The organism is Carboxylicivirga linearis, assembly GCF_018271995.1.
GTDB classification, from domain to species: Bacteria; Bacteroidota; Bacteroidia; order Bacteroidales; family Marinilabiliaceae; genus Carboxylicivirga; species Carboxylicivirga linearis.
Genome location: NZ_JAGUCO010000003.1, coordinates 1 through 230,686 on the forward strand (window position 1 = coordinate 1; position 230,686 = coordinate 230,686).

Annotated in this window: 166 protein-coding genes and 1 tRNA gene (1 of these 167 cut by a window edge); 74 read left to right on the forward strand and 93 right to left on the reverse strand. The window is 37.3% G+C overall.

The genetic code is table 11. The features are described from left to right. Positions 1 to 7: 7 nt before the first annotated feature. Positions 8 to 80, reverse strand: a tRNA-Met gene (locus tag KEM10_RS05635). A gap of 428 nt (positions 81 to 508) precedes the next feature. Between KEM10_RS05635 and thiL the strand changes: the two genes are divergently transcribed. From thiL to gcvH, 4 genes are all read left to right on the forward strand, one after another. Next, entirely contained in the window at positions 509 to 1,552 is a 1,044-nt protein-coding gene (gene thiL / locus KEM10_RS05640; protein ID WP_212214574.1) for a thiamine-phosphate kinase, read from the forward strand. A 98-nt stretch (positions 1,553 to 1,650) separates the two neighbouring features. Then, complete coding sequence (gene ruvA, locus KEM10_RS05645; RefSeq protein WP_212214577.1) at positions 1,651 to 2,232, forward strand: Holliday junction branch migration protein RuvA; 582 nt, start codon at positions 1,651 to 1,653, stop codon at positions 2,230 to 2,232. Between the two features lie 23 nt (positions 2,233 to 2,255). Continuing rightward, positions 2,256 to 9,560: a T9SS outer membrane translocon Sov/SprA gene (gene sov / locus KEM10_RS05650; RefSeq protein ID WP_212214579.1), complete on the forward strand. Its 7,305-nt coding sequence runs from the start codon at positions 2,256 to 2,258 to the stop codon at positions 9,558 to 9,560. A 149-nt stretch (positions 9,561 to 9,709) separates the two neighbouring features. Then, a complete protein-coding gene (gcvH, locus tag KEM10_RS05655) occupies positions 9,710 to 10,120 on the forward strand; it encodes a glycine cleavage system protein GcvH (protein ID WP_317196636.1) in 411 nt (136 codons plus the stop codon). A gap of 61 nt (positions 10,121 to 10,181) precedes the next feature. Here the strand turns inward: gcvH and lpxA are convergent, their stop codons facing one another. From lpxA to KEM10_RS05675, 4 genes are all read right to left on the reverse strand, one after another. Further along, positions 10,182 to 10,970, reverse strand: a complete 789-nt coding sequence (gene lpxA, locus KEM10_RS05660; RefSeq protein ID WP_212214580.1) for an acyl-ACP--UDP-N-acetylglucosamine O-acyltransferase — start codon at positions 10,968 to 10,970, stop codon at positions 10,182 to 10,184. Between the two features lie 54 nt (positions 10,971 to 11,024). Beyond that, complete coding sequence (locus KEM10_RS05665) at positions 11,025 to 12,431, reverse strand: bifunctional UDP-3-O-[3-hydroxymyristoyl] N-acetylglucosamine deacetylase/3-hydroxyacyl-ACP dehydratase (RefSeq protein ID WP_212214581.1); 1,407 nt, start codon at positions 12,429 to 12,431, stop codon at positions 11,025 to 11,027. Positions 12,432 to 12,476: 45 nt separating this feature from the next. Continuing rightward, positions 12,477 to 13,490 carry a UDP-3-O-(3-hydroxymyristoyl)glucosamine N-acyltransferase gene (lpxD, locus tag KEM10_RS05670; protein WP_212214582.1) on the reverse strand — a complete coding sequence of 338 codons (1,014 nt, stop codon included), beginning with the start codon at positions 13,488 to 13,490 and terminating at the stop codon, positions 12,477 to 12,479. Between the two features lie 150 nt (positions 13,491 to 13,640). Continuing rightward, complete coding sequence (locus tag KEM10_RS05675) at positions 13,641 to 14,879, reverse strand: HD domain-containing protein (RefSeq protein ID WP_212214583.1); 1,239 nt, start codon at positions 14,877 to 14,879, stop codon at positions 13,641 to 13,643. Positions 14,880 to 15,138: 259 nt separating this feature from the next. On the opposite strand from KEM10_RS05675, the gene rimP reads away from it, so the two are divergent. The 3 genes from rimP (at position 15,139) to infB (ending at position 19,905) form a co-directional block, all read left to right on the forward strand. Beyond that, positions 15,139 to 15,603 carry a ribosome assembly cofactor RimP gene (gene rimP / locus KEM10_RS05680; protein WP_212214584.1) on the forward strand — a complete coding sequence of 155 codons (465 nt, stop codon included), beginning with the start codon at positions 15,139 to 15,141 and terminating at the stop codon, positions 15,601 to 15,603. Positions 15,604 to 15,615: 12 nt separating this feature from the next. Continuing rightward, on the forward strand, positions 15,616 to 16,851 hold the full coding sequence (gene nusA, locus KEM10_RS05685) for a transcription termination factor NusA (RefSeq protein WP_212214585.1): 1,236 nt from the start codon (positions 15,616 to 15,618) through the stop codon (positions 16,849 to 16,851). Positions 16,852 to 16,917: 66 nt separating this feature from the next. Further along, the gene (gene infB, locus KEM10_RS05690) at positions 16,918 to 19,905 is read left to right on the forward strand and encodes a translation initiation factor IF-2 (protein WP_212214588.1); all 2,988 of its coding nucleotides are present in this window, start codon (positions 16,918 to 16,920) and stop codon (positions 19,903 to 19,905) included. A gap of 123 nt (positions 19,906 to 20,028) precedes the next feature. Here infB and pdxA read toward each other — a convergent pair whose 3' ends face one another. From pdxA to KEM10_RS05735, 9 genes are all read right to left on the reverse strand, one after another. Continuing rightward, the gene (pdxA, locus tag KEM10_RS05695; protein ID WP_212214591.1) at positions 20,029 to 21,093 is read right to left on the reverse strand and encodes a 4-hydroxythreonine-4-phosphate dehydrogenase PdxA; all 1,065 of its coding nucleotides are present in this window, start codon (positions 21,091 to 21,093) and stop codon (positions 20,029 to 20,031) included. A 112-nt stretch (positions 21,094 to 21,205) separates the two neighbouring features. Further along, entirely contained in the window at positions 21,206 to 22,639 is a 1,434-nt protein-coding gene (locus KEM10_RS05700; RefSeq protein WP_212214595.1) for a leucyl aminopeptidase family protein, read from the reverse strand. 20 nt (positions 22,640 to 22,659) lie between these two features. Then, on the reverse strand, positions 22,660 to 23,064 hold the full coding sequence (locus KEM10_RS05705) for a hypothetical protein (protein WP_212214597.1): 405 nt from the start codon (positions 23,062 to 23,064) through the stop codon (positions 22,660 to 22,662). After that, a complete protein-coding gene (locus tag KEM10_RS05710) occupies positions 23,064 to 24,059 on the reverse strand; it encodes a DUF4837 family protein (RefSeq protein ID WP_212214599.1) in 996 nt (331 codons plus the stop codon). The genes KEM10_RS05705 and KEM10_RS05710 overlap by 1 nt, the downstream gene beginning before the upstream one ends. 21 nt (positions 24,060 to 24,080) lie before the next feature. Beyond that, on the reverse strand, positions 24,081 to 25,277 hold the full coding sequence (locus KEM10_RS05715) for a lytic transglycosylase domain-containing protein (protein WP_212214601.1): 1,197 nt from the start codon (positions 25,275 to 25,277) through the stop codon (positions 24,081 to 24,083). Positions 25,278 to 25,371: 94 nt separating this feature from the next. Then, complete coding sequence (tatA, locus tag KEM10_RS05720; RefSeq protein ID WP_212214604.1) at positions 25,372 to 25,590, reverse strand: twin-arginine translocase TatA/TatE family subunit; 219 nt, start codon at positions 25,588 to 25,590, stop codon at positions 25,372 to 25,374. Positions 25,591 to 25,631: 41 nt separating this feature from the next. Then, positions 25,632 to 26,951, reverse strand: coding sequence for an RIP metalloprotease RseP (gene rseP, locus KEM10_RS05725; RefSeq protein WP_212214607.1), 1,320 nt, complete (start codon positions 26,949 to 26,951; stop codon positions 25,632 to 25,634). 122 nt (positions 26,952 to 27,073) lie between these two features. Next, entirely contained in the window at positions 27,074 to 28,234 is a 1,161-nt protein-coding gene (locus KEM10_RS05730) for a 1-deoxy-D-xylulose-5-phosphate reductoisomerase (protein ID WP_212214610.1), read from the reverse strand. A gap of 29 nt (positions 28,235 to 28,263) precedes the next feature. Further along, positions 28,264 to 29,142, reverse strand: a complete 879-nt coding sequence (locus KEM10_RS05735) for a M23 family metallopeptidase (RefSeq protein WP_212214614.1) — start codon at positions 29,140 to 29,142, stop codon at positions 28,264 to 28,266. Between the two features lie 350 nt (positions 29,143 to 29,492). Here KEM10_RS05735 and KEM10_RS05740 point away from each other — a divergent pair, with 350 nt between their 5' ends. The 3 genes from KEM10_RS05740 to KEM10_RS05750 all read left to right on the forward strand — a co-directional run bounded on the left by KEM10_RS05740 (position 29,493) and on the right by KEM10_RS05750 (position 33,031). Then, positions 29,493 to 29,705 carry a hypothetical protein gene (locus tag KEM10_RS05740; RefSeq protein WP_212214617.1) on the forward strand — a complete coding sequence of 71 codons (213 nt, stop codon included), beginning with the start codon at positions 29,493 to 29,495 and terminating at the stop codon, positions 29,703 to 29,705. A 103-nt stretch (positions 29,706 to 29,808) separates the two neighbouring features. Continuing rightward, positions 29,809 to 31,494, forward strand: coding sequence for a gamma-glutamyltransferase (ggt, locus tag KEM10_RS05745; protein WP_212214621.1), 1,686 nt, complete (start codon positions 29,809 to 29,811; stop codon positions 31,492 to 31,494). A gap of 124 nt (positions 31,495 to 31,618) precedes the next feature. Then, entirely contained in the window at positions 31,619 to 33,031 is a 1,413-nt protein-coding gene (locus KEM10_RS05750; RefSeq protein ID WP_212214624.1) for a sensor histidine kinase, read from the forward strand. On the opposite strand, the gene KEM10_RS05755 is transcribed toward KEM10_RS05750, so the two are convergent. The 4 genes from KEM10_RS05755 to porW form a co-directional block, all read right to left on the reverse strand. Continuing rightward, the gene (locus KEM10_RS05755) at positions 32,997 to 34,208 is read right to left on the reverse strand and encodes an alanine dehydrogenase (RefSeq protein ID WP_212214628.1); all 1,212 of its coding nucleotides are present in this window, start codon (positions 34,206 to 34,208) and stop codon (positions 32,997 to 32,999) included. The genes KEM10_RS05750 and KEM10_RS05755 overlap by 35 nt on opposite strands. An 81-nt stretch (positions 34,209 to 34,289) precedes the next feature. Further along, a complete protein-coding gene (gene tsaE, locus KEM10_RS05760; RefSeq protein ID WP_212214629.1) occupies positions 34,290 to 34,712 on the reverse strand; it encodes a tRNA (adenosine(37)-N6)-threonylcarbamoyltransferase complex ATPase subunit type 1 TsaE in 423 nt (140 codons plus the stop codon). A 51-nt stretch (positions 34,713 to 34,763) separates the two neighbouring features. After that, positions 34,764 to 36,320 carry a T9SS response regulator signal transducer PorX gene (gene porX, locus KEM10_RS05765; RefSeq protein WP_212214630.1) on the reverse strand — a complete coding sequence of 519 codons (1,557 nt, stop codon included), beginning with the start codon at positions 36,318 to 36,320 and terminating at the stop codon, positions 34,764 to 34,766. A gap of 18 nt (positions 36,321 to 36,338) precedes the next feature. Further along, a complete protein-coding gene (porW, locus tag KEM10_RS05770; RefSeq protein ID WP_212214631.1) occupies positions 36,339 to 39,719 on the reverse strand; it encodes a type IX secretion system periplasmic lipoprotein PorW/SprE in 3,381 nt (1,126 codons plus the stop codon). A gap of 171 nt (positions 39,720 to 39,890) precedes the next feature. Here porW and KEM10_RS05775 point away from each other — a divergent pair, with 171 nt between their 5' ends. Together KEM10_RS05775 and KEM10_RS05780 are read left to right on the forward strand one after the other, a co-directional pair. Continuing rightward, complete coding sequence (locus KEM10_RS05775; protein ID WP_212214632.1) at positions 39,891 to 41,234, forward strand: sigma-54-dependent transcriptional regulator; 1,344 nt, start codon at positions 39,891 to 39,893, stop codon at positions 41,232 to 41,234. Positions 41,235 to 41,301: 67 nt separating this feature from the next. Further along, the gene (locus KEM10_RS05780) at positions 41,302 to 41,664 is read left to right on the forward strand and encodes a hypothetical protein (RefSeq protein ID WP_212214633.1); all 363 of its coding nucleotides are present in this window, start codon (positions 41,302 to 41,304) and stop codon (positions 41,662 to 41,664) included. An 89-nt stretch (positions 41,665 to 41,753) separates the two neighbouring features. Here the strand turns inward: KEM10_RS05780 and lepA are convergent, their stop codons facing one another. From lepA to KEM10_RS05815, 7 genes are all read right to left on the reverse strand, one after another. Beyond that, on the reverse strand, positions 41,754 to 43,541 hold the full coding sequence (lepA, locus tag KEM10_RS05785; RefSeq protein WP_212214635.1) for a translation elongation factor 4: 1,788 nt from the start codon (positions 43,539 to 43,541) through the stop codon (positions 41,754 to 41,756). 160 nt (positions 43,542 to 43,701) lie between these two features. Then, the gene (groL, locus tag KEM10_RS05790) at positions 43,702 to 45,342 is read right to left on the reverse strand and encodes a chaperonin GroEL (protein ID WP_212214637.1); all 1,641 of its coding nucleotides are present in this window, start codon (positions 45,340 to 45,342) and stop codon (positions 43,702 to 43,704) included. Positions 45,343 to 45,371: 29 nt separating this feature from the next. Further along, positions 45,372 to 45,650: a co-chaperone GroES gene (locus tag KEM10_RS05795; RefSeq protein WP_212214639.1), complete on the reverse strand. Its 279-nt coding sequence runs from the start codon at positions 45,648 to 45,650 to the stop codon at positions 45,372 to 45,374. A 249-nt stretch (positions 45,651 to 45,899) separates the two neighbouring features. Further along, the gene (gene secG / locus KEM10_RS05800; protein WP_212214641.1) at positions 45,900 to 46,256 is read right to left on the reverse strand and encodes a preprotein translocase subunit SecG; all 357 of its coding nucleotides are present in this window, start codon (positions 46,254 to 46,256) and stop codon (positions 45,900 to 45,902) included. 10 nt (positions 46,257 to 46,266) lie between these two features. Next, positions 46,267 to 47,211, reverse strand: coding sequence for a tetratricopeptide repeat protein (locus KEM10_RS05805; RefSeq protein ID WP_212214643.1), 945 nt, complete (start codon positions 47,209 to 47,211; stop codon positions 46,267 to 46,269). A 9-nt stretch (positions 47,212 to 47,220) separates the two neighbouring features. Beyond that, positions 47,221 to 47,733 carry an LptE family protein gene (locus KEM10_RS05810; RefSeq protein WP_212214644.1) on the reverse strand — a complete coding sequence of 171 codons (513 nt, stop codon included), beginning with the start codon at positions 47,731 to 47,733 and terminating at the stop codon, positions 47,221 to 47,223. A 17-nt stretch (positions 47,734 to 47,750) separates the two neighbouring features. Then, the gene (locus KEM10_RS05815; protein ID WP_212214646.1) at positions 47,751 to 48,998 is read right to left on the reverse strand and encodes a sigma-54 interaction domain-containing protein; all 1,248 of its coding nucleotides are present in this window, start codon (positions 48,996 to 48,998) and stop codon (positions 47,751 to 47,753) included. A gap of 168 nt (positions 48,999 to 49,166) precedes the next feature. Here KEM10_RS05815 and kdsB point away from each other — a divergent pair, with 168 nt between their 5' ends. From kdsB to ybaK, 3 genes are all read left to right on the forward strand, one after another. Further along, complete coding sequence (kdsB, locus tag KEM10_RS05820) at positions 49,167 to 49,928, forward strand: 3-deoxy-manno-octulosonate cytidylyltransferase (protein ID WP_212214647.1); 762 nt, start codon at positions 49,167 to 49,169, stop codon at positions 49,926 to 49,928. A gap of 3 nt (positions 49,929 to 49,931) precedes the next feature. Beyond that, positions 49,932 to 51,935, forward strand: coding sequence for an alpha amylase C-terminal domain-containing protein (locus KEM10_RS05825; protein ID WP_212214649.1), 2,004 nt, complete (start codon positions 49,932 to 49,934; stop codon positions 51,933 to 51,935). A gap of 72 nt (positions 51,936 to 52,007) precedes the next feature. Beyond that, positions 52,008 to 52,475 (forward strand): Cys-tRNA(Pro) deacylase, encoded by a 468-nt coding sequence (ybaK, locus tag KEM10_RS05830; protein WP_212214650.1) that lies wholly within the window; start codon positions 52,008 to 52,010, stop codon positions 52,473 to 52,475. Here the strand turns inward: ybaK and KEM10_RS05835 are convergent. From KEM10_RS05835 to KEM10_RS05890, 12 genes are all read right to left on the reverse strand, one after another. Continuing rightward, positions 52,472 to 52,864 (reverse strand): ribosomal maturation YjgA family protein, encoded by a 393-nt coding sequence (locus KEM10_RS05835; RefSeq protein ID WP_212214652.1) that lies wholly within the window; start codon positions 52,862 to 52,864, stop codon positions 52,472 to 52,474. The two genes, ybaK and KEM10_RS05835, sit on opposite strands and share 4 nt — an antisense overlap. A gap of 47 nt (positions 52,865 to 52,911) precedes the next feature. Then, positions 52,912 to 57,147, reverse strand: coding sequence for an alpha-glucan family phosphorylase (gene glgP, locus KEM10_RS05840; protein ID WP_212214654.1), 4,236 nt, complete (start codon positions 57,145 to 57,147; stop codon positions 52,912 to 52,914). 46 nt (positions 57,148 to 57,193) lie between these two features. Then, on the reverse strand, positions 57,194 to 57,499 hold the full coding sequence (locus tag KEM10_RS05845) for an isoamylase early set domain-containing protein (RefSeq protein WP_212214657.1): 306 nt from the start codon (positions 57,497 to 57,499) through the stop codon (positions 57,194 to 57,196). 68 nt (positions 57,500 to 57,567) lie between these two features. After that, on the reverse strand, positions 57,568 to 58,863 hold the full coding sequence (locus tag KEM10_RS05850) for a glycoside hydrolase family 57 protein (protein WP_212214659.1): 1,296 nt from the start codon (positions 58,861 to 58,863) through the stop codon (positions 57,568 to 57,570). A 15-nt stretch (positions 58,864 to 58,878) separates the two neighbouring features. Further along, complete coding sequence (locus KEM10_RS05855; protein WP_212214663.1) at positions 58,879 to 60,165, reverse strand: glycosyltransferase family 4 protein; 1,287 nt, start codon at positions 60,163 to 60,165, stop codon at positions 58,879 to 58,881. Positions 60,166 to 60,175: 10 nt separating this feature from the next. Beyond that, on the reverse strand, positions 60,176 to 62,107 hold the full coding sequence (locus tag KEM10_RS05860; RefSeq protein WP_212214665.1) for an amylo-alpha-1,6-glucosidase: 1,932 nt from the start codon (positions 62,105 to 62,107) through the stop codon (positions 60,176 to 60,178). Positions 62,108 to 62,300: 193 nt separating this feature from the next. Beyond that, on the reverse strand, positions 62,301 to 63,287 hold the full coding sequence (locus KEM10_RS05865) for a GSCFA domain-containing protein (protein WP_212214668.1): 987 nt from the start codon (positions 63,285 to 63,287) through the stop codon (positions 62,301 to 62,303). Positions 63,288 to 63,383: 96 nt separating this feature from the next. Then, on the reverse strand, positions 63,384 to 64,067 hold the full coding sequence (gene rprY / locus KEM10_RS05870) for a response regulator transcription factor RprY (protein ID WP_212214671.1): 684 nt from the start codon (positions 64,065 to 64,067) through the stop codon (positions 63,384 to 63,386). Beyond that, complete coding sequence (locus tag KEM10_RS05875; protein ID WP_212214674.1) at positions 64,040 to 65,629, reverse strand: sensor histidine kinase; 1,590 nt, start codon at positions 65,627 to 65,629, stop codon at positions 64,040 to 64,042. The genes rprY and KEM10_RS05875 overlap by 28 nt, the downstream gene beginning before the upstream one ends. Before the next feature lie 229 nt (positions 65,630 to 65,858). Next, positions 65,859 to 66,599, reverse strand: coding sequence for a ribonuclease III (gene rnc / locus KEM10_RS05880; protein ID WP_212214677.1), 741 nt, complete (start codon positions 66,597 to 66,599; stop codon positions 65,859 to 65,861). Positions 66,600 to 66,609: 10 nt separating this feature from the next. Beyond that, entirely contained in the window at positions 66,610 to 67,857 is a 1,248-nt protein-coding gene (gene fabF, locus KEM10_RS05885; RefSeq protein ID WP_212214680.1) for a beta-ketoacyl-ACP synthase II, read from the reverse strand. Positions 67,858 to 67,885: 28 nt separating this feature from the next. Continuing rightward, a complete protein-coding gene (locus tag KEM10_RS05890; RefSeq protein ID WP_212214682.1) occupies positions 67,886 to 68,122 on the reverse strand; it encodes an acyl carrier protein in 237 nt (78 codons plus the stop codon). Between the two features lie 172 nt (positions 68,123 to 68,294). On the opposite strand from KEM10_RS05890, the gene purN reads away from it, so the two are divergent. Then, positions 68,295 to 68,864 carry a phosphoribosylglycinamide formyltransferase gene (gene purN / locus KEM10_RS05895; protein WP_212214684.1) on the forward strand — a complete coding sequence of 190 codons (570 nt, stop codon included), beginning with the start codon at positions 68,295 to 68,297 and terminating at the stop codon, positions 68,862 to 68,864. Between the two features lie 76 nt (positions 68,865 to 68,940). Here purN and KEM10_RS05900 read toward each other — a convergent pair whose 3' ends face one another. From KEM10_RS05900 to KEM10_RS05945, 10 genes are all read right to left on the reverse strand, one after another. After that, complete coding sequence (locus KEM10_RS05900; protein ID WP_212214686.1) at positions 68,941 to 70,209, reverse strand: M23 family metallopeptidase; 1,269 nt, start codon at positions 70,207 to 70,209, stop codon at positions 68,941 to 68,943. A gap of 93 nt (positions 70,210 to 70,302) precedes the next feature. Further along, positions 70,303 to 71,169, reverse strand: coding sequence for a YitT family protein (locus KEM10_RS05905; protein ID WP_212214688.1), 867 nt, complete (start codon positions 71,167 to 71,169; stop codon positions 70,303 to 70,305). A gap of 188 nt (positions 71,170 to 71,357) precedes the next feature. Continuing rightward, complete coding sequence (leuS, locus tag KEM10_RS05910) at positions 71,358 to 74,141, reverse strand: leucine--tRNA ligase (RefSeq protein WP_212214690.1); 2,784 nt, start codon at positions 74,139 to 74,141, stop codon at positions 71,358 to 71,360. A 440-nt stretch (positions 74,142 to 74,581) separates the two neighbouring features. Continuing rightward, entirely contained in the window at positions 74,582 to 75,367 is a 786-nt protein-coding gene (locus KEM10_RS05915) for a helix-turn-helix domain-containing protein (protein ID WP_212214692.1), read from the reverse strand. Positions 75,368 to 75,495: 128 nt separating this feature from the next. Then, the gene (locus tag KEM10_RS05920) at positions 75,496 to 75,984 is read right to left on the reverse strand and encodes a hypothetical protein (RefSeq protein ID WP_212214695.1); all 489 of its coding nucleotides are present in this window, start codon (positions 75,982 to 75,984) and stop codon (positions 75,496 to 75,498) included. Between the two features lie 144 nt (positions 75,985 to 76,128). Next, positions 76,129 to 77,964 carry a glycoside hydrolase family 2 protein gene (locus tag KEM10_RS05925; RefSeq protein ID WP_212214696.1) on the reverse strand — a complete coding sequence of 612 codons (1,836 nt, stop codon included), beginning with the start codon at positions 77,962 to 77,964 and terminating at the stop codon, positions 76,129 to 76,131. Between the two features lie 248 nt (positions 77,965 to 78,212). After that, the gene (locus KEM10_RS05930; RefSeq protein ID WP_212214697.1) at positions 78,213 to 78,923 is read right to left on the reverse strand and encodes a DUF429 domain-containing protein; all 711 of its coding nucleotides are present in this window, start codon (positions 78,921 to 78,923) and stop codon (positions 78,213 to 78,215) included. After that, positions 78,923 to 81,352: a glycoside hydrolase family 2 TIM barrel-domain containing protein gene (locus KEM10_RS05935; RefSeq protein ID WP_212214698.1), complete on the reverse strand. Its 2,430-nt coding sequence runs from the start codon at positions 81,350 to 81,352 to the stop codon at positions 78,923 to 78,925. The genes KEM10_RS05930 and KEM10_RS05935 overlap by 1 nt, the downstream gene beginning before the upstream one ends. A gap of 187 nt (positions 81,353 to 81,539) precedes the next feature. Beyond that, complete coding sequence (locus tag KEM10_RS05940) at positions 81,540 to 81,749, reverse strand: YgaP family membrane protein (RefSeq protein WP_212214699.1); 210 nt, start codon at positions 81,747 to 81,749, stop codon at positions 81,540 to 81,542. Between the two features lie 81 nt (positions 81,750 to 81,830). Further along, on the reverse strand, positions 81,831 to 83,447 hold the full coding sequence (locus KEM10_RS05945) for a glycoside hydrolase family 43 protein (RefSeq protein WP_212214700.1): 1,617 nt from the start codon (positions 83,445 to 83,447) through the stop codon (positions 81,831 to 81,833). A gap of 342 nt (positions 83,448 to 83,789) precedes the next feature. Here KEM10_RS05945 and KEM10_RS05950 point away from each other — a divergent pair, with 342 nt between their 5' ends. From KEM10_RS05950 to KEM10_RS05960, 3 genes are all read left to right on the forward strand, one after another. After that, a complete protein-coding gene (locus tag KEM10_RS05950; RefSeq protein ID WP_212214703.1) occupies positions 83,790 to 87,710 on the forward strand; it encodes a hybrid sensor histidine kinase/response regulator transcription factor in 3,921 nt (1,306 codons plus the stop codon). Positions 87,711 to 87,857: 147 nt separating this feature from the next. Next, positions 87,858 to 91,574 (forward strand): pectinesterase family protein, encoded by a 3,717-nt coding sequence (locus KEM10_RS05955; protein ID WP_212214706.1) that lies wholly within the window; start codon positions 87,858 to 87,860, stop codon positions 91,572 to 91,574. Positions 91,575 to 91,886: 312 nt separating this feature from the next. Further along, complete coding sequence (locus tag KEM10_RS05960) at positions 91,887 to 93,119, forward strand: acetate/propionate family kinase (protein ID WP_212214709.1); 1,233 nt, start codon at positions 91,887 to 91,889, stop codon at positions 93,117 to 93,119. A 57-nt stretch (positions 93,120 to 93,176) separates the two neighbouring features. Here the strand turns inward: KEM10_RS05960 and queG are convergent, their stop codons facing one another. From queG to KEM10_RS06005, 9 genes are all read right to left on the reverse strand, one after another. Next, positions 93,177 to 94,109 carry a tRNA epoxyqueuosine(34) reductase QueG gene (gene queG / locus KEM10_RS05965; RefSeq protein WP_212214712.1) on the reverse strand — a complete coding sequence of 311 codons (933 nt, stop codon included), beginning with the start codon at positions 94,107 to 94,109 and terminating at the stop codon, positions 93,177 to 93,179. A gap of 13 nt (positions 94,110 to 94,122) precedes the next feature. Then, positions 94,123 to 94,572 (reverse strand): hypothetical protein, encoded by a 450-nt coding sequence (locus KEM10_RS05970; protein WP_212214715.1) that lies wholly within the window; start codon positions 94,570 to 94,572, stop codon positions 94,123 to 94,125. A gap of 17 nt (positions 94,573 to 94,589) precedes the next feature. Next, on the reverse strand, positions 94,590 to 94,907 hold the full coding sequence (locus KEM10_RS05975) for an SUF system Fe-S cluster assembly protein (protein ID WP_212214717.1): 318 nt from the start codon (positions 94,905 to 94,907) through the stop codon (positions 94,590 to 94,592). 40 nt (positions 94,908 to 94,947) lie between these two features. Next, a complete protein-coding gene (locus tag KEM10_RS05980; RefSeq protein WP_212214719.1) occupies positions 94,948 to 95,370 on the reverse strand; it encodes a SufE family protein in 423 nt (140 codons plus the stop codon). Between the two features lie 79 nt (positions 95,371 to 95,449). After that, positions 95,450 to 96,670 carry an aminotransferase class V-fold PLP-dependent enzyme gene (locus KEM10_RS05985; protein ID WP_212214721.1) on the reverse strand — a complete coding sequence of 407 codons (1,221 nt, stop codon included), beginning with the start codon at positions 96,668 to 96,670 and terminating at the stop codon, positions 95,450 to 95,452. An 81-nt stretch (positions 96,671 to 96,751) separates the two neighbouring features. After that, complete coding sequence (sufD, locus tag KEM10_RS05990) at positions 96,752 to 98,140, reverse strand: Fe-S cluster assembly protein SufD (protein ID WP_212214722.1); 1,389 nt, start codon at positions 98,138 to 98,140, stop codon at positions 96,752 to 96,754. Positions 98,141 to 98,221: 81 nt separating this feature from the next. After that, entirely contained in the window at positions 98,222 to 98,974 is a 753-nt protein-coding gene (gene sufC, locus KEM10_RS05995) for a Fe-S cluster assembly ATPase SufC (RefSeq protein ID WP_212214724.1), read from the reverse strand. A gap of 45 nt (positions 98,975 to 99,019) precedes the next feature. Next, positions 99,020 to 100,468: a Fe-S cluster assembly protein SufB gene (gene sufB, locus KEM10_RS06000; protein ID WP_212214726.1), complete on the reverse strand. Its 1,449-nt coding sequence runs from the start codon at positions 100,466 to 100,468 to the stop codon at positions 99,020 to 99,022. 216 nt (positions 100,469 to 100,684) lie between these two features. Next, positions 100,685 to 101,125, reverse strand: coding sequence for a group III truncated hemoglobin (locus KEM10_RS06005; protein ID WP_212214728.1), 441 nt, complete (start codon positions 101,123 to 101,125; stop codon positions 100,685 to 100,687). 403 nt (positions 101,126 to 101,528) lie between these two features. On the opposite strand from KEM10_RS06005, the gene KEM10_RS06010 reads away from it, so the two are divergent. From KEM10_RS06010 to KEM10_RS06045, 8 genes are all read left to right on the forward strand, one after another. Continuing rightward, on the forward strand, positions 101,529 to 104,456 hold the full coding sequence (locus KEM10_RS06010; protein ID WP_212214730.1) for an FAD-binding and (Fe-S)-binding domain-containing protein: 2,928 nt from the start codon (positions 101,529 to 101,531) through the stop codon (positions 104,454 to 104,456). Positions 104,457 to 104,757: 301 nt separating this feature from the next. Beyond that, complete coding sequence (gdhA, locus tag KEM10_RS06015) at positions 104,758 to 106,098, forward strand: NADP-specific glutamate dehydrogenase (RefSeq protein ID WP_212214731.1); 1,341 nt, start codon at positions 104,758 to 104,760, stop codon at positions 106,096 to 106,098. Positions 106,099 to 106,263: 165 nt separating this feature from the next. After that, on the forward strand, positions 106,264 to 107,028 hold the full coding sequence (locus tag KEM10_RS06020; protein WP_244825585.1) for a TatD family hydrolase: 765 nt from the start codon (positions 106,264 to 106,266) through the stop codon (positions 107,026 to 107,028). 12 nt (positions 107,029 to 107,040) lie between these two features. Further along, positions 107,041 to 108,069: an asparaginase gene (locus KEM10_RS06025; RefSeq protein ID WP_212214733.1), complete on the forward strand. Its 1,029-nt coding sequence runs from the start codon at positions 107,041 to 107,043 to the stop codon at positions 108,067 to 108,069. A 210-nt stretch (positions 108,070 to 108,279) separates the two neighbouring features. Continuing rightward, entirely contained in the window at positions 108,280 to 109,047 is a 768-nt protein-coding gene (locus KEM10_RS06030; RefSeq protein ID WP_244825587.1) for a MotA/TolQ/ExbB proton channel family protein, read from the forward strand. Between the two features lie 9 nt (positions 109,048 to 109,056). Next, on the forward strand, positions 109,057 to 109,503 hold the full coding sequence (locus KEM10_RS06035) for a hypothetical protein (protein ID WP_212214738.1): 447 nt from the start codon (positions 109,057 to 109,059) through the stop codon (positions 109,501 to 109,503). Between the two features lie 48 nt (positions 109,504 to 109,551). Next, positions 109,552 to 110,127, forward strand: a complete 576-nt coding sequence (locus tag KEM10_RS06040) for an ExbD/TolR family protein (RefSeq protein ID WP_212214741.1) — start codon at positions 109,552 to 109,554, stop codon at positions 110,125 to 110,127. Between the two features lies 1 nt (position 110,128). Continuing rightward, complete coding sequence (locus tag KEM10_RS06045; RefSeq protein ID WP_212214778.1) at positions 110,129 to 110,602, forward strand: ExbD/TolR family protein; 474 nt, start codon at positions 110,129 to 110,131, stop codon at positions 110,600 to 110,602. 48 nt (positions 110,603 to 110,650) lie between these two features. Here KEM10_RS06045 and KEM10_RS06050 read toward each other — a convergent pair whose 3' ends face one another. After that, positions 110,651 to 111,172, reverse strand: a complete 522-nt coding sequence (locus tag KEM10_RS06050) for a hypothetical protein (RefSeq protein ID WP_212214792.1) — start codon at positions 111,170 to 111,172, stop codon at positions 110,651 to 110,653. Positions 111,173 to 111,254: 82 nt separating this feature from the next. After that, the gene (gene gdhA, locus KEM10_RS06055; protein ID WP_212214795.1) at positions 111,255 to 112,607 is read right to left on the reverse strand and encodes an NADP-specific glutamate dehydrogenase; all 1,353 of its coding nucleotides are present in this window, start codon (positions 112,605 to 112,607) and stop codon (positions 111,255 to 111,257) included. A 323-nt stretch (positions 112,608 to 112,930) separates the two neighbouring features. On the opposite strand from gdhA (KEM10_RS06055), the gene KEM10_RS06060 reads away from it, so the two are divergent. After that, complete coding sequence (locus KEM10_RS06060; protein WP_212214798.1) at positions 112,931 to 117,184, forward strand: PEP/pyruvate-binding domain-containing protein; 4,254 nt, start codon at positions 112,931 to 112,933, stop codon at positions 117,182 to 117,184. A gap of 55 nt (positions 117,185 to 117,239) precedes the next feature. Continuing rightward, positions 117,240 to 120,218 carry a PEP/pyruvate-binding domain-containing protein gene (locus KEM10_RS06065; protein WP_212214801.1) on the forward strand — a complete coding sequence of 993 codons (2,979 nt, stop codon included), beginning with the start codon at positions 117,240 to 117,242 and terminating at the stop codon, positions 120,216 to 120,218. On the opposite strand, the gene KEM10_RS06070 is transcribed toward KEM10_RS06065, so the two are convergent. The 5 genes from KEM10_RS06070 to KEM10_RS06090 all read right to left on the reverse strand — a co-directional run bounded on the left by KEM10_RS06070 (position 120,196) and on the right by KEM10_RS06090 (position 125,505). Beyond that, entirely contained in the window at positions 120,196 to 120,726 is a 531-nt protein-coding gene (locus KEM10_RS06070) for a methylated-DNA--[protein]-cysteine S-methyltransferase (RefSeq protein WP_394369426.1), read from the reverse strand. The two genes, KEM10_RS06065 and KEM10_RS06070, sit on opposite strands and share 23 nt — an antisense overlap. A 3-nt stretch (positions 120,727 to 120,729) precedes the next feature. Next, positions 120,730 to 121,113: a TFIIB-type zinc ribbon-containing protein gene (locus KEM10_RS06075; RefSeq protein ID WP_212214808.1), complete on the reverse strand. Its 384-nt coding sequence runs from the start codon at positions 121,111 to 121,113 to the stop codon at positions 120,730 to 120,732. A gap of 101 nt (positions 121,114 to 121,214) precedes the next feature. After that, on the reverse strand, positions 121,215 to 121,601 hold the full coding sequence (locus KEM10_RS06080) for a BlaI/MecI/CopY family transcriptional regulator (RefSeq protein WP_244825589.1): 387 nt from the start codon (positions 121,599 to 121,601) through the stop codon (positions 121,215 to 121,217). 59 nt (positions 121,602 to 121,660) lie between these two features. Further along, positions 121,661 to 122,956 (reverse strand): M56 family metallopeptidase, encoded by a 1,296-nt coding sequence (locus tag KEM10_RS06085; protein ID WP_212214812.1) that lies wholly within the window; start codon positions 122,954 to 122,956, stop codon positions 121,661 to 121,663. Between the two features lie 383 nt (positions 122,957 to 123,339). Then, positions 123,340 to 125,505, reverse strand: a complete 2,166-nt coding sequence (locus KEM10_RS06090; RefSeq protein WP_212214819.1) for a S9 family peptidase — start codon at positions 125,503 to 125,505, stop codon at positions 123,340 to 123,342. Positions 125,506 to 125,737: 232 nt separating this feature from the next. On the opposite strand from KEM10_RS06090, the gene rimK reads away from it, so the two are divergent. From rimK to ygiD, 6 genes are all read left to right on the forward strand, one after another. Beyond that, positions 125,738 to 127,126, forward strand: coding sequence for a 30S ribosomal protein S6--L-glutamate ligase (gene rimK / locus KEM10_RS06095; protein WP_212214822.1), 1,389 nt, complete (start codon positions 125,738 to 125,740; stop codon positions 127,124 to 127,126). Between the two features lie 38 nt (positions 127,127 to 127,164). After that, positions 127,165 to 129,120 (forward strand): GNAT family N-acetyltransferase, encoded by a 1,956-nt coding sequence (locus KEM10_RS06100; RefSeq protein WP_212214823.1) that lies wholly within the window; start codon positions 127,165 to 127,167, stop codon positions 129,118 to 129,120. Positions 129,121 to 129,372: 252 nt separating this feature from the next. Then, entirely contained in the window at positions 129,373 to 130,614 is a 1,242-nt protein-coding gene (locus KEM10_RS06105) for a radical SAM protein (protein ID WP_212214827.1), read from the forward strand. A 48-nt stretch (positions 130,615 to 130,662) separates the two neighbouring features. After that, on the forward strand, positions 130,663 to 131,493 hold the full coding sequence (locus KEM10_RS06110; protein ID WP_212214830.1) for a helix-turn-helix domain-containing protein: 831 nt from the start codon (positions 130,663 to 130,665) through the stop codon (positions 131,491 to 131,493). A 214-nt stretch (positions 131,494 to 131,707) separates the two neighbouring features. Next, positions 131,708 to 132,247: a YceI family protein gene (locus tag KEM10_RS06115; RefSeq protein WP_212214833.1), complete on the forward strand. Its 540-nt coding sequence runs from the start codon at positions 131,708 to 131,710 to the stop codon at positions 132,245 to 132,247. Positions 132,248 to 132,258: 11 nt separating this feature from the next. Beyond that, positions 132,259 to 133,149: a 4,5-DOPA-extradiol-dioxygenase gene (ygiD, locus tag KEM10_RS06120; protein WP_212214842.1), complete on the forward strand. Its 891-nt coding sequence runs from the start codon at positions 132,259 to 132,261 to the stop codon at positions 133,147 to 133,149. Between the two features lie 82 nt (positions 133,150 to 133,231). Here the strand turns inward: ygiD and KEM10_RS06125 are convergent, their stop codons facing one another. Beyond that, complete coding sequence (locus tag KEM10_RS06125) at positions 133,232 to 134,503, reverse strand: flavin reductase (RefSeq protein WP_212214843.1); 1,272 nt, start codon at positions 134,501 to 134,503, stop codon at positions 133,232 to 133,234. Further along, positions 134,493 to 135,662: an FMN-binding protein gene (locus KEM10_RS06130; RefSeq protein WP_212214844.1), complete on the reverse strand. Its 1,170-nt coding sequence runs from the start codon at positions 135,660 to 135,662 to the stop codon at positions 134,493 to 134,495. The genes KEM10_RS06125 and KEM10_RS06130 overlap by 11 nt, the downstream gene beginning before the upstream one ends. A gap of 231 nt (positions 135,663 to 135,893) precedes the next feature. Between KEM10_RS06130 and KEM10_RS06135 the strand changes: the two genes are divergently transcribed. The 4 genes from KEM10_RS06135 (at position 135,894) to KEM10_RS06150 (ending at position 141,346) form a co-directional block, all read left to right on the forward strand. Further along, positions 135,894 to 136,583, forward strand: a complete 690-nt coding sequence (locus KEM10_RS06135) for a GOLPH3/VPS74 family protein (protein WP_212214845.1) — start codon at positions 135,894 to 135,896, stop codon at positions 136,581 to 136,583. 233 nt (positions 136,584 to 136,816) lie between these two features. Next, positions 136,817 to 138,097 (forward strand): hypothetical protein, encoded by a 1,281-nt coding sequence (locus tag KEM10_RS06140; protein ID WP_212214848.1) that lies wholly within the window; start codon positions 136,817 to 136,819, stop codon positions 138,095 to 138,097. Positions 138,098 to 138,253: 156 nt separating this feature from the next. Beyond that, entirely contained in the window at positions 138,254 to 140,479 is a 2,226-nt protein-coding gene (locus tag KEM10_RS06145; protein ID WP_262897915.1) for a TonB-dependent receptor, read from the forward strand. Positions 140,480 to 140,482: 3 nt separating this feature from the next. After that, positions 140,483 to 141,346 carry a DUF4249 domain-containing protein gene (locus tag KEM10_RS06150; RefSeq protein WP_212214858.1) on the forward strand — a complete coding sequence of 288 codons (864 nt, stop codon included), beginning with the start codon at positions 140,483 to 140,485 and terminating at the stop codon, positions 141,344 to 141,346. Positions 141,347 to 141,349: 3 nt separating this feature from the next. Here the strand turns inward: KEM10_RS06150 and KEM10_RS06155 are convergent, their stop codons facing one another. Then, positions 141,350 to 141,898, reverse strand: a complete 549-nt coding sequence (locus KEM10_RS06155) for a helix-turn-helix domain-containing protein (RefSeq protein ID WP_212214860.1) — start codon at positions 141,896 to 141,898, stop codon at positions 141,350 to 141,352. Positions 141,899 to 142,386: 488 nt separating this feature from the next. Here KEM10_RS06155 and KEM10_RS06160 point away from each other — a divergent pair, with 488 nt between their 5' ends. The 4 genes from KEM10_RS06160 to KEM10_RS06175 all read left to right on the forward strand — a co-directional run bounded on the left by KEM10_RS06160 (position 142,387) and on the right by KEM10_RS06175 (position 145,651). Next, complete coding sequence (locus tag KEM10_RS06160; protein ID WP_212214862.1) at positions 142,387 to 143,442, forward strand: cupin domain-containing protein; 1,056 nt, start codon at positions 142,387 to 142,389, stop codon at positions 143,440 to 143,442. Positions 143,443 to 143,885: 443 nt separating this feature from the next. Next, on the forward strand, positions 143,886 to 144,440 hold the full coding sequence (locus KEM10_RS06165) for a chromate transporter (RefSeq protein WP_212214864.1): 555 nt from the start codon (positions 143,886 to 143,888) through the stop codon (positions 144,438 to 144,440). 23 nt (positions 144,441 to 144,463) lie between these two features. Continuing rightward, positions 144,464 to 145,009: a chromate transporter gene (locus tag KEM10_RS06170; protein ID WP_212214865.1), complete on the forward strand. Its 546-nt coding sequence runs from the start codon at positions 144,464 to 144,466 to the stop codon at positions 145,007 to 145,009. 99 nt (positions 145,010 to 145,108) lie between these two features. Beyond that, entirely contained in the window at positions 145,109 to 145,651 is a 543-nt protein-coding gene (locus KEM10_RS06175; RefSeq protein ID WP_212214867.1) for a hypothetical protein, read from the forward strand. Between the two features lie 48 nt (positions 145,652 to 145,699). On the opposite strand, the gene KEM10_RS06180 is transcribed toward KEM10_RS06175, so the two are convergent. The 4 genes from KEM10_RS06180 to KEM10_RS06195 all read right to left on the reverse strand — a co-directional run bounded on the left by KEM10_RS06180 (position 145,700) and on the right by KEM10_RS06195 (position 150,473). Beyond that, positions 145,700 to 147,625 (reverse strand): ATP-binding protein, encoded by a 1,926-nt coding sequence (locus tag KEM10_RS06180; RefSeq protein ID WP_212214869.1) that lies wholly within the window; start codon positions 147,623 to 147,625, stop codon positions 145,700 to 145,702. A gap of 139 nt (positions 147,626 to 147,764) precedes the next feature. Then, positions 147,765 to 148,790, reverse strand: a complete 1,026-nt coding sequence (locus KEM10_RS06185) for an inorganic phosphate transporter (protein ID WP_212214870.1) — start codon at positions 148,788 to 148,790, stop codon at positions 147,765 to 147,767. A 100-nt stretch (positions 148,791 to 148,890) separates the two neighbouring features. Then, positions 148,891 to 149,538 (reverse strand): response regulator transcription factor, encoded by a 648-nt coding sequence (locus tag KEM10_RS06190; RefSeq protein ID WP_212214871.1) that lies wholly within the window; start codon positions 149,536 to 149,538, stop codon positions 148,891 to 148,893. Further along, entirely contained in the window at positions 149,535 to 150,473 is a 939-nt protein-coding gene (locus tag KEM10_RS06195) for a sensor histidine kinase (protein ID WP_212214875.1), read from the reverse strand. The genes KEM10_RS06190 and KEM10_RS06195 overlap by 4 nt, the downstream gene beginning before the upstream one ends. Before the next feature lie 117 nt (positions 150,474 to 150,590). Between KEM10_RS06195 and KEM10_RS06200 the strand changes: the two genes are divergently transcribed. Both KEM10_RS06200 and KEM10_RS06205 read left to right on the forward strand, forming a co-directional pair. Beyond that, on the forward strand, positions 150,591 to 151,247 hold the full coding sequence (locus tag KEM10_RS06200) for a hypothetical protein (protein ID WP_212214877.1): 657 nt from the start codon (positions 150,591 to 150,593) through the stop codon (positions 151,245 to 151,247). Between the two features lie 45 nt (positions 151,248 to 151,292). Next, positions 151,293 to 152,198 carry a sialate O-acetylesterase gene (locus KEM10_RS06205; RefSeq protein WP_212214880.1) on the forward strand — a complete coding sequence of 302 codons (906 nt, stop codon included), beginning with the start codon at positions 151,293 to 151,295 and terminating at the stop codon, positions 152,196 to 152,198. Positions 152,199 to 152,282: 84 nt separating this feature from the next. Here the strand turns inward: KEM10_RS06205 and KEM10_RS06210 are convergent, their stop codons facing one another. From KEM10_RS06210 to KEM10_RS06235, 6 genes are all read right to left on the reverse strand, one after another. Continuing rightward, entirely contained in the window at positions 152,283 to 154,928 is a 2,646-nt protein-coding gene (locus tag KEM10_RS06210; RefSeq protein WP_212214883.1) for a hypothetical protein, read from the reverse strand. A 16-nt stretch (positions 154,929 to 154,944) separates the two neighbouring features. After that, entirely contained in the window at positions 154,945 to 155,976 is a 1,032-nt protein-coding gene (locus KEM10_RS06215; protein WP_212214886.1) for an NAD-dependent epimerase/dehydratase family protein, read from the reverse strand. Positions 155,977 to 156,094: 118 nt separating this feature from the next. Next, positions 156,095 to 156,691, reverse strand: coding sequence for a porin family protein (locus KEM10_RS06220; RefSeq protein ID WP_212214889.1), 597 nt, complete (start codon positions 156,689 to 156,691; stop codon positions 156,095 to 156,097). Positions 156,692 to 156,784: 93 nt separating this feature from the next. Continuing rightward, positions 156,785 to 157,252: a hypothetical protein gene (locus tag KEM10_RS06225; RefSeq protein ID WP_212214892.1), complete on the reverse strand. Its 468-nt coding sequence runs from the start codon at positions 157,250 to 157,252 to the stop codon at positions 156,785 to 156,787. 81 nt (positions 157,253 to 157,333) lie between these two features. Continuing rightward, a complete protein-coding gene (locus tag KEM10_RS06230; protein WP_212214895.1) occupies positions 157,334 to 158,650 on the reverse strand; it encodes a carboxypeptidase-like regulatory domain-containing protein in 1,317 nt (438 codons plus the stop codon). Then, positions 158,647 to 159,228, reverse strand: coding sequence for an RNA polymerase sigma factor (locus KEM10_RS06235; protein ID WP_212214898.1), 582 nt, complete (start codon positions 159,226 to 159,228; stop codon positions 158,647 to 158,649). The genes KEM10_RS06230 and KEM10_RS06235 overlap by 4 nt, the downstream gene beginning before the upstream one ends. A 107-nt stretch (positions 159,229 to 159,335) precedes the next feature. On the opposite strand from KEM10_RS06235, the gene KEM10_RS06240 reads away from it, so the two are divergent. After that, positions 159,336 to 161,216, forward strand: coding sequence for a vWA domain-containing protein (locus tag KEM10_RS06240; protein ID WP_212214901.1), 1,881 nt, complete (start codon positions 159,336 to 159,338; stop codon positions 161,214 to 161,216). A gap of 114 nt (positions 161,217 to 161,330) precedes the next feature. Here the strand turns inward: KEM10_RS06240 and KEM10_RS06245 are convergent, their stop codons facing one another. Both KEM10_RS06245 and aroB read right to left on the reverse strand, forming a co-directional pair. Then, on the reverse strand, positions 161,331 to 162,554 hold the full coding sequence (locus KEM10_RS06245; RefSeq protein WP_212214905.1) for a 3-phosphoshikimate 1-carboxyvinyltransferase: 1,224 nt from the start codon (positions 162,552 to 162,554) through the stop codon (positions 161,331 to 161,333). A gap of 2 nt (positions 162,555 to 162,556) precedes the next feature. Continuing rightward, positions 162,557 to 163,633 carry a 3-dehydroquinate synthase gene (gene aroB, locus KEM10_RS06250; protein WP_212214907.1) on the reverse strand — a complete coding sequence of 359 codons (1,077 nt, stop codon included), beginning with the start codon at positions 163,631 to 163,633 and terminating at the stop codon, positions 162,557 to 162,559. Positions 163,634 to 163,787: 154 nt separating this feature from the next. Between aroB and KEM10_RS06255 the strand changes: the two genes are divergently transcribed. From KEM10_RS06255 to KEM10_RS06285, 7 genes are all read left to right on the forward strand, one after another. After that, positions 163,788 to 164,255 (forward strand): hypothetical protein, encoded by a 468-nt coding sequence (locus KEM10_RS06255; RefSeq protein WP_212214920.1) that lies wholly within the window; start codon positions 163,788 to 163,790, stop codon positions 164,253 to 164,255. A 2-nt stretch (positions 164,256 to 164,257) separates the two neighbouring features. After that, positions 164,258 to 164,851 carry an outer membrane beta-barrel protein gene (locus KEM10_RS06260; RefSeq protein WP_212214922.1) on the forward strand — a complete coding sequence of 198 codons (594 nt, stop codon included), beginning with the start codon at positions 164,258 to 164,260 and terminating at the stop codon, positions 164,849 to 164,851. Between the two features lie 495 nt (positions 164,852 to 165,346). Continuing rightward, on the forward strand, positions 165,347 to 166,465 hold the full coding sequence (gene dprA, locus KEM10_RS06265; protein ID WP_244825593.1) for a DNA-processing protein DprA: 1,119 nt from the start codon (positions 165,347 to 165,349) through the stop codon (positions 166,463 to 166,465). Positions 166,466 to 166,588: 123 nt separating this feature from the next. After that, entirely contained in the window at positions 166,589 to 187,492 is a 20,904-nt protein-coding gene (locus tag KEM10_RS06270; protein WP_212214925.1) for a PKD domain-containing protein, read from the forward strand. Between the two features lie 34 nt (positions 187,493 to 187,526). After that, the gene (locus KEM10_RS06275) at positions 187,527 to 188,579 is read left to right on the forward strand and encodes a PorP/SprF family type IX secretion system membrane protein (RefSeq protein WP_212214927.1); all 1,053 of its coding nucleotides are present in this window, start codon (positions 187,527 to 187,529) and stop codon (positions 188,577 to 188,579) included. 164 nt (positions 188,580 to 188,743) lie between these two features. After that, entirely contained in the window at positions 188,744 to 189,349 is a 606-nt protein-coding gene (locus tag KEM10_RS06280) for an OmpH family outer membrane protein (protein ID WP_212214929.1), read from the forward strand. A gap of 63 nt (positions 189,350 to 189,412) precedes the next feature. Continuing rightward, the gene (locus KEM10_RS06285; protein ID WP_212214931.1) at positions 189,413 to 190,663 is read left to right on the forward strand and encodes a glycosyltransferase family 2 protein; all 1,251 of its coding nucleotides are present in this window, start codon (positions 189,413 to 189,415) and stop codon (positions 190,661 to 190,663) included. A 134-nt stretch (positions 190,664 to 190,797) separates the two neighbouring features. Here the strand turns inward: KEM10_RS06285 and KEM10_RS06290 are convergent, their stop codons facing one another. The 4 genes from KEM10_RS06290 to KEM10_RS06305 form a co-directional block, all read right to left on the reverse strand. Next, complete coding sequence (locus KEM10_RS06290; RefSeq protein ID WP_212214933.1) at positions 190,798 to 191,121, reverse strand: hypothetical protein; 324 nt, start codon at positions 191,119 to 191,121, stop codon at positions 190,798 to 190,800. Between the two features lie 2 nt (positions 191,122 to 191,123). Further along, complete coding sequence (locus KEM10_RS06295) at positions 191,124 to 191,429, reverse strand: FtsB family cell division protein (protein WP_212214936.1); 306 nt, start codon at positions 191,427 to 191,429, stop codon at positions 191,124 to 191,126. A gap of 90 nt (positions 191,430 to 191,519) precedes the next feature. Further along, positions 191,520 to 193,148 carry an L-glutamate gamma-semialdehyde dehydrogenase gene (gene pruA / locus KEM10_RS06300; protein ID WP_212214939.1) on the reverse strand — a complete coding sequence of 543 codons (1,629 nt, stop codon included), beginning with the start codon at positions 193,146 to 193,148 and terminating at the stop codon, positions 191,520 to 191,522. A 330-nt stretch (positions 193,149 to 193,478) separates the two neighbouring features. Beyond that, entirely contained in the window at positions 193,479 to 194,750 is a 1,272-nt protein-coding gene (locus KEM10_RS06305) for a type IX secretion system plug protein (protein WP_212214942.1), read from the reverse strand. Positions 194,751 to 194,919: 169 nt separating this feature from the next. Here KEM10_RS06305 and KEM10_RS06310 point away from each other — a divergent pair, with 169 nt between their 5' ends. The 7 genes from KEM10_RS06310 (at position 194,920) to KEM10_RS06340 (ending at position 201,931) form a co-directional block, all read left to right on the forward strand. Further along, entirely contained in the window at positions 194,920 to 196,269 is a 1,350-nt protein-coding gene (locus KEM10_RS06310; RefSeq protein WP_212214944.1) for a Na(+)-translocating NADH-quinone reductase subunit A, read from the forward strand. Positions 196,270 to 196,360: 91 nt separating this feature from the next. Continuing rightward, positions 196,361 to 197,521, forward strand: a complete 1,161-nt coding sequence (locus KEM10_RS06315; RefSeq protein WP_212214946.1) for an NADH:ubiquinone reductase (Na(+)-transporting) subunit B — start codon at positions 196,361 to 196,363, stop codon at positions 197,519 to 197,521. 12 nt (positions 197,522 to 197,533) lie between these two features. Next, on the forward strand, positions 197,534 to 198,226 hold the full coding sequence (nqrC, locus tag KEM10_RS06320; RefSeq protein WP_212214948.1) for an NADH:ubiquinone reductase (Na(+)-transporting) subunit C: 693 nt from the start codon (positions 197,534 to 197,536) through the stop codon (positions 198,224 to 198,226). 12 nt (positions 198,227 to 198,238) lie between these two features. Then, positions 198,239 to 198,898: an NADH:ubiquinone reductase (Na(+)-transporting) subunit D gene (locus KEM10_RS06325; protein WP_212214949.1), complete on the forward strand. Its 660-nt coding sequence runs from the start codon at positions 198,239 to 198,241 to the stop codon at positions 198,896 to 198,898. A gap of 18 nt (positions 198,899 to 198,916) precedes the next feature. Further along, positions 198,917 to 199,531 (forward strand): NADH:ubiquinone reductase (Na(+)-transporting) subunit E, encoded by a 615-nt coding sequence (nqrE, locus tag KEM10_RS06330; RefSeq protein WP_212214951.1) that lies wholly within the window; start codon positions 198,917 to 198,919, stop codon positions 199,529 to 199,531. A 19-nt stretch (positions 199,532 to 199,550) separates the two neighbouring features. Next, positions 199,551 to 200,810, forward strand: a complete 1,260-nt coding sequence (gene nqrF, locus KEM10_RS06335; protein WP_212214953.1) for an NADH:ubiquinone reductase (Na(+)-transporting) subunit F — start codon at positions 199,551 to 199,553, stop codon at positions 200,808 to 200,810. Positions 200,811 to 200,935: 125 nt separating this feature from the next. Next, positions 200,936 to 201,931: an FAD:protein FMN transferase gene (locus tag KEM10_RS06340; RefSeq protein WP_212214956.1), complete on the forward strand. Its 996-nt coding sequence runs from the start codon at positions 200,936 to 200,938 to the stop codon at positions 201,929 to 201,931. Positions 201,932 to 202,311: 380 nt separating this feature from the next. Here the strand turns inward: KEM10_RS06340 and KEM10_RS06345 are convergent, their stop codons facing one another. Next, on the reverse strand, positions 202,312 to 202,554 hold the full coding sequence (locus KEM10_RS06345) for a hypothetical protein (RefSeq protein WP_212214958.1): 243 nt from the start codon (positions 202,552 to 202,554) through the stop codon (positions 202,312 to 202,314). Between the two features lie 164 nt (positions 202,555 to 202,718). Between KEM10_RS06345 and KEM10_RS06350 the strand changes: the two genes are divergently transcribed. After that, positions 202,719 to 205,142, forward strand: coding sequence for a thiamine pyrophosphate-dependent enzyme (locus KEM10_RS06350; RefSeq protein ID WP_212214961.1), 2,424 nt, complete (start codon positions 202,719 to 202,721; stop codon positions 205,140 to 205,142). Between the two features lie 54 nt (positions 205,143 to 205,196). Here KEM10_RS06350 and KEM10_RS06355 read toward each other — a convergent pair whose 3' ends face one another. Beyond that, positions 205,197 to 207,116 (reverse strand): Na+/H+ antiporter NhaC family protein, encoded by a 1,920-nt coding sequence (locus KEM10_RS06355; RefSeq protein WP_212214964.1) that lies wholly within the window; start codon positions 207,114 to 207,116, stop codon positions 205,197 to 205,199. 270 nt (positions 207,117 to 207,386) lie between these two features. Between KEM10_RS06355 and KEM10_RS06360 the strand changes: the two genes are divergently transcribed. Further along, a complete protein-coding gene (locus KEM10_RS06360) occupies positions 207,387 to 207,926 on the forward strand; it encodes a YqgE/AlgH family protein (RefSeq protein WP_244825595.1) in 540 nt (179 codons plus the stop codon). Here the strand turns inward: KEM10_RS06360 and KEM10_RS06365 are convergent. Genes KEM10_RS06365 through KEM10_RS06385 form a run of 5 tightly spaced genes read right to left on the reverse strand, consistent with a single transcriptional unit; the run spans position 207,895 to position 211,687 of the window. Continuing rightward, positions 207,895 to 208,773 carry an aminotransferase class IV gene (locus tag KEM10_RS06365; protein WP_212214971.1) on the reverse strand — a complete coding sequence of 293 codons (879 nt, stop codon included), beginning with the start codon at positions 208,771 to 208,773 and terminating at the stop codon, positions 207,895 to 207,897. The two genes, KEM10_RS06360 and KEM10_RS06365, sit on opposite strands and share 32 nt — an antisense overlap. Beyond that, positions 208,770 to 209,264: a D-glycero-alpha-D-manno-heptose-1,7-bisphosphate 7-phosphatase gene (locus tag KEM10_RS06370; RefSeq protein ID WP_212214974.1), complete on the reverse strand. Its 495-nt coding sequence runs from the start codon at positions 209,262 to 209,264 to the stop codon at positions 208,770 to 208,772. The genes KEM10_RS06365 and KEM10_RS06370 overlap by 4 nt, the downstream gene beginning before the upstream one ends. 11 nt (positions 209,265 to 209,275) lie before the next feature. After that, positions 209,276 to 209,884 carry a rhomboid family intramembrane serine protease gene (locus tag KEM10_RS06375; RefSeq protein WP_212214977.1) on the reverse strand — a complete coding sequence of 203 codons (609 nt, stop codon included), beginning with the start codon at positions 209,882 to 209,884 and terminating at the stop codon, positions 209,276 to 209,278. An 11-nt stretch (positions 209,885 to 209,895) separates the two neighbouring features. Then, positions 209,896 to 210,897, reverse strand: coding sequence for a DNA polymerase III subunit delta (gene holA / locus KEM10_RS06380; RefSeq protein WP_212214981.1), 1,002 nt, complete (start codon positions 210,895 to 210,897; stop codon positions 209,896 to 209,898). A 13-nt stretch (positions 210,898 to 210,910) separates the two neighbouring features. Then, positions 210,911 to 211,687: an AMP nucleosidase gene (locus KEM10_RS06385; RefSeq protein WP_212214983.1), complete on the reverse strand. Its 777-nt coding sequence runs from the start codon at positions 211,685 to 211,687 to the stop codon at positions 210,911 to 210,913. Positions 211,688 to 211,829: 142 nt separating this feature from the next. Here KEM10_RS06385 and KEM10_RS06390 point away from each other — a divergent pair, with 142 nt between their 5' ends. After that, entirely contained in the window at positions 211,830 to 212,288 is a 459-nt protein-coding gene (locus tag KEM10_RS06390) for a type I restriction enzyme HsdR N-terminal domain-containing protein (protein WP_212214985.1), read from the forward strand. A gap of 17 nt (positions 212,289 to 212,305) precedes the next feature. Here KEM10_RS06390 and KEM10_RS06395 read toward each other — a convergent pair whose 3' ends face one another. After that, on the reverse strand, positions 212,306 to 213,448 hold the full coding sequence (locus KEM10_RS06395; RefSeq protein WP_212214988.1) for a CapA family protein: 1,143 nt from the start codon (positions 213,446 to 213,448) through the stop codon (positions 212,306 to 212,308). A gap of 209 nt (positions 213,449 to 213,657) precedes the next feature. Continuing rightward, positions 213,658 to 215,280: a methyl-accepting chemotaxis protein gene (locus KEM10_RS06400; protein ID WP_212214990.1), complete on the reverse strand. Its 1,623-nt coding sequence runs from the start codon at positions 215,278 to 215,280 to the stop codon at positions 213,658 to 213,660. A 372-nt stretch (positions 215,281 to 215,652) separates the two neighbouring features. On the opposite strand from KEM10_RS06400, the gene KEM10_RS06405 reads away from it, so the two are divergent. Next, positions 215,653 to 215,973: a hypothetical protein gene (locus KEM10_RS06405; RefSeq protein ID WP_212214998.1), complete on the forward strand. Its 321-nt coding sequence runs from the start codon at positions 215,653 to 215,655 to the stop codon at positions 215,971 to 215,973. Between the two features lie 71 nt (positions 215,974 to 216,044). Here KEM10_RS06405 and KEM10_RS06410 read toward each other — a convergent pair whose 3' ends face one another. After that, on the reverse strand, positions 216,045 to 216,818 hold the full coding sequence (locus KEM10_RS06410) for a hypothetical protein (protein WP_212215000.1): 774 nt from the start codon (positions 216,816 to 216,818) through the stop codon (positions 216,045 to 216,047). 318 nt (positions 216,819 to 217,136) lie between these two features. Here KEM10_RS06410 and KEM10_RS06415 point away from each other — a divergent pair, with 318 nt between their 5' ends. The 5 genes from KEM10_RS06415 to KEM10_RS06435 all read left to right on the forward strand — a co-directional run bounded on the left by KEM10_RS06415 (position 217,137) and on the right by KEM10_RS06435 (position 224,264). After that, positions 217,137 to 218,066 carry a magnesium transporter CorA family protein gene (locus KEM10_RS06415; protein WP_212215002.1) on the forward strand — a complete coding sequence of 310 codons (930 nt, stop codon included), beginning with the start codon at positions 217,137 to 217,139 and terminating at the stop codon, positions 218,064 to 218,066. A 136-nt stretch (positions 218,067 to 218,202) separates the two neighbouring features. Continuing rightward, the gene (locus tag KEM10_RS06420) at positions 218,203 to 220,461 is read left to right on the forward strand and encodes a BACON domain-containing protein (protein ID WP_212215004.1); all 2,259 of its coding nucleotides are present in this window, start codon (positions 218,203 to 218,205) and stop codon (positions 220,459 to 220,461) included. 121 nt (positions 220,462 to 220,582) lie between these two features. After that, positions 220,583 to 221,641: a CNNM domain-containing protein gene (locus KEM10_RS06425; RefSeq protein ID WP_212215006.1), complete on the forward strand. Its 1,059-nt coding sequence runs from the start codon at positions 220,583 to 220,585 to the stop codon at positions 221,639 to 221,641. Positions 221,642 to 221,803: 162 nt separating this feature from the next. Further along, positions 221,804 to 222,283: a hypothetical protein gene (locus tag KEM10_RS06430; RefSeq protein WP_212215008.1), complete on the forward strand. Its 480-nt coding sequence runs from the start codon at positions 221,804 to 221,806 to the stop codon at positions 222,281 to 222,283. 166 nt (positions 222,284 to 222,449) lie between these two features. Continuing rightward, on the forward strand, positions 222,450 to 224,264 hold the full coding sequence (locus KEM10_RS06435; RefSeq protein ID WP_212215010.1) for an AMP-dependent synthetase/ligase: 1,815 nt from the start codon (positions 222,450 to 222,452) through the stop codon (positions 224,262 to 224,264). A gap of 47 nt (positions 224,265 to 224,311) precedes the next feature. Here the strand turns inward: KEM10_RS06435 and KEM10_RS06440 are convergent, their stop codons facing one another. Then, the gene (locus KEM10_RS06440) at positions 224,312 to 225,760 is read right to left on the reverse strand and encodes a sodium:solute symporter (RefSeq protein WP_212215012.1); all 1,449 of its coding nucleotides are present in this window, start codon (positions 225,758 to 225,760) and stop codon (positions 224,312 to 224,314) included. Between the two features lie 853 nt (positions 225,761 to 226,613). Here KEM10_RS06440 and recR point away from each other — a divergent pair. The 5 genes from recR to KEM10_RS06465 form a co-directional block, all read left to right on the forward strand. After that, on the forward strand, positions 226,614 to 227,234 hold the full coding sequence (gene recR, locus KEM10_RS06445) for a recombination mediator RecR (RefSeq protein WP_212215014.1): 621 nt from the start codon (positions 226,614 to 226,616) through the stop codon (positions 227,232 to 227,234). 2 nt (positions 227,235 to 227,236) lie between these two features. Continuing rightward, a complete protein-coding gene (locus KEM10_RS06450; RefSeq protein ID WP_212215016.1) occupies positions 227,237 to 227,689 on the forward strand; it encodes a hypothetical protein in 453 nt (150 codons plus the stop codon). 11 nt (positions 227,690 to 227,700) lie between these two features. After that, positions 227,701 to 228,144: a BT0820 family HAD-type phosphatase gene (locus KEM10_RS06455; protein WP_212215018.1), complete on the forward strand. Its 444-nt coding sequence runs from the start codon at positions 227,701 to 227,703 to the stop codon at positions 228,142 to 228,144. 32 nt (positions 228,145 to 228,176) lie between these two features. After that, positions 228,177 to 229,346, forward strand: a complete 1,170-nt coding sequence (locus KEM10_RS06460) for a glycosyltransferase (protein WP_212215020.1) — start codon at positions 228,177 to 228,179, stop codon at positions 229,344 to 229,346. Positions 229,347 to 229,460: 114 nt separating this feature from the next. Next, on the forward strand, positions 229,461 to 230,686 hold the 5' portion of the coding sequence (locus KEM10_RS06465) for a PD40 domain-containing protein (protein ID WP_212215022.1). The gene runs 400 nt beyond the window's last position; the window shows 1,226 of its 1,626 coding nt (coding positions 1-1,226); it begins with the start codon at positions 229,461 to 229,463; its stop codon lies off the right edge, out of view.

Below are 230,686 nucleotides of genomic sequence, written 5' to 3' on the forward strand. Positions count from 1 at the left end.
CTTGTAGTAGCGGGGGCCCGACTCGAACGGACGACCTTTGGGTTATGAGCCCAACGAGCTACCAACTGCTCCACCCCGCAATATATCTTAAACAAATGTTGTCTTTCGTTATTGCGGCTGCAAAAATAGCTTGCTATTCGATAAATTCCAAATAAAAATCAATAGTTTCTTTCATGAAACAATAAAAAGTATCTTAAGTATTAAGTTATCAATAAAATAGGGTTGTCATTATTTTTTTTGATTGTGAAATAAAAACAAGAAAACCGGTTCGCTCGTTTGCAAACCGGTTTCTAATAACCTAAACCCAAATCTATGAAAAAAAATCTACGAGATTCTTTTTGCAATAATGCTGCCAAAAAAATCATTTGTCAAGATAAAAAATGTAAATAATCATGAATAATTATAAATCTTTTTTGGCTGGTTTTCTGAAGTATAGAAAAACAAACGCCTTTGTAAGATGATAGGGTCAGTGATTATTCTTACTTTTGTGGCCAAATTTATAATTGCGATGAGTAATAAACAAAATACCCAGATTGGTCAATTAGGAGAATTTGGTTTAATTCAGCACTTGACTAATAATATAAAAATCAAGCAAGAGTCAACAAAGAAGGGAGTTGGAGATGATGCTGCTGTGTTGGATTTGCAAGGAAAGCAAACGGTTGTTACTACCGATCTTTTGTTGGAAGGGATTCATTTTGATTTGACTTATACCCCTTTAAAACATTTGGGATATAAAGCAGTTGTTGTGAATGTGAGTGATGTATATGCAATGAATGCTATTCCAACGCAAATTACAGTTTCGTTAGGTGTAAGTTCAAAAATGTCGGTTGAGGGGTTGGATGAATTTTATGAAGGAGTTTATGCTGCATGCGATTATTACAATGTAGATTTAGTTGGAGGTGATACTTCATCATCGTTAACAGGTTTAACAATTTCTGTTACAGCAATAGGGCTAGGTGATGCTGATAAAATTGTTTATCGCAGCGGAGCAAAGAAAAATGATTTGATTTGCGTTTCAGGAGATTTGGGCGGAGCCTATATGGGCTTGCAGTTGTTGGAACGCGAAAAAAAGGTTTATGCCAATAACCCGGAAGTTCAACCTGACCTATCCGGATATGATTATATTTTGCAACGTCAACTAAAACCTGAAGCCCGAAAAGATGTAAGCCAATTTTTAAGTGAATTGGATGTGGTTCCAACATCTATGATTGATATCTCAGATGGTTTATCGAGTGAGATCAAACATATTTGTGAGCAATCAAAAACAGGTTGTCGCCTTTATGAAAATAAGATTCCGGTAGATCCTACCACTTCAATGCTGGCAGAAGAAATGGGCATAAATCCATTAGTAGCTGCCTTAAATGGCGGTGAAGATTATGAATTGCTTTTCACCATTAGTCAGGATGATTATGAGAAGTTTGCTGGTAAAGAAGGAGCCAATATTTACATTGTCGGTCATATCACCGACGAAAGTAAAGGCTGTTATCTGGTTACAAATGCCGATCAGGAAGTGGAGCTTCAGGCACAAGGTTGGAATCCATTAAAGAAATAAATTAAGATTAGCTGTGGAATTAAGTTCTGCAGCTTTTTTTATGATGTTCTTTTACATCACTTAATTCCTTTCTATATTTACGCTTTAACCCAAAACAGATGTACGAATACATAAGCGGCAGAATAGCCGAAGCCAGTCCTGCTCATGTAATTATTGATGTAAATGGCATTGGTTATTTACTTAATATTTCATTAAATACTTTTACCCGGTTAGAGGGTAAAACTGAAGCACAATTATTTGTGCATGAAAATATCCGCGAAGACGCTTTTCAATTATATGGTTTTGCTGATCCGGCAGAACGTGAATTATTTCGTCACCTTATTTCTGTTTCCGGCATTGGGGCTAATACAGCCCGAATGATGCTGTCTTCCCTTACGCCTGATGAACTAAGAGGAGCCATTTTAACCGGTAATGTTAATCAAATTAAGGGAGTAAAAGGGATTGGGGCCAAGACAGCTCAACGTGTTATTGTTGATTTGAAAGATAAGCTGAGTAAGGAGCCAATTGATCAGAAAATATTTGCTGAGCAAGACAATACTATACGTGAAGAAGCGTTATCTGCTTTAGTGATGTTAGGCTTTGCAAAGAATAGTGCCCAAAAAGCCATTGACAAAATCCTGAAAGAAAACTCTTCAGCCAAAGTTGAAGAAGTTATTAAGCAGGCACTTAAAATAATGTAAGAAAGTAAGGGAAGAAATAACCTTTGAAGAATTATCTACGAAATAGCATTGCGGTATTAACTATAATCGGATTGATTTGGGTAGCGGGAGCTACGCCAACTGATGAAGATTATAAGATTAATCTGCCAGAAGATTGGGTTCAGCAACCCGACTCTGTTGATCTGAAATATAAGATTGTTGAAAAAAGTGGTAATCCATATCTCGAGCAGGAAGAGGATAGAGGAGTTGACCTGGAAGATCCGTCAAATATTGAATACTCCACTGAGTATGATTACGAAACAGGCAATGTTACCATTTATAGGAAGATTGGTAATGTAAATGTGAAATTGCCTTACACCATGACGCTGGAAGAGTACATGGATGTTGACACTCGCAGATCTATCATGTCGTACTGGCGAACCAAACAAGCCGAAGATAATCAGAATTATGGTAATAACTCTATCTTCAATAAAATGTGGGACAATGTTGGAGGAGAAGCTTTTGAAGGAATCTTCGGGAGTAATAATATCAATGTTCGTTTGCAGGGAATGGCTGAGTTAAAGGTTGGTATACAACGAACTAAAATTGATAATCCAACACTGCAAGAGAGATTAAGAAAAACTACCACTTTTGATTTTCAGGAAAAAATTCAAATGAACATCTCCGGTAACATCGGGGAAAAACTAAAACTAGGTGTAAATTATAATACCGAAGCTACATTTGATTTTGATAATCAGATTAACCTTGAGTACGAAGGAGACGAAGATGATATTATTAAAAAAGTAGAAGCGGGTAATGTTACCTTGCCTTTGCCCGGAACCTTAATTACCGGTAGCCAGAGTTTATTTGGTGTTAAAACAGAAATGCAGTTTGGTAAATTAACTGTTACTAGTATTTTTTCGCAACAACGAGGCGAAACATCAGTGATTAATGTTGAAGGAGGGGCCGAAACTCAAGAGTTTGAAATTGAAGCTATAGACTACGATCGTAACCGACATTTCTTTTTAAGTAAATACTTTAGAGATAGGTATGATAACGCATTGAAAATGTTACCCAATGTAAATAGTACCTTTAACATTACACGCGTTGAAGTATGGGTAACTAACCGAAGGAGCGATGTTACCGAATCGAGGAATGTAATAGGTTTTGTTGATTTAGGTGAAAACCGCGCTGCTGCTGCACAACCTGATCTGTGGGATGCTCGTTCTAATCTTCCTCCCGATAATGCAGCCAACACTTTGTATGCAGATATGAGTGAAGGAGGATCATACGCAGGAGCCAGAGATATTAATAATGTTACGGCGGTTCTAAGTGGAGTGGGAAGTGGTTTTTCAAATGCAGTTCATTACGAAAAGCTTGAAAATGCGCGTAAGTTATCCACATCGGAATATACTATTCAATCAAAATTGGGATATATCTCATTGAATACAGCCCTTAATGCCGATGAGGTGCTTTGTGTGGCTTATGAATATACTGATGCCGGAAGAACTTTTAAAGTTGGGGAATTTACGGTTGATCAGAATGAAGCAGAAAAAACACTGTATGCCAAACTGTTAAAAGGAACCAACCTTTCACCCAATATGCCTACATGGGATTTGATGATGAAGAACATTTACTCATTAAATGCCTACCAGGTTAATCGCGAGGATTTTATTTTGAATGTTACCTATACCAACGATAGTACTGGTAGCGACATTAACTATTTTCCCGAAGGTGGGGAAGGATTAAATGGGCAGCTATTTATTCGTTTGTTGAATTTGGATAATCTGAATTCAAATAATGATTATCAGCCAGATGGTCTTTTCGATTTTGTGAATAATCTAACCATTAATGCAGATAACGGACGAATCATCTTTCCTGTGCTGGAGCCATTTGGTAGTCATCTGAGGAGTAAGATTAATAACAGTACTCTTGAAGATAAATATGTGTTTCAGGCATTATATGATAGTACTCAGATAATTGCTGAACAAAATACGCTGGGAAGCAAGTATAAACTAAAAGGTCGATACAAATCCAGCTCCGGATCAGAGATTTCATTAAATGCAATGAACATACCCCAAGGGTCGGTAGTGGTAACAGCCGGTGGGATTAAACTAGTTGAGAATGTTGACTATACTGTTGATTATACCTTAGGACGTGTTCGAATTATCAACCAAGGTATTCTTTCTTCCGGAACACCAATTCAGGTCTCACTGGAAAGTCAGTCGTTGTTTAATCTGCAGACCAAAACCATGCTGGGTACCCATTTAAATTATCAGTTTAACGAAAATTTTAATTTGGGTGGTACTTTAATGCATTTACGCGAAAGACCTCTGACTCAGAAAGTAAACATTGGAGATGAGCCTATTGCCAATACCATTTGGGGATTAAATACATCGTATTTTACCGAGTCGATGGCAATAACAGAAGCGTTAGATGCTTTGCCTTTGATTCAAACCAAAGAAAAGTCGAGTGTTACTTTTGAGGGGGAATTCGCTCAGCTTATTCCGGGGCACCCAAGTGTGATTGATGAAACGGGGACTGCCTTTTTAGATGATTTTGAAGGGACACGTATATCGTACGATATGCGCAACTGGACAGCCTGGCAATTGGCCAGTGTACCACAAGGGCAACCAGATCTTTTTCGTGAATCGGAGGAATTATTCGATGACATTCGGGAGGGTGCTAACAGGGCTAAATTTGCCTGGTATACCATCGACCCTCTATTTTTAAGAAACGATACACGTACACCACAGCACATCAAAGATGATGAAGATCAGATTAAGAATCATTTTGTTCGTGAGGTTTACGAACAGGAATTATTCCCTAACCGACAAACAGCATATGGGCAGCCTACCAATATCTCTGTTCTGAATATTTCGTATTATCCAATGGATCGTGGTCCGTATAACTTCGACTATGGTGCAAATGGTGTTGATGGAGGGTATTCTGCCGGTATCAACTATGATGGTACACTAAAGGAACCGGAAACTCGTTGGGGTGGTATGATGCGTCAGATTGATGTGCCCGACTTTGAAGCAGCTAATATCGAGTACATCGAATTCTGGATGATGGATCCATATGTTTATGACGATGGAATTGATGAGAACGATGGTAGTATTTATTTCAACCTGGGTAATATATCTGAGGATATCCTTCGCGACTCACGTAAATCGTTTGAGCAGGGTTTGCCTGGACCGAATGAAGAATTTGATGTGGATACCACAGCCTGGGGATTTGTGTCTCGCAAACAAAATCTGGTGAATGCCTTTAGTAATGATCCGGCTACCCGTTTGGCGCAAGATGTAGGATTAAATGGTATGAACTCGGAGCGAGAGTTGGAATTTTATTCTGCTTTTGTGTCAGAAATTGAAAAGATGAATATCTCAGAAGATGCTAAGCGGGCTATTTTAGGTGGCCCTGATACCTCACCTGACCCTGCTTCCGATGATTTTCAGTATTTCCGTGGTTCAGCTTTGGATGAAGCCAAAGCAAGTATTTTGGAACGATATAAAAAATTCAATAACCCTGAAGGTAACTCGCGTCCATCAGAATATTCAGGGGAATCGTATTCTACCGCGGCTAAAGCATTACCAGATGCTGAAGATATTAATCGTGATAATACACTTAGTGAATATGAAAGCTACTTTCAATATGAAGTGCCTATCTCAAAATCAACCATGGATATTGGGGTTAATAAGTATATTGTTGATAAGCGCGAAGGTGATGTAAAAGATAAGGGAGGACGAACTGTTAACTGGTATTTGTTCCGTATTCCAATTCAGGAACCGGATGCTAATATTAATGAGTTGTCTGATTTTAGAAGTATCCGCTTTATGCGTATGTTCATGAGAGGTTTCTCAGATACTACTCATCTCCGACTGGCAACATTAGATTTAATTAAAGGCGATTGGCGTAAATACCAGGAAGATCTTACAGAAAGTAGTAGGGTAAATCCTAACTCAACTTTTGAAGTTTCAGCGGTAAATATTGAAGAAAACTCAAGAAAAGAACCTGTTAACTATGTATTGCCTCCGGGGGTCGATCGTGTTATTGATCCGGCCAATCCACAATTGAGAGAACTGAACGAACAAGCACTTCTTTTTAAGGTAAATAATTTGGCAGGTGGAGATGCTCGAGCTGTCTACAAAACCATGAATATGGATATGCGGCAGTATAAACGATTAAAAATGTTTACTCATGCCGAAGCCATCACAGGTGAAGATCTTCAGGATAATGAAATGATGGCCTTCATAAGGTTAGGTACCGACTATGATGATAATTATTACGAATACGCCATACCTTTAAAGTTAACGGAGCCAGGATCATATGGTGATAGTTATGAAGAAAGAAGAATGGTGTGGCCTGAAGATAATGATTTTGATTTTCCATTGGAACTTTTCCAGTCCGTTAAGTTAAAACGTAATGATGAAAGAAGACAGGAAGGATCATCTATAACTTTGGCAACTTTGTATACTTCGCCCGACCCAGATAAACCAACTAACTTTGTTACTGTTAAAGGTAATCCTAATCTGAGCAATGTTCGTACTATTATGATGGGTGTTCGCACCAGAGGCTCTCAGGATAAATCTATTGAGGTTTGGTTTAACGAATTGCGGTTGACTGATTTTGATGAAGAAGGCGGATGGGCTGCTAATGCTCGTATGTCTGTTAAACTGGCCGATTTAGGTAATGTATCGCTTGCCGGAAAAACCAGTACCGTAGGTTGGGGTAGTATTGATCAGAGTGTGCAGGAAAGAAGTCAGGAAGATTTTTATCAGTATGATATAGCAACTAACCTTGAGTTGGGTAAATTACTTGGACCTGAATCGCGCTTAAGTGTTCCTTTTTATTTTGGATATTCTAAAGCTGTAACAAGTCCTAAATATTATCCGCTTGATCCGGATATTCCTTTGGATGTAGCGCTCGATAATGCAGATAGTGAAGCTGCACGCGATTCGATAAAGGAGATGTCGCAAAGTGTTGTTAAACGAAAAAGTGTAAACTTCACTAATGTGCGTCTGGCTCCTAAAAAAGAAAAAGTACAGTTTTATAGTCCGTCAAATATTTCGGCCACCTATTCGTATAACGAAACCAATCAGCACGATTTTGAGACGGATCATCTAACGAATAAAACCTATAGAGGTGTTTTAGCATATAATTATAATACTAAGCCAAAGCCTGTAGAGCCTTTTAAAAAGATTAAAAGCAACAATCTGGATTTAATACGCGATTTTAATTTTTATTATTTACCTACTCAGTTTTCATATCGCTGGGAAATGAATAGAAATTATCGCGAACAATTGCTTCGAAATAATACCGGTTCGGCATATGCACCTGATTTAACCGTGTCGAAAGATTTTGATTGGAACCGCTATTTCGATATGCGTTATAATATTACCAAGTCGTTAAAGCTAAACTTTAAAGCAATAACCAATGCGCGTATTGATGAACCTGAAGGAGCTGTTAATAGAGATTACGATCGTGATGCTTATGACGAATGGAAAGATCAGGTTTGGAGAAATATTATGAGCATGGGTAGAACAACTACCTATCAGCATAATTTTGATGTGAGCTACACATTGCCTATTAATAAATTACCGTTACTTGACTTTACCAATGCCAATGTGCAGTATCGTGCGATGTATCAGTGGCAGGCTCAGCCTTTGTATAGCGATGAACAAGATCTGGATTGGGGTAATACTATTTCTAACTCCAATACAATTCAAGGAAATGGACAGGTTAACATGACCACTTTATATCGTAAAGTACCTTATTTAAATGAGCTGGATAAAAAGTACAGATCATCAAGACGAGGTTCTTCAAATAAAGGGGGAAAACGAACCGTTCGTTTTAACGATACCAAAATAGAATTAAAGCAGGGCGAACCTTATGTGATTAATCACAAGTTAAAAACCGAGAATGTTTCGGTACGTGTTTTTGATAGTAAAGGCCGACCATTAAAAGGTGAAGTAAATGTACTGGGTAAAAACAAAGTGGAGTTTGTGCCTGAAAAAGAATCGGAATCATCAAGGGTAATGGTTACCGGTACTATTGAGGATAATAACAATCCGTTTAAGATTGCTTTGGATTATACAACTTTGTTGCTTACATCCTTAAAAACGGCTACTATTTCGTATTCAGAGAATAACGGAACCATTTTGCCTGGTTATACCGGTCAATCGGGATTAATGGGAACTGATCAGGGATTTACCGCGCCAGGAACGCCATTTATTTTAGGTTGGCAAGATCCAAATTTTGCTGTGCAAGCAGCCAATAACGGATGGCTTACATCTGATACCACCATGATAAATCCCTTTGTGATGTCGCATCGCGAAGATTTTTCAATTAAATTCACGTTGGAACCTATTAAAGGCTTACGTATAGATATTAATGCAGACAGGAGCTTCTCAAAAAACATGAGTGAGTATTACATTGGAGGTTCAGATGCTGCGCAGGGACGAACAGAAAACGGAAGTCTCTCAATGAGTTTTAATGCATGGCGTACCGCATTTACTGATATTGATAAGACAGGTAACCTTCGCTCTCCTATTTTTGATGAGTTTAAGAGTAACCGTGAGATTGTTGCCCGTAGGTTAGGATATTCAGCTGATGATGCTAATCTTAACAGGCAAGATGTTTTAATACCATCCTTTCTGGCCGCTTACTCAGGAAAGAGTGCCAGTAACATCTTTACAGAGACATTCCCGGGTTTGTCAAGAATAAGCCCTAACTGGAGAGTTTCTTATGACGGACTTTCGCGCATTAAACTATTTCAAAAGGTAATTAAATCGTTTGATATCTCGCATGCCTATCGTTCAACTTATAATATGGGATCGTATGTGTCGCAAACACCGGATAATCCTTTAGGGCCAATTGTTGCCTACGATATTAATACGATAACTATATCGGAACAATTAAATCCATTAATACAATTTAATGTCACCTGGATTAATTCAATCACAACTCGTGCAGAAATTAAAAAGAACCGAACTTTAAGTTTAAGTATGGGTAATAACCAGGTAATAGAAACCTATAATGATGAAGTGGTTGTTGGTTTGGGTTATCGTTTTGATAAGATGGATTTGATATTAGGTGGCAAGTCGGTAAGCAACGACTTAAATATCCGAGCCGATTTATCTTTCCGCGATAATGCCAGTATCATACGTAAGATTGAAGAAAATTACGACCAGTTAACATCCGGACAGAAAATAACATCGTTGAAAGTAACGGCTGATTATGCCTTGAGCGAGCGTTTTAATATGCAGTTATACTACGATACCAATGTAAATAATCCATATTTGTCCTTATCGTATCCTACTACCAATACCAATTTTGGAGTTAGCTTCAGGTTCTCTTTGGCGCAATAGCAATAAAAAAATATGATTTTTATTAGCCTTTTAGCTTTAGGTTAATGGTTAAGTAGTCTGTTTTCCAGTGGGTACTGCTAAATTTTCTTTTATCCTAAAAGAAATTGTGTGACGAGCTGCATAGAATTTGTTTAATAAATTATTTACATTTGAGAAATAGTAAATTTAAAACAAGTACTATAATGAATGTTCCTGAAAATCTAAAGTATACAAAGGATCACGAATGGATCCTTGTTGATGGTGATATAGCTACTGTAGGTATCACTGAGTTTGCCCAAGGTGAGCTTGGCGACATTGTTTTTGTTGAGATTGAGACTGAAGACGAAGAATTGGATAAAGAAGAGGTTTTTGGTACCATTGAAGCTGTTAAAACAGTATCAGACTTGTATATGCCTATTACAGGTAAAGTATTAGAAGTCAATCCTAATTTGGAAGATCAGCCTGATTTGGTAAACAAAGAGCCTTTTGATGGAGGTTGGATGATTAAGATCCAGGTAGCTGACGCATCTGAAATTGATGGTTTGCTTAGTGCCGACCAGTATAAAGAGTTGATAGGTTAATTGTAACAGCAACATAAAAAAAGCGGCTATTAGCCGCTTTTTTTATTTATATACTTTTTTCTTAGTCTCTTTCAGGATAATATCCTTTGATGATTCCTCTTTGCGAATTTCGTACAAATAGGATGATTTCATCGCGTTCTTTCGAAGTTGGAAGTTCAGCCTCTATACGTTCAATAGCTTCAGTGTTATTCAATCCCATTTGGAATAAATAACGATAAATATTCTGAATATCTCTGATCTGATCATTCGTATAACTACGACGGCGAAGACCAATAGAATTAACTCCGGCATATGAAATTCTTTCACGACCAGCTTTTACGTATGGAGGAACATCTTTACCGATTAAAGTACCACCAGCAACCATTACATGAGCTCCAATGTGTACAAATTGATGAATGGCTGAAGTACCTCCAATAATCGCATAATCATCAATCACTACTTCTCCAGCTACCTGCACTGAATTTGCCAGAATAACATGGTCTCCCAAAATAGCATCATGAGCAATATGAGTATAAGCCATCAGCAAACAGTTGCTACCTACAACCGTTTTACCTTTAGCTTTGGTGCCACGGTTAACGGTAACGCACTCTCTGATAGTTGTGTTGTCCCCAATCTCAGCTGTTGTTTCTTCTCCGGCAAACTTTAAATCCTGCGGAACAGCACCAATTACAGCACCTGGGAAAATATTACAGTTTTTACCAATTCTTGATCCTTCAAGAATAGTTACGTTTGAACCAATGGTTGTACCTTCTTCAATAACCACATTTTTATCAATGGTTACAAACGGCTCAATTACCACGTTCTTAGCAATTTTTGCTTCCGGGTGGATATATGCTAACGGTTGTTTCATTTCTTACTTCTTTATTGCGTCAGTTCTAAAACTAACAAAGATAATAGTTGCTGATTATTTAATATCCTTATTTTTTACTACCTGGGCTACAAATTCGCCTTCCGATACAATGGTGTTGCCAACAAAAGCAGTTCCTTTCATATTTGCCATGCCTCTTCTAAATTCGCTTAAAAGCTCTAATTTAAATATGAGGGTGTCGCCAGGAATTACTTTTCTTCGCAATTTAACATTGTCTATTTTAACAAAGTAGGTGCTGTAGGCGCTGGGTTCGTCTAGTTTACTTAATACAAAAATTCCTCCTGTTTGAGCCATTGCTTCAATCTGTAGTACAGCCGGCATTACCGGTTCATCTGGAAAGTGGCCAACAAAGAATGGTTCATTCATTGTCACATTCTTAATTCCTACGATTGATTTCTCGTTTAGTTCAATAATCTTGTCAACCAACAAAAATGGAGGTCGGTGAGGTAGCATTTTTTTGATATCATTGATATCGTAAATTGCTTCTTTGCATGTATCATAACACGGTACCTCCGGACGTAAAGATCGTTTTTTAATTTCCTTACGAATTATTTTAGCAAACTCAACATTGGCCATATGTCCAGGACGAGTTGCCATAATACGTCCTTTAATAGGCATTCCACAAAGAGCTAAATCGCCAATTACATCTAATAATTTATGACGAGCCGGTTCATTGGAATAAACCAAATCTACATTATTGAGTATGCCTGTAGGTTGAACTTCAACTCTAGGCTTATTAAATAAATCAGCCAGCTTATCCAGTTCTTCCTGCGAAATTTCTTTATCAATAATGATGATAGCATTATCGAGGTCACCACCTTTAATAAGGTTGTTTTTTAACAAGGGCTCTAGCTCATGTAGAAAAACAAAAGTACGACAGGCGCTGATTTCTTTTTCATAATCGTCCAACGAATCCAAGGTGGCATATTGGTTAGAGAGAGTCAATGATTTATCAAACGAAATTTTTACATCAGCGCTGAATTCATCATCCGGAAGGGCTACAATTTTAATACCCAGCTCTTCATTCTCGTATACCATCTTCTCTTTTACAACGAAGTATTTTTTCTCTTCGCCTTGCTCTTCGGTTCCGACCTCTTTAATTGCTTCTATAAAGAATTTGGCACTACCGTCGAGGATAGGTGCTTCAGGACCATCAACTTCAATCAGACAGTTGTCTATTTTAGAAGCCGAAAGTGCAGATAAGCAGTGTTCTATGGTGCTTATTGTTGCATCACCTTTAGCTAAAACAGTCCCTCTTTGAGTCATAGTCACATTATCTGCCAAGGCATCAATAATGGGCTGATCCTCTAAATCAATTCTCTTAAATTTATATCCGTGATTAACGGGTGCAGGATGAATAGTAAGATTTACTTTTGCACCAGTATGTAAGCCGGTTCCGCTTAGGGTTATCGCTTTTTTGAGTGTTATTTGCTTTTCAACCATATATTTTCAATCTACTCTTACTGAGGTCAAATAACCTTATTAATCTTATTTTGATAATTCGTCTACTGCTTTTTTCAATTCAGGCAAACGCCTAAATACAACGTAGGCTTTATTGAAATCCATTATATTCATAGATGGAGAACCCAAATGTACAGTGTCTTCTTTCTTAATTGACTTTGTGACACCCGTTTGAGCACCTAATTTGGTTTTGTTAGCTATTTGAATATGACCGGCAATGCCCGTTTGGCCACCAAACATACAATCAGCACCAATTTTGGTTGAACCAGCAATGCCTGATAAAGCAGCTATAACTGTGTTTTCGCCAACTTCAACATTATGAGCTATCTGAACTAAGTTATCCAGCTTAACACCTTTTTGAATAACTGTGGCTCCCATTGTAGCGCGATCAACAGTTGTGTTGGCTCCAATCTCAACATGATCCTTCAGAATAACATTTCCAATCTGTGGAACCTTTTTGTATTCGTTACTGGCTGATGGAGCAAATCCAAAACCGTCGCTGCCAATAACCGAACCAGCATGCAGGGTACAGTTATTTCCGATGACACAGTTTTTGTAGATTTTCACTCCCGGAAATAAGATGGTGTTATCACCTATTTTTACGTTATTTCCAATATATACCTGAGGATGAATTTGAACATTGTCACCAATCTGCACATTCTCACCAATGTAACTAAAGGCTCCTACATATGCAAAATCACCTATTTTAGCTGTCTCATCAATGAATGAAGGTTGTTCAATTCCTGTTTTTTTAGGCTGACTTTGCTCATACATCTCAAGCAATTGTGCCAATGCTTGATAAGCGTCTGGTACCCTTATTAAGGTAGCTGCAATATTTTTCTCAGCTGTAAACGAATCGTTAACGATTACAACATCAGCTTTTGTCTCGTATATAAAGTGGGTGTATTTAGGGTTGGCCAAAAAAGTTAAAGTTTCAGGTTTTCCATCTTCAATTTTTGAAACATTTTTAACAATGGCTTCTGTGTTTCCTTCAACTTTGCCATTGAGCAATTCGGCAATCTGACCTGCTGTAAATTTCATTTAATCATTTAATTTATGATGACTTGCTTACTTGCTAAGCGAGTTTTCAACGCGTAAAGATACGCTATTTTTTAGCTATACCTTAAAAAATTTGATGCAAAGCTAGTAAATATATTGAGTTTTAAAAATGTAAACTTTTGACTGATCTGTCTATGAATGAACGGATTTTGGATGACACAGGTAGTGTTTTTTTACGGTTTTACCTAATACCGAAAGATTAAGCATATCAGAAGCTGCTGCAATATCTTTAATAGATCCATCGCTAAAAAGGATGTTTATCTGATCATCGCTTTTGCTATAGGCATTATTAGAAATATGATCTGTTATAATAAAATAGTTAACATCAGCCATGTCGTCCAGTTTCATCTGTTCGGCAATTTGCTTTTTTATTTCGTTAATGTGACTGTTTTTAAATGCACTATTCGAAAAGCTGACTCTAAATAGTTTCCGATTTATAAAGTCGTTTGCCAGGTTTGATAAGATGGCATCCGGATGTAAAGTCCAGCTTTTAATTGAACTCATAATATCATCATCATCAAGCAGGGCAAAGTTTTTGAATATCTCGGGTTGGTTATGAAAATCGTCGATGGTAGGTTTTTGTTTCATAAAAAACAGCAGGTGCGGAGGAGCAAATAATTCTTCTCCTTCAGAAACTAATTGTCGGGCACGTTTTAAGATATTAATTAACATCTGCTCGGCAGCTAGTGCAGTTTTGTGAAGGTAAACCTGCCAATACATTAAGCGGCGGGCCACTAAAAACTTCTCAATGGAATAGATTCCTTTTGACTCAATCACCAATGAGTCGTTATGTATATTCAACATCTTAATGATGCGGTCCGACCCAATTACACCTTCCGAAACACCTGTAAAGAAACTATCACGTTTCAAATAATCCAAACGATCCATATCGAGCTGACTCGAAACCAGTTGATGTAAGAATTTTTTATGATAGGTGTTATTAAATATGCTGAGGGTCATATCTAGCTGGCCATTAAACTCTCTATTGAGTTCTTGCATCATCAGCTTTGAAATGTCTTCATGATCTACTTCCAGAAGAGTGTTTTCCAAAACGTGACTAAAAGGGCCATGGCCAATATCATGCAATAAAATAGCAGCGTGAACAGCAATAGATTCTTCCTTGGTTATTTCATGCCCTTTCGATTGTAGGATGGCAACTGCAGAGCTCATTAAATGCATGGCACCCATTGCATGCTGAAAGCGTGTGTGCATAGCTCCGGGGTATACAAAATGAGTTAATCCTAATTGCCTGATTCGGCGAAGGCGTTGAAAAAAAGGATGCTCCATTAAGTCATAAATGATGTCGAAAGGCACCTTAATAAATCCATATACCGGATCGTTAATTATCTTCTTTTTGTTTCCTGTTGACATTTCTTAATCAATAATTATGAGCGAGAATAATTTATTTAGGCCGACAATATACAAAATAGAGATTTTAATAAAGGAAAACATGTATTAAACCTGCTTTTTAAACCATTGAACAAATAAAATACTGTATGAGCTAATTGTTAATATTTATTAGGGCTTCTAATAAGTTTGGAATAATACTGATTAATAGTTATCTTTGCGGAGATTTACCGAAAAAAGGTATAGGGGACGATTGTAGTCCCCTATTTTATTACATTAAAGAATGATTGATCCGACGTTAATAGAAAATATTGTTGCAGCTAAGTTTGAAGACGATGAGGTATTTATCGTTGAATTAGCAGTGCGTCCAGGCAATAAAATTGCTTTGACAATTGATAGCTACAATGGTATTCCTATCAGTTATTGCATCGAAGTTAGCAAATTGATAGAAGCGAATTTAGATCGTGATCAGGAAGACTTTGAGTTAGAAGTGGCTTCAGCAGGTATTGGTCAGCCTTTTAAGGTTTTAAAGCAATATCATAAGAATTTGAATAATGAAGTTGAAATTCTTACCGCTGATGGCAAAAAAATTAAAGGTAAATTAACTGCAGTTGCAGAAGACGGCTTTAGCGTTGAAATTGAAGAAATGGTTAAAGTAGAAGGAAAGAAGCGTAAGGAATTGCAGGTGCAGGTAGTTGATTTTAAATTTGATGAGGTTAAACAGATAAAAGACATTATATCTTTTTAAATATTCCGAGATATGGAAAATATTAATCTGATAGATACGTTTTCAGAGTTCAAAGAATTAAAAAATATTGATCGTGCAACAATGATCAGTGTTTTAGAGGATTCATTTCGTAGTGTTTTAATTAAACGATTTGGTACGGATGAGAATTTCGACGTAATTATCAACGATGATAAGGGTGACTTTGAAATATGGCGTAACCGCGAGGTGGTGAAAGATGAAGACTTGGAAGATCCAAACCTTCAGATTTCTTTAACTGAGGCTAAAAAAATTGATGAAGATTATGAGTTGGGCGAGGAAGTAACTGATGAAGTTAAATTCCTTGATTTTGGACGTCGTGCTATTTTGAGCCTAAGACAAAATCTGTCAGCTCGTATTTTGGAGTTAGAAAAAGATAATATTTATCACAAGTATAAAGACCGTATCGGTGAAGTTGTTACCGGTGAGGTTTACCAGATTTGGAAAAGAGAAATTCTGATTATTGATGACGAAGGAAATGAATTAATTTTGCCTAAAGCAGAACAAATTCCTTCCGATTTCTTCCGTAAAGGCGATAATGTTAGAGCGGTCGTAATTAAGGTTGAGATCAGAAACAATAATCCATTGATTATTTTATCTCGTACATCTCCTGTGTTCCTTGAGCGTCTTTTCGAATTGGAAGTACCTGAAATTTTTGATGGCCTGATTACCATTAAGAAGATTGTACGTGTTCCGGGCGAAAGAGCAAAAGTAGCAGTTGAATCGTATGATGAAAGAATTGATCCGGTAGGTGCTTGTGTAGGAATGAAAGGATCTAGAATTCACGGAATTGTTCGTGAATTACGTAACGAAAATATTGACGTAATCAATTACACCGCCAATACACAATTATTCATTCAGAGAGCATTAAATCCAGCCAAAATTGTTAATATCAAAATTTTGGAAGACGAAGGTCGTGCTGAAGTTTATTTGCGTCCTGAAGAAGTATCTTTAGCTATTGGTAAAGGTGGATTGAACATTCGATTAGCTGGTCAGTTAACCGGTTATGAGTTGGATGTATATCGTGAAGTAGACGAGGATGATGAAGACGTTAAGTTGGATGAATTCTCTGATGAAATTGAAGCTTGGGTTTTGGACGAATTGAAGGCCATAGGATGCGACACAGCAAAATCAGTACTGGATCTGTCATTGGAAGATTTAGTGAAACGTACTGATTTGGAAGAAGAAACCATTCGTGAGATTAGAAGCATATTAAGCGCTGAATTTGAATAATTCGCTATATTTGCCTCGCAAAGCATTGTCCAAACAAAATTAACTTGTAAAGAATAGTCCTGTTATATGGCAGTTGGAAAAAGACTTAGTAAAGTAGCTCGTGAATTCAATGTTGGAATTAGCACCATTGTGGAATTCTTGCATAAAAAAGGGTATAAGGTTGAAGGTAACCCTAATACAAAGGTATCTGAAGAAATGTATTCAGTACTGGCTCAAGAATACCGTAGTGATTCTAATGTAAAAAAAGAATCAGAAAAGCTAACCAAATTGAAAGATAAATCAAGAAAAGAATCGATTTCGATCGAAGATGTTCGTGATGATCTTGACTCAGGTAGTGAAAAAGAAGAGGAAGCTCCTGCTGCCGAAGAGCGAAAAGTTGAATCAAAAGGACCCAAAGTGGTGGGCAAAATTGATTTGAATCCACCTAAAAAGGCAGAACCGAAAAAAGAGGCTCCTAAAGCTGAGGCACCGAAGGAAGAGGCTCCTAAAAAGGAAGCAGCTCCTAAGCCTGTTGAAGCGAAGAAGGAAGAACCGAAAGCAGAAAAACCTGTTGAGGAAAAGCCTAAGGTTGCCAAAAAACCTGAACACATTCCAACGAAGGTTGATCCGGTTGCTGAAACTAAGGTGGTTGGTAAGATTGATTTGAATCCGCCTAAAAAAGAGACTCCAAAAGCTGAGACTCCAAAAGCTGAGACTCCAAAAGCTGAGGCACCGAAGGAAGAGGCTCCTAAAAAGGAACAGCCAAAGCAAGAAGCACCTAAGAAGGAGGTGGTGAAGAAGGAAACTCCAAAAGTTGAGAAAAAGCCTAAAGTTGTGAAAAAGGAAGAGCAACCTAAAGAGGCCAAAGCAGAAGGAGAAAAGAAAGAGGGTGATGAAAGTGCTTTCCGTCCAACACAGGTTAAAAAATTATCTGGTCCTACAGTAGTTGGTAAAATTGATTTACCTACAACACCAACTAAATCTGAAGGAAACAAAGAGAACGTTAAGAAGCGCAAGCGTAAGCGCATCAAAAAAGATAAAGAAAAGGTTGATATCAACCAAAAGCAACAGCAACCGCAAGGTGGCGGAGGCGATAATAAAAAGCCTCAAGGCGAAAGAAAAGATCGTCCAAAACGTAATCTGAAAGTTAAGAAACGTCCGCAAAAGGCCGAGATTAACGAAGAAGATGTACAAAAGCAAATTAAAGATACTCTTGCTCGTTTGACATCAAAAGGTAAGAGTAAGGGTGCAAAACACCGTCGTGAAAAACGTGAGGCCCAATCGCAGCGTCAGCAAGCCGATTTGGAACAAATCGAAAAAGAAAAGTCAATATTGAAAGTAACCGAGTTTGTTACTGCCAATGAATTGGCTAACATGATGGATGTACAGGTGAATCAAATTATCTCTACTTGTATGAGTTTAGGTATGTTTGTTTCTATCAACCAACGTTTGGATGCTGAAACTCTTTCATTAGTAGCGGAAGAATTCGGTTATACCATTGAGTTTGTGAGTGCCGATGTTGCTGAATCAATCATCGAAGAGGAGGATAAAGAGGAAGATATGATTTCTCGTCCACCGATCGTTACAGTGATGGGACACGTTGACCACGGTAAAACATCGTTGCTTGACCATATCCGTAAAGCCAACGTAATTGCCGGTGAGGCAGGGGGGATTACCCAGCACATTGGAGCTTATAGTGTAAAAATAGAAAGTGGTCGTCAGATTACCTTCTTAGATACACCGGGTCACGAGGCGTTTACTGCGATGCGTGCCCGTGGTGCTCAAATTACCGATATTGCAATTATTATTGTAGCGGCAGATGACAATGTGATGCCACAGACTGTTGAAGCAATCAATCACGCTTCTGCAGCAGGGGTGCCAATTGTATTTGCTATTAACAAAATTGATAAGCCAGGTGCTAATCCGGATAGAATTCGTGAAGAACTGGCTAATATGAATTACCTGGTTGAAGACTGGGGTGGAAAATATCAGTGTCAGGAGATATCTGCCAAGAATGGTGTGAATATTGAAGACTTGCTTGAAAAAGTATTGCTGGAAGCTGATCTTTTAGAATTGAAAGCCGATCCGAAGAAACGTGCCGTGGGTAGTGTTATTGAATCATCATTGGATAAAGGGCGTGGTTTCGTAACAACATTGTTGGTACAAGGTGGTACTTTACGTGTGGGTGATATGATGCTTTCAGGTTCGCACATTGGTCACGTTAAGGCCATGTTTAATGAGCGTAATCAAAAAGTAGAGGCTGTTGGACCATCAGAGCCAGCTTTGGTTCTTGGATTGAATGGTGCACCACAAGCTGGTGAGCGTATCAATGTAATGGAAGATGAGCGTGAAGCGAAGGATATTGCTACCAAACGTGAACAGTTACAGCGTGAGCAAGGTATGCGTACTAAGAAACATATTACGCTGGATGAAATTGGTCGTCGTATTGCAATTGGAAACTTCCAGGAATTAAACGTGATTGTAAAAGGTGATGTGGATGGTTCTATTGAAGCACTTTCTGACTCATTAATCAAGCTTTCTACAGAAGAAATTCAGGTTAATGTAATTCACAAGGCGGTAGGTCAGATTTCTGAATCGGATATTATGTTGGCTGCAGCATCTAATGCGATCGTTGTAGGTTTCCAGGTACGTCCATCATTAACTGCTCGCCGAATTGCCGAGAAGGAAGAAATCGATATCCGTCTGTATTCAATTATTTACGATGCTATCGAAGAATTGAAATCAGCAATGGAAGGAATGCTTTCGCCTGAGATTAAAGAGCAAATTACCGCAACTGTTGAAATACGTGAGGTATTTAAAATCTCGAAAGTAGGTACAATTGCCGGTTGTATGGTGAAAGAAGGAAAAATCAAGCGTACAAATAAGATACGTGTGATTCGCGAAGGTATTGTGGTTTACACAGGCGAACTTGGTTCACTGAAACGCTTTAAGGATGATGTGAAAGAGGTTGCTACTGGTTACGAATGTGGTTTGAATATCGAGAAATTCAACGATATTAAGGTAGGTGATGTAGTCGAAGCCTACGAAGAAGTAGAAGTAAGCAGAAAGTTGTAAATCAACTTTAAGATATATCAGAGCCCGGCTAAATTAGTCGGGCTTTTTTATTGTTCAAGAAATTGAATAAATAAAAAAGCAGCCAAATAATTAGCTGCTTTTAAAAAATTGAAAATTATCTTTTTATTCGTTCCCTTCTAACTCGCTTAAATCATGAGTTTTCAATGGGTTTTTATGAAGTTCTTTGTTTTCGGCCCTGTTATGGCAAACATCAATAGCTAAATAAACAGCCTGACGGAATGATTCAAAATTAGCCTTATCCTGACCGGCAATTTCAAAAGCAGTTCCATGGTCTGGTGAAGTGCGAATAAAAGGCAATCCAGCAGTGTAATTTACTCCTTTTGAAAAGGTCAATGCTTTAAACGGAGCCAATCCCTGATCGTGATACATTGCCAGGATAGCATCAAAATTTTTGAATTGTTCGCTTCCAAATAATCCATCAGCAGGATATGGACCTAAAGCCATAATTCCTTCTTTTTTGGCTTCATCTAATGCCGGAATGATAATATCCTGCTCTTCTGTTCCCAACACTCCCTGATCGCCAGCATGGGGATTCAACCCTAATACTGCAATTCTGGGTTTACGTATAGAAAAATCCATTACCAGGGTTTCATTAAGTGTACGTAACTTGGTTAGAATCGATTCTTTAGTGATTTTAGAAGGAACATCTTTAAGAGCAACATGTCCGGCTACTACACCTACCTTCATGTTTTCAGAAACCATAAGCATTAAGGCCTTGCCATCTCCAGCTTGTTGTTCTAGGTACTCAGTATGTCCCGGAAAATTAAAAGACTCTGATTGGATATTCTTTTTGTTGATAGGAGCTGTTACCAAAACATCAATCTTACCTTCTTTAAGGTCTGTTACAGCCAACTCCAGCGCTTTAAAAGCAGCATCACCACCAATGGTAGTTGTCTTGCCTAATTCAACCCTGATGTTATCATCCAAACAGTTGATAATATTGATACGCTTATTATGAGCATCATCAACATTACGAATGCTGTTTAAGCTAAAATTAGGAATGTTTAAAGCTTTCCGATGATAAGCAGCTACTTTAGATGAGCCGTAAATAACAGGGATGAAAGACTCGAATATACGGTTGTCGGCAAGTGTTTTAAAAATAACTTCATAACCAATGCCATTAATATCGCCATGGGTTATACCGACTTTTATTTTGTTTTCACTCATATTTATGCTGTTGTGCCTCTAGTAGACGATTTATCAGACTAAAGTAATAAAAATGACTCATTAGCCCGAATAAAACCAGAGCGATTGTATTATTTACCTAAATCCTTTGTGTTTACGATCTGCTTTTAAGAAAATCATAAAGCAAACGGACTCCAACACCAGATGCGCCAAATCCTCTATAACTATCTTCCTTTCTTACGAATGCTGGTCCGGCAATATCAAGGTGAATCCAGGGTGCCTCAACAAAATGACTTAAGAATTTACCTGCTGTGATAGAACCTCCTTCGCGTCCACCAATATTTTTGATGTCTGCCACTTCTGATTTAATTAAATCATCATAATCATCCCAGAATGGAAATTGTACAACACGTTCGTTCACTCTATAGCCACTCTTGGTTAATTCATCAAAAATAGTACTATCCGCTGTACCCATTCCTACCGTCGCATAATGTCCAATGGCCATAACAGCACTTCCGGTAAGCGTTGCCAGATCAATAACCAATTCCGGGTCGTACTTTTTAGAGTAACTTAAAGCGTCAGCTAAAATCAAACGACCTTCGGCATCAGTGTTTAGTATTTCAACAGTTGTACCGTTATGCATCGAGAGAATATCGCCTGGAACAATTGCATTGCCTCCAGGTCGGTTATCAGTTGCCGGAATTAATCCAATAACATGAACCGGTAATTTATTGGCTGAAACAGCTGTAAGTGCACCAACAACAGATGCAGCACCACCCATATCCGATTTCATGTCGTCTAAACTTCCCGGAGGAGTTTTTAGGTTAATGCCACCTGTATCAAAAACAACTCCTTTACCAACCAAAACAACTGGTTTAGTATTGGTAGCATTTTGGGGTTTCCATTCCAAAATATGAAAAGCCGGAGGGTCAATGCTACCTTTGTTTACTCCAAGTAATCCACCAAACTTAAGCGACTCAAGTTTAGTTTTATTAAATATTTCAACGGTGAAGCCATGTTTTTCACCAAGCTGCTCAATCGTTTTTGATAATTCTGCCACATCCATGGTAGAAACAGGCTCATTAACTAAATCGCGCGTTGCAAATACACTTTCACAAAGCAATTGTAGTTCATTTAAATCTTCTTGATTAACTACAGGTGTAGCCACCCAGATGTTGAACTCACCAAAGCTTTTATCCTTCTTACTAAGATATTTATCGAATTGATATGTTGAGAGAGCCAATCCTTCAGTCAATGCCAGAACAGCTTCTTTGTTGCCAGTTGAATCATAGACGCAGATTGCTTCTTCTTTATCTTTACGCATGCCTGAAGTGATGGTGTGACCATTTTTGCGCAGTACTTCAAGTGATTTATCGTTTAATTCACCTTTATCAACAATTACAACATAGTAAGTTATGTTGTATGCCTTGATGGTGATTAACTTTTCTTTGGCTTCTTCTTTAAGCTTTACATATGCTAAAGCATCAGCATTAAAGCCAAAATCTTTTAAAGATGAAGTGTCATTTACTAAAAACAGGTTTCTAACACCGCTTGGTTTTTCGCTGGTGTGTTTTATTTTAAGTATCATGTTATTTTAAATTACAGTTATTAGATATCCAACAAATTAGAATCACTTTCGGTTGATGAATTTTGTGCTTTAAAGTACTCACGAATCATTACCTTTTTTAATTCGCGATGTATTATAAGTTCAGTTAAAGCATCTTCGTAACTGGCATCAATCATTTCTTGCTGATATTGTGCTACCTGATTTTCGGTTACATCAATACGATACAAGAAGCTTAGAAAACGGGTATAATGCTCACCTAAAATGGCATTAATATGTGTTTTCATCTGCCCGAAAAGTTCATCATAAAAGTTCTCTACACTACCTGAAAAAGTCACTTCAAGTCCAAATTCAGCAAAGTCTTTTATAATCTGAGCTGCCGTTTTTCTAATTAAATCTTCGCGGGAGCATGCTTGCAGCAGAGCTTGTCGATTGAGTTCGGGAAGCATTATTTAAGAAAGTTAAAGGTGTACATTAATGCTTCAAGTTGTCTTATCTTATCTCTTTTATCTGGTTTTTCAGGAGAGTAAACAAATCCATCGGTAACAACCACTCTATTGTTGGCTACATCATGGTGTGCATGCAATATAAAAGCCCCACCCATCATGTCGTTCTGAACTTTCCATAAACCTCTTAACTCCACCACTGGTATATCGTTAATGGTAGTCTTTTTGTATACTGGAGGGTATTTATGTTCTGTGGTCATATACGATCCGGCACTAGGGCCCGGAATATTTTTATGGAGGATTGAATCTCTTTTATTAAGTAAATATTCTCTTGAGAAAGTTCCTTCACCAATATACGGGAATTCATAAACCATAAAGCCTTGACTTCCCCATTCCGTATCTTCTCCCAGCCATGTAATTCCAGGTTTGGTATTACGTTTCTTAAAATTAGCAGGAATGTTTAGTTTCACGTTCCATACTTTCTTAATAGTATCAATTAATTCAGAATTAGGAGTTGCTTTAAAGTATTGAATGTTGCGCTCTCTTTCAGCACGGTTGAAGAAACTTAACATTTTCATGGTGTGCCTTTCAACTATTTGGCGCATGGCAACAGTGTCTTTAGCCGAAATACGAACCATTGACTGAGGTCGAGCCCAATAGTCGCGATAATACTTAATGGTATCGGTTTTGATATTGGGAGAAACGTCTGTTACAATAAGGTTCCTGAATGTTTTAAAATACGATGAGAAACCTCGGTGAGGAGTTATGAGCATATCAAAATGCGGTTCTTCTTGAGGAAGCCCCAGGTACAATTCAAGTACAGCTCTTTGAAGCTCTTTTCCTGCTTCTGATTGTTTTATTTTATCATCCATCACAATAAGAAGTTCTCCAGCTTTACCGGCAACATTAGGTTTTGCATTGCTTTTTTTATCCTTACAGGAAAAAAGCAGTAAGCTCACTAAAAGGAGCAGTCCGTATTGTTTGATGTATTTACTCATAATAAATTGATTTTATATCTGTTATTCAGTTGCCAAAAGGCTTTCTTTCCAATTTAGTTTTTCAGGATGCAATATCTCACCAACAACAAAAAAATATCGATCATCTTTCAGGGGGTGCCATACAATTAATTGCTGCCCCACATACAAATCTCTATTCTTCATTTTGTTCCATTGCATAATGTCACTAATGCGACAATAATGGTCAATGGCTATTTTATGGAAATATTCTCCTTTACTAACTATATGTTTTACTTTTTTACGGCCTGAGATATCTCCAATCGGTCTGATATTCACAACAGGTCCGCCTGCTTCTTCCAAACTTTTTTCTGACTTGACAAAATTGACAATGTTAGATTTGGGTAGAAAAATACGAGTGGGTTCATCATTAGCCGGAATAAAATCTTTGGTGAAAGAAGGATTTAGCCAGCGCAGAATATCAAGAGATGTACCTGATGCTTTACTTACTTGTTGAAAAGTCAGAGGTTTTGATACATAAACGGTATCAACGTCATTAAATGCGAGTAACGGAGGATTGGCTGATACTTCATGACGGTTGTAATTATTCATTACATAATTTACAGCAATAAAGGCAGGTACGTAACTTTTTACAGCTGCTGGCAAGTACGGTTGTAACTCCCAAAAATCAGTTTTACCACCCGATCGTTCAATGGCTTTTTGTACCACGCCAATACCTCCATTATAGGCAGCCAGTGCCAATTGCCAGTCGTTTAAATTGTGATATAAATATTGAAGGTATTTACATGCGGCTTCGGTGCTTTTTACCGGATCACAGCGTTCATCAACATAAGTATCAACCTTTAGTTCAAACATTTTAGAGGCATGATACAGAAACTGCCATAGCCCCATTGCTCCAGATTTTGATTTGGCTTTTGGATCCAATGCTGATTCAACAATTGCCAGATACTTTAATTCAATTGGTAAATCATATTTTGCCAGATACTCTTCGAACAGAGGGAAGTACATTTCGGAACGGCCAATTATATTGGACAAATGTTCGCGACGTTTTACGGTGTATACTTCAATAAAGGCTTGAACCTGTGAATTATAATCGAGATGAATAGGCGTTTTTTGATCCAGTTCCTGGAGTCTGTTTTTATACATCCAATCCGGATAATGAGGTAAAAGTGCTTCGGCACTTTTTTGAGCTAAAACATGCTGAAAAGCCAGTAAACTCAGTAATAAAACAACAATCCTCATCTCGCATCCTGTTTTAGAAAGGGTATAGTATTAATATACAAAAAGGCCAAACCTCTAGGTTAGAGGCGGCCTGAATATGTTTGTAAAACCACCTTTACTCGGCAGTTTTATTTTCTTTTTTGTCTTTGTCGTCAGAAGATTTATCAGCGCCCTCTTCATTACGGGCTTTTTTAAACTCCTTCATTCCTTGGCCCAGGCCTTTCATCAACTCAGGAATTTTACGACCTCCAAATAATAATAATAAAGCCAATATTATTAATATCCATTCTGGTCCACCTGGTAGGGCCCAAAGCATAACGTAAGCTAGATTCATCGTAAATTGGTTTTTGTTACTACAAATTTAATTAATTGCCCTTATTTAAAGAAGGCTTTAAAGATATCATTTCCGTTGGCAAAAAGAAGCAATCCAAGTAATAATATCATACCTGTAATCTGAGCATATTCCATAAATTTATCACCCGGTTTACGTCCTGTAACTATTTCGTAAAGTAAGAATAATACGTGTCCACCGTCAAGAGCCGGAATAGGCAAGATATTCATAAATGCCAGGATTAGTGAAATTAGCCCCGTGTTAAACCAAAAGGTTGACCAGTCCCAGCTAGAAGGGAAAAGTTTTCCCATTGCGCCAAAACCACCAACTTGTTTAGCACCTTCTTTGGTAAATATCAAGCGCATTTGTTTTACGTAGTTGATAAGGATTTCGAATCCCATCTTAAAACCTTTAGGAAAGGCTTCCCATAATCCATATTGGTGTCTTTTTATAGCAGCATAACCAGTAGCGCCACTAGCATCAAAACCCAATGTTGCATTTTCTGATACCTGCGCAAGCAATGTCATCGGTTGGCCTTCGCGATATATTCCTAAATCAATGTCTTTCCCTTTCTGGTTTTGCATCTCATTTGTAAAATCATTGAAAAAGGCTGTTGATTTATTATTGATGCTTACTATGCTATCACCTGCTAAAAGACCCGCTTTTGCGGCGTTCGTGTTTTTCATCACTTCGGCAACAACAACAGGAGTTCTTATTCCAGCAAAATCCTTTACCTCGTTTTTTAAATAGGTTTGATCATATTCTTCAGGGATGTTAATGGTAATGATTTCATCACCACGTTTAACTGTTAATTGTTTACCATCTTCAAAAAGAATAAGACGGGCAATATCACCGCTCGATTCAACATTGAAATCATCCACCTTTAGTACGATGTCTCCGTCTTGTAAACCAATTTGATGACCAACCTCGTGGTAATACAAACCGTATTTAGCTGTTTCAACCGGCATGTAAGATTCGCCCCAGGTGTAAAGCATCATCCAGAAAATAAATAATGCTGTGATGAAGTTAACAACTACACCACCTACCATCACTAACAGTCTTTGCCAAGCTGGTTTTGATCTGAATTCCCAAGGTTGAGCCGGCTGTTCCATGGCTTCTTTATCCATCGACTCGTCTATCATACCGGCAATTTTTACATAACCACCTAAAGGCAACCATCCAACACCGTATTCAGTTTCTCCCTTTTTAAATTTAAATAATGAGAACCATGGATTGAAAAATAAATAAAATTTCTCAACCCTGATTTTAAAAAGTCGGGCAAAGAAGAAATGTCCAAACTCATGTAAAATAACAAGGATGGAAAGGCTCAGAATTAATTGAACGGCTTTTATAAAAATATCCATTAATTTCAGTTTTCGTAATTAAGCAACAAATATATCTTTTTCTATTCAAATGGGTTTAAATAAAAGTGAGATTGGACACCTAACGGTTGTTTCCAGAATAAAACTTTAATAAAACCGGTAATTTATTTTTTATTCATAATGATTTGAGTAGCCAGTTCCCGTGCTTCAGTATTCGAGTTTAGGTAATCATCAAACGTAGGAGTGTCGATAAAAGTTGACCGCTCCATTGTTTTTTCTATGATTTCTGACATTTCAACAAACCCAATGTTCTTGTTTAAAAAATGGTCAACGGCAATTTCGTTGGCTGCATTTAATATACAAGGCATGTTTCCGCCCTTTTTCATGGCTTCAAATGCCAGGTAGAGATTACGAAAAACATTAATGTCGGCCTTTTCAAATGTGAGAGATGGATAATCAAGGAAATTGAATCGTTCAAAATTTACTTTTAATCTCTCGGGAAAAGATAAAGCGTACTGAATGGGTAATCGCATATCAGGTAATCCCATCTGAGCCTTCATTGAACCATCTTCGAATTGAACCAATGAATGTACAATGGATTGAGGGTGAACGACAATATCAATCTGGTCGGGGCGCAAACCAAATAACCAGCGAGCTTCAATAGCTTCTAAGCCTTTGTTCATCAACGAGGCACTATCGATGGTTATTTTATCTCCCATGCTCCAGTTGGGGTGATTCAGTGCCTGACATCGGGTAACTTTTCTAAGGAATTCAACATCTTTTCCTCGGAATGGTCCACCAGAAGCTGTTAAGTATATTTTTTCAACCGGATTGTGGTATTCGCCTACCAGGCATTGAAAAATAGCTGAGTGTTCTGAATCAACAGGCAGAATACTTACTTTATGCTCCAGCGATAGTTTAGTGATAATGTCACCGGCTACCACCATGGTTTCTTTGTTGGCTAAAGCAATTGTTTTGCCTGCTTTAATAGCATTAACAGTGGGCAGTAATCCTGAAAAACCTACCATAGCCGTTAGTACTATATCAATGCTGTTCATTTGTACAACCTGAGCAATAGACTCTTCTCCTGCATAAACCTTTATGTCATGCTCTGATAAGGCATCGCTTACCTGCTTGTATTTCTCTTTGTTAGCAATAACAACCGTGTTGGGTTGGAATTTTGTAGCTTGCTCAATTAAGAGTTCAACACTATTATTAGCTGTTAGTACTTCAACTGAAAAGTTTTCAGGATGTTGTTCAATTACCTCCAGTGTTTGCTTACCAATGGATCCTGTTGATCCAAGAATCGCTATCTTTTTTAACATGAATCTACCCTTGTCTATCTATTTTGTCTTTATTCAAACGACATGTATTGTTCTGCATCAATGGCAACACCGTTGTACCATAGCTCAAAATGCAGGTGTGGGCCGGTGGTAAATTCTCCTGAATTACCTACGTGAGCAATGGCTTCGCCAGCCTGAACTTTATCGCCCATGCTTTTTAAAAGTCGTTCGTTATGCTTGTAAAGTGAAATGAGGTTATGGCTATGTTGCACCTGGATTACGTATCCTGTTTCAACTGTCCAACCGGTAAATATTACGGTTCCTTCTAGTACAGAACTAACCCTGGCACCTTCTTTTGCTACAATGTCAACTCCATAATGGCCTTCTGATTCACCAAATTTATTAACAACAACGCCTTTTAGCGGAGTAAACAGAAAGCGATGTTCAAGCTCCAGCTTGTTGCTTGTGGTCTCAAAAGCTGATAGGTTGAATTTCTCTTCTCGCTCTATCTGCTCTCTGAAAATAGAGTCTTCTTCGGATTTTTTGAATGATATTTTACTATTGTTGTATTCATTCAGGCTATCGATGTCCTCAGCAGTAGCTCCTTCAGGTAATTCGCCTGACATAATGGCTCTAATGTCACGAAAAAATTTATCACGACGTTCAATTTCCCATATTAAACTGTCTACCCTTTGAGTGTTTTGAATAATTAATCGACGTTCGTGCCCAGATGGATAACCTGGAATATATTCACGTAAGCCTGTAAAAGCAATGAGATAAATGACAAATACAATTAATACAATAGAAGTAATACCTATGGTAATGAAAACATTTAGCCTCGAAAGCCTCATTCCAAATACTTCTTCAAATGTTTGTTCATTAAAAACTGCCAGACGATATTTGTGTCTCAGCTTGTCAACGAGTGATTTGCTTTTCTCTACTTTTGCCATTTATTGATGAAGATTTTTCAACGCAAGCAAAGGTAAAAAATCTGATTAATTATGCAGTTGATTTCATCATTTACTTTTGGGTATCAACCTCTCAAAAATAGATCTGTCCAAAAGAAAGTGATCATTGTTTTCGATGAGAATTGCAAAATTTTATTCGTTAACCACTAAAAAAGCAGTGTTCATCTACTAGCCATTTCATTCATCCTGTATAAACCGGTAGTTTGTCGATTGGAATTCTGTTCTGATGGAAAAGCTTTTCAATCCTTTGGCAGAGTGCTATGTGCCATCTATTTTTACACTTGGAAAACAGAAGATGGCGGACGGCAAACTAAACGCTAAAAGGAAAGAAAATGGTTAATTTAATTACAGCATTAGGAGAAATTAGAACTCATACAAAAGTTGTTGGTATTGATTTTCCTAAAAGAAACGAATTGCAAATTTCATTTGTAGATACATTTGCAGATTTGCTTATTCCAATAAGTCCCGAAATGGACAATAATCTACTGATTGGTATCTTTTATAATTATTTAAACAGGCCAGAAAGTAGGTTGGCGAGAGCATAAGTTTATTCAATAATAAGTTTTTGAACAGCGAAAGAGTCTAGTAAATAGAGTCTTTCGCTGTTTTTTTATACATTTAATAAATGTAACATAGATAATTGCAGTTATGAATTTAAAAATCATCCTTTTATTATTAGTTCTTATTCCATTTTTTTGTCATGCTCAGGATAGAATAACCGGGCGAAATTTTGCTTCGCGCAGTGAGGTTATTGCAAAAAATGGCATGGTATGTACAAGTCAGCCTTTAGCAACACAAATTGGTTTAGATATTCTTAAAAAAGGAGGTTCAGCAATTGATGCTGCCATTGCTGCCAATGCTGCATTGGGGTTAATGGAGCCAACCGGTTCTGGTATTGGTGGAGATTTATTTGCCATAGTATGGGATGCTAAAACTCAAAAGCTATACGGGTTAAATGGTAGCGGACGTTCTCCAAAGAATCTTACTCTTGATTATTTTAAAAAGCAAGGTTTAGATAAAATACCAGCTTATGGACCATTACCTGTAACTGTTTCCGGATGTGTAGATGCCTGGTTTGAGTTGCACTCCAAATTCGGAAAATTGAGCATGAAAGAGGTTCTGCAACCTGCTATTTCTTATGCAGAGGATGGATTTCCATTGTCAGAGTTGATTGCTTTTTATTGGAATTTGTCAGTAGATCGTTTTAAAGTATATCCCAATGTCACCAACACCTATACCATCAATGGTAAGGCTCCTGATAAAGGTCAGATTTTTAAAAATCCTTATTTAGCAAATACATATAAAGTGTTAGCAGACAAAGGGAGGGATGGTTTTTATAAAGGAAAAATAGCCAAAACAATAGCTGATTTTATTCAAAGTGAGGGAGGTTTTTTATCTGAGAATGATTTGGCAGCGCATAAAAGTGAATGGGTTGATCCGGTATCGGTTAATTACAGAGGTTATGATGTTTGGGAGCTTCCTCCCAATGGGCAGGGAATTACTGCTCTTCAAATGTTGTCAATTTTAAAAGGTTATAATTTTAGGAAAGAAGAGTATGGTACAGCACGTCATTTACATTTGGTGACAGAAGCTAAAAAGTTAGCTTTTGAAGATAGAGCAAAGTACTATGCTGATATGCATCAAGTGGATGTTCCGGTGGAAGAATTAATTTCAGATGAATATGGTAACAGAAGACGTGCGCTAGTAGATGAGAATACAGCCGGGAAATACAATGCCGGCAAAGTAAGTGCCGGTGAAACCGTTTACCATACGGTTGCCGATCAATGGGGGAATATGATTTCGTTAATACAAAGTAATTATCGGGGTATGGGATCAGGAATGGTACCACCTGAACTGGGGTTTATGTTGCAGGATAGAGGTGAGCTGTTTTCATTGCAGCCAACCCAGGCAAATGTTTTTGAGCCTGGGAAAAGACCTTTTCATACTATTATACCGGCCTTTGTAACAAAGGATGGAATGCCTGTTATGAGCTTTGGGGTTATGGGAGGTGATTTTCAACCTCAGGGCCATGTCCAAATACTAATGAATCTGATTGATTTTGGAATGAATTTGCAGGAAGCAGGCGATGCACCACGTTTTAGTCATCATGGCTCATCTACTCCTACAGGTCAATCATCAGAAGGAAGAGGAGAAGTTCATGTGGAAACTGGTTTTGATGCTGAACAAATTTTAGAATTAACAAAAATGAGACATAGGGTTGCTTATTCTCCGGGTGAATATGGTGGATATCAGGCAATATGGTATGATGCCGAACAAAAAGTATACAAAGGAGCATCAGAATCGCGTAAAGATGGTCAGGCAGCAGGATATTGATGCAGTTGGTGCAATTCTATTTGTTGATATAAAGTCGCAGTCAAACGACAAATTCATGTAACTAATCAAAATAACTTATTATGAAAGGTTATTTTATCTATTTTGGTTGAGTTAAGTAATTTACATGGATTGGACAAAGTTATTCTTCAGAAATAGAAAACATAATAATTTGCTTCGGTCTTTCAAAAAGATTGAACCAATCATTCATGAGATATTTGCTCCAGGCAACAGATTCGTAGGAAAAGATTTTTTTCAGTTTATTGGACAAAAGTCTTGCGAGATTGCAGGTGCTGACCTTTTAATGATTGGTAAATTTGATGCAAAGGAGCAGTTAATTAAATCATTAGTATATTGTTCAAAAGATGAGGTGTTCAACAATATTTCATATCATTTGAATGAATCTCCATGTAAGCAGGTTTTTGGTAATGAAATATACAGTATTAAAGAAGGAGCCTGGGAACAATTTAGTAGCGATGCTCCTTTTGCAGATTCAGTAGTGGAAGGGTATATCGGTATTCCGCTTTTTAATTCCTCAAATGAACCAATTGGAATTATTGTTGCCCTATTTAAAAATCCAATTCGCAAACACCTTAAGACTATAGAGTCGTTATTGTTTCTTTTTACATCTCGATTAAGTACTGAGATTGAGCATCTTCAAGCTAAAGAAGATATTAAGAAAAGGAATGTTGAGCTGGAGTTAATGCATCGTGCGTTGAAAGATAAAAACAAAAAGCTCGATTATTCGGTGGCCGAGATGCGAAAGGCTCAATTGAAATCAAAAGAATATGATCAATTAAAATCTACTTTTCTAGCCAATTTAAGTCATGAGATCCGTACTCCGATGAACGTAATATTGGGTTTTATGGAACTTCTTAAGTCCGACTCGTTAACAGTGGAAGAAAGAGAGGAGTATGTAGAAATAATCAATTTTAATGGTTTGCAATTGCTGAAAGTGATGGATGACCTGATTGATATCTCTAAGTTACAAACTCGCTTATTGCAAGAGGAATTTAGTAGGTTGATTTTAAATAATCTGATGTATAAAGTTCATGTACATTTTACCAAACAGGCAGCTTTGTTGAAAAAGGATTTGTCAATCAATTTTTACAATGGTCTGGAAGATGGTAAAGATATTATTGTAACTGATGAGGATGGTTTAACAAAGGTATTGAAGCATTTGTTGGATAATGCTTTGAAATTTACCAGAGATGGAGGGGAAATTACTTTTGGTTATGAGCTACATGGTGAGGAACTTATATTTTCAGTTAAAGATAATGGTGTTGGAGTTCAGCCAGGTAAGGAAGATGTGATTTTTGATATGTTCCGTCAGGGGCAAGATGATATGAAGAGAGAATTTGGAGGTAATGGACTGGGACTAGCCATTTCAAAAAAATACATTGAAACTCTTGGTGGTAAGATATGGCTTGACAAGGAATATATGGACGGAGCACGTTTTTGTTTTAGTATCCCTTTTGAACCTTCAATGGCAAGAAAAGCTACTACTAAAAAGCAGCCATTAACAAACCAATATCTTTAAAAGGTAGGTTGAATCTATTGGCAATAAGGTTGTTAGTGAGTATTCCCTTGTATAAGTAAACTCCATGGCTTAGACCTATATCTTCTTTTATTAAATTCTGAATGCCACCAGACTCTCCTAAATTCAATAAAATAGGTGCAAATATATTACTAAGTGCAATCGATGAGGTTCTGGATACTCTGGAAGCAATGTTTGGAACACAATAGTGGATCACTCCATGCTTATGAAAGATAGGTCTATCAAAATTTGTACATTTACTGGTTTCAATGCAACCGCCCTGATCCATACTTAAATCAATAATTATGGAACCTGGTTTCATTTGCGAAACCTGATCTTCGGTGACCATAAAGGTTGGTCCGGCTTGCAAATAACGAAGACTACCAATTAAAGCATCGGCACTTAACATGGCTTTTGTAACCGCTGGCGGATGCAGAACAGAGGTAAATATCCGTTGTCCAATGTTGTGTTCCAGTGTGCGTAAACGATGAAACGAATTATCAAATACTTTAACAGACGCACCTAAACCTAATGCAGCTCTTGCAGCAAATTCGCCTGCAGTTCCAGCACCAAGTATAACTACTTCGGCAGGAGAAATTCCGGTAATGCCTCCTAATAAAACACCTTTGCCATTATGTGCCTTGCTCAGGTATTCACTTGCAATCATTACCGATGCAGCTCCTTCTATCTCACTCATGCTTCTTAAGATAGGGTAGCAATCGTTATCATCTTTGAGTAATTCATAGCCAACAGCAATAATTTTCTTTTCCATCATTTTTTGGATGGTTTCTCTGCTGTGGTTATATAAATAAATTAGTGAAAAAACTACCTGATTGGGTTTAAGAAGTTCAATTTCATCTTTGTTGGGTGCTGATATTTTAAGGATGATGTCGGCAGAAAACACTTCTTCTTTCTTGACAATTTTAGCACCACACTCTGAAAAATCATGATCGAAATAATGAGCTCTATCTCCGGCTCCGGCTTCAAAAAGAATGGTATGACCATTTTCAACAAGCAGTTCAACTCCTTGTGGTGTTAAGGGGACTCTGTTTTCGTATTGAGAATAATCTTTAGGAATGCCAATCGTAACCCTTTTCTTTCTCTTACCCGTTTCCAGCATTTCTTCCCGGGGTAACAGATGTGTCTGTCCCATCAAGGAATAAGGTTTATTTTCGCCCATGATTATATTTTTGCTACCAGTTATTCTGAACTACTTCCAATGTGCATCAAGATAGCAAAAAAGATTAATTTTTAGAAACAGTTATTGCTTTTCAACGGTAAGTTTGCGTCTGCCGTCAGATTCTTCGGTAATGTGCAAGTCAAGTCTACCATCAGGCAAAAGAGACGCAATTTTTTCGGGCCATTCAATCATGCAATAATTGCCTGAATATAAATAGTCTTCATAACCCATGTCGTAGGCTTCTTCTTCTTCTTTTAGTCGATAAAAATCGAAGTGGTAAACGATGTCATTATCAATATTATGATATTCGTTTACAATAGCAAAGCTGGGACTGTTTACCGTATCGTTTATTTGTAAGGCTTTGCAAATAGCTTTAATAAAGGTAGTTTTTCCAACACCCATTTCGCCATAAAAAGCAATCACACGCTCGTTAGTGTACTGAGCTAGAAATGCTTTTGCTACATCGTCGATCTGTTCTAATGAATCAATATAAAATGTATTCATATCTTATTATTACACTGCAAAAATAAGATATGAAAATGAATCTTCCATCAATTATTTTCGTCCTTTTATTTGAGCGCAGGGAATAATCATTTCTTCGAGCGAAATTCCTCCATGCTGAAATGTATCGCGGTAATAACTAACATAGTGATTGTAGTTATTGGGATAGGCAAAAAAATCGTTTTGGCAGGCAAAAATATAGGTAGATGAAACATTCAGTTTTGGTAAAAATGCTTTCTCCGGTTGTTTTATTTCAAACACCTCTTTTGCTTTGTATGCCAGGTTTTTACCTTGTTTGTATCTAAGATTGGTATTGACATTTCTATCACCAATAACTTTCACCGGATTTTGGGCACGTGTTGTGCCATGGTCGGTGGTAAGAACAATAGTTACATCTTCCTCTTTAAGCCTTTGCAATAGTTCTTTCAATGCCGAATGATTAAACCACGAAAGTGTGAGAGAGCGATAAGCGGCTTCATCTCTTGCCAGTTCTTTAATCATTTTAACTTCTGTTCGGGCATGAGAAAGCATATCTACAAAATTGAATACGATGGCGTTTAAGTCATTCTTCAATAGGGTGTGAAGATTATCTAACAGGTTCTTTCCGGCATCATTATCTGATATTTTATGATAGCTGTAACTAGCTTTTTTTCTAAACCGTTCGAAAAGGGTTCCTAATAACTCTCCTTCGTATTGATTTTTACCTTCCTCCACATCTTCGTCAACCCAATATTGCGGATACATCTTTTTTATTTGAGTTGGTAAAAGACCCGAAAATATGGAGTTGCGTGCATATTGTGTTGCAGTAGGCAGAATACTGTAAAACGGAGCTTCATCTTCAATAAGGTAATCGGATGATATGACTCTTTTCAAAACTTCCCACTGATCGTATCTAAAATTATCAATTACAATAAAAAAAACTTTCTTCCCTTGATCAAGAAGGGGGAGGACCTTATTTTTTACCAATTGATGCGACATTAAAGGTGCCTCTTCTTTCTCGTTCAACCAATCGAGGTATTCTTTTTTAATGAATTTAGTAAAGGCCTGGTTCGCTTCATTTTTTTGCATGCGAAGCACTTCATCCATAGCTCCATCTCCTTGTTCAAGTTCCAGCTCCCAATAGATAATTCGTTTGTAAACTTCAACCCAATCTCTGAAGGTAAATGAATCGTTGATCTTTAAAGCAATTTGTCCAAACTGTGATTGATAACCCGAAGTAGTGGTTTTGGTGACCAACTCTTTTGTATTCAGATTCTTTTTGATGGAAAGAAGTATTTGTCGTGGATTAACCGGCTTAATCAGGTAGTCGGAAATTTTATTTCCAATGGCTTGATCCATAATATCTTCTTCCTCGCTTTTAGTGATCATTATCACCGGAATTTCAGAGCGTAACTCCTTAAGATGATTCAGTGTTTCGAGACCTGATAAACCAGGCATATTTTCATCAAGAAAAATGAGGTCATAAAAATTCTCTTCTACCATTGAGAGCGCATCCTGACCATTGGTGGCCGTTTCAACCCAATAGCCCTTTTCTTTTAAGAACATAATATGTGCTCTTAAGTGCTCAATCTCGTCATCTACCCATAGAATTTTTATGTTGCTGTCGCTCATAATCGTTACTTTCTAAACTTAATAATAATCTTCGTAGAATCTTTCATATGATCTGAGACTAGGTCTTTTTAGAAAAAGCTCAAAGTTGGAAGGCGTAATTGTATAAAAATAGTGTTCTTTGCGAATAATGTCACGAGTTAAGAATGCATTTTTATGAACTTCTTCAATAAAACCTTTTGCTAATTCTGCATTTCCAAACTCTTCAATTTTCAATGCCCGATGATTATCGCCTATTTCTATCAAATCAACCTTCATAGTTGCCCCATATTTATTACGAGAAAAATTGGTGTAAATGGTTTTAAAACGATTGTAATCCATCCGTGTTTTCTCAATTATAATCAACACGTAATGTGTTGTATCGGCATTGTATGAATATATTGACCGTCGTTTACGCGGTTCAACAGGGGCTTCCACTTTTGTTGAGTCCTCAGCAGGAATAGCCACTGCAGCTTCTGTTGGTATTTCAGTTTCAGTAGCTACAGATTCTTTTTCCTGTTCCGTTGTAGTTTGTTGTTCTTCTTCAGTGGGTTCAGTATTTTCTTTAGCTTCACTGCTATCCTCGGCAACCAATTCGGCCTCATTATTTTCTGGTACCTCTTCTTCTTTGATTCTTACTTTGTCAAGTTCTTTTTTGGCAACAGGAGTTAAATAATAGGTATTGAAAAACTCTATGTACTCATTTATTAAACCTGATAGATAGAATTTACCAGCATTGGTTTCTGATAGAACGGTGATGTTGTCTTTAAAGAAATCAAATTTGAAAAACTCAGGACGTTCGCGCAATGAATAGAAGTAATCCATTGCTTCATTTTTATTTTTGAATCCACTAACAATAATGGCATTAGATCCATTAATAAGTGTTTGTTCTTTTAATTCAAAATCATGTAATAAGTAACGCGAAAAGTTGTAGTCGGCAACATTATAAATCGCCCTATTTACATTTTCTGGCTCAATATTCATAACCACCAGCTCATAGGGTTCGTTCTCGGTATAAATAAATTGCAATTGATCTTCTGGTGATTCTCCATCTCCGGTCAGGCTATCTGCCGTAGCAAATGCAGAACCTTGTGGTGTAGCAGCAAATAGAGTTCCTTGCACCGGTGTTTTACCTTCTTTCAGATGCTTGAGTAATTGTTTTGCTAAAGCCGATTCTTCGCTGTCGGGAGCTTTTGCTACCAAGCTGTCCAGATCATTTTTAAATAGCTCAACATTACCCAGTTTACCTTCAGATAAAGCTCTTAATAGATAATATTTGGGTACTAACGGATTTTCATCATCTGATGCAATAGCTATACTACTAGCACTAACCACTTCGTTAAAGCGACCAAATAAAAAGTCTTCATACGTTTTTTGGTAGGCCTGATCTTGCTCTTTCTTGACTTTATCCAGTTTGTCAAAGAATTCAGGATCATTGAGGTAAGTAACAAAACGGCTGTCAGGAAATTCGGTTTCCAATCTACGTCGTGTTGAAGCCATACCTGCCTGATCATTATTTAGTCGATAGGCATTGTAGAGTGCTACCAGAGCTTGATCTCTCATGTCACCTTGAGGATAACGACTTAGTAAATCTTCCAGCGATTCAATTGATTTTGGATAATTCTCCAATCGATCCATAAAAAGTAATCCCATTTCCATCAGCGATGTTTCTATCTTATCATCCGAAGCGGCTCTTGCTTCTCCAGAAACTGGGATGTCGGCTAACAGCTGTTCGCGAGTTGGGATATTTCCAGAACTGGCTTCAGAAGCTTGTGTTTCATGTTTACCTTCCGATTCATCGGTAGTTTGACCTTCTGATCCATCAGCAAACGGATCGTCTGGCATGTCAAACGGATCATCAGGCATTACTTCTTCATCCATGTTCTTGCTTTTGTCACTTCTTCTCCAGTTGTCCTCCAGCTTTCTCTTTCCCCAGCGTTTCTGGAATTCTGATTTGCCTGATGCCTTTGAGGCCTGATTATAGAAATACCATTTTCCACCATTGGCATTTGATGATACAGAGCTTTGTGTATTCTGAGAAAAGAAAGGATCGTAATCACTTTCCTGTTCACGCCTTTCTTGTTCAAGACGTACTTCTTCCTCTTTCCTTTTAGTTTCAATAATTCCATCAAGATAGGCGTATAAGACCGGTTCACTCATATCGGCCAGACGCTGCAGACTATCTTCATGCTGCACAATTAATATGTTTTCTGTCAGTTCTTTCAAGCCAACCTGACGTTCCATTAATATATCGTAGTTTTCAAAGTCCTCGTCGAGAACAACAAGGGCACTGTCGTAATGATAATAGGCATTAGGGTAATCAAAACGATTGTAATAAATTTCAGCGGCATCATAATACGACTGTCCTTTCTGCATATTATTATCAATGCTACTGTTTACCGATAACCTGTAATATTGTAATGCTTCACTATCGTTATCTTCTTGTTCTGCCACCTGACCAAATGCCCAATAAATCTGATCGAGATAGTCTTTGTTTTTCTTATCCTTCTTAAGTTTGTTAAGTTCTTTTTTTATGGTTGCTATATCAGCGTTTTCATGCAGAATAGATGCCTTTCTTACTTTTGCATTAAAAGTCATTTCATAATCGGGACTGGCCTTTGCAACATAGGCAAATGATTCAGCGGCTTCTTTTCGTTGGTTGGTTTCGAGATACAATTGGCCCAATATATAACTGAAGCGAATCCTTTGATTGCGATCTTTGTTATCTGCAATGTTGTTTTTTAAATATGGAATAGCTTCAGCATATTTATTCTGTTTTAAAAGCAAATTGGCATAAGCTGCCATAAAGTCGCCGTATAATTCAATAGGAGCATTACCACCTAAATCGTAGCTCTCCAATGCCGATAAGGCACCAATATAATCCTGATATTCGGTGTAGGCTCTGGCTAGCCAAATTAATCCCTCGTACTGAGCCGGAGTGTTATTGTATTCGCGAACTACATATTGGAAGGTTCGGATAGCCGTTAAAAAGTCGTGTTGGTAAAATTGTGCTTTACCTATTAACAGATAGGCATCATCCACCCAGTTATTATATTCTTTTTTTGAATAAAAATCTGACGAACGTCCTTTTGAACCCGACCTTTTTTTAGGTTTAGCCTTTATTGAATGCTTTTTAATCAGTTTACCTCCCTTTTCAATGGCTCTTTCCATGTTACCGGTTGCCACTCCAATAGCATCTTTGTCTGATGATTCAAACATGGGAAGTATCTGAGAGTAGTCATTCTTGTAACCATCTCTAATGGATTTTACGCCTGTATTTAAGGCCTCTTTACCATTGAAATAGACATTATAATAGGCTGTTAGGTTGTGGTAGTTCCGGCTGAGCCACGTATTCTTTTTAGTGCTGCACCCCATCAGCACCAATAAAATTGTAAGTATAAAACCGGTTTTTCTATATATCATGTAATGCGACGTCTTCTTAATCAAGATTAAAACTCAATTTGAGCAAAAATATTTCATTAAAACTCAAAAATTACCATGTAGAGTAAAAACAATTTCTAAATTTACCAATTATCACTGAATTGCAAACCATTCATTGGGGTAGGTTGTAGAACACACCAAAGTTTATGAAGCATGAGAATTAATGTTATTGAGGATGATAAGGTGTTTAATAAGCTGATTGAGCATACTTTGAAACTCAATCCTGATTATGAAGTACAGTCCTATTTTAACGGGAAAGATTTTATACGAAATTTAAGCGATAACCCGGATGTTGTAACCTTGGATTTGGGCTTGCCTGATTATACGGGTAATGAAATTTTGAAAAAAATTAAGCGTTTTAACCCTGAAATCGATGTTATAGTTATTTCTGGTCAGGATGACATTTCAACAGCTGTTCAGCTCTTAAAAGAGGGGGCCTACGATTATATCACCAAAGATGAGAATATTAAGGAACGTTTGCTTCATAGTATTCAGAATATTAAGAAAAATAAGAACCTTAAAAACGAGATTAGCCAGCTAAAGACGGAGATAGGGAATAAATATGAATACCGTAATGCAATTATTGGTGATAGCCCTGCCATAAAAGCGGTTTTTGCTTTAATTGACAAAGCGATAAAAGTACCCAATATTAATGTTTCGGTATATGGCGAAACGGGTACAGGTAAGGAGTTAATAGCCAAAACTATTCATTATAATTCACCACGTAAAGACAGTCCGTTTATTGCGGTTAATATGGGAGCTATTCCCAAGGAATTGATCGAAAGCGAATTGTTTGGGCATGAGAAAGGTGCTTTTACAGGCGCTATTACAGCAAAGAAAGGTAAGTTTGAAGAGGCTGATGGCGGTACCATCTTTTTAGATGAGATAGGGGAGATGGACTTGAACCTTCAGGTGAAGCTGCTTCGTGTTTTACAGGAAAGAGAAATAACCCGGGTTGGAGGCAATGCTGTTATAAAAATTAATACACGAATAATAACAGCAACCAACAGAGATTTGGCAGAAGAAGTAAGGGAAGGAAACTTCCGCGAAGATTTGTACTATCGCTTACTTGGCTTACCCATTCACCTTCCACCATTAAAAGATAGAAGAAATGATACGATTATGCTTACTCAACATTTCTTAAATACCTTTTGTAAAGATAATGGATTGGATAAGTTGGAGCTTACTTCTGCAGCTAAAAAGAAGATATTGAGTCATCGTTTCCCAGGAAATGTTCGCGAGTTAAAAGCGGTAGTTGAATTAGGTGCCGTAATGACTAATTCAAATATTATTGATGAAGAACATATTATGTTTAACTCCACTCAATCGGAGGAAGATATTTTCAATGAAGAGATGACCTTAAAAGAATACACCGAACGTATTATACGTCATTACCTCAAAAAGTATAATAACAATGTACTACAAGTGGCAGATAAATTGGATATGGGTAAGTCTACCATCTATAATTTGCTGAAAAAAGATAAAGAAACTAAGTGAAAGAAGGTCATTTGATTGATCTGTTAAGAACCATTAAAAGGATGTTTTTAACCCTAAATAGAATATTATGAGGAGATTATGTTTGTTATTATTGCTTACGCTTCCTTTTTTATTTGCAGGATGCGACAAAGATAAAGATGTAATTGAACCAAAAACAGCCGGTGAATTAACGGGGGAAGCCATAGAAAGTCTGGCAGAAGAATTACATATTAGTAAAGCTACTACCTATATGATGAAGAACTATTCAGGCGACATTTATTTAAGAAGCGATGAGTCTAATGAGAGTTTTTCAGTTGAAGGGCAGATTATTAAAGTGGGTAATACATATTATAATCTCGATAAGCTGGTTAAATATGAAGCTGTAGAATTAGAGGCTCCAGCCAATGGTTATATTTTAGAAATGTATTTTGAAGGAATGGAGTCATTTTAATAAACTATACAAAAAAGCGCAAAGAATCACTTCCTTGCGCTTTTTAATATATAATATTTGTCTAGTCTTGAGTTCGTTTAATGGGCTTTTTAGTCTAGTTTTAATACTGCCAGAAAGGCTTTTTGTGGAACTTCCACATTACCCACCTGTTTCATTCGTTTTTTACCTTTCTTCTGTTTTTCCAACAGTTTACGTTTACGCGAGATATCACCACCATAACATTTTGCAGTCACATCCTTACGAACAGCTTTAACCGTTTCACGAGCTACAATTTTAGCTCCGATAGCAGCCTGTATAGCAATGTCAAATTGCTGACGTGGTATTAATTCTTTCAGTTTCTCGCACATGCGACGACCAAAAGTCTGCGCATTATCAAAGTGAATTAATGAAGAAAGGGCATCCACACTTTCGCTATTCAACAAGATGTCTAAACGAACCAGTTTAGCAGGTCTGAATCCGATTGGATGATAATCAAACGAAGCATATCCTTTAGAAATACTCTTTAGCTTATCGTAAAAGTCGAATACAATTTCTGCTAATGGCATATCAAATTCCAAATCCACACGGTCGGAAGTCAGATAGTGCTGTTTCATCAATTCGCCACGTTTACCCAAGCAAAGCGACATGATACTTCCGATGTATTCCGATTTGGTAATAACCGAAGCTTTGATGTAAGGTTCTTCCACGTGATCCAAAAGTGTTGGTTCTGGCAATTCCGATGGAGTATGAATATTGATTACTTCGCTCTTTTTAGTATGAGCAATATAGGGTACGTTAGGTACAGTAGTAATTACCGCCATGTCGAACTCACGATCCAAGCGTTCCTGAATAATTTCCATATGAAGCAGTCCTAAGAAACCACAACGGAAACCAAATCCTAAAGCAGCAGACGACTCAGGTTCATAGGTTAACGAAGCATCGTTCAGTTGCAACTTCTCCATAGCTGCACGTAGGTCTTCGTAATCTTCAGAATCGATAGGATAGACACCTGCAAATACCATTGGTTTTACTTCTTCAAAACCACCGATGGCCTTTGCACATCCACCTTTTACATGAGTGATGGTATCACCCACTTTTACCTCTTTACTGGTTTTGATACCTGAAATGATGTAACCTACATCACCCGTTCTAAGCTCTTTGCGTGGCTCCATATTCAAGCGAAGTACACCAATTTCGTCAGCGTCGTATTCTTTACCTGTGTTGAAGAACTTCACCATGTCTCCTTTTTTGATACTACCATTAACTACTTTAAAGTAAGCAATGATACCACGGAAAGAGTTGAACACCGAATCAAAAATCAAACATTGAAGCGGGGCTTCAGGATCTCCAACAGGAGCTGGTACACGGTGTATTAAGGCTGATAAGATATCTTCAACTCCTTCACCGGTTTTACCACTGGCGCGGATAATATCTTCGCGATCACAACCAATCAGATCGATGATTTGGTCTTCCACTTCCTCAGGCATGGCATTAGGTAAGTCCATTTTGTTGAGGATAGGAATAATCTCTAAATCGTGTTCGATAGCCTGATAAAGGTTTGAAATAGTTTGCGCTTGAATTCCCTGGGTAGCATCTACAATTAAAAGCGCACCTTCGCAGGCAGCAATGGAACGTGATACCTCGTATGAGAAGTCGACGTGTCCCGGGGTGTCAATTAGGTTAAGAACGTATTTTTCATTCTCAAACTCATAGTCCATTTGAATGGCATGACTTTTAATAGTAATGCCTCGTTCGCGTTCCAGATCCATATCATCCAGCACCTGTGCCTGAAGATCTTTTTCTGAAACGGTTTTGGTAAATTCCAATAAACGGTCGGCCAGGGTACTTTTACCATGGTCGATATGGGCTATAATGCAAAAATTACGTATGTTCTTCATCTAAAAACTATTATACTGATCGTTCAACCTCTTTTTGTCAACTCCACAATTCAGGTGTGCAAAGATACTTATTTCCTTGAATTATTAGAAGGTTGTGTTTGTAAAACAAAAGAGGCTGCCTTAAAAGACAGCCTCCTAAATATGTTGTGATTGTAATTTCTTACATCATTCCTGGCATTCCGCCACCCATTCCGCCGCCCATTGGAGGCATTGGAGCTTCGTCTTCTTTTTCTTCTACTAAAACACACTCGGTAGTTAAGAACATACCAGCAATAGAAGCAGCGTTCTCAAGAGCAATACGAGTTACTTTAGCAGGGTCGATAACACCACTTTCCAATAAGTTTTCGAAGCGGTCGAAGCGAGCATTGTATCCAAAGTCAGCTGTTCCTTCAGCAACTTTTTGTACAATTACAGCACCTTCTTTACCTGCGTTGAATGCAATCTGACGCAATGGCTCTTCGATGGCGCGTTTTACGATTTCGATACCAGTTGTTTCGTCTTCAGTTTCACCTTTTAAATCAGCTAATGAAGAAATAGCACGAACCAAAGTAACACCACCTCCAGGAACGATACCTTCCTCAACGGCAGCGCGGGTTGCACTTAAAGCATCATCAACACGGTCTTTTTTCTCTTTCATTTCAACTTCAGAAGCAGCACCTACATAAAGTACAGCAACACCGCCAGCTAATTTAGCTAAGCGCTCTTGTAGTTTCTCACGGTCGTAATCTGAAGTAGTATTAGCTATTTGAGCTTTGATTTGTGCAGTACGAGCATCAATAGCATCTTTTTGACCAGCTCCGTTAACAACGGTTGTATTTTCTTTGTCGATAGTTACTTTTTCAGCTTCTCCAAGCATTTCCAAAGTAGCGTTCTCTAATTTCAAACCAGTTTCTTCAGAAATTACAGTACCACCAGTTAATACAGCAATATCCTGTAACATTTCTTTACGACGATCACCAAAACCAGGAGCTTTAACAGCAGCTACTTTTAATGAACCACGTAAACGGTTTACAACCAATGTAGCCAATGCTTCGCCATCAACATCTTCAGCAATAATAACCAAAGGTTTTCCAGCCTGAGCAGTAGCTTCCAATACAGGAAGAAGATCTTTCATAGTAGAAATCTTCTTGTCGTGGATTAAGATCATTGGATGCTCCATATCAGCTTCCATTTTTTCAGTGTCAGTCACGAAATATGGAGAGATGTAACCGCGATCGAACTGCATACCTTCTACTACCTCTACAGTAGTATCAGTACCTTTAGCTTCTTCTACAGTAATAACACCTTCTTTGCTTACTTTCTCCATTGCTTCAGCAATCAACTTACCAATCATGCTGTCGTTGTTAGCTGAAATAGTAGCAACCTGCTCAATTTTTTCGCTGTGTTCACCAACTTCCTGAGCTTGCTCTTTAATGCTTTTTACTACTGCTGTAACAGCTTTATCAATACCGCGCTTTAATTCCATAGGATTGGCACCGGCAGTAACGTTTTTCAAACCAACGTTAATGATTGACTGAGCCAAAACAGTAGCAGTTGTAGTTCCGTCACCAGCATCATCACCTGTTTTAGAAGCTACTTCTTTTACCATTTGAGCACCCATGTTTGCATATGGGTCAGATAATTCAACTTCTTTAGCTACTGATACACCATCTTTAGTAATTGATGGAGCACCGAATTTTTTATCGATAATTACATTGCGACCTTTTGGGCCTAATGTTACTTTAACTGCATCTGCTAACTCATCAACACCCTTTTTTAGTAGGTCGCGAGCTTCAATATTGAATTTTATTTCTTTAGCCATTTTGCTTGTTTTTAATCGTTGGTTAATTATTAAAGGATATACAACACATCAGACTGAGACATCAACAAGTAATCAACTCCATCGATGTTTAATTCAGTACCGCCATACTTTCCATATAGTACAACATCACCAGCTTTAATTTCCATTTCTTCATCTTTTTTAGCTGCTCCAACCAATACAACTTGTCCTTGTAATGGTTTTTCTTTTGCTGAATCAGGAATGATAATACCACTTGAAGTAGTGGTTTCAGCCTCTTGTGGCTTAACCAAAATTTTACCGGCTAAAACTTTACCTTTTAAATCTGACATATCTATAAATTTTAAATTTAAACAATTTGATGCAGGCAAATTCTCACAAAGTATGCCAAATGCAATTTACGGGTATTTTTAATCAAAAGTCTGCCTTTTTTTCAGTTAACTGACAGAAACTTGTGACAAGGAAAGTCAAAATTGCAGCAGTGCGGTGGATTGCCTGATATGAGATTACAAAATGTCAGGCACAAAAAAGCCGGTTTATCAATGACAAACCGGCTTACTCTTAATATCGTAGTTTAATGCTTATTCAGCGTCTTGTGTAGCTGCTGACTCCTGAGTCTGATCTCCTTCTGCTGGAGTAGGGAATGCAGGTACCTCTTGCTGTTGTTGCGGAAGAGCATTAATTTTTTCATCCACTTCGGCACCTCCTGGCATTGATTTAGGTAAAACCATTACGGCAACAAAAGCTAAAACTAAAACGGCAGTAGCTAAAGTCCATGTTGCTTTCTCAAGAAAATCGGTGGTTTTACGAACTCCCATCACCTGGTTAGAAGCCGAAAAGTTAGAAGCTAAACCTCCACCTTTTGAGTCTTGAACTAAAACGATCAGGATAAGAAGGATGCTCACTATAATAACTAGTATCGAAATAAACGAATACATATTTCTCTATTTATTGATTATTAATACTTTTTTTTAGGTCACTAATTTGCTCGGCAAAGTAAACACTTTTTTCGGGATATTTCAAACGCAACTTTTCATAAATGCTAATAGCTTTTTCGAAATGTTTTTGTTTGATGTATATGCTTGCTAATGTTTCAGATAGTAGGTCGTCAGATTCGCTGATGCTTTTTTCATGACGTACATTTCCGTTATTATTATCAGGAATATCCTTTCTTCCAATCACTTTTGGTGCATCAAAACTTAAGAAATTATCAATGAGTTGTTGCGATTTCTTTTTGGGTTTTGGAGTTTCTTCTTGTGCTTGATTTACGGGAGCATGACGCAGAGCATTAAGCCAACCAGAGAAAGAGCGATTTTCTTCTTCGTTTATATTGTTGGCATCGTGTAATTGGTACCCGGTATAATCAGATGATTCGTATTCAAGAAAATCAGCACTGGGTAACACCATTGGAGCTTCGTCTTCGTCTTCCGTATTGTTTTTGCCAATATCGGAAAAGTCAAGTGTTTTACCATCTTTGGTTTCGTAAACGTCATCGGCTTGAAAATAATCACTAACCGAGCTGATATTGGTTGACATGCCAATAGATGACCTCTCTGACGTTGACGATTCTTGGTTCTCTGATTTTTCAATTACTTCAACAGGTACTTTTTCTTGCGGAGTAATCTGAGTTTCGTTTTCCTCAATGGATTCATCTTTTACCTGATGACTATGAACCAAATCAAAAAGTCTTTGTCGATCGGCTATAAAGGCAGCTGATGTTTTTAGCTCACTATTGAACTTGACATGATCAATCAGATGTAGGTTTTTGACCAATAACAAACGGGCTGTTTGAAACCAAGGGTATTCATCAATTATTTCATTTAATGATGAGACCGTATCCTTGTTTAAACGATCGGGATTGTTTACGAAATCAAAAAACTCTGACTTATTCATGTTTAGTTTCTACCAGTCGGCAAATGCCTTATTGAAAATATTTTCAGTAATCTCTTCAACCATTTCTCTGGTAAGATCCGCTTCAACAGCATTTATATTCTGATTGGAATCAAAATCGCGAAATGCTGAAAAGGAAGATTCCCAGTTGCTTTTAGGATCTTTATAGTTTTTGTATGTTACTTTAACTGTCATTGAAAGACGCGTTTGGGCAGCAACAGCATCAGCCTGAATATCCATTGGGCGAACGTCATAACCCGTAATGTTTCCTGAAAAATCTATATCTCCGTTGTCTGAGACTAATCTCAACCTCGACTCATTGGTGATTCGGTCTTTCAAGCCTTCTGTAAATTCCTGGCTAAGTGTTGGGTTTATCAATGGAGCACGGTTGTTGAAATACTGTACCGAGAATGAGTTGATATTCTCCGGGATAGATGCACCACTCATTGTCATGTTAATTGAGCAAGCGGTAAATCCACTAACTATTATTGCTAAAGCAGCAAATATTTTTATTTGTCTTATCATTATATACTTACTAAAGTTTACCCTTCTATCTTATATTCTTTAATTTTCCGGTACAAAGTTCGTTCCGAAATACCCAATTCGCGAGCTGCTTGCTTACGTTTCCCATTGTACTTATCCAATGCTTTTTTTATCAATTCAATTTCTTTTTCAGCTAAAGACAATGATTCTTCAACAAATTCTTCGGTATCTTCAATGCCTGAATGCTGTTCGTTTTGTTGATTATTGTACGTTGGAACGTTGTTAGGTATATTGTCCGGTACAAAGCTGCCTTCTTCAGTTTGATATAGTTTTTGAACGATATTAGCATGTTCAGCCTGAGCAACCACCGGACCATCTTCCAGTAAGCCGTGTACCAGTGTTTTTAAATCGTTCATATCGCGTTTCATATCAAATAAAACCTTATATAATATTTCACGCTCTGTATTGAAATCAGCTCCACCAGGCATGTTTTTCTGATCGATTAAAGCCGGCAGGTTATCTCCGCTATGATAAGGTAAATAACGAGTCATTGATTCACCGTCAATTTCTCTTTCTTGCTCAATTACAGATATTTGTTCGGTAATGTTTTTTAATTGTCGGATGTTTCCCGGCCATCGATATCCCAAAAGAAGCTTCTTGGCATCATCGGTTAATTTAATTGCCGGCATGCGGTAACGATTGGCAAAGTCGCTTGAAAATTTGCGGAATAATAAATAAATATCTTCAGCTCTGTCGCGCAACGGTGGTATTTTTATAGGAACGCTGTTAAGGCGATAATACAAATCTTCACGAAATTTACCTTCTTTAATGGCTTTCTCCATTTCAACATTGGTGGCAGCTACCACCCGAACATCCGTCTTTAAAACTTTGGAAGAACCTACCTTCATAAATTCTCCGGTTTCTAAAACTCTCAGTAATCGCACTTGTGTTGCTAAAGGAAGCTCTCCAATTTCATCTAAAAAAATAGTTCCTTTATTAGCTTCTTCAAAATAACCTTTACGATCCGACAAGGCTCCGGTGAAGGCTCCTTTTTCGTGACCAAATAATTCTGAATCAATGGTTCCCTCAGGAATAGCCCCGCAGTTAACCGCAACATAAGGCCCATGTTTTCGAGCGCTGTTCTGATGAATAATTTGTGGAAAAGACTCTTTACCAGTACCACTCTCACCCGTGATCAGAACAGAAAGATCGGTGGGAGCAACTTGTACGGCAACATCAATGGCCCTATTTAGACCAAATGAATTACCTATGATGCCAAACCTTTGTTTGATTTGCTGTAGATCCATGGATACTAATTTTTTGACTAGAAAATGAGACTGCAATTTTAGCAGTTTGACTGACAAAGTTACAATTCTCAATGTTTTTTCGAGGAAAAGCTGAAAACAATTTTCACCAATTGTAAGCCGTTGAAAAATATCATTAAATTTACCGATAAACAGATGAGATAATAAAATATGTTAGAAAAAAATATTTTGGGTTTGATACCGGCCCGTTTTGGATCAACACGTTTCCCTGGTAAGCCTTTGGCTGATATTGGTGGTAAACCTATGATTCAAAGGGTTTATGAGCAGGCTCAGAAAGAATTGAAATATGTTTATGTAGCCACAGATGACGAGCGAATTGAACACGCTGTTTCGAAATTTGGAGGTAAAGTAGTTATGACTTCTGAAGATCATCAGAGTGGTACAGACAGATGTGCGGAAGCTTTGCTGAAAGTAAAGCAATTGGAAGAAACAGATTTTTATGCAGTGCTGAATATTCAGGGTGATGAACCTTTTATCAGTCCTGAGCAAATTGGTTTAGTTGCAAAGTGCTTTAATCAAGCAGAAACAGAATTGGCCACCTTGGTTAAGCCAATTAAACATACCGAAGACCTTTTCAATCCGAATAAACCTAAGGTGGTTGTAAGTAAGGATAAAAAAGCACTCTATTTCAGCCGTTCACCCATACCTTATCTTCGTTCAGAGCAGGAAAAGGATTGGGTAGATAAACATCAATATTATAATCATATTGGATTGTACGGTTATCGTTCTGATGTATTGATGGAAATAACAAGATTGCCTTTGGGGCAGCTGGAACTGGCAGAATCTTTGGAGCAACTACGTTGGCTTGAGAACGGTTACTCTATTAGGGTAGAAGAAACCAACGAACAGGCGGTAGCTATTGATACTCCACAAGATCTTGAAAAATTATTGAAATCCGGATTAATAAGATAATTTATGATGAACCTCAACCTTATCAAAACAGACCCATGGCTTGAACCTCATGCGGCTGAAATCAGCAGACGGCATGATAAGTACTTAAGAAAGCTGGATGAGATAAACGAAATGCATGGAGGATTAAAACATTTTGCATCTCAGTATCAATGGATGGGTCTGCATGCCGAGAATGGTGAATGGGTGATAAGGGAGTGGGCGCCTAATGCCACAGCTATTTATTTGATTGGCGATTTTTCTAACTGGGAACCAAGAGTTGCCTTTCAGTTTATAAGAAAAGACAGAGGAATTTGGGAATTGTTTATCCCTTTTGAATTTCTAAAGCATAAAGATCATTTTAAATTACATGTGTTTTGGGATGGAGGGAATGCGCATCGCATACCTTCTTATGCCAGAAGAGTGGTTCAGGATGAAACAACCAAAGTATTTGATGCCCAGGTTTGGAGTCCGGATCAACCATTTGAGTGGACAGACTCACCTTTTAAGTTAGGTTCAGACGATTTCCATCCTTTAATTTATGAAGCTCATGTTGGAATGGCTTCCGAAGAAGAGAAGGTGGCATCTTATACTGAGTTTATTGAGAATGTTCTGCCACACATTCAATCATTAGGCTACAATACCATTCAATTGATGGCTGTGCAAGAACATCCGTATTATGGAAGCTTTGGCTATCATGTATCTAACTTTTTTGCAGTGAGTTCGCGCATGGGAACCCCGGAAGAGTTAAAACAGCTTATTAATACAGCTCATAATATGGGCATTGCTGTGATAATGGATATTGTGCATTCTCATTCCGTTAAAAATGAGTTGGAAGGATTAAGTAATTTCGATGGTGATCGAACACAATATTTCGATCAGTACGATCATCCGGCCTGGGACTCCAGATGTTTTAATTATAATAAGGATGAAGTACTGGGCTTTTTACTTTCTAATTGCAGGTACTGGATAGAAGAATTTCATTTTGATGGATTTCGTTTTGATGGAGTCACCAGTATGATTTATCACGACCATGGACTGGAAAAAGATTTTACCGGTTACGATGACTATTTTCATGGTGTTTGTAATGAAGAAGCTCTATGCTACCTTACATTGGCTAATAAACTCATTCATGAAGTTAAACCTAATGCCATCAGTATCGCAGAAGAGATGAGTGGTTATCCTGGATTAGCCGGAAGCATAGAAGGTGGAGGTATTGGTTTTGATTACCGTTTATCGATGGGAGTTCCTGACTTTTGGATAAAGCTCATTAAAGAACATGCGGATGAAAACTGGAATGTAGGTCAGATATATCACGAGTTAAGTCAGCATAGGGTTGAGGAGCGTACAATCAGCTATGCCGAGTCGCATGATCAGGCTTTGGTGGGTGATAAAACCATCATTTTCAGGTTGGCTGATAAAGAGATGTATGATCATATGTCCACTGGTTGGAGGCATTTGGTGATAGACAGGGCCATGGCATTACATAAAATGATTCGCTTAGTTACTATTGCTACGGCATCGGGTGGATACCTTAATTTTATGGGAAATGAATTTGGTCATCCTGAGTGGATTGATTTTCCGAGGGAAGGGAACGGGTTTTCATTTAAATATGCTCGCCGTCAATGGTCGCTGGTTAAAAATCCTGATCTCCGATTTAAAGAATTAAATGAGTTCGATAAGTCTATTGTCAATTTGTTTTCGGATGAAAGACTTTTAACCAAACACTTACAGCATCGTTTTGATAACGGACCTGATCAGGTGTTAGCATTCTCCAGAGGCGATTATTTGTTCGTTTTTAATTTTAATCCCGTTCAGTCTTTTACAGGTTATGGTATTCCGGTTAATGCAGGTAAATATAAAGTGGCCTTTACTTCAGACGATGAAGAGTTTGGCGGTTTTAATCGCATTGAAAAAGGACAGATGTATTACACTCAGGCAATTGAAAGTGGTCAGCATCAATTACTGTTATATCTTCCGGCACGTATGGTGCTGGTAATTAAAAAGCAGGAAATCAAACGTGTTTATTAGCTGATTGATAGAAGGGGTTTCATTACATTCGCATAATTTTAAGAATTTAGTGAAGCATCAATTATTTATCAAATGAAGAAAACCAATGCCATTCGTTTGCTTGATAAGCAAAAAATAAATTACGAAACCGTTGAATATAAAGTTGACGAATCGGATTTAGGTGCCGCTACTGTTGCTGCTAAATTGGGCCAGAATGTGGAACAGGTTTTTAAAACGTTGGTACTGCGTGGTGATAAGAATGGAATATTTGTATGTGTAGTTCCGGGTGATGAGGAAGTGGATCTTAAAAAAGCTGCAAAAATATCTGGGAATAAGAAAGCCGATATGATTCAAATGAAAGAGCTGTTGCCGCTAACCGGATACATCCGGGGCGGATGTACACCCATTGGCATGAAGAAACCTTATCCTAATTATATTCATTCAACTTGTCAACTTTTTGATTTTATATACATCAGTGCTGGGCAGCGCGGTATGCAAATAAAGTTAAATCCGCAAGATTTAATTGAGTTTGCTAATATGACAGTTGGAGAATTGGTTTAATTCCTGTTTTTTATCTTTTTCCGAATAAAATAGGCAATACCAATTCCAATGGTATAGCAAATTAGGTCGCTGGTTGAATAGTCGTATCCAATAACCAAGGCTATTATTTTATAGCTTCGTAAAAACTCGATCCAATCATATTTTAATAGTTGCGAAAATTCAATTAGAAAAGAAAAGCTTATTGCAAAAAGCATCCTAAGTAAAAGAGGTGTTTTAGCTAAAATGATTCCGAAAAAGAAGAAAACCATCGCTCCCCAAATTACATCACCAATGTATGGTTCCAAAATTTCGGGCACAGAAATATATTCTGAGCGAACAAAGAGTCCCAGAATGATTAATAAAAGAGTCCCCCAAAAGTCTGTTTTTCTGGCTTGAAGTGATAAGTTCATAGTAACATTAAAAAAAGAAACGGGACCGAAGCCCCGTTAAAATCTATTTAAATCCATCTCATAATACCAAAATCTTGTCGGTGAGGTAAATGTTTGTGATAAGGAAACATTCTGATACCAAACTTAAATACACCTGGTAGGTTAAGAGTATGTTTTAAGAGGTAATATACTTTTGTTCCTTCCTCTTTTATAATTTCAAAACCATGTGTGTGAACTGTTTTGGGTTTAGCTTCATCGTTTCCATCAACAACAACCATTTCCATGCCTACATCAGTTCCATATAATTGTTTAAGATCAACTGTTACATGAATTTCATACTCTTCTCCAATTCCCAATTCTTGTTGGCCTATATCCGGAAGATCCACTTCCAGAACCTCTATATGATCCCATCCCTGCCATATTTTTCGTTTCCAGGTGGCAAGTTCTCTGGTGATACTATAATCATTTTCTGTAATTGTTTTCAGGCGTTTACCCATTGGATCATAGAAACGACTTCTATAATCATCCATCATGCGCTTGGTTGTATAGTCTGGAGCAATGGTAGAAATAGAATTCTTCACATATTGCAACCATTTGGCTGAGATGCCATTATCATCCTGTTCGTAATACGTTGGAATTAACTCGTTTTCCAAAATACTGTAAATAATGGCGGCATCTAATTCATCCTGATAATCCTGATTGTCGTAGGTACGTTTGTCGGTTAGAGCCCAACCGGCATTCTCGCGATAGCCTTCGTACCACCAACCATCTAACACACTAAAATTGAGTACTCCATTCATTTCTGCTTTTTGACCTGAAGTTCCGGAAGCTTCCAATGGACGCGTAGGAGTATTTAGCCAAACATCAACGCCACTTACCAGTCGTTTGGCCATATCCATATCGTAGTTTTCAAGGAAAATTATTTTTCCTATAAACTCAGGGCGACGAGATATTTCTACAATATGTTTAATTAAAGACTGACCACCACCATCAGCAGGATGAGCCTTACCGGAAAAGATAAACTGAACGGGTTTATCAGGATTGTTAACTATCTGCGCTAAGCGTTCTGTGTCGGTAAACAAAAGGTGAGCTCTTTTGTAGGTTGCAAAACGTCGGGCAAAACCAATGGTTAATGCATTCTCGTCTAACCTCTCCATTACTTCATAAATGGTAGAAGGATCTGAATGTGTTGTGGATAAATTTTCGTATGTACGATCTTTTATATAATCAATTAATTTTTTCTTTAAACCTTTACGGATCTCCCAAATCTTATTGTTTGAGATGTTTTGAATATGTTCCCAATAATCTTTATTAGCTAAATCAGACATGAAGTCGTCATCAAACTGAGTTTCATAGAACACTCTGATATCTTTAGCCGTCCATGTGCTGTAATGAACTCCGTTAGTTACGTATCCAATATGAAGTTCCTGAGGATAAAATCCTTTCCATAAACTTTGGAACATATCTTTCGATACTTCGCCATGTAGCCAGCTTACACCATTCATCTCCTGTGATGTTTTAGCAGCCAGATTACTCATGCTGAATTTCTCAGTTTTATCGCCTGGATTTTCCCTTCCCAAGTCCATGAATTCGTCCCATGAGATATTGAGTTTATCCGGAATATGGCGCATGTACACACGCAGCATGTCTTCTTCAAACTTATCATGACCAGCAGGCACAGGTGTATGGGTCGTAAATAAAGATGATGCTCTTACCAACTCCATTGCTTCGTTGTAGGTGAATTTATTATCTACCAAATCAACCAAACGTTGTATGTTAATTAAGGCGGCATGACCTTCATTGCAATGATAAACATCATTGTTGATTCCAAGCTCTTTAAGCATCCTCATTCCACCCATTCCTAATAGAATCTCCTGTTTGAGGCGATTCTCCCAGTCTCCACCATACAAACTATGGGTAATGTTTTTATCGAGATGATTATTTTTAGGAACATCCGTATCCAGTAGATAAAGAGGTATGCGCCCAATCATAGCCTTCCATATCTTGGCATATACGGTACGCCCGGGCAAATTAAGCATTACTTCAACCAAAGTACCATCCTCATTGCGCACTTCATCCAATGGTAAATTGGAAAACTCCTGCGCATCGTAAATAGCCATCTGTTCTCCACTTAAGGATAAAGACTGTTTGAAGTAACCATATCTGTATAGCAATCCCACGGCCACCATATTAACAGCACAATCGCTGGCTTCCTTCAGATAATCGCCGGCTAATACACCTAAGCCACCCGAATAAATTTTTAAAATATCATTAATACCGTATTCCATACTGAAATACGACACCGAAGGACTATGACAGAAAGGTTTTTCCATGTACTTTTTAAACATGGCATATACCTTATTTACTTTTTTTAAGTATTCGGTATCATTCGCCAATGCGTTCAGTCTATCGTATGGTACTTTTTCCAATAAGAGCATTGGATTTTTCTTTACTTCTACCCAGAGATCTCCGTCAATTTCTTCGTAAAGTTCGGTAGCCTGATAGTTCCACGACCACCATAAATTATGGCTTAGCTCCTGTAGCGGTTCTAATGGCTCAGGAAGTTTAGACTTAACAATTATTTTTTTCCACCTTGGTTGAGATGAAGGTTGAGGTCTGGTTCTGATGCGAGCATCTTTTTGTACCGGACTTAACTTGTCTTTTCTGTTTTCAACTGCTTTTAAAGCAATGTCAAAAGCTCGGTAATAATGTTTAATTAACGAATCCCATGCAATCGAATTAGCTATTTCAAGAGCCTTAGCTCTGCTGCTTTCAATAGCTTCTTTACTCATTTTTGAGTAGTGTTGAATTACATCGGCTGTGGCATCCACTATTTCCTGATGATTAGAATCGTTGCGATGTAAAACCGCGACTCCCTCATCAATGCTTTTTGATAATTGAGTGGCATATAATCCAAAACCAGCCAGATCGGTGGTGATGGTAGGAATTTGGAATGCAAGACTCTCCACTGGAGTATAGCCCCAAGGTTCGTAATACGACGGAAAAACGGTTAAGTCCATGCCAATTAACAAGTCGTAATACGGCATGTTAAAGATGCCATCATCACCATTCAGATAGGAGGGAACGAAAATTAGTTTTACTTTATCATCCTGCTCATTGTTGAGGTGAGTGTCCTGAATTTTATTGATAATAGGATCGTAACCCAAATCGTTGAGTCCATGGGTTAGGAATGGATTATCAAGAATGATGTTTTTGTCTCCACTGTTAAGTTTCTCAATTAAATCTTTTCTGGGGCCAAAGGTATTGGCAGGTATAAGCACAAAAGCCACCACTTCTTTTTCTAAGCCATTGGGTGCATTAAGTTTTTGCAGAGCATCCATAAAAACATCTATGCCTTTGTTTTTATATTCGTAACGCCCACTGTTAGCTATAAACATAGCATTAGGGGATAACTCATATCCTAAGAGAGCTTCAGCAACATCTTTTAGTTTGTTTCGAGCAATATTTCTTTTATTATCGAATTCCTCTCCCTGCGGAACAAAATCTTCTTCGAAACCATTCGGAGTCACAACATCCACATCTCTGGTAAGAAATTGTTTACATTCCCGTGCTGTAATATCTGATACAGTTGTAAAACAATCCACATTGATGGCTGTTTTTTTCTCCATCGAATGTTTTGCAACTATGTTTAGCTCCTGAGCTTTGTTTTCGCCATCATATTCGGTTAAGCTGTCGTAAAATGCATATCCGTTGCCGGCTAATGATCGTCCTACTACAGTAGCATGTGTTGTAAAAAGTGTTCCTACTTGAGGAAGAGCCTTATTCAGATATAAGGCTCCTGAACCGGTCATCCATTCGTGGTAATGAGCTATTACTTTGTCATTTAAATTCAGGAAATAACGATAAAAGCTTTCAATCACCTTTCCAGAGGCATATCCAAAAAGTGCTGATTCTATATAATCCCATTGCCCACTAATACTATCAACGGCAAACCATTCCCAGTATTTAGCCAGAATATCATCTTTAACTTGCATAAAAGAAGTGAAATCGACTAATACTACTATAGGTCTTCCAACAATATTCCATCTTCCTATTCTAACTGAGATTCCTTCCTGCTGTAGCTCATCCTTCCAATCCGGAAAAAGGCTGTTTTCCTCTAAAAATTCTGGGTTTGTAGGAGTTCCTCTCCAAACATCAGGACCAATATATATCACTTTGTCCTGAAACTCCTGTACCAAAGTCTGTGCTTTGGTGGCCAATACGGTATGTATGCCACCCATTTTATTACATACTTCCCAACTACATTCGAAAATATAGTCAGGCTTTATAAAGCTACTAATCATACCTCTCTATTTTTGTTTTCCGACCTTAGATCTCTCTTTTTTCCGATTACAGTTTTAGAACTGCATTTACTTGGTTGTCGCCCATTCCGGTATCAACAAAGTCATCTGCTTCTTCCTCTGTTATCCATGTGTGGTTATTAACCAAATACCGAAATTGGATTTCTTTCCCTGTTTCAAGATAGCATGTCTGTGTAAAAGATCCGTTTTTAAGTTTATCCATGCTGGTTTCAGATAAATTCCAGTTGTTGAAACTACCTACAATGTTTACGGATTCTGCATCTTCGAATTTGCCTAACTTAAATGTTACTTTACATTCAGGCCGACTTTTTAGGTATTGTTTTTTAATACTCATAATATAAAAAGTTAAAGGTTAATAAGTCTTTTTGCCTGTGTGTTACTATAATTGAGTTGGGTTGTTTGTTACTTATTTGCTGATGTCTTTAATTGCTTTTCAAGCTTCTTAATTTTCTTTTCTTTCTTCTCTATAATGCGGGATAAATTTGCCAGTTCCTGCTCAAGGTTCGATTCCGGAACAGCAGAATTAAGTCGTAGTGTGAAGTCGCTCAATACATTCATGTAATTGATGAATGCTTCATATGGAGTTTCGTAAGGATTGAAATAGGCATGTACTTCACCATCGGAGAAGAATTTAGTACTCATATAATAGAAATGATCACTAACCTGCAGATATCTCCAATCCTTCAATAATTTTTCATCTTCGCATTGGCGTATTTTGGGTAATAGTGAATACAGTTTTTCAAATGCTTCGTTTTGCATTTCATTGCCCAGCCAGGCGGTTAAGTCACGTTCTTCATCAGCCCAACTGATTGGGTTAGGAACATGAACTGCAGAAACGGGCTGTAGCTCTTTAATGGCTTCTGATGGAGTAACAAATTGAAGTGCTTTGTTCTTAATTATTTTATCCGGAAGATCTTCCAAAAATTCAAAAATTCCGGTTTCTTTCCACTGATGTTCTCCAAAGGTTTCGTAATCCATAAACAGGTTAACAATTTCTTCCTTTCTCTCAAGATTCACTAACCAGTCGACATATTTTTGTGTGGTTAATGGCCATTCGCACCATCCTTTGTTGCCAAAGCGGAAGGCAATATCATCACTTAAAGTAAAGTTTTTGAGTAAAACTTTCAGTTTAGGATCAATGGCGTTACAGTATAAAAAGTCGGGGCTCTTCCATCCAAGTATGTGTTTGGCACCTTCGGTAAGCATTCCTTCATAGCCCATTGATTTAACCATCCGACCAATTTCATCGGAATAGATCAGTTCTGTGTTTCTGAATACTTTGGGTTTAACACCAAAAATTTCTTTTACCGTTTCGGCATGCTGTTTTACCTGATTTTTAAATTCTTTTTCATCTTTTAAAGCTACCAAAGAGTGCGAATAGGTTTCAGCCAATAGTTCAACATTACCTGTGTCAACCAACTCTTTAAAGCTATCAATTACTTCGGGGGCATATAATTTAAATTGATCCAATGCCACACCAGAAATAGAAAAAGCTATTTTAAATTTATCCTTGTGCTTTTTTAAAAGCTTTAATAATAGTTGGTTGGTAGGTAAATAACATTTTGTTTTTACCTTATCTAATACCGATTCGTTGGTGTAATCGTCGTAGTAATAATGGTCCTGTCCAATATCGAAAAAGCGATATCTTCTGAATCTGAACGGCTGATGTACCTGAAAATAAAAGCAAATATTTCTCATAGTCTGTCGGTTTCATTAAGGTAATACACTGTCGTAAACTAATTTTACTTTTCGGGCTGAGTTTTCCCATTTCAACGAGTCCACTTCTTCTTTACCATGTTTTATAAACATTTGCGATAGTGCCGGATAACTTACAATGCCGTGAATTGCATCCGCCATTGCTTCAATATCCCAGAAGTTGGTCTTTATTGCATAAGTCAGTATTTCAGCTACTCCTGATTGATTGGAAATCAAAACCGGAACTGAACTTTGCATAGCTTCCAAAGGAGAAATACCAAAGGGCTCAGATACAGATGGCATCACATAAAGGTCACTCATTCTTAGCATCTGAAATACATCATCTCCTTTGAGGAAGCCCGTGAAATGAAATTTATCAGTAATATTTAAACTGGCTGCTCTGCGAATCATCTTTTCCATCATGTCGCCACTTCCAGCCATCACAAAACGAACGTTATCAACTCTTTTTAAAACAGCATTGGCAACCTCAATAAAGTATTCGGGACCTTTCTGCATGGTGATTCTACCTAAAAAGGTCACGATTTTTTCGCCCACTTTTTTCTTAAAAGGGGTGGGTGTTTCCTTTATATTTGGTTCAACCGCATTGTAAACGGTTACTACTTTTTCTTCTGCAATTCCGTACTTTTCGATTACAATATTTCGAGTGAGGTTACTTACGGTTATCACCTTATCAGCAGCTTCCATGCCGCGTTTTTCTATTTCATATACTGTTGGATTTACACTTCCGCCACTGCGATCGAAATCAGTAGCATGTACATGTACTACCAACGGTTTTCCGGTAGCTTCTTTGGCCGCAATGCCTGCAGGATAGGTAAGCCAGTCGTGAGCATGTATTATATCAAAATCATGATCTTGTGCAATTACATTGGCAACAATGGCATAATCAGCTATTTCTTTTAACAGGTTAGGCCCGTATTTACCTGTAAATTGAACAAGTCCAGATTCGTCGGTTTGAACAAATTTATGGGTTGAACTCACTTCGTAACTTTGCATTTTCCAAAATTCTTCCGGATCAACATAAGGGACCAGTTTAGAATCAACCTCAATATAATCAAGTGTCTGTGAGAATTTATTTACGTTTAATTTTCTATGCTTGATAGGGGTTTTATTGGCACCCACCAATTGCATGGTTGATTGATCTTCATCACCAAATGCTTTGGGTACAACAAATATCACATCCAGGTCGGGGATGTGAGCAATCCCTTTTGTAAGCCCGTAGCAGGCTGTACCTAATCCTCCTGAAATATGGGGAGGAAATTCCCATCCAAACATAAGTACTCTCATAGACCTAGGTTTAATAATTTGAGTATGGTTCTATCGATTTTATGACTCTTAAAATTCCGGCAACATTCCATGCCATTGAAACAGCTCCCTTAGCTGTATGTGGCGGGTTACCATTGTACGCTTCTGAGATGGTGCCAAGGCAATGTTCACCCAATTCTTTATCGTAATCTTCGAGTAAACGTTTTATGTAATTGACTCCGCCTTGTTTATGAAGCGATAAATAAGCATCGGCAAAGAAAGAAACAAGCCATGGAAAGGCGGTTCCCTGATGCAATGCTAAATCTCGTTGGTCGACAGTGCCTTCCATTACACCCTTGTATTTGGGATCTTGTGGCGAAAGACTGCGAATACCTTTTTGCGTAACCAACTCTTTTTTTATGATGTCAACAACCGATTTTTTCTGATCCATACTTAAAGGAGAGTAAGGAAGAGCGGCAGCGATTAATTGATTAGGGCGAATGGAAGTATCCATTTGCGAGTCATCGTTACAATCGGCTAAATATTCCAACTCTTCTATCCAATAGTATTTTATAAACGATTCTTTCAATTGATCGGCAAACGGTTTCCACTCCGATACAAATTCAGTTTCGTTATGTTTTTTTGCCAGTTCAATGGCAAACATGATGGCATTATACCAAAGTGCATTTACTTCAACAGGCATTCCATAACGCGGTGTTACAGGACTGTTCTCAACAATTGCATCCATCCATGTTAGAGGTATATTCTCAACCTTGGCATAAATTAATCCATCAACTATTTTAAACTGATCATTATTTCTGTTTCTGTAGGTCTTTAATATTGATTTTAAAACGTCTCCAAATTGTTCCCAGATATCATCCACCTGGCAATAATCTATACATTTCTGAAGTGTCCAGAACAACCAGAGGGGAGCATCTATATCTTTAACAACAAAATGTTTTTCAGTTAAATAATTTTTTTTGATTTGATTAACAGCCGACTTCAGAATTAACGAAAAGTCCGTCTTATCTTGTTGAAAAACAGTTAATCCCGGCAAAGCTATCAAGGTGTCACGAAGCCTTGTGTCATACCAATGATATCCGGCTAAAAGCTTTGTTTCTTTTTTGTTTCGAACAATAAATTGTTGAGCAGCATTTAATAAATTATGCTGTAAACTTATACGAGGAACTCTCTTTTTTACTTCACGAGTAAATTTTCCTTTTAGTGCATTTGATTTTGCTTCTATGGTTCCGCCTGCAAAAACAATGCTTTCGCCTTTGTTTATTTCTACTTCAAAATAGCCGGGTACATATAAATCTTCAGAGTAGCTATATCCTCTGTGTTGCTCTTTTATATATTCTATTTGCCTGAACCAATCTGGATTTGGTACATAGTCATTTTCTTTATTTAGTTGCATGTATAATGGTGAAAATCCATCATACAAACATATGCTAATACCATTTTCAACCGAAGCATATTTAGTGTTGGCATACATATTTTCAGAGGTTAAATCATGAATATGTCTGAATGCTAAAAATGGTGTTAAACGCAATTTAGTTGGAGAGTGTGCTTCTTCTAATGTGTAGCGAAGTAAAACTTGCGACTCTTTTTCGGATAGAACAATCTCTTGTGATAAAATAACGCCTCCTATACGATAGGTTGTTTTTGGAGTTGGAATTGTTGTGAAGTCAAGTATATACTTATGACCTTTAGGCTCGTAATGGCTGCCCTGATATTTATGAATACCTAGGTTAAATACTTTTTCTCTTTGAATAACACTTACATCTAACGATGACAAAAGAACATGACGTTCGTTGTCCAGCTGTTCAATTGGAGCAACAAGCAAACCATGATATTTGCGAGTGTTACAACCAATAATAGAACTGCTCGAATAAGCACCTGCTCTATTGGTTCGAAGAATCTCTTTAAATAAAGAGTATTCCAGATTAACCAATTGGTTTTTATCCAAATGTTCGATACTCATAAGCCTAGAAATTAAGAATAAAGCCTATCACCAAATCTGATGAGGTAATTCAAATGGAAATAGGAACAATTTAAGGGTTTTTCATAAAGAGGATACACATAGTTAAACTCTCCTATTGCAATTTTGTAAAAAAAAATCAATTCATCAATACATCCAGATATATTTATTTCATCGATATATACTATTTGACGGTTTACAATAATTGCTTGTTGAATTGATCTTGAAACGTAGATAAACTAACTTTATTGAATCTTTTTTGTATTTGTTCGAGTTTTGAGATGCTCTTTCTTATGAATTTTTGATGTTGATCTGAATGTTTGTTAAATGGGCGATGATTGATATTTCTTTTAATGGATTCCATTTGAGTAATAAATTCTTGAGCTAACTCATCTAACCAGGATAAAATAAATTGGGCTCTGATGTACTTAACTGCTTCTGCAGAGGGGTGAAGCATGTCGGTATCAAAGAATCGGTAATCTCGCAAGTCGTCAAGTAAAATTTCATAGGCAGGAAAGTAATCAACCTGCTCGAATTGTGTGCAAAGTTCATCAACTGCCAACAAAAGTATAGCTTTACTAATTTGATTTCCATGTGCACCATCTTTCCAATGGCGAACTGGGCTAATGGTTAAAATGATTTTTAAGGATGGGTTTAACTTTAATAAGTTCTTAAACAGATCTTGATAGGTTTCAATGATTGATTCTTTTGTTATTAATTCACGATTGAAATGTGATGAAGGAATCTTATGACAGTTAGATACAATTTCTCCTGACTCTTTTAATTTATATACCCATGATGTACCAAAGGTGATAAAAAGGTAATCTGTGTTAGCTAAAAAATCAGCACCTGTTTTTAAGGTTTCATTAATATTAGATAAACACGATGCCTTATCTGTATTGTTGAACGAACTATGATGATCAAAACTCTGCCATATCTCATTGTGATAAATAAGGTCTGTATCCTGATAGGCTGAGTTTCTAATAAGCTGGCGAATGGCTTTTGCTATAGAAAAGGGATTGTATAATACACCAAATGGATTCACCATGGCATTAAATCCGGTTTCTTCGAAATAAGAACCAATATTGCCAGCAAAGCAACTACCCATGAATAATAGCTGAGAATTATAGTTAATTGTTTTTTTTTGCGACTCTACTTCTACAATGGTTCTGAAGGTATCCATGATCAATTATTTTAAGTGAAAATACAATTAAAATAGGGTATGAAACAAAAAAAGCCGCTTCGATTTCGAAGCGGCTTATATATCTAATAGGTTTAATTACATAACCAGTTTATAACCTTTACCGTGTACATTAATTATTTCAACACTTGGTTCGTCTTTCAGGTGTTTACGTAATTTGGTAATGTAAACGTCCATACTACGAGCGTTAAAGTAATTGTCATCAACCCAAATGGTTTTTAATGCAAAATTACGTTCCAGTACCTTATTGGCATTGGTACAAAGCAACTTTAACAATTCTGATTCTTTGGTAGTAAGTTTGATAATGTTCTCATCATTAATCAGCTGTTGCTTTTGAGTGTCAAACTTAAATTTACCTAACTGATAAAATTCCTGTGCAACATTACCACCTTTGGTACGTCGTAGTATTGCTTCAATACGGAAAAGCAACTCTTCCATACTAAAAGGTTTTGTAAGGTAGTCGTCGGCACCAATTTTAAATCCTTGAAAAATATCTTCTTTCAACGATTTAGCTGTAAGGAAGACAATAGGAATATCAGCATTTACCATTCGAATATCTTTTGCCAATGAGAAGCCATCTTTCTTAGGCATCATTACGTCAAGTATACAGCAATCATATTTTTTAGACATGAAAGCCTTGTAGCCTTCTTCACCGTCTGGTAATAGATCTGTTTCAAAGCCTTTTGCTTCAAGATACTCTCTTAGGAGCATGCCTAAGTTCTCATCGTCCTCTGTTAAGAGGATTTTATATTCTTTTTCCATTCTTTAGTGTTTTTTAGAGGTAGGAATATGTCAAATTTTGTGCCAACTTTAAGTTCGCTCTCAACTGATATCTGTCCACCGTGGTCATCAACAATTTTTTTCACGTAGGCAAGGCCTAATCCAAAGCCTTTCACATCATGAACATTACCTGTTGGTACACGGTAAAATTTTTCAAATATTCTTTTGAGGTTATCCTTTGATATCCCCATCCCATTATCTTTAATCGAAATTACAATTCCGTTATTTTTATTCCAAGTTTTAACGTATAAAACCGGTGATCCCATCTTATATTTTACGGCGTTATCGAGCAAGTTATAAATAACATTTGTAAAATGCACATCATCAACACTAATAATGCTGTTTTTAGCCTCTAAACGTTCAATAATTTTACCATTGGCATTTTCAACTTTAATCCTAAAATTATTGGTAACATTGTGAATGAGATCGTTTACATCAATGTTTTTTAATTTTAAGCCTTTCTTACCTTTTTCAAAGATAGCCATTTGCAGCACTTTTTCAACCTGAAAACTTAAACGTTTGCTTTCGTCTTGAATTACGCCTGAAATATGCTGAAGTGTTTTGGGTGTTTTAATTACACTGCCATCTTTAAGCATTTGTGAAGCTAACGAAATGGTAGATATGGGAGTTTTAAACTCATGCGTCATATTATTGATAAAGTCATTCTTTATCTGGTCAACCCTCTTTTGGCGAACAATAATCATGATGGTTATAATAGACATGAATACCATTATCAGGGTAAAAATTGCAGACGGAATAACCAAACCTAACGATTCGTAAATAGGATTAGGCATTTGTGTAAAATGAAGCCTGATATAATTGGCTTTTGCATGAATGTCATTTGGGAAAAGCCTTTTTTGGTAGGTTTTATATTCCTTTGGGTTATCAGTGAAATTTTCAGTTTTATAAGCCGTTTCTCCCTTAGAATTGATGATGGCATATTCGTAAAGAAAGGTGATGCCTTTTTCTTCTAAATTCTGAAAAAGGTATTGTTGAAGTCGCATATTATCAATACGATTCTCAATGGGTACATCTTCCAGTAGTTTTCTTAATAGCGCATCGTTTTGCTTATTATATTGATTGCGAAGTTCATTCTGAATCGCCATCATGGTGCTGGTTAACGGATCAGTTCGCCCAAAAGCACCTTTTGATGTTCTACCATGAAAAGTTGTCATTAAAGAATCCTGCTCATAGGTAGCTACATTATATTGCCCTTTGGAGAAGTTGAGGTTTAGTGAGATGCTGAATTCTTGTTCCTGTGAGAATAGATCTTCGTCCTTATTACTGAAATATTTTGAATCGGGCTGAAGATTCTGAGGAACTTTGCTTTTTGATTTGTTTGAATTGGTGTGTCTTGTTAATAACGAAGTTTCGTCTTTTTCAAGTCGAATTATGACATCAGCCATTGCCTGGTGAACAGATTGATCAAATTGTTCTTCGTTTAATTTGGTAGCCTTCATAATCCATAAAGTTTGGATGTATGTGATTCCAATTAAAGAAATTGCCATTACAATGGTCAGTATCAAAATTAATTTCTTACTCATAAAACAAAAATAGTAGGCTGAATGAATATAAATCGGGGTTTAACATTAATTAACAGCAAATTAATTTGTTGGGGTGTGGTATGAGGTGTTTTTTTGATATGGGAAGATACTTTATTTTGGTTTAAAAACTTCCATTGTTATCGTGTTTTAGTTTTTTTGAAGATAACAATATTTAAGGATTCATTGGGCGTAAAATATAAATATCTTTCTTCTGAACAGGAAATGAATTTTATTCCGCTTCTATTTTATCTAATGCCTGATGGGCTGCGTTTTGTTGGGCTTCTTTTTTTGAATGTCCTTCTCCTTCCCCTAATAGTTCTTCATTAATCAGGGCTTTGGATTTAAACTTGGTAGTTGTTTCAGAGTCGGTATAGGAGTGGAGTTCTTCAGTTATAAAATTGACGCTTTTTTTATTTTTTTGGCCCCATTCGATCAATAACGATTTAAAGTTATTGTCTTCGCGTGCAATTCTTTGAAGGTCGATGTATTGGTTCAATATTTTTTCTTGAACAAACTGCTTGCATCTTGCATATCCTTTGTCGAGATATACAGCTCCAATTAAAGCTTCCAAAGCATCACCCAAAATGCTGGTTTGCGATACGTCGAGTAATGATTGTGTTTTAACCCATTTATGTAAATCCATTTCCAGGGCAATGGAATTGAGGAGTGAGCGATTTACAATGCGGGAACGCGTTTTAGTAAGAAAACCCTCGTTTTTATGGGGGAAGTATATGTACAGAACTTCTGCAACAATAGAACCTAAAATAGCATCACCCAGATACTCTAATCTTTCGTTGTTAATGTACTTGTGGGTTTTGCTGTTTTTAAGCATGGCTGATTTATGAATCATGGCCTGCTCAAATATCTCCAGATTAGAAGGATTACAACCTGTTGTTGTTCGTATAAAACCATAAAACTTCTTCCTTCGAAAAGGAAGAAGTTTTATAATGTGCAAAAGTGGTTTAATCAAAACTACTTTTTTACAAAGCTTTAAATACTACGGATGCGTTATGGCCTCCGAATCCGAAAGTGTTTGACAAGGCAACTTTTACTTCACGTTCTTGTGCTTTGTTGAATGTGAAATTAAGTTTGTTATCAATTTCCGGATCGTCTTCAAAGTGATTAATTGTTGGAGGAACAATACCGTTGTTAATAGCTAAAATACAAGCTATTGATTCAACAGCTCCTGCTGCTCCTAATAAGTGACCAGTCATCGACTTTGTTGAACTAATGTTCAAGTTGTACGCATGATCACCAAAAACCTCTTTGATAGCCTTCGTTTCGGCAATATCACCTAGTGGAGTGGCGGTTCCATGTACATTAATGTAACCTACTTCTTTAGGATCAATACCGTTATCCGACAACGCATGTTCCATTACTTTCTTAGCGCCCAGTCCCTCAGGATGCGGGGCAGTTAAGTGGTGAGCGTCAGCTGTCATGCCAGTACCTACTATTTCACAGTAGATTTTAGCACCACGCTTAATGGCGTGCTCATACTCTTCAACAATTAAAGAAGCACCTCCTTCACCCATCACAAAACCATCACGTCCTTTATCAAAAGGTCGCGATGCTGTCGTTGGATCGTCATTACGGGTTGACAAAGCCTGCATTGAATTAAATCCACCCACACCGGCTTGATTAATCGTGGCTTCAGAACCTCCTGTAACAAACATATCAGCTTTGCCTAAGCGAATAAGATTATACGCTTCGCCAATGGCGTTAGTAGAAGATGCACATGCCGAAACTGTACCGAAGTTTGGTCCCCGGAATCCATATTTCATTGAAATATGACCGGGCGCAATATCAGCAATCATTTTCGGAATGAAGAAAGGGCTGAAACGTGGTGTTCCGTCCCCTTGAGCAAATCCTGTAACTTCTTGCAAAAATGTTAGCAATCCACCAATACCGGCACCCCAGATTACGCCAACACGATCAGCATCCAATTTATCAGGTACAATACCTGCATCGGCTACTGCTTGGTCGGCAGCAATCATAGCGTACTGGGCAAAGGGGTCAAGTTTCCTTGCCTCTTTACGATCAAAATAATCGTTGGCGTTGTAGCCTTTTAATTCGCAAGCGAACTGAGTTTTGAACTTGGAGGCGTCAAAATGAGTAATAGGTCCACAGCCACTTACTCCATTTATCAAGCTGTTCCAGTATTCTTCTACTGTGTTGCCGATAGGTGTAATGGCTCCTAGTCCCGTAACAACAACTCTTTTTAACTCCATAACTACTCTTAAAGTATCCTACTCGTTCTTACTTAGCGTTTTCTTCAATGTAAGCAATCGCGTCACCTACAGTTCCGATATTCTCAGCCTGATCGTCTGGAATTGCAATGTTGAATTCTTTTTCAAATTCCATAATCAATTCTACAGTGTCAAGAGAGTCAGCACCCAAATCATTGGTGAAGCTAGCTTCTGGTGCAACTTCAGTTTCGTCAACTCCCAACTTGTCTACGATAATTGCTTTTACTCTTGATGCAATGTCTGACATAGCTTTAAGTTTTTAAATTAATACTAATAAAATGTTATAAAACAACTTTGCAAAGAAATACATTTGTGGATAATAATTCAAACTTCATGTAAAGAAAATGCTATTTAGCCCTTAAATTTTCCTATTTTTACATCTTGTTTTGGAGATAAATAACACATGTAAAATTAAGATAATGAAAAAGATAGTGCTTTTCGCTTCGGGCTCTGGATCGAATGTAGAAAACATTGCAAAATATTTCAAAAATGATGGTTCGGTCGAAATAAAAGGGGTGTTTTGTAACAATCCAAATGCCTATGTAATTGAGCGTTGCACTACATTGGGAATACCATGTAGAGTGTTTGGTCGAAATGAATTTAGGGATAACCAAGTGATTTTGGAGGAGTTACAGCAGATAAATCCTGATTTAATCGTGCTGGCAGGATTCTTATGGTTAATACCGTCGGCATATATTCGTCAATTTTCTGATAAAATTATCAATATTCATCCGGCACTTTTACCAAAATTTGGTGGAAAAGGAATGTATGGTGATCGGGTTCATCAGGCCGTTGTTGAAAATAAAGAAAAAGAGTCGGGCATTACTATTCATTATGTGAATGAAAATTATGATGAGGGATTGGTAATCAGGCAGGTGAGATGTGAAGTGCTTCCTACGGATACTGCTGCAGATGTTGCCACTAAGGTGCACGAATTAGAATACCAACACTTTCCGGAGACCATTGCTCATATTCTCAAGGCTGATTAAGCTTATTATTAATATACGTATATATAAAGAGAGGCTCCGTTGGAAGTCTCTCTTTAAGTATATTGTTGATATTAGCCTAGTATTCTTTTAATGGTATACTATCTAATTTAGCTTTTAACGGTTTAATAAATGTTTCAAAGCGGGCCATATTTTCTTCTTTTACCGGTTCAACAGAAGGTGCTTCCAATTTCAGAGGGTCGATGGCTTTTCCATTTTTAAACACTCTAAAGTCGAGATGAGGACCGGTTGCTAATCCTGTGGATCCTACATATCCTATTAACTGTCCCTGTTTAACTACTGATCCTTTGCTAATGCCTTTGGCGAATCCTTTCAGGTGCATGTAAACAGTGGTGTAAACACTATTGTGTTTAATCTTTAAATAGTTTCCTCCACCATTCTTCTGATATCCTTTAGCAAACACCCTACCATCACCTAAGGCGTAAACCGGAGTTCCGGCTGGAGCAGCATAATCAATACCGTGGTGAGGCCTTCTGATTTTTAACACCGGATGAAGTCTGCTATTTGAGAAACGACTACTAATACGAGAAAACTTTAATGGTGCTTTTAAAAATGCTTTACGAAGGCTCTGTCCGTTTTCATCGAAGAAATTCCAAACACTGTCTTCTTCGAAGTTAAAGGCATAAATAGGTTTGCCTCGGTGATGAAAAAGGGCACCGTGAACTTTACCTATACCTATGCTTAAACTGTCAACAAATTCTTCTTCGTAATACACTTTAAAATTATCGCCCTTTTCAATACCAAAGAAATCAACTGTCCAGGCAAATATTTCAGAAAGTTCAATGGCTAGTAGAGGATTCAGATTATTGTCAGACATGGCATTCCATAATGACGATGTTATTACGCCAGAAGCCTCCTTGCTTACACTAACCGTTTCCTTAACTCCTTTATAAACCTGAATGGAATCTTGAAGGGAAACTACCAGGTAATCGGTATTGTCTATTTCATACACAAAGTGTTCCAATTGCCGCAGGGTATCCTGACTTAAAAACAGGGAGTAATTATTACCAACTTTTATTTTACGTACATCAAATACAGGTTTGGTTCTTTCAACAATGGTGTTGATGGTTGGGTAATCAATACCAGCCTTTAAAAATATATCAGCTAAGAATTGGTTTCGTTTAACTCTTTCTTTATCTACTATAAAAGAGTCCAATGGAATGCCATATAATAGTTCTGGTTCAGGAACCTCAACAATATCTAATGAGTCAAGAGTTTCTTCAGTAACAACAGAACGAGGATGTTGATATCTGTTAACCAGAAAAAAGGTAACAGGAACTAAAACAATTACAATGAGAGCTATTAGAAAAAAAGTCTTCTTTTTCATTTTACTTTTGAAAACAGGGTGAATTATTAGGCGTTAATCTTAAATTAATAAAGGGTATCAGCTTTTGAGCCTCTAATATAAAACATTCTTTCCTTAAATTTTAATTTTATCAAAGCCTTGTCCGTAAACACCCATTACAGTTCCTACTGTAATAAATGCATCGGCATCAATTTGTTTTACTACTTTAAAAATCATTTGAGTATCGCTTTTTTTTGCAATAACCATCAGTACTTTCCGTGGTTCACCAGAGTATCCACCGGTACCATGCAACACTGTTAGGCCTCTGTTGGCTTCAAAAATTACCGATTTTTGAATTTGTTCCGGTTTACTCGAAATAATAAAAAACTGTACAGTTTGTTTATTTCCTGAGATGACTAAGTCAACAGTATAGGCTAACACAGCCATGGTCATAAAACCATAAACAACCGTCTCAATGGAGGATGTTTGAACCAGAAAGAATGAAGAGGAGATGATAATTACATCCATTCCTAAAAGAAGTCTGCCTAAACTAATATTCTTGTACTTGTTAATGATCATGGCGATGATGTCGACACCTCCTGTGCTTCCTCCGTTAACAAAAACAATTCCGGCACCGATACCACCAAGAATACCACCGATAATGCTATTCATCATTAATTCCGATACGATGGGGGCATCAAAGAAAGGACGCATGACGGTAAGTAATCCGGAGAAGACCAAAACACAATAAATGGTTTTTATACCAAATGAGGCTCCTAATACCTTCATTGCAATTAATATTAATGCAATATTTATGATTAAGGTGGATAGACCCACATCCCAACCAAAAATAAAGTAGAGGATAGTTGCTATACCCGTAAGGCCTCCACCTACAATTTTTGCCGGTATTAAAAAACCGGTCCAACCCAATGTGCCAATGGCAAGTCCAATGGTAAGCATTAGATAACTTCGGAGTTCGGATATTATTTTGTTAGTTGTCATTGTTTATATGTATTATTTGTTGATGGGAAGGGTAGTATTACAAAAACTGCCTGATAATAATATCAAGCAGTTTGAATATATCTGACATGGTTGTTAGTCAGTCGTTAGTAGTTATTAGTCAGTAGAGAGTTAGTAAGAGAGTGAATATAGTGTATCTGCTTTCTAACTTCTATCATCTAACAACTGGATTATCCAACCACAATATTGATGATCTTTTTAGGAACCACAATAATCTTACGAATGGTTTTGCCTTCGATCCATTTAGCTGCATTTTGGTGAGCCAGAACTGTTTTTTCAATATCATCCTTACTCATATCTGCCGGAAGATCAATTTTAAAACGCATTTTACCATTGAATGAAACCGGATAAGTAACCGTTGATTCAACCAAATAGCTGGCGTTAAACTCCGGCCATTGTGTGTCAACCACCGATGTTGTGTGACCTAACTGGCTCCATAGCTCTTCTGAAATATGGGGTGCAAACGGAGCTAATAATGCCAACAATGGCTCTAGTATCTCGCGTTTGTTACATTTAAGATCGTTTAAGTCGTTAACGCAAATCATAAAGGCACTTACACATGTGTTGAACGAGAAACGCTCTACATCATCGGTAATCTTCTTAATGGTGCGGTGTAATACCTTTAATTCGTCAGGAGTAGCTTTATCATCACTAACAGCTAACTGATCGCCATTATAGAATAAACGCCATGTTTTCTTCAAAAACTTATGAACACCATCAATTCCATTAGTATCCCAAGGCTTACTTTGCTCTAACGGACCTAAGAACATTTCGTATAAACGCAATGTGTCAGCACCGTATTCTTCAATGATATCATCGGGATTCACTACGTTGTACATCGACTTCGACATCTTCTCAACAGCCCATCCACATATGTATTTATCACCCTCTAAAATAAATTCGGCATTGGCATAATCAGGACTCCACTTTTTAAATGCTTCCATATCCAACTCATCGTTGCGAACAATGTTAACGTCCACGTGAATTTCGGTTACATCATAGTCTTTACGCAAGTTGTAAGATACAAAAGTGTTGCTGCCCTTAACTCTGTAAACAAAGTTAGAACGGCCCTGAATCATTCCCTGGTTGATCAACTTCTTGTATGGCTCGTCTTTGATTACGGCATCTATATCAAACAAAAACTTGTTCCAGAAACGAGAGTAAATCAAGTGACCCGTAGCATGCTCGGTTCCTCCGATGTACAAGTCAACATCCTGCCAGTATTCGTTGGCTTCTTTACCCACCAAAGCGGTATCGTTCTTTGGATCCATGTAACGAAGGTAGTAAGCCGATGATCCGGCAAAGCCTGGCATGGTATTTAACTCCAGAGGATATCCTTCTTCGGTCTTCCAATCTTTGGCACGGCCCAATGGTGGCTCACCTTGCTCGGTTGGCAAATATTTATCAATCTCGGGTAAAGTCAATGGTAATTTCGACTCATCCAACATATAAGGCATGTCGTCCTTGTAATAAACAGGGAACGGCTCACCCCAGTAACGCTGGCGGCTGAAAATAGCATCGCGAAGGCGGTAGTTTACTTTTACCTTACCAATGCCTTCTGCTGAAATATATTCTTTGGTTTTTGCAATACCGTCTTTTACGCTCAAGCCATCTAAAATGCCTGAGTTAACCATGGTTCCTTCTTTCGAGTCGATGGAATCGTCCCATGTTGCCGGATCAGTTGCTTCAGCTCCCACAGGAATTACTACCTGGCGGATTGGTAAATCGAAATGTTTAGCAAAGGCAAAGTCACGTGAGTCGTGCGCAGGAACGGCCATAATGGCACCTGTTCCGTAACCAGCCAATACATAGTCGCTGATCCAAACCGGAATTTCTTCGTTGGTTAATGGATTGATGGCATACGATCCTGAGAATACTCCACTTACCTTTTTTACTTCGGCCAAGCGCTCACGCTCGGTACGTTTTTTTGTTTCAAGGATATAAGCATCAACGGTAGCACGTTGCTCAGGAGTAGTTAACTGATCGACCAACTCACTCTCGGGAGCCAATACCATAAAGGTAACTCCGTAGACCGTATCGGCACGGGTAGTAAAGATTTCCATCTCAACATCCGACTCTTTTACTTTGAAAGTCATCTCAGCACCTTCGGAACGACCGATCCAGTTGCGTTGGATTTCTTTCAATGAATCACTCCAATCCACATTATCCAAACCGGTTAACAGGCGTTCGGAATAAGCAGAAACACGCAACGACCATTGGCGCATTACTTTTTGCTCAACCGGGTGACCACCGCGAACCGAAACACCTTCTTTCACTTCGTCGTTGGCCAATACAGTACCCAATGCAGGACACCAGTTAACCATTGTATCGGCCAAATAAGCCAAACGGTAGTTCAATAATATTTCTTGTTGTTCTTTGTCTGATTTAGCCTTCCACTCATCGGCAGTAAATACCAACTCTTCGCTGCAAGCTAAGCCTAATCCTTCAGTACCAGTTTTGGCAAATACGTCAACCAACTCGCTGATAGGTCGGGCTTGTTTAGCCTGATTGCAGTAATAGTGGTTGAACATTTGAATAAATGCCCACTGAGTCCATTTATAATAATCCGGGTCGCAGGTTTTTACTTCGCGATCCCAATCGTAACAGAATCCAATTTTATCGAGCTGCTGACGATAACGGTTTAGGTTATTTTCGGTAGTAATAGCCGGGTGTTGCCCGGTTTGAATAGCATATTGCTCTGCCGGTAATCCGTACGCATCGTAACCCATTGGGTGCAATACGTTAAATCCGTTTAATCGCTTGTAGCGGCTGTAAATGTCTGAAGCAATGTAGCCCAGCGGGTGACCAACGTGTAAGCCGGCTCCCGAAGGATACGGGAACATATCCAACACATAATACTTAGGACGGTTGTTGTCAACCTCTACCTTATATGTTTGGTTGTCGATCCAGTATTGCTGCCACTTTTGTTCCAGGTCCTTAAAATTGTATTCCATAATATCGTTGAATGGTCGTAATTATTCACTTAAGTTTCAGGCTGCGAAATTAGTAAAACTTATCCTTTTTTACAGAAGGTAGGTGTGAATAACAAATGATCTGTATCAATTTGTTTCAATAAAAAGCCCAACAGAGGTGCTCTTATCCTAAATATTTAGGATAGGATTAATAAAGCATGCTGATGGGTTAAAAAAATGGTCACGACACTTTTCAAAAACCATCGGGACAATTTTTAAAAATCATCAGGACAGTTTTTAAAAACTATCAGGACAATTTTGTACAAGTGTCAGGAGTCTTTTTAAATAGTGGGGTAATGTTTTAGTAATCATTTGATTAGGTGGAGGATGGTGGATGTAAAGAAAAATGGGTTACCCGGATGAAGAGGCAACCCATTGCTAACTATGATTGTGTATCAAATTTTTGAAAAATGAAACAATATCTATTCAACCCGAACCCAAACTTCGTCAACACGAAATGTTTCATAATGGTTATTCATTAATGGTCTTAGGTAAATTCCTTTAATTGTTAACTCAGTATCGCCAACGGTAAATTGGTAATAATTTGAACATTCTCTTATTTCACCTTTAGGATTATTATGAATGGTAAATAGCTTTTTGTCTTTAGTAATGTAATACAGACCGGAATTGAAAGGTGACCCATTTGCATTTGTTGTTACAAACTCGCCTTTTGAATTAAATTCTATTATTCGTCTATTGGAATTATCAACCTCATAATCATTACTTACTTTTAATTGCCATTTCCCCTTTATGAGTTGCAGCATCTTGTCTGTTTTTTTATCAGAAGATGTGTTGGTTGCCTCTGAAATGGGATGAGAATCTATAATATCACTCTCATCTACTTTATCAGTAAACGCAACATTAATAATAAAAATGACAGCTAAAGCTAAGCTTAAAAATACAAATGCTTTTTTCATAATACTTTTGTTTTGATTAAACATGTAACCGGCCTGATCAAAAAAATGGGTTGCCTTTTGCTTTAGATTGGCTGATGGGTTTGTTTGGTTAGGTTCGCTTAATATATCCAAATCATAATCCATTGCCTCCAGAAGAGCTCGCACGGTATACATGCGTGGTTGCACCTGATTGGATTCGATGCGTTGAAGCGTGCGGATGTTAATATTGCACTTTTCAACAACCTCGTTTTGGGTTAAACCTTTTTCTTTTCTGAGTTCAGCAATTCGGGTTCCGATCGATTTTTGATTCATAGCGGTGGTTTGTTTCAAAAGTATTGGACATGGGGTGAAGTGTACAAATATTTAACTTGACTTATACCCGGCATTTATACGGCATTTAGTTTAAACAGACTGAAAGACAGGTGGATGTGTTTTTTTTGTTAGACTGTGTCTTTTCTTAGCATTTCACCATTCTTTAGGTAATAATTAATGGCAGTTTCCCACCAAAGCATCGATGAATTAAAGTGATTTGCCAGTTGATTCTTGATATAATGGTTTTGTTTTTGATTTAAGCCAGTATATAAATAGGTGATGTGTACCAAGGTTTGATTCTCAGATGCAGCTTCTAATCGGATGTTGATGCGTACCACATTTTCGCCAGGTGTTACCCGAACGAATTCGATCCGATGATTTTCTTTATCGTAAATGGTAACGTGCCAGATGGTTTCCAATTCCTTTTCATTGGGTGTGGCAAATACACAGTTTTCTTCAATCAAACCCGATTGTGAATAAATCATTCGATATTCCCAGTCATCGAGCCAGTCTTTTTCACGAACAGGACAGAGAAGTGGAAATACTTTATCAATAGATGCATGATTGGTTTGTGTGTAAGTAAAGGATTTTTGAATAGTGGAGGTGGTAGGTGTCATGTAGATGTTGTTTGGTTCAAAGGTTGAAAAGAGTATAAATAACCACAGATTAAATGGATTAGAAAGATCAAAATTTAAAAAATGCAATCTTCATAATCGTAATAATCTGTGGTTTGAAATCAAATTATATAAATGCTTTGCAATTTATTTACCCCACTTCTCCATCATCTCTTTATAATATTCCTGAAGAACAAAGAAGGCTTTTTTCTTGGTTCCTTTTTCTGATATTAACCCTTTACGGTTCCAGCCGTCTTGAATCACAGGACGCATTCGGCGTGGTGAGCGGAAGTCGGTTAATATCCACGGCGACATTCCTCTTAATTGCGGTATCTGACGCAACATTTCAATGTTTTTGATATATAAATCTTCCTGATATTCTTCACTCCAACGATCCAGTCGGTCGCCATGAAGCCCTTGTAAAGCGCCTCCACCAAACTCGGAGATAAACACAGGTTTGCTGTAATCAATCTCCCAATGTACACGTTTGCATTTATCAGGCAAACCATCGTACCAACCAACGTATTCGTTAAAGCTGATGATGTCAACATAATCCATAAACGGATCGTCGATACCCAATGTGTTTTCTTTGCCTTTTACCCGATTTTTTTCCAGAGCGGCACTTATCAGGCGGGTGTTATCTATTTCGCGGGCGGTTGCTGCCAGATTTTTCAAAAACTCCAGTCGCACATCTGAGCGTGGCGTTTCATTGGCCATCGACCATATAATAACCGAAGCCCGATTCTTATCGCGTATCATCACTTCTTTCAATTGTTTTTCGGCCAACAGATAGGTGTCGTGGTTGTCAAACGGAATGGTCCAGTAAACCGGGTTCTCTTCCCACACCATTATGCCCATTTCATCAGCCAAACGCAACATGTGTTCGTTGTGAGGGTAATGTGCCAGGCGAACAAAGTTACATCCCATTTCTTTGGCCCAGCCCAGCAATAATTCGGCATCTTCTTTACAGTAGGCTCTTCTGCCGTCCAACGGATTTTCTTCGTGTATGCTAATTCCTCGCAGAAAAACACTTTTGTTGTTGATCAATATATCCGAGCCTTTCACCTCTATGGTACGGAATCCTATTTTATCATCAAGAGTTTGATTGTTGTATGTCAGCTTTACTGCATAAAGCTTTGGGTTCTCGGGTGACCAGTAATTGATCTTTTTTGCTTTGATATTAAACGATACCCAACCGTTATCATCAGTTGTTACTGTCTGATTGATTTTTAATTCGGGAATGGAAAGTGTAACCTGTTGATTGGCTTTTGACTCTCCGTCCAGATTAATGAAGCCTTCGATTAGATTGGCATTGCTTTTCTGTAGCTGAACAGAGTAATCGGCAATGAAGGTCGATTCCGTTTCAATCAGATCTACATCCCGAGTAATGCCGCCATAGTTCCACCAGTCGGTGTTTAAAGTAGGAACAGCCTCTTTCTTACGTTTGTTGTCGACCTTTACAACTACATAGTTGTCTTTTTCTTTCAGTAGGTTTGTTACTTCGAAGTAAAACGGGGTAAAGCCACCTTCGTGAAATCCCAGTTTTTTACCGTTCATATATACATCGGTACGATAGTTAGCCGCTCCAAAGTTGAGGAATACACGGTTGGTTTCTTTGTTTTTATGATAGTCAAATGTCTTGCGATACCACACGGTACCTTCGTAATAAAATAATTTCTCATCTTGCGAATTCCAGTCGCCCGGAACATACATGGTGGGAGAGTAGTCAAAATCGTATTCGTGTAAGTCGGATCTGTCGTTGGGTTTTAAATTCAGAAAAATAGCTTCGTTGGTAGGATGTTCTTTTTGGTCGCGGGGTTCGTATCGGTAATTATAATAGCCACTTTCATAAACATCCACAATATAATGCCACTTGCCGTTTAAGGTGGTTGTTTTTCGATTAGGGATGTTCTGAAATACATTTTGTGCCGTTATAACTGAGCATAAAAGTATAACTCCGATCAAAGATGAGATCTTCTTCATTATAATAGATTTAAATTAAGGTTGTAATGAAGAGTAAATATAGTATTAGTTTGTTAGTTTATATGGAAGATGAGTAAGTAATTAATAATGAGTGTTTGAGTTTGTTGAGGGGATGGTGATAAAATAGAGTGTTGCTTGAGTTATAATATGATAGTATTTGGTAACTCCGAAGGAGTTTAATATGAATAGCCTTAGGTGAAACCCATGGTGAATAAGCACATGACAAGAAAACCCTGAAATGGGTTTAACTATTGATTAGAGAAATAGGCAATCCTGTACAAAACTCCATCTTCCGATTGTATATTCTCATCAGTAATAAAACTTAGCTTACTTTGGGCTCCTAACTTATTTATCAGACATAAACAAAGGGCATCCACAATGTCATCGGGTTTTACATCTTTGCGTTTAAAACGATAAAGGGCTTGATCATATAATTCAATGATTTTATTATCCCATTGGTGTAGCACATCTAATCGCTCTTGCAATCCTTTTGTTGTTGATTTTTTTGAAAGAAGAATTTCTTTATTCAAATGCTTAAAGCATAACTCGGGATGGCTTTCGATAAATATTGTTTGATGTTGGGATAGTGCTAAATACTCATCCAGCTCTTTAATCTTATGCTTGATGTTGAGGGTTTGAATCGAAAGACTTTTGCCTTCAATGGCAATGTTCAGCTGTTTGGCTTTTGTAAAGTCATCTTCATAAACGGCGGCTTTGCACGGTACATTAAAAACGGTTGATGCGCGTTGAGGGAGGTGCTTTCTTAAGGTCGCATCAATGGTTCGGGGGAATCCCGGAGATGATATACCCATGGGCATATCAATTAAGATACGCTCCATGGGTGGTATATTTTGCATCATTTGGCTGATGGATGGGAATATTTCGATTTGGTATTGGTTATTTGCATAATAGGCAACAATCCAACCGTAACGGCATCCATCAACTCCTGCGATGTTCATTATTTAATTTCAATTTGAGTGCTGGCGCTTTTCAGTCCTTTACCACTAACAGTTAATTTGGCATTTCCCGCTTTGTTACCCGACTGAACCAACACAACCAGTTTACCATTAAACAGTTTCATGGTGGGTTGGTGGAACATCTCCAGCGATGTAGCATCACCATTACAAGCAGCACGGTAGGTAGCATCGCCACTTACTTTAAACTTCAATTGGTTTTGTGCCAACGGACATGGATTACCATCCTTATCAATAACCGATACGGTTACGTAACTTAAATCTTCGCCATTGGCGTTAATAACCTCGCTATCGGCATTTAATATTAACTGATATGGTTTGCCTGCAGTTTTAACTTCTTGAGTTTCGGCAACATTACCATTTTTATCAAAAGCAACCACTTTAATGGTTCCCGGTTCGTATTTAACATCCATCCACATCAAGCGGTAGCGGTCCAGTTTGGTCGAGTCATTTTTAGTGCGAACACCCTGACTTTTGCCATTTACAAACAACTCGGCACTATCGTAGCTGGTATAAACAAACACAGGAGTCGTTTTGCCTTCGCGACCTTCCCAGTTCCAGTGAGGTAAAATGTGTAAGGTAGTTTCTTTGGTATTCCAACGACTGCGGTATAGGTAGTAACGATCTTTAGGTAAGCCTGCCAAATCGCAAATACCAAAGTACGAGCTACGCGATGGCCAGTAATTATCGTATGGAGTAGGTTCGCCCAGGTAATCAAATCCGGTCCAAACAAACTCGCCTAATACCCAGTCTTTATCATCCTGCAAAACAAAATCATCCTCCGGAATATTCGACCAGTTACAGTATTCTAAGTCATATGAAGAAGATTGGTAATCGTCGTATTGTTTGTCTGATGCTTTTTCAACAGGGAACTTATAAACACCACGCGAACTAACGGTTGATGCAGTTTCGGATCCTAAGATAAAGCCTTGAGGAAAACGTTTGTATGCTTCATCGTATAAATGAACACGGTAGTTTAAGCCCGGAATATCCATAATAGCACCAAAGCCCGATTCCATCACTGCTTTTACCTGATCCATACCTACGGTAACTGGTCGTGTAGGATCTTCGCGATGGAAAATATCCTGCAACCACTTAGCTCGTTTTACACCATCCGATCCCCATTGGTCAGGTACTTCATTACCTGAACTCCACATAACAATACAAGGATGATTGCGTGTGGCATGAATCAAATTGACTACATCTTTTTCAGCCCATTCATCAAAGTACAGGTTGTAGCCATTTTTTACTTTAGGCTTTTTCCATTCGTCGAAGCTTTCAGCTAAGAAGAGGAAGCCCATTTCGTCGCAAAGTTCAAGTTGCTCAATCGATGGCATATTGTGCGATGAACGGATAGCATTACATCCTAAATCTTTTAATATAATTAACTGACGACGAAGAGCTGCTTTATTGATGGCAGTACCAATTGGCCCTAAATCGTGGTGCAAGCATACACCTTTGAATTTGGTAGGAACATCATTCAATAAAAATCCTTTTTCGCGGCTGTATTCAATTTTTCTGATTCCAAAGCGAATGGTTTCTGTGTCTTTTAATTGGTCTCCTTCGTAGAGATTCATCTCTGCTGTATACAAATATGGATTTTCAGGGCTCCAAAGGTGTGGTTTTTTAACAGGAATATTTTGTTCCAATTCATCACCAAATCGGGCATCCGTTTTTCCTGAAGCAACCTGATTTCCTTCAGCATCTTTAATAATGGTTTCCACGGTTATGTTTTCACCATTCACTTTCGATTTAATATTCACCTTAGCTAAACCACCAGTAATATAAGGTGTGGTGATAAAATGTCCCCAGTGTTGAAAACTGGTTTCGTCTTTAACAATTAACTGCACTTTTCGATAAAGACCTGCCCCCGGATACCATCTCGATGAAAAAGGAAAGTTTTCTAAACGAACAGCCAGTGTATTGGTTTCGCCTTTTTTAAGATAATCAGTAATATCAAAATAAAAGTAGTTATAACCGAATGGCCATCCGCCAACCAACTCACCGTTTACATATACCTTTGAGTTACTCATGGCTCCGTCAAAAGTAAGTATCGCTTTTTGATTATTGTTTACATCAACGCTAAACGTTTTTCGATACCATCCAACACCTATAAACGGAAGAGCACCTGTACGACCGGTTTTTTCCGAAGCAACCTTTTCGTTGTTTTGAGTAATGGCAACAGTTTGCTTATCAACTTCTTTGTCGAATGGCCCATAAATGGCCCAATCGTGCGGTACTGAAACGCTTTGCCATTTGGTATCGTTGAAATTTGCTTCATAAGCATTTTCCACATCTCCTTTTTGGAATTTCCAGCCATCAGTAAAATTTATAACAGTCCTATCCTGACTATATGATGAATGACTGAAAATTGAAAATACAAGTAAAAGGGTAAGTATAACTTTTTGTCTCATTGTGTAAATTTCCTTTTGAATATGTACTGAATTTTGGGTTCACAAAATAGAACTCTTTGTTCACACTGCAAATTAGTTCATTCGTTCGTTTCTTACATCTTTTTGTTGAAATAATTCAATTAATAGGTAGAAAACAAAACAAGGCTACCTCCAACGAAGTAGCCTTGTTTTATTAATGAAGGAATTATTATTCTTTTTCTTTAGATGATGTTTTAATTCCGAAGGGTACATACAAGGGACAAAAACTTATTAAGCTTGTCAGCAAAAATACAATTGCTAAAACTAATAACACTGTTCCCAACATACCTGTTATAACATTGGTAAGATACAACACGGCAATAGCTGCAGCTATAATGAATCTGACGATTTTATCTGCTGCTCCCATATTCTTTTTCATAACACAATTTTTTAGTGATCTATTAACTTGTTGATTATTCAACAGATAATGGTTTAAAATGTTTAAGTCAAGTATGTTGTGTTATTTCTCAATTCTAAACCAATCGAAGTCTGCATAGCCTGATGTTTCTTTGTTAGCATTTGCAAATATTCCCACTTTTGCTCCAACCCATCGTCCTTCTTTGGCTATAAAATCTTCTCCAAACGGAATATACCTTTTGCCATTTTTACTGTAACTAAATTTACAAATTACCTTTGGTATGATATCATCAGGATTCTCGGGATAGATATCCACTTTTAAGTAAATAGAATGGTACTTATAAGGTATTGATTGAACAACCGCTTCATGTTTACCTTTGCGGGCATTAAGGCAATTCACCTGCTTCAATAAGTAACCCTCATCTGTTTTTTCAATTGTGATGTATGAGTAATCCATGCCAAATACCAATAAGCCGGCTTGTTCCCCTTCGGTATTGGCCTCTAGTGTCATTTTAGTAACGGCTGAGAAATCCGTGGTCGGAGTTTTCTGCAAAAGCAATCGACCAATGTTCCACAAGTTATCTGAGTCTGTAATTATTTCGGGATATAATCTAAGTGATCCTGTTTTTTCAGTTAATGAATACCAGTTTTTATCAAAGTTTGAATTCCATTGCCATTGCAAGCCTAATTGATCCGATTCAAATTCATCACTTGTTTGAGGAATCGATACCGGATAGGTATTGCCCACATTGGGTTTTGTATATTCCGATACTGGTTCGCCAATTCCATTACCGTCGTAATCAACACCCATTACTGGCCAGTCTTCTTCCCATCTCATGGGATTCAGATGAACCACTCTTCCGTATGCATATCTGTCCTGAAAGTGAATAAACCAGTCTTCGCCGGTTTGTGTGGTTACCCAACCTCCCTGATGAGGTCCGTTGATATTGGTGCTGCCTTGCTCTAGAACTATCTTATCTTCGTATGGTCCATATATGTTTTTAGATCGTAAAACCGTTTGCCATCCCGGTTTGACTCCACCTGCAGGTGCAAAAATGTAGTAGTAACCATTTCGCTTGTAAAACTTAGGGCCTTCAATAGTTGGATAATCTTTTTGACCATTAAAAACAATGGTACTGGTTTCCAGTACTTCGGTTCCTTCTTCATTTAGTGGACAAACAGCCAAAATACTTTTTATACCGCTTCGGCTGTTAGCAAAAGCATGAACCAGATAAGCTTTGCCATCATCATCCCAAAGTGGACAGCAATCGATCCAGCCAGTTACTTTTTTAATCAGCTTTAATGGTTCCCACGGACCTTCTGCATTTTTTGCTTTGGTCATAAAAACACCACGGTCGGGATCACCGAAATAAATATAAAACTCATTGTTATGATATCGGAAGCTTGGCGCCCAAATACCATTACCATGTTGCGGTTTGTCAAAGGCATCATCGGGATATTCTATGGCAGCATGGGCTATAAGCGTCCAATTCACCAAATCTTTGGAGTGAAGAATCGGCAATCCCGGAAAATGGCTGAAGCTTGAACTAGTCATATAATAATCGTCACCTACGCGCACTACATCCGGATCGGAATAATCAGCATAAATAATAGGGTTTTGATATTTACCATTGCCCAGGTCAGGTTTCCAGATTAAATCTTTGTGTTGAGCTGACAGGTTTGAAGAGATAAGGAGGATAAGGAATAAGATTTTTTTCATGAAATTATAATTAGTGATTTTCCGCATGAGCAAGATAATGAATTCAGTATTCAACAAATGGTAATTAATCGAAAAATTGAAGTAGGGAAATTGATATAAAAGGGTAGGTAAATGTTCATATGTTGAAGTGGATGTGAGTTTTAATGTGCAGGTAGTTAGGTGTATATGTAAATATTGGTTCGTTCTGTTAGTTTTTAAGTAAGTACATTTTACTACATTATTAAGTATCTTCAAGCTATAACACTAACATATAGTATGCGTCTTCTTTTGAATCGGTTTTTTGTCTGGTTGCTTTTTGTACTGATGAGCTTTTCAGTGCTGGCAAGCAAAAAAGAGATTAAGTTGCAACAATTATTTTCAGAGAAGGGATTACCTGGTTCGATAGTTAGTTGTCTCTACGAAGATAGTTTTGGGTATATCTGGTTTGGAATAGAAGCTTCTGGCTTATACCGATATGATGGAGTTAATATTCTTCATTTTGCCCATCAGAATAGTTCCAATAGATCACTCACAAATAATTTTGTCAATGTAATTACTGAAGATAAAGAAGGGAAGCTGTGGGTAGGTACTACAGGAGGTTTAGATCTATTTGATTCTACAAGAGAAGTAGTTCAACATTTTCTGACAGAAGATAACGAGAAGATTAATGCTCTGATAGAAAATTACGATGGAGAAATGTTAGTTGGTACAAATACTGGTTTGTATTCGATGAATATTTCTGATGAAGTTCCAAATAAAATATACTTGCCCGGGAATGAGGGTGTGAGGGTTAGGTGTTTGAAGGTGAATGATAAGCAGGTGCTCATTGGAACGTCTGATGGATTGTTTATTTATAGTGACGAGAAAATCAGACAGGTCAGCTCAACCTCTCATCTTGATATTATTTCAATTGATATTAGATCAGAGTTTATTGTATTAGGTTCATCAAAAGGAGTGTTTCTCGCAGAACTTGAAACAGGCACAATTCATCAGATTCAGTTTAACCAACATGATTTATATAATCATGGTAAGGTTGGAATTCGTAAACTGTTTATCGACTCTCAGGGAAAATGGTGGGTGGCAACTATGCAGTATGGTTTAATTTGCGTTGATGAAAAAGATTTAAATCATCAATATGAGTTTGCAAATACCATAAGTGTTAATGGATTACAAACGGGGACCATCACCGATATGATGGAAGACCGTTACCATAATGTTTGGGTGGCTTCTAAATATGATGGGTTATTTATTTATGACCAGCGTTTACAACTTTTCGAAGGTGTTTCGATCAACCATCCTGATAAAGATCTTTTTGTTATGTCTGTTTGCGAAGATGATAACAATACATTGTGGTTGGGTACTCGAACAGAAGGATTATTTAAAATCACAATGGATAATAAATATCCTCAGCCTGTTCATCCTGATAATGTAGCTGAAGAGCAGGCTCGAAGAATTCAAGCTTTGTTCTTCGATACCCAAAAAAGGCTCTGGCTTGGATCTGAAACTGGAGTGTTAATTACAGACACCAATTTAAATAACAGCGAATTTCATCCTATTAGGTCAGTTTGGAATATACAGGCCGATGCATCAGGTAAAATTTGGGTTGCCACTTCTAAAGGGCTTTTTGTTTATGATGAAGATTTAAAACAGTTGGTCCGATTTCAGTCCATTAATCACACCGATTTTTTTAATTCCGATATACAAACAGGTCTCATTCGTACTACACAAGATGGATCGCTCTGGTTTGGTACATTATTTAATGGCTTGTATCGCTACCTTCCCATGAAGGATAGTTTAGTTCACTATACAACTAATTCTGATTTGCCATTGAGCGACAATAGTATTAGGGCTTTTTATGAAGACGAAAAGAATCGGATTTGGATTGGTACGCGGTCTCAGGGGTTAAACTGCCTTGACATGAATAGCGATACCGTAACTTATTTTATGAAGCAAGGCGGATTGGCTTCAAATGCAGTATACAATATTTTGCCCGATGAGAATGATAACATTTGGCTAGGTACAGATATGGGACTTGTCAAATTTAATATGGTTGATTACGCAGTGGAAAATTATAATCGTGAATATGGTTTACCAACTTCAGTATTTGAACCACGTTCTTCATTAAAATTAAAGAACGGACAATTAGCTTTTGGTTATTATGATGGTTTAGTCTGTTTTTCTCCTGATAAAATAACAAAGATTACCAACACATCACCTCTAATTGTAACTTCTGTTTTGGCTAATGGAGAGGAGATAGAACAAAATATAACCGGTAATAATACAATTGTTTTGAATTATAATCAAAACCAGTTAAGCTTTAAGTTTGCATTACTTGATTATGCCATTGCATCACGCAACAAGTACCGATATAAACTACTAGGGTTTGACGGTGATTGGCAGGGGCCTACAGAATATACGATAGCAAAATATACTAATCTGAGTCCCGGACAGTATCAATTTATAATTGAGGCTACAAATTATCAGAATGATTGGAGTGAACTGCCTGTAGTTATTGATGTGATTATTAATAAACCATATTACGCAACGGTATGGGCTTATTTGCTTTATACATTGTTTATAGGGACGGTAGGTTTTATATCAATTAGAATAATTGGTACTCAACTTAAATTGAAAAGACAAGTAAAACAAGCAAAAGACGAATTGCAACAAACAATTGATCTGGAAACGGCTAAAATTCAGTTCTTCACCAATGTTGTTCACGAATTTCAAACTCCGCTAACCTTAATATTGGCTCCATTAGAAAAGTTATTGGCAAAAATATCACAAAGCCCAGAAACAATTAAGTATTCTGAAATCATTAAAAAGCAAATGCGACACCTGGAACACTTAATCGGTGAACTGTTACTGTACAGAAAAATACAATCGTCAACAGGAGAGTATAAACCCCAATATGGCAATATAGCGGATACTGTTTTAATTACGATTCAGGATTTTCAGGAACTTGTTGAAAGTAAAAGTATTGCTTTAACATATACCTCTAAATTAAATCAATGTGAAATTCTTTTTGATGAAGATAAAATAACAAAGGTCCTTAATAATCTATTAATGAATAGTATAAAATATTCTCATGAAGGTGGCGCTATTCATTTATTGATTCAGGAGGTTGATACAGATGAGTTGGATGAAAATGTAATATCATCAACATTTGCAAAAAGAAATCTTTCGGATAGATATATTAGCATAAGTATTACAGATGATGGTTCAGGAATGTCAGAAGAGGAGGTGCAGAAGGTCTTTTCAAGATTTTATCAAAGTAATGGTAAAGGATTTGGGGCCGGTGTGGGCTTAAGTCTGGCAAAGGCTCTGGTTGAGTTGCATGATGGCTTTATAATGTGTGAGAGCACATTGGGCAAAGGAAGTACTTTTAGAGTTTATTTGCCAATGATCATTCCAGCCTTAAATTCTTTAAAGCCCAAATCAATTGTTGGTCATCCCATTTCTACCGAAAAAACTCATGAGAATACTTTTAATTCAGAAGAAGCAGATTTTAATAACTCAAATAAATTGTCTGTTTTAATAATAGATGATAATGAAGATCTTCTTTTCTTTTTAAGTGAGAACCTTTCAAATAAGTATTCAATTCAAACAGCCTCAAATGGTGAGCAGGGGCTTGAATTGGCGACTCAGTATATACCGGATTTAATTATAACAGATGTTGCTATGCCTCTTATGAACGGTTTTCAATTATGCTCTTTATTAAAACAAAAGCCAGCAACCTGCCATATTCCAATTATTATACTCACAAAAGAAAGTGACCATGATTCTAAAATTAGTGGAATGAAGCATGGAGCCGATGAATATATACCGAAGCCTTTTAGTATTGAATATCTTGAGATTAGAATTGGAGGATTATTGAAACTTCGTAAAAATATTCAACAATCGTTACTGTCAGGAGTACTTCCCGCTCACTCGCAGGGATTATCCTCATATGATCAGGAATTCTTGCAAAGATTGAAATCTTCGATGACGTTAAATCTATCTGAACCTGATTATGGGGTAGAGCAGTTGGCCAAAGATGTTGGTTTTAGCCGGACTCAACTGCATCGTAAAATTAAAGCGATTTTAAATCAGACTCCATCTGAATATATATATGGTTTACGACTTACCGAAGCAATCCGCCTGTTGCAGGAAAAAGGATTAACTGTTAGCGAAACCGCATATCGAACAGGTTTTAAGAGTCCTGCTTCATTTAGTACCGTATTTAAAAATAAGTATGGATATGCACCATCACAGGTCAAATCAGATTTTGTTGTAAAGAAGTAATTCTGGTAGCTGTTATTTATTCTTTTTAATGGGTGTGAATCATCTGTGCAACATGCATTGAAATTTATGCAACCTCTATTTATATGTTCAAAGTAAAGATGTTATAAGTTAGGATTTGAAAAAATCAAGTTCACTTAAATCCTTATAATGAAAAAAACATTTTTACTTCTTCTAATGACTTTTATAGCCTATTCTGGTTATGGTCAAATAATGGGAACTACTACTTATGATTTTAGAGATGGTAGTATTTTGCCAACTGACGGATCTTCTATAGATAACGTATCATCCAGCGATGGAGCTTTAACAATTGATAAAGGTGCCGGAAGTGCCTTTAAGTTTAACGATGGTTCTCATGGTGGACAGTTTAAAGATCAAAACGTATTTAGTATACAGGTGGCTAATAAGGCAACCCTTTCATTTAGTATATGTGTTTATAGTGCTGAAGGAGCAACACTTGAACTAAAGAACGAATCGGGTGAAACCTTAAGTACTATTTCAGCCAGTCTTAAAAACGTTGAAGGAGCAACAGATGGCGACCTTAGTACATACACATTTAATGGATCAGCTCAAACTTTAACTGCTATGCTAAGTGCAGGAGGGTCAGTATATATCCATTATTTAACTGTCACCAACGAAGATGCACTTCCAGGTTTGGAAGGTATGACTCAGGTTTGGGATTTTGGTGCAGAACAGTTAAGCAGCGATACGTATATGAATGTCTTGGATGTTGATGCGATTAATGCATGGTATGTAGATGTTGCCGCTGGAACTGCCGGATTAACACTTCCTGATTTTACTGCCGATGTACTAACATGGGAAGGTAAAGAAACAAGCGATCGCTTGCGTACAAGTAATGAAAGTCTGACGCGCTACGATTCAAATGTTAGTAGCGATGTTTATACAGGCAGAGTTTATGCAAATGGTACTGTTTCTTTAGGTGATGATGGATTACCAACAACCCGTTATTTCGCAATTGAACTGGCCGAAGATGATGAGGTAACAGTGGTGGCTTTATCTCAAAATGGCACAGGAAATCTCACTTTTGTGACAGAAGAAGATGTTGCAATTCAAAAAGATCAACAAGCATTGACCAATGCAGCAGCTGAATACAATTTTATTGCAGGTCAAGCAGGTGTTTATCGTATTTATGATGAAACCGACAAATTAAGTGTGTTTCGTGTTCTCCGGAAAAACGCCGATTATGTAACTATATCAGGTGTTGTAGATGAAACCAATGCTCCTAGCATTTCTGAAGGATATGGAATTGTTTTTACAAACTCAGTTACCGGTAAATCATGGACATCTGTGGTGGCTTCTCAAGCATATTCTATTGATTTACCAGCAGGTCATACTTACAATCTTTCATTATCTGATGCCAACGGTTATATAATCACAGGTGATCAATCAATAGATGTAACTACTGCTGCAACTGTTAACATGGTTGTTGAGCAGATTGCATTAAATACAGTATCTGGGAGTATTTCAGGTTTGGGTGATGATTTAGCAAATCTTGAATTGGTTTACACACCTGACCCGGCTCAGAATAAAGTGTATGAGCCAGAAGTCACCATTGATGTTGAGGGTGCAACTTATACTGTTGTATTAGAACCTAATTGCGAATATTCGATTGCGGCAAATGGTGTAAACGATTATATTATTGGTTCTAATACCATAACAGTTACAGAAGACATTACTTCAGACATAACATTTACCGCTAAACCTGTATATGATATTACCATAACAACCGAAGGGCTAAGTAATGAAGCGCAAGCAGCATTAGGCTTGATATTTACAAACCTTAATGAGCAGGGGTATTCATATTCGTTTGGTGCTGGTGAGACAATTCAATTACGTGATGGTACCTATCAAATCAGTGCAGAAGGTATTGATGATTATGCTGTCAAACTATCACTTACGTCGAATTTAACAGTTAATGAAGCTGCAGCTGACAAAACTCTTTCGTTTGAACAGGTTACGAAGTGGGACTTTGATGAGAAAAATATTGAAAGTGGTGCCACGTCATATTTTGGTTTGATATTCAGTGGAACAGGATCTATTTCTAATCAAGCTGAAAAAAGTCATTTGGTTGGTAAAGATGGGGCTGTAATCAATGTTCCTGTATCTACTGGAAATAAGGTGATTGTATCGTATTATTATACAGCTCAATTTAATCTTGAGGGAACAGATTATTCAACTGAAAGCAAAAGTACCAGTACTGTTGAGACTGCTGAATATATATATGAAGGAACAGAAGATGGAGTTGTAACCATTACTATCGGATCTACAGAAACCGTTACAACTACCTACTTTACCAGTATTGAAGTGGTTGAGGTAGTTGATTATACCGATGTAATAACCGTTGGAGCGGATAAAGATTTTCAATCCATAAATGGAGCCTTGGATTATATTGCTAAAATGAATCGTACTTCGGATCAACGAGTAACTGTAATGATTGATCCGGGGAATTATGAAGAGATGTTAGTGATTGATCAACCTAATATTACTTTCGAAAATGTATCTGCTACTCCAAGTATTGCTTTGGTTAATAAAGGTGTGGATATCGATGCTAATGCTGTTCGTATTACTTCGTATTATGGTCATGGCTATAGTTATTATAGTATGGGATCTGACCAAAAATGGGATGCTGATGTATTAAGAGTTAATAAAGAGAATGGTTATCTATCATACGACAATGCAGGTTCAGGAACCACGAATGGTTCTTATTGGAATGCAACGGTTGTGGTTAGTGCTGAAGGATTCACTGCGAAGGATATTATTTTCGAAAATTCTTATAATCAGTATATCTCTCAGAAGGAGGCAGAAGATATGGTTGTTGAATGGTCAATTGGTGGAAAAGGAACCAGACCAACAGAAGCTGGAAGTACAGATGTACAGGATAAGTCATTTGTTGAGCGAGCTGCAGCCATTGCAATCACTTCCGGTGGAGATAAAACTGTGTTGGTAGGTTGTAGGGTTGTGGGCCGTCAGGACTCTTTTTATGGTTCAAAAAATGCAAGAGTGGTGGTTTACAAAGGTGATATGATGGGAGCAACCGATTATATTTTTGGTGGAATGATTGCGGTATTTTATAAATCTAATCTGGTTTTAAATACAAGTGATGATAGCAATGATGTAGCCTATATTACTGCCGCGCAACAGGAAAGTGGAAGAGGATATTTGATGTATGAATGTACAATCAAATCTGCAGAATTGAGCACCGAAACAGCATCAACAAGTGAATCAAAACCAGGTTATTTCGGTCGACCTTGGGCACCAACTACAAGTGAAGTAGTATTTTATAATACAACAATAAATGCTACCACTAATTCATCCTTCAATGGTCAGTCGTTAATTATGCCTGAAGGGTGGAAAAGTACATTGGGCGGCGAATCAGCTTATATGTATGAATACGGAACAATAGAAAATTCGGGTGAAGATAACTCAGGTAACAGGGCATCATGGTCTACTCTTTTGTCATCTGAAGTACTGCTTGATGACACTGAAATTAGCACTTACAATTTTACCAAAGGAAGTGATGAATGGGATCCTATTCCGGGATTAATAGCAGACGATCCTTCAACAGGTTTTACTGTACAGGAAAAAGTAAAACTGAAGTTAATGCAAAATGTTCCAAACCCCGCAATAGCTAACACAATTATAACTTATCAGTTAGAAGAATCAGCAGATGTATTCCTTACCATTTATAATTCAACAGGTGGCGTTGTGAAAATAATTAAGGATGGATATCAGTTGTCAGGAAGTCATCAAATTAATTTGTCAGTTGATGGATTAAGTAGCGGAATGTATTTCTATTCAATGAAAGCAGGAAGCGAAGTGTTAACGAAGAAGATGTTAGTGAAATAGATATACAGTTATTAATTAAAAAAGGTCATCTTCTCGTAAGAGGAGATGGCTTTTTTGTATAGTTCCATTAGTGGTTTTTATTTAACAATGGTAAACAGTTCTTGATGAGTGAGGTGAGTAGTTAAAGTATGAAATGTTGCTTTTCTTCTTCTTTGCTTTAAAAGTATAAGTGATTGTTGTTTAATGAGAAAAATATTGTTTTGATGAAAGATTTAGGTTGTTTTTTATTCTGTCGTTTTTTTAATGTATCATTGAAATAAAATTAATAATTGTAAAAAAGAATTAATTAATCCTTAAATCACAGTGTAGTATATGTTAGTATTGGTTTTAAATTGTGGCAGCTCGTCTATTAAATATCAATTGTTAGATATGAAAAGCGTTGATAAGTCTGAGGTAAAGGCTATTGGGGTTGTGGAGCGTATAGGTCTGGAAGAAGGAATTTTAACGCATAAACCACAGATAGATGGAGAGTTCAAGAAATATAAGTTTTCCAATCATATTCCGGATCATGAAGCAGGCATTAGCTTGATAATGGATTCGCTTGTAAACAGGGCTTATGGTGTAATTGAAGATATGTTGGATATTGAGGCAATTGGCCACCGGGTTGCACATGGAGGTGAGTATTTTAGTAAGAGTGTGTTAATTGATGATTTAGTTAAAGAACGAATAAATAAATTAAGTGAGTTGGCTCCGTTGCATAATCCCGCACATATGGCCGGTATTTTTGCTATGGAGAAGCTTTTACCAAGTGCTCCGCAAGTAGCTGTTTTCGACACTTCATTTCATCAATCCATGCCACCTGAATCATTCTTATATGCTATCCCATATGAGTTTTATACTAAGCATAAATTACGCAGATATGGTTTTCATGGAACCAGCCACAAATATGTAGCAGAAAAAGCTTGTGACTATTTGGGGGTAGATATTGAAAAAATGAACATAGTTACCTGTCATTTAGGAAATGGAGCCTCAATTGCAGCTATTAAAAACGGAAAATCATATGATACCTCTATGGGTTTTACTCCGGTTGAAGGGTTAATTATGGGAACGCGTGTTGGTAATTTAGATGTAGGAGCATTGTTGTTCTTAATGGAAAAAGAGAATCTCGATCTGAAAGGAGCTAACGATTTATTAAATAAAAAAAGTGGCGTTTTAGGTATTTCAGGAATCTCATCTGATATGCGTGATATTGAAGATGAATCATGGAATAAAAAGAATCCCAGGGCGACCTTGGCCCTAAATATGTATCATATGCGTGTTAAACGATATATTGGAGCATTTGCAGCTGAAATGGGTGGAATTGATTTGCTGATTTTTACAGGTGGAGTTGGTGAAAATGGTCCTGAGTCTCGCGAAGAGATTTGTTCGGATTTAGAATTTCTGGGTTTTACATTTGATAAAAATGCAAACAATGGAGTAAGGGGGAGTCTTAAGGTGTTGAGCACTCCTGAGTCTAAATTAAAAGTAATGGTGATTCCAACGAATGAGGAGCAGGTGATAGCCAGTGACACAGTTAAAGTGTTAAGGTCAGCTGTTCTTAACTAGAGTGATATTAAATACAAATTAAATAGCAGCTTCTGTTTATGTATGAATGGAGCTGCTTTACTTATCTTTTAAAAAATCAAGATTTCGTTTTAAGCCTGAATACTTGGTTCGCTTAACAGCTGATTTACGGAATAGCTCTCTGAATCGGTCCTCACTCATGTTATGCCATTCTTCTTTTGATAATTGTAACAGGTCGGGGTGAGGTGTGAATTCTTCTTCTGAGGTAGGACGCGCTTTCCAGTTCCAGGGACAGGCTTCCTGGCAGATATCACAACCAAAAGCCCAATTTTCAAATTTACCATTGAATTCTTCAGGTAATTCTTCTCTATGTTCAATAGTAAGGTAAGAGATGCACTTGTTAGAATCCAGTTGATAAGGACCAATCAGTGCCTTGGTTGGGCAGGCATCAATGCAACGGGTGCAACCTCCACAAGCCTCATTGATGGGATTGTCAGGTTCAAGCTCCATATTGATGATTAATTCACCAATTAAAACATAGCTGCCCAGTTTTTTGTGGATGAGGTTGGTATTTTTACCTATCCATCCCAATCCGCTTTTTGCCGCCCAGGCACGATCCAAAACTGGAGCTGAGTCGGTAAATAAGCGACCTTCCAAATTGGGATAGAGCTCTTTTTTAATGTAATCAAACAAGAGTTGAAGTTTGTCCTTTATCACAAAATGATAATCTTTACCGTAAGCATAACGAGCTAATTTTGGAGCATCAGATTGAGCTTGCTCGTGTTTTGGCTTATAGTTGAGTAATACAGAAACAACTGTTACAGCTCCATCAACCAGTAATGCAGGATTGACTCTTTTCTCTAAATGGTTTTCCATATAAGTCATACCTGCATGAAAACCATTATCAAGCCAGTTTTTTAGATTAACTTCATTTTGAGGAAGATGTTCGGCTTTGGAAAAACCAATATCAGAGAAGCCCAAACGAAGAGCTTCGTTATGTATTAGTTGTTTAGCCGAAAGTGTTTTGTGCATTGGTGGTGAAGATTTACCCCAATTTAATACCTTTTTCTTTACTAATGGCAATTACGGCTTGTTTTAACTCCTGAATGCTTTCTTCATCCAGTTTGCCAAAATCCAATTCGTACGGTTCGCCTTGGTTGAATAAAAATCGTATGCCTGTTACTTTAATCTGCGCTTCTTTAATATTTGTCCAATCAAAACTGTTTTCTTTTGAAAACATTGAAGGCTTAATGGCAATAATTGACTGACTAACCTTAATGTAGGCTTTCCCCCAAACGGTAATAGGATTGATGCCCAGGCCCATTAATAAATAGTATAAACCACCTAATGTAAAAATAATAAGGTGAGTAGTACTAAAATATTCTATTTGCTTGATGAGGAAATAAGCAACAACAGCTAATAACAAAGCACCCATTGCAATTCGAAAGATATTACGTGGATATCGACGAATTAAATCAAATTGTATTTCATTCATGAATGATGCAGCAACAATTACATTAAACCTAATTCCAGAAGTGCTTCTTCCGACAACATATCTTTGGTCCATGGAGGATCAAACGTCAGGTTTAAATCAACATGGGTAATGCCATCTATAGCTGAAACCTTTTCATGCACCTCTTCAGGCATCGATTCTGCTACCGGACAGTTTGGAGAGGTTAATGTCATTACTACGCGTGCTTTCCCTTCTTCATCCACATCAATCTCGTATATCAAACCTAGATCGTAAATATTAACAGGTATTTCCGGATCGAATATGGTTTTTAATACTTCAATTATCTTGCTTTCTAACTGTAAAAACTCTGTTCCCATGTCTTTCTTTTCTAATAAAACACTTGTTTTGCTTAATGGTTTACGCCTGTTTAGCCTTAAACGCTATTGCAAACAAACGCATTTGTTTAATCATGGCAACCAAACCATTAGAGCGTGTTGGTGAAAGATGTTCTTTCAAACCAATTTTTTCAACAAAACTAAGTTCGCTTTCCAGAATTTCGTCAGGAGTTCGGCCACTCAGTACTTTAACTAAAAGTGCCACAATACCTTTAACTATAATAGCATCGCTATCAGCTGTGTACTCAATCTTTCCGTCTTTTAATTCGGCATGTAGCCATACTTTCGACTGACATCCTTCAATAAGATTATTGTCTAAACGATTTTCTTCCTGAAAACCATCCAGATCATTACCTATTTCAATCAGATATGAGTATTTATCCATCCAGTCATCAAATACTGAAAATTCTTCAACGATATCGTCTTGTATCTCGTTAATGGTCATGTTAATTCAATTTGAACGGTTCTGATATAGCGGCAGAACCAATGATTTTAATTGGACAAAGTTGGTATTTTTCAATGAATCAACCAAACAGTTGGCTCACCTTGATAACGCCTTCAACTAAACGATCTATTTCTTCTTTGGTATTATAAACAGCAAATGAAGCACGTACAGTACCAGGAATGTTATATCGTTGCATTAGCGGTTGAGCGCAGTGGTGACCTGTTCGAACTGCCAATCCCATTTTATCCAGTAATGTTCCCATGTCAAACGGGTGAATATTACCCACATTAAACGAGATTACACTGGCTTTTTCTTTTGCAGTGCCGTAAAATTGGATATTAGGAATATCCGATAGCTTTTTCATTGCATAATCATGTAGCTCATGTTCGTAAGCAGCAATGTTTTTCAAGCCTAAATTATTTACATAGTCGATGGCTGCGGCCAATCCTACAGCGCCACTGTAATCAGGTGTTCCGGCCTCAAATTTAAAGGGAAGTTCATTAAATGTAGTTCCTTCAAACGATACGGTTTGAATCATTTCACCACCACCTTGATAGGGTTCCATTTGATTCAGCCATTTTTCTTTTCCGTAAAAAGCTCCGATGCCTGTTGGGCCATAAAGCTTATGGCCGCTGAATACGTAAAAATCGCAATCCAGTTCCTGCACATCTACTTTAACATGCTGTACAGCTTGCGCACCGTCAATCATTACCGGAATGTTATTGGCATGAGCTGTGGTGATGATTTTTTTAATTGGATTAATAGTTCCTAAGGCATTGGAAATATGGGCAACCGAAACCAGTTTCGTTTTATCGGATAACAGTTCTTCAAAACGATCCAACATTAATTCGCCATCATCATTAATAGGAATGACTTTTAAGGTAATTCCTTTTCGTTTTTCGAGCAATTGCCACGGAACAATATTGCTGTGATGTTCAAGTTGAGAAACAATAATTTCGTCGCCTTCTTTTAAGAAGGTCTCGCCAAAAGAAGATGCTATCAGGTTGATGGCTTCCGTAGTTCCACGCGTAAAGATTATTTCATGAGCATTAGGCGCATTCACAAATTGTTGCACTTTAATACGAGCATCTTCAAAAGCCTGTGTACACACATTGCTTAAATGATGTACTCCCCGGTGAATATTGCTATTGTATTTAGTGTAGACTTCGTCGATGGCATTGATAACCTGCACGGGTTTGTGGGCCGTGGCAGCATTATCGAAATAGGCCAGAGGCTTTCCATAAACTGTCTGGTTCAGAATTGGAAAGTCTTTACGGATTTTTTGAATGTCTATGCTCATTGTTGTCTTTTATAAAAGAAAACCGGGAAAGTAAAAACATACTATTCTACTTTTTCCCGGTTATAATATTATTGTTTTAGCTTACAGGCAGCTGGCATTACTGCCGGGTTGACCGCAAACTACGCAGGAATCACACTTGTCAAATTCTCCTCTGAAACGTTTTTCTACCAAACCTCTTATTTGTTCCTTCAAAGGCTCAACTCTAATTTTTTCAATTACTTCGTATGCAAATGCAAACATTAACAAAACTCTACTTTCATCCTGATTGATGCCTCGGGCACGTAAATAAAACATAGCTTCATCATCCAACTGACCAACGGTTGCTCCATGACTACATTTTACATCATCAGCATAAATCTCTAACTGAGGTTTACTGTTGATTTTTGCATTCTGGGTAAGTAATAAATTGTTATTACTCTGATAAGCATTGGTTTTTTGTGCGTCTTTGGCAACGAATACTTTTCCGGTAAAAGCAGCTGTAGATGAATCATCCATCACACCTTTAAACAATTCAAAGCTTTGACAATTGGGTTTGTCGTGGTTGATGGAAGTGAAATTATCAACATGTTGGTTTTTATCTGTCAGATATAAACCATATACATGACTCTCGCACTGCTCGTCATCCATGATAACGCCAACATTATTTCGGGCTATTCCTGAATGAAGAGTTAAGTTGTTAGTAAGTATGTTAGAGTGTTTTTTCTGATGAACGTATAATCCCTGAACCTGAGTGGTTAGATTATGTTGGTTTTGAACATTGTATACATCAAAAACACTGTTTTGGTTGGCAAACACTTCAGTCACAGTATTTACAACAAAGCGTTGTGCAGACATGGTATGATCGCATAGCATCATTTTTAGCTGTGCATTTTCTTCCACTATAATAAGATTACGTTGGAATGCCAAACGATCCTCATCACCTGTCATGATGTTAACTACTTGAATAGGTTTTTCAAGTACAACGCCTTTAGGAACATAAATAAATGCACCGTCCTGAGCAAAAGCCGTATTCATAGCAACCAGGCTATCTTCCTTTGTTGGAGCTATCTCACCATAGTGCTTCTCAAATGCCTCAGGAGCTTTTTCTGCAGCTTCACGCATACTGCAAACAACAACACCATCAGGCAAGTTTGTGTCGCTATCTTTAGCTGAAAACCATCCATTTACTAAAAATACATTGTATGTATTTAGCTGTGGTACTTCGCAATGAAAGTGCTGGGTTACATCGGTATGGGCCGCCTCATTTGTGAAAGCTAAATTCAGGCTTCCTTTAAAATAAGGTTGAAGATTAGTGTATTTATAAGCTTCAACTTTATTGGAAGGTATACCTTTTTCTTCAAAGATTTTTATGGCTTCTTCACGCAAAGAGTTCATCTTTTCAGGTGAACCACTTTGTATAAGAGGCAACTGATCGTTGAAGAGTTTTATATATTCTTCTTGCAGATCTACTATTCGGCAAGCTACATTCATATCTTAATGTTTTAGTAGTGAGATAATAGCAATGAGTAATGGTGTTGTGTGCCATACTCCATGCTTTGTACTCTTTACCAATTAATCTTCAAATTCCTTTTTTATCCAGTCGTAACCTTTTTCTTCCAGCTCAAGAGCCAACTCTTTTCCAGCAGATTTTACAATGCGACCTTTATACAATACATGCACATAATCAGGTACGATGTAATCTAATAAGCGCTGATAGTGAGTGATGACGATGGTTGATCTTTCCGGTGATTTTAACTTGTTAACACCATTTGCTACAACACGTAAGGCATCAATATCAAGACCAGAATCTGTTTCGTCCAGAATAGCCAATTTAGGCTCTAGCATTGCCATTTGGAAAATTTCGTTCTTTTTCTTTTCTCCACCCGAAAAACCCTCGTTTACCGAACGATTAGTAAGGTTTGAATCAATGTCAACCAATTTCTTTTTGTCACGCATAAGCTTCAAAAAATCGCTGGCAGAAATCGGATCTTCACCTCTGTATTTTCGGTGTTCGTTAACTGCCGTACGCATAAAGTTTACCATGCTAACACCTGGAATCTCAATTGGATACTGAAAACTTAAGAACATTCCTTCACGGGCCCTGTCTTCAGGTGATAAATCAAGTAAGTCTTTTCCATTGAAAGTTACACTTCCATCTACTACTTCAAACTTTTCGTTACCTGTCAAAACTGACGAAAGGGTACTTTTTCCTGCTCCGTTCGGTCCCATAATGGCATGAACTTCTCCAGGTTTAATTTCCAGATTAATACCTCTCAGTATTTCTTTGTCTTCTATTTTGGCGTGTAAATCTTTAATGACTAACATATGATGTAACTGTATAAGTTGCTATTTTAATTAATTATATTTGGGTTATCCTACGCTACCTTCAAGGCTAATTTGAAGCAGTTTTTGAGCTTCAACAGCAAATTCCATTGGCAACTGATTGATTACTTCTTTAACGTAACCATTTACAATCAGGCCAACAGCATCTTCGGTACTTAAACCTCTTTGGTTGCAATAGAATATTTGATCTTCTCCAATTTTTGAAGTCGTTGCTTCATGTTCTACTTTGGCTGTGTTATTAGCAATCTCAAGGTAAGGAAAAGTATGAGCTCCACATTTATCACCTAACAGTAACGAATCACACTGGCTGAAGTTTCGTGCATTTTCAGCTCTTTTCGAAACTTTTACCAAACCGCGGTATGAGTTTTGACTCTTTCCGGCAGAAACACCTTTAGATACTATTAAACTACGTGTGTTTTTACCCAGATGAATCATTTTGGTACCCGTGTCAGCTTGCTGATAATTATTAGTTACCGCTACGGAATAGAATTCACCAACGGAATGATGACCTTGTAAAATACAGCTTGGATATTTCCAGGTGATGGCAGAACCTGTTTCAACCTGAGTCCATGAGACTTTAGAATAATCACCTTTACAAATGGCTCGCTTGGTTACAAAGTTGTAAATTCCACCTTTTCCCTCTTTATCTCCAGGATACCAGTTCTGAACCGTTGAATATTTTACTTCGGCACGGTCATGAGTTACAATCTCAACAATGGCAGCGTGAAGTTGATTCTCATCTCGTTGCGGGGCTGTACAGCCTTCCAGGTAACTAACATAGCTATCGTCATCGGCTACAATAAGAGTTCTTTCAAACTGTCCTGTATTCATGGCGTTAATACGGAAATAAGTTGAAAGTTCCATCGGACAACGAACACCCTTAGGAATATATACGAAAGAACCATCAGTGAAAACTGCCGAGTTTAAAGCGGCGAAAAAGTTATCACCGTGAGGTACTACTGATCCTAAATATTTCTTAATCAAGTCAGGGAATTCCTGAATGGCTTCACTGATTGAACAGAAAATAATTCCTTTTTCAGCCAAGGTTTCCTTAAAAGTGGTTTTTACCGAAACACTATCAATTACAGCATCAACAGCTACGCCTGAAAGTATTTTTTGTTCATCCAATGGGATGCCCAGCTTGTCAAAGGTAGCCCTTAACTCCGGATCTACTTCGTCCATGCTTTCCAATTCAGGTTTCTTCTTGGGAGCTGCATAGTATATGATGTCCTGAAAATCAATTTCAGGAATATTTAAATGAGCCCAGTTGGGAGCTGTCATGGTTTGCCAATGTCGAAATGCTTTTAAACGAAACTCAAGCATAAATTCGGGTTCTTTTTTAATTGCCGAAATCATGCGTACGACTTCTTCGTTCAAGCCTTTCGGAATGGTGTCCATATCAATATCGGTGTAAAAACCGTATTTGTATTCCCCTCCTGTAACTTCGTCTAATATTTTATTTTGATCTTCAGCCATAAATTCTTTTACAATTATTCGTCAGTCTAACAATGGGTTTACATATTAGTTCACTGTTAGCTTTCTTTTCCAGAAACAAGGATATAGGTGATTGAGCTGGTAAAAATATTAAATTATTAAGATTAAATAAAAGGATTATCAAACAGATTGTTGTCTAAACATAAATTTGACATATAGGTAGGATCCTACATTTTGGTAGATCGTTTTTACAGCCCTTTAGCCAAACGATAAACCACTGGCTCCATCGGGTAATATAAATCCACCCGGGCGATTAGCAATTACTTTTTTGTACATGCCTTTTGCCATATTAGTGGCGCGCAGTTTTGCATATTCGGCCTTTTCTCCTTCAAATATTTCATCAATGGTTTCTTTCCATAATGCAACCCACTGATCAAAATGACCGGTTGTGATACTATGTTTAAATTGTTTATCAACACCCTGATGAGCGCGTGCCGGGTTACCATTAAAGCCTTTTACTTCAAGTAGGTTTAACTCCCAAAAATCAGTAAGTAACACAAAGTGTTCTTCCCAAGCTTCTTCTGATGTAATTGTTTGGTTAAAAAAGGGGCCCAAAAGCTCGTTGGCCCTTACCTTTTTATAAAATGCTCTTACGAGTGTTTCGATGCGATCTCTGTTATCTAAATCCGGTTTATTCATTATATGTCCTGTTTACAAGCAAAACAGCTAATTGAAAGTTTTGTTTTGATTATTTGCAGCTTCGACCCGTTACTGTTTTTAAATATTTGTAAAGATTCTGAAAAAGTGGAAGTTTAGATATTGTATTCTGTTAAAATACCCTAAAACCATTCGTTCCAGAGGGGCTTTTGTACGCTATTTGATTAATGATAGAAAAAGATAGAACTATGTGTAAAGAAGAAACAAAAGCTATGCAAAAGTCATTGGTTGCCGGTTTGGTTACCATTGCTTTTATTGTTGCTATAATTGTATTGATCTGATTGAATAGTAGCTATACTGATTAAATCCAGAAGAGCTATTTTTAGGGTAGTAATAATGAATAAAATTCCTAAATTCGTTATTGTTAACCAATGAATAGTACTTAATGGATACCGGGCAAAATGGAACTTATCCATTTGAAGAATTAAAATCATTAATAAAAGGTGATCTTCTGTTTGATGAAACATCCTTACAGGTTTATTCAACTGATGCTTCGGCTTATTCTGAACGTCCTCTGGGTATTGCACTGCCTCGTGATGTCAGAGATGTAGCCAGTATAGTTAAATTTGCTTCTCAATACAAAATACCGGTTATTCCCCGTACAGCAGGAACTTCTTTGGCGGGGCAGGTTGTTGGTGCTGGTTTAGTTGTTGACATTGGCCGGTATATGAATAAGATACTTGAGGTTAATGCTGACGAGAGATGGGTTAGAGTAGAACCTGGAGTTGTTTTAGATGAATTGAATCAACATCTTAAGCAATTTGGTCTGTTCTTTGGCCCGGAAACTTCTACTTCCAGCCGTTGCATGATAGGAGGTATGGTTGGCAATAATTCATGTGGAGCTCACTCTTTAATTTATGGAAGCACCAGAGATCATACGCTTGAATTAAAGGGTTTTTTATCCAACGGTGATGAAGTGCATTTTAAGCCCCTTCAAAAATGGGAGTTTGAGAGTAAGTGTCGTCAGGAAGATTACGAAGGTGAGATATATAGCCAATTAAGAGATGTTCTTACCAATAAAGAGAATAGAAAGGCTATTAGGAAGGAATATCCGCATCCTGAAATTCATAGAAGAAACACCGGTTATGCGCTTGATATTCTAATGGAGTCGCTGCCCTTTGATGAAGATACAAGTCCTTTTAATATATGTAAGTTGATAGCTGGTTCGGAAGGGACATTAATGTTTGCAACCGAAATTAAGCTTAACCTAATAGATGTTCCTCCAAAGGAAAAAGGATTGGTGTGTGTGCATCTGAATTCATTAGAAGATGCTTTAAAAGCCAATCTGGTGGCCTTGCAGTTTAATCCAGGTGCCATTGAGTTGATGGATAAAACCATCATGGATCTGACAAAAGATAATCCGCTTCAAAATAAAAACCGATTTTTTGTTCAAGGTGATCCGGAGGCATTATTGTTGGTTGAGTTTGCACGTGAGTCAAAGGCGGAGATTGATGAGCTGGCAACTCAGTTAACTCAGGCATTAAAAGAAAAGGATTTTGGATATGCTTACCCAGTTCTTCATGGGCAAGAAATTGGGAGGGTTTGGTCGTTGCGAAAGGCTGGCTTAGGAGTGCTCTCGAATATGCCTGGGGATGATTTGCCTGTGCCTGTTATTGAAGATACGGCGGTGCGTCCAGTAGATTTGCCGGATTACATAGCTGATATAAAAGAGGTTCTCGAAAAATACGGAAAAGAATGTGTTTACTATGCACACGTAGGTACTGGTGAGTTGCACCTTCGTCCGGTGTTAAATATGAAGCGACATGAAGATGTCCAGATGTTTCATGATATTGCCCTGGATGTTACTCGTGTTGTAAAAAAATACAAAGGATCGTTGAGTGGTGAGCATGGTGATGGCAGGTTGCGCGGTGAATTTATTCCTTTGATGGTTGGAGAGCATAATTACGATCTGTTTAAGGTTGTAAAACAAATTTTCGATCCTGCCGGAATTTTAAATCCTGGTAAAATAACGGATACGCCACGGATGAATTCATCTCTTCGCTACAAGAGTGCTAAAAAGGAGGTGATTTCTGATCCATTGTTCGATTGGTCAAAAACAAAAGGAATGGTTAGGGCCGCAGAGCGATGTAATGGCTCAGGTGATTGTCGAAAAAGTCATTTGATTGGCGGTACTATGTGTCCCAGTTATATGGGTTCGCATGACGAACGTCAAACAACCAGGGCCAGAGCTAATATGCTGAGAGAGTTTTTTACTGGTGGTATACCTCATACAAAATTGGGCTTTGATGAAGTGAAATCGGTGCTTGATTTGTGTTTGTCGTGTAAGGCTTGTAAGACGGAATGTCCGAGCAATGTGGATATGACGAAGTTAAAGGCTGAATTCTTGCAAGAATATCATCATCGATTTGGTACGCCGTTTAGAAATAAGCTGATTGGAAGATTGCCAATACTGAATCGTTTTTTTATGATTTGGCCAAGCCTATATAATATAGGTATAGGTTTGAAGTTTTCAAAGAAAATAGCAGAATCGGGTTTTGGCTTTTCATCAAAGCGAAGTTTACCCTCAATACATTCTAATTCCTTAAGAAAGTGGACTAAAACATTCAAACCAACTCCATCCAATAAAAACATATTCCTTTTTGCAGATGAGTTTACTAATTATAACGATACACTCATAGGTATTAAATCTATATTGCTGTTTGATAAGTTGGGTTATGGAGTTAGGGTTCCGCACCATTTTGATAGCGGTCGAACTTATTTGTCTAAAGGTCTGTTGAAAGAAGCCGAAAAGTTTGCCGTAAGAAATGTCTTAGCACTATCAGAGGTGGTGGGAGATGATAACCCTTTGGTGGGTATTGAGCCCTCTGCAATTCTAACCATCAGGGATGAATATCTGGAATTGGTACCTTCCTATCTCAAAGAAAAAGCGCTTTATCTGGCAAAACATACTTATACCTTTGAAGAGTTTATGGCCAAAGAGAATGATGCAGGGGCAATTGATAAAACTTTGTTTGTAGAGGAAGAAAGAAATATTCGTTTTCATGCTCATTGTTATCAGAAAGCATTGTCAGATACCTCATTAACGAAAAAAGTACTTGAGATACCCGGTAAATATACAGCCGATGAAATCCCCTCGGGCTGTTGCGGAATGGCTGGATCATTTGGGTATGAAAAAGAACATTACGATTTATCAATGAAAATAGGAGAGTTGGTTTTATTCCCTGATGTGCGAGAGCATAAAGATGAATCAATGATTGTTGCTGCCGGAACTTCGTGTCGTCATCAAATAAAAGATGGTACCAATGTGGAGGCCCTCCATCCTGCAGAAGTGTTGTATGAAGCCTTAAAATAAATCTTTTCGATGTGTTTTTTTGGGGGGGGAGGAAAGAGCAAGTAAAGTGGAGTAGTAATTTTTGATAAAAAAAGTGTTGATTTGGGTGGTGCTTACAATTTCTAAGCTTCAAGGGGTGTCTGAAATGTTGACATATGTCATGAAGTGACAAAAATCATAAATCATAATTTAATAAAGCACATTAAATCAAATACATATAACTTGTGTTGCTTTGTTTAAAATTCCTTACGATTTATAAGGATGTTGTAGTAAAATATCTATTTTTGGTTATATAAACAGGTCCAAATTAAAACTATTCAATATGGATACTAAGATGAAAGAATTCATGGATAGCGTTAGGGTTAAAAACCCTGGCGAAGACGAATTTTTGCAAGCCGTGCAAGAAGTAGTAGAAACAGTATGGGATTTCTATCAGGAAAATCCACATTATAAAAAGGCTAAAATATTGGAACGTATGACAGAGCCTGAAAGGGTAATTATGTTCCGGGTTCCATGGGTTGACGATAGCGGTGAGGTTCAGGTGAACCGAGGTTATCGAGTTGAATTTAATTCAGCGATAGGTCCATATAAAGGAGGATTACGATTCCACCCGAGTGTGACTTTAAGTGGTTTAAAGTTTTTAGGTTTTGAACAGACTTTTAAGAATAGTTTAACCACCTTGCCAATGGGAGGTGGGAAAGGCGGTTCTGATTTTAATCCCAAAGGAAAGTCTGATAATGAAATAATGCGATTTTGTCAGGCTTTTATGAGCGAGTTGTATCGCCATATTGGTCCTAATACCGATGTGCCAGCTGGTGATATTGGTGTTGGCGGACGAGAAATTGGATATTTGTTCGGTCAATATAAAAAACTTCGCAACGAGTTTACAGGTGTATTAACCGGTAAGGGAGCTGAGTTCGGAGGTAGTTTAATTCGACCTGAAGCAACTGGTTTTGGTGCTATTTATTTTGTTCGTGAGATGTTGGCTCTTCGTGGTGAAAATTTGAAAGGTAAAACGGTTGCCTTATCTGGGTTTGGTAATGTGGCCTGGGGAGCTGCCATAAAAGCAGTTGAATATGGAGCTAAAGTAGTAACTATATCAGGACCCGATGGATACGTTTACGATGCAGATGGTATTTCAGAAGAGAAAATAGAATATATGTTAGAGTTACGTGCATCAAACCAGGATGTGGTTGCTCCATATGTTGAGCGTTTTCCTGAAGCGCAGTTTTTTGCAGGTAAAAAACCATGGGAACAAAAGGTTGACGTTGCTATTCCATGTGCCATTCAAAATGAGCTGAATGAGGATGATGCCAAAATGTTGATAGCTAATGGATGTCAAATCATAGCGGAAGCCTCTAATATGGGATGTACTGCTGAAGCTGCATATTTAGCAACCGATAAAATTGTATTTGCACCAGGTAAAGCAGTTAACGCAGGTGGAGTGGCTGTGTCAGGCTTAGAAATGACTCAGAATAGCATGCGATTAGGTTGGTCGGAGAAAGAAGTGGATGAGCGTTTAGATCAGATAATGACTAATATTCATAGTGCTTGTGTTCGATTTGGTAGTGAGCCTAATGGTAAGGTTAATTACATTAAAGGAGCTAATATTGGTGGGTTCGTAAAAGTTGCTGATGCAATGATTGCTCAGGGTGTAGTATAATTTTTCTTAATGCAACTATATTAAAGCCGTCTATGTTGAACTTAGGCGGCTTTGTTATTGATGATAGAATATTTGAGACATTATTATGCTTTACCTATTTGTTATAAGGGGTGATTAATTTAAATGCGTTAATTTTGCACCATAATTTTTCTAAATAAGCAAGTTTTGATAGATACACATTCACATATATATACCGAAGAGTTTGATGAGGATAGAAGTGCAGTAGTAAAAAATGCACTTGATAGTGGAGTTAGAAAAATTCTGCTACCTAATGTAGATGCTTCAAGTATTGAAAGATTACATCAAACCGAAAAAGAATTTCCAGATGTTTGTATTGCAATGATGGGAGTGCATCCTACTTCGGTAAAGGAAGATTATCAGGCAGAATTAGATATTGTTAAGCAGTGGCTTGATAATCGCCCCTATATCGCAGTAGGTGAAATTGGTATTGACTTATATTGGGATAAGGCATTCAGAAAAGAACAGATGGAGGTTTTTGAGCAACAAATTATTTGGGCAAAAGAAAAAGATCTGCCAATAGTTATACATTGTCGTGAAGCTTTTCCTGAAGTGTTTGAAGTAGTGGAGAAGCAACTGGATGATAAACTTAGAGGTGTTTTTCATAGTTTCACCGGTTCTGCAGATGATGCTATAAGAATTGAAGAGTATGGTAGTTTCTTGATGGGAATTAATGGAGTAGTTACCTTTAAAAATACTCATCTTCGCGAAGCTTTAAAAGATGTATCTATAAATAAGCTGGTTTTGGAAACAGATGCTCCTTATTTAGCGCCTGTTCCATATAGGGGTAAGAGAAATGAGCCTTCATATATTCAAAAAGTAGCAGGTACATTAAGTGAGGTATATGAAAAACCAATCGATTATATAATCGCCCAAACGAGCGAAAACGCATCACGCTTATTTACTATTTAGTGTTGAATTGATATGGAAGAAAGACAAGTTCTGATAATATATACAGGTGGTACAATTGGTATGGTCATTGATCAGGAGACTAATACTTTGGTTCCTTTTGATTTTGAGAAAGTGTCGAAGCAAGTGCCGGAACTGAAAAAATTCGACTTTAATGTAAAGAGTTATTCCTTTGATCCACTGGTTGATTCGTCCGATATGCATCCTGATATTTGGATTAAACTGGTTGAGATTATTGAAGAAAACTATACTCTATATGACGGGTTTGTTGTTTTGCATGGAACCGATACAATGGCCTATACAGCTAGTGCTTTGAGTTTTATGCTCAATAATCTAAAAAAACCTGTGATCCTTACCGGTAGTCAGCTACCGTTGGGAACGATCAGAACGGATGGTAAAGAAAATTTAATTACAGCATTAGAAATAGCTGCTGCTCAGAAGAACAGACAAGCTTTAGTTCCTGAAGTATGTATTTATTTCAACGAAAAACTTTTCAGGGGAAACCGGACGACAAAATACAATGCCGAACATTTTAGGGCGTTTCGTTCTGATAATTATCCGCCGTTAGCAGAAGCAGGTATACATATAAAGTACAATTATCCTTATATAAGGTATAAAACAATGAACGGAGCTTTTAAAGTTTCGAGAAAAATGGATACGAATGTTGCCTTACTCAGAATTTTTCCGGGTATCAATAAGGAAGTTGTTAAAGCTGTTTTAAGTGTGAAAGGCCTGCGTGCAGTGGTGCTTGAGACGTACGGATCCGGAAATGCACCAACTCAGAAATGGTTCTTAAAAGAGGTAGAAGATGCCCTGGCTCGCGGACTTATAATTGTTAATGTTACACAATGTCTGGCAGGAAGTGTTGAAATGTGGCGCTACGAAACGGGTGTTCATCTTCTTGAAATGGGTGTGGTAAGTGGCCATGATATGACTACAGAAACAGCTATTACAAAATTAATGTATCTCTTGGCTAACACGAATTCTGTGGAGGAGGTTAAAAACAATCTTAATAAATCTTTACAAGGCGAAATATATATATAGAAAGTTTGTATTTGGCATTTTTTTTGTATTTTGCATGCCTGAAAAATTAAAGGATTTTTATCTTCTGAATGTCTAAAAAGTTTAAGGCGTGGGGGATAAACAGTAAGAATTATTTGAAGTATTAACAAAACTGATACGAATCAAAATTTTTAGCAGACTATGAAAAAGCTATTTGCGTTTTTAGCAGTATTTGGAATGCTGAGTCTAGGTATGAATACCGTATATGCTCAGGACGAGGAAAATGTAGCAGACGAAGCTACTACAGAGCAGGTAACTGAAGAATCAGCAGTTAGTGAAGAACCAGCAGCTATGGTTGACGATGAAACGCCAGCTGAAGCTCCAAAAGGTATTCACAAACAGATTAAAGCAAAATTCATCGAAGGTGGTGCTATCTTTATGAGTTTTGTATTGTTAGCCTTAATTTTCGGTTTAGCAATCTGTATTGAGAGAATTATTTATTTGAATCTAGCTTCTACTAACACTAAGAAGTTGCTTCAAAACATTGAGAATGCATTGAATGACGGTGGTGTTGAAGCTGCTAAAGAAGTATGCCGTAACACTAGAGGTCCAGTTGCTTCTATTTTCTACCAAGGTCTTGACCGTTTCGATGAAGGTATCGAAGTTGTTGAGAAGTCGGTTATTTCTTATGGATCAGTTCAAATGGGTCTTTTAGAAAAAGGTTTAACCTGGATTTCATTATTTATCTCATTAGCACCTATGCTTGGGTTTATGGGTACTGTAATCGGTATGATCGAAGCTTTCGATAATATTCAGGCTATGGGTACTATCTCTGCATCAGCTGTAGCAGGTGGTATTAAAGTGGCGTTGATTACTACTGTATCTGGTTTGATCGTAGCTATCATCCTTCAGGTATTTTACAACTACATCGTATCTAAAATCGATGGTATTGTAAATACAATGGAAGATGCTTCTATCTCTCTACTAGATATTTTGGTAAAATTCAACATGAAAAAATAATCTGTCATTATGACTAAGCTTTCAAAAATATTAAATATCGTATTATACCTGATATTAGCAATAACAATGGTATTTGCAGGTATGTTCTTCTTCGGAGGTGAAGTAGAAGGTGCCACTTATCACACACCATTGTATACAGGATCATTCCTAAACTGGGGTATCTTGTTAGTGTTTATAACAGGTGGTTTAACTTTGTTAGCGGAGATTTTCAATTTGATTTTGCATCCTAAGAATGCTGTGCGTACATTTATCTCAATAGGTTTACTATTGATTGTTACACTTATTTCTTATGCATTAGCAGATACAACACCGCTTAACTTAGTTGGTTATCAAGGTCCTGATAATGTACCTAGCATGTTAGCATTAGCTGGTACTTTCTTATATGGAATGTACATTCTGTTTGGAGTAGCAATTATTGCTATTGTTTATGCAGAATTATCTCGATTGTTTAAATAATTGTCCCTGCTTGACGTAAGTCAAGGGACCATAAAAGTATAATCGTTTATGGGAAAAAGAGAAGTACAGGAAGTAAATGCAGGGTCAATGGCGGATATCGCCTTCTTATTATTGATCTTCTTCCTGGTTACCACTACCATGGACTCTGATACAGGTTTGGCTCGATTGCTTCCTCCTATGCAGGAAGATCAGCCAGATGATACACCGCCAATTAAAGAGCGTAATGTATTTACTGTATTGGTTAATAGCAACAATCAGTTGTTGGTAGAAGGTAAACCAATGGAAATGGGAGAGTTGACTGAAGCTACAAAGGAGTTTATGGTGAACCCTGAGGATAAAGCTGATTTACCAGAAAAGAAAGAACAAGAAGTTCCTTTCTTCGGAATACAACGTATCTCTAAAGGAGTAATTTCGTTGCAAACCGATAATGGTACGGAATATCAGACTTATTTGATGGTTCAGAACGAACTTCAGCGTGCTATTAATGAACTAAGAGAGGATCTGGCCAAAAGAAAATTTGGTAAGGAATACGAAAAATTGGAAAAAGAAGAGCAAGATGCTATTCGTACCATTGTTCCACAAAAGATTTCTGAGGCAGAACCTAAAAATATAGGAGGTAACTAGTATGGCTAAATTCAGAAAAAAGAAGAGTGGAGGCCAGACTGCTATTAACACAGCCTCCTTGCCTGATATCGTTTTTATGTTGCTTTTCTTCTTTATGGTATCTACTACTATGAAGGAGGTAGATTTAAAGGTTGAAGTTCGACCTGCAGAAGCAACTGAATTATCGAAATTAGAGAAAAAAGAATTGGTAACATTCATTTATGTTGGTGTACCGGCAAAAAGTTACCAAGGATTATACGGAAGTGAGCCTCGTTTGCAGTTGAATGATCAATTTGCAACGGTTGGTGACATTCAGAGTTATATTGCTCAATCTCGAGATGCAATGCGTGAAAGTGAGCAAGCTAAGATGATTACATCTATCAAAGCTGATAAAGAATGTCCTATGGGTATTATCACTGAAGTAAAACAAGCTTTACGTAAGGCCGCAGCGTTAAAAATTAACTACTCAGCCAACGAAAAAGCAGAAGTGAGATAATTGAATATTCAATTATATATAAAAAAGGGAGCCTGATGGTTCCCTTTTTTATTGATTAAAGTTTTGTTCCCAGTATGGTTTGAATCGATCTATAATAAAATGCCTCCAGACACTTTTTATTAAATCAGGCCACTCCTCTTCGAACTCTCCAGAACCATGAACCTGCACTTCTAGAAGGGTAGAATCTTGTTCCATTGTAAGATTATAAGTTGTTACTAAGGTTAAGGCATGACCTGCCAAACCTAAAGGTCCTTCCATGCGAAGTAATTTGCCTCTTTGAGCTCCGGTAACAACTGCATGGCGAATTCCATCACCTGACTCATCAAATATCTCGTAGAATCCACCTCCTGGTTTTGCTTCAATGTATAATTTTAATGGTTTGTCACTAAATGTATGATCCCACCATGGACTAATATCTCCGGTTAAATGATCATAAATCTCAACGGGTGAGCCTTTCAGTATTGCAGAAATTTCGAACTGAAAGTGTTGTGAAGTTGATTCTATCTCTTTTTTAGATTGATTACATGATAATATTAATAGGAGTATTGATATTATAAATATGTGTCTCATAATTTTGGGGTATTTATAAAATAAAAACACCTGATAAAAGTGGATTGTTTATCAGGTGTTCATGTTAAAACTCTCTATTGGCTTATACTGCACCTTGTGATAACATAGCATCGGCAACCTTAACAAAACCACCGATGTTAGCCCCATCTACATAATTGATGAAACCACTGTCTTTTTTTCCATATTCACTGCAAGTGTGATGTATATTTTGCATTATTATCTGAAGACGGTTATCTACTTCTTCGCGAGTCCAGTTTAATCGCATACTGTTTTGTGTCATTTCAAGCCCGGAAACTGCTACGCCACCAGCATTGGCTGCTTTACCCGGGCCAAACAATATTCCCTTTTCAATAAAGGTATGTATTGCCTCCGGAGTAGAAGGCATATTGGCGCCCTCTGAAACACAGTAACAACCGTTTTGAACTAGAGTGATGGCTTCAATTTCGTTAATTTCGTTTTGGGTTGCACTTGGTAATGCTATTTCTCCTTTTTCTTTCCAGGGACGTTCATTCTCAACGTATTTCACTCCAAACTTTTCTGCGTATTCTTTAATGCGACCCCGTTTTACATTTTTCAAGTACATAACATACTTTAACTTGTCGCCGTCAATACCATCAGGGTCAAAAATATATCCATTCGAATCGGATAAAGTAACCACTTTACCTCCCAGGTCATTTACTTTCTCAACAGAGAATTGAGCAACATTTCCAGAACCGGAGATGAGCACTGTTTTGTTCTTGAAAGTCTCGTTGCGGGTTTTGAGCATTTCCTGAGCAAAATAAACGTTGCCGTAACCGGTAGCTTCTGGCCGGATTAAGCTTCCACCATAATTAAGGCCTTTACCTGTTAAAACACCTGTAAATTCATTCTTAATACGTTTGAATTGCCCGTAGAGGAAACCAATTTCCCGACCACCGACGCCAATGTCACCTGCAGGTACATCAGTATTCGGACCAATATGACGGTATAATTCTGTCATAAAACTTTGGCAAAATCTCATTACTTCGTTATCCGATTTTCCTTTCGGATCAAAATCACTGCCTCCTTTACCACCTCCCATGGGTAGTGTAGTCAAACTGTTTTTAAATACTTGTTCAAAGGCAAGAAATTTAAGAATACCTAAGTTTACCGTTGGGTGAAAACGTAATCCTCCTTTATAAGGACCTATGGCGCTATTCATTTCAATACGATACCCACGATTTACACACATCTCTCCTTTGTCGTTAATCCAGGGAACTCTGAACATGATAATGCGTTCAGGTTCAACTATCCGTTCCAAAATTCGCGCATGTTTGTACTTGGGATTTTCATCGAGAAACTCATCTAAAGATTCTACTACCTCATGTACTGCCTGATGAAATTCAGGTTCTGCTGGGTTTTTAGCTTTTAATTCAGCCATAAAGGCATTAATGCCTAATGATGAAGTGTGTGACATACTTGTTGCTTTTAAAGGGTTGTTAATTGAGTTTTATAGGTTTTATTACCGTTTCTATTTGTATCCCATCCCCCTGTTGATTATCAATCGTCACTAATCTTAATCAAAACAAAAAGTTACAAAAATATTTAACTATAATCCATTTGTAAGTGAAGAATATCACAATTCGAGTAATCGCATTGACAGTATACAGAAGCATTGATTTCTGTTCTAATCCGAGTAACGTTAGATCTTTTAATCAAGATAACAAGGTGCAAGTAATGAAGTGTTTATGCATAATAGTTCATTGGAATTCGTATCTTATACTAGTTAAACAATAGATCATGCAACGTAATTGGCCTCAACTAAATCATTTTCATTCAGTGCCGGGTGATAAAAGTTCAGGAAAGGTTCTTGAAACAATTAATGCCCTTTGGGAAGTGTTATTGTTGGAAAATCCTATTGATGAGACATTAGAGGAATTGATAAGGATACTGCCAAAAGGATTGGATAAACCGGATTTAGTTGGTATTAGAGTATTCTATAAGAAATGTATAGCAAAAACAGATCATTTTGAAGAAACGGAATGGGGGCTTACAGAGCGTTTTACAACCATTGACGGTGAGAAAGGGGCAATTGATTTGTTTTATTTAAAGGAACAGCAAGAACAGGATGAAGGTCCTTTTTTGCGCTCAGAACGCCTGTTAATTAATCAGGCAGCCCGTATGCTAACCAACTATATTAATACCATTGTTGCGGAACGCAATCATACCGAATCGTTGGAGCGTTTAAAAGAGTTATCAACCATTAACCAGACAACCCGGATCATAAATCAGGGAAAATCTATTGATGATGTGCTACAGCAGATCGCCTTTATTCTCCCTTCTGGCTGGCAATATCCCGAATTTGCAGTAGCTCGTATAATATATGGAGATAAAGATTATGTGAGCGAGTATTTTGTAGAAACAGAATGGGTGCAGACTCAACGCTTTAAAACAACAGATAATACAGCGGGTTCAATCGATGTTTTTTATACCAGAGATTTTACTTTTTACTCAGGCGATCCATTCTTAAGTGAGGAAAGAGATTTGTTAATTAACCTGGCGCGATTAATAACCGATTTTATAAATAGCCTTATTGCACAAAAGGAGAAGCAGGCTCGTCAGGAAAGGGTAAAAGAATTAAAAACCATCAACGAAACTTCTCGCATAATAAGTTTACAAATGCCAATAGATTATACCCTCAGTCATATTGTTGAGTATATTCCGGCAGGCATGCAACATCCCGAATATTCGGTAGCTCGCATCGTATTTAACGGCGAGGAGTATCTAAGCTCTGGTTTTGTTGAATCACCTTGGCTTCTGCGCTATTCGTTTGAAACAATTAATGGTAAAAAAGGACTGATTGAGATTTTTTACTTATTAGAATTGGCCAAGACACAGGAGGAGCTTTTTTTGAACGAAGAAAATGACCTGATATCAAACCTTGGTAATTTGATTGTTGGCTACCTCAATAGTTTAGAAGCCCGTAATTTAATGGATAAAATCCGTCGTCCTTATACCCATATTAAATCGTCGGATAAAAAACAGGAGAAGAAATCATCTTCAGTAAAGAAAAGTAAGCATCTGTTGCAGAATTTCATGCATAAAAATAATGCTGCCCGTGATATCTACCATGACCTTATGCCTTTTAGAGTGAAGGAAATTTTGCTGGTTGCCAATTTATACGATGCTTATGCCATCGAAAATGAAGGAAGATTTTCGGAACAGATAATGGGTAGTTTTTATCAGTTGCACTTGTCATCACTGCCTCGTGTAACGGGGGTTACAACCTTTGAAGAAGCCATTGAAAAACTCAATGAGAAGCACTTTGATTTAATAATTGTAATGGTAGGGGTGGAGAAAAAATCACCCGTCAACTTAAGTAAAATGGTGAAGAAAGAGTTTCCTTATATTCCCATTTTTATGTTGCTCAATAACGATACGGATATTCCATACTTTCAAGCCCGTCAGCGAGAGTTAGGAGTGTTGGATGAAATATTTGTTTGGAACGGTGATTCTAAAATGTTTTCATCGATGGTTTATCATTTGGAAGATAAAGTGAATGTTGAAAATGATACAGAGATTGGTCTGGCCAGAGTTATTTTGCTGGTGGAAGACAGCGTTCGTTATTACTCAAAGTATCTTCCATTGTTATATGCCAGTGTGTTAGAGCAAACGCATCGGTTGATTGATGATGTACAAGGTGATGAATTATATGCCGTGCTTCGGTTGAAGGCTCGTCCCAAAGTGCTACTTGCCACCAATTACGATGAAGCATTAACCATTTTTGAAAAATATAAAGATTATCTGTTGTGTTTGATTTCGGATGTTGAGTTCTCTCACAATGGAATAATGGATCCTAATGCAGGATTCGAACTGGTTAATTATGCCAAAGAGCAGATAAAAGATCTACCGGTTATTTTGCAAAGTTCTAAAATAGAGTATTCGCAAGATGCTTACGAACTTAAAACGGTTTTTATAAATAAGTATAGCGAAAGCCTGATGCAGGATATTAAAACCTTTATCAGTCACTATCTCGGGTTTGGGAATTTTGTATACAAGGATGCGAAAGGGAAGAACATTGCCCTGGCACGCAACCTGAAAGAATTTGAGCATCATTTACGAAAAGTACCCATTGAGTCGGTTGAATATCATGCCCGTAAGAATCACTTTTCGCTTTGGCTTATGGCACGAGGCGAGTTTAAGATTGCAAAAATGATAGCGCCCTACCGGTTGAGTGATTTTGAAAATGCGGAAAGTGTTCGAGCTTATTTATTAGATATTATTCAGTCGCAGCGAGAAGAGAAGAGTCAAGGGAAAGTGATTGATTTTGATGAAGTTGACGTTTTGGATGATAGTAATATAGTCAGCATGTCCGGTGGATCGTTAGGTGGCAAAGGCAGAGGTTTGTCCTTTATAAATACCTTATTATATAATTTTGATTTTGAGGCTCATGTATCGGGAATAAATATTCGGACACCACGAACAACTGTTATCGGCACTGATGAATTTGAGTTGTTTATGGAGCGGAATAATTTTCACGAACTGATATTTCGAGAACTTAATTATCAGCAAATTAAAAATATTTTTCTTGAAGGTGACTTATCTGAAAATCTAATAGTTCGTTTAAAACGTTTACTCACTATTTTCTCAACTCCCATTGCTGTTCGATCATCAGGTTTATTGGAAGATAGTCAAAAACAGCCTTTTGCCGGTGTGTTCGAGACCTATCTTTTACCCAATAATCATCCTGATGAAGATGAGCGTTTGGAGCAGTTATGTAATGCTGTTAAACTGGTTTTTGCATCTGTTTTTAGTGATACCGCCAGAGCTTTTACCGAAGCGGTTGATTTTAAGGTTGAAGAAGAAAAGATGGCAGTTATTATTCAGGAGGCTGTTGGTCGGCAATATCAGAATGTATTCTATCCTCATATTAGTGGAGTAGCACAATCATACAATTACTATTCATTCGGTCATATGAATCCGGAAGACGGATTTGCAGTGTTGGCACTTGGACTTGGTAAATATGTTGTGGATGGAGAGAAGTCCTTACGATTTTGTCCGGTCTACCCTGAGTTGGATAATAACAGCCCAAAAGATCAATTTAAGAATTCTCAAACAGAGTTTTATGCGGTAAATCTTGACAACTTTCATCTCAACCTTTTAGAAGGGGAAACGGCTGGTTTGGTGCGTTTGGACTGTATGGAAGCGGAGATACACGGAACTTTAAAGCATTTGGCATCGGTTTATAATCCCGATAATGAAACTATTCAGCCAGGATTAGATCAGCCCGGACCTCGTATTCTGAATTTTGCTAATATACTTAAGTACAATTATATCCCGTTGGCTAAAACTATTGAAGTTGTATTAGATGTAGTAAAAGAAGCTATGGGATCGCCTGTTGAGATAGAATTTGCTGTAGACCTTAAAAAAGACGGTCGTGGAAAAGCTACCTTTTATCTGCTTCAGATAAAACCTTTATTAGGAGGGGCCCAGAATTATTCCATTAACATGAGTCGTATCGATGAGAAAAAAATAATTCTGCAGTCAAATCAGAGTATGGGTAATGGTAAGAATAAAACAGTAAAGGATATTATTTATATCAATATTAACAGTTTCGACAAGTCTAAAACCAAAGCGATGACTCAGGAGATTGAAGTTCTAAATCAAAAGATGAAATCTCAAAATAGGCATTATATATTAATTGGTCCAGGCCGATGGGGCACACAGGATCCATGGATTGGTATTCCTGTTTCGTGGACACAAATATCAAATGCTACTATGATTGTTGAAACAGATTTGGAAGACTTTCCTTTAGAAGCCTCCGGAGGTTCGCACTTTTTTCATAATGTAACTTCAATGCAAGTGGGGTATAGTTCAATCAATCAAGGAGGAAAACATGATTTTGTTAGGTGGGATGTTTTAGATCAACAAGAAGTAGTGGAGCAAACTAACTTTTTTAAACACATACGGTTTAAAAATAACCTTGTGATTCGTATGGACGGACGAAAAAGAAAATCCATTATAACATATAACGAAGGTTGTGAAAATACTTAGATTTAAGTTATACTTGAATGAATATTTACCCCACAAAGTAACTGAAAGCAGATTTATGAAGAGCCATTTCGATATAAGACAGAGTAATTATTTTACGGAAACACAGTTTAGTCACCTTATGCAACGCCGCATACATAAAGTGTTGCTGATATGTAGTGGTTACGATGCCTTTATGCTGGAAGAGGATGGCCGTATTGATGAACAGATATTTAATGAATATGTGTCATTAAACCTTAGGTATCCGCCTCAGTTTATTCATGTTGGATCTGCCGAAGAAGCTTTTAATGTACTAAAAGAGCAAAAGATTGATTTGGTAATAACCATGCTGAGTATAGGCGGTATGGATCCGTTTGAGATGGCTAAGAAAGTAAAAGAGCGTTACGAATTTATTCCAATTGTAGTATTGACTCCATTCTCGCGGGAAGTTTCAGTGCGCATGAGGCGTCAGGATACCAGTGCTATTGATTATATTTTTTGTTGGTTAGGTAATGCTGATATTATGCTGGCTATCATTAAATTGATAGAAGATGAAATGAATGTTCAACATGATGTGGAAGAAGTTGGTGTCCAGTGTGTTTTGCTGGTGGAAGATTCAATTCGTTTTTATTCTAGTTATCTGCCTTTGATTTATCGTTTGATATTAACTCAGGCCAAAAAATTTATGGATGAAGGCTTAAATGAGCATCAGAAGATGATGCGAATGCGTGGTCGTCCAAAGATTCTATTGGCACGAACCTACGAAGAAGCATTAGAACTTTATCAGAAATACAACGATAACCTCTTGGGTATTATTTCTGATGTATCGTTTGAAAAGGAAGGAGTAAAAGATACAGAGGCAGGTATTAAGTTTGCTAAAGTGGTAAAAAGAGCAAACCCTTATATGCCCTTTATTTTACAATCATCTAATAAAAGTCTGGGCGAAGTAGCCAAAGATCTCAGAGTTGGGTTTCTTTATAAACACTCATCTTCTCTTCTCCGCAAGCTAAAAGAGTTTATAAATACCTACATGGCTTTTGGGGACTTTATTTTTATTGATCCTGTTACCGGCCAGGAAGTCTGCAGGGTAAGTAATTTAAAGGAATTGCAAGAGAAACTTTTTCAAATACCAGACGAAACACTGTTTTATCATTTTAAGCGAGATCATGTTTCAAAGTGGCTTAATGCCAGGGCTTTGTTTGCAGTGGCTGAAGTGGTGAAATACTTAAAAGTGGAAGACTTTGCTGATTTAGAAGAAACAAAAAAGTTTTTGTTCGATACCATTGCCAGCTTCCGCTACAGTAAAGCACGAGGTATCATCGCTAAATTCTATCGTGAAAAATTTGATGAGTATCTCACCTTTACACGTATTGGTGATGGCACTATTGGAGGAAAAGCCCGTGGACTGGCGTTTTTGAATATGCTGATAAAGAAACATCAAAGCTTAAATACCTTAACCGATGTATTGGTTACTATTCCTCGAACAGTTGTTTTAAGTACCGATGTTTTTGATGAGTTTATGGAGGTGAATAAACTTTACCCCATAGCATTGTCTGAGGCTTCGGATGATGAGATTATGAAGGCTTTTGTTGCTGGTCAGTTGCCGGAACGCATTCATGGCGACCTTTTAAAATTCATGTCAATTATTCAGGGACCTATTGCCATTCGTTCATCAAGTGTATTGGAAGATAGTCACTATCAGCCTTTTGCAGGGATCTATTCTACCTATATGATTCCCAAAGGAGAGGATCAAACAGTGGTGCTAAATCAATTATGCGATGCTATAAAATGTGTTTATGCCTCAGCTTTTTATCAGTCGAGTAAACGATACATGGAAGCTACCATGAATGTGATTGACGAAGAGCGAATGGGTATTGTTTTACAGGAAGTGGTTGGTCAGCGACATGGTGATGTTTTTTATCCTACTTTTTCAGGCGTTGGTAGGTCGGTTAATTTTTATCCGATCGCACCAGAAAAGGCTGAAGATGGTATTGTTAACGTAGCCATGGGGCTGGGTAAGCATATTGTAGAAGGAGGAATGACCTTACGTTTCTCACCCAAATATCCACAGAAGATTCTGCAGTTGTCAAGCCCTGACCTTGCAGTCCGCGAAACACAAAAAAGTTTTTATGCACTGGATTTAAATGCAGACAGTTTCACTGCTTCAGTTAATGATGCAGTGAATATTAAAAAGCTAAATCTGAAAGTGGCAGAAGAGCAAGGTACTTTGCGTTGGTTGGGATCGGTGTATGATTATAATACACATATGATTAGAGACGGATTAATGGCTAAAGGTTTGCGCCTGGTTACCTTTGCTAATGTTTTAAAATATGATTCTTTCCCATTGGCTGATATCATGCGAACGGTTCTTGAGATTGGGCAAAAGGAGATGAATCAGCCTGTTGAAATTGAATTTGCTGTTGACCTGCAGACTCCACATGGGCAACCACCTGTTTTTTATTTATTGCAGATTCGTCCTATTGTTGATAGTAAAGAAACAATTGAGGAAAATCTGGAAGAGATGAATCCAAATGACGCTTTAATTTATTCCAATTCAGCTTTAGGAAATGGTGTAATCAATGGTGTTGAAGATGTAATTTATATAAAGAAAGAAGGTTTTAATCCGGCCAATAACAGCAAATTGGTTCCTGTATTTGAAAAGCTGAATGCACCTTTTCACGACAATAATAAGTCGTATATTCTCATTGGTCCGGGGCGATGGGGCTCACAGGATCCGTGGTTGGGGGTGCCGGTTAAATGGACGCAGATTTCGGCAGCTCGTGTGATTGTTGAAATGGGTTTGGAAGATTACCGTGTTGATCCAAGTCAGGGTACGCACTTTTTTCAGAACCTGACAAGTTTGCGAGTGGCTTATTTTACTGTAACACCTTCTATTGGAGATGGATATTTTAATATTGATTACCTTAATAGTTTAGATGCTGTTTATGAGGATGAATATATCCGCCATGTCAAACTACATTCAGAAGGAACTATAAAAGTGGATGGTCAAAAAGGAATAGGAGTGGTAATGCTGCCTAAAAAAGCTGAAGTTGATTAGTGGGAAGGGCATTCTCCAGTTCAAGAAGTTTCTTTTTTGCACTTAATCCACCGGCATATCCTGTTAGTTCTCCATTACTTCCAATTATACGATGACATGGAATAATTATTGAAATAGCATTAGCTCCATTAGCCGAAGCAACTGCTCTTATAGCTTTTTCGTTGCCAAGTAGTCTGGATAAACCTAGGTATGTTTCCGTTTTCCCAAATGGGATAGTCAATAATGCATTCCAAACAGATTTCTGAAAACTGCTTCCGACTAATTCTAAAGGTAAATCAAATGATTGTCTTTCCTTTCGAAAGTATTCATCCAATTGAATAACGGTTGACTTAATAAGATCAGTTTCTTGTTCGATATAATCAGCTTCAAGTCCTTCTTTGATTCGCTTATCGATAGAATCTCTCATTTTTCGATATCGCCAATCACACAGACATAACTTTCCCATATAATCACCGATGATTAGTTCTCCGATTGGAGAGTGATAATATTGGATAGAGATAGGAAGCATTGATTAAATCATTTTCTTAAACAGGGTGCCAATTGTTTTTAACAGGTTGTCTTTCTGAATAGCTTCCAGTTCTCCTTTATCTAACCAAATGCCATGGCAAACATCACAATAGTCAAAAACTACTTTTTTATCTCGTTGGTGCTGATGTTTTGAAAGAGTAGGGTGTAGATTACAACTAGGACATTTTAATTTTTCCAGCTGCTGTTTCTTTGTAGGAATATTTCTGATTTCTATAATTGATAGTTCAACAAGGTTTTCAATTTGCTGTAATTCTCCTTTATCGAACCAGGTTCCACCGCATGATGGGCATGAGTCAATTTGTATAGATCCTGATAAATCATTAATTGTTTTTTCTTCAAGAAGAGAGTTGCATCTGGGGCAGTACATGTAAAGCTATATTTTGAGGTTAGTATTAAAAGTAAGGGGTAAATATAGCTATAATCTTCATTTTAATTTATCTGGAATTGTATACTTGTGATTCTTAAAGTTTATGATTGTTCATTTTCATTTTTTAGATCTTGTTTCACCTCCTGAATAAGTTCATCCAGCTCCTCTGGTTTAATTTTGTTCTCCTTAGCAAAGAATGAAACCAGATCTTTAAATGAATCCTGAAAATAGGTCGACATCATTCGCGACATAAATTGCTTTCTGTACACTGCTTTTTCAACAATAGGAAAGTATTCATAACCTCTTCCTACTTGCTTAAATCCAACATATTTCTTGTCGGCCAGCGATCTTACAATAGTAGATACTGTGTTAATAGCCGGTTTTGGTTCGGGCATTTGTTCTACAATGGCTTTCACAGTGGTTCGACCCATTTCCCAAAAACGATGCATCATTTGCTCTTCGGCTTTGGTCAGTTCTTTCAGTTTCATATATAAAAAGTCATTTCTTTATCACCCCAACCATTTAGGTTGGGGCTATATTTTATTTCTTAATTAAGAACAAAGTTGATTGGAACAGTTAAAGTAACATTAACATTATCCCCATCTTGTTTACCAGGTGTCCATTTAGGAAGACTTTCAACAACTCTTAAAGCTTCCTGATCTAATAATGGATCAACACCTTTTGCCACTTCTACATTACGAACATAACCATCAGCTGAAATGACAAATTTAATATAAACTCTGCCTTGAATCTTCTTCTCTTCAGCTTCTTTGGGGTAAGTTACATTCTGACTTATAAATTCTCTCAAAGCCTCTTCTCCACCCGGGAACTCGGGCATTCCCTCAACAACATAATAAATTCTTCCTTTTAAATTTTCAGATGAAGCAACTGTTTCTGAATCGTTATCAATTATGGTTGATTTCTTTTCCAGTATTTCAGGCTCTGAAGATTCCATTTCCTTCTGAATATCTTCTGTATTGCATGAGAAAATGATACTTGAAGCAAATAAGGTTGCAAATGCAAAAAGTGGAAATATAATTCTTGTTTTTAATGTTGTTTTCTTCGACATCATGTTAAATCTTTTTTTGGTTAATGATTCATTAAAATTATTTACGGCCAGTAACTTATGGCCCGAAACTTCAGCCAGTAAAAGAGCCTTATAGCGCCCTAATGAAACGCCTTGCTTTAATACTGACTGATCGGCTTGAAATTCATGGGTTTCTTTCAAGGCCTTTTTTATTAACCATGCAAATGGGTTAAACCATTGGGTTATGAGAAATAGCTCCAAAATGATAATATCCATGGTGTGGAGATAATTTGCGTGAGCTTTCTCATGGTTGATTACATGTTGTAGTTCTTCCTTGCTATAATGCGCAGGATTGATAAATATCCATTTAAAAAATGAAAAAGCATGATATGGATTATCGAGTTCAATTAATCGAATGTCGTTGTGCTTTGTGTTTCTGTTTTGTTTGCCAATTATACTTAGCTTAAAATAAGCCATAAAGAGTCGGGCAAATAAAAGAATCAAACCAATGAAGTAAATCCATTGAAAAGCTGAAATGTTAGAAATAAATGAAACAAGACCGTTTTTTGCTTCTTTTGGGTAAATTGATATCTCCTCTATAGTCAACCCAAGAGTTTTGGCTTCTGAAACACTACCTGAAAACTGTGGAAACGGAAGGTTAATAAATGGAATAACCGTTGCTAACAGAAGGCTAATCAGTAAAAAGAAACGATTAAAACTAAAGGTGTTCAAGCGAGATAAAAAAGTGAAATAAATTCCCGTCATTATACCTAAAAAAAACGACGACTCAACTAAATAATTAATTACTAAATGCATACTTCCAAGTTTCTAAAAAGAATACTTATTCAAATTAAAGCAGGTAGAATATCTTTCATGATTCAGCTTCAATCATGTCCGTTACTCGAGATGCGCTGTGGAACAAGATATTCTGCTGCTTAGATAAATGAGTGTAAAAAGTTTCTGATTATAACCCATATCAATCGGAAAAGTATTTCAACTGCATTTATAGTTCAAACATAAGGCTTAAATTTAATAAACAAAAATATTCGACTATAAATTTAGTTGAATTGTGATGAGGTTGGAATTAAGATTCAGTATATCAGATTAAAAGAAGTGTAATAAAAAAGGAGCTGAATAGTTCAGCTCCTGTGATTCGTATTGCTACTCCTGGTTAGAGGTAATCAATAAGAATCTATCATCTATTCCCCTTTTTTGCTTTCCAGCATCATTAAAAATGCATATTCCATGGCCGTTTCTTTATATCGTTTAAATCGCCCGGAGGCTCCTCCGTGGCCGGCTTCCATATTGGTATGCATTAATAACAATTTAGAGTCGGTTTTGTTAGCGCGCAATTTGGCTACCCATTTGGCCGGTTCCCAATACTGAACCTGAGAATCAAAAAGACCTGTTGTAACCAGAATATTGGGATAATTTTGTGCTTCAACATTATCGTATGGTGAATAAGATAACATATAATCGTACGACTCTTTGTCTTTTGGATTACCCCACTCATCAAATTCGTTGGTGGTAAGTGGAATTGTTTCGTCCAACATGGTGGAGACAACATCTACAAAGGGAACGGCAGCAATAATTCCATTGAATAATTCAGGTTCCATATTAACAATTGCCCCCATTAATAATCCACCGGCACTTCCACCCATGGCATACATATGTTTGGGCGAGGTATAGTTTTCTTTAACCAGAAAATGTCCGACATCAATAAAATCAGTAAATGTGTTAATCTTATTCATCATTTTACCATCGTCGTACCATTCACGTCCCATCGATTGACCTCCTCTGATGTGTGCAATAGCATAAACAAATCCTCTGTCTAACAAACTCAGTCGTGTTGAACTAAACCATGGATCGATGGTGTTACCGTATGAGCCATACCCATACAATAATAAAGGAGCTTGGCCATCTTTTTTATAGCCTTTTTTGTAAACAATGCTAATTGGAATTTTTTCCCCATCACGGGCTGTTGCCCATAAACGTTCGGTTTTGTATTGTTCAGGATCGTGCCCCCCAACAACCTCTTGTACTTTTTTGACCGTTTGGGTTTTACTAGTCATATTGTAATCGATGGTAGACACTGGTGTCGTTAATGAGCTGTATCCATATCTTAAAATATCTGTGTCAAACTCTGTATTAGTGCTTATATAGGCAACATAGGCCTGTTCACCAAAATCAAGATAATGCTCTTCGTGTGTTTGCTGGTTGATAACACGCAGGTTGGTTAAAGCATTAGACCTTTCGCTTAAAACCAAATAGTTTTTAAATACTTCAATGCCATCAAGCAAAACATCTTTCCGGTGCGGAATCACTTCTTTCCAATTGCCAATTGAAGTGGCATTGACAGGAGTCTCCATCAATCGGAAATTAACCGCATCATTATTGGTTAGAATGTAAAATTTGTCTTGGAAGTGCTCAATGCTATATTCATGAGCTCCATTTCTGGGTGTAAATTGCTTAAACTCTCCTTCCGGATCGTCAGCTTTCAATATTTGATAATCAGAAATTAATGTGCTGTTATTGTAAATGATGATGTAATCATCCGATTTTGATTTATATACGCCAATGTAATACGAAGGATCTTCCTCGTGATACACCATCACATCATTACCAGAAGTATTTAATTTATGTCGCCATATTTTTTCACTTAGCAACGATACTTCATTTTTGGTAGTATAAAAGAAAGTCTGGTTATCGTTAGCCCATGCTCCACCCGGTTCACAATTCTCTAATTGATCATCCAGAAATTTTCCTGTTTCCAGGTTTAAAAAGCGGTAATTGTAAATTCTGCGACTTAAAGTATCTTCTGAGAAAGCCAAAATTTTATTATCAGGACTCACTTCCATTGATGCGACCGCATAATAGTTATGTCCTTTGGCTAGCTGGTTAACATCCAGTAATACCTCTTCTTTGTTATCAAGTGTTTCTTCCTTTCGATAATAAACCGGATATTCCTGCCCTTCTGTATATTTACTGTAATACCAATAGCCGTTTTTATAGTAAGGAACTGATTCATCATCTTGCTTAATGCGACCAACAATCTCATCGAATAAGTTCTTTTGCAGGCTTCTGGTTTTATGCATAACAGTGTCGAGGTATTTATTCTCTGCTTCAAGATAGTTTAATACCTTTTGGGTCTGTTCATCTTTTACTTCGGCACTTTTTTGTTCATCGGTCAGTCTCATCCAAAAATAAGGATCTATTCTGGTATGATCATGGATGGTAATGGCTGAGTCTTTTTGCTCGGCAATGGGTGCCGAAGGTATTTGATTAGGATACAAATCTTTTTGTTTTTTGTTGTTGCAGGCACTGAGAAATAGCCCTAAAATTAGGATAAATACAGTTGTTTTCATTAAGATCAGATTTAGGTTGTTAAAACAAATTGGGTTTAAAAGTGGTGCATTAAAACCGATGTTTATGTTAATAGCCATACAAGTATAATCAACACTTTTTAATTAGATTATAAAAAATTCAAATATTTCTTGACAATTCAAAAATATTATAAGATTATTTCTTTCCTTTAGCTCACAAAAAAAGTAAAATATTTTGATTGTATTAACTTGTTATTTAGTGATATAATAAAAAATGAAGAGTGAAAGCAAAATTGTTGTTGGAAGCGAAGAATGGTGTGCATTACCACAACTGAATATTCCGGCAATCAACGTTCGTGTTGATTCAGGAGCCAAGACATCTGCGTTACATGCAGTGAATATAATGCCGTTTAAGAAAAATGGCGAACCATGGGTGAGTTTTGAGGTTCATCCTTTGCAAAACGATGGACGAACTACTGTTTATTGCGAGGCTCCGGTTATTGATAAACGACGTATAAAAAGCTCCAGTGGATTGGGTGAATTACGTTACGTGATTAGAACAACCATATCAATTGCCGGTTCGTCATGGGATATTGAAGTAACTCTTACCAACAGGGTTTCAATGGGCTATCGAATGCTGTTAGGTCGTCAGGCAATGGCGGGTATTATGCTGGTTGACCCGGAAGCATCATGTTTATTAGGAAGCCCAACAGATGATGTACTGGTGGGTTATTATATGGATCAGAAGAAAAAGCCATCAGGATTAAATATTGGTGTGTTGGCAAGTAATCCCGAACTGTATAGTAACCGTCGTATTATTGAGGCCGGAGAGGAAAGAGGCCATAATATGGAGTTTATAAATATAAAGGATTGTTACATCAAGTTAGATGGCAAAAATCCGGAAATGCACTATCGAGGTGGTCGTTTGTTAAATCAGTTTGACGCTATTATTCCACGTATCCGCCCCAGCATGACTTTTTATGGATGTGCATTAACACGTCACTTCGAGGCTATTGGGGTTTATACCCAAAATAGTGCATCTGCCATTGCTTCGTCGCGCGATAAATTGTACTCTTTACAATTATTGATTAACAATGGTTTACCTATTCCTACCACTGGTTTTGCTAATTCGCCATTGGATACTAATGATTTGATTAAGATGGTGGGTGGAGCTCCATTAATAGTGAAATTATTGGAAGGAACGCAAGGTAAAGGAGTTGTTTTGGCCGAAACTAAAAAGGCTGCTGAAAGTTTGATTAATGCGTTCAAGAGTTTGCATGCTAATATTTTGGTGCAGGAGTTTGTGAAAGAAGCCAATGGAAAAGATATTCGTTGTTTTGTGATTAATGGAAAAGTGGTAGCCAGCATCATGCGAATTGCAGCTCCCGGTGAGTTCAGGGCTAACATACATATGGGAGGTTCGGCTCAATTGGTGAAAATTACTCCGGAAGAAAGGAAAATAGCCATATTGGCTGCTAAAACCATGAACCTGAAAGTGGCGGGTGTTGATATTATTCGTGGAGAAAATGGACCATTGCTTTTAGAAGTTAATTCATCACCAGGATTGGAAGGTATTGAAGGAGCTACAAGCAAGGATATTGCCGGAATGATGATCGAATCTATCGAGAAGGACTTGCATAAAAGTAATCGCAAGAAAAAGTAAGTTGTTGAAAATGAAAATAATTAATTTCATCTAAGTAGATGAACCTGATTCTTAGAAAAGCGAGTGACAGGGATCTCGATTTTCTCGATCAATTAGAGCAGGTTGCCTTTTCGGAAGCACAGCAAAGTTCAAGACGAAATATCAAGAAGGGAATCAATAGTGATTTTCAGGAGATTTTAATTGCTGAGCAAAAACACAAAAAGACACCGGTTGGTGCCATTGTGTTGTTCAAATACAGCCATACTCTTCGAATATATTCCATAGCAATCTTGCCTGAGTTTCAGGAAAAGGGCTATGGAGCCTTTTTGATGGATTACATTCTGGATTTTGCCATAAAAAGTCAGATGGATGTTATTTCGCTGGAAGCTGATGCCAATAATACAAAGCTAATTGCCTGGTACGAAAACAAAGGCTTTGTAACAAAAGAGCAGAAAGAAGATTATTATGGCGTAGGTTTACATGCGGTTAAGATGGAATACCATATTGAGGATTCCAGTAGCGAAAAGGGCATAAAAAACATCATTGTCATTAATAAGCCTCATAACTGGCCATTCCCGGATGTAAATGCGAAAGTAATAACGGTTAAGGATTACATTAATCAACCCGAATATCAGAATAATTCTGATTTGCGTGTGTTTAATTTATGTAGCTCGTATAAGTATCAAAGTTATGGGTACTATGTTTCGCTATTGGCTTCGGCTCGTGGTCAAAGAGTGATGCCAAGTACAACAACCATTCGCGATTTTCGGATTTTGAATGTGATTCAAACGGCTACTTATGATATTGAAGAGTATATCAACAAAGCCTTAAGAAAGATTGATGGCAGCACTTATTCTCTTAATGTGTATTTTGGGCAAACCAAGAATAAAGAATTCAAAAAGCTTTGTTTGAAGTTGTATCAACTTTTTGAATCGCCTTTATTCAAGGTGGTTTTTGTAAAACATGAAAAGTGGCTGATTAAAGATATACAGGTGCTGACATTGGCTAAACTTCCGGCTGATGATTTGGAAAATGTATACGAATTTGCCAGAAGACATTTTAATAAGAAGAGGTACAGCATACCAAAGCTAAAGAATTACAAGTACGATCTGGCCATATTAACCAATCCCAATGAAGCAACTCCGCCTTCTTGTCCGGAGGCTCTGAGGAAGTTCAAGGATATTGCCAATAAAAAAGGTTTGTTTGTTGAATTCATTACCAAATCAGATACCGATCGAATTAATGAGTTTGATGCACTGTTTATTCGCGAAACAACCAATGTTAACGATCATACCTATGAGATTTCGCGAATGGCATATGCCGAAGGTTTGGTGGTAATGGATGATCCATGGTCAATCCTGAAATGTTCCAATAAGATTTATCAGAACGAAACATTCAGACGACATCGTATTCTAACACCTAAAACACTGGTTTTTACCAAGAACTTGTTTGACAACTCAATGTTGGATAAGCTGACTTTCCCTTTGGTATTAAAACAGCCCGACAGTGCTTTCTCGTTGGGAGTAACCAAAGTGGAAAATAAGGAAGAAGCAGTTTCAGCCTTGAAATCGCTCTTTAAGAAATCTGATATGGTGGTTTGTCAACAGTTTTTGTATTCCGAGTTTGACTGGAGAATTGGAGTGTTGGACAATAAACCTCTCTTTGCCTGTAAATACTATATGACGAAAGGGCATTGGCAGATTTATAACTGGCAAAGTGATGAACAGGATCAGAGTGGTGATTCTGAAACTTTAAACATCGCTGACGTACCTGATAAGGTTATTCAAACGGCATTGAAAGCATCTGCCTTGATTGGGGATGGCTTGTATGGTGTTGATTTGAAAATGGTAGGTGATAAAGTTTATGTGGTTGAGGTGAACGATAACCCGAATATTGATGCCGGTATCGAAGATTTAATTCTAAAAGATGGCCTGTATGAAAAGGTTATTGATTCTTTTATCAACCGAATTGAAGTAGCTAAGAACATACAGAACATCGAGTTCGGAGGAAAATAGAGGTAGAGCGGTAATAATATAACAGAATATGATTGTATTTGACTATTTTTACCGCGCTTAGTTTAATAATGAATAAAAAGCCAAATAGTAAGTCAATGTGTACTACAAAGGAGCAGCTTCTAATGTTCCTTTATATTTTCTCAGAGCTATAAAGCCTTTGGGAACCTTCTTTTATAATCAATAAATCTTATCGTTTTACTTAAACCTGAGTTTAGAATTTTATTTCAAATTCAGGTTAATAACTCCACCTTAATGGGAGAATATTATATTTGGCTTAATACGCTTGTAAACAAGTGTAAAAGCGATTATTCAGCCTGGCCTGAATTGAAATGGCTGAATCCATACGAAGCATTTGAATCACTGGAGCTTCGTAGTGCATTAATTGATCAATCGAACAAAAGTTCATTGTTCAAACAAACCAAACCATATCATAAGCAGATATCTAAAGGTTGCCAGATTTGCGGTGAAGGCAGCTGGAGTTGCCTGTTTATTACCAACCAGTGTAATGCCGCTTGTTTTTATTGTCCGGTATCGCAGAAGCAAGATGAAACACCCGGAACACAAGGACTTGATTTTAATACACCAGCCGAGTTTGCCAATTATGTCAATCGTCTGCAGTTTAAAGGTGTAAGTTTTAGTGGTGGAGAGCCTTTACTATATTTCGATCGCACATTGGCTTATTTGAATGAGGTTCGTAAAAAATGTGATAAAGATTTATACGTTTGGGCCTACACCAATGGAATTCTGGCCAACAGAGAAAAGATGGAATTGCTGGCAAAGGCCGGATTAAATGAAATTCGTTTTGACATTGGTGCTACGGGTTTTAAGCTGGATAAAATAGCTTTTGCCAAAGGCCTGATTCCTAATATAAGCATCGAAATACCTGCTGTGCCCGAGGAGAAAGAGCGTTTGAAAGAGTTATTGCCTCAAATGATTGAAGTGGGAGTAACTAATCTTAATTTGCACCAATTGCGTCTTACTCCGCACAATGTAAAACATCTTTCAAAACATGATTATACCTATATTCCAGCAGAACGTCCAATTGTATTGGAGTCGGAGCTAGCAGCACTGGAGATTATTCAATATGCCAGAGAAAATGATTTGAATATTGGAATCAACTATTGTTCTTTCTTCTATAAGCATCGTTTTCAAAAGGCAGGTTATCGTCGACAGTTGGCGCAGGCTTTGCAAATAAATAGCAGTGAAATAACTGAAAACGGATATATTCGCATTCTTTCAGATAATCATATAGAGTATCGCTCGGTTAAATTATTTGAGAAGCAGCCTGAAGGTTTGGAGACTCAACCGTTGGTAATTGCTAATAAAACTTATTTCATTGCTAAACCTTTACTATTTACGGAGAAAATTTCGCCTGCCGAAAAAGAAATGATTATCAGAATGATTAGTGAAAAAACGGCTGTCATTCCATCCGATCCTTTCTTGTTTAAAGTGTGGCAGAAAGAATATATTGAAGAAGGGTTGAGGGAGTTTTAGAAGTTATAAACTCCCAGCCCATCTATAATTTATTTATCTTTACGGGAGATGAAACAGATGTTCGACATATTTAAACTGGCTCCGGAAGATGTGGCTCGTATTGCGGCATCAGAGAATGAAGCTCATGTGCACAATTACGAAGAATTATTAGTGGGAGTGAAAGGGACTGTTGAACATTTCATCGACTTTGATTCTAAGCTGATTGAGGCTCCTTTTATAAGTTTTGTTGCCAAAGGAAAAGTACATAGGGTTGTTCCGGGCTTGCAAAATGGTGAGTGTGAGATTTGGGGCATACGCTTTAGAAGTGAGTTTATTGCTGAAACCACTTTTCAATTGTATTCCATCTATCACGATAATGCTAATATGGCACTTCCGGCCGATCGTTGTTTTATGCGCCTTGACACTTTGTGTCAGTTGATGTTGGATGAAGTGAAAGCAGAAGAGCCCGACTACAGTGTAGTGCGTCATCTGCTCAGTGCTTTATTTACTATGATTGAAGCTGAACGAAGAAAACTGGCTCCTGAAGAGGTGCAATCCATCAAAAGCCAGAGTACTACTTTTAAAAACTTTTTAAAAACACTGGAGGAGAACTTTCGTCGACCTGAAGGTGTAGAGTTTTATGCCGAGAAGTTATTTATGAGTAGTCGCAATTTAAATATCATCTGTAAAAATATTCTTCAGCAGAGTGTTTCTGAAATCATCGAGACACGAAAATTGATTGAAGCCAAAAGCCTTTTATTAACTACTGATAAAACCATTGCTGAAATCGGTTTTGAACTGGGCTACAGCGAGAAATCGTACTTCTCAAATGTGTTTAAAAGACGTGAGGGACAGACTCCCGGACAGTTCAGGAAAGAAAAAAAGACCCTTATTTCCTAAAATCACAACTCCTTTTCCGAATAGTATTACCACTTGCCTTGTTGTTTGTTGCAATTTTGCAGTGTACAATTAATCAATGCTTGATTAGTTGTTAGACAGAAGTCAGAATTTAGTGATATGCAATGTTGATTAATCAATTTGCCGATTGATTAGGGGGCAAAACGAAAATTCTCTCTGTCTTAAATATTAAAACAAATAATAAAAAAATAATAAGATGGAAACTACAGGAAAAACAGTATGGGTATTAGATCCAACACACAGTGAAGTAACTTTTAAAGTGAAACACATGATGATTTCAAATGTAAAAGGCGAATTCAAAGAAGTATCTGCTAAAATTGATGGCGAAGATTTCGAAACTTCAAAGATTACAGCAACTCTTAATGCAGGTTCAATTTTTACCAATAATGATGACCGAGATAATCACTTGAAAAGTGCTGATTTCTTTGATGCGGAAAAATATGCAACCTTATCGTTTGAAGGTACTGCTTTTGATAAAGTGGATGATGATGAATACAAACTAACTGGTTTGTTAACTATCAAGGATGTAATTAAAGAAGTAACTTTTGATGTTGAATTCGGTGGAATTGGTAAAGATCCATGGGGAAATGAAAAGGCCGGATTCTCGTTATCAGGAAAAATTAATCGTAAGGACTGGGGATTGAACTGGAATGCAGCTTTGGAAGCAGGTGGCGTATTAGTGAGCGAAGAAGTGAAAATACAGGCTGAAGTACAGTTTGTGAAAGAAACAGAATAAAACCATCGTTTATGAAACGACGTCATTTTATCAAAACAGTATCAGCCCTTACAGTAACAGCAGCAACAATGAAACTAAACGCAATAAATCAATTAGCCAACTCGGGAAAAAGTACGCAGGCCATGCCACTGCTTTTCCTGGGGCACGGTAGCCCAATGAATGCTATCGAAGACAATGCTTTTACGCGAGAGTTTAAAGCCGTTGCCGGAAAGTTTGAGAAGCCTCGTGCAATTCTGGTCGTTTCGGCACACTGGGAAACCCGCGGAACATTTGTAACCGCTATGGAACATCCGCCAACCATTCACGATTTTGGTGGATTCCCGCAGGCTTTGTTCGATGTGCAGTATCCTGCACCGGGCAGCCCTGAATTAGCAAAAGAAACACAACAACTGATTAAAACAGCTGATGTAGGATTGAATGATCAATGGGGATTAGATCATGGAGCGTGGAGTGTGATACGTCATATGTATCCCGATGCGGATATTCCGGTGGTTCAATTAAGTCTTGATTACACACAAGGAGCACAATATCATTATGAATTAGGTCAGCAGTTAGCCGCATTGAGAGAAAGAGGAGTATTGATTGTGGGGAGTGGCAACCTGATTCATAACCTGCGAATGGTAGCATGGGATAAGCTGGAATTGTCGGAGTATGGGTACGACTGGGCCTTGGAAGCTCAGGATAAAATGAATCGTTTTATTTTAGAAGGTGATCATCAGTCATTAATCGACTATCGAAAACAAGGAAGAGCTTTTTCATTATCCATTCCAACACCCGATCATTACCTGCCATTACTATATGTATTGGGCTTGAAAGACGAAAAAGATAAACTATCTCTCTTTAATGATAAAGCCGTGGGAGGCTCATTAAGTATGACTTCCGTTTTTATCAACAAAGAATAAGACCAGACAAGAATTGAGTTAGCAAATATAGAGTGAACACCAAAGATCCGATTTCATTAATTTGAGATCGGATCTTATTTTTTTACCACTTATTCATATGTACATTTTCGGGCTTCCATTTGTCTTTAGGCTGATCTTCGCCGGTTGGATAACCCACCGCAATTACATTTAATGGTGTAATATGTTCGGGTAATTGTAATATGTTTTTCACGGTGTTAACTCTTTCAGCTCTTGGAAACACACCTGTCCAGACAGCTCCCAGCCCCATGCTTTCTGCCCCTAATAAAATATTATGTGTGGCGGCCGAACAATCCTGCACCCAATAATCCCGAAGCTCACCATCCAGGGCTTTGGTGCGATCTCCGCAAACGGCTATGGCAGAGGTGGCCTGTTTCAGCATTTTAGCATATGGTAATGAGTCGGCCAACTGATCCAGCAGAGCTCTATCGGTAACAATCATAAATGCCCAGGGTTGTTTGTTCACTGCAGTTGGAGCCGCCATACCGGCTTTTACTAGTTCGGTTAATTTTTCTTCAGCAACCGGTTGGTTGGTATAATGACGCACACTTTTTCGATTATAAATGGTTGATAAAGTTGGATTAGGATGAATAATGGGTTGAAAGTTAGGTGTAGCATTGGGCACAAATTGTTTGTAGATATCACCTGCATTAGCTAAATGCTGACCGTAACCAAAGTAGGCACCTTCGGAATAAGCAACCGGTTGCAATGCCGATATATCAACATGACCGTCTTTATCCAATAAGTTTTGATTAACCTTTGTATCCATCACTTTGCCAATGAACTGACGGTGCGATCCGAGATCTATCATCTCACTTACTTCGCATTCAATTACAATAGGGAATTCTTCGATGTAAGGTGCATTTACAAAATCACCTTTTACCGGAGTCAGGTTTAGTTTCTCAAATTTGTTTTCATCATGTCCTGAAAAGGTTCCTGCATAGTCGGTTTCTGCCACATAGCGTGCCGAAGGTACATTAATAGTAAAACTTCCGGTAGCCATAATATTTTCGTAGGTTTTGCGCGACGGGCGAATAGATACTGCAATACTTATTGGGTCGGAATTGGCAATGCCTGCCCAGGCTGCAGTCATAATATCGGGTTCTCCTTCATCACTGTACGACCCAATTACTAAAGCTGGCTTGGGCATAATCAAACCTTTGGGGCCAACTGATTTTTTAATTGAATTTACACTGTCAATAACAAAACTCTGCGATGAAGAATTTGTAGTTGGTTTGGTCTGAACCTGCTGGTGATCTGCATTATTTAACTGAAAAACCAGAACTACAATAACAGCAGCTAACACAATATTTAAAAGAGAAGCTTTATTTTTCATTGTTTTTAATTTTTGCATTTGAGAATAGCGATGGAACCGAATCGAGTAAACAACCTGTTGGGCATAGTTGACACCAGGGGCGGTTAAAGAATAACGAAAGGATGACAATCAATATTCCTGCTCCAAGCATAAAGTAGGAGGCAACCGCAAATGAAAAGGCGATAAAGGGTTCCATATTAGACAATGGTAATGTGAATCCAAGCAGAAGACTTACCCAAATATAGGTGAGGTAAATGTTGCGGATGGTAAGAGTACCTATTTTAACAGGAAATTTTCTCTTTTTGAAAGGCGAAATTTTAGTGCTTAATACCTGTAACGCTCCCATTGGACAAAGAAAATTACAATAGTATTTTTTGTGTCCGGCAATAGCCATAGCGATGGATAAAAGTAAAATTACTATTAAAACAGGATTACTTTGCCAGGGAAAGCCATGACTCAGCCAGTTGTGAAAGACCTCCAGCGATAGCATTTGTTTTAACCAAAGCCCCATAATACCCAGAATCGCTACTAAGTAATAGAGATAAATCTTTTTGTGTTTGCGGCGCAACACCATGTTTAATGATAGTAGTACCAGTAATAAGGACATGACAGTTTGAAGAACAAAAGTCCATGAGATTTTGATTTGTTGTTTCTCCAGTAGCAAATAGTTGCTAACTGTTTTTTGAACATTGCTTATAATAGCATTACTGCTTCGGCTGGCACCGGTGATGGCATCAACCTCAGTTAAAATCAGCGTTGTGTCTACATCTGATCCGTTCCACGATTCCAGCAAATGCTTATCAACCACATGTTCGATGTAATCAGCTGTCTCGTTGTTTTTAAGTAAATAAACACCAAGTACCTTTTTGTTATTATTGATGGCAATTAATATAGGTATATTGCCTACATAGCCTTGCGAGCGAGCATCCAGTTCATCAGAAATCAAGGCATAACCAATGTGGTGATTGCTGGCATCAAGAACCGAAAGACTATTATCGCTGTTTGTTTTGAATGATGTAGCTTTAGGAAACGGTTGCTGAATGTTGGATAGGTCATAAACAGGCTCTTCGGATGGTTTGAGCCATTCGAATTTTGCACCTCCGGCAATGGCAACAGCTGTTAGTAATAGTACAAAAACAATATAGTTATAAATACTATTTCGTGAGATTTGCTTACGCATATAGGTTCATTTTGTAGGAATCCAAAAATACACGTAGCTCATCTTTCGTGCAAAACAAAGCTTGTTAAAGCAGAGTTAAAATTGAAATGAATAAACAAAGCTAAGTGTCGCTTAGTACTCAAGCATAGCTTTTATATCTTGATAATAACTTCGACCGCTGGTTATTTTTGTTCATAAAATAATTTGGTTGACAATAAACCTTATGTATTTAATTAACTTGCAAATAAAAAAATGAACCTTACTCTAACTGAAAAACTTTTATTACTTGCACTCGACGATGAAAAGGGTGTTTTTAATCCTTGGGCAAGCGGCTTCGAATATGCTCTGGCTGGTAGTATTTTGCTGGAAATAAGTATGGTTGGTAAAATTGAACTTACTGACAAGAAGATAAAACCCATTTCCAATACCCTTATTAATGATGACTTGTTAATGCCTTATTTAAATATGATAAGCCATTCGGGTAAAATACGTAAAATTGATTATTGGATAAGTAAAATGGCAAATAAGGCTAGTGATATTAAAGCTGTTTTAACAGCCCGTCTGATAAAAAAGAGGATTCTGCGCGAAGAAGAGAAAAAGATATTATGGATTTTTACATCTAAAAGATATCCTGCCACTAACTCAAAGCCCGAAAACGAAGTGCGTCGGCAATTAAATGCAATTGTTGATAACAGGGCAACACCCGAAATGGAAGACCTGATGTTGATAAGTCTGGTTGACGTTTGTAGCCTCAATAATGAAGTTTACGGAAAAGAAAAGGCTAAAGCTTCTAAAAAAAGAATAAAAAAACTGGTTGAGCAATCAAAAACCAATGCAATGATTAATTCAACAGTTAAGGAAATTCATGATGCAATAATGGCAGCCGTTGTATTAATGATAGCTACTTCTGTTGTTACTACTAACGTTTCAACTGGTAGTTAACTTTTTATGGGGGATTATTGTCTAAGTTGTTGAATTTTAGTATAAAAAAGTCAGAAATATTATTTGAATTTAATGATCCTATTAATCAAAACGTTGTGGGTGAGCTTTAAATAAATTTAATTTATCTGGAAACCAACTGCTGCCTTATACGTACCCATTCAAATATTAAAACCTACAATTACTATTGAAGAGCTTAGCTAGTTGTTGAGTTATTCTAAGATTAAAGAACAAACATGAAAAAGAATTTATTGTTATCGGCAGTATTACTTGCCGGAGTACTTGCATTTACAGCATGTAGTAAAGAAGAAGGTGATAAGGATACTTTTAGTAGCCTGTCTCCAGAAGAACACAAACAGGAAATAGAATCTGAAGGGATTGCCTTTGTTCAGCAAATGAATGCAATGGCTGATTTGTCATTGTATGAAGTAATGAATGAGTTCATGTCATTAATGGATCAAACGTCAAGTATGCAGGTGAACAAGGTTGTAGCAACTGGTTTAAATCAGATAGAAGCTGTTCGTCAATCATCAAAAGCATCAGTTCAACTAAAACAATTAGTTGCTGAAGGAGATGAATCTTTCTCGGCATTATGGGCTGAGGAAGCAGGTATCTATGAGTGGGATTCCAGTATCAGTGACTGGACATATACTGAAGCTACCGACCAAATTACATATAAATTTACTCTTAATGGAGAACCTGCTGCAATCAGTGCAACAAATTTTTCGTATCAGGTAGCTGCCAACCAAACAGAAGAAGGATTTGTTGTTGAGCTGCCAAATTCTTTGAAAATTAGCATCTCTTTATCAGGTACTGATCTTTGCTATTACAACTATTCCGGAGAATGGTATAGTAATGATACTCCTAAACTGTTAGAAGAAGAATTTTATTTGGAAGGATATAATTTATCAGCCAAATTGGATTTACAGAATAAATCAAACCTGAAAACTTCATCTTCTTTTGATTATAACGGATCTGTTATTTCGGCCAGTGGTTTTGAAGTTAAAGGTAATATCGACTATGATGCTATTTTTGATGAATTAGAAGGCATGGAAGACGGTGATATCATGGCTCAGGATATTGTAAGTAGTGCTAATGCATATTTCCAGATTGGTAATGTAAAAGCTGAAGGTCTGATTGACGTTGAAGGCATCATTAATGACTTTAATTCAGCTGATGGAAGTGGTATTGAAACAGAAGAAGATTTCTTACAGTTAGAAGCTGATATTTTAAATGATAACGCCAAAATTTACATCAGATACGCTGATTCAAATGAAATTATTGCCCAAGGCGAAATTTATGTCAATGACTATGAGTATGAATACAACGATTATTACACTGATTCGTATGTAACTGAAACATATCAGGATTTGGATATGCGTATGGTATTTGGAGACGAATCTGCAATGAGCGGTGATTTCTTCGACAGTGGATTTGGTGATATGATCAATGAAATCAACAAATTGATTGACGATATGAATACCAACTACGATATGGATATTGATCCGGTACAATAAGCATATAAAAATACATCAAGTGATTTGGAGATCTGTATAGGTCTCCATTTCTTTTATTACTTTGTTTCATTGAAACATCTCATCAACATATTACTCATCTGTCTATTGTTTTGTAGCAATCAGATACTACATTCTCAAACCTGGTGTATTAACGGTTTGATTACCGATGAAAAAAATTCGCCTGTACCAATGGCACATATTGCCTTGTATGATTCATTCAAAGGAGCGGTGAGTGATGCGAACGGTATGTTTGAGTTATGTGGATTAGTCCATGATTCGGTTCAGATAGTGGTTGGACATACTTCTTTTTATCCTCAAACCATCTGGGTTTTTAAATCGAAAAACGAAGAGCTGAATGTGAAGCTTCAACTAAAAGTGCTCAATACCAAAGAAATTGAAGTGGTTGCCCATCAAAAGTCGATAGTATCCTCTTATATTCCCGGTAAGCTAAACCTTAGTAATAAAGATATTCTCTCCATACCCGGTTTTATGGGGAGTCCGGATGTATTACGAAGTCTGCAATTATTACCCGGTATGCAATCCGTTAGCGAAGGTAATTCAGGTATTTATGTCAGAGGTGGATCACCCGGGCAAAACTATGTTCTTTTTGATGATATTGAACTGATGAATCCAACCCACCTGATGGGTATCTATTCGGTGTTTAATCCGTTACTTACCGACAGGGTTGAATTTTTTAAAGGGAATGCTCCTGTTCATCAGAGTTCGAGATTGGCTTCTTCAATACTGGTATCAACGCAAAACAGAAAAACCGAAGAAAGTAATTGGGCCGGCAATATTGGAAATATAATTACCAACCTAACCTATACCGGTGCATCGTCCGATAACAAATGGTTTTTCAGTACCGGCTTTCGGCGAAGCTACCTTGATGTATTAGGCTATATGGCTCAGCCTTTTTTAAGCGATGAGGATAATTATTTCAAAAGTAATCAATACAATTTCTACGACTGGAACGGAAAGCTTAACTATAGCATTGGGAATAGTAATCTTTCATTAAGCTGGTATTTAGGGAATGATCATTTTTTTATGACGAATGAAAAACATCGTGTAGAATCCTTTTCCGATTGGGGGAATCAAGGTGTTGCGTTGGTTTGGAAATATCTTTTTAAACCCAACCTTAGCATGAATAATACGGTGAGTTATTCGGGTTATCAATCTGATTTTGGTGCAGAGTTAGAAGATGGGAATATGCGTTTTAAAACCGACTATCAACAATTACAGTTGAAAAATAGTTTTGTTTGTACGGTAGGTAATAGCATTTGGCGCTGGGGTATGGATGCAAGCATATACAATGTTACACCGCAAAACCTTGAGATCGCTTATGTTGAAAACAGTGATTATCGATTGAATGAATACACTAGTCTGGCTGTTAAACCGTTTTTGAGCAACCAATATGCTTTAAATGACCAATGGACCATATACGGAGGACTGGCACTCATGTATTATAAGGTTCAGAATGTAAGTGGCACTTCAGGGCAAAATACTAACGACAAAGCCCAAATAAAGCCCAACGTAGTGAGCTCTGTAAGTTATCATCCAAGTCACTCATCTTCGGTAAAGGCATCCTATGCTTTTAATACTCAAAACATTCATTTGGCTTCTATTGCATCAATCCCCTTACCAAGTGATATTTGGATGCCATCGACCACCAACCTGCCCCTTGAATTTGGTCATCAGTTTACACTGGGTTATTTTAAATTTTTAGAGAAATACAATATCCAATGGGGTGTTGAAGCATATGCCAAGTGGATGAAGAATCAGTTATTGTTAAAGTTAAATGTAAATAATGTTGAGGTGGAGCAGTTCGATGAGAATTTCTATCGTGGCGAGGCCATGGCATGGGGAAGCGAGTTTTACCTGAATAAGCAAAAAGGACAATTTAACTTTACGGTGGGTTATACACTGGGATGGACAAAGCAACGTTTTGATGGAATTAATGATGGAGAGTGGCACGATGCCAAATACGATCGCCGGCACGATGTGAATCTTCAGATGACGTATCAGCACAATAAAAAAATCGATTTTGGTGCCGTGTTTATTTATGCTTCAGGTAATAAGGCCACCTTACCTACCGGACGCTATTGGATTATGGGATCAATTGCTAATGATTATGCCGGAGTTAATAATTATCGCATGCCATCGTATCATCGACTTGATTTGTCAATGAATTATCATTTGGAGTCGAAAGTGTTTAATGAGTCGGTACTTAGTTTTTCAATCATCAATTTGTACAACAGAAGTAATGCGTATTACATTTATTACGCTATTGAAGGTGGAGAAAAAGATTACGAGATGAGTATAAAAGCCAAACAGGTATCACTGTTTCCAATCATGCCCTCTGTAAGTTGGCGGTTTAAATTTTAGTTTATGCATAAGTGGTGGTTCATATTATTATTGCTGTCAGTTGCCTGTACAAAGGATGTTGATCTTGAGCAGGTTGATTACGAGCGTAAAATTGTGGTGGATGGTTGGATTGAGAATGGCCAGAAAGCACAGGTTTTTTTGACCATGAGTTCGCCCTTTCTTACCGAGTATGATTCAGCGTCGATAAGAAGTACTTTTTTGAATTATGCAAAGGTAACCATGCTGTCTAGTGATGGAGAGTCGGAGATTCTTACCTTAAAAATCAGGGATGAGTTTTTTCCTCCTTTTGTTTACGAATCAATTAAAATGAAAGGAAAGGTTGGAGCTACTTATCAGCTTGAAGTGGTTTATCAGGATGAAGTGCTAACAGCTTCGACTACTATTCCGGAATTACCCCGTGTTGACAGTGTAAAATTTAGTCAGGTTTCGGATACCTCCATAATCATTAATGGTTTCATAGATGATGATCCTGCGGTTTCCAATTATTACTATACTCAAATTAAAACCTTGCACTATTCCACTCGTTTTCATCCTTCGGGTAATCCACTAATGAATGATCAATTGTTTAACGGACATAAACATAGCTATCAGGTAAAAAGGAGCAATCAACCCGATCCGTTAAATATCTATGGTGTAGATGCTGAAAGACCAATTATCAGAGATGAGTTTGCCATTGATGACACGGTATTTGTAAAAATATCTCACATTGATTGGGAATCGTTTGAAGTACTTAACGGTATTTTTATTGATAACCTTAGTCAGGGAAGCCCGTTTTCTTTTGTAGATCAGAAAACACCCACCAATATTAATGGCGGAATTGGCCGGTGGACCGGATTGGCATCTCGTAATTATGTGGTGTATAAATAATTTCTATCCCTTTCTGGAAATATCCGTATGCTTAAAAAATGGATGAATAAAAGGTTTACCACTCAACACTTGTATTGTATTTACTATCGAAACCAACCCTCCGGCAAGCAGGGCTCCCACAAAAGGTATGAGTTGATGTGAATGCCAATAGACCCAAAGGCCTGCCAGGCTTATCGCTAAAATGATTAATTGAAAACTTACAACTGCCCGAAAGTGAGTCAACATCTCTTTTGTTTTGTCTTTTTTTCTATTCCACATTAACAAAGTAGGTATCAGGATAGGTATGAGACCACTTAAGTGCAAAAATGCTAACCAATTGATTTCGGTACCTTGTATGGTATTATCACTTTCATCTGTTTTAGTGTTGACAAATAAACTAAAATCAACTTCAAGGGCTTTGGCAATCATTTGTAAAGTGTAGGATCGGGGATCTACATCTCCGTTTTCTATGCGTTGTATCGTTCGGGTACTGACTTCGGTTTTATCGGCTAACTCTTCCTGAGTCATCCCTTTTTTTAATCTCAATTCTTTGATGAGTTTACCTGTTTCCATGGTTCTGTTTTTTGATTCCAAATATCACCTTGAATGATGTAACAACACAACTACAAAAACACGACATTTATACGACACTTGCAATTTTGTTAAAGCAGAATGTCCCGGGAAGACCCAATCCTGCTAAGTGAATGGGTAAAACGACCCATGGAAGTCCTTCTTTTGTCGATTATCTTAATTATTTTACCAGTGAAGATTGAAATTTTACTAATGGGATGCTTAAAGTTGCCGATTATTTCAAAAAAAACGACTCAAAAGGTGGTGATTACAGGTAATTAACTGGCAAATATTACTCGTGGAGATTAATATTTTTCCGATTGAGACAGACATTTTTGCCTAATAGAGGGGGATTAACCCCAAAGAAGGGGTGAAACTATCTCCGGGGCCAATAAAATCAAGGATTTAGAGAATTTAGTCAGGTATATCTGTTATTCACTTTTGATTGTTTATTTTTGCCTTCGAATTTTCCAACCTCAAAACAAAATAGAATGCTGAATGTACTGGTGGTTTATGCAGTCAACGAAGAAAAAGTGAACCTAACAATGCCTAATTGTAACTTTCATTACTGTAAAACAGGTGTGGGTAAGGTAAGTGCAGCCTTGGCTGTTGAAAAAAGTATTGAAGCGTATAAACCCGAAATAGTGTTGAATATAGGTACTGCCGGATCGGTAAAATTCCCGGTTGGAACCATACATCTGTGCTGTAAATTTGTGGATAGGGACATGGAAAAGCTGCATGCCTTTGGAGTACCCTATATGGAAGATTTTACCGATGAGGTGCAACAATTACCCTTTTTTAAAGATTGGCAGTTTGATAGTACCTGTAATACAGGAGATACTTTTTTAACCGAGGCAGATGGTACCGGTGATGTGTTTGATATGGAATCGTTTGCCATAGCCCGGGTGTGCCGAAAGCATCAGATTCCGTTTGTGGGAGTAAAATATGTAACTGATAAAATTGGAGAGAACTCCGTTAAACACTGGGAAGAAAAACTGGCAGAAGCTCAGGCTGGATTGCAACAATTTGTGGATGAAAACCATCTTCAGGTTCCCGATGATTATCTATCGAAAGATGTGAAAGGCATTGTTGATTGTTATCAGATGGAACGTCATCCTGAAGGAGGTTGGTTTAAGGAAGTTTATCGCTCAGCTATGGATGTTGTATCATCTAACAAAGAGAACAGTCGAAGTGCTTTAACATCCATTTATTATTTATTGGCTGACAGCGATTTTTCAGCCTTTCATCGTATTCAATCACCCGAGGTTTGGTATTATCATAAAGGAATGCCCCTTATCATTCATGAGATTGATGTTAATGGCAATTATGGTGCTACTGAATTATCAGAGGAGACGGGAATGCTACAATATACGGTTGAACCAGGGGTATGGTTTGCAGCAGAACTAAAAGATAGCTATGGATATGCACTGGTTAGCTGTGCTGTTGCACCGGGCTTTGAGTTTGAAGATTTTGAGCTGGCTGAAAAAAGCGAATTAGTTAAATTCTTTCCTCAGCAAAGCGGAGTGATAAACAGACTGATTCGATAAACAATAAGAAGATTTTTAAGTATTTATGTTTGTTCAAATAGTTCATTGATGTATAGTTGACTAGGTTTGTAATACAATTGCTGATTATTTGTCTTGTACTCTTTTTTCGGCCTCATTAGGGAAGATTATTTAATAGAAGTAGATCTTTAGTAAGCCCGGGAAGCTCCGAGCTTGTGGAGGAGATCACCCGGACGCACTTAAGAGCTATAATAGAAAATGATCAGCACTAATGCCGCCGCGGTCTTCTTTGTTTCCTTTCTTTGGCTGAAGAAAGAAAGGAAAAGCCCGGCCGGCTTGAGGCAAAAATAAAAAGTTAATCCTTACTGTATAATGATTGAAAATTCGTATTAAATCTCTTTTTATACATTTTTTAAATCATCTTAATTCAATATAAGTATTCGTATTTTTCATAAGGCATTAATTATGTGTAATTTTGCGGCCCTATGGCAAGAGCAAAAGAAAACTTCGATTTATTCTTCACCTTCGTAAAGTTAGGATCAGTTATGTTTGGAGGAGGGTATGCAATGATACCTATCCTGGAACGCGACCTGGTTGAGAAAAAGAAATGGATTAACAGCGATGAACTGTTGGAAATAATGTCGGTATCGCAAATGACACCGGGTACCATCGCCATTAACCTGGCAACATTTATTGGAAGTAAACGCAATGGCATCTGGGGAGGTATACTGGCATCGTTAGGTATTATTGTACCATCGCTGATTTGTGTTACCACACTGTTTTTTTTAATGGATAGTCAAATGTCAAACGAATATTTGGTAAAAGTATTTACCGGTATCAGAGCTTGTTTGGCTGCAATGATTTTACATTCGGTTTATAAACTCTTTCGGGCAGGCATAAAAAGTCATATACCATTCTTAATCTTTTTAGGTGCAATAATTGCTTTATTGGCTGGTTTACATCCGATTTATACCATTCTGATAGGTGGCTTTGCAGGGTTTATCTGGAAATGGATGATTCCGCATTATAGCAATAAATAATTACTACTTTAACATTTCATTATATGTTTGCAGACTTGTATCGATTAGCTGTTTCCTTCTTTAAGATAGGACTCTTTAATTTTGGAGGAGGATTAGCAATGATTCCTTTAATATTGGAAGAGTTAGAGCGTAATGGCTGGATGAATCAGGAAGAATTTTTTAATTTCTTTTCTTTGTCACAGATGACTCCCGGAGCAATTGCTATGAATACCGCTTCGTATATCGGAGGGAGTGTTGCCGGAGTAACCGGTAGTGTAGTGGCAACTACTTCTTTGGCTGCACCATCTATTATAGTAATGCTTATTATAGCCCGTTTCCTGCGTAAAGTAAAAGAGAGTGACATCAAAGAGGCAATCTTTAGCGGATTAAAACCGGTAACTGTTGCTTTGATTTTGTATGCAGGAATAATGGTAATTCGTGAAACGCACTTCGAAGAGATATTCTCTAATGTAAATTGGATGGCGGTCTTGCTTTCATTGGTTTGTTTGAGTATTATTATCTGGGTCAAAAAAGTTCATCCAATTCTGCTGTTAGTATTATCAGGTTTAGTTGGTTTGATACTATTCTAAACAGAGCAGTGGAGTGCGGCAAATAAAGAGTACCTTTATTTTCGGCACGAAAATTGAAACTTGACTATCAAATACATTATTAATCTTAAACTATTTGTTATGAGAACGCTTACAACTATATTAATTGCACTCACTCTTGGATTAACCGCTTGTGAAGGTCCTATGGGACCAGCTGGCCCTCCGGGAGGTGATTTTATTGGTACTACCTTTGAGTTTACCGGAGATTTTACTGCTGCAAATGATTATGAGATCCTTTTTAATTTTCTTGATAATGGTTTTGACCCCTATGAATCGGATGTAATTCTAACTTATATTTTATGGGATAGTGATGGTTTAGACTATTGGCGACCATTACCTCAAACTACTTATTTTTCTTCAGGGGCAATTCTGCAATACAACTTTGATTTTACCGCTGACATAGCCGGTGATAGAATTGTTGATATGGCGGTATTTTTAGATGGAGATGTAGATTTTTCAACTTTGCCAAGCGGATATACACGAAATCAAACCTTTAGAGTAGTAGTGGTTCCTTCTGACTTTTTAAGTACTGCTAACGTAGATGTTAATAGCCTTGAAAGCATTCTGAATGCTGAAAGTCTGACATTGAAAGAGGGTGCAGTTGAACCAATTATTGTGAAATAATTAATTCATACCATAACTAAAAAAGACTGCCATACGGTGGTCTTTTTTTTATTTGTCAAGTCGGGTTCTAAACCAACATGATGCCGGTGTGGATAGGGCTTCTGTTTGTGTTCTTTGATTCTTTTTTTGCGGTATATGTAAATGAAAAGAGCTGCCTTTTCCCGGGGAACTGTCAATGGTAATTTTTCCGTTAAGCTTTTTAATAAAAGATAAGCATAACGATAAGCCTAACCCAGAGCCAAATTCTCCTTTTGTTCCTTCAGAGTGTTCATTGATGTCGGCATTTAAAATACTTTCAATCTGACTTTTTCGCATTCCTACACCTTTGTCACATACCGAAATCAATATCATATTATCAACCGGTTTTGATCCAATCAAAATAATTGAATTGGGATAAGAGAACTTAATAGCATTCGACAGTAAATTACGCAAGATGGTTAATAGCATATTTCTATCACCCTCAAAAGAAGCAGGCTGAATATTGTTTTCGATGGTAACTTGTTTTGCTTGGGCTAAATGATTTAAGTGACCGGTAGCATCTTTAATAAGACTAAGGTTGCTGAGGGTTTCGTATTGAGGGGCAAATTGCTTGTTATTGTTTTTCGACCAGAACAAAAGGTTGTTAAGTAAGTCGTAGGTGGAATTAACCATTGGAACAAAATTTTCAACCATGGTATTGATGGATTTATTTTCCAATAGGTTGAAGTGCATTAGTTCCGTAAAATTTTTAAGGTTGCCAACTGAATCTCTTAAGTCATGACCAATAATAGAAAGCAATTTCTTCTGGTAATCATTAACCTTATTTAATTGTGAAACCAACTCTTTGTTCTTTCGTTGTTTAATTCTGTTTTCGATTAAAATTACAATACAAATAACAAGCAGGACTATTATAATGACGCTAAATATAAGTAATTTGCGTTGTTTGTATGCTAGTTCGGAGTTATTTGCTTTAGCCGTCTCCAGTCTTCTTTTTTGCTCGTTATATGATTGTTGTGTTTTAAGTGTTTCAATTGTATTCAATTGATTTTTTTCATCTATCGAATCGCTGTATGCCTGTTTTAGCAGAGCATGATCCAATGCTTTTTTATATTCATTTAAATTATTGTATATGTCGAAATACAGGTGATGACACGTTTTAATTAATAGATGATTATTTAATGCCACGCTTAGGTTTTTAGCCTCGTTTACATGCTTTAAGGCGTATTTATATTTTTCTTGCTCAAAAAACAGCTTAGCTAAATAAGTTTCTTCAAGTGCCATTTCGTAAAGCATACTATCCTGAGCAAACCGTTCAATGGCTAGTAGATGATATTGTAGTGCAGAATCGTATTTTTCAGCGTAGTTATGAGCAAATCCAATACGACTGTTATTGTAGGCAATCAATTCGTCATTCGAATTATTAATGTAACTGTTGGAGTAGTTATAGTAGTATATGGCTGAATCATTGTATTCTCCTCCTAAAAAATAGGTTCCAATGTTGTGAAGGTCGTAGGCAATTTTATTGGAATCATTTATAAGAAGGTTATACTCTAGTGATAGCCGATCGTGTTTAACTGATTCTTCATTTTTTCCAAGATTATAATATTCTATGGCTAAACGACTGTGGCAGGTGGCGAGCAAATCATAATTGTTAAAAGCATAATTTAATGCTTCGGCAATAAACTCCAGCGATTTTTTGTACTCTCCATTCATCGAGTATACATCACATAAACCAATAAGGCTATTAACAATTCGTACAGTGTCGTTAATCTGTATTGATTTTTGATAAGCATTTTGATAGGAATCCATAGCCTCCCAATGTGATTTAAGAAGAAGTTCGTTTCCTAAATCATTCAGCGCGTCTATGGCGGAGGTGTCTTGTATTGTTTTAGACTTTATTACCTCCCTAAGACTATCAATCTTACTGTTCTGCGCTCTCAACAGAATAGTTGCCGATAGTATACAGCCTACCCACAAAGCAACATATTTTTTCATTATAAATATTGTTGTGGTACTGTTAAGTATCCATTCCCTTATCAACTAACTTCTATAACACATGATACATTAATTATTCTTTTTTGTTACACGTACCACTGTGTTTTTGCATAAGATAAGCATATTTAAAAACAAAAAACTACAAATCCAATAATTGGTAATAGTCAAATATATATATCAAACTAAATGTTAGTAAAAAGGAAATAAAGGGAGAGATCATCCACATAATAAAGAATTTTTGAACTTCGGTTTTTTTGAGGATGTTTCTTGAACCCAATTTAGCAATGGCAATACCAATTATAGCTGCCACATTAATCTGCACCAATGAAGTGGGAATGCCTTTTATTAAAGAGGCAATTAAAAGAAGAGTGGCGGATAAAAAGGCAATAAATACGGCTTCAATTCTACCGAATAAAACAATTTCCTTTCCAGTGTTTTGAAGTACTTTGGTGCCCATAATTGAACTGCCAATACCAAAGCAGGGAGCCACAATGAGGGTGGATAGGATCAGTACATGTATCAGATTATCCTGTGATATATTTAACTCGTTAAAAGCCATTGTGGTAATGGGACCGACAGCATTGGCAACATTATTTGTGCCAATTGAAAAGGCTACATAAATTGACATAATCAGAACCAAAGCTTTCAGGTAGGGGCTTTGATTTAATCTGGCTGACATAGTATAGCCTTTCCTACGCAAGGGTTTATAAATATATTTTCCGGTACAATAGGCAAGTATAAACGAGAGCATTGGCATTACAAACCAGGTGGGAAGAATCTCATAAAAAAGTTTGTGATTGTCGAAGGAGTCGAAGAAAATAGCAGGTGCCACAACCGCTGTTACAGTTGATTGACTAGTTGATTGTGGTATACCAAAGATATTTGCCAACAATAGCGATATGGCAACAGAGAAGAGAATAATTGATACAACCGAAAATGACATTAATTCGGGTGATAAAAGTCCGCTTCCAACAGTTTTTGCTGTTTGTTTTCCTCCAATAATAGCACCCACAAAAACAGCAATGCCAAATAATCCAGGTATTAAACTATCCTTTATTATTCTGGCTCCGTAAGCAGCTGAAAAAGCAGGAGCAGTTCCACTTGCCCCCATGTTAATAGATAGAAACATGGCAATTATAAATGGTATCAGAAAAGGAATTAACATTTGATCTTGTTTTTGTATATGTAAGAATCAAATGTCAGAAAACTATAACAGGCTTAAAACCCCTTTAAATCGTATAATGCCACTACGCTATATAGCGTAGTTAGTCGTATTTGTAATATCCGTTCTTAATTGCGTATACGACCAGTTCTGCTGTGTTTCGGCATTCTGTTTTTAGTAGTATATTTTGTCGGTGTTTATCAATGGTTCGTTTACTTAAAAACAGAATATCAGCTATTTCTTTATTTTGCAATCCCTTGCATATCTGTATTAATACTTCAGCTTCTCTTTCTGTTAACCCTAAGGTGTTAGTGTTCTTGTCGGGCTTGTTCATATTCTTAAGGATAGAACTTAATATTTCGGGAGAAAAGAAATTATTGCCTTTAACTATTTCTACAATGGCTTTTTGTAATTCTTCAAATCTGGAATTTTTAAGCAAAAAACCTTTGGCTCCCGCATCAATCATATCCTTATAAAAACACTCATCGGTATGCATTGATAGGGCTAATATTTTACAATCAGGAAGAATTTGTAATGTTTTTCTTGTGGCATCAATGCCGTTCATCTCCGGCATGTCAATATCCATAAGAATAATATCAGGTTTTACTGTTTCCACTTTATTGATTAACTCAAGACCATTATCAGCCTCATGGATTTCGGAAATTTGACTCCATTTAGCCAGTAAGAAACGAATGCCTTCCCGGAAAAGCACATGGTCGTCAACCAGGTATGTCTTTAAATGTGATGTCATTGTGGAATCTCAATTTTTACAAATATTCCGTTTCCGGGTGAACTGGATAAAGTAAATCTGCCATTGACTGATTTAATACGTGACTTCATATTTAAAATGCCAGACCCTTTAGCGGTACTGTTTTTAATCACAAAACCTGTACCATTATCTTCATATACAGCCGTTATTTTATCATTAAAATGAAGAATGGTAATGGAAGCTTCATTAGCCTCAGCATGTTTTATAGTATTAGTAATTAATTCGCAGTATACCCTGTATAAGATCAAGGTTATATTATAGTCTATTGTAGAATCGGGAAGATTAATATTCGTTTTTATTCTTAGTTTTTTAGTGGCTTCAATACCATCGGTAAAGGTTTTTAATGCTTTCTTAAGTCCGAAGCGTTCTAATACCTGAGGATTCAGATAATTAGAGATTTCTTTGGTTGTTAAGATAGCGTGATCGACCGTTTTTTCAGTCCGCTGTAAAATTTCTTTGTTTTCATTGTCAATTGATTCGATATTCAATGCCGATAAAAGCATTTTGATTGAACTTAATATCGGACCTAAACCATCGTGTAATTCTTTTGAAAAATGTTTACGCTCCTTCTCTTCTGTCTGAAGGATCGCACTTAGCACTTTTGTTTCATTGTCTTTTCTAATATTTTCCACCTGGTTAATGAAATCAAATAATTTACGAATATAGAAAGAAGCCAAAAGCATTGTCAGAGAGATAACGATGGCAATCCAGCTGTTGAGACTCATCCAGGTATTAGGTTCTTCAGAAGTGATCAATTCGAGTAAATCATTTAATCTTCGGAAAGCCATTAATAAGAAACCCGCAGAGATACTAATCCAGGCCACATTGAATTTGGTCTTAGGTATCAGACTTATGGTGATAAAAAAGGCACCAAACTGCAGAAGAACAGATATGCATAAAGCGATTAGAATAACCATATACAAATTTACAAAATATATAATCGTGTTGAATACGTTTTTAAGCGTATTTTTACAGTGTTTTAAATGGTTATAATATTTTTTATATCTTAATGCTGTAATCTAAATCCATACGTTGTGAAATGTTTGCTGCCTTTAATACTGTGGCTTTTTTCTTTCGCCCCGCTTCATGCATTCTATGTTAATGCCAAAGGTTTTGTTGTAACAAATAAGCAGGATACCATAATGGGAGAGGTTAGGATTAATCTGTTTAATCAGGCCTCAGGTGCTGTTTGTTTTAATTCATTTGATAATGAAATATTACATTCCGAGGTATGGTTTCGACCAGCAGGAATAAAAAAGTGGAAACATTATACACCTGATAATATCAAGCTTTTTTCGTTTATCTACCGTCAAAGTACTTATGAGTATCGTAGCTTCAGGCCTGAGAAAAAGAGCCTGGTTAGATCCGAACGCAGCAAAGCACGTTTTTTAATGCTTGTGCATAGCAGTAAGGTTAAACTATATAAAGATGTTCGACGTATTTTTCCTTCGAACCCTGAATATGAATTAACGGCCTCCTACTATACCTATACTGATTATTACCTCTATTCTGCAGAAGAAGGACTGATAAAAGCTCAAAAATCAAAAGAATGTAAGAGTGTAAACGATGTGCTTCTTTTATTTGGTTTAGAATATTCCTTCGTGAAACAGATTCCTGATGGTACTTCGTTTAAAGCTTTGCCTGAAATATTATCTGAATATGTTGCATGGAGGCAAGAAGTAAGGACCTAGAAATGAAAGCAAGAAAGTAATTTATAAAAATAAATAGAACTAAAAATGAGATTAGGAACTGTAGTATTATTATCACTACTAACTGTTTCGGCTTTTGCCAAAAAGAAAGGTGATGAATTTAAACTGTTTTATTTGGGAGGACAGTCAAATATGGTAGGGTATGGATATAACAAAGATTTACCCGATAGCCTTTTGAAGAATATGGATGATGTTTGGATTTATCACGGTAACCCGGTTAGTGATGGAAATGAATCGGGTGGTCTAGGTTTGTGGGAGCCTTTAAAACCAGGACATGGAAGAAATTTTAAATCAGACGGGGAGAAGAATTCTTTAAGCAATAGATTTGGAATGGAGTTGAGTTTTGCCTATCGTTTAAAACAACTCTATCCTGATGCAAAGATTGCCATTATAAAATATGCCCGTGGAGGTAGTTCCATCGATAGTTTAGCTGGAGGTGGTTTCGGATGTTGGGAACCTGATTATAAAGGAAAGGGAGGAATTAACCAGTGGGATTACTTTTTGAAGACAGTCAATGGTGCCCTCTCACAACTGGACATAAACGGTGATGGAAAACCTGATGTTTTGATTCCTTGTGGAATTGCATGGATGCAAGGGGAGAGTGATGCCGACAAATCGGTTGAGATAGCTCAACGATATGAAGCCAATTTAAAGCGGTTGATGGATATGATTCGGGCTTCTTTCCGAACAGATGACTTACCTGTGGTAATAGGTAAAATTACTGACTCGTGGAATCATAAGCGAGGCATAGTTTGGCCTTATGGAGATTTGGTTCGTCAGGCACAGGAAGATTATGTGCGAAAAGATGATAAAGCAGAAATAGTGCGCGAAACCAAGTATTACCATTATTCAGATCCCTGGCATTATCAAAGCAAAGATTACATCGATTTTGGGAAACGTGTTGCAGATAAAATGTATCAACTAATGGAATAATCAAAGAGAAACTGTGATTCAAATTTAAAAGTAAGGATCGGATCTTTATAAGGCTTTCGCTAGTATAGATCCGATCCTTGTTTTTTAATCAACGACTTCATTAATGTTTACTGTTTTTCTGGTATGATCACTATCGTAATCAAATACCATGTCGCCGGTGTTACCATTCAGTTGAATGGAATTTAAATCGTACCATACAATAGCTTTACCTACTTGAACTCCATTCAAAAATTTAATGTCGTAGTGGTTTTCGTCCGGTTGAATAATCTGTAGATTGCTATTGTTTTTGATCTTCATAGAGAAGAGTGAGATATTTTGCCCTTTGTAAGTTTCTACTTTTATAACCCCTGCATCATTTATAACAAATTGCATACGAAGCAATCCCTCGTAGATCTTCGGATTGCGTTTGTAAAAATCAGGATTATTCTTGTTTAGCAGGTTTCGAACTGTCATTCCCGACATTCGTCCACCGTTTAGCGATAGTAGTTTCAAGGCGCTAAATAAGGCAACCATGTGGCTATTATATTGCTGATCGATAAATGTCTTCATGTAACTCTCAATCTGGTCTTCAGCGCTAAATGATGCATTGGATAATAGTATGGGTACTTCTTTGGTAAATCCTTCTATTTCTCCAACAACACCACGTACTACAATCTCATTATTGGAATCAACCGTAATTTGTGAATCAAAAGTTACTTTCTCTGTAGGAAATGACAATAAGTCTATACGGGTGCCATCCGGTTTGTATTTTCCATAAAAGGCCAGTTTTTTCCCCTCTGGCACTTCAAAATCTAAATTTTCGCTTAACACCGGGTATGCCTGACTGGAGAGTCCCAGAATCAAGTGCGCAGGTTGATCGCTTCTGGCCAACCTGCGTTGATTCATATTTACCGAACCCGAATAATTAATAAGAGAATACACATTTCCTTCTTTGCCCACATTAAAAGCCTGACTAAAGGCGTTGTTGGAGCAATTAACCGGCACAAACCACTGCAATTCACCTCCTCCATCAAAAGTTGCATACCATAGGTCACGCGTTCCACCATATGCCTGATAGGTGTTTCCTTTAATATTAATCTGATCGGTAAACCAACCAGATAACATATAGTTCCCATTTTCGGCTAATTGGCGGTTGGAAATAAATACCTTCCCTTCATTACCTTCTTCAAGCGACCTGGCAATCATTTGCCACATATTATTCGATCGGCTGTCGTTATTGATTTTAATGGCAATGGGTTTGTATTTTTCATACTCCGGCATTACAGCGCCAATGGGTGCATTAATAAAGGTAGGATCGGTAATGGTGTACTTTCGTCCATCAACCATTACAGAATAACCTTCAACCGGCGTGCTAAAAGCAGTTGCTGCCGCCATGTGGCTAAAGTAGGTAAGAGCAACAACATCCATTCCTAATAGATCATTAACCAGACGTGTAAATAAAACAGTTCGGTCTTCACAGTCGGAGTATGGATAGTAGAACATCTCATCCGGGAAAAACATTTTCTCACGATTAAACTGCTCGCGATCGGTTTTATATTCAAAGGAATGATGTAAATAACTTAGCAGATAGCTGACTGCTTCAGTTTCAGATAGGCCATCAACTTTTGGTTTTAAATGCTCCAGTAAAGTTTCTTTTACAATACCTGACATGGCAGCATTCAAATACACTGAGTTTTCAGTTTGTGGAAAACTGTTTAAGAAAGCAATAATGGTTTTATCCATCTGCAGCTCTATGGGAACTTCATCATCAGGAAGAGTTGTTTTGCGAACTACAATATTGGATGGATCAGTAAAATTAAGACTAAACGGAAGATGTAAATCAATCTTTCTGGTTGCTCCACCAAAACTTTCGGTATAGGTATAAATGTTTTTTGCATTTACTCTTGTGTTAAAGAGGTAATAATTATCTCCATTGATATTATAGTATGGTTTCTCATAAATTTCCTGTATAAACGGAAGCAGAAGACTAACGGTTTGATTATTGTACCCTATTTTTGCCTGATATCCGGCCTGATTTAATATAGCCCAGGACCACATTTCTCTGTTGTTTGCTGACTGAAATATTTTTTCAGAGCTCTTTTTAATAAGCTGGTAAACTCCCCAGTCGTTAAGGTTTTTCTGCTGTGCATAATCAGTTATAGACTGGATATAAATCTGATAATATGTTTGGGTGAAATCGTCCCAGTATTTTGCAAAGCTGTGTGGTTTAACTGATTTTAGGCTGAGTGATTTCATTCGGCTGTCAATCATCAATGAAGCTATTGAACCAAAGAAATCAATTTCAATATCCTGTTGATATTCCTTAGTTTCTGTTGATATTTCAGCCATAGGTGTAATCGAAAAGGCATCTGCCTCACCTAAAACAATATCAGGCTTTATAGGTGATGGAATAGGTATAGGGGCTACATCTTCAACAGGTTCTTCTGCTTTCGGATCAAAAGCAGGTTGGTCAACAGGCTTAGGAACTTCAGCAACTTTTTCTTTATTCTCGGTTTGCTCTACTTCGGTGAAGCCTTTTTTCAGGTAGCTTTCAAAGGCTTTATTCATTTTTTCCAGGCGTTCTTCATATTCTTTCTGCATGCGTTCCATGCGTTTTTCATAATCCTGGTTCATTCGATCCATACGTGCCTGATAATCTTTATCCATCTTTGCAAACGGATCATCTTGTTTAACCTGAGAATAACTATTAAGGCAGAAAAATAATGTAAAGAGGAAGAGAAGATTTTTCATTGTCAATGTGTTTAGATTAGATAAGCTTATCATCAAGCATTTGGGTTACCATATCTTTTACGGTCTGTTCTAAGGGAATATAATCCAATCCTAATGCTTCACGACTTTTAGATGCGTTTAAGCGGAGAGGATAGCCCACATTACGTTTGATGAATTGACTACTCAGTTTAAACATCCAGCCTACCATAAGTAACAAAAACTTTGCCGCATGCTTTTTGGGAAGTTTAAATTTTTGAGGAAATGCTTTTTCAATCAATTGAGCATATTCCAAAACGTCAATAGTGCGTTCGGCTAGTAAATGACGACCTTGGCTATTTTCGTTTTCAAGCGCCAGAATATGGGCTTTGGCAACATCACGAACATCTACAAATCCAAACATGATCGCAGGTGCTCCCATTGCATATTTACCCGATAGAATATCTTTCATAAAGTTCAAACTCTCAGAATTGGAAAGACTAGATAAAGATGGTCCCATAACAAAAGACGGGTTGATAACTACCAGTTTCCATTCGTCCTGAGCTTGTGCTATTCTCCAGGCTTCTTTTTCTGCTTCAACTTTTGAAAATGAGTAAGGTTGATGTGTCAACGAACTGGATTGATTAAATTGTTCTTCGTTAAATTCGGTCAATCCTTGCTCGGTCATATCTTTGGTGTCGCCATGTATGGCTGCTACACTTGAAGTCAAGATAACTTTTTTAACCGTTCCTGATTTGCTTGCTGCATAAAGCACATTTCGCGTACCCTTGATGGCCGGATCAAGCAAGTCACGTTGTGCATCTTTAAATCGCAGTGTAAAAGGGGAAGCTACATGTAAAATTGCATCGCATCCCAGGGCGGCATCATCAAAAGAACCTTCTTCTAATAAGTCAGCCTCCCAAATCTCTAACTTACCTTTTGTAGTTAGTGCTATTTGCCTAAGATTTTCAAACTTAGCAGTATTGTCTTTATCTCTTACTGTTAATCGTACAGTGTATGCTTTGTCTAATAATCCCTTAACAATCCAGGAGCCTACATAGCCAGTGCCTCCGGTAACAAGAATGGTGTTCATATCAACAATTTTAGGAATGGTAATTTACTGTTTTCCTACTATATCTGAAAACAAAAAAGGCCGACTCCAATTGGAAGCCGGCTCTTTTTATAAAAGATTTGGGTAATATTTTTACGGATTATAATCCGAGTAGTTTAAATCCTACAGAAAATGTTAGTACATCAGTTTTCTGACCTATGTCTAGTTTAGAAATGTCAGACATACCCCACTCGTAGCGTACATCAGCAGTTAATCGCCAAACTTCAACTCCGGCACCTGCCTGAAATGTCCAGTTGGTGCTTTTGAAATCATCCCATTCAGGTATATCTGTTTTTGTTTTAGCTATAAAGGATGCAACCGGACCTGCAATACCGTAAACTTTAACAACTGATAAATCTAAAATCTGAAGATTAGCTAAGATGGGTACATCCCATGTGTGAAAAGTACCATCGATTGATTCTGAGTCCGCTCCATCAATTACTGATAGTTCAGATGTTTTTTTTGCATAATACAATTCAGGCTGTATTGAGAACGATTCGGTTAATCTCAGTTTACCATATGCACCAATCAAAAAACCACTTTTGGCTTCATTTTTCACTTCAACTTCAGAAGGAACATCAGATAAATTCAGTTTAGTTGAGTTAAATCCTGCTTTTAATCCAATAGCTATTCTGTCTTGCGCATTTGTTGTAGCAATAATACCCAATAGGGCAGTTATTACAATTAGCTTTTTCATCATTATTAGGTTTTTTTGAAATAAGAAACTTAACGTCTCAATAAAAAGACAATTAAAAAAATGTTTACACGTATAAAAAAATGTAGAAAGTTCTTAGTTGATAAATGTTCTGTTCTGAAATTCAAAAATCAGATAGTTGTTGCTGTCGATGCTTAATCGTAAACTTTCACCATCTTTTGCCACAAAGGTAGTTGATTTATTTAATAGTGTTAAAAAGTAATAATCCCAATCAGTGGCGCAGCAATCAGCAGAGCAGTTGGTACGGGTAAATTCAATTTCGCCATTCTGTTTGGCAATGTATGAACCAGAACAACTTTTTTCAGAAAGAAATAGTTCGTATTCTTCCGTTTTAGGAAAGACAATAGAAATGCTATTGGTGTCCAGATCAGTGGGGAAAGGAAAATCGGGCGCAGTCACTTCTGCTAATAACCATTGGTCCTCAAGTAAATAGGTAGATGTGATTAATGGATCGTTTGTGCTGCAACGAGAAAGTAGAACGCCTGCGAAAACAATTGTGAAAAGTAAGCTGTGTATTTTCCCATAATTGATTTTTTTCCTCATAGCTTCATGGATATATTTTCAAAGATAATGCCTTGATCAGATTTTCAAAGTAACATCGAAAATGTTTTTTCTGATTGTGTTTTACTCCTCATCATTTGGTATAAACTGAAGCTTTATTTTTACTTCATCCTGTATGGGCATTCCATATTGGCGTGCAGGTTTCCAAAGAGGACCTTCTTTAATTAAGCGGATGGTTTCTATTGAAAAAACATTGTCAGGTGATCGTTTAATTTCAATGTCTTTTACATCACCCTTATCCGAAATGGTTACTATGGCAACAACAGTCTCTTTTTTACCGGTTCCATTTTCGGGATATTGCATCTGTTCCAGTAATTTATCCATGTAAGCATCCATTCCAATTTCAGGTTCTGCCGGTATATATTCTTCTGACTGTCTTATTTTTTCTTCATCCACTGAAATTGTTTGGACTTCACTCAAAGTGAAAAATTGCTCGTCGAGAGTGAAATTAAGGCTATCCTGACTGTTTTGAATCATTTCAGCAGGTTTATAGCCAATAAATGAAGCTGTAATGGGCTGTGATGTATCGCTCAAAGGAAACTGTAATTCGTAGCTACCGTCAGATTTGGAGATAGTAGCATGTTTTGTTCCTTTTACCTGCACATTGGCACCTGCTACAGGATGTTGATATCGATCATTAACTTTTCCCTGGATGGTTACCAATTCTAACTGGCCGTAACCGCCACCACTAAATTCGGCTCCTTTAAGGGTGCCAACCACCTGTTGATTGCCACTATCTGCTTGTTGTCTTCTTTGTGCAGATGCAATTTTATACTGTGGTTCAATAGAAACCGGTTTTAGTTCGGCTTTTTTCGCTTTTGTCATTGAAGCCTTTTTTGCATCTGCTTTAATGGGCTGATCATTTGATTTTTGAGTTTCAGACTCTTTGTCAAACTCGTATTCAACTTGACTATCTTCAATAATTATCTCAGCTATTTCTTCTTCAGGTTGAATGATAGGTTGATGTTCTTCTTTCTCTTGTATTTCTTTTACTGCAGGTTGGTTGCTTTTCTTATTAGAAAGTGCCTCTTTTTCTATTTGTTCAGATACTAAAACAGGTTTGTCGGGTTGAAGAAATACCAAAACAGAGACCAGACCCATAATTACAATAATGGAAGCTGCAATAGCAAACGATTTTTTGCTAATAAATGGATTGGAAATAGTATGAGGTGATGGAATTTTATTTCGGATAGCCTGCAGATCATTTCGGATTTCATCTTCTTCAAAACTTTTAAATCCATCTAAAGCATCCGCTTCAAAAGGATCGTTAAGTAAATCTCGTTCAAAGGCATGCTCATCCCGGGCATTCATCTTTCCTTTCAGATAGTGGAAGAATGTAGCCAAAGAATTGATTTTATTATTTCCTTTTGTATTACTCATGCTTTTGATTCCATACAGTTTTTCAGATTGCGTTTTCCATTCTGAATATAACTCTTCACTTTTTTGATGTCCAGTGTTAGTTTTTCGCTTATTTCTTTATAACAAAGTTCTTTAAAATAAAATAATTCAATACAGCTTCGTTGCCTGTCTTTTAATTTTTCAAGGCAATCTTTCAAACGAGAGTCAAGCTCATCGGGCTCCCAGTTATTAGTAGGATGCACATCGTCTTCGTTTTCCATAAAAAAAAGTTCAGTTTTTTCATATTCAGCTGATTTCTTTTTAGTGCTTTGTTCTTTTCTCAAATGCATCAAACAATAATTTTTTGCCACAACATACAGCCAGGGCTTAAAATCATTTATTTCTTTACCGGGAATTTCTTTATTGAGTTTTTCGAATATGCCCATCACAGCATCCTGGGCTTCTTCTTTATTTTTTAGGTATTTCAGGCATACACCATAAACCAGATGCATATATCTTTCATAAAGCTGCCCAAGAAAATCAAGGTTTTGGGTCTCTTGAAATTTTCTTACCAGCAATTCATCGCTTAAGAGTTTGATTTTAAAGATATTTTGAATCATAGGTGTATTAGAATTCTCTAAAAGTAGAAAAAATATCAAAGAATTTTATGGAATCATTGAAGAGCATGCATCCTATAGGCAAAGTGTCTAACTAAAAAACAATGACTATGAGACGTTTTGTATTAACAATGATGATATTAACTCTGATGAGTTTTCAAATGATGGCTCAAAGAGTTATTAATGGTAAAGTAAGTGATGAAGAAGGTGCTGATCTGCCGGGTGTAAGTGTTGTGATTAAAGGAACGCAAACAGGTGTAATTACAGATGCGAACGGAGAGTATAAGATAAAAATTAACTCCGATTCGGATATTCTTGTTTATTCATTTATTGGGATGATTCCTCAGGAAATTAAAGTTAAGGGAAAGACAAGGATAGACATAGTATTGAAGAATGATGTAGCTGAAATGGAAGAAGTGGTAGTTGTGGGATATGATAAAAATATACTACAATCCATAAGTGGTGCTGTGGCCGGTGTTGCTGTTAAGAAAAGATCGGGGATTCGTATTAGAGGACGTAGTTCTTTCGTTAGTTACGATCAGGATTTTAATACAGAGAGTTATGCTTCTGTTGCTGAGAATGGATACAAACAGGTAAGCGATGAGCCATTGTCTACATTTTCGGTTGATGTGGATAGGGCCAGTTATACCAATATACGTCGATACTTGAATCAAGGAATGTTACCTCCCGAAGGATCTGTGAGAGTGGAAGAAATGATTAATTATTTTAATTACGATTACAAAAGTCCCGAAGATGAAGATCCATTTTCTGTTGGTTCAGAATTGGCAACTTGTCCATGGAATGAAGAACATTATTTGCTGAAAGTAGGATTGAAAGGCAAAGAGATTGAAAAAGAAAATCTGCCATCCTCCAATCTTGTTTTTCTAATTGATGTATCAGGATCGATGAATGCCGGGAATAAATTACCCTTGCTCAAATCATCATTCCGTTTGTTGGTGAATGAATTGAGAGATGAAGATTATGTATCTATTGTGGTTTATGCAGGTGCTGCCGGCCTGGTGTTGGAACCTACGTCGGGTAAAAACAAAAAAGAAATTCTGGAGGCATTGGACCGTCTACAGGCTGGTGGATCTACGGCTGGAGGAGCTGGTTTGAAACTGGCTTATAAAACAGCTAAGGAGCATTATATTGAAGGTGGAAATAATCGCATTATTTTGGCAACAGATGGTGATTTTAATGTGGGTGTCAGTTCCAATGCATCCATGGAAGAATTGGTTTCGGAAGAAAAAGACAATGGCATTTATATGACTGTGTTGGGTTTTGGAATGGGAAACTATAAAGATGATCGTATGGAGATTATTGCTGATAAGGGAAATGGTAATTACGCCTATATCGATAATTTGCAGGAAGCGCAAAAAACACTGGTCAGTGAGTTTGGAGGTACTTTATTTACCATTGCGAAAGATGTTAAGTTTCAGATTGAATTTAATCCTCAAAAAGTGTTGGCTTATCGCTTAATCGGCTATGAAAACCGTTTATTGAATAAAGAAGATTTTAATGACGACACGAAAGATGCCGGTGAAATAGGAGCAGGACATACGGTTACAGCCTTGTACGAGATTATTCCGCAAGGAGCAGAGGATGCTGATGACTGGATAAAGAAGGTGGATAAATTGAAATACCAAAAAAATCAGGTTCGCCGAAATGCTGAAATAAGTGATGAATGGTTAACTCTTAAACTACGTTACAAACAACCTGATGCACATAAAAGTCAGTTAATGGAATTTGCCATTAAAGGATCAGTGGATGATTTTAACGAGGCTACAGATGATTTTAGGTTTGCTGCTTCAGTGGCTGCGTTCGGTATGAAACTCAGCAAATCGCATTATATCGGAGATATGAAATTTAAAGATATTCAAATGATAGCAAAAGCTGCCAGAGGTGATGATGAAGACGGATTTAAAGCCGAAATGGTAAGGTTGATTAAGACGGCTGAGTCGTTGAGTAAGCAGGTTGCTTTGGGAGAATAATCAATCCGAAAGTGAAAAAATAAACAGGTTAAAGTCAAAAATAAACGGGATCGTATCTTACTTACATTTTGTAAATCAAGATATGATCCCGTTTTAAATTTTATCAAGAATACTTTATTCTGTAGGTGTAATGCCAACCATTTTTAAATCTTCCCAGTAATGAGGATATGATTTGGTAACCACCATAGGATCGTTAATGATCATATCTAATCCCATAAAGGCTGCCGGAGCAAAGGCCATAGCCATGCGGTGATCTTTGTAGGTGTCTATCTCAATTTTTCCACTTACTTCCTTCTTTTCTCCATTCCAACTTAAGTTATCTTTCTGATTAGATTCCAATTGATAACCCATTTTACCTAATTCGTTTATCAAAGCTGAAATACGATCTGTTTCTTTTATTTTTAAGGTTTGCAAACCTGTAAAATGAAAAGGAACATTCATCAAACAACAAGTTACAGCAACGGTTTGAGCTAAATCCGGTTCGTTGATAAAGTCGTAATTAAGTTTGCGACACTTATTGCCAGTGTTAATAAGCTGTACTCCCTTTTGTGAGAATTTGGTTGTAATTCCCAGCTCTTTAAATATCTTCTGAACATTAGAATCACCCTGAAGACTATATCTTTTTAAACCTTTAAGGTTAATGTTTAATTCCGGATTTAATGCGGCTATTTCATACCAATAGCTGGCCGCACTCCAATCTGATTCTACTGATGATTTTACCGGTTTATAGCTTGCTTCAGGAATGATGATTGAATTGCCTTTCCAGATACCTGTAACACCAAACTCTTTCATCAGTGCTAAGGTCATATTCAAATAAGGCTTTGAAATGATATCGCCGGTTAGCGTAAGTGTTAAGCCATTTTCAATGCTGGGGGCAATCATCATCAATGCTGAAATGTACTGACTGCTGATATTACCTGGTAATTCAAGGTCCCCACCTTTAAGAGCACTTCCGTAAATACGCAAAGGTGGATAACCTTCATTTTCGATGTATTCAATTTTAGCGCCGAGCTGAGTTAAAGCATCAACCAGAATTTTGATGGGGCGTTGCTTCATTCGCGACGATCCGGTAATAACCCATTCGCCCACAATTTTTGACAGAAATGCTGTTAAAAAACGCATAGACGTTCCGGCAGCACCCACATCAAAGGTATTAGAATCGGCGTTTAATACCTTCAACATTACTTTAGTATCGTCGCTGTCTGAAAGGTTTTTTATTTCAAACGGGCTATAGCTTAAAGCATTCAATAATAGTAAACGGTTGCTTATGCTTTTTGAGGCAGGTAGCTGTACTTGCACATTTTCTGCCTTTTTCTCAAACTGAAGCGTATGTTGCATTTTTAATGTTGTTTGTAGTTGTTGTAAAAGTACAAGGCATCGTAAACCTCTTTTTGTGTTGCCTGACAATTGATTTGAATTTTACCTATTTCTTCAAGCAATGTAAAGTTGATTTTGTTGTCTTCGTTCTTTTTATCATGGGTCATCAAACGATATAATTCGTCGTACTTATCTTTTGAGAAATCAAAATGACCGTAAATAGCTTCCAATTGTTCTGCTAAGTCCAACACCTTAGGCATTGGAAAACCTAAACGGGTATGTGATAAATATAATTCGCAAATCATACCAAAAGCAACGGCATATCCGTGCAGAATAGGTCTGCCTTCGTACATGGCCATACTTTCAAATGCATGTCCGTATGTATGCCCAAAGTTTAAAGCTTTTCTAATATGATTTTCGGTTGGATCACTTTGTACAAAATGATCTTTAATGCGGATTGAATCAGCCACCAATTCTTTGAGCTTATCCAAATCAGGATTGAAAATATCAAAGGCTTTTAATTCTTCCCATTTATCGGCAGAATAAATGAAGGCATGCTTAATCATTTCGGCAAAACCAGAAATGATGTTAGGCTGATCCAAGGTTTCCAAAAAACTGGTGTCGATTAAAACGGCTGTGGCCTGATTAAACACACCAACTTCATTTTTTAAACCGGCAAAGTTAATTCCTGTTTTACCACCAATAGAAGCGTCTACTTGAGAAAGTAAGGTAGTTGGTATATTAATAAATTGAATGCCACGTTTAAAGGTTGATGCAGCAAACCCGCCTAAGTCGCATGGCATACCTCCCCCTAAAGTAACAAGCAAGGATTTTCGGTCTGCTCCACCATCACTCAATAATTTCCATACTTTTTCAGCTGCTTCCAGGCCTTTATTATTATCTCCGTCAGGTATTACAATGGTTCGCTCGGGGCAAAGACCAATTACTTTTTCTATTTTATGAAAACAATGCTTATATGATTCAGTATCTGATAGAAGAAATACCTTTCCCTCCGGAAAATTCTTTATTAGATGTTCAATGTCTGTTGTCAGATCATCAACTATAAATACGTTCGACTCTTTTGATATTAGCGGAAACATTGTTCAGTTTTAAATATTGATTTGCAAAAATAGTTAAATTTGGCAATTAGGAATAGGTTTTTAGTTACGACTCGTTTATTTATATCAATTCATTATTTATTGGTAGAAATAACTTACGAATTATGACTTATGTTGCTGTAATTTTTAATGAGTAATGGATATACATTTTAATAATAAAAAACAGGTTGGATCCTGGAGCCTCTATTTAGCTTTGTTGGTATTAATTGCATTAGGTGCGGTTGCCGCCAATTATCTTTTAATCGAGGTCAGAAATCAGACTTTGGATATTAGTTTATGGGGATTTCTTGTATTCTCAGTTGTACTATTTTATTTCGGAGGATTTAATTATGTGGATATTGCTTTAAGTGCTGAAAAAGTGGATGTGAAATTTTATAATTTATTCCCTCTTGGAAGGCAATATAATAGGATATTGGTACCTACTGATAAAATAAAGAAGATAAAAGTTAATAAAGGACTCGGGGTAATAGGCCGGAAGCTGAAGATTGAAGGTGTTATACAAGGACGACATGCTCTTTTTCCTTCGGTAGGATTAGCTGCTTGTAATAAGCATCAATTGCAGCAATTACAATTATTTATTGATACGCTTACCAAAGAGAAGTAATTATGCTCAGATCATTTTTTCTGCTATTGTTTATTTCTATCATTGGATTGGCGAATGCACAGTATAAAAAAGGGGACTGGTATGTAAGCCCAAAAATATCATTTGCCGATTATAGTGATAAAAATGATTGGGATGGCTATAGTATTTCAAAGATTCCACCAGTTTCATTAACCGTTGAATATGGGACCAATGATTGGTTAAGCCTTGGAGGAATGTTTGGTTTTAACAGAGATAAATACAAGAACGATACACTGACTACCAATATACATCGATATAATAAAGTGGCTTTTGGAGGATTGGCTTCTGTTCATTTGGCCGGGTGGATCGAAAAGTGGAGCAATTATTCCGTTTTTCTGGGAGATTGGGATTTTTATGTTACAGGAGGAATGTTATTAGAATGGTCATCGAAGAATGAAAAAGATGTTTGGAATGAAGAATTGCAAGTTTATGAAGATTTTAAAGAGACAGATGTGAAATTTAAAATAAGACCGGCTATTGGAGTTAGGTATTTTGTAACCGATGATGTTAGTATGCTTGTGGAGGTGGGTAGAGCTAATTTGGGATTGGTTACAACCGGATTGACCTGGCGCTTGTGATGACAGTTTATGAGTTCATAGGCAGAAGGCAAAAAATAAGCAGCCAGAGCAGTAAGGTAACTTGTTGCCTGTAACTTTTCTTTAAGCTACTTAACAATGGGTATTCTATTATGCTTCGGTTTTTAATGTAGATGCAATGCACTTACCTTCGTGAATCGTTCGGCATTTAATTGACACTTGTTTGTTATCTTATCGACACTTGTTTGGCTCCTGTTCGTAATTTTATCGGCTCTTGTTCGGCTATAAGGTGTCGAAGAAAAACCAAAAAAAGAGGATAAAAAGTAGAAAACATGCTGAAGTAAACTTAGTACTATCCTTAACCTTTTACAATGCAATAAGCATCCATTCAAGATATCTTATAGAAAATTCTTTAAATAATTGATGGTGTTGAGTTTCTAGATTTTGCTGGATTAGTTCAGTGCTGAAAAGATGTCTGAATATTATTAAAAGTAATTTGGTAACCTTGAGGTTAATAGATATATTTAATGGATTCTATTGAATTTTAACTTGACCGAACTACTGAGATATCAAATAGCCCTTAGTCTCATTAAGGGTATCGGACCAAAATTGGCACGTAACCTTGTGGCCTATGTTGGGGATGTAAAGGAGGTATTTAAAGAAAAGGAAAGTACCTTAGCCAAAATCCCAGGAATAGGGCCCGTGGTGGCACGATCAATAAAAAGTTCAGATGTAATGGCTAGAGCTGAAGAAGAGATAGATTTTATTCAGCGTCATCAAATAAAGGCTGTTTTTTATACCTCAGATGAATACCCTAAGCGATTAAGCTATTGTGAAGATGCTCCATTGCTATTGTATATAAAAGGTGATAATTACCTGGATGGAAAAAAGGTCTTGGGAGTTGTAGGAACACGAAAGGCCTCTGATGATGCAAAAATAAATTGCGAGAAATTAATTGGTGATTTGGCAATTCAGTTTCCTGATTTGGTAATTATTAGTGGATTGGCATATGGAGTAGATATTTGTGCTCATCAGGCAGCTCTAAAAAATAATTTGAATACTTATGGTGTTCTGGCTCACGGTTTAGATCGTATCTACCCATCATTACACCGTAATACTGCAGCCCAAATGGTGGAGCAAGGGGGGCTTATTACTGAATTTGTAACACAAACCAATCCTGACAAACCTAATTTTGTAAAGAGAAACCGCATAGTGGCTGGTTTGGTTGATGCGTTGGTAGTTGTTGAATCCGGAGTTAAAGGAGGTGCAGTTATAACTGCCCGAATAGCCAGTTCATATAATAGAGATGTATTAGCATACCCGGGCAGTGTTAGTAATGAGTTGGCCAAAGGATGCAATTATTTAATAAAATCTAATATTGGAGGTCTAATAGAAGATGCTCAGGATCTTATGAATTCATTGGGTTGGGAAGGTGATAAAAATCATAATTTGGTGCAAAGAATAATATTTAAAGAGTTCAATAACAGTGAAGAAGAGGTCTTGTATGATATTTTGTATAAAAATAAAGAGATGACAGCAAATGAATTGAGTTTGGAAAGTAACTTTCCGGTAAGTAAGGTAAGTGCCAGTATGTTGTCGTTGGAGTTTGCTGGGTTGATAAAAAGTTTACCCGGCAATGCTTTTCGAATAATTTGAAAGAAAAAGTGCTATTATTCTTTAATGTTTATAAGGAAAAGTTAAGTAGAGGCAAACAAATTTAGTAGATTTGCGTAGAATGACTAAGAAAAAAATTCGAATTTAAACACAAATATTGGGTCCATGGGCATTAATACCCAAACGTTAGTCAAAAATATTCTTAAGGGAAAGATTGCATCATTGGTGTTAATCTTGGTTTTGTTATGGGGTGGAGTTGGTATTGTATCAGGTCAAAGCAATGTGCCAGTATGCCAGAATGGAGTGGTACGTGTGGCTGCAAATTTAGTGGATGCAACGTATATGGGAAGCAATGCTGCACCTCCCGGACATCTTCAAAAAGGATACTGGAGTGAAACAGCCGGATTAACTTTCTCAGATTTAAATAACCCAAATGCAATTATTAGTGGACTGGATGGATATCCTGCTGGAACAACGTTTACAATCACCTGGTTTCATGCAATAGATCAAACTTATGATATTACCCTTGAGGTTACAAATAATGTAGCTCCTGATTATACACTTTTAAATGAAACAGGAACAACGGATAATGTATTGTTTTGTGATGGTCAAACACCCGGTAAATATACTTTTGAGATAACTCCTGATGGAGGAGGATTAGTTGTTGATTATTTATTGTATCATAATGATGGTACAAATAATGAAGTTACAGGGGTTGGTAATCCTTATGAAATGAATCTGAATAGTGGTTCAATTGGATATCAGGATCTGGATATTATACAAGCACTCGTCTCAAATGGTACTTGTTTGGATATTACTACAAATACAATTCAATTAGGTGAGTTATCTAGTGTTTATGTGCAAATTCAAGGTAATTTGTCAACGTGTGATCCTACAATTTTTGATGGGAATCATGTTTTAGAAGTTCTCCCATACGACCCCAATAATTTTACCTATCAATGGCAACACAATGGTGTAGATATTTCAGGCGCAACTAGCTCAACTTATACTTTATCAAGTACACCAGGACAGGGATCGTATACAGTTATTGTTGACCATATCGGAGGTAGTTGTGGCCCGTATACAACAGAACCTGTTGTTGTTAGTGATATTCCTCTACCGGATGTTTTTATTGATGACAAACCTGTTGGTTCAGGATTGTTTGAAATCTGTGATGGAACTTTATCAGAAACGTTAACAACTAGTTTGGTCGGAGGTACCTTGCCTCCAAATTATGATTATGACTGGTATCAGAATGGATCAATTGTAACTGGAAATGCAAGTACATATCCTTTAAATAATGATGAATCATCATTAGGGTACAATGCTTTTGGAGAATATCAGGTTGTACTTAAAAATGCAGATAATACAGAATGTATAAGTACATCCAATGCAGTATTAGTACAAACCATTAGGTTAGATGACGCTACTTTAGTAAAAGCCAATAATGCACAACCCTTTTGTATAACTGGTACTCCATTGCTGAATGTAACTGTAACTGGTGGATCAGCACCCTATACTTTAACCTTTACTGATGGGGCTAATGTTTTTACCAGGACTTTAAATACCAATGGGGGATTAATTTCTTTACCAGATATTACAGTAACAACAACATTTGAATTAACTCAGGTTGAGGAGGTAGCTACCAGTTGTTTTTGGACTGGGTCTAAAACAGTCACTTATAATGTTTATACCTCACCAGCAGTTCAAACAACTACAGGTAATGACGCTTGTGTGCCAACGAGCTCTGTAAGTATTGCATTGGCTACACCAGAGGATGGAATTACCTATCAATTAAAAAGAGACAATAATGGTGATGGTATTTATACAGATAATATTGGTAGCTCAATAACTTATAATACAGGAGATGCAACACCATTAACATGGAGCGGTTATACTGTTTTAGGTACATATAAGGTATTTGCTTCAACGGCAACATGTGCTGATGTACCAATGGATGGGGAATTTAGTGCTATTGCAGAACCTGTCGATCAACCTTTACTAGCTAGTGGAACGGCTCCGAGATGTTCAGATCCACTTAATCAAGTTACCTTTTATACGCTTGATAGTGAGAATGGAGTAACTTATACATTATATAGAAACAGTGGTTCTGGTGATGTGATTGTTGAAACGCAGTTGGGTAGTACAGGTACAGGTGTTACTTTTAGTGCACAAGATGAAGTGGGAGTATATAGGGTTGAAGCAGCCCGTGGAACAAATTGTTCTGTATTAATGTCTAACACATATCAAATCTTTTCTTCCCCAGATGTTACAGGTATTAATATCAATTCAACTGGAAGTTGTGAGAATGCAACAACTACGATAACCCTCAATCAAAGCGAGAATGGAGTTTATTATACTTTATATTACAATGATGGGTCTGGGGCAACAGCGAGTGCATATGGACAATGGGGTAATGGAGCTTCAATAACTTTAGTAAATAATCAACTACTTGCAGCAGGAACTTATACTGTGCTTGCAGAAAGAGGAAGTTGTCAAGAGTGGGTGAATGGTTCTATTATCATTAGCTCTCCGCCAACCGACTTACCATTTGTTGGTGGGATTGTGTGTGGAACCGGAAATATCAGTATTCCTAATGGAGAGACGGGTGTTACATATACTTTGTATTTTGATGATGGGACAGGTGAAATTCCACACCCAAGTTACGCCCCAATAACACCGGTTGCTGTCACAACTGTGTTTTTTAATGGTTTAAATGTTCCCGGTACCTATCGGGTATTTGCCAATTCGGGAAGTTGTTCTACTTTCTTAAGTAATGTGTTGATTGTAGAGAAAGTGCCTGATACACAAATTATATCTGTGCCTGATTTAGAGTATTGTGCAACCGAGACAGGAGTGGACATCAACTTAGGCAATACTGAAACGGGAGTAAATTATGTATTAATCGATAATGCAGGAACAGATGTTGCTACAATAACCGGTAATTCATTACCTCGCTCTTTTACCAATGTTACATTAGGTACATATAGTATAGAAGCTCGGTCAAGTGCAGGTTCGTGCAGCATTGTTTTAATGACAAACATTAATATTCAACGCAATGATTTACCAACGGTTGATATATTAAATCTACCTGGCGACTACTGTGAAGATCAGGGAGTGGTTACATTAGTTGGTAGTCCAACTAATGCAGGTGGTGCATGGTCCGGTTTAGGCTTAGGAACTTTTTTGATTGATAATAATAACGGAACAGCTGATTTTGATCCAGGTGCAGTGAGTACACCGGGTGCTACTTATAATATTACCTATACTTATACCGATGGTAACGGTTGTGTAAATTCAATAACAGAAGGAGCCACTGTTCATGCCAATGCAATTGATGCTACAACTCTATTAATAGTAAAAGAAAGTGATGGTAGTACTCCGGATACTGATTATTGTGAAGATTCTCCAGATGTTCTTTTAAGAGCTAGGTATAACGGAGCTGATATTACAACCAACGATGCCGTATTCGGCGGCCCGGGTGTAACAGATCATGGTGATGGTACAGCTACATTTTCACCTGCCGCAGCAGGATTGGGGACACATACAATTACTCTTAATTATATTGATGCAACAACAAATTGTAGCGGTAACACTGGAATAACTGTTGATGTGGGTGTTCCATTAAATCTCGTAAACCCAATTGCTCCATCATATTGTAGTGCAGATAATACTGCTATTCGTTTACGAGGACAAATTGATGGTGTAGATCCTGCACCAGGAACCACTAATTTTGATATTTGTGATGATACAGGAACGCCTATAGCAGGTTATATAGGAATTCCTAATGACACATATGATTTTATACCGGCAACTTTCTTCGCTGCAAATGGAGCCGATGATTATGAGATACATTATAATTATAATTCAGGATCTTGTACTAACACGCTGGTAAGCAGTTTTAGTCTGTATGAATCTGTTGATCCATCTTTTACGATTGACGGTGGTTCGGGGCAGACAACATTTTGTTATGAACAAGGTGAAGTGGCTATAGAAGGGGTTGAAAATCCATTGCCAACGGGTGCCACCAGTTGGTTTACGGGTAACGGCGTGAGTGGAATCAAATTCTTTACCAATGATCCAAATGTGGTTTATTCTCCGGCTACCAACCCGGTTACATATACTATCAATAATAATGGATGTGTTACTACAAGTACACGCAATATCACTGTTACAAAAGTAGATGTTGCAATTGTAGATTTATTATCAGATTACTGTACTAACCAATCTACACAAATAATTAAAGCTGATGAATTGGATGTATCAGTTGTTGATGCAACTTTCACAGCTGAAAAGAATGGTAACCCATCTGCATTTTTGGTAGATAATGGCGATAATACCGCTACTATAGATCCTTCTGTTGGAGAAGGTAATTATGTAGTAACCATGACTTATGAACAGCAAGGTGATGGTTGTATCGGAATAGTTCAACAAAACGTCACTGTACATCTGGCTCAACCGGTTACTTTTATTGGTGTAAATAATGGACAGAAGATCTGTCGTACATCAGGAGTAATTGATTTGATAGGTGATATGCCTGATATCGACGGAGATGGAAATCCGGATGGTCAGGGTAACTTTATTGAAATAGCCGGAGTTAGTAATACCGGTAACGATACAAATGGTAATCCAATAGTTGCAGATGATGGTTACGCCATTTTAGATCCGTCTGCAATGACACCTGGAACCTATACTATTAGGTATGAGTACCTGAGTGATCCCGGAAGTTGTTTTACTTACTATGAAAAAGAAATTGAAATTGTTGATTCTCCTTCTGCGGTTCACAATGTAACAGTGAATGGTGTAGTTGGTGGAAATTCAGCATACTGTGTTGATGACTCACCTAAAGGAGTAGCAATTGGATTAGATGGTGCTAACACGGGAGTTACCTATGAACTATTATTTGCAGGCAGCTCATTATCTCCGACAATTACCTATGATGCAACAAGTAGTGCAGCATTTAATTTTACTGACGACGGAACACCAACGGGTAATGAGATATTGTTCGATGAAATAGGAGTTTATACTGTTATTGCCAAAGTTGGTGATTGCGATGCAGTTATGACAGGAAATGTAACTGTTGAACAGTATGAGTTAGTGTTACAAACCAGCAATATTACACATGTTGAGTGTAAGGGTGAATTTACGGGTAGTGTTACTTTAAGTGCAAGTGGAGGAAGTGGAAATTATGAGTATAAGTTAGGTGCAGCAGGAACTTACACTGCTACTTCAACATTCTCAGGTTTAGCCACTGGGACTTATGAGTTTTATGTAAGAGATATGTCACCAGCAGGATGTGAAATTGTTTCACCTTTGTCGGTTACCATTACTGAACCTGCAAATGATTTAGATGTTGTTGAGGACGTAAGTAAAAAAATAAATGTTGGTTGTGCTTGTACGGCAGGTATTGATTGCGAAGGTAGTGCAACAATTATTATTACAGGTGGAACACCATTTACAGGAACCGACTTAGTAACTTATCCAACCGGTTACAATATTAGTTGGCCGGCTTCTGCCAATAATCAAAAAACATTAACTGCTACTCAGTTGGCTGTGGGAACTTATGATGTTCATGTAGAAGATGCCGAAGGTTGTGAGTTTATTTTACCGGTTACGATTTCTTCAAATCCTGCGTTGGACATTTATGAATATGATATTGCTGCCAACCACATTAACAATGGTTGCTTTGGTGGAACTGATGGTGCATTCACTGTTCAGGCAACAGGTGGTAGTGGCGAATATCAGTTTAGTATTAACGGAACCGATTGGTTTTTAAGTAACCATGCTACAGATGCAACATTATATGATTTCAAAGGGCTGGCTGCTGGAGATTATACAATCTATGTAAGAGATTTAAATTATCAACGTTGTAGTTTTACAAATGCAACTCAGGTAACTATTACTCAGCCGGCCGCTGCATTAAGTTTAACCGAAACTGCCAATACTCAGGTTACCTGTAATGGAGGTGCCGATGGATCGTTCACTGTTGAGGCAGCCGGAGGAAATGGAACTTATGAATTCTCATTGGTTAATCCGGCAGTGGATAATACTCAGTGGCAAGTACCTACAACGGCTCCAAATATTTTTACAGTGAGTGGAGTCGCTGCAGGCAATCATTCAGTTTGGCTGAGAGATGCTGCTTATCCTAATTGCACACAGGCTACCATTGTTGTAAGTGTTTCTGAAGCAGTAGTTTTATCATTCGATCCCCCTGTTGTTACTAATGTATCGTGTAATTCTGGCAATGATGGGCAAGTGACGCTTTCAGGAGCAGGAGGAAGTGGTAATTATGTTTACTCAATTGATGGTGGAGGAACTTGGCAGGCAAGTAATGTGTTCTCAGGCTTGAGTGCTGGAATTGCTTATTCATTCAGTATTGCAGAGGCTTCAGATTTTACATGTAACCAGATTGATATTCTTACTGTAACTCTTTCTCAACCTAGCGACTTTGTTACAACTGAAATTGCTGTTGATCATAAAGATGTTAGTTGCAATGGAGGTTCAGATGGTATATTCAGAGTTGCAACTTCTGGAGGTGAGGGAATTATTGAATACCGTTTATTTGATGGAACTAACTATATTACAACTTGGGATCCAGATCCTGAATTTACAGGATTAGGTGTCGGAACTTATCAGATTTCGGTTCGTGATTTGGGAACTGCTTCAGCAGACTACTGTGAAAAGACAAATGTACTTTCTGTAGTCATCGACCAACCTGTTTCAGGATTATCTTTCACTTCTGAAGTGGTGACACCGGCAACATGTAATGGATCTGCAACCGGAGAAATTACAATCACTGTTGCTGGAGGTACCTCACCTTATTATTACCAGTGGACCAACACCGATACAAATACTCCGGTGTCATTAGCAAATGGAGGTCAATCGGCCAACCCAACAAACTTGGTCGCTGGAAATTATGAAGTTGCTATCATTGATGACAATGGTTGTCCATTGTCTAATACCTATGTTGTAGGAGAAAATTCTGTTATTAACTTAACAATAGATAGTTACACAGATGTTACATGCTATGGTGAAGCTGATGGTACCTTAACGGTTAGTGCTACAGGTGGATCCGGTGCATATCAGTATTCTATTGATGGTGGAACTAACTGGGTTGGAGCACCTTCGGCAAGTTATACGTTTACTGGCTTAGATGTAGGTTTATATGTAGTGCAAGTAGAAGATTTAGCTGTAGGTGGATGTTATGCGATTAATACTGTTCAGCAGAGTATTGATCAACCTTCGCAATTAAATTTAACAGCCTCAGTAACCAATGTAAGTTGCAATGGATTAGGTAATGGCTCAATCACCATAGCAGCAAGTGGTCGGTCTGTTGCTACTGATTATGAATATTATATTGGAGATGGTGCTGGAAATGGAAACTGGCAGTCATCACCTGATTTTACATTATTATCTGTAGGTGATTATTATTGTAAAGTCCGTGATGTTCTTTTACCAACTTGTGAATCAGCATTGAAAGGACCGTTTACGGTTACTTCGCCAGTTGACTTTACAACAACTGTTACTGTTGTTCCGGTTTCCTGTAATGGAGATAGTGACGGACAGTTAATCTTTGCTACTTTACCGGCAACAGATATTTATGAGTATTCAATTGATGGAGGTGCTTGGCAGACCAGTCCTGTTAAAAATTTAAGTGCAGGTGTTTACACCGTTGATGTTAGAAATACAACAACAGGTTGTGAAAAATCTATTGCTGATCAGGTAATTACCGAACCAGCTAATGCCTTAATTGTTGATAATATTACTGTTACACATAATGACTGTAATGGAGATACCAACGGAACTGTTGAAGTATCAGTTAGCGGAGGAACAGCTCCTTATAGTTATCAGTGGAGAAATATGTCAACCGGTATCGATGTGCCCCCAGCTAATAATGGAGATCAAGCTAAAGCAATTGATTTGCCAGCAGGAGATTATAGAGTAACCGTTATAGATAATAATAATTGTATAGTTGTTTCGGCAAATACAACTATTAATCAACCAGATGCATTAACTACCACCTATACAGTTTCACATATTTCAGTAGTTGGTTTAATAGATGGAGAAATTGTTGTTGCAAATCCTCCTACAGGAGGAACAGCTCCTTATACAATTAGCTGGGATGATGGAGCTGCTTTTGATGATCAGTGGACGAGAAGTAATTTAGCTGCAGGTACTTATACCTTTACAATAGTAGATGATAATGGATGTGACTATGTGCAAAGTGTTGATGTACTTTTAAATCAAGCTCTTGACTTTACTGTTATACCTAATACTATTAACTGTTATGGCGATGAAGATGGAATACTAGCAGTTACAATCTCTGGTGGAACAGCTGACTATACAATAAATTGGTCGGGTACTTTGTATGATGGTACAACTATTTCAGATTCCCATACAACATCATCGACTAATTACGAGATTAAACTGTTATATGCAGGTATATACACTGTTACAGTAACTGATGATAATGGCGCCACTTTATCAAAAACAAATATTGAGATTAGTCAGCCTGGTGAATTGTTAATCAATGATTTAATTAGAGATGATATTTCATGTTATGGCGCAGGGGATGGTAGAATACAGGTAGAAGTTACCGGGCATGCAGGTTCTGATAATTACCAAATCAGTTGGGAAGGACCTGGAGGTTATGCTGATGCAGGTCTGGTGAGTGCAGTTAGTGATCAGGATAATTTGGTTTTACCTGGAGACTATACTGTAAAAGTTAATTATAACTCTACTTGTTCTATATCTGAAACATATACAATAACTGAACCTACAGAAATAGAAGTAACTTATACTGAAATACAGCTTTCTGCAGCTGGTGCAGATGACGGTCAGATTCTGGTTGATGTTCCAACAGGAGGAGTTTCGCCATATACCATAATATGGTCGGATGGAGCTGGTGCATATGACGGTATGTGGACCCGAACTGGCTTGGCTCCCGGAGATTATGACTTCATAATTACAGACGCATCAACTTCTAATTGCTCAATTACCCAAACAGCTACCATCTTAGATAAGGATGCGCTTGATTTTACTTACACAGTTACTGACATTAATTGTTACAGTGATCAGGAAGGTATAATTGCTTTAGTAATTAAGGGTGGTGATGCACCATTTGATTTGCATTGGGATGCAGTATTGTATGATGGATCAACATCTTCCGATGATCAGAACGATATTACGACGAATTATGAGATAAAAGATTTATATGCTGGTACTTATCAGGTGCGAATCACCGATGATTCAGGTGCTACAATCAGTTATCCTGTAATAGTGGCTCAACCTAATGAACTAGTTATAAGTAATGTTGTATTAGATGATATTTCTTGTGCAGGTGCAGCAGATGGTCATATTCAGATTAGCTTGAGTGGTCATGATGCTGCTGATATGCCAAACTATAATCTGGTTTGGACTGGTCCTGGAGGATTTTCTGCTTCAGGTGCAGCAAGTACAACCAGCGATCAACCTGATTTGGTATTGCCTGGTGCTTATACTGTTACAGCCAATTATAACAGCAGTTGTTATGTAACTGAATCATATAGTATTATTGAGCCAAGTCCTATTTTGGTTAATCATACGGTCAATCAAATCACTGTAGCAGGTGGTTCTGATGGTGAGATAATAGTTACCAATCCTCCAACAGGCGGTGTTGCACCTTATTCTATAACCTGGGATGATGATGCATCATATGATAATGTATGGACGAGAGATAATTTGGACGTAGGTACTTATACCTATACTGTTAAAGATGATATTGATTGTGAAGTATCTAACACAATTGTTATTGATGATGTTGATGCCTTGGATCTTCTATTATCAACAAGTTCAATTAATTGCTATGGAGCTGATAATGGAATTATATCAGTTATCATATCCGGAGGAACTGCGCCATACGATATAGCATGGAGTGGAACTCAATATGATGGAACAGTGGTTAATGATAATTATACAGGACTATCATCTAATTATCAGATAGAAAACCTTTATGCTGGCGATTATACCATTACAATAACTGATGATGAAGGGGCTACGATTGATAAAACAATCACAGTAGGTCAGGCAGATGAGTTAGAAATTAATTTGGTACCTAGTGATATTAGTTGTTACGAAGCTGCTGACGGTAGGATTACTGCTAATGTTGTTCATGGTACAAATAATGTGAGCTCTTATCCAATTTATTGGACGGGGCCTGGTGGTTACGCCGTTTCCGGAACCTTAGGGACTAATTCTACAATTGATAATTTGGTTTACGAAGGAACGTATAATGTTCAGGTTACCTACAATGGATCATGTGTTGAAACAGATTCATATACCATTAAGGAACCTGAAGAGATTAGCATTTCATTAGTAAGTTCAACAGATGTTTCTTGTAATGGAGGAACTGATGGAAGTATTGCAGTTATAGCAACCGGAGGAGTTGGTTTCTCATATCAATGGTATTTATGGAACGATGCAACAAGTAGTTATGACATTCTAGCCGGAGAAACCAATGCTTCTATTAATAATCGAGAAGCCGGTACTTACAGAGTTGAAGCTACTAATAATACTACAAGTTGTACAGCACAGTTTGATCACGAAATAACTGAGCCTGACGTCTTAAGTCTTATTGTTACACCAACAAATATAACAACTTGTAGTGGAGATAATTCAGGAGAATTACTAATCCAGATTGCTGGCGGTACAGAACCATACAGATATAATTATGGAACAGGAAATATCTTGCTTCCTGCTGGTGTTACTACGGATACAGTGTCAGGTCTTTATGCCGGCACGTATAATGTGAGTATTATAGACGCAAAAGGATGTACAACATCTGTTCCTAATACACCTGTTTTAGAACCAAATCCGCTATTGCTTAATGTTACAAATGAATTTATTAGTTGTGATAGTCAGATAGCTGGTTGGCCTGATGGTGAGCTAATGGTAGATATATCAGGTGGTAATATTGTTTCAGGAGATCATAATTATTTACTTTCTTTGGAGGCAGATAATGGTAGCGATAGAGTTGTGTTGGCTCCGAACCCTGGTGGGGCAACACATACAGAAACCTTCAGTAATTTGGCTCCAGATGCATATACCTTGTATGTATATGATCAAAACTCAGTGGATACAGACCAATGTGTTCAGGAATATAGTTTTGAATTAAAGCCAATTACCATCTCAGGCAATTCGTATAATGCCAGTTGTGAAGGAGTGGCTGATGGTAGCATTAGTAATATTAATCTCGATGGTGTATCATCCAACTATTCTTATTCATGGTCGTCACCTGATGGAGGTATTGGACTGGATCAATCTACCTTAAATCAAGACGGACTTTCATTTGGTACCTATACTTTATCGATCACTGATTCAGTCAGAGGTACTTGTGTGGTTGAAAAAGATTTCATTATTGGTTACGAGAAAACAATAGTGGTTGACGGTACAACCTTTGATGTTAGTTGTTTTGGTGGAGCAAGCGGGGCTATCACATTGGATGTAACAAATGTAGGTGCATCTGTGACATATTTATGGACTGGGCCTGGTATCACGGCAGCCAATGAGAGTGATAAGGATCTGACAGGATTGGTGGCTGGTGATTATACTGTATTGGTTACAGATGGATCATGTACGGCAACACGTACTTTTACAGTGAAACAACCTGTATCTGCTTTAGACTTTAATTTGAGATATCTTATTACTGATTGTGATCCATATGTAAGAACCATCGAAATCTTCAATTTAACTGGAGGATCAGGTGTGCAAGACCCAGCCTATGGTGATTTCAAATACAATGTTTCAGGACCGGGAATTGCCGCTCAGGATCCAACAGATTATCATTTGTTTACAGTCACAGTCGGTGGAACTTATATTGTAAAAGTATCAGATAAGAATAATTGCGAAACAAGTTACAGTATTACTATTCCTGAAGAGATTGCAGTCAATCCGGTTATCACCGATGTAAAATGTAATGGAGGTAATACGGGAGCTATTTCTATTAATTTAACGGGAGGAAGTGGATCGTTTAGTTATAGCTGGACTAAAACCGGAGATGCTGCTTATTCTGCGTCTACACCAACCATTAATACGCTTACTGCAGGTGAATATGTATTGGTGATTACTGATTTACTTGAAAACGATGGGGCAGCTTGCGAAAGAACGTACACCTTTGATGTGCTGCAACCATTACCTATACAGATAGATGCAACGGATAAGGGGGATGTTACCTGTAACGGAGATGCGGATGGATATATTAATCTGGAAATTCAAGGAGGAGTAGCTCCTTATAATTATACCTGGTCTCCATTATCACCTGGAATTGTTCAGGGCGACAAAAATCAAAGTGGATTATCAGGTGGTACTTATACTGTATTAATAAGAGATGCGAACAACTGTACTGCTACCAAAAATATTACCATTGATGAATATACAGCTGTAAGTGGAGTGATTACTCTTACCGATACGCAGTGTGACGGAACCAATGGTTCATTAGATTTAACACCAGCCGGTGGATCAGGATCTTATACTTATTATTGGAGTACTACTGATGGAGATCCAACACAGCTCGTGCCTACAGATCAGGATCAATCTGGTCTAACAGGAGGTACTTATTATGTGGTTATTACCGATGCCGATTCAGACAGAACTTCTTGTATTGATACATTAAATGCTACTCTGACCAGTGCCATTGAAATAGTTAATGATGTGGTTACGCCGGTATCATGCTCGGGTAATAACGATGGTAGTATTGCATTTGATGTTATAGGAGGTGATGAAAATTATACTTATGCCTGGACTACCACTGATGGAAGTGCATCGGCACTAACGCCAGGAGCAAGAAATCAGAGTGGATTAGCACCGGGTACCTACACAGTTACTATTACTGATGGACGTACATCTGGTGGAACAGATTGTTCTATAACAAAAGACTTTACTATTGTAGCTGCTACCGGATTAAATGTAAATGTTGCTTTAACACACATCGAATGTTTTGGAGAATCTGTAGGTGCTTTATCGGCTGTTGTTTCTGGAGGTAGCGGTAATTACAACTTCGATTGGAATAGTGGTGCTTATACCACTGCATCCATAAATAATATACCTGCCGGTATTTATACCTTATTAGTTACAGATAACGACCTTGGATGTACTTTCATTGGTGCTTATACCATAAATCAACCAGCAGCACCAATTAGTATCGATGCAGTAAACATTACTGATGTGCTTTGTTATGGAGGGTTAACAGGTGAGATTGAGGTAGAGGTTTCAGGTGGTACGCCTACTTATAATTACATCTGGACAGGTCCGGGTAATCCATCCGGAAGCAATCCGAGTGGTTTGGCTGCTGGTACTTATTCTGTAACCATCCAGGATGATAATGGATGTACATTAAATTCCGGTGATATTGAAATTACTCAGCCATCTTCTCATATAACTATTACCAATCCTCAAATAACCGATGTTTCAACAGCCGGAGGTAGCGATGGACAAATTCAGGTTGATGTTAGTGGAGGGGTTGCACCTTATACTTTCCAATGGTTTGATGCTTCTAATGCATCTGCAGGAACCACAAACCCAATAGCAGGATTAAGTTCAGGAACCTACAGAGTTGTTGCAACTGATGATAATGGTTGTTCATTCGAATATACCGGAATCAGAGTTGTTCAGCCAGGTGAGAATTTGGGATTTGAGAAAACAGTATTTAATGTTAGTCCTTGTAACGGTGATACAAACGGTGAATTACATATTAACCGAGTATTTGGAGGGTATCCTATAGATGGATCTTATTATAGAATTCAGGTATCTGGTCCGGGAACTTCACAGGATGTTAATGCAACATCACTGCATTTAACCGGGTTAACCGCAGGAACTTATCGTGTTACCGTAACAGATGATGTGCCTGTTACTTATCAGGAAGATATTATCATTTCAGAGAATCCTGTTTTAAGTATAAACACAACTGTAAGTACTCACATTAACTGCTATAATACGTCAACAGGGGTGATTGATGGAACAGTTAGTGGTGGTCAAGCTAGTTCAACTGGAGAGTATTTCGTTGAGATAATTAGTGATAAAGGATATTACGATTCGCAAAATGTAGCGTCTGTGCCTGGTACATTCACCTTTAATAATTTGCCTGTAGGTAATTATACCATTTTGGCATATGACTATGCCGGTAGCTATGATTCAATGTCTCCAACCAGAGGTAATTGTAGTGTGTCTGATGCCAAAGTAGTTATCCAACCCGAAGCAAATGTAGTATTAGCTTCATCAGATGGATCAACAGATATTTGTGCTGGCGAAGACTTTAATATGGTATTAACTACAAGCGGATGGAATTTTGCTGCAGATGGAAGTATTCGTGTTACTCTTTATGATGGGGATACTTATTGGGAAGAAAATGTGAATCAATCACCTTACTCCATTACGGTAACTCCAACAACCAATAGAAACTATGTAATTACAAAAGTAGCTGATCCTTCTAATTCAACTTGTTTAAAAGGAACTGGTAGTGGACAGGTGCAGTTGACAGTTAATCCATTACCAACTGCTAACATTAGTGGTCCGGATGAGATGTGTGCTGATGGTTCGGTTGATTTGAGTGTAAACTTAACTGGCGTGGCTCCATGGAATATTACATGGGTGGATACAAACAACGGTACATCATCTACCGAAACAGTTAATTCATCACCTTATATTTTTAATGATACTCCGGTAGCAGATGCCAGCTATAGTATATTATCGGTTTCTGATGCTAACTCCTGTTCCAATAGTGGAAATGGTCAGGTTGATGTTTCAGTCAATCCTAAACCAACAGTATTACTAAGCGGAAGCACCAATATCTGTGTTGGTAATACAGCTGTCCTAGATATTGAGTTTGGTAATTCAGCTTATCCATATACAATAACATATACCAGAAACGGTGTTAATAACACGATGGTTGTTTCACCTAATACGGGTACTACTTATAACTGGTCAGTATCGCCTGATGAATCCACAACTTACGAAATTACCAATGTAGTGGACGCCAATGGTTGTGTTATGGATATCACAACAACCATTTCGGCAGTTGTTACAGTAAAACAACTACCGGGACGTATTGATACCATTAGAAACGATGATGTGATTGGTGGTGTTTGTCAGGCTGAATCAGGTGTTATTTATACCATTGATCCGGTAACGGATGCTGACGGAGGTTATATCTGGACGGCTCCTGTCGGAAGCACCATTGTATCGGGAGATGGTACTACTTCAGTAGAGCTCAACTTTGATGCTGATTTTGCTGGAGGATATATTGAAGTATATGCAACTAACGGATGTGGCGATGGTCAACCTGCCGAATTATGGATACCTGCTAAACCGCTACCAGATACGGTGGGTAGTATTACAGGACCAACAGAGTTCTGTCAGGGATCAACAGGTATAACCTTTAGTGTTGCTGCTGTAGCTAATGCCACTCATTATCGATGGGAACTTCCAACAGGGTTTATTATTGTAGGCGCTGATACCGCTTCAACCATTAAAGTTGATTTGGACCCAATGTTGGATGTTATTAGTGGCGAAGTAAGAGTAACACCTTACAATGCCTGCGGAGATGGACCTAATACAGCTTCATTATCTGTTGAAGTGTATCCTTTACCAATGGCTTATGCAGGATTGGATAAAGATGTTTGTGGTGATACTTATACCTTAGAGGCTACAGACCCAAATTCAATAAATCCAAATTGGTCGGGTCGATGGGAAGTAATTTCAGGACATGCTATAATTAGTAACCCAACTGCATTTAATTCAACTTTAACTAATATTAGTAGAGGTGATGTAGTATTGCGATGGACTGTTACTAATAACAGCACCGGAGGATTAAATGACTGTGCTGTTTATGATGAAGTAACCATTAGAAATAATACACTATCAATTTCAGCTGTTGCAGATGTAAGTAATGTATGTAATGGAAGTACCACTCTAAGTGGAACCTATATTGCCGGAATTGAAGGGCGTTGGGAAGCGATTTATCCTGTTGGATCAACAGCTTCATTCGCACCTGCTAATGCATCCACTACTGTTGTAACCAATATGGAGCCGGGATTAAACCGTTTCCGTTGGACATTAACACAAAATGGATGTGAAAGTTATGGTGAGGTTGAAGTGACAAATAACGAACCTTCAGAAGCCATTATAAATGAAGGTAACACAATTGCTGTCTGTGATAATCAAATAACTCTTACTGCCGTTTCGCCTCTTGTAGGAACTGGTAAATGGACACTAATAAGTGGTTCTGGTGTTATTGATTCGCCAGACGCAGAAACAACTCTTATAACGGGTCTGGATTATGGAGATAATGTATTCCGTTATACTGTTGCTGTAAATGGATGTGAGAAATTTGATGAAATAACTGTTAGGAATAATACACTTCAGGTTGATGCCGGAGCAGATCAAACAGTATGTGATGGTAGTTTGGTATTAGATGCTACCGTGCCACCTGCTAATGTTACAGGCAGATGGATTATTGTAGAAGGAGCCGGATCGTTTGAAGATGCACTTTCTCCTAATACAATAGTTAGTGATTTGGAACAAGGCACAAATCGCTTAATATGGGAATTAAATCAGTATGGATGTATTAGTACTGATGAAATAACAATAACCAATGATGCTCCAACTACTGCAACGGTAGGAAGCAATCAGGTTCTTTGTGCTTATCAAACTCAATTAACAGGTAATGCACCTTCCATTGGAACAGGTTTCTGGTCAATTGTTACTGGTTCAGGTATTTTTGATGATCCATCAGATCCATTAACCAGTGTTACCAACTTGGGAGAAGGAGAAAATATTTTCCGATGGACCATTATGCATGAGAGCTGTTCTAGTTCAGCAGATATCATTATTGTGAATAATCATGTAGTGGTTGAAGCAGGAAAAGATACCATAGTTTGTGGTCGAATTACAAATTTAAGAGCAAACTCACCTTCATTAGGCGTTGGTGAATGGGGTGTTCTCCCTGGTGTAGGTGGAGGAACTATATTCGATAATTACGATCCAAATACACAGGTTGGTGGATTACTAAACGGACCTAATGGATTTATCTGGAGAGTTGATTATAATGGATGTATATCGGCAGATACTGTTATTATTAATAACAATACACCATATCCCGTTAATGCCGGAACCGATCAGATAATAACGGGTGGATCAACCAACCTGAATGCAACTCCGGTAATTGCTGGAGAAGGTAAATGGTCGCTCGTTGCCGGAGGAGCAAGTATCGCAAATGATCTGGATCCATATTCTTCAGTAAGTGATTTACGTAGAGGAGAAAACCTGTTTAGATGGACTGTTACAAATATGGGTTGTGAAGAATCAGATGAAGTAACCATTACCAATGGAGAAACTATTGATGCCAATGCAGGTCTTGATCAGGAGGTTTGTGACGATTTTGCAGAGTTACAGGCAAACGATCCGGATGTAGGTATTGGAGAATGGTCCGTTGTAAGTGGAGCGGGGCAATTTGAGGAAATTAACAATCAAAAAACCAGGGTTACTAACCTGGGACCTGGCGAAAATGTTTTCCGCTGGACAATATACTATACAAATACAAAATCAACAGACGAGGTAACAATAACCAATTACAAGGTTACAAAAGCCAATGCCGGACCTGATCGTGATATCTGTGCTGACGAATATCAATTAGAAGCAAATATACCGGCAATAGGAGATGCAACATGGACTCTAATAAGTGGTAGTGGTGCTTTTGAGGATAATACTAATCCAAATACTCTTATTAGTGGATTATCTAAAGGAGCTAACGTATTGAAATATGAAATTTCTCAATATGGCTGTGCTTCTGTAGATTCTGTAGTAATTAATAATATGCTGCCAACTGTTGCTGATGCAGGTGGTGATACAGTATATGTATGTAGCGATTCTATTGAGCTACGACCAAATACCCCTACATTTGGAGTGGGTGAGTGGAGAGTAAAAGAAGGAGCTGCCGAAATAGATGGAAATTGGGCCAGAAAACTGGCTCCTGGTAGAAATGTTTTATCATGGGTTATTACTTCCGGTAGATGCGAAGATTCTGATGATATAGTAGTAATTAATAATCAACCATCAGTAGCCAGGGCAGGTAGCGACAGACCAATTTGTGTTGATAATGTGGTATTGTCTGCTAATATACCTCTTTATGGAGAAGGAACCTGGGAGTTAATTAGTGGATCGGGTGATATTGCAGATGTACATGATCCTTATACAGAAGTTACAGGATTATCTACCGGCAAAAATCGTTTCCGTTGGACAATCGATAATAACGGTTGTACCTCATCAGATGATGTGGAAATAGCTAATAATTATATACAATCAATAGCTGGGCATGAAAGTCTGGTGATATGTTCCGATACATCATTATTGGCGGCAAATAATGCCTATCCGGGTGAAGGAACCTGGGGCGTTGTTGGAGGTTCAGGTGCTGCTTATTTCGATGAACCACATAATCCTTACTCGAAAGTAAGAAACCTTGATCAGGGTGATAATGTATTAACATGGACCATCAGTTATGGTGGATGTAATTCGGTAAGTAATATTACAATTACCAATAATAATCCAACTAAGGCTGAAGCCGGTGATCATCAGGCATTGTGTGAATTGAATCAAACGCAATTGGCAGCGAATAATCCAACTATTGGAGTTGGAGAATGGAGTATCAGGAATGGTTCTGGAGGATTTACTGATATTAATGATCCTTCAGCAACAGTAAGTAACCTGGCATTTGGTGATAACCTCTTGCGCTGGAAAATTACAAATGAAGGTTGTGAGTCATATGATGATGTTCAGATTAGTTATAATCGAATAGAGGCAAGAGTTAGCTCATCACTTCCAATTTGTTCGGATGAGACGCAGTTAGAAGCAAATAACCCAAGCCCTGGTGTTGGAACATGGAGCATTGTTGGAGGAACAAGTCAGGCTATTTTTGAAGATCAGAACAATCCTAATACAATAGTTCGGAATCTGGCTAAAGGAAATAATCAGCTCCTATGGACCATTATTTATAATGGTTGTGAAACATCGCAGGAAGTTACCATTGTTAATAACTCCCCAAGTGCTGCATATGCCGGTAATAGTCAAACTATCTGTGATGATACCACCAACCTAAATGCAACGGCTGTTGAAATTGGAGAAGGAAGATGGGAAGTATTATCAGGCTCAGCATTTATAAGTGATGTTAACGATCCTAAATCAGAAGTAATTGGTTTATCTAAAGGAGATAATGTATTTAGGTGGATTGTTCAAAATGAGACCTGTATTATAACCGATGAAGTATTAATAGTAAATAACGAACCTTCAGTACCATATGCTGGTAAAGATGAAGAACTGTGTACTCCTCAGTTAACATTAAAAGCCAGTCCTCCTGAGTATGGTCAGGGATTGTGGACAATTGATAGCGGAGGTGGAACATTTGATGATCCTACCAGGCCTTCAGCTACCATTACAAGTCTTTCTCATGGAACGAATGTTCTACGTTGGACACTAACGCAAGGACAATGTACTTTGAGTGATGTTATAACCGTTGTTAATAATACTCCAACTACTGCCAATGCAGGGCCGGATGTGCAGGATTGTAAAGACTGGACTCAATTAGATGCCAATACTCCGGAATATGGCGAGGGGTACTGGACGGTTGTATCAGGTAAAGGCGATTTTGATGATAATACGGATGAAAAAACTGTTATAAGAAACCTTGGTTTTGATGAGAATATCCTAATGTGGACTATCCAAAACGGATCATGTTTCTCAACTGATCAGGTTAATATATCTAATAAAGTACCTGATCAATCAGAAGCAGGAGCTGCCAGAGAAACCTGTGATGATTACATTGTATTGAATGCCAATAATCCGGTGGATGGTATTGGAACATGGACGGTTATTAGTGGTTCAGGTATTTTTAATGAACCTAACCAGCACAATACAATGGTATCCAATATTGGTTATGGCGAGAATGTCTATAAATGGACTATTGGATACGGAGAATGTACTACAGAGGATGTGGTTACAATTGTAAGTAATAAAGCACGTCCATATGCAGGAGAGGATGATATTACTTATGAATCGGCATATGAGATGCAGGCAGAGAATCCGGGTACTTTAGAAGGTACGTGGTCAATAGTAGCAGGCGGAGGTACTTTTGAGGATGCTAATTTCTTTAATACAACGGTAAGTGGTCTGCCAGAGGGCAAGAGTACGTTCCGATGGACGATTATAACAGATGGCTGTGTAGCTTACGATGATGTAACCATTGAATATAAAACAGTACCAGAGTCAGGCTTTACTGTAAGTTCAGAAGCAGGATGTTATCCTTTGGAAGTGAAATTTACCAATTATACTATTGGAGGAACATCATTTATCTGGGAATTTGGTGATGGAGGAAGATCAACAGATAGAAATCCAACGTATACCTTCGAGAATCCTGGAGATTATACGGTTGTTTTAACGGCCCCTGGTCCTGATGGTCAGGATGCTGTATCATCTCAGGTTATCACTGTACATGATCATCCGGTGGCGGATTTTAATGTGACACCTGATTTAGTTTGGATTCCTGATGATCCTATCAAGTTAACCGATTTATCGATTGATGCGGTTACCTGGTTATGGGAGTTTGGTGATGGTGAAACGTCGGTTGAGCAAAATCCAACCTATTATTATCAGGAAGCTGGCATTTATTCAATTTCGCTGACTGTAGAGAATAGCTTTGGTTGTGATAATACATATGTAGCAAATGATATTGTTGAGGCCAAATTAGCAGGCTTTGTGAACTTCCCTGATGCTTTTGCACCACGTCCGGATGGAAGTAGCCCAGGAGGTGTTGGGGAAAGAGATGATGCCTTATTTAAGCCAAAATACAGAGATGTTGATAATTTCCATATGCAGATCTTTAATCGTTGGGGACAATTGATATTTGAAACCTATGATATTGATGAAGGATGGAATGGATTATACAAAGGTCAATTGGCTCCTCAGGCTGTGTATGTTTATAAAGTTAACGGCCGATACATGAATGGGGTAGAGTTCAGGAGGACCGGAACTGTATTACTAATTAGATAATTAAAAATATACCTATATTAGGGAAACCTTAACAATGATAAAGAAAGAATATTTGAGACTAATAGTTGTGCTGTTTGGCTGTTTGAATTTAATTCATCTGAAGGCACAAGATGTCTCTTTTTCTCAGGTTTATGCCAGCCCTTTGTATTTAAGTCCTTCATTTACGGGACTTACAAATGGTTCGAGGGTCAGTCTGACTTATCGAGATCAATGGCCTGGAATACCAAATACCTACAAAACATATGCATTAGCAGCCGATCATTACTTTGAAGATTACAGTAGTGGAGTGGGATTGATGTTTCTGCGTGACGATAGTGGCGATGGCAAATTAGTGCGCCAGGATGTTAGCGCCTTATATGCATATGAATTCGAGGTAAGTGATGGAATCATGGTGCGGCCCGGTATTCAGTTTAAGTATTCCGAGCGAAATTTAAATTTAATTAATTCTGTTTTGCCTTCCGATCAGTCAAATGACGGATCTACTATTGGAGGTTCAACATATGGGAATGATAATTATAAGTATTTTGATGCAGCAGCGTCAGCAATGATTTATAGTGATTTTTTCTGGTTTGGTTTAGCGGTGGATAATATAATTAAGCATGATATTGCAGTAACCGATATTGAAACCTATAACCCTATTAAAACATCCGTTTATGGTGGATATAAGTTTAACTATAAATCAGGCAGGAATAGAACAGAGCAGAGTTTAACTGCTGCATTTAATTACCGACTACAACAGGGCTTTAATCAACTTGATTTTGGTACGTATTGGTTTTTAAATCCTATGGAACTGGGTGTTTGGTATCGTGGTATTCCTTTTGCATCTGAAGATGGATTAAATAATAACGACGGCTTGATATTTATTCTGGGAGTAAATGTTGGAAACGTTCGCTTTGCTTATAGTTATGATTTTACTTTATCAGAGTTAAGTGGGTATAGTAACGGAGCCAACGAACTGTCGTTAATCTTTAGGTTTAACCAGGTATACCGAAGAAAAAGCCCACGAGGTGCCATCCCTTGTAGTGCTCCTGGATTTGGTAATGCTTCAGGATCGAAATATCGACGTCGGACACGTAAAATATTTTAATTTTATAGGAGATGAAATGGCTGAGAAAGTTATTTATTTATTGTGTGTTAGCGCACGAGTGTGTCGGATCAGAGAAGAAAAATACAAGCAAATATTTTTATATGCAGGCTAATAGATTATATTTGTTGTCCATTAAAATTAAGCTATAAATCATTAGGGAGAATATGAAACAATTGTCTACAGTATTAAATGGAATTTTATTACTAGCTGTTATTATTTTATATGCATTGCATTTTTCTGGAAAGAAAGAAGCCGTAGTTCAAGAAAAAGGTCAGGCTATGCAAGCTGATGGTGCAATTTATCCTGTTGCGTTTATCAATACAGATTCATTGTTGTTAAACTATAATTTTGCTAAAGAAGTAAATGATCAGTTGATGTCTAAAGAGGAGGCTTCTAGAGCTGATTATGCTGAGAAAGCAAAGATTTTTCAGCAAGATGCAGTGGATTTTCAACGTAAAGTGCAAACCAATGCTTTCTTGTCACAAGACAGATTTAATAAAGAAAGAGATCGTTTAGCTAAGGCAGAACAAGATTTACAGGTTTTAAATCAACGCTTAACAAATGAGTTAATGCAAGAGCAAGACAAATTAAATCGTCAGCTACGTGATACTCTAGAAAGTTATCTTAAAGAATTTGCAGAAGATAAACCTTACAAAGTAATATTGAGTAATACTTTGGGTGATAATGTTTTGTATGGTGCCGATGGAGTAGATATTACACAAGAAATTACCAATGCTTTAAACGAGCGTCATAAGGCAGCTAAAAAATAAGAAATTTTAATAATATTTTTAAGGCAGAACTTTAGTATTAAGGTTCTGCCTTTTTTGCTATTTATGAATAAGCTTTTTCAGAAATATTTATCAAAGCATGAGGTATACAACTCATCTGAACAGGATTTAGATAAGAAAGATATCAGAGTTGTAATACCCGTATTTTTAGAGCAGGATTACATTGATTCATTACTGGAATCAATAGTAATATCTGCCACCAAATGTGATGTTGCAATTCAACTCGTATTAGTAGTTAATTATGCCGAAGGAAGTTCTCCTGAAGTAATGGAATCTCAACATCGGATGTATAATTATCTTCTAAAGAAAAAGGAAGAATACTCTTGTTATTTTTCGATTGCAGTTATTCAGGCCTACAACTTAAAAAAGAAGCATGCAGGTGCCGGATGGGCGAGGAAAATTGGAATGGATTATGCTGTATTCAGATACAATGAAGAACAAAATCCAAAGGGAATCATTTTATCATTAGATGCAGATTGTAAGGTAAAATCTGACTATTTCAATGCTGTTTGGAAGAAGTTTAATGAGGAGCCTATTAATGGATTTACTATACAGTTTCAACATGAGATGGTTGGGGTAAACGAAATCCAGAAGGAAGCCATATTGCAATACGAACTTCACTTGAGATATTATCTTAAGGCATTGCGCTGGGCTGGACATCCATATGCTTTTCATACAGTTGGATCTTGCTTTGCTGTTACTGCAGAAGCATATGTTAGAGCAGGAGGGATGCCTCGTAAGCAGGCAGGCGAAGATTTTTATTTTCTACAAAAGGTAATTCCATTGGGGAGGTTTAAAGAACTGAACAATACCTGTGTGTATCCATCATCTCGAATCTCAAACAGGGTGCCTTTTGGAACCGGGCCAACAGTGTCTAAGTTAATGAAGAATCAAAATGATTACCTTACCTATAATTTGCAGGCTTTTGTTGATCTAAAAGAGATGCTCGATGAGAAGGAGAAGTTCTTTAAGGTTGATGAGGAACAATATGCTGATTTGATTAATAACCTGAGTGGAAGAATCAGGAGCTTTTTATTGAATTCGAATTTCTATCAGGAGCTTTCTAATATAAATAATAACTGTGCATCATTAGATGCATTTAAAAAGCGGTTTTTTGAGGTTTTTGATGCCTTTAAGGTGGTAAAATATCTAAACTATGTGCATGTGCATTTTCTTGAGAAAATAGCTGTTTTTGATGCCGCACTTGATTTGATTGATCTGCAGGAAAAGGAAAGTGATGATTTGATGGATACTCTTGACTTGCTTACTTATTATCGAAAGTGGGAGATAGAATGATAGTACGATGCTGCTAGTCCGAAATAAAATAGCTATAGCTGATAGCAACTGGCTGTTAACTATTTGTGTGAGGTTTATTCATGTCGGTAAATGTGCTGGAAGGTTTAGTTCGGACTTTTTGAACTTTACCTTTTTTATTTTCTAATCCTACGGAAGCTGGCATAAAAATCAAGTACAACTGTTAGCATAATGAAAACTACCCAGTAAGATCGATTGGTATATAATGCCCAAGCAGCAGGAAGTAAAAATACAGAGCTATATATTAGTATTGAAAATACCCTGCGGTTTTCTTCCCGGCCAATTATACGATTGTATATTCTTACGCCAATGATGGGTAAACTACCGAGTAATAACACAAGGTAATCAAAATCAACCTGAGTAACACCCATTAAAACACCTAAAAATACCAAACCCATACCAATGTAATACAGGATGCTTAACAATCTTTTATAGTCCATTTCTATTCTTCTTCAACGATAAAAAGCACTTCGTCTTTTTTCTTCATGAGGTATTCTTCCCGTCCGAATTTTTCAAGATTTTCGGTACTACTCTGAAGTTCTTTCATCTTCCGATTATTCTGCTCAATCTCTTCAATGTAGTGTTCTTTCTGTTTTTCCAGCTTATTGATACGGGATTGTAATTTGAAGCGGTCAATTAGGTTGTTCTGATCGAAAATACCAATATAAACCACAAATACTACAAATGCTATAAAGTATTTGTTGCTGATAAGTGGTTGGATGTATTTTTTAAAGTTCGACCAGTTCATACTAACCTTTTGGGCAAAGGTAATAAACTTTGAGGCATAGGACTTAGCTATGGTACAAAAAAAATCCCGCCGAAGCGGGATTTAATATATTTACTCACCCATAAATGGATATTTAAACTCATGCGGCGGAACAAAAGTTTCTTTGATCGTACGAGGACTTACCCAACGCATCAAATTTATTTTTGAACCTGCTTTATCATTGGTACCCGATCCGCGAGAACCTCCAAAAGGTTGTTGGCCTACAACAGCACCTGTTGGTTTATCGTTAATGTAGAAGTTACCTGCACTATGAACTAAGCGTTTGGTTGCTTGGTCAATAATGTAACGATCCTGAGAAAAGATGGCACCTGTTAGTGCATACATCGATGTTGAATCCAGGATGTCCATGGTTTCTTCAAATTTGGTGTCGTCGTAAACGTAAATGGTTAGTACCGGACCAAATAATTCCTCTTCCATTGTAATGTATCTAGGATTGGTAGTAAGAATTATGGTTGGTTGAATAAAATAACCTTCCGTTTTATCATAACCACCACCTTCAATAATTTCAGCTTCAGGGCTATCTTTAGCAGCATCAATAAAGGTTGCTAATTTGTCGAATGAAGCTTCGTCAATAACAGCTGTCATAAAATTGCTGAAATCTTCCGGTGGTCCCATTTTCAAGTGCTGAAGATCTTCATGTACTAACTCACGAATTTCAGCCCAGCGGCTTGAAGGAAGATAAGCACGTGAAGCAGCTGAACATTTCTGTCCCTGGAACTCAAATGCACCACGAGTAATAGCAGTAGCAACAGCTGCAGCATCACAAGATTTATGTGCCAGGATGTAGTCTTTACCTCCTGTTTCACCAACAATGCGAGGATAAGTTTTGTATTTGTGAATATTCTCACCAATGGTCTTCCATGTATTTTGGAATACGCCTGTGGAACCGGTAAAATGGAATCCGGCAAAGTCAGGATGGTTGAATACAACATCTGCAGCTACAGGTCCTGATGCAAATACAAGGTTGATAACTCCATCAGGTACACCAGCTTCCTGGAATAACTTCATTAAGAAATAAGCTGAATAAACGGCCGTTTTTGAAGGTTTCCAAACAGTAACGTTACCCATCATGGCAGGCGACGTTTGCAGGTTACCTGCAATGGCAGTAAAATTGAAAGGTGTTAAAGCAAACACAAAGCCTTCCAAAGGACGATATTCCAAACGGTTCCATACACCAGGAGAAGATGCTGGTTGTTCAGAATAAATTTCTGTCATGTATTGAACATTGAAACGTAAAAAGTCGGCCAACTCACAGGCAGAATCAATCTCAGCCTGGAAAGCTGTTTTTGACTGTCCTAATAAAGTTGCTGCATTTAAAACCTGACGGTATGGTCCGGCTAATAAATCAGCAGCTTTTAAGAAGATTGATGCGCGGTGTTCCCAACTAAGGGCTGCCCATTTTTCACGAGCTTTTAAAGCGGCATCGATAGCCATGTGCACATGGGTTTCATCTCCCTGATGATAGTATCCTAATGTATGATTGATATCATGTGGAGGATGAATGCGTTTTTTGTTGTCAGTTCTAATTTCCTGACCACCAATAAACATTGGGATGTCAAGTTCTTGAGAGCGTAGCTCTTCAATCTGTTTTTTTAGTTCGGCACGCTCTGGTGTTCCCGGAGCATAAGTTTTTACAGGCTCATTAACAGCTTTTGGCACATTAAAGATTCCTTTAGGCATAGCTTCTGTTTTTATGATGGTTAATACTATTCTTAATTCCGATTAAACAATGGCCAGTGCTTCAATCTGTATAAGTTACAACATTATCATTGAAAATTAAATGTTTGTAATTAGATAGTTATTATGAGCAGCCACATGAAAACAAATCTATTGATTATTTTATGCCAAGGCTATGAAAAATGTCAGGGTTTATAAGTTTAAAAGTATGAGTTTTATCAGTGTTTTGAGTGGGAATTCTATGCCTGGAGTGATTAGTATGTTATAGAAGAATTGTAAGTCACGGGTTGGTTTTACATTGTTTGACTTACTTTCCCCTTAGATGTTGCATTATCACTTAGTAAGTGTATATTTTAACGAATTGGCAATATTTACTCCAACCAAACGGTCGTAATTGTCACTAAAACTGCGATAATATACATATATGGTATAATCATTTTCAGTTTGCCCGTAATTGCCCTCAAAATAACTGACTTCAGCATGGGGGTTGCTTTGTTCCTGAACCAGATACTGATAATTATAAAAACCTTGCTTTAGAAGTAATGATAGTTCATACATTTGTGTTTGAACATTATATTGCATTTGGTTTTTGGTATCCATTTGCCAATTAGTCAATCCTCCTGAAATATAAATATTGCTGTTTAAAAAGGGTTTCTCAACCGGAAGTTTAAAATGAACGTATACATAATCGCCTTCAATCTCCGGGTCACGATTTTCACGCACATCAATATAATATTTACCATTAAAGTCTTCGCGATAAAAGTAGGATCGGTCGCCAAGGTTTTTGTCTGGAAATAAGGTAAAGTGGTAGTGAGGATCATGAAAAGATATTCCTTCAACATATTCGGCAGCAAAGCGCGTACTTCTCAAGTCGAGCCATCTGTATTCATTTCCCCCATCAAATAATATTTCGCGGTTATGCTCATAAACCAATTCTGAATCTCGTACAAACAATGGTTTCAATTCTGTCATTTGATTGTCCCATCGGCCATTTTGCTGAAGAACTACCTTTATTTGTTCCCTTGGGTTATCAATCCTGAATCTTGGATGTAAAATACTAAAGTGAATTTCTTGCATTGAACTGCGCAAACTGGAGCTGGCTGTATATTTAATTTGAGGAACAATGGAAACTTCTGATTCTGAAACAAAAAAAGGCCGGGTTAGAATTGGCTTGTCTTCTTCTCCCAATTCAAATACCTTTATTATATAGTTACCCGATAGTTTTAGCTGAATATCTTCGTTTGGAAAAGCAAGTGAGTAATGAATGTAATCAAACGTTGTATTAAAAGAGTATTGGTAATCTAAAACAGGATTGGGCATGAATCCCTGTACATATTCCGTTTGCATCAAATCCGATTCTTCCCAATTGGCATTGCAATGTATTATACTGTATTGGTAATTTTTTGTATCGTAAGCAAATTCATCAAAACTTAAGGTTAATTCTTCCTGCGAATTTAAATGAATAATGGGCATGCTTTGGTTCCATCCTGTCTTATGTAATTGTACTGTATGTATACCAACACCAGTAAACACAGGGTTGTTAGCTGATGAGTAAATGGGTAGTAAGGTAATAATACTAATAAGAAGATATTTAAATATATACATGTCTGTTTGCATAAATAAAGAAACAATTCTACATTTGCTGACTCTTCCTTGACTCAGTAAACTAAAAATAAAAGCAGGATTTAAGTTCTTTTGGGGCCGTAATATAGATGGAAAAGTTATAATTTTCTATATTTTTGCAGCTTAAAAATAAAAAAACCGTTTTTCAAACATGTCAGAGGTAATAAAAATTAAAAAAGGTCTGAATATTCAGCTTGCCGGAAAAGCTGATAATGTATTTGGGCAAGCCGAATTACCCGAGCTTTTTGCTGTTAAGCCTACCGATTTTCACGGTGTGGTGCCTAAAATGGCAATTAAAGTTGGGGACAAGGTGAAAGCCGGTACGGTTTTATTTTACGACAAATATCGTCCTGAAATAAAATTCGTTTCACCTGTAAGTGGCGAGTTACTAGCGGTTAACCGCGGTGAGCGCCGTAAGATTCTGGAAGTTGTAGTGAAGTCAGATGGTACTGATGCTGCAGAGCAGTTTGAACCAGCTAAAGCCAGCGAGTTATCTAAAGAGCAAGTGGTTGAAAAACTACAGGTAGCAGGTTTGTGGCCATTTATTCGCAAACGTCCTTATGATATCATTGCTGATGCAAGCGAAACACCAAAGGCGTTTTACATTTCAGCTTTTGACTCAGCTCCTTTAGCACCCGATTTCGACTTCGTGTTGACAGGTCAGGAAGAAGCTTTGCAAGAAGGTATTGATGTAATCAAGCGTTTGTGCGACAATGTTCATTTGGGTGTTCGTAACGATGCTGCATCTAAAGTAATTAACAGCCTGAAAGGGGTAACTATTCATTCATTTGAAGGTCCGCATCCGGTTGGTAATGTGGGTGTGCAAATTCATCACACTATGCCAATTAATAAGGGTGAAGTAGTTTGGGTAGCTCAACCGCAGGATATTGTTGCTATAGGTAAACTATTTGCTGAAGGTAAGTATGATTCAAACCGCGTTGTAGTGTTAGCTGGTAGCGAAGTGGAGAAAAAAGCCTACTATCGCACTAAGTTAGGAGCGTCAATTTCGACTTTAATTAAAGACAATGTTTCGAATAACGGTACATTAAGATACATCAGTGGTAATGTACTTACAGGTACTCAAATTGATAACGACGGATATATTGGAGCCTATCACTCACAAGTTACAGTAATTCCAGAAGGTGATTATTTTGAATTTATGGGCTGGGCTGCACCTGGTTTTGGTAAATTCAGTGTTTCTCGAACCTTCTTTAGCTGGATGTGTAAAAATAAAGAGTATGCGTTAGATGCTAATACTCATGGTGGACGCAGATCTTTTATTATGTCAGGCGAATACGAAAAAGTATTGCCAATGGATATTCTTCCTGAGTTTTTATTCCGTGCCATTTTAGTGGATGATATTGACAAAATGGAACAGTTGGGTATTTATGAATTGGCTGAAGAAGATGTGGCTCTTTGTGAGTTTGTATGTACTTCAAAACAGCCTCTTCAGGCAACTTTGCGTAGAGGGATTGATTTAATCATTAAAGAGTTAAGCTAGGTAGTAGCAAGAAACAAGACTTAAGACATAAGACAATGTTGTCGTCTTGATACTTGATACTTTTATCTTGATACTTAAAAAACAATATACATTGAAAGCGTTAAGAAATTTATTAGATAATATCAAACCTCACGTTCAAAAAGGCGGGAAGTTTGAGAAGTTTCATTCGACCTTCGATGCATTTGAAACTTTGTTATTTGTGCCTAATCACACAAATAAAAACGGAGTTCATGTACGCGACTCGATTGATTCAAAACGTACCATGGCAATGGTTGTGATGGCTTTAGTGCCAGCCTTGCTGTTTGGTATTTGGAATGCTGGATATCAGCATTATTTAGCAATTAATGAAGCTGCCGGATTTTGGCAAATGGTGGGTATTGGTGCTTTAAAGGTGCTACCTATTGTTGTTGTATCATACGGTGTTGGTCTGGGAATCGAATTTATGTTTGCTCAAATTCGCGGACATGAAGTACAAGAAGGATTCCTTGTTTCAGGTATGCTTATTCCATTGGTATTACCTGTTGATATACCATTGTGGATGGTAGCTGTAGCAACTGCTTTTTCGGTTGTTATAGGTAAAGAGGTGTTTGGTGGAACAGGTATGAATATCTGGAACCCGGCCTTGATTGCCCGTGCTTTCCTATTCTTTGCTTATCCTTCAAAAATGTCGGGTGACAAGATTTGGATTCATGGCTTAAGTGATTTAGATGGTGTTACAGGAGCTACTCCACTTGGTGAAGCAGCTAGCGGACATGTTGATAAGTTTGCTAATGGTGCATTTGATCTATGGCATAGCTTTATTGGTATGATTCCTGGTTCAATAGGTGAAACTTCAACCTTGGCTATTTTAATTGGTGCTGTATTATTGATTTATACAGGTATTGGTAGCTGGAAAGTTATGGTTTCAGTTTTTGCAGGAGGTTACCTGATGGCTCTTATATTTAACCTATGGGGTGCTAATGAATTAATGCAGGTAGATGCTATTCACCAACTTTGTTTAGGTGGTTTTGCTTTTGGTGCTGTATTTATGGCAACCGATCCGGTATCAGCATCGCGTACCGAAAAAGGAAAATGGATATATGGCTTTTTAATTGGAGTATTTGCAATTCTAATCAGGGTATTTAACCCGGCTTATCCTGAAGGGGTAATGTTGGCTATTCTGTTAATGAATACTTTCGCGCCATTAATCGACCACTTTGTGGTACAAGGTAATATTAAACGACGCGTGAAGCGTGCCAAAGTAAATGCTTAAAACAAATTAGAAATGGATAGACAAGGAAATACATATACCTTTCTTTATGCGTCCGTGATGGTTATTGTAGTGGCAGCCATTTTGGCCTTTTTGTCACACTCGCTTAAGCCAATACAGACAGAGAACGTCAAAGTGGCTAAGATGATCGATATCCTGAAGTCGGTAAATATTGAAAGTACAGCTAAAGATGCTAAAGATAAATATCAGAAGTATGTAGGAGAAAGTGCCTACATCGTTAATAAAGCTGGCGAACGTATTGATGGAGTTGCTTTTGATGTTGATTTAGCAAAAGAATTAAAGAAAGATGCTGCTGATCGTGCTTACCCGGTATACGAATGTAAACTGGATGATGGCAGTACAAAATACATTTTACCTGTAAGAGGTAAAGGTCTTTGGGGACCAATCTGGGGTTATCTTTCATTAAACGAAGATAAAAACACTGTTTTTGGAGCCACTTTTGGACATAAAGGTGAAACTCCCGGATTAGGTGCTGAAATTGAAAAAGAAGCTTTCCAGAAACCATTCGCCGGAAAATCAATTTTTGAAGATGGTCAGCTGGTTTCAATAGAAGTTACGAAAGCAGGACAATCAGAAGGTAACATTCATGCTGTTGACGGAATATCGGGTGGTACAATTACCAGCCAGGGAGTTGAAGCAATGTTGCAGGATTGTTTGAGTGGGTATGAATCATTTTTAAAGAATTAAAACAGTTGAACAATGAGTAGTGAAAAAGAACCTTTGTTCTCAGCAAAGAATTTAAAGCTGATTACCACCCCTCTGGGCGCTCAAAACCCAATTACCATTCAGGTATTAGGTATTTGTTCTGCCTTAGCGGTAACAGCTAAATTGGAGCCGGCTATTGTAATGTCCATCTCCGTAATGTTTGTTACAGTATTTGCCAACTTGGTAATTTCCTTGTTGCGCAACACTATACCATCACGTATTCGAATTATTGTGCAGTTGGTTGTTGTAGCTGCTTTGGTAATTATCGTTGACCAGGTATTACAGGCTTTTGCCTACGAAGTAAGTAAACAGTTAAGTGTGTTTGTCGGATTGATTATCACCAACTGTATTATTATGGGACGTTTAGAGGCTTTTGCTTTGGGGAATAAGCCATGGCCATCAGTGCTTGACGGTATTGGTAACGGTGCCGGATATGGTATGATTCTGATTATTGTGGCTTTCTTCCGTGAGTTATTCGGATCGGGCACATTAACATTACCAGGTATTGGTGAACTTCAGATCGTTCCTGATTTTATGTATGAGTTGGGATATGTTAACAACGGATTTATGATTCTACCTCCAATGGCATTGGTAGTGGTGGGTATCATTATTTGGGTGCAACGTTCACGCAATAAAGATCTTATTGAATCATAAATCTTAAACTACGAAAAAATGGAATTAGTAAATACATTCATTAAGTCCATCTTTATTGATAACATGGTTTTTGCTTACTTCTTGGGTATGTGTTCATATCTGGCGGTATCAAAAACAGTTAAAACATCATTTGGACTAGGGGTGGCAGTTGTATTCGTATTGTCTATAACTGTACCTGTTGACTTCTTATTAAACAAGTATGTATTAAGCGAAGGGTCTTTGGCCTGGTTAGGACCAAACTTTGCTGATGTAGATTTGAGTTTCCTTAGCTTCATCATGTTTATCGCTGTAATTGCCTCTATGGTGCAGTTGGTAGAAATGATTGTTGAGAAATTTGCTCCTTCATTATATTCTCAGTTAGGTATCTTCCTTCCTTTGATAGCAGTAAACTGTGCCATCTTAGGTGGTTCATTATTTATGCAGGAAAGAGGGTATGAGACTTTAGGAGAAGCAACTGTATTTGGATTTGGATCAGGAATTGGCTGGTTATTGGCAATTGTTGGTATTGCTGCCATCCGCGAAAAAATCCAGTATTCAGATGTGCCTGCACCATTAAAAGGATTGGGTATTACATTTATTGTAACCGGTTTGATGGGTATCGCCTTCATGAGTTTTATGGGAATTCAGTTATAATAAGAAAACAATTTTGAAAATGATATTATTAGCAAGTCAAACAATGATAATCAGTGTCAGCGTTGTAGTGTTTCTTATTGTAGTTCTGGCATTGGTTTCGATATTGCTTTTTGCAAAGAAAAAACTGATGCCTTCAGGAGACGTTACAATTAACATCAACGATGGCGAAAAAGAGTTAGTAGTAGATCCGGGGCAGACTTTATTGTCGGCACTGGGTAGTAATAAAATATTTTTACCATCAGCATGTGGTGGTGGTGGTACATGTGCTATGTGTCGTTGTCAGGTGCACGATGGTGCCGGATCAATTCTTCCAACCGAAACCGGGTATTTTACTCGTAAAGAGCAAATGAATGACTGGCGTTTAGCTTGTCAGGTGAAAGTGAAAGAAGATTTGAAGATGGAAATCCCACAAGAGATCATGGGTATCAAAAAGTGGGAATGTACTGTTGTATCTAACGATAATCAAGCAACATTTATCAAAGAATTTGTGGTTAAACTTCCTGAAGGAGAAATTCTTGATTTTAAATCAGGTGGTTATATTCAGATTGATGTACCTAAGATTGATGTTGACTTCAAGGATATTGAAGTAGGTGATGAGTATAAAGAAGAGTGGGAGAAGTTTGGTATGTTCGACCTTAAGATGAAAAATCCAGAGGAAACATTCCGTGCCTACTCAATGGCTAACCACCCGGCAGAGGGTAATATTGTGATGTTGAACATCCGTATTGCTACTCCACCGTTCGATCGTGTTGCAGGTGGATTCATGAAGGTTAATCCAGGTATCTGTTCTTCATTTATCTTCTCGCGTAAGCCAGGTGATAAAGTAACCGTTTCGGGTCCTTACGGAGAGTTCTTTATTAAAGAGACTGATAACGAAATGATGTTTATTGGTGGTGGTGCAGGTATGGCTCCTATGCGTTCGCATATCTTCCACCTATTCCATACAGTAAAAACAGGTCGTAAGGTTACTTTCTGGTACGGAGCACGTTCTACAAAAGAAATTTTCTACGAAGATCATTTCCGTGCAATTGAGAAGGAATTCCCGAACTTTAAGTTCACGATTGCATTGTCAGATCCTCTTCCTGATGATAACTGGGAAGGTCCTGTTGGATTTATCCATCAGGTGATTCACGATGAATATCTGATTAATCATGAGGAACCGGAAGATATCGAATACTACTTGTGTGGACCTCCAATGATGAACGATGCAGTAACAAAAATGCTGTATGATTTGGGTGTGCCTGATGAAATGGTTGCATTCGATGATTTTGGATCGTAACACCAAGTTTAAAATACTAAAAAAGCCCCTTTTGGGGCTTTTTTATTGCTTAATAGATTTAATCAAAGGAATTGTTCACTCAAGCAGGAAAAGTTAACTTTGTGTCCGTAAAAACAAAATTAAAGATGCGTTATACAGCAATAATATTAGTTGTTAGTCTGGTATTGACTTCGTGCAGTAAAAAGACTTCTTTCCATAAAAACGAAGGATTAATATTCGGAACACTTTATCATTTTACTTATGAAAGTGAAAATGACTTGTCAGATGAATTAAAAAAAGTGATGAATGAATACGATTTATCCTTATCCACTTACAAAGAGAATTCGGTAATCAGCAAAATTAACAGTAACCGTTCAATGGAAACGGATGAATATTTCAGAACGGTTTTTAATAAGGCAAAACAAATAACCAAAGTTACTGATGGTGCTTTTGATATGACTGTTGCGCCTTTAGTAAATGCCTGGGGATTCGGTTTTTCGAAAAAGGACAGTATTACTTCTGAATTAATCGATTCATTGATGATGGATGTCGGAATGGATATGATTGAAATGGAAGATGGTAAAATTATAAAGGAAAGACCCGGTATAATGTTGGATGCAAGTGCCATTGCCAAGGGATATGCTGTTGATGTGGTAGCTGACTTTTTGGAGTTTAAAGGAATAGAAAACTATATGGTGGAAATTGGCGGTGAAATGCGCGTGAAGGGTACAAATCCTAAAGGAATGAGCTGGAAGGTAGGAATCGATAAACCTATTGATGATCCCAAAGTTTTAGAGCGCGAATTACAAGAAATAATTTCTATTTCGAACATTGCATTGGCTACTTCCGGAAACTACCGGAATTTCTATGTAAAAGATGGAAAAAAGTATGCTCATACAATTAGTCCGTTTACAGGTTATCCAGTAGATCATCAGTTATTAGGTGTTTCAGTATTGGCTCCAGACTGTATGACCGCTGATGCCTATGCAACTGCTTTTATGGTTTTGGGCGCAGAAAAAGGGATGGCGATAGTTGAAAATGATCCTGAGTTAGAGGGGTATTTTATATCAGCAGGAACCGATATGAAGTATGAAATTGTCTACAGTAAAGGATTTGAAAAGGTTATAGAGGTAAGAGAATAAAATTAAAAGGGAGGCTAGCTCCCTTTTGTGATAACCCAAAAAAATGTTGCAAAACGCAACCTTGTACTGCCTGGCCAACACCCGCCTTTTTGTTGACCTGGCAGTTGCAAGTTCTTTATCAAGCTACTATTACTATAAATAAACTTGGTTCTTCTTAAGCACTTTTTTGTAGTTGAATTAATTCAAATGTAAATAAAATACAATAAGATGTCAATATCTTAAATAAATAATTAAGCTACTTATTTAAGATACTTGAGAAAGATTGTAAAGTTTTAGTTCCCGTATTTATATACTAACCTTTGAAGATTTGGTAAGAACCAATTAGTTACCTACTGTGTTTTTTGTACTAATTTTTCTGGTTTTACCTTAGTGTATAAATGTTAACAGCTAGTTGTTTGACTATCGTATTCTCCGTCAAAACTTAACGGTTTAATTTTGAAGGCTTCTTTTCGGGCTAATTTATCCTGAGTAGTGGCACAATAGATACCTTGACTATTCAACGCCTTATTACCACCAATATGTGTATTCGGAAATTTTCCGTTCTTTTGTAAAAGAACTCGTATCGCCATTAAGGCGAAAACAATACCCATTAAAATAATGCTTAATAATAATACTGGCCACATATCTATCTTGTTTTATAAGATGCAAAAATACAAAAAACAATTTATTTCATCAGTAAAACAAACTTACGATCTCGTATGTTTGAATAGTGCTGAAAATAATTGACTGAATATAAAACACTGTGGCAATTAGTGTGCAACGCAGTAACAATTTGAAATTTAATAGTATGTCTGAAAAAGCAGCTGAATTAAGCTTTGAAGATTTTAAAAAAGAAGTATTAAAAGACTATAAAATAGCCTGTATCAGCCGAAACATGAGTTTGCTGGCCCGCAAGGAGGTTTTAGGGGGTAAAGCTAAATTCGGAATTTTTGGTGATGGTAAAGAGATTCCACAAATTGCAATGGCCAAACAGTTTAAGGAAGGAGACTGGAGGTCGGGGTATTATCGCGACCAAACGTTTATTCTGGCAGCTGGTATGACTACACCCAAGCAGTTTTTTGCCCTTCTTTATGGTGAAACTCGTACAGAATTAAATCCAGATAATGGCGGTCGTTCGTTTAATAATCATTTTGGAACGCGAATTATCGATGAAGATGGGAACTGGAAAGATTTAACCAAACTGAAGTGTACAGCATCTGATATTTCTCCAACGGCTGGTCAAATGCCAAGATTGGTTGGTTTGGCAATGGCTTCTAAGTTATATAGGAACAATCCAAACCTTAAAAATCATACCGGATTTAGTATTAATGGTAATGAGGTTGCGTTTGGTACTATTGGAGACGCCAGTACTTCAGAAGGTCATTTTTTCGAAACGCTTAATGCCGCTTCTGTACTTCAAATTCCAATGGCTGTTTCGGTATGGGATGATGGATATGGGATTTCTGTTCCTAAAAAGTTTCAAACTGCTAAAGAAAGTATTAGCAAGGCTATGAAGGGCTTTGAGAAAGGTCCCAAGGATGATACCGGCATGTTAATTTATACAGCAAAAGGTTGGGATTATGCAGGTTTGTGCCAGATGTATGAAGAAGGTATACGAAAGTGTCGTGAGCAACATGTACCGGTTTTATTTCATGTTGAAGAATTAACACAACCAGTTGGCCATTCAACTAGTGGCTCACATGAGCGATATAAAGATGCTGAGCGCCTGGAATGGGAAAAAAAATACGATGGTATTAGCCAAATGCGTCAATGGATAATTGAAAGTAACCTGTCTTCAGATGATGAATTGAATCAATTAGAAGAGGAGGCTCAGGAAGAAGTAAAACTGGCTCAAAAAGAAGCTTACAAAGAATTTCAGGATGAATTAAAAGCGGAAAGACAAGAGTTAATTGATATTATTTCACAAAAAGAATGTGTTTGTAACGAAATCAAACAACCACAAATTGATGTCATTGTAAAAGAATTACAGTCTTCTGTTGCTCCAACCCGAAAAGAAATACTAAGTGCCGCTCGTAAAGTACTACGTTTCTATTGTTCGTCATGTGAGAAGCCTAATGGAGTAAAATCCAACCTTAGAGAATGGGTGCAAGACTATTTAGAACAAGGTTGGGAAAGTTACAGTGCGTGGCTGTATTCTGAAGATGAGCATGCAGCCTTAAGTGTTCCGGTTGTAGAACCGAAATATGATGAAGAGGTGACTAAAGTTCCTGGTCGTGAAATATTACGAGATAACTTTGATTATATATTTGCCAATTACCCTGAGGTTATCACCTTTGGTGAAGATACTGGTTTTTTAGGAGGTGTAAATCAAACGCTGGAAGGCATGCAGGCCAAGTATGGCGATTTACGAGTGAGGGATACCGGAATACGTGAGACTACCATTTTAGGTAAAGGAATTGGGATGGCCTTGCGTGGTCTTCGACCAATAGCTGAGATTCAATATTTCGATTATTTGTTGTATGCTTTACAAACAATGAGCGATGATTTGGCGACAACTCGTTATCGGACAAAAAATGGGCAAAAAGCTCCTGTAATTGTGCGTACTCGAGGGCATCGTTTGGAAGGTATTTGGCATAGTGGATCGCCACTGAGTATGGTCATTAATTCGATTAGGGGAGTGTATGTTTGTGTGCCTCGCGATATGACAAGAGCTGCCGGTTTTTATAATACATTATTGCAGGGAGACGATCCGGCACTGGTAATTGAACCGTTAAATGGCTATCGTTTGCGTGAACCACGCCCTACAAATATTGGCGAGTTCAAGATTCCTTTGGGTGTGCCCGAAGTGTTATCGGAAGGAAATGATGTTACCTTGGTAACCTATGGTTCATGTGTTAGGATTGCACAAGATGCCATCAGGCAGTTAGGCGAAATTGGAGTTTCGGTTGAATTGATTGATGTTCAAACATTATTGCCATTTGATATAAACGGAATCATTGGTGAATCAGTAAAGAAAACTAACAGAATAGTTTTCTTCGATGAAGATGTGCCGGGTGGAGCAACAGCCTATATGATGCATAAAGTGGTAGAAGGACAAAAAGCCTTTTATCATTTAGATGCGGCTCCGCGAACTGTTACAGCTAAAGATCACCGACCTGCTTATGGTACAGATGGAGATTACTTTAGTAATCCGAGTGCTGAAGATGTTTATGAGGCTATTTATGATATGATGGCAGAATCAGATCCTAAAAGGTTTCCGTCTATTTATTAATGATATAAAATAATAACAAAAGCTTGTACCTCACCTGAGATACAAGCTTTTTTGTTATATTTTTTTACCAACCAATCTTACTATTAAAAATAATATGCCGATGCTCATCAGGTATGAAATCCATACAGGTAAACCAAAAGCAACTGGTAATGTACCCATCAAAACGGCAACACCTGCTACTGTTAAAGCATATGGCATCTGAGTTCTAACATGATGAATGTGATTACAAGAACAGGCCAGAGAACTCAAAATAGTGGTGTCAGAGATAGGAGAGCAATGATCTCCCAATACAGATCCGGCTAAAACGGCTGATACAACATTGTAAAATAATGGCATAATATCGTCATGTGACAATCCGGCATCAAGACCTAACTTCCAAACTGCCGGAAGCATCAGTGGGTAAATAATGGCCATGGTACCCCAACTTGATCCGGTACTAAATGCAATAAATGCTGAAAAGATAAAAGTTAAGGCAGGTATAAATACCGGACTGATATTTATGCTTGTCAGTATCTGAGTTATAAAATCAGCTGTGTGAAGATGAGTGGTTAACAAAGCCAACGACCATGCTAAGGACAATATCAATAATGCATGAAACATGGTTTTGAAACCATTAATAATGCCTTCGATACTTTCTTTCATGGTCAATAATCGTTGTGCTGTAGTAAGAAGCAAAGCAGTGAATACCCCTGATAAAGATGACCACACCAAAGCACTGAATACATCTGCATCACCAATTATTTGTGAAATTTTTGTAGTGATTGATATTGATTTATTTGACCAAGTTGCCGCATCCCATCCTGTGTAAAACAAGCCAATTAATGTACCAATAACCACTACTGAAATTGGAATAACTGCATTGTACCATCGAGGGTTAATATTCTCAGCCACCTCCAGTTCTTTCATGATCTGAGGATTTCTTTTACCCTCATTTTTGATTGACTCAATACTATTTTGTGTTACTTGTTTTTCGGCAGAAAGCATGGGGCCAAACTCGCGTCGTTGCCAAATAAGCAAAGCAACAAATACCAGTGTTAAAATTGGGTAGAAGGAATATTGTAACGAGTTAAGAAATACTGAGTAAGGAGTGGTTTCTAATCCTAAATTAACAATACCTTCCTGAATGTAACTAAGCTCTGCGCCAATCCAGGTTGTGATAAAAGCAATGGCTGCGATAGGCGCCGAGGTTGAATCTACCAGATAGGCTAGTTTTTCGCGTGAAATTTTTAATTTGTCAGTAACGGGTCTCATGGTGTTACCTACTACCAAGGTGTTTGCATAATCATCAAAGAAAATAACCAAGCCCATCAAATAGGTGATAAATTGACCGGAACGGCGGCTATTAGCGTATTTCGATAAAATATTAACAATCCCTTTCATGCCCCCATTCATCGAAATTAAGGTCACCATACCACCGATAAGCATGCTAAAAATAATGATTGAAATATGCCCTGGGTCAAGCAAAGCTTCCATTAAGTAGGTGTCGACTATGGCTAAAGCACCTTTCCCAATCGCAATAAAAAAGTTAGCACCTGCATATTTATATAAGGTTGCTGTTCCAAATAATAAGCCAACAAATAAAGATGAAAATACCTCTTTAGTGATTAAGGCCATAATAATTGCAATTAAAGGCGGCAGTATTGATAGCCAAAGAGGGATGGGATTAACATTTTTTGAGATGACTTTGCCTGGCATGATTACCTGAACTTCCGAAGGTTCATCAAAACTATATTCAGTGTGAAAACCGTTTTTGTCTTTTTCCAGATCAACTCTAACTCCGTTAATAAGTAACTTTGGCGATGTATTAGTTATCTTGTCAATGCCCTCAACCCGCACTGTAGCATCTATCCCTTTCATTACGGCAGGGGGTAGTGATAAGGTAAGATCGTTGGCAGTCAGAGTGGTTGCAAAAGTAAAGGTGATTAAAAGTAAAAATAGAATCCGCTTAAAGGCAGATGTAAATGTAATTGCCATGTTATCAGTAATGCGTTTAAACTTATTGTGTAATAAAAACCAATTTTTTCGAGGTAACAAACAATTTATCAATCAATTTTTTTGCCAAAGTGTTGAATGGAATGTGAATATGTATTAAATTAAACAAATATTAGTCGTTAAGTCTATAGGTAAAAGCTTGTTATTCAGGCTGGGGAGTGCTGAAATTAATGTGGAATAGTTAAGCGAGATTACTAAATGAAGGATTTAGAATTTAATATTTTTGATACTAAGTTACCTAAAATCGAACCAATGAAGGGAAGAATTCTGATTGCAGAGCCTTTTCTTCAAGGGCCGTATTTTAATCGATCTATAGTTTTTCTTACAGAGCATGGAGATGAAGGAGCTGTTGGGTTTGTGTTAAATAAATCATCGGATCTTTATCCTGATGAGGTGATTGAAGATTTATTTAGTTTTAAAGGAGAAATGTTTATTGGCGGACCAGTATCATCCAATACATTACATTACCTGCATACGCTTGGTGATAGAGTGCCAGGCTCTATAAAAGTGACAGAAAATCTATATTGGGGAGGTGATTTTGATGTGATTAAAGAAATGATCAATTCGGGAGTGGCAGATCATCATTCGGTTAAGTTTTTTGCAGGCTACTCGGGTTGGTCACCAGGTCAGTTGGAAGAGGAAATTAAGGAGAATTCATGGATTGTATCTACCTTGGATGATAAAACCATTATGGAGGGAGATGTGGATGATTTCTGGAAAGAAACCATGGCAAATTTAGGAGATGTGTTTAAAATGTGGACTAATTTTCCTGAAAATCCATCAAATAATTAGCCGCCCAATCATTCAGTAAGCGGTTAATATCCTTTACTATTTTGCAGAAGTAGCGTTTGTTTTCAATGCCTACTACCCATTGGATTCCTTGAATGGCATTGCTAATAAATATTTCATCTGCTGCCAGAAGTTCATTGATTGAGGTTCCTTCTACTTCAACAACTTTATAACCATTGTTGATTAATAAGGTGATGATCTGTTTTCTCATCACGCCTTCTACACATCCTGATGTTCGACGCGGGGTATATACTTCGCCGTTTTTTATCCAGTATAAGTTGGAAGCAAGTGTTTCAATGATCAGATTCTTTTCATTGCTAATCAATACTTCATCAAAACGATTTTCTTTTTTGAATAAACCCGCCAATACAAACAGAAGTGAGTTAGCCGATTTAAAGCGAGAGAAGCGATTGATACTTTTATTATCTTCAGTGTAATTGCCGAGTAATAGGCCTTTACTATTTAGTGTGTAGTAATGCGTATCCAGACCAGAGGTTTCGATCAAATAGTTTGCCTTATTTCCGTTGGGTGTATATAAGCCGCCATCCTCACGAAAGATGGTGAGTCGAACACGAACATCTCCAAATAAACGGTTTTTATTAATTAATGAGGATATTTGTTCCCGCATTATTTCAATGGGAGGCAATGAGTGTGTCTGCATTTTAAGCATAGACATACCACTTAACAAACGCTGATAATGATCCTCAAAAAATAACGGTATCTGATGAATGCATCTGATGGTTTCAAATAGGGCATCTCCATATCTGAAAGCACGGTTGTCAGCCATTAATAAGGGTTGGTCGGCTTTTGTTTTTTGACCGTTCAGACAAATATATTGCGGTACACTCATTTCTCAATAATCAATTTGCAAACCGGAACAATTGAATTGTTGGCTTCAATTTTAAAGCATTGTTTTAAACCAGCTTTTTCTCCTGCTTCAATATCTCTGGGAGAATCACCAATCAGGTACGATGATTCAGCACTAATCTGGTGTTCGTCCAGTGCTTTTAATATCATGCCGGGTTTGGGTTTTCGGCATTCGCAATCAGCTATTTTATTATGATGAGGGCAATAATAAATGGCAGCTATTTCAATTCCGGCCTCAGCCATTAAATTTAAAAAGTGTTGATGAACCTTTTGAACATCCATTTCAGTGTATTCTCCTTTAGCAACACCTCCCTGGTTGGTAACAATAATGAGCTTAAAACCATTTTTCTGTAACAAACTTAGCCCTTCAATAATTCCATTATTCAGCTTGAAATCTTCAGGTTTATAAATGTAATAATGACCTTCGTCGTTATTGATAACTCCATCTCTGTCAATAAAAACTGCTTTATTCATCTGTATGGGATTTACAAAAAGAAGATTTTTTGAACGAAATGGATTAACAGGCGTGGTTCAAAAATAATTGGAAAAACAAGACCATAAACAGCACCCCAAAAGTGAGCGTCATGACCAATGTTATCTACATTCTTTTTTGACATAATGCGTGAATAAACCAGATATCCTACACCTAAAACAATACCCGGAACAGGTATGAAATATAAATAGATAGTTCCATACGGGTTGTATAAAATACTGGCAAATACAACTGCAGAAACAGCTCCGGATGCTCCTAAAGCATTGTAGTTATAATTATCTTTTTCTTTGGCAAATGAATACATGCTGGATATAACAATGGCCGATAAGAAAAAGATGATAAACAGTAAATTGGGATTAAAAGCTATGGATTGAGAAAAATAAAATAACACAGCATCTCCAAACGAATATAAGACAAACATGTTTATCAACAAATGCATCCAGTCAGCATGAAAGAAACCATGGCTGATTAAGCGGATATATTCCTTTCTGTGCTTTATTTGATAGGCATTGAATTGGTATTTATACACCAGTTCAGCTTGACTAAATCCGGCAATGCTAATGGCACAAATGGCAATGATTAGTATTATGGCTACGTTCATTTAATTCTTGTTTAATGCATTATTTTAAAGATTAACTCTTTTAGCAGTTCTCCAGGCTCTGTGGTTGCACTACCAAATCCCTTTGATTTCATATCATACTCGCGTAATAGGCTGATAATTTGAACAACCTTACGAGCCGGATAGTTTTTTGCACCGGCCGTATAATCCTGCACAAAGAATGGATTTATTTTAAGAGCTGATGCCACACTGTTTTTCGATTTGTCGGGCAGATAGTAGTATGATAATAATTTTTGAAACGCACTAAATAAAGTTACAGTGGTTACCTGAATGGGATAGGCCTTGGGGTTTTTTCCAAAAGCCAGCACTATTTTATTGGCTTTAGAAATATTGCGATAGAGAACAGCTTTTTGAAGCTCAAAATTGTTGTAGTCTTTACTGACTCCAATATTTTTCTCAATATGTGTAGAGTCTATCTGTTTGACTGAACTGCCAATGGCCAGCTCCAGCTTATCCAGTTCGTGTGTGATTTTGGATAAATCAGTTCCCAGAAATTCAGCCAATAAAGCGGATGCTTTCGTATCAATGGTTTTGCCTTTATTTTGCAAATAAGAACTAACCCATTTAGGTATTTCGTAATCGCGCAATGCTTTTGATTCGAAAAGAATACCATGCTTGTTGATGGTTTTGTAAAGCTTTTTGCGCTTATCGAGTGATTTGTATTTATAGTTAATAACCAATATGGTGGAAGAAAGCGGATTTTCAGCATAGATTGCCAAATCATCAATTTTAGCAATGTTTTGAGCTTCCTTAACTATTATTACCTGGTGTTGCGACATCATTGGAAAACGACGAGCCGCCATAATAATGTCCTCGGCAGTAACATCCTTACCGTAAAGTACGGTTTGATTAAAGCCCTTTTCTTCCTCTGTTAATACATTATTAGAAATGTAATTGGTTATCTGGTCGATGAAATAACCTTCATCACCCATTAAGAAATAGATTGGTTTATATTGTTTTTGTTTTAAATCTTTTAAGATCTGCTCAAAAGTCATTTATCAAGCTTTATTAATTATCAAACTTCAGGTGTTTTACCGATTTACCATTATTTTGAATGGTGTCCATCGCTTTGATTCCAATCTTCAAATGCTCTTCCACATAGTTGGCAGTAACCTTTTTATCGCTTTCTTCTGTTTTTACACCTGTTGAGATCATTGGCTGATCAGAAACCAAAAGCAATGCACCAGATGGAATACCATTAGCAAAGCCAACCGTAAAAATCGTTGCGGTTTCCATATCTATAGCCATGGCACGCGTTTTTGTCAGATACTTTTTAAAGCGTTCGTCGTATTCCCAAACTCTTTTATTGGTGGTAAATACGGTACCGGTATAATAATCGCGTTCTTTGTCACGAATGGTACTTGAAACAGCTCGTTGCAGGCTAAATGCAGGTAAAGCCGGAACTTCAGGTGGAAGATAATCATCCGACGTACCATCGCTGCGTATGGCAGCAATAGGTAAAACCAAATCGCCCAATTTATTTTTTCTTTTCAGTCCTCCACATTTGCCCAGAAATAAAACAGCCTGAGGAGATATGGCACTTAATAAATCCATCATGGTGGCGGCATTGGGACTTCCCATTCCAAAATTAATGATGGTTACTCCATTGGCTGAGCAGTTAGGCATATTTCCATTTTTACCAAGTATTGGAGCATCATACCATTGTGAAAATAACTCAACATAATGGTTAAAGTTGGTTAGTAAGATATATGGTGTAAAGTCCTCCAGTTTTCTACCTGTATATCGAGGAAGCCAATTATCAACAATTTCTTTCTTTGTCTTCATAGGCAATTTAGTTAAGGATGTATGTGAGGCTTTGTTGAGCATTTAGAAACGTTTTGCCCGGCATCAAAGCCTGTATTTTATTTAATGCGCTAAGGTAACTTTTTCTCTCTAATTTGATTTACTTTGTTGAAAAAATCAAGGAATGCAAAAACTCAATCTCCCGACCTTTGAGTTCAGAATGAGAAAACAAAATGGGAAAGATCAAATATTTGATAATATACGAAAGAAGTTTGTTGCCTTAACTCCCGAAGAATGGGTTCGTCAGAATTTGATCGCTTTTTTAATTCATCATCAAAAATATTCTGCTGGTTTAATCGCTGTTGAGATGCTTGTTAAGGTGAATGGGTTAAATCAACGCGCTGATATTGTGGTATACAATCGTAAAGGTAAGCCGGTAATGATTGTGGAGTGTAAAGCTCCATCAGTGGCGGTTACAAAGGCCGTTTTTAATCAGGCAGCCCGTTATAATATGCAACTACAAGTTGATTTTATGATGGTAAGTAATGGATTGCAGCATTTCTGTGCTCAGCTAAAAGATAAACAAGGTGGTTACGAAATGATGCAACAAATACCCTCTGTGGAGCAGATTTTGAGTGCTTAATAGAACTTTTTTAAAGGCTATATTTTCTTAGGTGCTTCAATGGTTATCATTCCCACTTCTTTTCCTTTAAGAGCAAATAAAGGAATCTTGAAATCTCTTTTTTTTACGTTGATGTTATTCTTAAAAACGTCACCTGCTTCAGAAACATACTCAGTGATTCTTTTGCGTGCAGATGCGTCGGGCCAATGAGCCGCGTTTTTATATCTGTCAGCTGGTAGAACATAAAAGCGTTTCTTACCATTTTCAATAGGTGTATAAACCCATGTTAACTGATACTCGGCATTGGAAATGTAAGTTGAATCTGCTTCTTTGGTTAATTCAACCATGGCCATAGCACCACCATCGCGCGGAGCGGGTCGTTGGTTAGATACAAAATTACCCAGGCTATAAACAACTAATTGATTCTGCTTTTCGTTATTAATCCATTTCATAGGCTGAACCACATGAGGGTGTGAGCCAATTACAACATCTATACCTTTACTCCATAAGAATTGGGTCATCTTTTTCTGATCAGGATTAGGACTCAGATTGTATTCCCATCCCCAATGAAGGAAAACAATTACTTTATCCACCTGCATAGAGTTAGCTAAAGCAATATCTTTCGACATGACAGCTGTATCCAACGTGTTAACAATATTAGGAGGAGTTACCCTAATGCCATTGGTACCATAGGTGTAATTCAATATTGCTAAACGAAATCCATCTTTCTCAATTAGTAGTGGATTGTGCTTCGCTCTATCCAAACTATCTTTAAAAACACCAGTGCGAGGAATTCCTTTTTCATCCAGTATTTTTACTGTTCGTTCCAATCCTTGACGACGACGGTCCACACAATGATTATTAGCCATCACCAAAGCATCAATCCCCGCATCAACTAAGGCATCGGCCAAAGTATCGGGTGACGAGAATTGAGGATAACCCTTATGTGGAGGTCCGGCCAATGTTACTTCCAGATTGGCAATTGCAATATCAGCTGTTTTAATGTCATCTTTAATGTATTTAAAAACACTGTAATAATCATATTCACCGGTTGAGTCGATGCGGGCTGAGTTAATCTGAGTATCGTGGCCCATCACATCGCCCATGAACAAGAGTTGAATTTTTTGTTGTGCCTGAGCCGATATGCTAAAACAAATGATTAAAATGACAATAAATCGCATAATGGTGTTTTGCTGTAAAATTAATTAAAGTGATTTGATTTGCACTATAAAATAATCATACGCTTTTTCCCATATAGTGTTTTGCCCGGTAAAAGGGAAACACTGGATTCCTGATTAAGCCTAAATGTTAGGGGGGAGCTAACTCCTATAGCGAAAAACTGAAGTGTCAGTAATATTTAGGCAAATAAAATTTCAGGAATCCAGGTTTCTTAGTCATTTTTTATTTTAAAGAATGAAACATGCTGTTCCAGTAATTCGGCATAATTATGCAGTTCGTTGGCACGTGCCGACATTTTTTCAGCAATAAAGGCATTAGTTTGCGTACTGCTATTCAATCCTTGAATTGCATTATTAACCTCTGATGCGGCTGTTTTTTGTTCAAGGCTGGAAGCTACAATTTCAGCAACCAGACTTGAAGTCTTTTTGATTTCAGGGACTAGAATAGAAATTTTATTCCCGGTGTCCTGAACCGTTTCCAATCCATTACTGAATAAGGCTTCAATACTTTCAGCGCTTAATTTACTTTTCTCGGCCAGCTTTCGCACTTCGCTTGCAACAATGGCAAAACCAGCTCCGGCAGTACCTGCTCTAGCCGCTTCAACATTGGCATTTAATGCAAGTATGTTGGTCTGCATGGCAATCTCATTGATGGCATTTAGCTGTTCTTTAATTACCATCATTGAGTTAATGGCTTCGTGCGAACTTTGATTACTTTCTTCCATTTCTAAGGAAGAAGTGATGGCAACCTGTTCAGTTGTTTTTGCATGATCAGAATTGCTCTCAATTGAAGCGCTTATCTCTTCTACCGAAACTGATATTTCCTCAACAGCAGCTGCTTGTGAATTCGATGATTCAGCAAGGTTTTTAGAAAGTTGAGTGGTTTCAATGCTTTCTGAGTTCAAATTTTTAGAAGTCTGCATTACCGATTTAACAACATTTGTCAATGAATCGGTCATTTGATTCAGATTTCTATATATTTCCGAAAACTCATCATTCCCTTTAACTTCCAGTTTTTGCGTAAGGTCACCTGCGGCAATACGCTTATTGACTTTAATAATGTTCTGGATCTTAGTATTGGTTGATTTTATAAATAAGCTACTGAAAATTACTACGATTAATAAAATAACCATCATGGTTAGAATGATTCGCCAGATAGCTGCTCTGATATTTGCCTGAACATCGTTATTGTTGGCATTGAGACTTGATTTTAGGACGAACATGCCCACCATATCTCCATCTGAGTAATTCTCCATCTGATAACCTAATATATCTTTCCCATTGTTCCATGGGCTTCTTGATGGATGACCATGGCAATGCAAGCAGCCTTGCTTTTCAGATAGACGTACAGGACGCATCACCCATAGCTCATTAGTTTCCTTATTAGTATGTGTTAAACTCTCTAAAGAAGGATCAGCTGAAAATTGATCTATAAATTCTTTTTCCAGGTTGGTAGCTTTGTTGTCTTTATTTCTTGCTCGTAATGAGGCAACACGAAAGCTGTAATTGTCTTTGTCTGCATCATCTTTTCCCACTGCCATTGAGGCAAAAATCGGAACTTTCCTTAATACAGAGTCTTTTGCAGCTTTAGATAGAACTCCATCAGGATGATTGACTTTTACTTTGTTTTGCTCATCAGTAAAGTCGAATTGATGCGCTACATAGGTTCTTACAGCCTCCATGCGCGATAAGATGGCTTTGGTTTTTCTTTCCAGGGTTTCCAGTCCCTGGCGCTTTAACATCGATGATGAGATGTAAATGGTTATAGCTGTAGCCAAAAATAATGGCAAAAACACAACCAAAATCAGTTTAGTTCTGAATTTTAGATTAATCATACTTCAAGTTGTTTCCCTTTATTATTCCCCTTTACTGTTTGGATGTCTAACAGTATAGCTGTAAAGGCTAAAATAGATAACAATGTTTAATGGATTTTTTGTGGAAATTATTTTTGTCAGTCTTTTTCGGTTAAAAACTTAGAAAGCATATTTGTAAGTGCCACGAATACAAGAATATATTATTCGAATTTTTAGGATGATAAAAAAGATTAAAAAAAGCTAAAATTAGAAAAGTACAGGCAGTTCTATCTTACTCATTTGTTGAGTTTAGTATTGTATCATCTAAGAAAAAAGAGGTTTGCATTAAACACTTTACAGGTTTAATTGTCATTAAACATGAAAAAATATTAATAGCGACCATTATCTTTTATTATGGAACGAAAAATAACACTGATTTCCATTCTTTCTCTTGTCACAATTCTTTCATTTATAGCATTGGTAACCGGAAGTTTTGGTTATGTTACAGTATCGTTGTTCGGTTTTCCCATCTTGTTTTATACTCAACGAGAAGTATTTAGTAAGATTCAATGGATAATAATGATTTTATTATTAGTACTTATAACAGTTGCATCAGTAAACTTGCTGGCTAATTTAAAAGGCCATTTTCTATATTATTACGAGTTTGTTGCAAGCCTGTTAATTATGGTGATTGCACTAGTATGGGCACCAGATAAAGTAGAGGCGCCTGAATAAAAAAATATTGGAGGTAAATTGCAAAAACCGCACTGCTAAATAATTATTTATTTCCAGTGCGGTTTTTTGTCTTATTCTGGTGTGTAGCTGTATTTTGACAGATGCCTCATTATTTTATTATCTACCTTCTCAACAACCTTTAATGTTTTTTTATAAAGGTTCATTAATTCATCACTACCTTCTAATATTTTATCTATTTTAGCATTTTGCATGGCCGCATCCTGTTGATCCTTGAATCTGGATAAGATCATAATTTTCAAATCTGTTCCCAAATATCCTACATATGTTTCAAACGGTGTTTGAATATTGTTTTTTTTATATAATTCTACCCATTCTTTCATTATACTTTTTAAATCATCCATTTTACCGGGTATAGCAAACAATTCCATGTACTCAATATAATTGTTGTCATCACTTTGCTCCATTCCTTCCGGCGAATACGAGAGGGCTTTACTCCAATAAATGATGAAAGATTTGTTTCTGGAATAAGTATTATCATACATCTTAAACATTTTATCCCAGCCTTCTTTATCTTGTTCATATACCATATTGAATCCTTTGTTGATACTATCGACAAAGGCAATGTTATGACCCATAGGTATCGAAAAGTAAATGTTGTATTCATCATCTGTAAAAGTGTATATCGGATATTTAAAACTATGGTCGGCCATAAACTGAATATTAGCTTTAAGTGCCTCCATATATTCGAAATACATCGAAGGTCTAACCTGATCTTCGATAAGGAAGTATGGGCGATACTTAATCTCTTCTTTTTCCTGAGACAAAGTAATAGCTGGCAGTGATATTAACAATATCAACAATGCCGAATAAATCTTTTTTGACATAATAAAATAGTTTAAATTAATAATGAAGGGGCACTGTTTAATATACGATCTACTGAACTAGCTGTCAATGGGAAAGATTAAATGAATGGTGTTTTACAATAATGATTTAAGTATTATAGTCATATAATGCTTTTATCATTTTTTAACAAAAGAAGGAATTTGTTAGCCGGGATTGTTTTACTACTTTTGTACCCGAAAAATTTTTAGAGCTGATTCAAAAATGGACGAAGGCCCCGGAAATAAACAAAATAGAATAGTAAACTTCCTGTAAGGGGCTTTATATGTCATCTTGCAGGGCAAATGCAAGGAGGCATAATTATGCTTAAAATCTTCAAAACATTCGGAGGTTACGTTGAAATAAACGAACCTAAAAATGGCTGCTGGATCAATGCCAATAATCCAACAACAGATGAAATAAAGAAAATAACTGACGAGTTTGGAATGCCGTCAGATATCCTTAACGATATCCTTGACCAGGATGAGAGACCTCGTATTGAGTATGATGATAAATGGACTTTAATTATTATGCGTGTTCCGGTTAAGGCACGCGATCAGAGAGTTCCGTTTTTTACCATTCCGTTAGGAATATTCATAACCGACACTTTTACATTAACTCTTTGTTTGCAGGATAATGAAGTACTACCGGTTGATATGCCTTCACCTTTTCGCGATCAGTATCAGGAAATAACAGATGGTGTTAATTTTATTTTGCGATTGTTCTTACGTTCTGGTTGGTTATACCTGAAGCACTTGAAAGAAATTAACCAAATAACTGCGAGTATAGAGCAGGATTTGGAGAAATCAATAAAGAACAAAGAGCTGAATAAGCTTTTGAATATGGAAAAGTGCCTGGTGTTTTTTATCACCTCCATTAAAGGTAATGAAATAGTACTGGCCCGAATGCGTAATTCGCGTAAAATAACTTCGGAGATTAATGAGGATTTATTGGAAGATGCTATGATTGAAAATAAGCAGGCGCTGGAGATTGCACAAATCTATTCCGACATTCAAAGCGGTATGATGGATGCTTTTGCTTCTGTTATTTCCAATAACTTAAATGTGGTAATGAAACAACTGACCTTGATTTCAATCATTTTAATGATTCCTACCTTAATAGCCAGTTTTTTGGGAATGAATGTTCCCAATTATATGGAAGAATGGATCTGGTCAATGCCGGTTATTTTAATAGGTTCATTGCTCCTTTCGATACTTGGCGTATTATTATTTAGAAAAAGGCAATGGTTTTAAACAATAGTAATAAAAAACTGATAGTCGAAGAGTGGTACAATCTTCGCCTTTTTTTGGTCCATTTTTTTGTATTTATTGTTTATCATATTGATTAAATTATTTAATTTTATCAGTAAATAAACTTTAAAACCTCTCTATGAAAACTAAATTATTCGTTTTAATTTCTCTGCTTACGTTGCTAGTGATCAGTTGTGGAGAAGACGAAAAGGAAACTGTTTCTGTTGATATTCAAATTTTGGCTTCGCCTGATACTCTTTTGATTAGCGATAGTGAATTAAAAGAAATCTTCTTAACAACGCAGCCCAAAGGTAAAGTCGATTTTGTAGTGAGTCAGAGTCCTTCCTGGTTAGAACTTGAAATAGAAAGCGGCCAGTTAGATGGATCCATTATGCCTATAGAAGTATCTCCAGTCATTGATAATTTAGATGAAGGAGTTTATGAGGGAGATATTGATATTGTAACGGATGCTGCCGGAAAAGCTTCTGTTCATGTAATACTCGATGTTGCAGGCCATCCTAACATGGGAATAAATGTTGATAAGTTGGTAATTGATGAAGATAGTCCTCAGGTTGAGCTGGTAATTGAAAATATAGGTACAGGTGTTTTAGAATGGCAGTTCGAAGCCGTGCCGGAATGGATTAATGTTTCGGTCAGTCAAGGATATCTTACTAAGGGGGAAAAGAGCAGTGTTATTGTTACGGGTATTTTCACAGGTCTTGATGTTGGAACTCATTCTGATGTTTTAAATATCTCTTCAAATTCTGAAACTTCGGTAGATGAAATTAATGTAGAGATTAATGTACCTGAGTATTTGGCAATGGAAGCTATTAGTAGTAGCTTATTGTTTGATTATTATGAGAATACAAAATTATTGGTTTTAAGAAATACGGGTAATGCTGAAATAAATTGGTCGTTACTTTCGATTCCAGCTTACCTAAATGCAAGTATAACATCAGGTGCCATTGCCATTGAGGATAGTGTAAAAATAGAAGTTGAGGTTGATCGTAGTCAAATGTCTAATGGAGAGCATCTGTCTGAAATTATTATTGAAGATGAAAACCAAGTTCAATATAAGGTGGAAACAATAGTCAAACATATGATTGGAATGGAAGCTGTGAATAATAGTCTCTTTTTCGATTATTTTGATGATACCCAAACATTAATATTGAAAAATATTGGTAGTGCTGAAATTACCTGGTCATTAGTTTCAATAGAAGATTATCTAAATTTAAGTAGTACATCAGGAACGATTGCTGTTGGAGATAGTGTTGAAATAGAAGTGGTGGTTGATCGTGATCAAATGTCCAATGGAGAATATGAGTCTGAAATCATTTTTGAAGATCAAAATCAAGTTCAATCAAAAGTGGAGGTTCTGGTCAATAATTATGCTTCAACAAAAAAGATGTTGGATTATACTGTTGTTGATGCTGAATATTCGAAAATTACCAATAAGTTGATTTTTGTTTCGTCAGAACAAACAATTTGCGTTTACGATCCGGATACCGAGGGTATAAATTCACTTAGCTTGAGTTACCTGCCAACATGTGTATCTGTCTCACTAGATGGAAGTAAAGCTGCAGTGGGGCATGATGGAAAAGTATCGTATGTTGATCTGGCGTCTTTAAGTTTAGTTTCTACGCGTGATATTTCGTGTAGTGCACTCGATATTGTACTTGGAAATAATAACTGGGCTTATATATTTCCAATTAAAGATCAATGGGAAAATATAAGATGTATTGATTTGGATGACGAAAATTCTGGTGAAACATTGCACACAGGGAATTCTATTTATGCAGGAACAAAGGCTAAATTGCATCCTTCAGGTAAATATATCTATGGAGCGGATAATGGTTTGTCTCCATCCGATTTAGAAAAGTACGATATTCAAAGCGGAACAGCTGCTTATTTGTATGATTCACCCTATCATGGCGACTATAATATTGGTGGTGACTTGTGGTTCTCCGAAGATGGATTAAGAGTGTTTACTAAAGGAGGAACGGTATTTAAAACCTCGGAAATAAAGGAACAGGATATGCTTTATAATGGTACAATACAATTAGAAAGTGAGGTTAGTTATTATAATGCCAGTATCGAAAGTCTCGATCATTCCGAAGCAAGTAAGAGTCTTTTTGTAATATCTTCAGGAGAAGGTTGGGATACGAATAATAAGCCTTACTTATATGTTTATAACTCTGATAACTTAGTTTTTAAGGAAAGGATAAGCTTGGAAGGTTATATGGTTGAAGATAATCAAGGAAGCGGAACTGTTTATGAAGCGGAGCCTTTCTTTGTTTTTTCAAACTCCAACGGTACAAAAGCAATAGTATTAACAAAAGCAATTGGGTCTGGTATGATTAAAGAATGGGCCATACAAACTTTTGATATAAATAATTAATACAACAGAATGGCAGGCATACAACCTGCCATTCTTGTTTAACTAACCCAAAATTAAAGTAGAATCAATGTTAAGAAGACAGGGTTAATTGATGGATATCAATTATCTTTAAAACAAAAAGATGTTATTACTGCTAGCCTACCTCTTTTTAGCTTTATTCGTATCCTTTCTTTGTTCCATTATGGAATCTGTCTTACTTTCTACGCCGCAGGCTTTTTTAATGGTAAAGAAAGAAAAAGGCAATGCCTGGGCAGATCTGTTTATTGCTTTCAAATCAAATGTTGATAAACCACTATCAGCCATACTGTCTTTGAATACTGTGGCTCATACTATTGGTGCTGCCGGAGTGGGAGCACAGGCGGTAAAAGTATTTGGTGAAGCAGCTTTTGGAATTGTATCTGCAGTACTTACTATTTTAATATTAGTTGTTACTGAAATAATTCCTAAAACAATTGGGGCTCGGTATTGGCGAAACCTATCAGGTTTTACCGCATACACTATTAGGGTTATGATAGTAATAACTTACCCATTGGTTTTAATGTCGGCCTTTGTTACCAGAATCTTTTCGAAGAACCATATTGAAGCACCAGTTAGTCGCGAAGAGATTGCGGCATTGGCTAGTATTGGGGCTGATGAAGGGGTGTTTTCAGAAAAAGAACATAAAATTATTCAGAATATCCTTCGGTTAAAAAACATTAAGGTGACGGAGATAATGACACCGCGGGTTGTGGTTGCCCTGGCTAATGAGGAACTGACTCTTGGTGAGTTTTTTGATTATAAAGAGTACCTGAAATTTTCACGTATACCTGTTTATTCTGGTAATGATGAGAATATTACCGGAATTGTATTTATTCAAAACATATTTGAAAAGCTGGCAGAAGACCAGCACGATTTAAAATTGAGTGAAATAAAAAAAGACGTTCAGGTTGTGCCAAATAATATGGAGTTGTTCTCTTTGTGGGAGAAATTACTCGATAAGCATCAGCATATGGCTATTATTGTTGATGAATATGGTGGTTTGGATGGTATAGTAACCATGGAAGATATCATTGAAACATTGCTTGGCTTGGAGATTGTTGACGAGAATGATACCATTGTAGATATGCAAAAGTATGCCCGCGAGCGCTGGAAGAACCGCCAGACTAAATATGACATGATAGAACGTTTAAATAAAAAGTAGGTTACTTATTGAAGAAACGAGGTGTTTATATTAAAATCACATTCTTTTCAATTTCACAAATCTTAAAATTTCTTCCATCCGTCAACAGCAAAAGTACTTAGCTGTAAAAATATTGACATCGCATTGTTTTAGGTTTACATTTGCTTAACAACAATCTGGTGTATGAGAGGAAGAAACATCATATTTATTTTACTTCTGGTTTTAATTTGGAGTTGTGAGAAGGAAGAAGTCAATCCTGAGTTCGGAGGTATTACCGAAACGGACGATACAGGTATTGTGCTTAAATCTGATGATAACGACTGGACTTTTTATGAAAGTTGGAGTAACCAAATTGAAGACCTTTTTAGTGGAGGATATGAATCTGATTGTAGCTTAGATAGCTATTTATATCAGGTTTCTGCCTATCCTAATCCTTGTGTTGATAATTGCTTCCTTAAAATTAGCATGCCAATGGGGCATACTTTTCATTACCGCATTGTTGATGAAGATTTAAATGTGTTGCTAAGTGGCGAAACATCCAATACTTCTTTAAAGATTAATGTCTCTGAGATAGGCAAAACTAATGAAGTAGTACGTATGTATTACAAAATTCTAAACCATTCCTGTGAACTTCGTGGACATGGTGATATCATGATTCAATAGTCCACATTTTAAAATTGTAAGCGAAGGTCTGAAATAAGTTCTAAATCTTAACTTATTTTGTCAAATCACTAATGCTTTATTGTTAATTATTTCAATTAAAGGCAATAAAACAAATTTCCTTATATTTGAAGCTTGTCAAATAGTCAGATAGCTTGATAAGAGTATAATGGAGATCAGAAGAACCTTTGATTTACTCACCAACCTTAAGCACAATATTCAGAAGGATGATATTTTGTGTGCTAAACGAAATAAGGAGTGGGTAAAGTTTAGTGTAAAAGAATATAGTGAACAAGCCCGTTTATTTAGTTATGGCTTGCTTGAAAAAGGATTTCAGAAAGGCGATAAAATAGTTACCGTTACCAATAATCGACCGGAATGGAATTTTGTAGATATGGGTATGGCAATGATAGGTGTGGTGCATGTACCCATTTATCCAACCATATCAGACGAGGAGTATAAATACATTTTGGAGCATAGTGATGCCCGTATGCTGATTGTATCGGATACAACATTGTATAACCGATTAAAAGAGGTAACGGCTCAAATTGATTCAATCAAAGAAATATATACTTTTAATGATATTGAGGGAGCTCAAAATTGGTCTGAAATTACAATGCTGGGTGAAAAACACCGGATCAATTGGAAGGATAAATTTAAAGAGATCAGAAACTCCATAAGCGATGAGGAACTGGTTTCTATCATTTATACTTCAGGAACTACAGGGAATCCCAAAGGTGTAATGTTGAGTCATAAGAATTTTATGAGCAACATGAAAGATGCCTATCCTCTTTTTCCGTTATCTCCCAAAGACAATATTCTTAGCTTTTTGCCTTTGTGCCATGTGTACGAAAGAATGATCAACTATTTATACCAATATAATGGTTGCAGCATCTATTATGCAGAAAATTTGGGAACGATAGCTCAAAATCTGGCGGAGATAAAAGCATCGGCATTTGTTACTGTACCAAGGGTTATTGAACGTATTTACGATAAGTTAGTTGCCAAAGGAAATGATCTGTCGGGAATAAGTAAAATACTATTCTTTTGGGCTATGCGTTTGGGTGAGCGTTATAGAGCCAATGGTCGAAACTACCCACTTTACGCCTTAAAACTCAAGATTGCTCGCAAACTTATTTTCTCAAAATGGCAGAAAGCTTTTGGTGGTAACCTACGTTTTGTTGTGAGTGGAGGTGCTGCTTTGCAACCCCGATTAAGTAGATTGTTTTTTGCTGCCGGTATTCCTTTAATGGAAGGCTATGGCTTAACCGAAACGGCTCCGGTTATTGCTGCTAATTTTATTGCTAAACCCGGAAATCTGAAAATTGGTAGTGTGGGGCCGGTTTTTAACAGCGTTGAGGTAAAGTTTGATGATGACGGGGAAATATTGGCCAAAGGACCCAATGTGATGATGGGATATTATAAAGATCAGAAAACAACAGATGAAGTAATAGATAGTGAAGGGTGGTTTCATACAGGAGATATTGGCACTTTGTTGAATGATAAATTTCTGAAGATAACCGATCGCAAAAAGGAGATGTTCAAACTATCGAGCGGCAAGTATATTGCTCCTCAGGCCATTGAGAACTTGCTGAAAGAGTCTGATTTTATTGAGCAGGCCATAATTGTGGGTGAAAGCGAGAAATACGCTGGATGCATCATTGCTCCTAACTTCGAATTCCTTCATATGTGGGCACACGAGCAAAAGGTGCACTTCAGAGATAATAAAGAGTTAATATTTACCGATGAGGTAATGGCAATCTTCCGAAAAGAAGTACATCGCTTTAATAAACAACTGGGAGCTCATGAGCAAATAAAGAAATTCCGGTTGGTTTGTGATAACTGGTCGGCTGCAACAGGTGAATTATCACCAACCTTAAAACTACGCAGAAGAGTTATCTATAGAAAATATGCTGATGTTCTCCGTGATATGTATGATTATCATGAAACAGAAGATAATCGCGGATCAATCAGCTTTGACTAAACAACGCACACTCCTCGTTCCATGAACGAGGAGTTTTTTTTATTCTCCTAGTCCTTCGTCCATCGGGTAATGATAATTAAACCTGCAAAAGTAATTAATCCGTTTAAGATAAGCTTTTCAAACCCCATGGCACCGCCAAACCATTCTATCGAATTATAATCTAATATTCCGGTGATTACAGGTGCAACAATGGCCACCAGCGGAACCCAATAGTCTTTTACTTTTAATGAAGTAAATAATCCAAAGGCATACAATCCAAGCAATGGTCCGTAAGTATATCCCGCCAAATTAAAGATGGTACTGATAATACTATCGTTATTAAATACACGGAATAGTAATATTACCATAGCCAGCAAAAAGCTAAATCCGATATGAACCAGAAAGCGTATTTGTTTGGCTTTTTTCTCCGATTTACTTTTCAGGCCAATAATATCAACCGAAAAAGAGGTTGTTAATGAGGTAAGGGCAGAGTCGGCACTGGAGTAGGCAGCGGCTACTAAGCCTAAGATAAAGAATATGCCCACTATTGGTGGTAAATAACCTTTGGTAGCTATTATGGGGAATAAATCATCAGCATTTTCGGGTATTGCTATTCCCTGGTTAATGGCAAAGGTATACAGTAAAACTCCCAGACTTAGAAAAAGAAGATTTACCGGAACAAAAGAAAAACCATACCAATGCATATTTTTCTGGGCGTCTTTCAGGTTGCGACAAGTAAGATTTTTTTGCATCATATCCTGATCAAGGCCTGTCATTACAATAGTGATAAAAGCACCCGAAAAGAATTGCTTGATAAAATGTTGTTTCGATGCCCAGTCATCAAATACAAAAACCGATGAAAAGTCGCTTTCTGCTATGGTGGAAATCATTCCCCCAAAAGAAAGATTCATGCTTTTGGTAATCACAACTACAGTAATCCCAACACTTAAAAGCATAAATAAGGTTTGAAGTGTATCCGTCCAGATAATGGTTTTAATTCCTCCTTTAAAGGTGTAAAGCCATATCAGCAGTATGGTAACTAAAACAGTGGCTTCAAACGGAACGTTAAAAGAATCGAAAATGGTTAGTTGAAGTACATTTGCAACTAGGTATAAGCGTGCAGCAGCACCAATAGTACGTGATAATAAAAATAATATGGCGCCTGATTTATACGACCAAAAACCAAATCGATCTTCTAAGTATGAATAGATAGAAGTTAGGTTTAATCGGTAATATAAAGGAAGTAATATGTGAGCAATAACCAGGTATCCTAAAAAATAACCCATCACCATTTGCATGTAAGTCATGCCGGTAGATCCAACCCATCCGGGAACCGAAATAAAGGTGACTCCAGAAAGAGAGGCGCCTATCATTCCTATTGAAACAATATACCAGGGCGATTGCTTGTTTCCTCTGAAAAAAGTGTCGTTATCGGCATTTCTTCCGGTAATGATTGATATGGTGATTAATACTGCAAAATAAATGGCAATGATAGAGGCTATCAGTATCGGATTCATTTTTAAATTATTTGAAGCCAAATATAATAGATTCCATTTGATGAGCATGAATTCAAATAGGAATCCCGGGGGAATTGCCCTTAAATAAAAGTATTATAAAAAGATCATAAATTATTATGTATCGTCGTTATTGTGCCAGAACAATCTTTTATTTGATTTTCACCGCTCAAGCCGCGGAGGCTTTTCATCCTGAAACAATAAAGAATACTCAATTCTTTACTGTCCCGATGTCTTGATACAAGAAACCCTGCCAGCAGCAGGCTGGGAAACAAAGAAAATCAAGGCTCCATTGGCGATGACTCCCGTTTATTTGTTGAATTTAAGTGCGGCCGGGTGATCTTCGAACAAGTTCTCAGCTTCCCGGTCTTACTAAAATTCAACTTCTTAACACTCCTCATCTCCATTGAGGCCAGACTGGTATAATAAAGACTAAGCATATAAATTATTAAGCCTTGCGGAACTAAAAAACTGTGGTAACAATATGGTTTGTTGTCTATTTATATTTGTTAAGTCAATATGCATGATAATAAACCGAGGTAGCTGTGTGTTAAAAGTAGTATTACATGAGATAAGAGCGGGTATGCAATGCTCCAAAGTAAGGTGCGATACCATCTTGGTGGGGTAGCAAGGGGCAAAAGCGAGGGAGCAAGCCTTAAAAGTGGGTGAGCGAGGCCTAAAAGTGCCCGAGTTATGACAAAAAGTCCGGGAGCTACACCCAAAAGTGAGGGAGCACCCCCTTAAAGTGAGGGAGCAGGGGGTGAAAGTAGCCAAAATGACAGATTTCTTCATGTTGTAATCCGGGTTAGTTTGCAAACTCTTTTTATTACCTTTGACTCCGAATAAAAAGAAGAATATGACCTCAGCCTCTTTTCCATCAAAATTGCTTGAAGTGGCAGTTAATGAATTTGCCAAGTTGCCCGGTATAGGTAGAAAAACTGCTTTGCGGCTGGTATTGCATCTACTGAAGCAAGAGAAAGAGGAAGTTTTTAAATTCTCCGACTCCATTCGAATGATGCGAGAAGAGATTATGTACTGTAAAAGCTGTCATAATATCTCCGACAGTGAAACCTGCCATATTTGTGCGGATACCAATCGTAATCATGAATTAATTTGTGTAGTGGAAAGTATTCGCGATGTAATGGCGATTGAAAATACGCAACAGTTCAATGGTATCTACCATGTGTTAGGTGGGGTTATCTCGCCCATGGATGGCATTGGTCCTGATGATTTAACCATTGGTCCGCTGGAAGAAAAAATAAAAAGTGATCAGGTAAACGAGGTTGTTTTTGCTTTGAGTACGACCATGGAAGGTGATACAACAAATTTTTATCTTTTTAAGAAATTTGAAAAATATGGAGTAAAAATGACTACCATTGCACGCGGTGTATCTATTGGAGATGAACTGGAGTATACCGATGAGGTTACACTTGGGCGTTCGTTGGTAAACAGATTACCCTTTGAAAATACTTTGTAATTATGGGAAGCAACAAATCAATTAAACAAATACAGTTAATTTATTTTGCAATCGTTGTGATGCTGGCATTTTTTGCTGGTTTTGCATTTTATTTTGTTAGTTCGGTTGGAAAGGTAAGTGGTTTTGATTTTGGTATGGAAACCAATCTTAAATCCCTAAATATTCTTCTGGCTTTAGTGGGAATACCAGCATCGTATATGTTTCATAAACGTAAAGTGAGCCATATAGATCCTGATCTGCCCTACGAAAGAAAAATAATGCAGTATAGAACAGCGTTTTTTATTAAAATGACTACACTGGAGGGGTTATCTCTAATTAGTATTTTAATTTACTTGACAACTGGCGAAATAAACCAGTTGATTGTATTTGGATTGCTGTATTTATTTATTTTGCTGAATTATCCATCGGTAAAAGCAATAGATAAAGATTTAGAAAACAACAATAACGATCAATAAACCTTAATCATATGCTAATAGCGGTTGATTTTGACGGAACGATAGTAGAACATAAATACCCTGCCATTGGCAAGGAAAAAATATTTGCCTTTCAAACACTAAAAGCATTGCAAAAACAAGGGCATTTGCTTGTTTTATGGACCATAAGATCAGGCAAGTTGTTAGATGAGGCAGTGGAATATTGCAGGAAGAATGGAGTTGAGTTTTATGCTGTAAACCGAACTTATCCGGAAGAAGTGATTGATGAAACAATGAGCCGAAAGGTTAATGCTGATGTATTCATCGATGATAGAAATGTTGGCGGTTTTATTGGTTGGGGCGAGATATGGCAGCAATTAAATAAAGACGCTTCCACAGAGGATAAAGACGCTTATAGAAGTGCTTATGATAAAGCCAAACGCAAAACATTTTGTGGATTTATTCAGAATTTATTTTGCGGAAGTAAAGAACTCTAAATCATTTCTTATAGAACTATTGTATTATTGAGATGAGTGAACAACAGCCGGAACTATCCATTATTATCGTCAGCTATAACTCATGGGAGTTTCTGGATCTGACTTTACATTCGGTTGAGAAAGCTCTGGAAGGAATCCCTGCTGAAGTAATTGTTGTTGATAATGCTTCTTCAGTTGATGTTGTAGCAAATATCGGTCAATCATATCCTTCAGTAATAACCATTGCGAATAAACAAAATCTGGGTTTTTCCAAAGCCAATAATATAGGCCTGAAAATGGCCAAAGGCAGAATTGCAATACTAGTCAATCCTGATATAATTGTTGCTGAAGATACCTTTAAAAAGGTATTGAATTATTTTAATGAGTATCCTGATGTTGCAGGTCTTGGGGTGCGCATGCTCAATGGTGAAGGACAATATTTAAGAGAATCTAAAAGAGGATTGCCAACGCCAGCAGTATCTTTATACAAAATGTTAGGTTTAACCTCTTTATTTCCTCGTTCGGGCAGGTTTGCCCGATATTATCATGGAAATCTCGATGAAAAACAGAATCATAAAATAGATATTCTGGCAGGAGCATTTTTGGCTCAAAAAAGAGATAGCGAAGGCTGTTTTGAATTGTTGGATGAGCAGTATTTTATGTATGGTGAGGATATTGATTTATCGTATTGTCTTAGCCGTAAATATGGAGCCAACCATTATTTGGGAACAAATCCGATAATACACTTTAAAGGAAAGTCTACTATTACCAACGCATGGATATACAAATGCTTCTATCAATCCATGTGGATCTTTTATAAAAAGTACTTCAAAAAGAAGACCTTCTTCCTGGTTAATGGCTTAATATGGTTGGCAATAAATGGTATACAATCATTAAAAATTGCCGGACTTACTTTAAAAAAGAGCAATAATGTTATACCCAAAAGTAAACATAGAAACGTACTTCTGGTAAGTTCAGGCTCAAATACAAAAGCATCTATTCAAAAGCTTTATCAGGAAGCAGATATTAAAGTTGAAAAAGAAGTAATTACTGTTGATCAATTTGATTTGATTGTTTTTGATTTGGCTACCACAAAATCTAAGTATATAATAAATGTGCTTGAAAAATTCGGAACGGCACCATATGCTTATCTTGCTTCCAATGGCAAATACCTGGTTGAAAATAGTCTGGCAGGGAGAAAAGGACAAGTTCTGCATCTCTGAATTATTCATTCATCACCTGCTTTACTTAACTGCTAAAAACCTTAAGGCATAGGTGATTTAAACTGATTTTATTTATTAACTTGCAATTAAAGTTAATCAAACGAAGATCATATAATGCAAAGCCGAAACACATCTAAATATATTAGTATTCTCTTACTTTTTATTAGTGTTAATATGGTTGTAGTTGCGCAATCTCAATTAAAAAAACGAGATTTAAATGCTATAACTGATCAAATTAATCTTGAAAAATTTGAAGAAGCATCGAAGAATATTAAATCTTTGATGATCAGTCATCCGGATGAACCCATTCTGAATTTGCAAATGGGACTTTGCCTCCTAAATATGGATTACAAAACGGATGATGCTATTCCTTTTCTAGAGAAAGCAAAAGAGAGTTACTCTTTAGAAAAAAGAAGAAATCAACGTGCCATTGAAGCGCGATATTATCTGGCCCAGGCTTATCATTTAAATCATCGTTTTGATGAGGCTTTGGCTGAATTAATAGCTCTGAAAGATAATATTCCACCCAAACAAAAAGATTTGCTCAAAGAGATTGAGAGAGAAACGGCTTATAACCAAAATGCTATTCTGCTTAAAAGTAATCCGGTTAATTTTCGAATTAGCAATTTAGGACAAGCAATAAATAGCGAACACGATGAGCACAGTCCGCTTATTTCGGCTGATGAAACGATATTAATCTTTACGTCTAACCGACAAGGTACGGGTAGCCTTAAAACATATGATGACCAATATTATGAAGATATTCATCAATCAATCTGGAGAGAAGGGAAATGGCTTCCGGCATTGAATATTGGACAAAAGATTAATACTTCGGGTAATGACGCCACATGTAGCCTTAGTGCCGATGGTCAAACCATGATTGTTTATCGAAATGATGGTATATCAGGAGATCTGTATTATTCCAGCCTTTCAGATGAAGGTTGGACAGAGCCGGTTAAGTTTCCAAAACCTATTAATACCGATTACAACGAAACTCATGGTTCCTTTTCTTATAATGGCAATACATTGGTTTTTGCCAGTGACCGGCCGGGTGGATTTGGAGGAAAAGACTTGTATATGGTGAAAAAATTACCCGATGGTACATGGGGAAAAATAATGAATCTGGGACCAACCATTAATACGATCGAAGATGAGGATAGCCCTTTCTTGTCGCACGACGAAACAACATTGTATTTTGCTTCAATGGGGCATATGTCAATGGGTGGATATGATATTTTTTCAACCAAAAGATTAAATCAAACCGAGCAAAAATGGAGTGAGCCAAAAAATATAGGATATCCGATAAATACTCCCGGTGATGATTTATTTTACTCACCAAC

What these genes read in the sequence shown, in the direction of transcription:
- thiL (WP_212214574.1), top strand. Translation starts at nt 509, where the DNA reads ATGAGTAATAAACAAAATACCCAGATTGGTCAATTAGGAGAATTTGGT.
- ruvA (WP_212214577.1), top strand. Translation starts at nt 1,651, where the DNA reads ATGTACGAATACATAAGCGGCAGAATAGCCGAAGCCAGTCCTGCTCAT.
- lpxA (WP_212214580.1), bottom strand. Translation starts at nt 10,970, where the DNA reads ATGAAACAACCGTTAGCATATATCCACCCGGAAGCAAAAATTGCTAAG.
- KEM10_RS05665 (WP_212214581.1), bottom strand. Translation starts at nt 12,431, where the DNA reads ATGGTTGAAAAGCAAATAACACTCAAAAAAGCGATAACCCTAAGCGGA.
- lpxD (WP_212214582.1), bottom strand. Translation starts at nt 13,490, where the DNA reads ATGAAATTTACAGCAGGTCAGATTGCCGAATTGCTCAATGGCAAAGTT.
- KEM10_RS05675 (WP_212214583.1), bottom strand. Translation starts at nt 14,879, where the DNA reads ATGTCAACAGGAAACAAAAAGAAGATAATTAACGATCCGGTATATGGA.
- rimP (WP_212214584.1), top strand. Translation starts at nt 15,139, where the DNA reads ATGATTGATCCGACGTTAATAGAAAATATTGTTGCAGCTAAGTTTGAA.
- nusA (WP_212214585.1), top strand. Translation starts at nt 15,616, where the DNA reads ATGGAAAATATTAATCTGATAGATACGTTTTCAGAGTTCAAAGAATTA.
- infB (WP_212214588.1), top strand. Translation starts at nt 16,918, where the DNA reads ATGGCAGTTGGAAAAAGACTTAGTAAAGTAGCTCGTGAATTCAATGTT.
- pdxA (WP_212214591.1), bottom strand. Translation starts at nt 21,093, where the DNA reads ATGAGTGAAAACAAAATAAAAGTCGGTATAACCCATGGCGATATTAAT.
- KEM10_RS05700 (WP_212214595.1), bottom strand. Translation starts at nt 22,639, where the DNA reads ATGATACTTAAAATAAAACACACCAGCGAAAAACCAAGCGGTGTTAGA.
- KEM10_RS05705 (WP_212214597.1), bottom strand. Translation starts at nt 23,064, where the DNA reads ATGCTTCCCGAACTCAATCGACAAGCTCTGCTGCAAGCATGCTCCCGC.
- KEM10_RS05710 (WP_212214599.1), bottom strand. Translation starts at nt 24,059, where the DNA reads ATGAGTAAATACATCAAACAATACGGACTGCTCCTTTTAGTGAGCTTA.
- KEM10_RS05715 (WP_212214601.1), bottom strand. Translation starts at nt 25,277, where the DNA reads ATGAGGATTGTTGTTTTATTACTGAGTTTACTGGCTTTTCAGCATGTT.
- tatA (WP_212214604.1), bottom strand. Translation starts at nt 25,590, where the DNA reads ATGAATCTAGCTTACGTTATGCTTTGGGCCCTACCAGGTGGACCAGAA.
- rseP (WP_212214607.1), bottom strand. Translation starts at nt 26,951, where the DNA reads ATGGATATTTTTATAAAAGCCGTTCAATTAATTCTGAGCCTTTCCATC.
- KEM10_RS05730 (WP_212214610.1), bottom strand. Translation starts at nt 28,234, where the DNA reads ATGTTAAAAAAGATAGCGATTCTTGGATCAACAGGATCCATTGGTAAG.
- KEM10_RS05735 (WP_212214614.1), bottom strand. Translation starts at nt 29,142, where the DNA reads ATGGCAAAAGTAGAGAAAAGCAAATCACTCGTTGACAAGCTGAGACAC.
- KEM10_RS05740 (WP_212214617.1), top strand. Translation starts at nt 29,493, where the DNA reads ATGGTTAATTTAATTACAGCATTAGGAGAAATTAGAACTCATACAAAA.
- ggt (WP_212214621.1), top strand. Translation starts at nt 29,809, where the DNA reads ATGAATTTAAAAATCATCCTTTTATTATTAGTTCTTATTCCATTTTTT.
- KEM10_RS05750 (WP_212214624.1), top strand. Translation starts at nt 31,619, where the DNA reads ATGGATTGGACAAAGTTATTCTTCAGAAATAGAAAACATAATAATTTG.
- KEM10_RS05755 (WP_212214628.1), bottom strand. Translation starts at nt 34,208, where the DNA reads ATGGGCGAAAATAAACCTTATTCCTTGATGGGACAGACACATCTGTTA.
- tsaE (WP_212214629.1), bottom strand. Translation starts at nt 34,712, where the DNA reads ATGAATACATTTTATATTGATTCATTAGAACAGATCGACGATGTAGCA.
- porX (WP_212214630.1), bottom strand. Translation starts at nt 36,320, where the DNA reads ATGAGCGACAGCAACATAAAAATTCTATGGGTAGATGACGAGATTGAG.
- porW (WP_212214631.1), bottom strand. Translation starts at nt 39,719, where the DNA reads ATGATATATAGAAAAACCGGTTTTATACTTACAATTTTATTGGTGCTG.
- KEM10_RS05775 (WP_212214632.1), top strand. Translation starts at nt 39,891, where the DNA reads ATGAGAATTAATGTTATTGAGGATGATAAGGTGTTTAATAAGCTGATT.
- KEM10_RS05780 (WP_212214633.1), top strand. Translation starts at nt 41,302, where the DNA reads ATGAGGAGATTATGTTTGTTATTATTGCTTACGCTTCCTTTTTTATTT.
- lepA (WP_212214635.1), bottom strand. Translation starts at nt 43,541, where the DNA reads ATGAAGAACATACGTAATTTTTGCATTATAGCCCATATCGACCATGGT.
- groL (WP_212214637.1), bottom strand. Translation starts at nt 45,342, where the DNA reads ATGGCTAAAGAAATAAAATTCAATATTGAAGCTCGCGACCTACTAAAA.
- KEM10_RS05795 (WP_212214639.1), bottom strand. Translation starts at nt 45,650, where the DNA reads ATGTCAGATTTAAAAGGTAAAGTTTTAGCCGGTAAAATTTTGGTTAAG.
- secG (WP_212214641.1), bottom strand. Translation starts at nt 46,256, where the DNA reads ATGTATTCGTTTATTTCGATACTAGTTATTATAGTGAGCATCCTTCTT.
- KEM10_RS05805 (WP_212214643.1), bottom strand. Translation starts at nt 47,211, where the DNA reads ATGAATAAGTCAGAGTTTTTTGATTTCGTAAACAATCCCGATCGTTTA.
- KEM10_RS05810 (WP_212214644.1), bottom strand. Translation starts at nt 47,733, where the DNA reads ATGATAAGACAAATAAAAATATTTGCTGCTTTAGCAATAATAGTTAGT.
- KEM10_RS05815 (WP_212214646.1), bottom strand. Translation starts at nt 48,998, where the DNA reads ATGGATCTACAGCAAATCAAACAAAGGTTTGGCATCATAGGTAATTCA.
- kdsB (WP_212214647.1), top strand. Translation starts at nt 49,167, where the DNA reads ATGTTAGAAAAAAATATTTTGGGTTTGATACCGGCCCGTTTTGGATCA.
- KEM10_RS05825 (WP_212214649.1), top strand. Translation starts at nt 49,932, where the DNA reads ATGATGAACCTCAACCTTATCAAAACAGACCCATGGCTTGAACCTCAT.
- ybaK (WP_212214650.1), top strand. Translation starts at nt 52,008, where the DNA reads ATGAAGAAAACCAATGCCATTCGTTTGCTTGATAAGCAAAAAATAAAT.
- KEM10_RS05835 (WP_212214652.1), bottom strand. Translation starts at nt 52,864, where the DNA reads ATGAACTTATCACTTCAAGCCAGAAAAACAGACTTTTGGGGGACTCTT.
- glgP (WP_212214654.1), bottom strand. Translation starts at nt 57,147, where the DNA reads ATGATTAGTAGCTTTATAAAGCCTGACTATATTTTCGAATGTAGTTGG.
- KEM10_RS05845 (WP_212214657.1), bottom strand. Translation starts at nt 57,499, where the DNA reads ATGAGTATTAAAAAACAATACCTAAAAAGTCGGCCTGAATGTAAAGTA.
- KEM10_RS05850 (WP_212214659.1), bottom strand. Translation starts at nt 58,863, where the DNA reads ATGAGAAATATTTGCTTTTATTTTCAGGTACATCAGCCGTTCAGATTC.
- KEM10_RS05855 (WP_212214663.1), bottom strand. Translation starts at nt 60,165, where the DNA reads ATGAGAGTACTTATGTTTGGATGGGAATTTCCTCCCCATATTTCAGGA.
- KEM10_RS05860 (WP_212214665.1), bottom strand. Translation starts at nt 62,107, where the DNA reads ATGAGTATCGAACATTTGGATAAAAACCAATTGGTTAATCTGGAATAC.
- KEM10_RS05865 (WP_212214668.1), bottom strand. Translation starts at nt 63,287, where the DNA reads ATGGATACCTTCAGAACCATTGTAGAAGTAGAGTCGCAAAAAAAAACA.
- rprY (WP_212214671.1), bottom strand. Translation starts at nt 64,067, where the DNA reads ATGGAAAAAGAATATAAAATCCTCTTAACAGAGGACGATGAGAACTTA.
- KEM10_RS05875 (WP_212214674.1), bottom strand. Translation starts at nt 65,629, where the DNA reads ATGAGTAAGAAATTAATTTTGATACTGACCATTGTAATGGCAATTTCT.
- fabF (WP_212214680.1), bottom strand. Translation starts at nt 67,857, where the DNA reads ATGGAGTTAAAAAGAGTTGTTGTTACGGGACTAGGAGCCATTACACCT.
- KEM10_RS05890 (WP_212214682.1), bottom strand. Translation starts at nt 68,122, where the DNA reads ATGTCAGACATTGCATCAAGAGTAAAAGCAATTATCGTAGACAAGTTG.
- purN (WP_212214684.1), top strand. Translation starts at nt 68,295, where the DNA reads ATGAAAAAGATAGTGCTTTTCGCTTCGGGCTCTGGATCGAATGTAGAA.
- KEM10_RS05900 (WP_212214686.1), bottom strand. Translation starts at nt 70,209, where the DNA reads ATGAAAAAGAAGACTTTTTTTCTAATAGCTCTCATTGTAATTGTTTTA.
- KEM10_RS05905 (WP_212214688.1), bottom strand. Translation starts at nt 71,169, where the DNA reads ATGACAACTAACAAAATAATATCCGAACTCCGAAGTTATCTAATGCTT.
- leuS (WP_212214690.1), bottom strand. Translation starts at nt 74,141, where the DNA reads ATGGAATACAATTTTAAGGACCTGGAACAAAAGTGGCAGCAATACTGG.
- KEM10_RS05915 (WP_212214692.1), bottom strand. Translation starts at nt 75,367, where the DNA reads ATGAATCAAAAATCGATCGGAACCCGAATTGCTGAACTCAGAAAAGAA.
- KEM10_RS05920 (WP_212214695.1), bottom strand. Translation starts at nt 75,984, where the DNA reads ATGACACCTACCACCTCCACTATTCAAAAATCCTTTACTTACACACAA.
- KEM10_RS05925 (WP_212214696.1), bottom strand. Translation starts at nt 77,964, where the DNA reads ATGAAGAAGATCTCATCTTTGATCGGAGTTATACTTTTATGCTCAGTT.
- KEM10_RS05930 (WP_212214697.1), bottom strand. Translation starts at nt 78,923, where the DNA reads ATGAACATCGCAGGAGTTGATGGATGCCGTTACGGTTGGATTGTTGCC.
- KEM10_RS05935 (WP_212214698.1), bottom strand. Translation starts at nt 81,352, where the DNA reads ATGAGACAAAAAGTTATACTTACCCTTTTACTTGTATTTTCAATTTTC.
- KEM10_RS05940 (WP_212214699.1), bottom strand. Translation starts at nt 81,749, where the DNA reads ATGAAAAAGAATATGGGAGCAGCAGATAAAATCGTCAGATTCATTATA.
- KEM10_RS05945 (WP_212214700.1), bottom strand. Translation starts at nt 83,447, where the DNA reads ATGAAAAAAATCTTATTCCTTATCCTCCTTATCTCTTCAAACCTGTCA.
- KEM10_RS05955 (WP_212214706.1), top strand. Translation starts at nt 87,858, where the DNA reads ATGAAAAAAACATTTTTACTTCTTCTAATGACTTTTATAGCCTATTCT.
- KEM10_RS05960 (WP_212214709.1), top strand. Translation starts at nt 91,887, where the DNA reads ATGTTAGTATTGGTTTTAAATTGTGGCAGCTCGTCTATTAAATATCAA.
- queG (WP_212214712.1), bottom strand. Translation starts at nt 94,109, where the DNA reads ATGCACAAAACACTTTCGGCTAAACAACTAATACATAACGAAGCTCTT.
- KEM10_RS05970 (WP_212214715.1), bottom strand. Translation starts at nt 94,572, where the DNA reads ATGAATGAAATACAATTTGATTTAATTCGTCGATATCCACGTAATATC.
- KEM10_RS05975 (WP_212214717.1), bottom strand. Translation starts at nt 94,907, where the DNA reads ATGGGAACAGAGTTTTTACAGTTAGAAAGCAAGATAATTGAAGTATTA.
- KEM10_RS05980 (WP_212214719.1), bottom strand. Translation starts at nt 95,370, where the DNA reads ATGACCATTAACGAGATACAAGACGATATCGTTGAAGAATTTTCAGTA.
- KEM10_RS05985 (WP_212214721.1), bottom strand. Translation starts at nt 96,670, where the DNA reads ATGAGCATAGACATTCAAAAAATCCGTAAAGACTTTCCAATTCTGAAC.
- sufD (WP_212214722.1), bottom strand. Translation starts at nt 98,140, where the DNA reads ATGAATGTAGCTTGCCGAATAGTAGATCTGCAAGAAGAATATATAAAA.
- sufC (WP_212214724.1), bottom strand. Translation starts at nt 98,974, where the DNA reads ATGTTAGTCATTAAAGATTTACACGCCAAAATAGAAGACAAAGAAATA.
- sufB (WP_212214726.1), bottom strand. Translation starts at nt 100,468, where the DNA reads ATGGCTGAAGATCAAAATAAAATATTAGACGAAGTTACAGGAGGGGAA.
- KEM10_RS06005 (WP_212214728.1), bottom strand. Translation starts at nt 101,125, where the DNA reads ATGAATAAACCGGATTTAGATAACAGAGATCGCATCGAAACACTCGTA.
- KEM10_RS06010 (WP_212214730.1), top strand. Translation starts at nt 101,529, where the DNA reads ATGGATACCGGGCAAAATGGAACTTATCCATTTGAAGAATTAAAATCA.
- gdhA (WP_212214731.1), top strand. Translation starts at nt 104,758, where the DNA reads ATGGATACTAAGATGAAAGAATTCATGGATAGCGTTAGGGTTAAAAAC.
- KEM10_RS06025 (WP_212214733.1), top strand. Translation starts at nt 107,041, where the DNA reads ATGGAAGAAAGACAAGTTCTGATAATATATACAGGTGGTACAATTGGT.
- KEM10_RS06030 (WP_244825587.1), top strand. Translation starts at nt 108,280, where the DNA reads ATGAATACCGTATATGCTCAGGACGAGGAAAATGTAGCAGACGAAGCT.
- KEM10_RS06035 (WP_212214738.1), top strand. Translation starts at nt 109,057, where the DNA reads ATGACTAAGCTTTCAAAAATATTAAATATCGTATTATACCTGATATTA.
- KEM10_RS06040 (WP_212214741.1), top strand. Translation starts at nt 109,552, where the DNA reads ATGGGAAAAAGAGAAGTACAGGAAGTAAATGCAGGGTCAATGGCGGAT.
- KEM10_RS06045 (WP_212214778.1), top strand. Translation starts at nt 110,129, where the DNA reads ATGGCTAAATTCAGAAAAAAGAAGAGTGGAGGCCAGACTGCTATTAAC.
- KEM10_RS06050 (WP_212214792.1), bottom strand. Translation starts at nt 111,172, where the DNA reads ATGAGACACATATTTATAATATCAATACTCCTATTAATATTATCATGT.
- gdhA (WP_212214795.1), bottom strand. Translation starts at nt 112,607, where the DNA reads ATGTCACACACTTCATCATTAGGCATTAATGCCTTTATGGCTGAATTA.
- KEM10_RS06060 (WP_212214798.1), top strand. Translation starts at nt 112,931, where the DNA reads ATGCAACGTAATTGGCCTCAACTAAATCATTTTCATTCAGTGCCGGGT.
- KEM10_RS06065 (WP_212214801.1), top strand. Translation starts at nt 117,240, where the DNA reads ATGAAGAGCCATTTCGATATAAGACAGAGTAATTATTTTACGGAAACA.
- KEM10_RS06070 (WP_394369426.1), bottom strand. Translation starts at nt 120,726, where the DNA reads ATGCTTCCTATCTCTATCCAATATTATCACTCTCCAATCGGAGAACTA.
- KEM10_RS06075 (WP_212214808.1), bottom strand. Translation starts at nt 121,113, where the DNA reads ATGTACTGCCCCAGATGCAACTCTCTTCTTGAAGAAAAAACAATTAAT.
- KEM10_RS06080 (WP_244825589.1), bottom strand. Translation starts at nt 121,601, where the DNA reads ATGAAACTGAAAGAACTGACCAAAGCCGAAGAGCAAATGATGCATCGT.
- KEM10_RS06085 (WP_212214812.1), bottom strand. Translation starts at nt 122,956, where the DNA reads ATGCATTTAGTAATTAATTATTTAGTTGAGTCGTCGTTTTTTTTAGGT.
- KEM10_RS06090 (WP_212214819.1), bottom strand. Translation starts at nt 125,505, where the DNA reads ATGAAAACAACTGTATTTATCCTAATTTTAGGGCTATTTCTCAGTGCC.
- rimK (WP_212214822.1), top strand. Translation starts at nt 125,738, where the DNA reads ATGAAGAGTGAAAGCAAAATTGTTGTTGGAAGCGAAGAATGGTGTGCA.
- KEM10_RS06100 (WP_212214823.1), top strand. Translation starts at nt 127,165, where the DNA reads ATGAACCTGATTCTTAGAAAAGCGAGTGACAGGGATCTCGATTTTCTC.
- KEM10_RS06105 (WP_212214827.1), top strand. Translation starts at nt 129,373, where the DNA reads ATGGGAGAATATTATATTTGGCTTAATACGCTTGTAAACAAGTGTAAA.
- KEM10_RS06110 (WP_212214830.1), top strand. Translation starts at nt 130,663, where the DNA reads ATGAAACAGATGTTCGACATATTTAAACTGGCTCCGGAAGATGTGGCT.
- KEM10_RS06115 (WP_212214833.1), top strand. Translation starts at nt 131,708, where the DNA reads ATGGAAACTACAGGAAAAACAGTATGGGTATTAGATCCAACACACAGT.
- ygiD (WP_212214842.1), top strand. Translation starts at nt 132,259, where the DNA reads ATGAAACGACGTCATTTTATCAAAACAGTATCAGCCCTTACAGTAACA.
- KEM10_RS06125 (WP_212214843.1), bottom strand. Translation starts at nt 134,503, where the DNA reads ATGAAAAATAAAGCTTCTCTTTTAAATATTGTGTTAGCTGCTGTTATT.
- KEM10_RS06130 (WP_212214844.1), bottom strand. Translation starts at nt 135,662, where the DNA reads ATGCGTAAGCAAATCTCACGAAATAGTATTTATAACTATATTGTTTTT.
- KEM10_RS06135 (WP_212214845.1), top strand. Translation starts at nt 135,894, where the DNA reads ATGAACCTTACTCTAACTGAAAAACTTTTATTACTTGCACTCGACGAT.
- KEM10_RS06140 (WP_212214848.1), top strand. Translation starts at nt 136,817, where the DNA reads ATGAAAAAGAATTTATTGTTATCGGCAGTATTACTTGCCGGAGTACTT.
- KEM10_RS06150 (WP_212214858.1), top strand. Translation starts at nt 140,483, where the DNA reads ATGCATAAGTGGTGGTTCATATTATTATTGCTGTCAGTTGCCTGTACA.
- KEM10_RS06155 (WP_212214860.1), bottom strand. Translation starts at nt 141,898, where the DNA reads ATGGAAACAGGTAAACTCATCAAAGAATTGAGATTAAAAAAAGGGATG.
- KEM10_RS06160 (WP_212214862.1), top strand. Translation starts at nt 142,387, where the DNA reads ATGCTGAATGTACTGGTGGTTTATGCAGTCAACGAAGAAAAAGTGAAC.
- KEM10_RS06165 (WP_212214864.1), top strand. Translation starts at nt 143,886, where the DNA reads ATGGCAAGAGCAAAAGAAAACTTCGATTTATTCTTCACCTTCGTAAAG.
- KEM10_RS06170 (WP_212214865.1), top strand. Translation starts at nt 144,464, where the DNA reads ATGTTTGCAGACTTGTATCGATTAGCTGTTTCCTTCTTTAAGATAGGA.
- KEM10_RS06175 (WP_212214867.1), top strand. Translation starts at nt 145,109, where the DNA reads ATGAGAACGCTTACAACTATATTAATTGCACTCACTCTTGGATTAACC.
- KEM10_RS06180 (WP_212214869.1), bottom strand. Translation starts at nt 147,625, where the DNA reads ATGAAAAAATATGTTGCTTTGTGGGTAGGCTGTATACTATCGGCAACT.
- KEM10_RS06185 (WP_212214870.1), bottom strand. Translation starts at nt 148,790, where the DNA reads ATGTTAATTCCTTTTCTGATACCATTTATAATTGCCATGTTTCTATCT.
- KEM10_RS06190 (WP_212214871.1), bottom strand. Translation starts at nt 149,538, where the DNA reads ATGACATCACATTTAAAGACATACCTGGTTGACGACCATGTGCTTTTC.
- KEM10_RS06195 (WP_212214875.1), bottom strand. Translation starts at nt 150,473, where the DNA reads ATGGTTATTCTAATCGCTTTATGCATATCTGTTCTTCTGCAGTTTGGT.
- KEM10_RS06205 (WP_212214880.1), top strand. Translation starts at nt 151,293, where the DNA reads ATGAGATTAGGAACTGTAGTATTATTATCACTACTAACTGTTTCGGCT.
- KEM10_RS06210 (WP_212214883.1), bottom strand. Translation starts at nt 154,928, where the DNA reads ATGAAAAATCTTCTCTTCCTCTTTACATTATTTTTCTGCCTTAATAGT.
- KEM10_RS06215 (WP_212214886.1), bottom strand. Translation starts at nt 155,976, where the DNA reads ATGAACACCATTCTTGTTACCGGAGGCACTGGCTATGTAGGCTCCTGG.
- KEM10_RS06220 (WP_212214889.1), bottom strand. Translation starts at nt 156,691, where the DNA reads ATGAAAAAGCTAATTGTAATAACTGCCCTATTGGGTATTATTGCTACA.
- KEM10_RS06225 (WP_212214892.1), bottom strand. Translation starts at nt 157,252, where the DNA reads ATGAGGAAAAAAATCAATTATGGGAAAATACACAGCTTACTTTTCACA.
- KEM10_RS06230 (WP_212214895.1), bottom strand. Translation starts at nt 158,650, where the DNA reads ATGAGTAATACAAAAGGAAATAATAAAATCAATTCTTTGGCTACATTC.
- KEM10_RS06235 (WP_212214898.1), bottom strand. Translation starts at nt 159,228, where the DNA reads ATGATTCAAAATATCTTTAAAATCAAACTCTTAAGCGATGAATTGCTG.
- KEM10_RS06240 (WP_212214901.1), top strand. Translation starts at nt 159,336, where the DNA reads ATGAGACGTTTTGTATTAACAATGATGATATTAACTCTGATGAGTTTT.
- KEM10_RS06245 (WP_212214905.1), bottom strand. Translation starts at nt 162,554, where the DNA reads ATGCAACATACGCTTCAGTTTGAGAAAAAGGCAGAAAATGTGCAAGTA.
- aroB (WP_212214907.1), bottom strand. Translation starts at nt 163,633, where the DNA reads ATGTTTCCGCTAATATCAAAAGAGTCGAACGTATTTATAGTTGATGAT.
- KEM10_RS06255 (WP_212214920.1), top strand. Translation starts at nt 163,788, where the DNA reads ATGGATATACATTTTAATAATAAAAAACAGGTTGGATCCTGGAGCCTC.
- KEM10_RS06260 (WP_212214922.1), top strand. Translation starts at nt 164,258, where the DNA reads ATGCTCAGATCATTTTTTCTGCTATTGTTTATTTCTATCATTGGATTG.
- KEM10_RS06270 (WP_212214925.1), top strand. Translation starts at nt 166,589, where the DNA reads ATGGGCATTAATACCCAAACGTTAGTCAAAAATATTCTTAAGGGAAAG.
- KEM10_RS06275 (WP_212214927.1), top strand. Translation starts at nt 187,527, where the DNA reads ATGATAAAGAAAGAATATTTGAGACTAATAGTTGTGCTGTTTGGCTGT.
- KEM10_RS06280 (WP_212214929.1), top strand. Translation starts at nt 188,744, where the DNA reads ATGAAACAATTGTCTACAGTATTAAATGGAATTTTATTACTAGCTGTT.
- KEM10_RS06285 (WP_212214931.1), top strand. Translation starts at nt 189,413, where the DNA reads ATGAATAAGCTTTTTCAGAAATATTTATCAAAGCATGAGGTATACAAC.
- KEM10_RS06290 (WP_212214933.1), bottom strand. Translation starts at nt 191,121, where the DNA reads ATGGACTATAAAAGATTGTTAAGCATCCTGTATTACATTGGTATGGGT.
- KEM10_RS06295 (WP_212214936.1), bottom strand. Translation starts at nt 191,429, where the DNA reads ATGAACTGGTCGAACTTTAAAAAATACATCCAACCACTTATCAGCAAC.
- pruA (WP_212214939.1), bottom strand. Translation starts at nt 193,148, where the DNA reads ATGCCTAAAGGAATCTTTAATGTGCCAAAAGCTGTTAATGAGCCTGTA.
- KEM10_RS06305 (WP_212214942.1), bottom strand. Translation starts at nt 194,750, where the DNA reads ATGTATATATTTAAATATCTTCTTATTAGTATTATTACCTTACTACCC.
- KEM10_RS06310 (WP_212214944.1), top strand. Translation starts at nt 194,920, where the DNA reads ATGTCAGAGGTAATAAAAATTAAAAAAGGTCTGAATATTCAGCTTGCC.
- nqrC (WP_212214948.1), top strand. Translation starts at nt 197,534, where the DNA reads ATGGATAGACAAGGAAATACATATACCTTTCTTTATGCGTCCGTGATG.
- KEM10_RS06325 (WP_212214949.1), top strand. Translation starts at nt 198,239, where the DNA reads ATGAGTAGTGAAAAAGAACCTTTGTTCTCAGCAAAGAATTTAAAGCTG.
- nqrE (WP_212214951.1), top strand. Translation starts at nt 198,917, where the DNA reads ATGGAATTAGTAAATACATTCATTAAGTCCATCTTTATTGATAACATG.
- nqrF (WP_212214953.1), top strand. Translation starts at nt 199,551, where the DNA reads ATGATATTATTAGCAAGTCAAACAATGATAATCAGTGTCAGCGTTGTA.
- KEM10_RS06340 (WP_212214956.1), top strand. Translation starts at nt 200,936, where the DNA reads ATGCGTTATACAGCAATAATATTAGTTGTTAGTCTGGTATTGACTTCG.
- KEM10_RS06345 (WP_212214958.1), bottom strand. Translation starts at nt 202,554, where the DNA reads ATGTGGCCAGTATTATTATTAAGCATTATTTTAATGGGTATTGTTTTC.
- KEM10_RS06350 (WP_212214961.1), top strand. Translation starts at nt 202,719, where the DNA reads ATGTCTGAAAAAGCAGCTGAATTAAGCTTTGAAGATTTTAAAAAAGAA.
- KEM10_RS06355 (WP_212214964.1), bottom strand. Translation starts at nt 207,116, where the DNA reads ATGGCAATTACATTTACATCTGCCTTTAAGCGGATTCTATTTTTACTT.
- KEM10_RS06360 (WP_244825595.1), top strand. Translation starts at nt 207,387, where the DNA reads ATGAAGGGAAGAATTCTGATTGCAGAGCCTTTTCTTCAAGGGCCGTAT.
- KEM10_RS06365 (WP_212214971.1), bottom strand. Translation starts at nt 208,773, where the DNA reads ATGAGTGTACCGCAATATATTTGTCTGAACGGTCAAAAAACAAAAGCC.
- KEM10_RS06370 (WP_212214974.1), bottom strand. Translation starts at nt 209,264, where the DNA reads ATGAATAAAGCAGTTTTTATTGACAGAGATGGAGTTATCAATAACGAC.
- KEM10_RS06375 (WP_212214977.1), bottom strand. Translation starts at nt 209,884, where the DNA reads ATGAACGTAGCCATAATACTAATCATTGCCATTTGTGCCATTAGCATT.
- holA (WP_212214981.1), bottom strand. Translation starts at nt 210,897, where the DNA reads ATGACTTTTGAGCAGATCTTAAAAGATTTAAAACAAAAACAATATAAA.
- KEM10_RS06385 (WP_212214983.1), bottom strand. Translation starts at nt 211,687, where the DNA reads ATGAAGACAAAGAAAGAAATTGTTGATAATTGGCTTCCTCGATATACA.
- KEM10_RS06390 (WP_212214985.1), top strand. Translation starts at nt 211,830, where the DNA reads ATGCAAAAACTCAATCTCCCGACCTTTGAGTTCAGAATGAGAAAACAA.
- KEM10_RS06395 (WP_212214988.1), bottom strand. Translation starts at nt 213,448, where the DNA reads ATGCGATTTATTGTCATTTTAATCATTTGTTTTAGCATATCGGCTCAG.
- KEM10_RS06400 (WP_212214990.1), bottom strand. Translation starts at nt 215,280, where the DNA reads ATGATTAATCTAAAATTCAGAACTAAACTGATTTTGGTTGTGTTTTTG.
- KEM10_RS06405 (WP_212214998.1), top strand. Translation starts at nt 215,653, where the DNA reads ATGGAACGAAAAATAACACTGATTTCCATTCTTTCTCTTGTCACAATT.
- KEM10_RS06410 (WP_212215000.1), bottom strand. Translation starts at nt 216,818, where the DNA reads ATGTCAAAAAAGATTTATTCGGCATTGTTGATATTGTTAATATCACTG.
- KEM10_RS06415 (WP_212215002.1), top strand. Translation starts at nt 217,137, where the DNA reads ATGCTTAAAATCTTCAAAACATTCGGAGGTTACGTTGAAATAAACGAA.
- KEM10_RS06420 (WP_212215004.1), top strand. Translation starts at nt 218,203, where the DNA reads ATGAAAACTAAATTATTCGTTTTAATTTCTCTGCTTACGTTGCTAGTG.
- KEM10_RS06425 (WP_212215006.1), top strand. Translation starts at nt 220,583, where the DNA reads ATGTTATTACTGCTAGCCTACCTCTTTTTAGCTTTATTCGTATCCTTT.
- KEM10_RS06430 (WP_212215008.1), top strand. Translation starts at nt 221,804, where the DNA reads ATGAGAGGAAGAAACATCATATTTATTTTACTTCTGGTTTTAATTTGG.
- KEM10_RS06435 (WP_212215010.1), top strand. Translation starts at nt 222,450, where the DNA reads ATGGAGATCAGAAGAACCTTTGATTTACTCACCAACCTTAAGCACAAT.
- KEM10_RS06440 (WP_212215012.1), bottom strand. Translation starts at nt 225,760, where the DNA reads ATGAATCCGATACTGATAGCCTCTATCATTGCCATTTATTTTGCAGTA.
- recR (WP_212215014.1), top strand. Translation starts at nt 226,614, where the DNA reads ATGACCTCAGCCTCTTTTCCATCAAAATTGCTTGAAGTGGCAGTTAAT.
- KEM10_RS06450 (WP_212215016.1), top strand. Translation starts at nt 227,237, where the DNA reads ATGGGAAGCAACAAATCAATTAAACAAATACAGTTAATTTATTTTGCA.
- KEM10_RS06455 (WP_212215018.1), top strand. Translation starts at nt 227,701, where the DNA reads ATGCTAATAGCGGTTGATTTTGACGGAACGATAGTAGAACATAAATAC.
- KEM10_RS06460 (WP_212215020.1), top strand. Translation starts at nt 228,177, where the DNA reads ATGAGTGAACAACAGCCGGAACTATCCATTATTATCGTCAGCTATAAC.